The organism is Pseudotabrizicola alkalilacus, assembly GCF_003443995.1.
Lineage (GTDB): Bacteria > Pseudomonadota > Alphaproteobacteria > Rhodobacterales > Rhodobacteraceae > Pseudotabrizicola > Pseudotabrizicola alkalilacus.
Map to the genome: position 1 here is coordinate 618726 of NZ_QWEY01000001.1, position 189880 is coordinate 808605.

Sequence of the window (189880 nt, forward strand, 5' to 3'; positions counted from 1 at the left end):
CGGCAGGTGACGGGCAAGCGCTTTGGCGTGCTGGGCATGGGCCGGGTGGGGCAGGTCACGGCAGAGCGCGCGCGTGGCTTTGGCATGGAGGTGCATTACCACAACCGCCGTCGCTTGCCCGATCATCTGGAAAAGGGCGCGGTCTTTCATGACACGCTGGAGGGGCTGCTGGCGGTGTCGGATGTGCTGAGCCTGCATTGCCCCTCGACCCCGCAGAATGCCGGGATCATCAACGCGCGTACCCTGGCGCTGCTGCCGGAGCGGGCGGTGCTGGTGAACACGGCGCGGGGCGGGCTGGTGGATGAGGCGGCGCTGGTTGGGGCGCTGACCACGGGCCGGTTGTTTGCGGCGGGCCTCGATGTGTTTCAGACCGAGCCGGGGGGCAACACGGCGCTGGCAGCGTTGCCGAACGTGTTCCTGCTGCCGCATATCGGCTCGGCAACCGAAGAGACCCGCGATGCGATGGGATTTCGGGCACTGGACAATCTGGACGCGTTTTTTGCCGGACGGGAGCCAGGTGACAGGGTGGCCTAAAAGGGGGGGCTATACCGATGATTGGGTAGACGTGGTAAAACAAACTTACCAGTGCTTGCTTTTCGCGCCCCCTGCATTAGACTTTCCGCAGATAACAGGTCGCGAGGAGCGGCCATAATCGTCTGGGAGGACACCATATGACTGATACCCGCGACACCGGGCTTTCCCGTCGTTCGTTCCTGCGCAAGGGTGCGCTGGGCGGATCTGCTGCCGCCGCAGCCTCGGTGCTGGCCGCTCCGGCCGTTCTGGCGCAGGCACCGATTGTGATGAAAATGCAGACCTCGTGGCCTGCATCTGACATCTGGATGGATTTCGCCCGCGAATATGTAACCCGCGTTGAAGAAATGTCGGGTGGCCGGCTGAAGATCGACCTGCTGCCCGCAGGCGCGATTGTCGGCGCGTTTCAGGTTATGGATGCCGTGCATGACGGCGTGATCGACGCGACCCACACCGTGCCGGTGTACTGGTACGGCAAGCACAAGGCGGCATCGTTCTTTGGCACGGGTCCGGTGTTCGGCGGCTCGGCTTCGACCATGCTGGGCTGGTTCTATCAGGGCGGCGGCGCGGAGTTTTACCGTGAGCTGACGCAGGATGTGCTGGGTCTGAACGTGGTCGGCTATATGGGCATGCCGATGCCCGCGCAGCCGTTTGGCTGGTTCAAGGGTGAAGTGAACACCGTCGCCGACATTCAGGGCTTCAAGTATCGCACCGTGGGTCTGGCGGCAGACCTTTTGCAAGCGATGGGCATGTCGGTGGCACAGCTGCCGGGTGGCGAGATCGTGCCCGCGATGGAGCGTGGCGTGATCGACGCGTTCGAGTTCAACAACCCGTCATCCGACCGCCGCTTCGGCGCACAGGATGTGGCCAAGAACTATTATCTGTCGTCCTATCATCAGGCGTCGGAAGCGTTTGAATTCACCTTCAACAAGGATTTCCTGGAAGATCTGGACCCGGATCTGCAGGCGATCCTGAAATATGGTGTCGAGGCTTCGGCCACATCGAACCTTGCGCTGGCCATGCGTGAATATTCCAAGGATCTGGCAGAGCTGCAGGCCGACAATGGCGTGATCGTTCACCGCACCTCGAAAGAGATCCTTGAGGCGCAGCTGGGGGCCTGGGATACGCTGATTGCCGATCTGGAAGGCGATGCCTTCAACAAGAAGGTGATGGACAGCCAGCGCGAGTGGGTGGAAAAGGTCGCCTATTACGAGCTGATGAACGCGCCGGATCTGGGGCTGGCTTACGAGCATTACTTCCCCGGCAAGCTGAAACTGTAATCTGATCCGGGGGCGCGTGAACCGCGCCCCCGTTTCTTCTGCGCCGTGATCCTTGCTGCGGGCTGATCTGCCTGCATGACCGCTTGAACGGAGTTTCCCACATGCTCGGGTATATTCGATTTGCTGATCGGCTTTCGGCCTGGTTCGGCAAGACCTTTGGCTGGCTGGTCATCCTGATGACCTTTGGCATGGCTTATGAGGTGATGGTGCGTTACGCGTTCAACCGGCCGACGCCCTGGGCGCTGGACCTGAGTTTCATCATGTATGGCACGGTGTTCATGATGGGCGGGGCCTATACGCTGTCGCGTGGCGGGCATGTGCGCGGGGATTTCCTGTACCGGACATGGCGACCGCAGACGCAGGCGCTGGTCGATCTGGTGCTCTATGTCCTGTTCTTCTTTCCCGGCATTCTGGCGCTGGTGTTTACCGGCTGGAAATACTCTTCCCGGTCGTGGGGGTATGCCGAAGTGTCGGTCAACAGCCCGGCAGGGATTCCGATCTATCAGTTCAAATCGGTGATCGTGGCGGCAGGTATCCTGCTGCTGATCCAAGGGCTGGCGCAGGTGTTCCGCTGCATCATCTGCATGCGGAGCGGCATCTGGCTGGAGGCTGAGGAAGATGTCGAAGAGACCGAGAAACTGCTGATCAAACAGGCCGCCGAGGCCGCTGCCGACGCTGCCGCCAAAGCCCAAAGGTAATCGGCCCAACCGCCGCCCCATTCCCGGAGTTCGCACACGTGACCGACCCGCAAATCGCCCTCATGATGCTGGGCATCTTCATTGCCTTTGTCTTTCTGGGTTTTCCGATTGCCTTTACGCTGATGGCGCTGGGCATTGCCTTTGGCTATTACGCCTATTTTGACCCCAGCCGGATGTGGCGGGCGTTCAACCGTCTGGGAGAGGACGCAAGCTGGTGGGACAGCACGAGTCTGTGGATCGAGGGGTTCTATAACAACCGGATCTTCGATCTGTTCGTGAACCAGACTTATACGGTGATCTCGAATGAGGTGCTGACCGCGATCCCGCTGTTCCTGTTCATGGGCTATATCGTCGAACGCGCCAATATCGTTGACAAGCTGTTCGGCACATTGGCGATTGCCACCCGCAACATTCCCGGCTCGATGGGCGTGGCGGCACTGCTGACGTGCGCGCTGTTTGCGACGGCGACGGGGATTGTGGGTGCGGTGGTCACGCTGATGGGGCTGCTGGCGCTGCCGCAGATGCTGAAAGCGCGCTATGACCATTCCTTTGCCACCGGCATCATCTGCGCGGGCGGCACGCTGGGCATTCTGATTCCGCCGTCGATCATGCTGATCGTCTATGCGGCGTCATCGGGCGTGTCGATTGTGCGGCTCTATGCGGCGGCGTTGCTGCCGGGCTTTACGCTGGTGGGATTGTATCTGGTCTATATCGTCGGCCGGTCGATCCTGAATCCGAAACTTGCGCCAAAACCGACCAAAGAAGAAATGCCTGAGGTGCCGATGGCCCGGCTGGCATGGATGTTGCTGACCAGTTTCTTTCCGCTGGCATTCCTGATCTTTGCGGTGCTGGGCTCGATCCTGTTCGGGCTGGCGACACCGACCGAGGCCGCGTCGATTGGCGCGCTGGGCGGCATGGTGCTTGCGGTGGGTTATCGCGCCATGACCTTTGACCGGTTGCGCGAGAGTGTTTATCTGACCGTGCGCACCACGGCGATGGTGTGCTGGCTGTTCGTCGGGTCTTACACCTTCTCGGCGGTGTTCAGCTATCTGGGCGGCGAGCATGTGATTGCCGATTTCGTCATGGGTCTGGATCTGACGCCGATCCAGTTCCTGATTCTGGCGCAGGTGATCATTTTCCTGCTGGGCTGGCCGCTGGAATGGTCCGAGATCATCATCATCTTTGTGCCGATCTTCCTGCCGTTGCTGCCCTTGTTCGGGATTGATCCGCTGTTCTTTGGCGTGCTGGTGGCGCTGAACCTGCAGACCTCGTTCCTGACTCCGCCGATGGCGATGAGTGCGTATTATCTGAAGGGCATCGCGCCGCCGCAGATCAAGCTGACCGAGATTTTCGCGGGCGTGCTGCCCTATTGCGGGATGGTGATCATCTGCATGGCGCTGCTCTATGCCTTCCCGCAGATCGTGTTCAGCCTGCCGGAGGCATTCTATGGGCCGGGCCGATAAAGTGGTGGATCTGACCGGCTTTGGCGCGTTGGTGTTGCGCGACCGTCTGGCATCTGGCGCGTTGCGCGCGGTCGAGGTGGTCGAGGCTTACCTTGCCCGCATTGCTGTGGTGGAGCCGCAGGTGCAGGCCTGGGCCTGGCTGGATGGCGACTATGCCCTTGAACAAGCGCGCGCCCTGGATGCGCGACGGCAGGCAGGGCGGCCCATCGGGCCGCTGCACGGGGTGCCGGTGGCGTTGAAGGACATCATCGACACCAAGGGCATTCCCACAGCGAACGGGCTGGCGGTGGATGCGGGCCGGGTGCCGGGCGAGGATGCATGGATCGTGGCGCGGCTGCGCGCGGCGGGGGCGATCATTCTGGGCAAGACGGTGACGACCGAGGGCGCCTATATGCACCCCGGCAAGACCCGCAACCCGCACAACGCCGCGCATACGCCGGGCGGGTCATCGCAGGGGTCGGCGGCGGCGGTGGCGGCGGGCATGGTGCCGCTGGCCATCGGCACGCAGACCGGTGGATCGGTGATCCGGCCTGCGGCCTATTGCGGGGTGGTGGGGGTGAAGCCCAGCTTTGGGCTGATCCCGCGCACGGGGATTTTGCCGCAATCGCCGTTTCTGGATACAGTGGGGGTGTTTGCCCGCTCGGTCGAGGATGCGGCTTTGCTGGTCGAGGTGTTGACCGGCCATGACCCGGCGGACAGCGCGACCGAAGCCGTGCCGGTGCCGCGTTTGCTGGATGTGACCCTGGCAAAGGTGCCGGTCACGCCGATGTTTGCCTTTGTCCGCCCGCCCGGATGGCAGGAGGCCGATCCGCAGATGCGGGCGGCGGTGGAAGAAGTGGCGGCGCTCTTGGGCGAGCAGTGCTTTGAGGCCGATCTGCCGGGGCTGGCCGAGGTGGCGGCGATCCGGCAGCGGATCAACTTTGCCGAGATGGCCAAGTGCTATTACGGGATCGAGCGGCGCGGGCGCGATCAGATGTCTGAGGTTTTGCGTGCCGCGATGGATGAGGGCAAGGCGGTGCTGGCGCGCGATTATCTGGCGGCGCTGGACTGGCGCGCGCTGTTGAACGCGACGCTGCACCCGGTGTTTGAGCGCTGTGACGCCATCCTGTGCCCGGCTGCCCCCGGCCCCGCGCCCGAGGGGCTGGCCTTTACCGGATCGGCGATCTTTAATGGGTTGTGGACTTTGGCCGGCGTGCCTGCGGTGACGGTGCCGTTGTTCTGGTCGGACAGCGGCTTGCCGATGGGGTTGCAGCTGGTGGGACGGCGTGGCGATGACGCGCGGCTGCTGCGCACCGCGCGTTGGCTGATGGCGCATGTGGAAATGCAGGCAAAAGGGGGCGCAAGCCAATGAACAATGTGATGGCGCTTTTTGCGTTTGCGGTGTTGCTGGGGTTTCTGGGGATCCTGCTGTGGCATGTCCCGCGCTGGGATCTGATCGGGGTGGTCAGCGTGACGGTGGCGCTGGCCGGATGGGATCTGATCACCAACCTGCGCAAGAGCGGTTAGCCCCGCGCGTCCGGCGGTGACGCTGGACGCGCGTAATGTCAGCTCTGCGGGCGCTCGGCCCAGCCGGCAAAGATGCGCTCCAGCACCAGCACGGCGTAATACAGCAGGATGCCGAGGGCGGCGAGGGCGATCAGAACCGCAAACATCAGCGGGTAGTCGCCATTGGTTTCGCCCGATTTGAACAGCGCGCCAAGGCCGCGGCCATGGGGGGCCACGATCTCCACCAGATTGGTGCCGATAAAGGCCAGCGTGACCGAGACCTTCAGCGCGCCGAAGAATTCGGGCAGGGTTTTGGGCAGGGCGATCTTGCGAAAGATCGTGAGGCGCGATGCGCCAAGGCTGCGCAGGATGTCGCGGTATTCGGGTTCCAGAGTGGACAGGCCGATGCCGACCGACACCGCAATCGGGAAAAAGCTGATCAGAAACGCCATCAGCACGGTGTTGAAATCATGCTGGCCGATGAAGATCAGAGAGATCACCGGCACCAGCGTCGCCTTTGGGATCGCATTGAAGCCGACCAGCAGCGGGTAAAGCCCGTCACGGGCGATGCGCGAAAAGCCCATGATCATGCCGACGAGGGTGCCGAACAGCACTGCAAGGCCAAGACCGACAACGGTGCGCCACAGGGTTTGCCAGCCCATTTCCAGAAACAGCCAGCGGAATTTCCAGAACGCGGGCGGCAGGTCGGAAGGCGACGCCATCTTGTAATTGGGCCAGTCGTTGACCCAGACCAGCGCCTCCCATGCCCAGAGAAACAGGAGGACGGCCAGAATTGGCACGACGATTTTCTGCAGGGTTTCCATCAGTGCATCTCCCCGTCGCGGCCCTGGGCAATGCGGATCTGGTCGCGCAAGGTGTGCAGCATGTCCTGCGCCTTTGGCTGATAGAGGATGTCGAGCGTGCGGTCGGCGGGCAGGTCTACGTTCAACACCATCTGGGTGCGGGCGGGGCGGCCCGACAGCACAAACACCTGATCGCCCAGAAAGACGCTTTCGCGCAGGTCATGGGTGATCAGCACGCAGGTAAAGGGTTCAGCCGCGCGCAGATCACGCATGGTCTGCCACAGGTCTTCGCGGGTGAAATTGTCCAGCGCACCAAAGGGTTCGTCCATGATCAGCACATCGGGTTTATGCACGATGGCGCGGCACAGGCTGGCCCGTTGGCGCATGCCGCCCGACAATTCGCTGGGGCGTTTGGAGTCGAAGCCTTTCAGCCCGACCATTTCCAGCAGGTGCAAAGCACGCGCCTCACGCTCGGCCTGCGGCATACGGGGGGCGACGATTTCCAGCGGCAAGATCACGTTTTCAAGGATCGTGCGCCATTCCAGCAGGACCGGGTTCTGAAACGCCATACCCACGGTCTTGCGGGGGCTGGTGACGCGCTCGCCATGTAGCCAGACCTCACCCTGATCCGGTTTCATCAGCCCGGCAACAAGACGGGTGAGCGTGGATTTACCGCAGCCCGAAGGGCCGACAACGGCGGCAAATTCGCCTTCTGGCACGGCGATGTTCAGATTGTCCAGCACCGGCAGAGGACCGGATTTGGTACGATAGGCGTGGGTGACGCCTTTGATCTCGATGAGGTTTGCCATGAGGTGCGCCGCCCGTTTCCGGGCGGCGTGGGCCTTATTGCATCATCAGGCTGCCATCGGCGGGCAGCCATGTCGGGTCAAAGTACAGCGCGGCATCGGGGGCGTTGGTGAAGGTGTAGACCGATTTGGTCTGCTCGATCGCCTTTTCCATCCGGGCGGCGTCGATGTTGCCAAGGCCGTTGGTCATGACCCAGTCGGTCATCACGTTGTCCTTGATCGACAGCGCCAGACGCTCGCCCTCCAGCTCCGCATCGGCGGCGGGGTTGCGGGTGATCAGGCTGGCGATGGCGGCATCGGGGTCGGCGACGGTGTCTTTCCAGCCCTTGGCAATGGCGCGCAGAAAGCCGGTCACCGCTTCTGGGTTGGCGGCGGCGAAGTCGGTGTTGACGATCACCGCATTGCCATAAAGCGCCACGCCGTGATCGGCCATCAGGATGACCGAGATGTCATCGGCTGGCACGCCGAGACGTTTGACGTTGAGGCTGGAGGTGAAGCTGAAGCCGGTGACGGCGGCCACCTTGCCTTCGGCCAGCATCGGTTCGCGCACAGGAAAGCCGACGGGTTCCACCGTGACAGTCGCCATGTCGATGCCGTTTTCAGCCGCAAAGATCGGGAACTGCGCCCAGGCCCCATCCGGCGGCGGTGCGCCAAGGATCTTGCCGGAGATGTCGCCCGGCGCGGTGATGCCCAGCGATTTGCGGCCAACCATGGCAAAGGGCGGCTTGTCATAGATCATCATCACCGCCGTCACCGGCGCGCCGGGGTTCTGGTCGAGGAATTTCATCAGGCTGTTGATATCGGCAAAGCCGACCGGATAAGCGCCGGTGGCCACCTTCGGGATCGCATCCAGCGAGCCTGCGCCTTCGGTGATCTCGACCGTCAGCCCCTCGGCGGCGAAATGGCCCTTGTCGAGGGCCACGAAATAGGGGGCGGCGGGGCCTTCGAATTTCCAGTCCAGCGCAAAGGGCATGGCGGTTTCGGCTTGGGCCACCTGTGCCACCAGAAGCGCGGTGACAAGGCCGGACAGGGCGATACGGATCATGGGGCAGACTCCGGTTGGGGTTTTCCCAATTGGTCAAGATTGCGCGACAGAGTCATAGGCCGGGGGCGTTGCGTGATGGATTTTTGTGCGCTTATGGCTGCAGATTGTGCAGTTCTTCCGGGAAATGCTGAAAATGGTGTCGTTCTGGGGAGGGTCTCGCCTCAGACTGAACGGCAACCGCCGGGGGCCACGGGCGGTGCCTCCGGCGGGAGTATTTGGCAAGCAGCAATCCGGCAGGGGGTTGCGGGATCTGGCAGGGGTGCAGAGATCAGGCGAAGAGGGTGGGGACCAGCGCGCCGCGGGACTGGATGACCTGTGCCGCCAGTGCCATTGCGGCCTGTGCGGCGCGGTCCTCCGTTTCCCCCATGGCCAGATGGGCGAGAAAGCCGCCGGCAAAGCTGTCACCTGCGGCGGTGGTATCGACGATTTGCGCCACCGGGGTTGCGTCATGCTGGCGGGTGCCGTGAGCGGCGGACCACAGGGTGACCGGGCCGCCGCCATCCTTGACCACAATGCGGCTGGCCCCCGCCTGTTGATAACGGGCGATGGTGTCGGCGGCGGTCTGGTCACCCCAGAGGCCGGTTTCCTCGTCAAACGACGGCAGGACGATATCGGCCACCGATGCGCCCAGCATCACGCCGTCGCGCATCGCATCGGCCCCGTCCCAGAGGCGCGGACGCAGGTTGGTGTCAAAGGCGATCAGGCTGCCCTTGGCACGGGCGCGGGCCAGACCTGCGCAAAAGCTGCGGCGGTGGTCGGGCGACAGGATAGCAAGGGTGATGGCGGAAAAATGGATGAGGCTGCGGCCATTCAGGGTCGCCTCCAGCCAGTCGGGGTCATCGGCCAGCATCCGGGCCGCCGACTGGCCGCGCCAGTAGGAAAAGCTGCGCTCGCCGTCGCGCAGGCTGATCATGTAAAGGCCCACGGTCCGGTCGGACAGGCGGCGCAGGGCGGTTGTGTCGATGCCTTCACCGGCGATGAATGCAGCCATTTCATCAGAGACGGCATCGGTGCCGATGGCCGAGCCATAGGCGACGGTCCAGTCTGCGGGCAGCAGCCGGCGGGCATACCATGCGGTGTTGAAGGTATCCCCGGCGAAACCGCGCGCATAATCGCCGGAGGCGGTGGGCGACAGCTCGACCATGCATTCGCCAATGCTCAACAGGGATTTCGACATGGGGGCTGCTCCTATCCTACGCGGTGGCTGACGTTAGCCGAGCGGCATGGGGGCTGCAACCGGGGGGCTTTGCTATGTCTGCGGTCGCGGATCTGCGCAAAGGCCGGATCATTTGCGCACCGCGCCGTGCGGGAGCGCATGATGGGGTGCGGGGGCGCAACCCGGTTTGCCCGGCATTGTTTTCCGGCGCTTTGCTGCAGGATATGGCTTAAGCTCGGACTTGATGGCAAAGAGTGGCGGTTTTGGAGGGCTGGCTGATGAGTGATGACGCGGCGCGATACATTGCCAAAGGGGTGGCGCATGTCGAGCTGCCCGCCGTGGCCAGCCCGGTCGCGGTCAGTTTTGTGCTGCTGCCGAAATTCACCATGCTGGCCTTTGCCTCGGCCATTGAGCCGTTGCGGATCGCCAATCAGTTGACCGGGCAGGCGTTGTTCCACTGGCAGGTGCTGTCGGCGGACGGGCAGGCGGTGGCCTGTTCTAACGGGGTTCCGGTGATGGTGGACGGGGCATATGGCGCGGTGCAGCCCGAGGGGGTGGTGCTGGTCTGTTCGGGCGTGGAGCCGGAGCTGCAGACCACCGCCGCGCTGGCCGACTGGCTGCGCGGCTTGTGGCGGCGCGGGCGTATCGTGGGCGGGCTGTGTACCGGGGCCTATGCACTGGCGCGGGCGGGTATCCTGAAGGGGCGGCGGTTTACCCTGCATTGGGAGAACCTGACCGGCTTTGCCGAGACTTTTCCCGATCTGACCGCCGCGCGGCAGGTGTTCTGCATTGATGACCGGATCGTGACCTGCGCAGGGGGCGTTGCTGCCGCAGATCTGATGCTGGAAATCATCCACGAGCGGTTCGGCATCACCCTGAGTCAGGAGGTTATGAACATGTGCCTGCTTGCGCAGCGGCGCAGGCAGGGCGATGAGCAGATGACCTCGCTGGCCGCCCGGCTGGGCACGCGGCATGAAAAGCTGATCGAGGCGGTGGCGTTTCTGGAGGCGCGGATCGAGGAGCCGTTTGATCTGGATGCCTGTGCCGCGCAGCTGGACCTGTCACGGCGGCAGATCGAGCGGCTGTTCAGCCGCTACATGGGGGTGACCCCGGTGCGGTATATGAACGACCTGCGGTTGCAACATGGCCGCGCGCTGCTGGCGGAAACCGATATGAGTGTGACAGAGGTGGCGATTGCCTGCGGATATGCCAGCAGCTCGCATTTTTCCAAGTCTTTCCGGGTGAAATACGGGGTTTCGCCCTATCGCTTCTCGCATTTTGGCAAGTAGCGGCAAAAGCCGGTCGTTTGATCCGTGCCCGGATTGTCGGAATTTACCCCCCAATTCCGCAGACTTCCCTTGGATTGTTGCTGTTTTACAATAGCCAAAGGGTTAACGCCTTGTTACGGTTGGGGCAATAAAAACACGAGCAGACTAAAAAAGGGACAGGCATGGGAACGGGCTCTCGGGGCACGTTCGTCATTTCCTGGTCACAGACAGAGATAGACGGCCTGAGTGCGGCCCCGTTGGATGGTCTTGCCGTCGGCGCTTCATGGCGCTGGTCCGGTCAACCCGTCCGCGTGGATGGTCAGGGCGGCATGCTTCTGCTGGAGGGGGCCGAGGGAATTGCGGACATTCGCAGGCGTGCGGCCAAAATGGTGCGCCGCCTGATCGGTGTAGCTGTCACGGGCGAGGCAGTTGCCGCGTCCGGTGTGGAGGACGAGGAAGAAGAAGCTCCTGATCAGGGGTTTATCGTGACGGACGGCCATCAGAGCTGGTCTGTCACCATTCTGCCGGTGCCGGATACCGGCGCGCGGCTGTTGATGTTTGTCGGTGATCTGCCGCCGCCGGGGCAGGATCTGTGGGTGGTGCGCACTGCGATTGACCGCACCCATTCGGGCGCGGGGGCCAAGGTGGCGGGAGGGGTGATCTGCTTTACGCCAGACACCCGCATTGCCACGCCGACCGGAACGCGGCTGATCCAGGATCTGCGACCGGGCGACCGCATTCTGACCAAGGACAATGGCGCGCAGGATATCCTGTGGACCGGCAGCCGCCGGATGAGTGGGGCACGGCTGTATGCGATGCCGCATCTGCGTCCGATCCGGTTCCGGGCCGGGGCGCTGGGGATCGAGCGGCCAGACGTGGATCTGGTGGTGTCGCCGCAGCACCGGATGGTGCTGAACGGGCCGGCCGCGCGGGCGTTGTTCAACACCGAAGAGGTGCTGGTCAAGGCCGAGGATCTGCTGAACGATGTGACGATCTGTGTCGATCACGCGCTGCGCGAGGTGACCTATATCCATATCCTGCTGGACCGCCACAATATCGTCTGGGCCAACGGCATGGAGACCGAGAGCTTTCACCCGTCGAACACCGCGATGGACACCATCGAGCCGAAACAGCGTGAGGCGCTGATGGCGATTCTGCCCGAGATCACGGTGAACCCGGCGAGCTATGGTGATTATGCCCGGCGCAATCTGTCGTCCTCTGAGGTGGCGATCCTGCGGCATGATGTGGCGGCCTAAGCTTTAGAGCCGGTGTTGCCGGGAGGGGTGATTGCCGCTTTCGCTTTGCACCTCCCCCGGCGTTATTTTCGGACCGGGGCGGAAGCGGCTGTTGACACCCTGATTTGCGGGCGTATAAGCGCGCTCTGTCCCGGCGGGTAACCTCCGGGGCTTTTCATTGGTGTTGGTGGACCCCGCAAGGGGATGCCTGTCGGGCCGGAAGGCACAAGGACAACGCCCTTCATCTGAGCGAAGGAGATCAGCCGTGACCAAACGCACGTCTGCCAAGTACAAAATTGACCGCCGCATGGGCGAGAACATCTGGGGCCGCGCCAAGTCGCCGGTCAACAAGCGGGAATATGGCCCGGGCCAGCACGGTCAGCGCCGCAAGAACAAACTGTCCGACTTCGGTACTCAGCTGCGCGCCAAGCAAAAGCTGAAGGGTTACTATGGTGACCTGACCGAAAAGCAGTTCCGCAAGATCTTTGGTGAGGCCGAGCGTGTGCGCGGCGACACCGGCGAGATGCTGATCGGTCTGCTGGAGCGTCGTCTGGATGCGGTTGTGTACCGCGCCAAGCTGGTGCCGACCGTGTTCGCCGCCCGTCAGTTCGTGAACCACGGCCATGTGCAGGTGAACGGTCAGCGCGTGAACATCGCGTCTTACCGTGTGAAAGAGGGCGACGTGATCTCGGTCCGCGAAAAGTCGCGTCAGCTGGCGATCATTCTGGAAGCCGTGCAGTCGTCAGAGCGTGACGTGCCGGATTATCTGGAAGTCGATCACAACAAACTGGTCGTGACCTTTGTGCGCACCCCTGGTCTGGGCGATGTGCCGTATCCGGTCGTGATGGAACCGAACCTGGTCGTCGAATATTACGCGAAGAACTGATCTTTCGCGCAAGCTGTCGGAAGGGCCGCCCCGTGGGGCGGCCTTTTGCATTTGCGGGCTTTGTGTGCAGGGAATCCGGCTGTCGATTGCCCCCCTGCGCGTTATAATCGCACTGGTCTAACCGCCCCGTGCCCGCTAGAACCGCCGGGTGAGTTGGAGGCCCCTATGCACGACACCATTCGCCCGCAACCTGGCATTCTGGACATTGCGCTTTACGAAGGCGGCAAGGCGCATCTGGCCGGCGTGTCAAATGCGCTGAAACTGTCGTCGAACGAGAATCCGTTCGGCCCCGGTGACCGGGCGAAAGAGGTATTTGGCAAGACGGTTCACACGCTGCACCGCTATCCGGGCACCGATCACGCGGCCTTGCGTCAGGCCATCGGCGATGTGCATTGGCTGGACCCGGAGCGGATCATCTGTGGCGTTGGTTCGGACGAGATTATTACCTTTCTGTGCCAGGCCTATGCCGGGCCAAAGGATGAGGTGGTGTTCACCGAACACGGCTTTCTGATGTACCGGATTTCGGCACTTGCCGTCGGGGCGACTCCGGTCGAGGTGGCCGAGCGTGAGCGGATGACCGATGTGGACGCCATTTTGCGCGCCTGCACCAAGCGCACCAAGCTGGTGTTCATTGCCAATCCCAACAACCCGACCGGCACAATGATTTCGCCCGCCGAGATGGAGCGGCTGGCGGCGGGGCTGCCCCCGCAGGCCATTCTGGTGATCGACGGGGCCTATGCCGAATATGTCGAGGGCTACGACGGCGGCTCGGGTCTGGCGACCGGGCGCGACAATGTGTTCATGACGCGGACGTTTTCCAAGATCTATGGTCTGGGTGGCCTGCGGATTGGCTGGGGCTATGGCCCCAAGCATATCATTGATGTCCTGAACCGTATCCGCGGGCCGTTCAACCTGTCGACCACTCAGTTGGAGGTGGCTGAAGCGGCGGTGCGCGATCAGGAGTGGGTCAACAAATGCCGGTCCGAGAATGCGCGGATGCGCCACTGGCTGGCCGAAGCTCTGGCCGAGGTGGGTGTGCCCTCTGACACCAGCATGGCGAATTTCGTACTGGCGCGTTTTGCCAGCGTCGAGGAGGCCGAGGCTTGTGATGGTTTTCTGCAGTCGCAAGGCCTGATCGTGCGGCGGGTGGCGGCGTATAAGCTGCCGCATTGTCTGCGCATCACGGTGGGCGACGAAGCGGGATGCCGCCGGATTGCCCATGCAGTGGGGCAGTTCAAGGGTCTGAAATGACCGGCCCGCGTGAGACAGTGATTTTTCAGCGTGTGGCGCTGATCGGCCTGGGGCTGATCGCCTCATCGATGGCGCATGCGATGCGGCAATATGGGCTGGCGGGCGAGATTGTGGGCCATGCCAAATCGGCCGAAAGCCGGGATATTGCCCTGCAGATCGGTCTGTGTGACGCGGTCTATGCCACGGCAGCCGAGGCGGTGCAGGGTGCGGACCTGGTCGTGCTGTGCGTGCCGGTCGGCGTGATGGGCGCGATTGCCGCCGAGATCGGGCCGCATCTGGCGCCGGGGGCGACCGTCACCGATGTCGGCTCGGTCAAGGGCGCGGTGGTTGAGGCGGTGGCGCCGCATATGCCTTCTGGCGTGCATTTCATTCCCGGCCACCCGATTGCGGGGACCGAACATTCGGGGCCGAGGTCGGGTTTTGCGACGTTGTTCAAGAACCGCTGGTGGCTGCTGACCCCGCTGGAGGGGGCGGACCGGGCAGCGGTGGCGCGGCTGCGGGACTTGTGCGAGCGCATGGGCGCGAATGTGGATGAGATGGACGTGGCCCATCATGATCTGGTGTTGGCCGTGACCAGCCACACGCCGCACCTGATTGCCTATACAATGGTCGGCGTGGCCGAGCATATGCGGCGGGTGTCGAATTCGGAAGTGATCAAGTATTCAGCGGGCGGGTTTCGCGACCTGACCCGCATCGCGGCCAGCGATCCGGTGATGTGGCGCGATGTGTTTCTGACCAACAAGGATGCGGTGCTGGATATCCTTGGCCGCTTTACGGAAGAGCTGTTCACCCTGCAACGCGCGATCCGCATGGGCGACGGTGAGCACCTTCACGCCTACTTCACCCGCACCCGCGCAATCAGGCGTGGCATTATCGAGGCGGGACAGGATACATCTGCTCCAGACTTCGGGCGTGTCCCGCAGGGCGGAGGAGAGGGCAAGGGCTGATGTTCAGGGCGGGGGTAACGGGGGCTGTTCTGCTGGTTGCGGCAAGTGCTGCGTTCGCCGATGCGCCTTCCAAATCGCCCCGGCCCATGCCCCGCCCCGGAATGGTTGCCGTTGCCGAGGCGCAGACGGTGGGGATCAGCATGCAGGTCGCTGCGCTGCCGGTCATGACGCTTTCGGTGCGTCCCAAGCGGCGGCCTCAGAATCTTGTTGCTGAAGCGCCTGCGATGATCGCCGCGCCGGAGGTGGTTGTCGCGACCGCCTCTGCGGTTGCCCCGCCCGAGAAAAAGGGATTGTTCGGCCTGTTGCGCCCGTCAAAGCGGCCTGAAAGTCTGGTTGAAAAACAACTGGTCGCGGCCACGATTGCGCCGGTAAAGCCCGGCAAGCAGGGCGTGGTGTCGCAAAAGGGGGCGGTCTGCGGCGATCCGTCGATCCGGGGTGAGGCACTGGCGCCGATCACCTCGCGCATTCAGGGGTGCGGGGTGCCGGACCCGGTGCGGATCACCAGCGTTGCCGGAGTGCGGCTAAGTCAGGCGGCCACGGTGGATTGTGATACCGCCCGCGCGCTGAAAGCCTGGGTCGAGCGCGGGGTGGAACCAGCCTATGGCAAGGGCAAGGTTGTGCAGTTGCAGGTGGCCGGGCATTATGTCTGCCGGACCCGCAATCACCGCGCCGGGGCCAAGGTCAGCGAACATGGCAAGGGCCGGGCCATCGACATCTCTGGCTTTACCTTTTCGAACGGAAAGACCGTTCCAGTTCTACGAAATTTCGACAGGACCATGCGAAAAGCCCACAAAGCGGCCTGCGGTATCTTTAACACCACGCTGGGGCCAGGGTCGGACGGAATGCACGAGGACCATCTGCATTTCGACACCGCCAAGCGCAGCAGCACCTACTGCCGTTAGGCCCCGGTTCAGTTCAGCCGGGGCGCGGGGCCGAGGGGCAGCGGGCCAAGCGACATCTGCCCACCGGCAAAGATCAGCGGCATTTCCAGCACCTCCGGATCACCCGAGCTGCCCGCAACGGCCTGCATCATGTTCAGCACGGTCGGTGCGATTTCGGGTTTGATCAGGCCCATGCTGGTGGCCAGCGTCACCAGATTGCGCCAGCCGGTTACCCGGATCTCGATCCGGCCTTCGGGGGTGCCGTCCACCGCCAGCAGATCCCCCTTGGCAAAGATGGACAGCCCGCCCCAGGTCAGCACCGCCTCGCGCAGCGATAGTGCGGTGAGGGTGGGACGGGTCGTGGCCGCGAAACGATCAAGCGGGGCCGAAAAGCTGGCATTGGCATCAACCCGCGTCAGCGCGATCTGCGGCGGCAGGTCGGGCAGGCGGGTGGCAAGGGCCGGGTCGGGTGACAGGTTCAGCAGCTCCAGCGCGATGTCATAGGCATTGGTCCGGCTGGGGTCGGTGCGGGTGGCAAAGCGCAGCGTCTCGGCCTCCAGCACCCAGCCCAGACTGGATTCGGCGCGGATCGCATCCCCGACAAACGTGGTCCGGTCCAGCGTCAGTGCGGTGCTGGGGCTGACCACGACGCTGGCCTGAAGCTTGCCCGATTGCAGCGCGATGTCTTCGGCCGGGGTGCGGATGACCTGCTCTGGCGCGAAGGCGGCGATCACGTGCCAAGGGCGGTAGCTCAGGGAAAACACTTGCAGGAACGGCGCTTCCCAGCGGATTTCGCTGCGCTGATCGGTCAGGCGCGGCTCTGATACGGTCAGATCAAAGCGGTTGGGAAAGCCGGCAAAGCTGTAGCCGGATTGGGCTATGTCCAGCCCGCGCGCCGGGGCCTCTTGCAAGAACGCCTCGAACCCGCGTTCGACGGCGGTTTTGCCGACAAACCAGTAGCCCGACCACAGCGCCACCAAAAGGATGGCAATCGACAGCAATGCGCGCATCATCGGCCCTTTTCTTTCATCCGCCCCTGTTGTTTAGAGGCAGCAAGCAAGGAGGGCCAGTCACTTGACCGAGACGATGTGGGTCTTTGGCTATGGATCGCTGATTTGGAACCCGGAATTTCCGGTGGCCGAGGCGCGGGTCGCGCGGCTGCAGGGCTGGCGGCGGTCGTTCTGCATGCGCTCGATCCATCATCGCGGCTCCGAAGCCGCGCCCGGTCTGGTGCTGGCGCTGGACGCGGCTGAAGGGCATCATTGCAATGGCGTGACTTTCCGGGTCGAACCGGGGGCCGAGGCTGATACGTTGGCGCTGTTGCGCGAACGCGAGCTGATCTCGTCGGCCTATCTGGAGGCGCGGGTGCGGGCCGATTGGCCGGGCGGCGGCGGGTGCGATGCGCTGGTCTATGTGATCGACCCGGAGCATTGGCAATACTGCGGTGGCGTCGATCTGGAAGAGCAGGCGCAGATCATTGCGCGCGCTGTTGGCGGGCGTGGGTTGAACCGCGATTATCTGTGGTCGACAGCGGCGCATCTGGCAGAACTGGGCATTTCCGACCCGGAACTGGAGTGGTTGGCTTCACGGGTTCGCGCACTTACCCTGTGAAGACACAGAGAATTTCTTTGGCAGCAAGGGTATCATGGCGTATCGTCGGGCAAAGCAGAACAAACGGGCAGGCAGCGTCTGATGAAGCAGACCAAGGCCGAGGCGAAGGCCGGAGCACGCCGCACTGGGCGAGAGCGCAGGGCCGCGAAATTTACGCAGCCGATCCAGCAGATCGTGACCATGCTGGTGATCACCGGGCTGGTGGCCGCGGGGGCATGGCTGATTCATGGTCAGGTGGCCGAGGTGTTCCGGTCCAACCTGTGGCTGAACGGATTTATCGCCTTTATCTTTGTGCTGGGGGTGTTCACCTGTTTCTGGCAGGTGCTGATCCTGATCCAGTCGGTCAGCTGGATCGAGGATTTTGTCAGCCACGGGCCGGGGGCGGAAACCCAGCGGGTGCCGCGCCTGCTGGCACCGCTGGCGTCGCTGCTGCGCACGCGTGGGCAGCAGATGCAGATCTCCTCTTACAGCTCACGCTCGATCCTGGAATCGGTCGCCACCCGGATTGATGAGGCGCGGGATATTACGCGCTATCTGACCAACCTTTTGATTTTCCTTGGCCTTCTGGGCACGTTTTACGGGCTTGCCACCTCGGTTCCGGCGATTGTCGAAACGATCCGCTCGCTGTCACCGCAAGAGGGCGAAAGCGGCGCTGCGGTTTTCGAAAAGCTGATGAGCGGGCTGGAAGCGCAGCTGGGTGGGATGGGAACGGCGTTTTCCTCATCACTGCTGGGGTTGGCAGGATCGCTGGTGGTGGGCCTGCTGGAGCTGTTTGCCGGCCATGGCCAGAACCGGTTTTATCGCGAGCTGGAAGAGTGGCTGTCGTCGATCACCCGGCTGGGCTTTTCCAGCGGCGAGGCGGAAGGCGAGACTGATGGCGGCGCGGTGGCCATGGTGCTGGACCAGATGGTCAGCCAGATGGAGGCCCTGCAAGGGCTGTATGTGCAATCGGATGCCAGCCGGGGAGCCGTAGATGCGCGGATCGGCGAGCTGGCGGCGGCGGTCGGCGCGCTTGCCAACCGGCTGGAGGCGGAATCCGGGCAGGCAGCGGCGCTGGACCGTATTGCCGAAGGGCAGGAGCGGCTGATCGCGGCGCTGGTCGGGGCCGAGGGCGGCGCGCATTCGGATGCCGAAAGCCGGATGCGCCTGCGCTCGATTGATGTGCAGCTGCTGCGGATTCTGGAAGAAATTTCGGCAGGGCGGCAGGAAAGTGTCGCCGATCTGCGCGGCGAGATTTCGGCGCTGACGGCGGCGGTGCGGCAGTTGTCGCGCACCGGGGTGGGGCGCTGAGCCATGGGGCTGTCGCGGCGGCGGGACGCGTCGATCATCTGGCCGGGCTTTGTGGATGCGGTCACGACGCTGGTGATGGTGCTGATGTTCGTGCTGACCATCTTTACCGTGCTGCAATCGGTGTTGCAGGAAACCATCACCACGCAGGACGGAGAGCTGAACTCGCTGACCGATCAGGTGGCGGCACTGGCTGATGCGCTGGGGCTGGAGCGGAACCGGGTCGGGCAGTTGCAGGCCGAGGTCGGCACGCTGCGCTCTGACCTCGCCGCCAGCAAGGCCGAGGGCGAGCGGCAGGCGGCGCTGGTGGCGGGGCTGGCCGGGCGGCTGGCGACGGCCGAGACCGAATTGCAGGCGGCAGAAGCGCGGGTGGCCAGCTTTGAGGCGCAGGTGGCGACGCTTTTGGCCGAGCGCGATGCCGCACGCGGCGAGGTGGCGGATCTGTCGGTCAGCAATGCCGAGCTGGAGGCGGCGCGGGCGGCCCTGTTGACCGAACGCGATGCGTTGCAGCTGGCGGTGGCCCGGGCGCGGCAAGAGATTGATCAGACCGCCGAAGAGGCGCGGCTGGCGGCGGCGCGACGCGAGGCGGTTGAGGCGCTGATTGCCGATCTTCAGGCGAAATCGACCGCTGATGCCGCAGCGCTGACGGCGGCGCAGACGGAGCTGTCAGAGGCAGAAGCCGCACGGCTGGTCGATGCGGCGGCGCTGGAGGCGTTGCGGGCGCGGATGGCCGGGTCGGATGAAGCGATGGCGGCGATGACGCTGGCGCTGGAAGAACAGCGCAAGCGGGCCGAGGAAACCCTGCTGTTGCTCGCTGCGGCCCAGACCGAGGCGGCACAGGCGGCGGCGGATGTGGACCAGTCGGCGGCACTGCTGGCGGCGGCAGAGCGGGCGCTGACCGATGAACAGGCCAAGGCCATCGAGGCGGCGCAGCGGGTCGCCCTGCTGAACGAGCAGATTGTTGCCCTGCGCGGCCAGCTGGGCAGTCTGCAGGCGGTGCTGAACGAGGCGCGCGACAAGGATGCGACTGCGCAGGTGCAGCTGGAAGCACTGGGGTCGCAGCTGAACACCGCTTTGGCGCAGGTTGCGGCAGAGCAAAAGCGCCGCGCCGCGCTGGAAGAGGCCGAGCGGCTGCGGCTGGAGGCGGAAAACGCCGATCTGGAGAAGTTCCGCAGCGAATTTTTTGGCCAGCTCAGCCGCTTGCTGGAAGGGCGGGAGGGGGTGCGCGTGGTGGGCGACCGCTTTGTGTTCTCCAGCGAAGTGCTGTTTCAGCCCGGTGCCGCCGATCTGGCCCCCGAGGGTCGGGCGCAGATTGCCGGTGTGGTCGAAATTCTGAACGAGGTGCGGGCCGAGATTCCTGACACGATTGACTGGATCATCCGGGTCGATGGCCACACCGATAACGTGCCGCTGTCGGGCGCAGGGGCGTTTGCCGACAACTGGGAGCTGAGTCAGGCGCGGGCGCTGTCGGTGGTGCGGTTCATGCAGAACTCGCTGGGCTTTCCACCTGACCGGCTGGCAGCAACCGGCTTTGGCGAATACCGGCCCGTGGTCTCGGGCAACACCGAAGCGGCCCGCCAGCAGAACCGGCGCATCGAGCTGAAGCTGACCGAGCGGTAGCGGTTTGGGTGGCAGCTATCGCCACCCGGGCAATTCTCACCCAAGCGTGCAATCAAGCGGCATCTGCAAACAAAAGGCCCCTGCTTGCGCAGGGGCCCATGCCGGGATCAGGAAAAGCCGGATCATTCCGCCGTGAGAAGCGGCGGTTTGGAGCCGGTGAGGCGCGGCTTTTGCGGCTCGTCGATTTCGAGCACGATGGCGTCGTCCTTGACCGTGACGCGGACCACCCCGCCTTTGACCAGCTTGCCGAACAACAGCTCTTCGGCCAGCGGCTTCTTGATGTGTTCCTGGATCACGCGGCCCAGCGGGCGCGCGCCCATCTTGTCATCATAGCCCTTGTCACCCAGCCAGATCGTCGCCTCTGGCGTGAGTTCGATGTGAACACCACGATCCATCAGCTGTGCTTCGAGCTGCATCACGAATTTCTCGACCACACGGAAGATCACTTCTTTGCCCAGCGAGGCGAAGGAGATCACCGCATCCAGGCGGTTGCGGAATTCGGGCGTAAAGGTGCGCTCGATCGCAGCGGTGTCTTCGCCGGTGCGCTTGTCGCGGCCAAAGCCGATCGCTGCCTTGGCCATGTCAGAGGCCCCGGCGTTAGAGGTCATGATCAGGATCACGTTGCGGAAATCGACAGACCGGCCGTTATGGTCGGTCAGTTTGCCGTGGTCCATCACCTGCAACAGGATGTTGTAGACATCCGGATGGGCCTTTTCCATCTCATCGAGCAGCAGCACGCAATGCGGGTGCTGGTCGATGCCATCGGTCAGCATGCCGCCCTGATCAAAGCCGACATAGCCCGGAGGCGCGCCGATCAGACGGGAAACGGCATGTTTCTCCATATACTCCGACATGTCAAAGCGCAGGAGTTCGACGCCAAGGCTGGAGGCCAGTTGCTTGGCCACCTCGGTCTTGCCCACACCCGTCGGCCCGGCAAACAGATAGTTGCCGATGGGCTTTTCGGGTTCGCGCAGGCCCGCACGGGCCAGTTTGATGGCCGAGCAGAGCGCCTCAACGGCTTTGTCCTGACCGAAGACCACGCGCTTGAGCGTTTTCTCCAGATCGCGGAGGGTTTCGGCATCGTCCTTGGAGACATTTTTCGGCGGGATGCGGGCGATTTTTGCGACCACAGCCTCAATCTCTTTGGTGCCGATCACCTTTCGCCGTTTGGAGTCGGACAACAGGTGCTGTGCTGCCCCCGCTTCATCAATGACATCAATCGCCGAGTCCGGCAATTTGCGGTCGTTGATGTAACGGCTGGCCAGTTCCACCGCCGATTTGATTGCGTCGGCGGTGTAGCGCAGGTCGTGGTGCGACTCGAAATGCGGTTTCAGACCCATCAGGATCTTGATCGCATCGGGAACAGAAGGCTCGTTCACGTCAATCTTCTGGAACCGGCGCGACAGGGCACGGTCCTTTTCAAAATGCTGACGGAATTCCTTGTAGGTGGTTGAACCCATGCAGCGCAGCTTGCCGCCCTGCAACGCGGGTTTCAGCAGGTTCGAGGCATCCATCGCGCCGCCGGACGTGGCCCCGGCACCGATCACGGTGTGGATCTCGTCGATGAACAGGATCGCGTCGGGATGATCCTCCATCTCTTTGACCACGGCTTTCAGCCGTTCCTCGAAATCGCCGCGATAGCGGGTGCCGGCCAGCAATGCGCCCATGTCGAGCGAAAAGATGGTGGCACCGGCCAGAACGTCGGGAACCTGCTTGTTGATGATCTTCCACGCCAGACCTTCGGCGATGGCGGTTTTGCCGACGCCGGGGTCGCCCACCAGCAGCGGGTTGTTCTTGCGGCGGCGGCAGAGCACCTGAATGCACCGCTCCACCTCGGCCTCGCGGCCGATCAACGGGTCGACATCGCCCTTTTTGGCTTTGACGTTCAGGTCAACGCAGTATTTCGACAGCGCCGATTCCTTGGCGTCGCCGGCTTCGGCCTTTGGCGTCTCATGGTGTTCTTCGGCACCCTGTACCGGGCGGCTTTCGCCGAAGGACGGGTCTTTGGCGACACCATGCGCGATGAAGTTGACCGCGTCATAGCGGGTCATGTCCTGTTCCTGCAGGAAATAGGCCGCGTTGCTTTCGCGTTCGGCGAAGATGGCGACCAGAACATTGGCCCCCGTCACCTCATTGCGGCCCGACGATTGCACATGGATCGCCGCGCGCTGGATCACGCGCTGGAAGGCGGCCGTTGGCACCGCTTCGGACCCTTCGACATCGGTGACCAGAGTGGACAGGTCATCGTCGATGAATTCCATCAGCGTTTTGCGCAGGTCATCAAGGTTGACCGAGCAGGCCTGCATGACGCGGGCGGCATCGGGTTCTTCGATCAACGCCAGCAGCAGATGCTCCAGCGTTGCGAGTTCATGGCGACGGGCGTTGGCCAAGGCCAAGGCGCCGTGGATGGCTTGCTCGAGAGTGGTTGAAAACGAAGGCACTTGCTGCGTGCTCCTGTTCCTCGGGGCAGGTTCGGGTGTTCTTCACCTTTACCAACCGTTGCCTCATACCTTTAAAGTTCGGTTTTATTTGCCGTACTTCAAGAAGAATATTCACGCTTTGGGCTTTGGTGACATTTGTCACATCAATTGTGATCAGCCCTTGGGCGTTAACACGTCAGAACCTGTCCTTGCGCCTGCGGATTTCGGCGAAGGTTTCTGCGTCAGATGCGTTGGCCATTCCGACGGCAGCCTTGAGTTCGGGCAAGGCCGCGCGCAGGAACGGGTTTGTGGCCAGTTCTTCGGACAGGGTCGAAGGGACTGTGGGGCGAACATCCTCGCGCGCCAGAGCAACCTGCGATGCACGAGAGATAAGCGCTGGATTGCCGGGTTCAAGGGACAGGGCAAAGCGGATGTTCGATGCGGTATACTCATGGCCCGAACAGATCAGCGTCTCGGGGGGCAGGGCGGCGAGTTTTGACAGGCTGGCCCACATCGTATCGGGCGTGCCTTCGAACAGGCGGCCGCATCCGGCGGCCATCAGGCTATCGGCGGTGAAGGCAAGGCCGGAGCCGGGGAAGTGAAAGGCGATATGGCCCATGGTGTGGCCGGAGACATCTATGACCGTGCCGGTCTCGGCGCCGATGGTCACGCTGTCGCCTTCGGTCAGTGCGTGATCCAGCGGGGGCAGGCGGTGCGCGTCGGCCGCGGCACCCCAGACCTTGGCCCCGGTGGCATCGCGCAGGGCAGGGACGCCTGCGATATGGTCATCGTGGTGATGGGTGATCAGAATGTCGGTCAGCCGCCAGCCACGGGTTTGCAGCGCGGCCAATATCGGTGCAGCATCGGGCACATCGACCACGGCGGTCGCACCGGAGGCGGAATCGTGGATCAGAAAGGCATAGTTGTCTTTCAGGCAGGGGATCGTCACAAGGTCCAGAGGCATGGTCGTCCTTACGGTTGACTGTGGCGCATATGGCCAGCATGGCCCGGAAGAAGGATGGTCCGCAATGCATCTTGATGTACTCGATCTGCGTAACTTTTATTATCGCACCCAGTTGGGGCGCGTGGCGCAGCGGGCGATCCGGGATCAGGTGGTGCAGTTCTGGCCGCCTGCGGTGGGGCAGACGGTGGCGGGGTTTGGCTTTGCGGTGCCGCTGTTGCGGCCCTATCTGCCCAAATCGCGCCGGGTGATCGGGCTGATGCCGGGGCCGCAAGGCGTGATGCCCTGGCCTGCCGGAATGCTGAACGTGTCGGTGCTGTGCGAAGAGACCGCCTGGCCGCTGCCGACCGGGCTGGTGGACCGGCTGGTGCTGATGCACGGGCTGGAGACGTCAGAGCAGCCGACTGCCGTGCTGGAAGAGGCGCACCGGGTGCTGGGGCCGGGGGGGCGGGCGCTGTTCATCGTGCCCAACCGCTCGGGCCTGTGGGCGCGGCGCGATGGCACGCCGTTTGGCTTTGGCCGCCCTTATAGCGTCAGTCAGCTGGAGGCGCAGCTGAAACGGCATGGCTTTACCCCGGACCGGGCGGCCGCGGCGCTGTTTGCGCCGCCCTCGACCGGGCGGTTCTGGCTGCGCACTGCGGATTTCTGGGAGCGGATCGGAAAGCGCGCGCCGTGGCTGGTGGGCGGGGTGCTGATGGTCGAGGCGACAAAACAGGTCTATGCCCCGACGCGCGGCGGGCTGGCCGCGGCCGTGCGCCGCCCGCTACGGGTGCTGGAAGGCGTGGGCCAGCCGGTTCCGGCCCCCGCCAGATCCCACCGGGCGGAATAAGGCAGGCACACAGCCCGCAAGGGAGATTCGCGGTGGGCTGATGGCGTGCTGGAAGTGCGGGCCGCGACCCGCTGCCAAAGCCTGTTGGACCGTCGTTTTTGGCTCTGCGACCCGATCTGAAAGGTGCCATAGAGTCGCACCTGTGCAGGTGCAGCGCAAACATGCGCGAAACCTGCATGGAACCATCACAATGTGGCGACCAACACGGTTGCGGGGTGGCAAAGGCTCTGCTAGAGACGCCGAAAATCAAGACGCATACCCTTGTATGCGCCATTGGCGGCCTCTGACCTGCCGGCGTGTAGGGACGGGCCTAAGACAACGGAAGGGATGACGTGTCCGAACCAGCTTCGATCTCCTCCGGCATCGCCGCGCGCTACGCCACCGCTCTGTTCGAGCTGGCAAGGGAAGCAGGGGCCATTCCGGCACTTGAATCCGACGCAGACGCGCTGACTGCCGCATTGTCCACCAGCGTTGATTTCGGGACGTTGATTTCGTCGCCCGTGATCAGCCGCGATGATCAGGCCCGGTCGATGGCTGCGATTGCAGCCAAGATGGGCCTGTCGGATCTGACCGCGAACACATTGCAACTGATGGCGGCCAAGCGCCGCCTTTTTGTGTTGCCGTATGTGTTGACCGGTCTGGCCGCCCGCATCGCGGAGGAAAAGGGCGAGGTGACTGCCGAAGTGACTTCGGCCACCGCCCTGACGCCGGAACAGGCCAATACCCTTGCCGCCACGCTCAAAGCGCGTGTGGGCAAGGACGTGAAATTGAAAACCACCGTTGATGAAAGTCTCATCGGCGGTCTTGTCGTCAAGCTCGGCTCCACCATGATCGACACCTCGGTCAAGGCAAAGCTCGCAGCTCTCCAGAATGCAATGAAAGAGGTTGGGTGATGGGAATTCAGGCTGCTGAGATCTCTGCGATCCTGAAAGAGCAGATCAAGAACTTTGGCAAGGATGCTGAAGTGGCCGAAGTGGGCCGTGTTCTTTCGGTAGGTGACGGGATTGCCCGTGTGCATGGTCTGGACAATGTTCAGGCTGGTGAAATGGTGGAATTCCCCGGCGGTATCCGCGGGATGGCCCTGAACCTTGAAGTCGACAACGTCGGCGTCGTGATCTTTGGCTCTGACCAGGACATCAAGGAAGGCGATATCGTCAAGCGCACCAAGTCCATCGTGGACGTGCCTGCCGGCAACGCCCTGCTGGGCCGTGTTGTGGACGGTCTGGGCAACCCGATCGACGGCAAAGGTCCGATCGCTGCGACCGAACGCCGGATCGCCGATGTAAAGGCCCCCGGCATCATTCCACGCCAGTCGGTGCACGAGCCGATGGCAACCGGCCTGAAGGCCGTTGACGCCATGATCCCGGTTGGCCGCGGCCAGCGCGAGCTGATCATCGGTGACCGTCAGACCGGCAAGACCGCCGTGGCGCTCGACACCATTCTGAACCAGAAGTCCTATAACGAGGCTGCTGGCGACGACGAGAGCAAGAAACTGTACTGCATCTATGTCGCCATCGGCCAGAAACGGTCGACCGTGGCGCAGCTGGTGAAAAAGCTGGAAGAAACCGGCGCGATTGCCTACACCATCGTGGTGGCCGCAACCGCATCCGACCCGGCGCCGATGCAGTTCCTGGCGCCCTATTCGGCGACCGCTATGGCAGAGTTTTTCCGCGACAACGGCCGTCATGCGCTGATCATCTATGATGACCTGTCCAAGCAAGCCGTTGCTTACCGTCAGATGTCGCTCTTGCTGCGTCGTCCGCCGGGCCGTGAAGCCTATCCGGGCGACGTGTTCTACCTGCACTCCCGCCTGCTGGAGCGTTCGTCGAAGCTGAACGCCGATTTCGGCTCGGGCTCCTTGACCGCGCTGCCGATCATCGAAACCCAGGGCGGCGACGTGTCGGCCTTTATTCCGACGAACGTGATCTCGATCACCGACGGCCAGATCTTCCTTGAGACCGAATTGTTCTATCAGGGCATCCGCCCGGCTGTGAACACCGGTCTGTCGGTGTCGCGCGTTGGGTCGTCTGCACAGACGAACTCGATGAAAACCGTGGCTGGTCCGGTGAAACTGTCGCTCGCGCAGTATCGTGAGATGGCGGCCTTTGCGCAGTTCGGCTCTGACCTTGACGCATCGACCCAGCAGCTGCTGGCCCGTGGTGCGCGCCTGACCGAGCTGATGAAGCAGAACCAGTACTCGCCACTGACCAACGCGGAAATCGTCTGCGTGATCTATGCGGGCACCGCCGGGTTCCTCGACAAGGTTGCTGTGAAGGATGTGGGCCGGTTCGAAGCGGGTCTGCTGTCGTTCCTGCGTAACCAGCGCAAGGATATCCTGGACTGGATCACCACCGCTGACCCGAAAATCAAAGGCGCAGATGAGCAAAAGCTGAAAGACGCTATCGCTGAATTCGCCAAAACCTTCGCTTAAGCGTCTGAAAGGACAGGGATATGCCCAGCCTTAAGGACTTAAAAAACAAGATCGCGAGCGTCAAGAACACGCGCAAGATCACCAAGGCGATGCAGATGGTCTCTGCGGCGAAACTGCGCCGCGCCCAAGAGGCTGCCGAAGCTGCCCGGCCCTATGCCGAGCGGATGAATGCAGTCATGGCAGGACTTTCCGCATCGGTCGGTACATCGGCAAGCGCGCCCCGGCTGTTGGCCGGGACGGACAAGGATCAGGTGCATCTGCTGGTCGTCATGACGGCAGAGCGTGGCCTGTGCGGCGGCTTCAACTCGACCATCGCGCGGCTTGCCCGCGTGAAGGCAAACGAGTTGCTGGCGCAAGGCAAGACGGTCAAGATCCTGACGGTCGGCAAAAAGGGCCGTGAGCAACTGCGCCGCGATCTGGAAGCCAACATGGTCGGCCATGTTGACCTGACGGACGTGAAACGCGTGGGCTATGCCAATGCGCAAGGTATAGCACGCGAAGTGCTGACCCGTTTCGAGGCGGGTGAGTTCGACGTCGCCACGATCTTTTACAACCGGTTCCAGTCGGTCATCAGCCAGGTGCCGACGGCGCAGCAGATCATTCCGGCCAAGTTTGAAGGCGCCACCACCAGCGCGCTGTATGACTATGAGCCAAGCGAAGAGGCCATTCTGGCCGATCTGCTGCCCCGTGGTGTCGCAACGCAGATCTTTACCGCTCTGCTGGAAAACGGTGCCTCCGAACAAGGGGCACGGATGAGCGCGATGGACAACGCAACGCGCAACGCAGGCGATATGATCAAGAAGTACACGACGATCTATAACCGCTCGCGTCAGGCTGCGATCACCAAAGAGCTTATCGAAATCATTTCGGGCGCTGAAGCGCTCTGAGGAACTGGAGAAACGACATGGCAAAAGCACCGAAAGCAGCTGCCGCGGCGGGCAAGGTGACGCAAGTTATCGGCGCCGTCGTGGACGTGCAGTTCGAAGGCGAACTTCCCGCAATTCTGAACGCGCTGATCACCGACAACAACGGCAAGCCGCTGGTTCTCGAAGTGGCACAGCACCTTGGCGAAAGCACCGTCCGCGCGGTTGCTATGGACGCGACCGAAGGTCTGGTCCGTGGCGCGCCGGTGTCTGACACCGGCAAGCCGATTCAGGTTCCGGTCGGCACGGCAACACTGGGCCGCATCATGAACGTGATCGGCGAACCGGTTGACGAGCGTGGCCCGGTCAATGCGGCTGAAACCCGGTCGATCCACCAGCCCGCCCCCTCCTTTGCCGAGCAGGCAACCGAGAGCCAGATTCTGGTGACCGGGATCAAGGTGATCGACCTGCTGGCCCCCTATACCAAGGGTGGCAAGATCGGCCTGTTCGGCGGTGCCGGCGTGGGCAAGACTGTTCTGATCATGGAACTGATCAACAACATCGCTAAGGTGCACTCGGGCGTGTCCGTGTTCGCCGGTGTGGGTGAGCGGACCCGTGAAGGGAACGACCTGTATCACGAGATGATCGAATCCGGCGTTATCGACCTGGAAGACCTGACCAAGTCGAAAATCGCACTGGTCTACGGCCAGATGAACGAGCCCCCGGGTGCGCGGATGCGGATTGCCCTGTCGGGTCTGACCATGGCAGAACAGTTCCGCGACGAGACCGGCGCTGACGTTCTGTTCTTTGTCGACAACATCTTCCGCTTTACCCAGGCGGGTTCGGAAGTGTCGGCTTTGCTGGGTCGTATTCCATCTGCCGTGGGTTACCAGCCGACGCTGGCGACCGACATGGGCGCGATGCAGGAACGCATCACCTCGACCAAGAACGGCTCGATCACCTCGGTGCAGGCCGTGTACGTTCCGGCCGATGACTTGACCGACCCTGCACCAGCCACCTCGTTCGCCCACCTGGACGCAACGACGGTTCTGGACCGCTCGATCTCGGAAAAAGGCATCTACCCGGCTGTGGACCCGCTGGGCTCGACCTCGCGTCTGCTGGACCCGCTGATCATCGGGGACGAGCACTACAAAGTGGCAACCGATGTGCAGAAAGTGCTTCAGCGCTACAAGTCGCTGCAGGACATCATCGCCATCCTCGGCATGGACGAGTTGTCGGAAGACGACAAACTGGCCGTGGCCCGTGCGCGTAAGCTGGAGCGTTTCCTGTCGCAGCCGTTCGACGTGGCAAAAGTGTTCACCGGCTCTGACGGTGTGCAGGTTCCGCTGGAAAAAACCATCGCCTCGTTCAAGGCCGTGGTTGCTGGCGAATATGACCACCTGCCGGAAGCCGCCTTCTATATGGTTGGCGACATCGAAGACGTGAAAGCCAAAGCCGCCAAACTCGCCGCCGCTGCGGCATAAGGAGGGGATCATGGCAGTTCAGTTCGACCTCGTCAGCCCGGAACGGCGCCTTGCGTCGGCTCAGGCGACCGAGGTCCAGATTCCGGGCGCCGAGGGCGACCTGACGGCGATGGAGGGGCATGCCCCCACCATCACCACCCTGCGCCCCGGCATCCTGAAAGCGGTCGCCGCTGACGGGACCAAGACCTTTATCGTGACTGGCGGTTTCGCCGAAATCACCGCGACCAGCGTTTCGGTTCTGGCCGAACGCGCGGTTCCGGTCGAGGAGGCAACGCCTGCCCTGATGGACAGTCTGGTGGCGGAACTCCGCGATGCGGCAGCCGGTACGGATGACAAGGACGCGGCCGACAAGATCATGGCCGACATGATGGCAGCGCGCCGCGCGATCGGGCAGTAATGCTCTGAAACAGTTGAAGTCTGAACAGGCCCCGGCATATGCTGGGGCCTGTTCATTTTCAGGTACAGATTTTTTGGATGACAGGGCACCAGAGCCAGAGTGCCAAAGAAGGGTCACCGCATGAAGCGTTTTCCTCCCGGCAGTATCGGAATCGTTCAGGGGTCGCGGGTTCTGTTTTCCGATTTTGCCGATGGGGGGGTGATGTGGACAGGCGACGGTGATCGCGAAAGCCGCCATATCGTGCGGTTCAAAGAGCCGTTCCGCATGGCACCCGCTGTGCATGTCGGCATCTCAATGTGGGACACGGATCACCGGACCAACGCCCGCGCCGATCTGACTGCAGAAAATATCTCCGAAACCGGCTTTCATCTGGTGTTCAGAACCTGGGGCGACACCCGTGTCGCACGGATACGCGCGGACTGGATGGCGATTGGCCAAGTGCCGGATGAGGACGATTGGGAGATCGACTAAGGGTGGCGCCTAAAAACGGTAGGCCAGCCGAAGGCCACCCCAATGGCAACCTTTGACCGTGATCGGCGCTGAAACATCTTTCATCATCGCGAAGGTGCCACCGCCCATGTCGCGCCGGTAGATCTGCATCAGGAAAGGCGCGGTGGACCTTCCGGCCCCCAAACCGACCCGGTCATCAAAGATACGACGATTGCGGCAATTCGCGGCATTCCAGACTGGATCATTGCCCTGACGAGCCGAGAACTGCCGGTTGTGGGTCGGCAGATAGCCGTCCTGGGTCACTGCTGCGCAAAAAACGATCCGGGGGTCAAGCGTAAGCATCTGTTCTTGTACCGGCGGAAACAGTCGGTCTGTCAAGCTGGTGAAGGGGGCCAGAACCTGGGCGGGGTTGCTGCCGGGGATCGGGCGATAGTCAGAGGAAAACAGCATCTGCTGACTGATCTCGCCGCGGTCAAGGGCCTGTTCCAGCACGTCGCTCAGCCGGGTTGCGGAGTGCATGACGGCATCGATCAGCGGTCGATCTTCCGAAGCGCCACCAAGCGCGAACATGTGCTGCACCATGCGTTCGCTGAGCGTGATCAATCCAGACACGCGATTGCGCGCGTCATTGATCATCTCGGTCTGCTCGATGATCCCTTCGTAAAGTGCCACGAATGTCGGACCGAACCCGTGCATGACACTGCGCATATGTTGCGCATCGGTGCCCATCGCGGCCAGCTCGGACTCGCCTGCACTGGCTTGTTTTCCCAGATCTTTCAGGGCCGATCCGGCAGACGCAAGGTCGCGCAACCCGGTTTCGGCCTGACCGACAGTGACCTCTGTCTCGGCACGCAATGCGGCAATTTCCCCGGCCAACGATCCCACCGTTTCGGAAATCACTCTTGCGGTAGTGGTCGTCTGCGCTGACAGTGCATTGACCGCATCGGCCACCACGGCAAAGCCACGACCGCGGTCGCCCGCGCGGGCAGCCTCGATCTTTGCGTTCATCGCCAGCATGTTGATTTCACGTGCAATGTCGAGAATGCGCGTGTTGGATGCCTGCGTGGCCCGCATCGCATCATCAATGCGGGCAAGGGGCGCACCCACGCCACTGACCCACCCCAACACCTGCTGGCTGGCCCCGATCGCCTGATGCAGCTGTGCGGTTGACGTCGCCAACACTTCGATCAGGCTGCCCATGACGGTCGACAGGCGTTCGGTCGTCCCGACCATGGAGGCAGATGCCTTGGACACGCTGCGGGCGCTGTCGCGCACTTCTGTCAAACGTGTGACCTGTTCTGCGGCGGCCTCATCGACGCCGTCAAAAAAGCCCGCCACGTCCACAATGTCATGGCCCAGCTGCACCGAGGCTGCCACCATTTCATCAATGATCCGGTCGTCCGGACGCGGTGCAGGAGGAGCAAGGGGCGGGGGGGAGACATGGTCTCCGCCACGAAAAGCATTTTTCATCGTGATCTCGCGGTCAGGGCAGAGGACTGCACTCTGACCGAGACCGGTTTCAGGCAGGTTAACCGCGCTGATACATACCTTCGTAGATCGGGACCAAGGTTTCGGTCTCGAACAGGCTCGACACGCTGGTGCCGTTCCAGATGTTCAGGATGGCCTGTGCAAACATCGGGGCAGTCGGCACCACGCGGATGTTGGAGGCGGCTGTTGCGGCCGCGCTTTGCTCGATGGAATCGGTGATGACCAGCGATTTCATCACCGAATTCTTGATCCGCTCCACAGCCGGGCCGGACAGAACGCCATGGGTGATGTAGCTGTGCACCTCGGTCGCGCCGCTTTCCATCAGCACTTCGGCCGCTTTGCACAGGGTGCCGGCGGTGTCGCAGATGTCATCGACGATGATGCATTTCTTGCCACGAACATCCCCGATCACCGTCATTTCGGCAATTTCACCGGCCTTTTCGCGCCGCTTGTCGACGATGGCAAGCGGCGCATTGATGCGTTTGGCCAATTCGCGGGCCCGCCCCACGCCGCCCACATCGGGCGAAATGATCATCAGATCTTCCATCTGGCCCTTGAAGTGATGTTCGATATCCAGCGCAAAGACCGGGCTGGCGTACAGGTTATCCACCGGAATGTCGAAGAACCCCTGAATCTGAGCGGCATGCAGATCCAGCGTCAGCACGCGGTCCACCCCGGCGCTTTCGATCAGGTTGGCCACCAGCTTGGCCGAAATCGGGGTCCGGGCCTTGGCGCGGCGATCTTGCCTTGCATAGCCGAAATAGGGGATCACGGCGGTAATGCGCGAGGCCGAAGACCGGCGCAGTGCATCGACCATGATCAGCAATTCCATCAGGTTGTCATTGGCCGGGTTCGAGGTCGGCTGGATGACATACATATCCTCGCCCCGGACATTCTCGAACACCTCGACAAAGATCTCCTGATCGTTGAACCGTTCGATCCGGGCGTCGACCAGCCCCACCGACATGCCGCGATGCACCGACATGCGGCGGGCGATGGCTTTGGCAAGCGGCATGTTCGCATTGCCGGAAATCAGCTTGGGTTCGGTGATGGCGGGCATGATGGGTCTCCGGGGCCACGGAATCGGGATGTTGACACCGCTTATCACCCGGTTAGGGTCTTGCAAACCGATGCAGGGGAATAGGCTGGCAAATGACACAAATCGATTACTTTTTCGCAACCATGTCACCCTATTGCTATCTGGCAGGCACCCGGCTGGAAGAGATCGCCGCGCGGCATGGCGCGACGATCAGCTATAAACCGATCAATCCGATGGCGCTGATGCCGCGTACGGGCGGGCAGGTGCTGGCCGAGCGGCACGAAAGCCGCCGCGCTTACCGCCTGCAGGAGTTGCGGCGCCTGCCGTTGAAGCTGGGGATGCCGCTGAACCTGCGGCCTGCCTATTTCCCGGCAAACGCGGCCCCCTCGTCCTATGCAATCATCGCCGCTGCTGGCACCGGGGCCGATGTGGGACCGCTGGTGCATGCCTTTTGCCGGGCCGTCTGGGCAGAAGAGCGTGACATTTCGGATGACGCCGTGGTCAAGGATATCCTGACCGCCAACGGGTTTGACCCAATGCTGGCCGACAGTGGCATGCTGGCCGGGGCCGAAACCTATGCCGCCAATCTGGAAGAGGCGGTGGCGCGCGGTGTGTTTGGCGTGCCGTTCTATCTGGTCGGCGAAGAGGCGTTCTGGGGGCAGGACCGGTTGCATGATCTGGACCTGTACCTGTCCGGAAAGCTCTGACGGTTCAGCCGCGAAACGCAGCGAGCAGCGCATCGACATCGGCCTCGGTCGTGGACCACGAGGTGACAAGGCGGCACAGCGTTTCGTCAGTGCGGTAATAGACCGCCCCGGCCGCCTGTGCGCGGGCGTGGGTGGTGGCGGGCAGGTGGGCAAAGATCAGGTTGGCAGGGATAGGGTGCAGGATCTCGGCCCCCGGTACCTGTGCAAGACCGGTGGCGAGCCGTGTGGCCATGCTGTTGGCATGGCGGGCGAGGTGGAGCCACAGGTCAGCCTCAAACCACGTCTCGAACTGGGCCGCGACAAAGCGCAGCTTTGAATTCAGATGGCCCGCGCGCTTGCGGCGCAACTCGCCTTCCCATGCCTTGGCGGGGTCGAACAGCACCACCGCCTCGGCCCCCATCAGCCCGTTCTTGGTGCCGCCAAGGCTCAGCACATCAACGCCCGCCCGCCATGACAGTTCTGCCGGGGTGGTGCCGGTGGCGGCCAGCGCATTGGCGAAACGTGCGCCATCCAGATGCACGGGCAGGCCATGCGCGCGCGCAACAGCCGTCAGCGCCGAGAGTTCGGCCGGGGTGTATACAGTGCCGGCTTCGGTCACATTTGTCAGGCTGAGCGCGCCGCGCTGCGCCACATGGACCGAGCCGCCGGTCTGCGCGATGGCCTGCGCCAAGCCGTTCGGTGTGATCTTGCCCTCCGGCCCGTCGATCAGCGTCAGCTTTGCGCCGCCCGAAAAGAACTCCGGCGCGCCGCATTCGTCTTCGGCGATATGGGCGTGGCGGTGGCAGAATGTAGTGCCCCAGGGCGGGGTCAGCAGGGCCAGCGCCAGCGCATTCGCCGCCGTGCCGGTGGTCAGCAGCAAGACCTCGGCCTTGGGGGCCTCAAACACCGCGCGGATCCGGTCGCGCAGGGCCTGCGTGCCCGCGTCATTGCCATAGGACAGCGCATAACCCGCATTGGCACGTTCCATCGCGGTGAAGACAGCCGGGTGGACCGGCGCGCCGTTATCCGAGGCAAAGAACATCAGGGGGTTTCCTCGATGGTGTAATCTTCCCAGTCGTCTTCCGACACTTCATATTCCGGGATCGTCCAGCCCCGGACCGAAGCCCCGGCGGTGTGCGTGCTTTCGGGATCGCCGGTGAGCAGCGGGTGCCACTCGGGCAGGTTTTTGCCTTCATGCAGAAGCCGATAGGCGCAGGTGCGCGGCATCCAATAGGCGATCTTTGGCAAGGTCTTGGGCGAGAGCTGTACGCAGTCGGGCACGAACTGTTTGCGGATCGGGTATTGCATGCAGCGGCAGGTTTCCCCGTCCAGCAGGCGGCAGGCGACTCGGGTGTATTCCACCTCGCCGGTGTCTTCGTATTCGATCTTGTTCAGGCAGCATTTGCCGCAGCCGTCACATAGCGCCTCCCATTCCTGAGGCGTCATTTTCGTCAGCGGGATGGTTTCCCAGAACTTCGGACGCATAAGGGGGCCTTGGGGCAAAGGGTTACAGGGCAGCCAGGATGCTGCGGGCGCGGTCGCAATCGGCTGCCATCTGGGTGATCAGAGCGGGCAGGCCGTCAAACTTCAGCTCGGGGCGCAGGTAGTCTACAAAGGCGATCGACAGATGCGCGCCGTAGAGATCCCCTTTGAAGTCAAAGAGAAAAGTTTCAAGGTTGGGCTGGTTTACCCCAAACATCGGACGCACGCCAAGGCTGGCGGCGCCGTTGTAGCTGCCCTTGTGCGGGCCGGTCAGCACATCGGCCTTGACCGCGTAAACGCCCAGCTTTGGCAGGTGCAGCCCAGCCACCGACATATTGGCGGTGGGATAGCCCAGCTCGCGCCCCCGCTTTTCGCCATGAACAACCTCGCCCTCGATCCGGTGCCAATGGCCCAGCATTGCCGCCGCATCACGCGGGCGGCCCTCGGTCAGGGCGGCGCGGATGGCGGAGGAGGAGATCGGCAGATCGGCGCTGGTGATCAGCTCGGCAATTGTGGTCTCAAAGCCATGGGTCTTGCCAAGCCGTTGCAGGTCGCTGGCCTTGCCCGCGCGGCCCCGGCCAAAGCAAAAATCCGATCCCACAACAACGTGGCGGATGCCCAGTCCATCGGCCAGCACATCACTCACGAAATCTTCGGGCGACAGAGCGGCGAGGGTTTTGTCAAATGGCAGCTCGTACAGGTGCTGCACCCCCAGCTTTGCCAGACGGTTTAGCCGCGCCTCGGCATTCATCAGGCGGAACGGTGGGGCATCGGGGGCAAAGACTTCGCGCGGGTGCGGCTCGAAGGTGATGATGCCAAGCGGGGCAGGGCCCCGGGCCAGATCAATGACCGCCTGATGGCCAAGATGCACGCCATCGAAATTCCCCATGGCACAGGATGCGCCACGGGCGGATGGGGCGAGCCCCTGCCAGGATCGGTGGATCTGCATTCTACCCCGGTCTGGGGCAGATGCCCCGTCAGTCGAACTTGCGGCTTGGCGCCAGTACCAGCGCCTCGCCCTTTAGCACCACCGTTTTACCCACAGAGCAATGGGTTTCAAGGGTCACCCGACGTTTTGCATGGTCGATTGCCGTCACTGTGACCACGGCATCCACCCTGTCACCGGGCCGGACCGGGGCCATGAAGCGCAAGGACTGGCCCAGATAGACGGTGCCGTGACCGGGCAGTTGTTCGCCGATGACGGCCGAAATCAGCCCTGCGGTCAGCATCCCATGTGCGATCCGCCCTTCGAATATGGTGTCGCGGGCGTAGGCGTCATCCAAATGTACGGGGTTGCGGTCGGTTGAGACCTCGGCAAACAGCTCGATGTCGCGGTCGGTGATCAGCTTGGACAGGCCGCGCGTCATGCCGATCTCAAGGTCTTCGATGCAGATGGTGCCGCGGGGCATATTGTCCAACATCTTGCGATTCCCGTGCTTGTGCTGGTGCGACCTTAACAAATGCCGCAGTGCAGCGCAATTCCGTTGCGCAAGTTATTTCCCAATGCGCGACCAAAGGCGCAATTTTGTTACCTTGCGAATTGCGGCCTAGCGCAGATAGCCGATGGCATAGGTGGCCGAAAGCTGGTGGCCAGCCAGCCAGTTCAGCAGTAAGTCATTGTCCGGGTTGTCAATATCCGGACCGAACTCTTGCGCGGCCAGGCCGCCGGTGACAAACAGTGTGTCCAGCCCCTCACCTACGCCGCCCTGTACATCGGTATTGATACCATCGCCGACACACAGGATGCGCGCCTCGTCCAACCCAAGCCGTTTGCGGGCGAGGTCGTAGATCGGCGGGTGGGGTTTGCCGTAATACAGCGCCTCACCCCCCATCTGCTCATACAACTGCGCCAGAGCGCCGGCGCAATACAGCCGCTTTTCGCCCATATCGACGATGATATCGGGGTTGGCGCAAAGCATTTTCAGACCTTTTGCCTTTGCCATCAATAGTTTACCCCGGTAATCGTCAGGCGTCTCGGTCAGGTCGTCGGCAAGGCCGGTACAGATAATGCCGGTGGCCTGATCGAGGGGGACACGGGTGATGGTGGAGTTGGCTGCCATTTCGGCCAGATCATCTTCGAAATCGGTAAAGAAGGATTCATCCTTGGGCGCGCCGATGTGGTGCACCTGCGAGCCTGCGGCCCCTGACAGCATGGCGGCCTGGGTCGCGTCGCCCGATGAGGCGATGTCATCCCAAGTGTCGCGCGGCAGGCCCATGCTGTCCAACTGTCTGATAATGCTGGATTTCGGGCGCGGTGCGTTTGTCACCAGAATGACCTTGCCGCCGCCAGCGCGGAAGGCTTGCAGGGCGGCGACGGCGGCAGGGAACGGCGTTACGCCATTGTGCAGGCAGCCCCAGAGGTCGCAGAACAGGGCGTCATAGCGGTCTGACAGATCGGCGAGGGAACGGATGATCTGGGTCATGCGACGGGGGCCTTTCTGGCAGACTCGCAGGTCTGATCTGCGTCTGGTTTAGGTATGGCAAAGGTATGGCAAGCGTCGGGCTGTTGCAGCGCGGCGCTTGCCGACCGTTTTCAGAGTTTCAGGGCCGGGATGATCTGCTTTTTGCGGCTCATCACGCCGGGCAGCACCACGGTGTCGCCGGTCACAGTACAGCCGAACGAAGCTTCGGCCATTTGCTTGACCAGATCGTTTGGCACAAGCAGCGTCGCCTCTTCGTTCAGGATATCGACCACGAACAACAGCACCTGATCGGCACCATCCTCTTTCGCCACGGCGTCCATCGAGGCCATCAGGCTGGCCTTGCGGTCGAGCACGATTTTCGGCGCGGTGGTTTCCAGCACCGAGACCCGCAGTTCCTTGCCCGCGACGTTATATTCTTTCGAATCCATCCGCAGCAATTCGGCATCGGAGAAGGCCGAGACATCCGATTTCGCCTCAAACATGGCTGTCGCCAACTCGCTGATCGAAACACCCAGATCGGCGGCCAGTTTTTCGGCCACGGCGCGGTCATGTGCGGTGGTGGTGGGCGAGCGGAATTCCAGCGTGTCTGACAGGATGCACGACAGCATCGCGCCCTTGATCTCACGCGGGGCCTGCGCCAGTGCGTCGCCCATCAGGTCGTGCATGATGGTTGCGGTGCAAGCGAGGGGGCGGATCGTGATGTCGATCGGGCCTTTGGTCTTCAGCCCGCCGACCAGCATGTGATGGTCGATGATGCCCTGAATCTTCGCCTCGTTGATCGAGGGTGGCAGCTCGGCCGGGTTGTTGGTGTCGACGATCACAACCTTGTCGTCAGCGGTCACGTCCGAGATGATTTCCGGCTTGGTCAGGTTCCAGTGCGTCAGCACGTACGCCGCTTCGGTATTGGGTTCGCCCAGCAGAACCGGTTTGGCCGGGGTGTTCTGCACAGTGGACAGATACCACGCCCAGATGATGGGCGAGCCGGTGGAATCGGTGTCGGGGGATTTGTGGCCGAATACGAGCGTGGTCATGAGGGCACCTATGCGCATGTGATTTGTCGCGGCTTATAGTGGGCTGGGCCGGGGTTGTCACGTGGGGGACGGTGCGCGTGGGTGGTTTGGCGCGTCGTGGCGGGCATTTGGGGTAGGGCGGGGTTCACCCCGCCGTGTGCGCCACGAAAGGCGGGGTGAACCCCGCCCTACGCCTATTCGAGCGGGGTCAGCGTCCAGCCCTGTTGTTGCAGCAGATAGGGAATGCCATAATCGCTGGGCAGATGCAGCGCGCCAAAGGCGGCGAGGACCGGGCCTTTGGCGGCAGCGGCCTCGATCACCGGAACCCAGTTCCGGTTGCGGGTGATCAGCAAGGCCTGTTCCATCTTTGCCAGATCAGAGTCCACCTGTTCGGGTGTGTAGCCAGGCATCTGCAACGACAGATCGCGCATCAGTTCCCAGATCAGCCGCGATTCGCCCGCGAAATAGCTGTCGGCGAGGGTGGCCATGTAATCTTCGGCCTGCCCCTCGATGGCGAGGGATGCGCGCAGCATTGAAATCTGATCATCGCGCGAAAAGCTGTCGAACAGCGAGAAGACGGTGTCATAAGGCTCCAACCCCTGTACCGGCACGCCCCGCGCGCGGGCCTCTTCCATGATCCGGTGATCCAGCCCGGCTTTGGGCTGCGCCTGTACCTCGGTCATCATGCAGGGCGGTACGGCCAGCAAAACGGTGAGATACCACGGCTGGAACTTGGCGGCCATGAAGCCGGGAATGCCCCGGCGCGTCATGGCGGCAGACAGGGTTTCCCAATCTTCCGGCGCCATCAGTGTGGGCAGGGTGGTGTCGGTCATCACGAATAACGTGGGGTCTTTGGCAACAGCCGCCAGCAGCGCGGCCTCCTCTTCGGGGCCAGCCTCCACCAGCAGGGTGGTGGCGGTGTCGAGGTGCGGCAGGACCGTGTCGAGCACCTGATCATGGCGCGGGTCAGCCAGATGATAGGTGCCGACCAGCGTGATCTGCTGGCCGTCTTTGGTCGCGCGCCACAGATTGCCCTGATGAAACGGATGTGTGGCGGCCGTCTGCGCCAGCCGGGTGCGATCTGCCGGGGCCATCTGCGAAAGCAGGTTAACACCCTGACACGCGGCTTGGGCTGGCGCGGATACCACCAGCGGAATGGCCAGAAGACACAGCAAGCTCAGAAAGTTACGCATAAATCACCCCTTTGATTGCGCGCAGAGGGTGGCAGGCGTGGCCGGGGAATCCAAGTAAAAATGCCGGGAACCGGCGGGGTTCCCCCGGTTGACAGACGCGGGGCTTGTGACTAGATAAACCTCGTTAGCACTCGCCGACAGTGAGTGCTAAAAGATTCAACCTGGAACCTAAGGGAGTGTTACCAGATGGCTTTCAAACCGCTGCATGACCGTGTGCTCGTTCGCCGCATCCAAGGCGAAGACAAGACCAAGGGCGGCCTGATCATCCCCGACACCGCCAAAGAAAAACCCGCTGAAGGCGAAATCGTCTCGGTTGGTGAAGGCGCGCGCAAGGACTCGGGCGAGCTGATTGCTCCGTCCGTCAAGGCCGGCGACCGCATCCTGTTCGGCAAATGGTCGGGCACTGAAGTGACGCTGGAAGGCGAAGAACTGCTGATCATGAAAGAAAGCGACATCCTCGGCATCATCGCCTGAGGGTTTTCGGGCGCAGCTTGTGCCCGGCGCTTTTGATTTCAACATCTTAGACGAGGAGTCTGCACTATGGGTGCTAAAGACGTACGTTTTGATACCGATGCCCGCGACCGCATGCTGCGCGGTGTGAACATTCTGGCTGACGCTGTGAAAGTCACGCTGGGCCCCAAAGGCCGCAACGTGGTGATCGACAAGTCCTTCGGCTCGCCCCGCATCACCAAAGACGGTGTGACGGTCGCCAAGGAAATCGAACTGTCCGACAAGTTCGAAAACATGGGCGCTCAGATGGTGAAGGAAGTCGCTTCCCGCACCAATGACGAAGCTGGCGACGGCACCACCACCGCCACCGTTCTGGCCCAAGCCATCATCAAAGACGGCCTCAAGGCTGTTGCTGCTGGCATGAACCCGATGGATCTGAAGCGCGGTATCGACCTGGCAGTTGTCAAGGTTGTGGCTGCGATCAAGGCTGCTTCGCGTCCCGTCAAGGACAGCGCTGAAGTGGCTCAGGTCGGCACCATCTCGGCCAACGGCGAAGCGGAAATCGGTCGCCAGATCGCTGACGCGATGCAGAAAGTCGGCAACGAGGGTGTGATCACCGTCGAAGAGAACAAAGGCCTGGAAACGGAAACCACCGTTGTCGAAGGCATGCAGTTCGACCGTGGCTACCTGTCGCCTTATTTTGTCACCAACGCTGACAAGATGATTGCTGATCTGGAAGACGCCTACATCCTGCTGCACGAGAAAAAACTCTCGTCGCTGCAGCCGATGGTGCCTTTGCTGGAAGCCGTGATCCAGTCGCAGCGCCCGCTGATCATCATCGCCGAAGATGTTGAAGGCGAGGCTCTGGCCACGCTGGTCGTCAACAAACTGCGCGGCGGCCTGAAAATCGCTGCTGTCAAAGCCCCGGGCTTTGGCGATCGTCGCAAGGCGATGCTGCAGGACATCGCCATTCTGACCGGTGGTCAGGTGATTTCTGACGATCTGGGCATGAAGCTGGAGAATGTCGGCATCGACATGCTGGGCCGTGCCAAGAAAGTCACGATCAACAAAGACAACACCACCATCGTTGATGGTGCTGGCGACAAAGCCGAGATCGAAGCCCGCGTGGCCCAGATCCGTGCCCAGATCGAAGAAACCACGTCGGATTACGACCGTGAGAAACTGCAAGAGCGCGTGGCCAAACTGGCTGGCGGTGTTGCCGTGATCAAGGTTGGCGGCATGACCGAAGTCGAAGTCAAAGAGCGTAAAGACCGCGTTGATGACGCCCTGAACGCAACCCGCGCTGCCGTGCAAGAAGGCATCGTTGTTGGCGGTGGTGTGGCTCTGGTTCAGGCTGGCAAGGTTCTCGAAGGCCTGACCGGCGCGAACTCTGACCAGAACGCCGGTATCGCCATCGTGCGCCGCGCACTGGAAGCTCCGCTGCGCCAGATCGCTGAAAACGCTGGCGTCGATGGCGCTGTCGTGGCTGGCAAAGTGCGCGAGTCGAACGACGTGACCTTTGGCTTCAACGCTCAGACCGAAGAATATGGCGACATGTTCGCGTTCGGTGTGATCGACCCGGCCAAAGTGACCCGTACCGCGCTGGAAGATGCTGCTTCGGTCGCATCCTTGCTGATCACCACCGAAGCCATGATCGCTGACAAACCGGCCAAGGAATCGGCTGGCGGCGCTGGCGGCATGGGCGGAATGGGCGGCATGGACGGCATGATGTAAGCCTTTGGCTTCATGATCTGCCGTTTCCGTCAGGAAACAGAAGGGGCGGTCCGAAAGGGCCGCCCCTTTTTCGTGTCCGGCCTTGATTTGGCCGGATTGGCGGGGGATGACAGGCGGGAATTGCCGGAGGTTTCATGCCGCATTTGCTGATGCTTGCGCCTGCGCCCGTGATCCGTCTGCCCGACGGGCGGCTGCGGCTGGATGTGAAATATGTCGAAGGCATGCGCGAGCATTGCGCGTTGTGGGATGGTCCGGTGTCGGCGGTCGTCTGGGAGGGCGCGGAGGCGGTGCCGTTCGGAGCCGATTATGCGCCGGGTGAGTTGGGCTTTGCGTTGACGGTGCTGCCTGCGGGTGCGCCGGTACCTGCCACGCAGGCCGATCTGATCGCAGCGCCTGCCGATATGGCGCAGGCGCTGGCGCTGGCCTGGGGGCCGGTGCCGGTGGTGTTTGTGGTGGAGTATACCATTGGCACCCGGCTGCGCATCGTGGCGCTGGACCGGGGTCGGGGGATGGCGCGCAAGGGCTGGTCTGCGCTGTGGAATCTGGCGGTGGAACGGCGGCGGCGGGCGGCGTTCCGCCGGGCGGCGGGGGTGCAGTGCAATGGCTATCCGGCGCATGATGCCTATGCCGGGCTGAACGCCCGCACCCTGCTGTATCTGGACGGGCGGATGCGCGGCACGATGATGGCCTCGGCGCAGGATATGGCGGCCAAGGCCGCACATAAGGGGCCGCTCAGGATCGTGCATTCCGGTCGGCTGGAGGCGATGAAGGGCGCGCAGGATCTGGTGCCGGTCGCCCGCGCGCTGGTCGCGGCGGGGGTGGATTTCACGCTGGATGTGTTTGGTACCGGCGCGCTGGGGGCGGAGGTGCGGGCCGGGGCCGACGAATTGGGCGGGCGGGTGCGGCTGCATGCGCCGGTGGATTTCGAGACCGCTCTGGTGCCGTGGATGCGCCGCCATGCCGATCTGTTCCTGAGCTGTCACCGGCAGGCGGACCCGTCCTGCACCTATCTGGAAAGCCTGGGCTGCGGCGTGCCGGTGCTGGGCTACGCCAATGACATGTGGGGCCGTATGGCGGCAGAGACTGGCGGCGGCTGGGCGGTGCCACTGGGCGACCGGCGGGCGCTGTCAGACCGGATCACCATGCTGGCGGACAACCGCACAGAGCTGACCCATGCTGCCACAGCCGGGCTTGCCTTTGCGCAAGCCCATGGATTCGAGGCGGAATTTGCCGCGCGCATGGCGCATTTCGCGGCCTGTCTGCGCCCGCAACGCGCGGTGGTCTGAGCCTGCATTAACCCTTTGTTGATAGCCCTGTTCCTCGCATGGCCGGGGAGGATTCCGCTGGCCGATGGGACCAAGCGAGGGTTTAGAACATGAACAAGGCGATTACCGACGGGCTGGTGCTGATGCCGCCTCCATTCGCAGCGGGGCTGCATCTGTGGTCGCGTGAAGACGGGCGGCCGGGGCAGGGGTCTTATGCGGGCCAGCCCAATGCGGCTTTTGTTCCGGCGGATCAGGATTTTGGCGGCGCGCTGGAGTTGCAGAAAACGCAAGCCACGCAAAAACTGCGTTGTTTCCAGCAGATTCCGATGCAGCCCGGATTGTATCTTCTGGTCCGCTTCCGGGTGAAGTGCATCTCGGGCGCTTTCCCTTCGGTGCGGATCGCGGGCTGGGCCGGGCGGTCGGACGGCAGCAATGTGCCGGGCGTCGTGCAGTCGGCACCCTCGCAGACGCTGACGCAATACGGTCAGGTGGTCGAGTTCGCAACGATCATCGGGACCGGCTGGCGCGGCGGGGTCACGATGGCCTGGGGGCCAAGCGCGGTCTATGGCCACATCGGACTGGACCTGACCGGGCCGAATGGCGGCGTGGTGCGCATCAGTGATATCGAGATCTCGGATGTGACCGGGATCTATCTGCGCGATATCTTTGATGCGGTTGATGTGCGCGACTTCGGGGCGCGGGGCGATGGCACGACCGATGACACGGCGGCCTTTGCCGCTGCCGACAGTGCCGCGCAGGGCCGCACCCTTACGGTGCCCGCCGGAACCTACCGCATCGCCGGCAACCTGACGATCAACAACCCGATCCGGTTTCAGGGCACGCTGATCCAGCCCGACAATGTGCGGCTGGCCCTGACGCGCAATTATGATCTGGACACCTATACCAGCGCGTTCGGCAGCGAGCTTTTGGGCTTTCGCAAGGCCTTGCAGGCGCTGTTCTACTTTACCGACCACGTGGCGCTGGATCTGTCAGACCGCCGCGTCGATCTGGTCGCACCGCTGGATGTCGCGGCCATCGCTGGCCTGACCACCTTTGCGCAGCGTCGGTTTCTGACCAATGGCCAGCTGAATGCAGTGGCGGGGCCGGGCTGGGATACGGTGACGGTGAGCTCGGGCACCACCTATAACCCGGCCAACCCGACCCGGCTGACGGGCGTGGCCAATGTTGCCAACATCCCCATCGGTGCGCGGGTCAGCGGCAATGGTGTCGGGCGCGAGGTCTATGTCGTCGACAAGAACGTGGGCACCGGAACCGTCACCCTGAGCCAGGCCCTGTGGGGCGGGGCGGGCACCCGGACGCTGACCTTTACCCGCTATAAACACCTGCTGGATTTCTCGGGCTTTGACGATCTGTCCCGGTTCGAGATCGACCGGCTGGACCTGAACTGCAACGGCCTGTGTTCGGGCGTCATGCTGCCCCGTGTCGGCCTGACGCTGCGGATTGGTGACTGCGTGTTCAACCGGCCAAAAGATCGCGGTATCACCTCGACCGGCTCGGGCTGTCAGGGTCTGATCGTCGAGGGCTGCCAGTTCTGGTCGAATGAACAGGCCATGCTGGCGCAGGACCGCACCACGATTGCGCTGAACGTCAATGCCAATGACACCAAGATCCGCGCCAACCGCGTTGTGCGCTTTGCGCATTTCATGGTGGCCAATGGCGGCGGCCATCTGATCAGCGGCAACCACTTCTTTCAGGGTGACACTGCGGCGGCGGGCATCCGCCGCGCTGGTCTGATCGTGACTCAGACCAATCCGCGGCTGACCTTTACCGGCAACTATGTGGACAACTGCTTTATCGAATGGTCCAACGAGCACGACGCCAACCCCGATTTTGTGTCTGGGTTCAGCTTTGGCAACATGTCGATTGTGGCCAACCATTTCTTTGCCAGTGACGTGGCGCCATGGTTCCGCTGGATCGTGATCGCGCCCAAAGGTTCGGGGCAGTTTGTGCATGGCCTCAGCGTTTCGGACAACACCTTCCGCACGATCAACGGCTTTATCGACCGGGCCGAGGCGGTGGACAGCACCCATGGTACACTGGATTTCAGCCGCTTCCGCAATGTGAACTTCGGGGCGAACTCCTTCAACGGGGTCAGCCAGCTGGTGATGAACCCGCTACCGATTGTCCATACGCAGAATACGGCTGCCGATACCTGGGTGGTCGATGGCGGCGCGTTCATGCCGTTTGGCGGACGGGTGCGCAACACGCAAAGCGTGGTGGCTGACGGTGCCATCACCAACACGGCAAACGTGGCGCAATTTGTGATGCCCTTTGTCCTGAACGAACAGGGGCCAGGGCGCAATCTGGTGCATCTTCGCTGGCCAACAGCGGTCAAGGGCAAGATTTTGGCGACCATCCGCTGCGACAACCCGACCTGACAGGCCGGGCAATGACAGGAAAGGGGCGGTCCGTCGGGCCGCCCCTTTGTCATGCGTGCCTGCCGGTCTTTGGTTCAATCCAATTGACACACGGCGACGTGAAGCGCTTGTCTGGGGCAGACGCGTGACCGGGCCGGACAAAGACGGAAAAGATGACCGACAAAACCTCAGAGCAGCCCACCAGAAACCCCGCTGAAGCCCCCCGTGACTTTTTACCCAAACTGGTGACCGTGTTGCGTGAGGGCTATTCGGCGCAGGATTTCCGCGCCGATGTTCTGGCCGGGCTGACTGTGGCTATTGTTGCCTTGCCGCTGTCGATGGCGATCGCGATTGCCAGCGGCGTCGGGCCGGAGCGCGGGCTATATACCACCATCATCGGCGGCTTTCTGGTCTCGGCCCTTGGTGGCAGCCGGTTTCAGATCGGCGGGCCAGCGGGGGCGTTTATTGTGCTGGTCTCGGCCTGTGTCATGCAGATCGGGCTGGAGGGGCTGATCCTGGCCACTTTTATGTCGGGTCTGTTTCTGGTGGTGGCGGGCGCGCTGCGTCTGGGCACCTATATCAAGTTCATCCCCTATCCGGTGACGGTCGGCTTTACCGCCGGAATTGCGGTGATCATCTTTGCCAGCCAGATGAAGGATCTGTTCGGCCTGACCTTGACCACACAGGAACCGGCGGAAATAGTACACAAAGTCAGCGCCCTGTGGGGCGCGCGCGGCACGGTGACCCCGGCGGCGCTTGCGGTGGCGCTTGCCACGATTGCGCTGATCCTGGGGCTAAAGCGCCTGCGTCCGGGCTGGCCGAACCTGCTGATCGCGATTGTCACGGCGGCGGCGGTGGTTGCCGTGACGGGCCTGCCGGTCGAGACCATCGGCTCGCGCTTTGGCGACCTGCCGCGCCTGCCGCCCTCGCCCGCGCTGCCGGGGCTGAGCATGGAGGCGGTGTTGGCCGCGCTGCCCTATGCGGTCAGCTTCACCCTGCTGGGCGCGATTGAATCGCTGCTGTCAGCGGTGGTGGCCGACGGGATGAGCGGCGGGCGGCATCGCAGCAATGCCGAACTGGTGGCGCAGGGCGTGGCCAATGTCGGATCGGCGCTGTTCGGCGGATTTTGCGTCACCGGCACCATCGCCCGCACCGCAACCAATGTGCGGGCCGGCAGCCGGGGGCCGGTGTCGGGTATGCTCCACGCACTGTTCGTGCTGGGTTTCATGCTGCTGGCGGGGCCGCTGGCGGCCTATATCCCGCTGGCGGCTCTGGCCGGATTGCTGGCGGTGGTCGCCTGGAACATGGCCGAAAAGGAAGAGTTCTGGGGCCTGCTGAAATCGTCCAGGGGCGATGCGATGGTGGTGCTCGTGACCTTTCTGCTGGTGGTGTTCCGCGACCTGACCGAAGGCATCGTGGTGGGCTTTGCTCTGGGTGGTCTGGTGTTCATCCGGCGGATGTCCGAGGCGGCAGACGTGGAAACGGCGCAGGTCGGCACATGGTCCCCGGACGAGGGGGGCGACCGTGACCGGGTGGTGTACCGCCTGCGCGGCCCGTATTTCTTTGGCGCGGCGGCCCGGCTGGGTGTGGTGCTGGACCGGATCGCCGATTACCCGCGCGCCTTTGTCATTGATTTTACGGATGTGCCCTTTGTCGATTCCTCTGGGGCGCGTGCCTTTGAGCTGCTGGCGCACAAGGTGGCGCGCAAGGGCGGGCAGCTGTACCTGATCGGCACCCGCCCCGACGTGCGCCGCGATTTGCAGGCGCAGGGTGCACGCGAACCCCTGGTGCGCTTTCTGCCCGATCTGGACAGCGTCGACGCAGCCGAGGCAGCGCGTTAGCGTAACCATGATTCGGCCAATGAGCCTGCCGCCCTCCCCCCTGCGGCAGCGGGTCAAAGGTGCTGCGCTGATGCATGTTTGACGCTAGGTCATGGTTCACGCATCTTCACCACTCTGTGAACGCGCAGCACTTTGAAAAACCTTGCCTAATTTTTGCCAATTTTCGGAAGTTTTCATTTTTGACACGTGTGTAGAAAACTTATTTACAGAAATATCCATTTAACAAAAGGGGTTACAATAAAATTGACTGCACGTTACACTTGTTATGGGTAGAGGGTGATCCTGTTGGCATCTGCATATGCCGCAAGATCGCAGATGGCGGGCAAAATTCAGCCCGCGCAGGAGGAGATATCAAATGACAGATCAGGGTTCAGCATCGGGCGTCTACACCGCATCGGCTGATTTCATTGCCAACGCGCATCTGGATGCCGAAGGCTACGCGCGGATGTATGAGGCGTCTGTCACCGATCCGGATGCCTTCTGGGCCGATCAGGCGCAGCGGCTGGACTGGATCAAGCCCTTTACCAAGGTCAAGAACACCAGCTTTGACTATGGTAATGTGTCGATCAAATGGTTCGAGGACGGCACGCTGAACGTCAGCGCCAACTGCATCGACCGCCACATGCTGACCCGCGCCAACCAGACCGCGATCATCTGGGAACCGGACAACCCGGCCACGCCGTCGCTGCACATCACCTATGCCCAGCTTCTGGAAAACACCTCGCGCATGGCGAATGTGCTCAAGGCGCAGGGCGTGGGCAAGGGCGACCGCGTGGTGCTGTATCTGCCGATGATCCCCGAAGCGGCCTATGCCATGCTGGCTTGCGCGCGGATCGGTGCCATCCATTCGGTCGTGTTCGCCGGCTTCTCTCCCGACGCGCTTGCCAACCGGATCAACGACTCTGAAGCCAAGGTCGTGATCACCGCCGATTTCGCCCCGCGTGGCGGCAAGAAAACCGCGCTGAAATCCAACACCGACAAGGCACTGTTCGATTGCTCTGACAAGGTGAAATGTCTTGTGGTCAAGCACACCGGCGACCAGACCACCTGGATCGACGGGCGTGACATCGACGTAAAGGCCGAAATGGCCGCGGCAAAACCCTATTGCGCCTATGTCGAGGTCGGGGCCGAAGACCCGCTGTTCATCCTGTATACCTCCGGCTCGACCGGGCGGCCCAAAGGGGTGGTGCACACCTCGGGCGGGTATCTTGCCTATGCGGCGATGACGCACCAATACACCTTTGATTATCACGATGGCGATGTGTTCTGGTGCACCGCCGATGTGGGCTGGGTGACTGGCCACAGCTATATCATCTACGGCCCGCTGGCGAACGGTGCGACCACCATCATGTTCGAGGGCGTGCCGACATTCCCCGATGCAGGCCGGTTCTGGGAGGTGTGCGCCAAGCACAAGGTCAGCCAGTTCTACACCGCCCCTACCGCCATCCGCAGCCTGATGGGCATGGGCACGGAATGGGTCGAAAAGCACGACCTGTCCTCGCTCAAACTGCTGGGCACCGTGGGCGAGCCGATCAACCCCGAGGCGTGGAACTGGTACAACACCCATGTCGGCAAAGGGAAATGCCCGATCGTCGACACCTTCTGGCAGACCGAAACCGGCGGCCACCTGATCACACCGCTGCCGGGTGCGATCCCGCAAAAGCCGGGGGCGGCGACCAAGCCGTTCTTTGGCATCAAGCCCGTCGTGCTCGACCCGGCCAATGCCGAGGTGCAGACCGAGACCGCCGCCGTGGGGGTGCTGTGCATCGCGGACAGCTGGCCGGGCATGATGCGCACGCTCTGGGGCGATCACGAGCGGTTTGAAGAGGCATATTTTGCCCAGTATCGCGGTTATTACTTCACCGGCGACGGCTGCCGCCGCGACGAGGATGGCGATTACTGGATCACCGGCCGCGTGGATGATGTGATCAACGTCTCCGGTCACCGCATGGGCACGGCCGAGGTGGAATCGGCGCTGGTGGCACATGAGGCCGTGGCCGAGGCAGCGGTGGTCGGTTACCCGCACGACATCAAGGGGCAGGGCATCTATGCCTATGTCACGCTGATGAACGGCATCGACCCGACCGACGCCCTGCGCAAAGAGCTGGAGGGCTGGGTTCGTACCGAAATCGGCCCGATTGCCAAGCCGGATCTGATCCAATGGGCGCCCGGCCTGCCGAAAACCCGCTCGGGCAAGATCATGCGCCGCATTCTGCGCAAGATCGCCGAGAATGATTTCGCGGTCCTTGGCGATACCTCGACGCTTGCCGATCCGTCCGTGGTGGATGATCTGATCGAAAACCGGATGAACCGGGGCTGAGTGGGGAGATGCGCGATATGACCTCTCCTACCGTTGTGATCCTGCTCGGGCCTCCGGGCGCGGGCAAGGGCACGCAGGCCCGGATGCTGGAAGAAGATTTCGGTCTGGTCCAGCTGTCTACCGGCGATCTGCTGCGCGCCGCCGTTGCCTCGGGCAGCGCGGCGGGCCAGCAGGCCCGCGCGGTGATGGAGGCGGGCGGGCTGGTCAGCGATGACATCGTGCTGGCCATCCTGCGCGACCGCATGGCCCAGCCCGATGTGGCCCGTGGCATCATTCTTGACGGCTTTCCGCGCACGGACGCGCAGGCGGCGGCACTGGACGGGCTGCTGGCGGGTGCGGGCCAGCGCGTCAACGCCGCCATCAGTCTGGAAGTGGATGACGAGGCAATGGTGGACCGCGTGGCGGGCCGCTATACCTGCGGCGGCTGCGGCGAAGGTTATCACGACACATTCAAACAACCCGCCGTTGCGGGTGTTTGCGACAAATGCGGCGGCACGGGCTTCAAGCGCCGGGCCGACGACAACGCCGGAACCGTGCGGGAAAGGTTGCGCGCCTACCACGCACAGACGGCACCGCTGATCAGTTATTACGACGGCAAAGGCGTTCTGAAACGGATCGACGCGATGGGTGACATCGCCGCGATCCGTCAGACGCTGGGTGGCATCGTGGCAGCTGTATCCGCGCACTAAGGGGGGCTTGCATCCCCCCTGGGGGTGCGGGTGTGGAGACAAAACACAGGGAGTAACACTATGGCGGACAGAACTTCGTCCAGCGCCTATTGGGCAGCCAATGTGCGGGTGATCTTGATATCACTCGTCATCTGGTTCTTCTGCTCGTTCGGCCTTGGCATCATCCTGCGTCCGGCGCTGTCGGGCATCATGGTCGGGGGCGCTGACCTTGGCTTCTGGTTTGCGCAGAACGGGTCGATCTACGTCTTTCTCGTGCTGATCTTCGCCTACGCATGGCGGATGAACAAGCTCGACAAAGAATTCGGCGTCGAAGAATAAGGGGCAGGGACAGATGGATCAATTCACCCTCAACCTGATCGTGGTTGGCTTTACCTTTGCCATCTACATCGGGATCGCGATCTGGGCCCGCGCGGGCACCACCGCAGAATTCTACGCTGCCGGACAAGGGGTTCACCCGGTTCTGAACGGCATGGCGACGGGCGCAGACTGGATGTCGGCGGCCTCGTTCATTTCGATGGCTGGCATCATCGCCATGGCCGGTGCGGGCGGCTATCAGCAATCCGCCTTTCTGATGGGCTGGACCGGCGGCTACGTGCTGCTGGCGCTGTTGCTCGCGCCTTACCTGCGCAAATTCGGCAAGTTTACCGTGCCGGAATTCATCGGTGACCGTTTCTATTCCGGCGGCGCGCGTCTGGTGGGCGTGATCTGTCTGATCGTCATTTCGGTGACCTATGTGATCGGCCAGATGCGTGGTGTGGGCGTGACCTTTGCCCGCTTCCTCGAAGTCTCCACCGACATGGGCCTCTATATCGGCGCGGCGATCGTGTTCGCCTATGCCGTTTTCGGCGGCATGAAGGGCATCACCTATACGCAGGTTGCCCAGTATGTCGTGCTGATCATCGCCTATACCATTCCGGCGATCTTCATCTCGCTCAACCTCACCGGCTCGTTCCTGCCGCAGCTGGGCCTGATCGGCTCATACGCGCCATCGGGCGGGGATGTTGCCCTGCTGGCGAAGCTGGATGCCGTGGTGACGGAACTGGGCTTTACCCAGTACACCGCTGACACGACGAACATGTTCAACATGATCCTGTTCACCATGTCGCTGATGATCGGCACCGCTGGTCTGCCGCACGTCATCATCCGCTTCTTCACCGTGCCAAAGGTTGCCGATGCGCGCTCTTCGGCTGGTTGGGCGCTGGTGTTCATCGCGCTGCTCTACACCGTGGCTCCTGCTGTCGGTGCCATGGCGCGTCTGAACCTGACCACCACCTTCTGGCCAAATGCCGTTCAGGGCGATGCTCTGGCCGGTGATGCGATCAGTCTGGAGGCGATCAACACCGATCCGTCGCTGGCATGGATCAACACCTGGAAAAACACCGGTCTGCTTGGCTTTGAAGACAAGAACGGTGATGGCCTGATCCAGTACTACAACGATGCCAATCCCGCAGTTGCCGCCATCGCGGCAGAGCGCGGCTGGGTCGGCAACGAACTCACCAAGGTCGACAACGACATGATGGTGCTGGCAAACCCTGAAATCGCGGCTCTGCCGGGTTGGGTGATTGCTCTGGTGGCTGCCGGTGGTCTGGCGGCGGCACTTTCGACGGCGGCAGGTCTGCTGCTGGCGATCTCTTCGGCAGTGTCTCACGACCTGATCAAAGGGTCGATCAATCCGAACATCTCGGAAAAGGGTGAGCTTCTGGCCGCCCGGATCTCGATGGGTGGGGCGATCGTGGTGGCGACCTATCTGGGTCTGAACCCGCCCGGATTTGCAGCGCAAGTGGTGGCTCTGGCCTTTGGTCTGGCCGCAGCGACGATCTTCCCGGTTCTGATGATGGGCATCTTCTCCAAGCGCATCAACAAAGAGGGCGCGATTGCCGGCATGCTTGCAGGTCTCGTGTTCACCGCAGTCTACATCTTCCTCTACCTGGGCTGGTTCTTTGTTCCGGGCACGAACATGTATGAAAACATCCCGGCCAACCACTTCTTTGGCATCTCGCCGCTGTCGATCGGAACTGTCGGTGCGGTCGTCAACTTCGGCGTCGCCTATGTGGTGTCGATGGCCACCAAGGCTCCGCCGCAGCATGTGGTTGACCTGATCGAGTCGATCCGCGTGCCAAAAGGCGCGGGCGCCGCGACCGGCCACTAAGCACAACACGCGCGCCCCCGGATGTTCCGGGGGCGCGCACTTTAGAAGGGGCGATCGCCATGGACCATCCGCTGGAGACGATCATCGGCTTTCTGGAAACGGTCCACCCTTACGATACCCTGCCGCAGGACGAGTTGGCGCGTGTCGCCACTTCCTTCAGCCGCAGAGAATACGCCGCCGGCGAAGAGGTCTATCACGCCGGCACCCCGCTCAAGGGGCTGTACCTGATCAAGCGCGGCTCGGTCGAGGTGCGCGAACCGTCCGGTCAGGTCATCTCGCTGCTTGGCCCCCGCAACAGCTTTGGCGAACGGGGTCTGGCGCGTGACGGGCTTGCTGTGACCGCCGCCCGTGTGACAGAAGACTCCGTGCTGCTGCTGCTGCCGGTCGCCGAGTTCCGCCGCCTCCTCACCAGCTCTCCGGCGTTCGAGCGGTTCTTCAGCCGCGGGCGCGGGCACGAGTCGCGCGGCGGCGATCTGACCACGCAAAAGGTGGGTGACCTGATGGCACGCAAACCTGTGGTGGTCGGGCCGCAGGATACGGTCCGCATGGCCGCGCAAAAGATGCGCGACGCAAAGGTGTCGTCGCTGGGCGTGGTACAGGACGGGCGCTTTCTGGGCATCCTGACCACCCGCGACATGACAAACCGGGTGCTGGCTGACGGGCTCGACCTGTCCACCCCGGTGGCCGAGGTGATGACGGCGGACCCTGTTTCCTTGCGCCCCGACTCGCTGGGGTCTGACATCCTGCACATCATGCTGGAACGCCGCATCGGCCATCTGCCGGTGGTCGAAGGCGGCACGCTGGTCGGCATGATCACCCAGACCGACCTGACCCGGTTTCAGGCGGTCAGCTCTGCCCAACTGGTGCGCGATGTGGCGACGGCAGAAACTGTGGCCGATATGGCTGCCGTCACCGCCCGCATTCCGCGCCTCTTGGTGCAGCTGGTCGGGGGCAACAGCGCGCATGAGGTGGTCACCCGCCTGATCACCGATATTGCCGATACCGTGACCCGCCGCCTGCTGGCCATGGCCGAGGCGCAGCTTGGCCCCGCGCCGGTGCCGTATCTCTGGCTCGCCTGTGGATCGCAGGGCCGGCAGGAACAGACCGGCGTGTCGGATCAGGACAACTGCCTGATGATCGACGATGCCGCGACCGATGACGACATGGCGTATTTTCACGCCCTTGCGAAGATCGTCTCCGACGGGCTGGATGCCTGCGGCTATGCCTATTGCCCCGGCGACATGATGGCGACCAACCCGCAATGGTGTCAGCCGATGCGGGTCTGGCACAGTTATTTCCGCAAATGGGTGCAGACCCCGGACCCGATGGCGCAGATGCTGGCATCGGTGATGTTTGATCTGCGCGCGATTGGCGGTCAGGCCAGCCTGCTGCATGATCTGCAACAGGAAACGCTGGAAATGGCGGCGCGCAATTCGATCTTTGTCGCCCATATGATCAGCAACAGCCTGAAACACACGCCGCCGCTTGGCCTGCTGCGCGGCTTTGCCACCATCCGCTCGGGTGAGCACAAGAACCACATCGACATGAAGCTGAACGGCGTGGTGCCGGTGGTGGATCTGGGCCGCATCTATGCGCTGATCGGCCAGCTGGAGCCGGTCAACACCCGCGCCCGGCTGGACGCTGCCGAGGCGGCCGGCGTGATCAGCGTCTCTGGCGCGCGCGACCTGATCGAGGCTTATGACCTGATCGCACAGACCCGGCTGGAAAATCAGGCGCGGCTGGTGCGGTCAGGGCGCAAGCCCGATAATTTCCTCGCCCCCTCGGACATGTCCGACTTTGAGCGAAGCCACCTGCGCGACGCCTTTGTCGTGGTGCGCACCATGCAATCAGCCGTGGGACAAACCCGCGGCGCCCGGAGTTGATGAATGGCCTTTGAATTTTTTGCCGCAATCGTCGCTGCTGTCGCCCTTGGCGGCATGGCACATCTGTTGCGCAGGCTGAGCGGATACCGGCTGCCGAAGTGGGCAGTGACGGTGGCGGCGGCGGCGGGGCTGATCGGCACCACGATCTGGCTGGAATACGACTGGTTCAACCGGGTCAGCGCCGAATTGCCCGAAGGGGTGCAGGTGGTCTGGCTGTCCGAAGAGGTGATGACCCTGCGGCCCTGGACTCTGATCGCGCCGATCACCACCCGCTTTGTTGCGATGGACACCCGCGCCATCGTCCAGCACCCGAACAATGCCGATCTGCGCATGGCCAAGCTGTTCAACTTTGGCCGCTGGCGTCCGGTGACCGACGCGCTGATGGTGTTCGACTGCGCGCAGCGCCAGCAGGTTCTGGTGACCGAGGGGGTTCAGATTTCCGAAGACGGCACCCTGCAGGGGGCCGACTGGGTGACCGCGCCCGAAGGCGACGGATTTCAAGCGGCTGCCTGTACGGCAGCCTGAAGGGGGAGACAGAGATGACGGCCGAAGGGGGGAGACGGCACCGCGTCCTCGTGGTCGAGGATGAGGATAACATCGCCATCGCGCTCGACTATCTGATGACGCGCGAAGGCTATGACCATGACCGCATCGCCAACGGGGCCGATGCACTGGCGCGCATCCGCGACACCCATCCCGATCTGGTGCTGCTCGATGTGATGCTGCCCGAAGTGTCGGGGTACGAGATCTGTCAGGGCGTGCGGCTGGACCCCACGCTGTCGGATGTCAAAATTCTGATGATGACCGCGCGCGGATCTGCGATCGAACGGCGCAAGGGGCTGGCGCTGGGGGCGGATGGCTTCATCTCGAAACCGTTTGAGCTCAAAGAGCTGCGCGCCGAGGTGCGCCGCCTTCTGGTTACGGAAGCCTGAGGGTGCTGCGCGCGCTGTCCCTGCGCCTGCGGATTTTCCTGCTGTTTGCCGGGCTGGCGGCAGGCGCGCTTGCGGCCCTGATCACCGGTCTGTGGCTGGGCTACCGCCGGCTCGGCTCGCCCGAGACGCTGGAGGCGTTTGTGCAGGGCGGCGTGGTGGCCGGGTTTGTCAGTCTGGGTGTGGTGGCCTGGGTCTGGTATCTGTTTGATATCAATGTGGCGCGCCCCATCGACTCGCTGGCCGGTGCGCTGCGGGCACGGGCGCATTCCGATGTGACCGGCGGCATCGACGCGCGCATCGCCGAATACCTGGGCGATCTGGCCCCGGCGGCCACCGCTGCGGCGGCCTCGCTGTCCGAAACCCGCAACGCGCTGGCCGAGGCGGTGGCGCGCGAAACCACCCGGCTGACGGTCGAAAAGCAGCGGCTGGAAACGCTGCTTTCCGACGTTGATGCCGGCGTGATCCTGTGTTCGGGCGATCATACGCTGGCGTTCTACAACGGGCAGGCGGTCGATCTGATGGGCGCGGGCATGGCCGCGCCGGGGCTTGACCGCCGGTTGTTCGACTACCTGCGCGAAGGACCGATCCTGCTGGCCCACGCGCGTCTGATCGCCACCGGCGACAACGACGCCGCCTCGGACCTGCTCTGTGCCACCCTGACCGGCAGCCGCGTGCTGTCCGCGCGGATGCGCCTGATGGTCGCCGATAATGGCACTGTGCCGGGCTACGTCCTTACCCTGCGCGATGTCACCGCCGACCATGCCACCCACGCCCGGCGCGAGGCGCTGCTGGCCGAGGTGTTTGACCGCGTGCGCCGCCCGGCCGCCAACCTTACCACCCTGCTGGCCGCCATCCCCGAGGGGGGGGCCGCCCCCGGCAAGCTCGACCGCGCCTTGCGCGAAGAGGTGGCAACGCTGACCTCCGCCGTCACCGACCTCAGCCGTCGCCACGACGAGGGCCGCAGCGACGGCTGGTCGCTGGCGATGACCCGTGCGTCAGACTTGCTCGACGGGTTGCGCGCCCGGATGGAAGGCGACGGCCTGACTGCCGAGACCCAGACCGACGCGCTTTTGCTGCGCTGCAACGGGTTCGAGGTGATCGCCCTGCTGTCCGGCCTGACCGAGGCCATAGCGCGCGAAGGGATCGCCCGCGCTTTCCGGCTGCAGATCGAGGAAGACGGCACCGGCGCGCTGATCCGGCTGGTCTGGCACGGCGCGGCCCTGCCGATGGCGCAGCTTGAAACCTGGCTCGACGCCCCGCTGGAACCGGGCATCACCACGATGCCACGCCGGTCCGTGCTGGCCACCCATGCCACCGAGATCTGGCCCGAAGCGGCAGGGCAGGGCGAAAACAGCCTGTGCATGCCGATCCCGCAGGCCCGCCGCGTGGTGCGCCGCCCCGAACCCGTCGCGCGCCCGGTGGTCTATGACTTTGACCTGTTGTCCAAGGCCCGCAACGCAAAGGTGCAGGATGCCCGGCTGCATGACCTGACCTATGTGGTGTTCGACACCGAAACCACCGGGCTTTTGCCGGGGCAGGGCGACGAGATTGTACAGATCGCCGCCGTCCGCATCGTCAACGGACGCCGGGTCGAGGGCGAGGTGTTCAACACCCTCGTCAACCCGCGCCGCCCGATCCCGCTGTCCTCGACCGAGGTGCATGGCATCACCGAAGCCATGGTGCAGGATGCCCCCTTTGTCGAAGAGGTCGCCGCCCGCTTTCACAAATTTGCCGAAGGTGCGGTGCTGGTCGCCCATAACGCCCCGTTTGATATGGAGTTTCTGCGCCGGTTGGAGCCGACGCTGGGCCTGCGCTTTGACAACCCGGTGTTTGATACCGTGCTGCTATCGGCGGTGGTCTTTGGCCAGCACGAGGTTCACAGCCTTGACGCGCTGTCGCACCGCTTGGGCATCACCATCCCCGAAGAGGCGCGCCACACCGCCATCGGCGATACCATCGCGACGGCGGATGCGTTCCTCAAACTGGTGCCGATGTTGCAGGGCAGGGGGTTTGACACCTTTGGCGCGGTCCTGTCCGAAGTGCGCCGCCACGGTCGCCTGCTCAAGGATCTGAACGAAAGCATGGCCGACCAGACCTGAGCCGCAGCCCGCCCCTCAGCCCGGGGCCACCACCGGGTGCAGCGGTGCCCCGCCGTCGCGGAATGTGGTGACATTGGCGATGGTGACTGCCGCAATCGCCTCCAGTGCCTCGCGGGTGAAAAACCCCTGATGGCCGGTGATCAGCACATTTGGAAAGGTCAGCAGCCGCGCAAACACATCATCCGGAATATAACGGGCCGACAGATCCTCGAAAAACAGATCGGCCTCTTCCTCATACACGTCCAGCCCCAGCGCGCCGATCTGCCCCGATTTCAGCCCCCGGATGACTGCCGGGCTGTCCACCACCGCCCCGCGCGAGGTGTTGATCAGCATCATCCCCGGTTTCATCGCCGCAATCGCGGCATCGTTGATCAAGTGATGCGTGGCCGGTGTCAGCGGACATTGCAGGGTCAGAATATCCGACTGCGCCAGAATCTCGGCCATCGTCACATAGCGCACGCCCAAAGCCGCACAGTCGGCATCGGGCCGCGGGTCAAAAGCCAGCACCTCGCAGCCAAAGCCGCGCAGGATCCGCGCCAGCACCCGGCCGATCAGCCCGGTGCCGACGATCCCCGCGACCTTGCCGTTCATGTCGAACCCCATCAGCCCGTCGAGCGCGAAATTCCCCTCGCGCACCCGGTTAAAGGCGCGGTGGGTCTTGCGGTTCAGCGTCAGGATCAGCGCCGCCGTATGTTCGGCCACCGCATGTGGCGAATAGGCGGGCACCCGTGCCACCGCGATCCCCGCTGCCTGCGCCGCTGCCAGATCGACATGGTTGAACCCGGCCGAGCGCAGGGCGATCAGCCGCACACCAACCGCCGCCAGCTCTGCGATCACAGGCGCAGACAGGTCGTCATTGACAAAGGCACAGACCACCCTGGCCCCATCAGCCAGCCGCGCGCTGCCCGCGTTCAGCCGCCCGTCATGAAACCGCAGCTCCAACCCCTTGCCCTCTGCCGCGACCGTCAGAAAATGCTGGTCATGGGGCTTGGCGCTGAACACATCAATCCGCATGGCACATCTCCTGTTTGAATGGATCCTGTCACCCGCAGGCTAAGCTTCTGTGACACTGACAACAACCCATCCCGATTCCGCCCGCCGCATATCATCCGGGCAAAGAATACTCCCGCCGGAGCCGCAGAAGTCAGCCAGCACTTTGCTGGCAGATCTGGCGGATTTTCGCCCCGACCGTGGCGGCCGCTTGCGACAAATCCCGGTGCGCCCCGCCGAACCCCCCTTCCCAGACCTCCCCGACCGGGCCAGACTGCCCCATCCCGCTGAGGAGCCGGGGTGAGGAGGGGCGGGGATAACCTGCCCGGATCAGAGGAGGATCACATGACCATTTCCCTAACGCGCGGGTTCCGCGCGCTTGTCGCCTGCACGGCGCTGACTGTCGTGCCAATGGCCGCACAGGCCGAGCAATTCATCAACATCCTGACCGGCGGCACGTCGGGGGTTTATTACCCGATCGGCGTCGGCCTGTCGAAAATCTATGCCGATGGCATCGAAGGCGCGCGGACCCAGGTGCAGGCCACCAAGGCCAGTGTTGAAAACCTCAATCTGCTGCAACAGGGCAAGGGCGAATTCGCCATCGCTCTGGGCGACTCGGTCAAACTGGCCTGGGAAGGCAATGCCGACGCCGGGTTCAACGCGCCGCTGACCAAGTTGCGTGGCATCGCAGCCGCCTATCCGAACTACATCCAGATCGCGGCAAGCGCGGGCAGCGGCATCACCACCGTCGCCGATCTCAAGGGCAAGTCGATCTCGGTCGGTGCGGCGAAATCGGGCACCGAACTCAACGCCCGCGCCATCCTTGGCGCGCTGGACATGAGCTATGACGACCTGAGCAAGACCGAATACCTGCCCTTTGCGGAATCGGTCGAGCTGATGAAGAACCGCCAGCTGGATGCCACGTTGCAATCGGCGGGGCTTGGCGTATCCTCGCTCAAGGATCTGGCGACCTCGGTGCCCACCACCATCGTCTCGGTCCCGGCCGAGGTGGCTGAGACACTGGGCGCGCCCTACCTTGCCGCAACCATTCCGGCAGGCACCTATGAGGGCCAGACCGAAGATATCCCGACCCTTGCCGTCGGCAACTTCTTCCTGACCCATGAAGGTGTGGACGACGAAACCGCCTATCTGATGACCAAACTGCTGTTCGAAAACCTGCCTGCCCTGACCGCAGCGCATCAGGCGGCGTCTGCGATCTCGCTCGACACCGCGCTCGACGGCATGCCGGTGCCGCTGCATCCGGGGGCCGAGCGGTATTACCGCGAAGCCGGGCTGATCCAGTAACCGGCAGACCCCAGTAACCCGCAAAAGACGGGAAAGGGCGGGCCGCCAAAGGCCCGCCCGCAGCGGCCAGGGAGGGCTATGATGACCAAAGACAAAGCTGACGCCGTGCTGGAGGCGCACAATCCGCATGACCCGCTGGCCCAAGGCTTCCCGCCGGGATGGGAGGGGCGGGCGCTGTTCTGGATCGCCATCGCCTTTTCGGTGTTCCAGATCCTGACCGCCGCGCATCTGGTCGATTTCGCCAGCCAGATCACCCGTGCCATCCATGTGGGCTTCCTGTTGCTGCTGGGTTTTCCGCTGCTGGCGTTGATGCGCGGGGCGGGGCCTGCCATCCGGCTTGCGGCATGGGGTCTGGCCGGGCTGTCGGTCGCGGTCGCGTATTATCAATGGCTGGAATATGTGCCGCTGTTGATGCGCGCGGGCGATCCGCTGCCGATGGATATCGTGGTCGGCGTCATAGCACTCGCCACCGTGTTCGGCGCGGCCTGGGCGATGATGGGGGCGGCGCTGCCGATCATTGCGGGCAGCTTCCTCGCCTATTGCCTCTGGGGCGAGTACCTGCCCGCACCGCTGAACCATCGCGGCTATGATTTCGCGCAGGTGGTCGAGCATATGGCCTACGGCACCGAAGGCATCTACGGTATTCCCACCTATGTCTCGTCCACCTTCATTTTCCTGTTCATCCTGTTCGGCGCCTTTCTGGAAAAGGCGGGGATGATCAAGCTGTTCACCGATGTCTCGCTTGGCCTTGTCGGGCACAAGATGGGCGGGGCGGCAAAGGTTTCCGTGCTGTCCTCCGGCCTGATGGGCACCATTTCCGGTTCCGGCGTCGCCAATGTCGTCACCACCGGCCAGTTCACCATTCCGCTGATGAAACGCTTTGGCTACCGCCCGGCCTTTGCCGGCGGGGTCGAGGCAACGGCCAGCATGGGCGGGCAGATCATGCCGCCGGTGATGGGGGCCGTCGCCTTCATTATGGCCGAGACCCTTGGCGTGGCCTATATCGAGGTGGTCCGCGCCGCCATCATCCCAGCCATCCTGTATTTCGCCGCCGCCTTCTGGATGGTGCATCTGGAGGCTGGCCGGATGAACCTGCGCGGGCTGTCAAAGGCGGAACTGCCCTCACCCATGGCTGCGCTGAAACAGGGCTGGCACCTGATTTTGCCGCTGGCGGTGCTGGTCTGGCTGTTGTTCTCGGGCTACACACCGCTGTTTGCGGGCACCGTCGGCCTTGGCCTGACGCTGATGCTGATCCTGGGGGCCAGCGTGGCGCTTGGCCTGCCTGCCGGGGTGATCCGCATCATCTTCTGGATCGGGCTCGGCTTTGCCGCCGGGGCGTTCCTGCAATGGGGCATCTGGGTGGTGGCGGGCGTGGTCGCCGGGCTGATCGCGCTCAACGCCCTGTCCAAAGGCGGGCGTGAGACGCTGATCATCTGCCGCGACGCCTTGGCCGATGGCGCGAAAACCGCGCTGCCGGTCGGCATCGCCTGCGCGCTGGTCGGCATTATCATCGGCACCATGACCCTGACCGGGGCGGCCAACACCTTTGGCCAGTTCATCGTGGGTGTGGGCGAATCCAGCCTGTTCCTCAGCCTCGTGCTGACCATGATCACCTGTATCGTGCTGGGCATGGGCATCCCCACCATCCCGAATTACATCATCACGTCGTCGATCGCGGGACCGGCGCTGCTGGAACTCGGCGTGCCGCTGATCGTCAGCCACATGTTCGTGTTCTACTTCGGCATTCTCGCCGACCTGACCCCGCCGGTCGCACTGGCCTGCTTTGCCGCCGCCCCGATTGCCAAGGAACGTGGCCTGACCATCTCGATCCAGGCGGTCAAGATTGCGGCGGCAGGCTTCGTGATCCCGTTCATGGCGGTCTATACCCCCGCCCTGATGCTGCAGGACGGCGGGCCGCTGGCCGCCAGCATCGGCTTTATCCCGGCGGTGATCTATGTGGTCAGCAAAACCGTGCTGGCCATCGGCCTTTGGGGCATCGCGGTGATCGGCTGGCTCGGCACCTCGCTGACCCTGTGGCAGCGCGCCCTTGCCATGGTGGCTGCGGGGGGCCTTGTGGTGGCCTTGCCTGCCACCGACGCCATCGGCTTTGCACTGGTGCTGGCCTTTGTCGCCCAGCACCTGCTGCTGCGTCGCAGGGCTGCCGCGTGACCTGTCTGATGGCCGGGGCGCTGGTGCTGGCGCTGTCCGGTCCCGGCTTTACCCTGCACTGGACCCATTCGGTCGAGAAAACCGAATGGGTCGAGGAGTGGCAGGTTCGCCCGCACAGCCTGCGCCTGACCCAAGCCCGCATCAAAGGCTCCGGCGCGGGGATGGAGCCGGGGCCGGATGCGGTGCGGGAAGGCGGCTGGTGGGTCTGGTCGCCGCAAACCGAAGTGCCCGCGCTGCACCTCGCCGCCTCGGGCAGCACCGGCGCGGGCTGGCAGCTGTGCGACGGGGCCACCTGCCACACGCTTGGGGCCAAGGCGGGCGGGGCGATCACACTCGCCCCCTGCCCGTCATGAGAACCGCCGATCTGGTCATCGTGGGCGGCGGCATCGTCGGCCTTGCCACCGCTCTGGCGCTGCAACAGCGCCAGCCAGCGGCGCGCATTCTGCTGCTGGAAAAGGAGCCGTCGGTCGCCCTGCACCAGACCGGCCGCAACTCCGGCGTGATCCATGCCGGGGTCTATTACCCGCCCGGCAGCCTCAAGGCGCAGTTCTGCCGTCAGGGCGCACAGGCCACCCGCGCCTTTTGCGATGCGCACGGGCTGGCTTATGAGGACTGCGGCAAGCTGATCGTCGCTACGGACGAAAGCGAACTGCCAAGGATGGAGGCGCTGTTTCAGCGCGCCAGCGCCAATGGCATCCCAATCGAGCGCGTGACTCAAGCGCAGGCCCGCGACTGGGAGCCGAACATCGCCGCCATCGGTGCGCTCTGGTCGCCCACGACCGGCATTGTCGATTACGCCGCCGTCGCCCGCAAGATGGCCGACCTGTTCACGGCCCGTGGCGGCACGCTGGAAACCGGCACCGACGTCGTTTCAGGTCAGGAAACGGCCCAGGGCATCACCCTGACCACCCCCACCGGCCCCATTCAGGCGGCCAAGGCGGTGTTCTGCGCCGGTCTTCATGCCGACCGGATGGCCGCGACCATGGGCCTTGAGCCAGATTTCCGTATTATCCCGTTCCGTGGCGAGTATTTCCGCATCCTCAACCAGCCCGCCGATCTGGTCCGCCGTCTGATCTATCCGGTGCCCGACCCGGAAAGACCTTTCCTTGGGGTCCACCTTACGCGCAAAATGGGCGGGGGGTTCACTGTGGGGCCGAATGCCGTGCTGGCACTGAAACGCGAAGGCTATGCCCGATCCGACCTGTCGCCGCGCGATCTGGCGGCGGCCTTTGCATGGCCGGGGTTCTGGCGGATGCTGGCGCGCAATGCCCGGCCCGCAATGGGAGAGTTTGCCGCCTCAATCAGCACCGGGCTTTATCTGAAAAAGGTGCAGCGCTATGCCCCGCACCTGACCCGCGCCGATCTGGCCCCCTACCGCGCCGGGGTGCGGGCGCAGGCGGTCGCGCGTGATGGCAGGCTGATCGACGATTTCCTGTTCCTTGATGGCCGCCACAGCCTGCACGTCTGCAATGCCCCATCGCCCGCCGCCACCGCCGCCCTTCCCATCGCCAGCCACATCGCCGACCGGCTGCTGGGGGGCACATGACGGGCCGCAGCACCCTGATGCCGCTGTTGGCGGCACTGGTCGCGGCCGCGCTTGCAGGGCTGATCGCGGAACGCTGGGCCACCACCAACCTGCACGAAACCCTCGACCGCTCGCTCCTGCTGACTGCCCGCGCGGTTGAGGCCGAGATCGACCGCTTCCGCGCGCTGCCCGATGTCGCGGGCGAGGATGCCCGCATCCGCGCCGCGCTGACCGACCCGAGCGCACTCGATGCCGCCAACCGCTATCTGGAAACCGTCTCTGCCCATGCCGGGGCCTCTGATCTGTTCCTGATCAACGCGAGCGGGCAGGCGATTGCCGCGTCGAACTGGAACCGTCCCGGCAGTTTTGTCGGCGAACACTACAGCTTTCGCCCCTATTTCACGCTGGCGATGGAGTCCGGGCGCGGTCAGTTCTATGCCATCGGTGTCACCACCGGGGTGCCGGGCTATTTCCTGTCCACCCGTGTCACCTCGGGCAACCAGACCGGGGTGCTGGTGGTGAAACTGGACCTGTGGCCGTTGCAAGCGACGTGGCGCAGCGCGGGCGCGCAGGTGGCGCTGGCCGATGCCGATGGCGTCATTTTTCTGTCGGGCCGCGAAGACTGGCTCTACCGCCCGCTTGCCCCGCTTGCACCCGACGCACTGGACCGGCTGGCCGCCACCCGCACCTATGATGGGGTCGATCTGGCCCAAAGCCCGCCGCTTTTGCCCCGCGCGCCCTTGGGGGCCGATGCCACCGGCGACGGCTGGATCGCCCGGCTGACCGCGGTCGAGGGCACCGGCTGGCGGCTGATCGCGGCGCGCCCCAGTGCCGATGTGACCGGGCTGGCCCTTGGCTGGGCGCTGATTGCAGCACTTCTGGCCCTCGCCGCCGCCGCCGGTCTGAAAACATGGGAACAGCGCCGCCAGCTCATCGCCCTGCGCCTGTCGCAATCCGAACGGCTGGAAGCGATGGTCGCTACCCGCACCGCCGACCTTGCGCGCGAGGTGGATGCCCGCCGTCAGGCCGAATCCGATCTGCGCGCCGCGCAGGAGCATCTGATCCATGCCGAGAAAATGGCCGCCCTTGGCCGCATGTCCACCGCCATCGTGCATGAAATCAGCCAGCCCCTCGCCGCGATGGAGGCAACACTTGCCGCCGCAGAAATCGGTCTGCCCGCCAGCGATACCGGCACCGCGCCCCGCCTTGCCACCGCACGCGGGTTGATCCGCCGGATGCAGCGCACCACCAAACACCTGAAAAGCTTTGGCCGCAAAGAGGCGGGGGAGCGCAAGCTGATCGACCTTGCGCCGGTCATCACCTCGGCGCTGGAACTCGTCACCCCCCGCGCCCGCGCGGTGGGGGTGATCCCGGCGTTCACCCAGAGCGGCGGCCCCGTCACCGTTCTGGCCGGGGCGGTGCGGATGGAGCAGGTGGCAGTCAACCTGATCCTCAACGCGCTCGACGCGGTTGAGGGACACCCCGCCGCCACCATCACCGTTACCCTCGGCACCGCAAACGGCACCGCGCAGCTGACCGTCACCGACACCGGCCCCGGCATCGCCGCCGATCTGCTGCCGCGCGTGACCGAGCCGTTCTTTTCCACCAAGACCACCGAAGGCCTTGGCCTTGGCCTCGCGATCTCCAAGGCGATCCTGTCCGAATTCGGCGGTGATCTGGTCATCACCTCCACCCCCGGTCAGGGCACGACCGTCACCGTCTCCCTGCCGCTCGCCGAACCCGTGCGCGAGGCTGCCGAATGACCGCGCGGCTGTTTGTTGTGGAAGATGACGACGATCACCGCGCCGCCTTGTGCGATCTGATGCAGGCGGCGGGCCACCGCGCGCAGGGGTTTGCCACTGCTGCTGATGCGCTTGCCGCGCTGACCGACCCGCCTGATCTGATCCTCACCGATCTGCGGATGCCGGGGATGGATGGCCTTGCCCTGCTGCGCTCCATCCGCGCGCTGCCGCTCGATCTGCCGGTTATTTTGCTCACCGGCCATGGCGACATTGGCCATGCGGTGCAGGCGATCCGCGCCGGGGCCGATGATTTTCTGGAAAAGCCCTATGATGCCGCCCATCTGATCGCCGTCGTCGCCCGTGCGCTCGCCGCCAGCGCCACAAGGGCCGAGGTCGGGCGGCTGCAACAGATTCTCGCGGAACGGGCCGAGGTGACCCTTCTGGGCCAGAGCCGCGCCATCTGCGCCCTGCGCGACCGCATCGCCGCCCTTGCGCCGCTGGATATCGACGTGCTGATCACCGGCGAAACCGGCACCGGCAAGGAACTGGCGGCCCGTGCTTTGCACGCCGCCAGCCCGCGCGCAGATGGCCCCTTTGTCGCGCTCAACTGCGCCGCCCTGCCGGATGCCATGGCCGACATCCTGCTGTTCGGCCACGCCGCCGGGGCGTTTCCGGGGGCCACCACCGCCCGCGCGGGCAAGCTCGAATCCGCCAATGGCGGCACCCTGATGCTGGATGAGGTCGAGGCGATGTCTCCCCCGGTTCAGGCCAAGCTGTTGCGCGCGCTGCAGGACCGCACCGTGGAACGGCTTGGCGAAAACGGCCTGCGCCCGCTTGATCTGCGGGTGATCGCCACCAGCAAGACCGATCTGCGCGGGCGTGATGACTTTCGCGCCGACCTGTACTACCGCCTTGCCGGGGCCGATCTGCGCACCCCGCCCCTGCGCGAGACGGGCGAGGATATCGCACTGATCTTTGCCCATTACGCCCAGCTTGCCGCCCGCCGTTATGGCCGCGCCGACCCCAGCGTGAGTTTTGCACTGGACCAACAGCTCAAACGCCGCGCCTGGCCCGGCAATGTGCGCGAGCTGAAGGCTGCAGCCGAGGCTTATGCCTTGGGCCTGTTCACCGCCACACCCGACGATTCGACCCTGCCCGAAGGCACGCTTGCCGAACGGGTTGCCGCGTTCGAGGCCCGCGAAATCGCCGCCGCGCTGGACCGCCACCGCGACAACACCCTGCGGGTTGCCGAAAAACTGGGCCTGCCGCGCCGCACCCTGAACGACAAGATGCGGCGCTACGGGTTGACCTGAGCATGGCGCGCACATTTCTTGACCAAGGCACAGCCAAAGCGTGACCTTTTCATTCTGCGCCCTATCATCGGTGAAACGGGAGCCCGCAATGCAACTTGTCACCCTCTACCTCTCCACCGCGCTGGTGTTTCTGATCGTCGATGCGGTCATGCTCAGCCTTGTGATGAAACCGCTGTTCACCCGCCACATCGGCGCGCTGATGGCCGAGCCGATCCGCTATGCCCCCGCCGGGCTGTTTTATGCGGCCTATGTGGCGGGGCTGTTGTATCTGGTCAGCCTGCCCGCCCTGCGCGATGGCGCACCGCTGATCCTGCCCGCGGCGATCATCGGGGCGATGGCCTATGGCACCTATGAATTTACCAGCTATGCCATCCTGCGCGACTGGCACTGGTCGATGGTGATCACCGACACGCTCTGGGGCACCGTGTTGACCGCGTTTTCCGCCTGGGCCGGGGTGGCAATCACCCGCGCGCTTCTGGGCTAAACCGGGGCAGGGGCTGTCATCCGGCCCCGCCCCGCGCTACACCTTCGGGGCATCCCTGTACACATGAGGCCCCGAATGATCCTGTATGGCATTTCCACCTGCGACACCTGCAAAAAGGCCATCAAGGCGCTGGAGGCCGCAGGCCACCCCGTCACCTTTCGCGATGTGCGCAAAGACCCGCTGACCGAGGCCGAGATTGACACCATCATTACCGAATTTGGTGACCGGATCATCAACAAGACCTCGACCACCTATCGGGCCTTCAGCGATTTTCTCAAAGCCTCTGACGCCGATGCCCAGATCCGCAGTCAGCCCACCGTGATGAAACGCCCGGTGATACATGCAGATGGCACATGGTATCTGGGCTGGGATCAGGCCACGATTGATGCCCTGACCGGTGCATAACACCCCCTGAAATGCCAGACGGCCCGCAAAGCGGGCCGTCCAGTCAAAGCTTTGCGCTTAAAGCAGGCGCAGATCGCTGGCCGATTCCCGGCCATCGCGGCCCGATTGCAGCTCATAGGCGATCTTCTGATTGTCGTTCAGACCTTGCAGCCCGGCCCGCTCCACAGCGGAGATATGGACAAAGATATCCTTGCCGCCATCATCGGGGGCAATAAAGCCGAAGCCTTTGGTCGCATTGAACCATTTTACTGTGCCGGTGGGCATACCGTCTCTCCTCTCAACTCACCTCGCAGCGGAATTGCCGCAAGCCGTGCCGCCAGATTCCACGGCCTTCGGTCTGCGAGGCGGTCAGAAAGTCTGTCAATCACTTGCCCCAAGGATGCCTCAGATTCCTCTAAAATCAAGAGGAAACCGGCCCCGTCCGGCAATCGACCGCCCATGACCCCCAAATTCGGGGTCATGAGCTGATTTTTGCGCAGGTTCCCGCCGCCTCAGGCCTTGCGCAGATCGGGCGGCGTCGCCTCGGCGGTCAGATCGGCCACCAAATCGTCCAGCGCCATGGTGCGGGTCTGGGTCTCGCCCAGGCGGCGGACCGACACCGTGCGCTCCTCGACCTCTTTCATCCCGATCGCCAGAATGACCGGCACCTTGCCCACCGAATGCTCGCGCACCTTGTAGTTGATCTTTTCGTTGCGCATGTCGGCTTCCGCCCGGATGCCCGCCAGCGTCAGCGCGGTCACCACCTCTTCGACAAACGGATCGGCATCCGAGACAATCGACGCCACCACCACCTGACGCGGCGCCAGCCAGAACGGCAGCTTGCCGGCAAAGTTCTCGATCAGAATACCGATGAACCGCTCAAAACTGCCCAACACCGCACGGTGCAGCATGAATGGCCGGTGTTTCGCCCCGTCCTCGCCGATATAGGCCGCATCCAGCCGTTCGGGCAGGTTCGGGTCCAACTGCAAGGTGCCGCACTGCCAATCGCGGCCAATCGCGTCGGTCAGCACGAATTCCAGCTTGGGCGCGTAAAACGCACCTTCGCCGGGGAACAGCTCGAACTCATAGCCAGCGGCGCGGCAGGCATTGGCAAGCGCCTCTTCCATCTTGTCCCAGATCTCATCCGAGCCGACCCGCTTTTCCGGCCGCGTTGACAGCTTCACCCGCCATTTGTCAAAGCCCAGATCCGAATAGACCCGCGCCAGCAACTCGATGAATTTCTTGGATTCTTCCTCGACCTGCGCCAGCGTGCAGAAGATATGCGCATCATCCTGGGTAAAGCCGCGCACCCGCATGATGCCATGCAAAGCGCCACTGGGTTCATAGCGCGCGCAAGACCCGAACTCCGCCATCCGGATCGGCAGATCGCGATAGCTTTTCAAGCCCACGTTGAAAATCTGCACATGGCAGGGGCAGTTCATCGGCTTGAGCGCGTTAACCGTCTTTTCGCGGGCGTGGTCCTCGTCGACCTCCACGATGAACATGTTTTCCTGATAGTTTTCCCAGTGCCCGCTGGCTTCCCACAGCTTGCGGTTCACCACTTGCGGCGTGTTGACCTCGACATAGCCATCCGCCCGCTGCCGCCGCCGCATGTAATCCTGCAAGGCGACATAGATGCTCCAGCCGTTCGGGTGCCAGAAGATCTGGCCCGGCGCTTCCTCCTGCATATGGAACAGACCCATCTCACGGCCCAGCTTGCGGTGGTCGCGTTTCGCGGCCTCCTCCAGCATGGTCATGTGGGCCTTCAGGTCGTCGCGGTTGCGGAAGGCGACACCGTAGATGCGCTGCAACATGGGTCGCGTGCTGTCGCCCAGCCAATACGCCCCGGCCACATGGGTCAGCTTGAACCCGTCGGCGGGTACTTGCCCGGTGTGCTGCAGATGCGGCCCCCGACACAGATCCTGCCAGGCCCCGTGCCAGTACATGCGGATGTCCTCACCCGCCGGAATCCGGTCTAGAAGTTCGATTTTGAAAGGTTCGCCGCGCTCTTCATAGTATTTCCGCGCACGTTCCCGATCCCAAAGTTCGGTTTTGACAGGGTCGCGCGCGTTGATGATCTGCTTCATCTTCGCTTCGATCTGGCCCAGATCGTCGGGTGTGAATGGCTCGGCACGGTCGAAATCGTAAAACCAGCCATAATCGCGGACCGGGCCGATGGTGACCTTTACATCCGGCCAGATCTCCTGCACCGCGCGCGCCATGATGTGCGCGCAATCGTGCCGGATCAGCTCCAGTGCCGCCGCATCATCCTTCAGCGTGTTGATCGCCAGCTTTGCATCCGCCGTGATCGGCCAAGCCAGATCCCAGTGCTGGCCATCGACCTGCGCCGAAATCGCCGCCTTGGCGAGAGAGGGCGCAATCGACGCCGCCACCTCGGCAGGCGTCACACCCGCTTCATAGCTGCGCACATTGCCGTCGGGGAAAGTGAGTGAGATTTGTGCCATATCGGCCTCCTCGTCGTTTTGGCGCCTACGAAACGCCCGGTTGCGGGTTATATCGGGCGCGTTTTTGCGCCCGGCGCTTGGCAAAGTCAACACGCCCCGCGTAGAAGGGCAGGGACGGAGGATGCCATGACACAGCCGCAATTTCTGACCACCCAACAGCATCGCCGGATTGCTTACCATCAAACGGCGGGGCAGGGGCCGGGCGTGGTGTTCCTCGGCGGTTTCAAATCCGACATGACCGGCACCAAGGCCTTGTTTTTGCAGGATTGGGCCGAACAGCAGGGCCGCGCCTTCCTGCGGTTCGACTATTCCGGCCATGGTCAGTCGTCGGGCGATTTCCTTGACGGCGCGATTGGCGATTGGTTCGAGGATGCCCTCGCCGCGATCACCCAGCTGACCACCGGGCCGCAGATCCTCGTCGGGTCTTCGATGGGCGGCTGGATCTCGCTTCTGGTCGCCAAGGCCATCCCGCAGCGGGTGGCGGGTCTGGTCGGCATCGCCGCCGCGCCGGATTTTACCGAAGACAGCATGTGGACGGGGTTCACCGAAGCGCAGCGCCAGATGCTGAGCACGGCGGGCTGGGTGGAGCTGCCGTCAGACTACGCCGATCAGCCCTATATCATCACCCGCCGGTTGATCGAGGAGGGGCGCACCCGGCTGGTGCTGCGCGACACTCTGGATTTGCCGTTTCCGGTCAGGCTGTTGCAAGGCACAGCTGATACGGATGTGCTGCCCTCGGTGGCGCTGCGCCTGCTGGATCACGCCTCCAGCCCCGATCTGCGGCTGACCTTGGTCAAGGGCGCCGATCATCGCTTTTCCACGCCGGAGTGTCTGGCCATGATCCCGCAGGCCATTGATGAGCTGCCGAACAGGGGGCAGGCATGAATATCCTCAAGTGTCAGTTTCCAACTTTTCTTGACCACCGAATGCCACTTCTGCCGAGAATGCTGCACCTTTCGAACATTTGCGCCGTCATGCCCCAGTTTGGTCAAAGGCCCCTGCAATGAGCGATCCCATCCTGTTCATCCCCGGTCTGATGCAGGATGCCCGCGCCTTTCTGCCGCAGATCGTGGCACTGGGCACCCGCCATGCCGTGCAGATTTATCTGCCGGTGCAGGACAATGTGGAGAAGATGAGCGAAGCGGCGCTGCGCCACGCCCCGCCGCGCTTTGCGCTGGTCGGGCATGGTCTGGGCGGCGATGTCGCGCTCGACATTCTGCGCCGCGCGCCGGAGCGGGTGACGCGGATTGTGCTGCTGGCCACTGATCCGCTGGCTGAAGCCCCACAAATGGCCGCTCTGCGCGAGGCGCGGATGGTGGCGGCGCAGTCCGGGCGGCTGAAAGCCGCGATTGCCGAAGATGTGCCCGCCAGCGCGCTGGCCGATACCCCCGACCGCGACGCGGTGCTGGCTCTGATGCAGGATATGGCGCTGGGGCTGGGCGAGGGCGTGTATCTGCGCCAGTGCCGCGCGCTGCAACGCCGCCCCGATCAGCAACGGACCCTGCGCCGTGCCACGGTGCCCGCCCTGTTGCTGGCCGGGCTGGCCGATACTTTGCTGCCGCTACGCCGTCAGGAGTTTGCCCGCGACCTGATGCCGTCTTCGGTGCTGGAATTGATCGAAGACGCCGGCCATCTGCCCATGCTGGAGGCCCCCGATGCCGTTACCACGGCAATCGAGGGCTTTCTGGCCGGTCCGATGATCTTACGCTGAGGCCAGGTTGATCACGTTTTCCGAATTGTCCGCCGCTGGCTTTGCAACCTTGCGCGCCTTTGGCCCATCCGAATTGGCGTCGATGAATGCCAGCACCAGCGGCCGGATGTTCAGCCGCCAGGACTTGCCCGCAAAGATCCCGTAATGCCCCGCCCCCGGCTCCAGATGCGCGGCTTTCTTGCTGTCGGGCAGGTTTGTCAGCAGATCCAGCGCCGCAAGGCACTGACCGGGCGCGGAAATATCATCATTCGCGCCTTCGACGATCTTGACCGCCACATCGGTGATCGCGCCAAAATCCACCTGCCGCCCGGCGACCACGAATTCATTCTTCGCAATCTCGCGGTTCTTGAAGATCCGCTCCACCGTTGACAGGTAAAACTCTGCCGTCATGTCCATAACGGCCAGGTATTCGTCGTAAAAGCGGTTGTGCGCATCGTGATCCGACGCTTCACCGCGCGCGACCCGCATGATCTGTTCGCTGAACGCCTTGGAGTGCCGCTCGCCGTTCATCGAGATAAAGCTCTGCAACTGTAGCAGCCCCGGATAAACCAGCCGCCCCGCACCCTTGAACTTGAACCCGACCCGCTGGATCGCCAGCTGCTCCAACTGGCCCATCGTCACCCGGCGGCCGAAATCGGTCACCTCGGTCGCGGCGGCATCGGGGTCCACCGGCCCGCCGATCAGCGTCAGGCTGCGCGGCTGCGCGCTCGGGTCTTCTGCCGCCAGATAGGCGGTTGCGGCCAGGGTCAGCGGCACCGGCTGACAGACCGCGATCACATGCAGGTCTGACCCCAGCTCGCGCATGAAATCGGCCAGATACAGCGTGTAATCCTCGATATCGAACTTGCCGGCGCTGACCGGAATGTCGCGCGCATTGTGCCAGTCGGTGATGTAAACATCACAATCCGGCAACAGCGACAGCACGGTTGACCGCAGCAACGTTGCATAATGCCCCGACATCGGCGCGACCAGCAGCACCCGGCGCTTCATCGGCGCGCGACGGCGCACGAAAAACTGCATCAGGCTGCCAAAGGGCCGCTCCACCACCGGTTTCACGTCAACCAGATGGTCGGTGCCATCGGCCCCGACGATAGACCGGATGCCCCAGTCGGGCTTGACAACCATGCGGTCAAACGTCCGCTCTGTCACCTCACCCCAGGCGGCCATCATGGGCAGCATCGGGTTCATCGACATCGCAAACACCGGATACGAGGCCATCGCCCGCGCGGTTGCGCCCAGCCAGGCATTGGTGTTCCGCGCCGTTTCCATCATGTCATAGGTGGTCATGTACTTCATCGCCGTCTCCAATTCCGGGTGAGGGCCCCGGCCAATTCGTCGCTTCCCCCCCCAGTCAGGCGACGTTATGCTGCACTTGGGCAGGTTAGGGGGGAAATATTAACATGACAACCGACGACAATGACGCGGGACTAAAGTTGGAGAGGATGCAGGCCAATTTGGCACGCGTCGAGGAGCTGTCGCAGCGCCTGATCAGTGCCCTTGCGCATCGCAAACAGGCAGATAACGCCCTCTCTGGCCCCTCGAATGAGGTGTATATGAAGGCAGCCGCCGCTTATGTGGCCGAAATGATGCAAAACCCCTCGAAAATTCTGGAACAGCAGATCAGCTACTGGGGCAAGAGCCTCAAGCACTATGTCGACGCCCAGCAGGCCCTGTTGTCGGGCGAACTCAAGGCCCCGCCGGACCCGACCCCGAAAGACCGCCGATTCTCCAACCCGCTGTGGGAAACCCATCCGGCATTCAATTTCATCAAGCAGCAATACATGCTGAACGCCGAGGCGATGACCAATGCCATCGGCGATCTGGACAAGCTGGAGCCGACCGACCGCCGCCGCGTCGAATACTTCACCAAGCAGATCATCGACATGTTCTCGCCCACCAACTTTCTGGGCACCAACCCCGATGCGCTGGAAAAGGCCGTGGCCACCGATGGCGAAAGCCTTGTGCTGGGTCTGGAAAATCTGGTCCGCGACATCGAGGCGAACAATGGCGATGTGCTGGTCACGCTGGCCGATCCGGGGGCGTTCCACGTCGGGCAGAACATCGCGACCACGCCCGGCGCGGTGGTCTACCGCAACCGCATGCTGGAGCTGATCCAGTATACACCGACCACCGAAAAGGTGCATGCCACGCCCTTGCTGATCTTTCCGCCGTGGATCAACAAATTCTACATCATGGATATGAAGCCCGCCAATTCGCTGATCAAATGGATCGTGGATCAGGGCTTTACGTTGTTTGTCGTGTCCTGGGTCAACCCCGATGCCTCTTACGCCGATGTCGGCATGGATGACTACATCCGCGACGGCTTTTTGCGGGCCATGGCCGAGGCGCGGCGCATCACCGGCGAGAAACAGATCAATGCCGTCGGCTATTGCATCGCGGGCACCACGCTGGGGCTGACGCTTGCCCATCTTGACCGGGCCGGTGATACCTCGGTCAAATCGGCCAGCTTCTTCACCACCCTCGCGGATTTCTCTGATCCGGGCGAGGTGGGCGTTTTCCTTGAGGATGATTTCGTCGATGGCATCGAGCGGCAATCGGCGCGCGATGGTATCCTGTCGAAATTCTTCATGGGCCGCACCTTCAGCTTTCTGCGGTCCAACGACCTGATCTATCAGCCCGCCATCAAAAGCTACATGCTGGGCGAGGCCCCGCCCGCGTTTGATCTGTTGTTCTGGAACGGCGACGGCACCAACCTGCCCGCCACCATGGCGGTCGAGTACCTGCGCGGGTTGTGTCAGGATGATGGCTTTGCCAAGGGCACCTTCCCGGTCTTCGGCGAGCCGGTCAGCCTGTCCGGCGTCAAGGTACCGCTCTGCGCCATCGCCTGCGAGACCGATCACATCGCGCATTGGCGCGGCAGCTTCAACAGCATCAAACAGATGGGGTCAAAGGACAAAACCTTTATCCTGTCGGAATCCGGCCATATCGCCGGGATCATCAATCCGCCGTCGAAAAACAAATATGGCCACTACACCTCTGACGCGCCGGTTGCTGGCGTGCCCGAGGACTGGAAGGCGGGGGCAACCTTCAACACAGGCAGCTGGTGGCCACGGTGGGGCGAGTGGCTCAAGGCCCGGTCGGGCAAGATGATTCCCGCCCGTATCCCTGGTGAGTCGACCAATCCGGTGCTCTGCGATGCACCGGGGACTTACGTAACGGCAACCGTCGTCGCGGGAAGTGATTAGCGGCCAAGGGCTTAGCCCGGCACAACCAGAAATAATGCTGCATTGCAGAAAAATGGTTGAAATGCTGCAGCGCAGCATCTATATTGCAGTCATGGAAAACAGGTCGGACCCTCCGGCCAAGCAGGAGAAGACCAATGACCAAGACCCCAGATTTCGCCAAAGTGATGCAGGACATGATGGCTTCCTTCCCGGTTGACTCGTCCGCGATGCAGAACGCGTTCAAAACCCAGGCTGCTCTGGCCGAGAAAATGTCGAAAGTGGCTCTCGAAGCTGCTGAAAAGTCGACCGAAATCACCGCCAAATGGACCAAAGACACCATCGCCAAAATGGCTGACGTGTCCAAAGCCAAAACCGAGCCGACCGATTACACCAAATCGGTGACCGACTTCGCATCGGCTGCGGCTGAAATGGCTGCTGAAAATCTGGCCGCTTTCGCAGAAGTTGCGAAAAAAGTGCAGATGGAAACCGTCGAACTGATGCTGGCTGCTGGCAAGGACATGTCGGAAGACGCGACCGCCGCTGTGAAAAAAGCCACCAACGAAGTGTCGGTTGCCGCCAAGAAAGCCACCTCGGCAGCCACCGCTGCCAAGTGATCCTACGGATCGACGCTGCTTTTCGCTGACCTCCTCCCCGGACGGAAAGCAGCATCAGGCGGGCCCCCCCAGGGCCCGCCTTTTCTATTGATGCGCACTCTGCGCTTGCGGCCTCAACACTGCCCGCAGCATTTTCTGTCCCCAAATATCCCGGGGGGAGTCGCGCAGCGACGGGGGGCTGGCCCCCCTGCACCGGCTCCGCCAAAGCCGAATGTGTTAAATTTTCCTTAAATTCGTCCAGTCAACCTATTGAAATAAAACACTTCCCTTCCGTGTAACACAGGGGGAACGGCCGCCGCACCGTCAGGCTTTCCTTTTGCGCCCGGCCTGCGTAAGCTTCTCTGCACATGCGAAGAGACCTCAGGGAGGGTGGCCATGGCCGATACCGACAAGCCGCTGCTGATCAAACGATACGCCAGCCGCCGCCTGTATAATACCGAAACGTCCGACTATGTGACCCTGGAGGACATCGCCGGCTTCATCCGCGCGGGCCGTGAGGTGCAGATCGTCGACCTCAAATCCGGCGACGACCTGACCCGCCAGTATTTGCTGCAGATCGTGGCCGAGCATGAGTCCAAGGGCGAGAATGTGCTGCCGATCGCCGTGCTGACCGACCTTGTCCGCAGCTACACCACCAACGTTCATTCCGTCGTGCCCCAGTTCCTCGCCGCCAGCTTCGAGATGCTGCGCGAAGGTCAGTCCAAGATGATGGGCAATCTGGGCGTGCTGCCCAACCCGATGGCCGCGATGCCGGGCTTCGATCTGATGCGCAAGCAGCAGGAGGCGTTCATGAAAACCATGATGACCGGCGTTCCCGGCTGGAAAGGCTCCGGCCCCGAACCCGACAAGGAAGAGGCGACCAGCGCCGAAGATCTGGCGCAGATCAAGAAGCAGCTGGCCGAGCTGCAAAAGAAACTTTCCAAGCTGTAACGGACCATGGCCGAAGCACAGACCCGCGTGACCCTGTGGGGGATCGAGGTCTTTCTGGCCGTCGCGGAAGAGGGCACGATCTCTGCCGCCGCCCGCCGTCTGGGGGTCTCACCGCCTGCGGTCAGCCAGCAGCTTGCCGCGATCGAGGCGACGCTGGGCGCGGTCCTGTTCGACCGCGCCGCCCGACCCTTTGCGTTGACCCCCGCAGGCAGCCTGTTCCGCCGCCACGCGCAGGTGATCCTGAACACAGAAGCCGAAGCCCGCGCCGATCTGGCCCGCGCCGACCTTGCCCGGCTCAGCACGCTGCGGCTGGGGATGATCGAAGACCTTGACGCCGAGGTGACACCAGCCCTGTTGTCGGGCCTCGCGCAGGACATGGCCGATTGCCGGTTCCTGCTGGAAACCGGGCCAAGCCACCGGCTGCTGGACAAGCTGGAGGCGCGCGCGCTGGATCTGGCCGTCGCAGCAGAGCTGGGTGCGGATGGCACCGATGGCGGCTGGCGTGAGGTGCATCCGATCCTGACCGAACCCTTTGTCGCGGTGCGACCGAAAGCGGCGGGGGATGTGCCGCTGATCCTCTACTCCGCCCGCCACCTGATGGGGCGGCAGATCGCGGGGCATCTGGCCCGCGCCAACCAGCGCCCGCAGGTGCGGTTCGAGCTGGACAGCTATCACGCCATTCTGGCGCTGGTCGCCCAAGGCGCGGGCTGGACGATCCTGACCCCGCTGGCGCTGCATCACGCGGCGCGGTTTCTGAATGCGGTGGAGGTGCAGCCCTTGCCCGGCGCAGCCCTAAGCCGCAGCATTTCGCTGTCTGCGCGGGCCGGGGTGATGGGCGATGTGCCGGGGCGGGTGGCACAGGATCTGCGCCGCCTGATCGGCAGCCGGATTGTGACGCCCACTGTCAAAACCTGGCCCTGGCTGGGGCCAGATCTGCGCCTGTCCTGACGGCGGCGGGGGTCTGTTACGCCGGACGCGCGGCCCGGGCGGCCTGTGTCAGCGCGTCGGCGATGTAATCCAGTTCCGGCAACGTCAGGCGGGCGGGCAGGCGGACATCGCAGGCCCGCATCAGCATGGCGCGGGTTTGCGGCAGATCGGGCGCCTCGCCCAGAAACTGCCAGTTCCAGAATGCCCGCGCATTCCCCTCGGACAGGCCGAAGATCTGCACCGACACGCCGCGCGCCTTGGCCTCGGTCTGAAACCGATATGCCTGCGCATCGGTCCAGTCCCCGGCCAGCGTGAACTGGATCGAATCCGGTGCGCGCAACTCGGGCGGCAGGGCAGGGGGTACGGTCAGCAGACCACAGCCATTCAGCGCCGCCGCCACATAGTCATGATTGCGTCGTCCGTCCGCCACCCGCCGTGCGATCAGCGGCAGTTGCGGGCGGATCACCGCCGCCGACAGGTTCTGCATCCGCAGGTTATACAGCGGCAGCTTGTTCTGCCATTCGCAGTAGCTGTTCTGAAACCCGGGGTGCTTTTTCCAGTTCTCCTCATAGGCGCCCGACATGATCACCGCCCGCGCCGCGATTTCCGGGTCATCGGTGACCATGATCCCGCCTTCGCCCGCGTTCACCATCTTGTAGGATTGAAAGCTGAAGCAGCCCACCTTGCCGATGGTGCCGATATTACGCCCGCCCCAGAGCGTGCCCAGAGAGTGCGCCGCATCCTCGATCACCGGAATGCCTGCGGCATCGCACAGGCGCATGATGGCATCCATGTCGGACGTGTGGCCGCGCATATGGCTGATCAGCACCGCGCCAGCCCCCGGCAGCTTGGCCTCGAAGTCCGCCAGATCAATGCGGTAACTGTCGCCCACCTCGACCAGAACCGGCACACAATCGGCGTGGACCACGGCAGAGGGCACGGCGGCAAAGGTAAAGGCGGGGATCAGAACCTGCGCTCCGCGCGGCAGATCCAGCGCCTTGAGCGACAGGAACAGCGCGGCGGAACAGGACGACACCGCAAGCGCATAGCGCGCGCCCAAGAGGTCGGCAAATTCCTGCTCCAACAGGCTGACGGGGGAATCCTTGGCGGCGGTGTAGCGGAACAGGTCGCCCGAGCTGAGCAGCCGCTCGATCTCGGCGCGCGCGGCGTCGGGGATCGGTTCGGCGTCATAGACATTGGGGGGCAGGGTCTGGCCGTCATGTGCCATGGGGAATCCTTAAACTCAGTTTAAGGTGTGCTTAATCTGTGAGTGCCGCCAAAGCCAGTGACAAATCCATGACTGAGCAGGGCCTTGCCTAAACGCCCAGCCGGTCGCGCAGCGAATACCAGGTCATCGCGGCGACCAGCAGCGGCCAGCGCAGGGTCGCACCGCCGGGAAAGCGCGGTTGCGGCAGACGTTCCATCAGGTCAAAGCCAGAAGCCTGACCCTGCACCGCCTGCGCCATCATCTTGCCCGCCAGCGTGGCCATCGCCACCCCGTGCCCGGAATAGCCCGAGGCTGACAGCACATTCGGCGCGGGCCTTGCAAAGCAGGGCATGCGGTTCATGGTGATGGCCAAGGTGCCGCCCCAAGCATACTCCACCCGCACATCGCGCAGCTGCGGATAGACCTCAAGCATCGGCTTCATGACGGTGCGCGCGACATCGGGAAAGCGGTAGCCATAGCTTTCGCCGCCCCCGAACAGCAGGCGGTTGTCTTCGGACAGCCGCCAGTAATTGACCACAAACTTGGTGTCGGCAACCGCAATGGGTTGCGATAACACCCCGGCGGCGCGATCCCCCAAAGGCTCGGTCGCCAAAATGAAATTGTTGATCGGCATCACGCGGGCGGCGATCTTGCGGTCCAGCCCGCCCAGATAGCCATTGCCCGCAAGGATCACGTGATTGCAGGTGACCTGCCCGCTGGCGGTGCGCACCACGGGCTTGTCGCCGTGGGTGATGTGATGCACTTCCGCGCGCTCAAACAGACGCGCGCCCGCATCGGCCGCCGCCTTGGCAAGGCCGAGCGCGAAGTTGAGCGGATGCAGATGGCCCGCGCCCCGGTCCAGCTCGCCGCCGTGATAGGCGTCTGATCCGATGATGGCGCGCATCTCTGCGCGGTCCAGCGGCTGGATCTGATCATAGCCATAGTCGCGCGCCAGTTTTTCGGCGTAGGCGTGGGCATGCCGCACCTCGGATGCCGAGCGGCAGGCGTGGGCGATGCCGGGGTGAAAGCGCACCGGCATGGCGTGGCGGTCGATCAAGCCGCGCACCAGTGCTTTGGCGTCTTCGCCCATGTCCCACAAGCGGCGCGCATCCTCGCGGCCTACCGCCGTCTCCAGCCAGTCCTGATCCTGCCGCTGGCCAGAGCCGACCTGCCCGCCGTTGCGGCCCGACGCGCCAAAGCCCATGCGATGCGCTTCCAAGAGCACGACATCCAGCCCGGCTTCGGCCAGATGCAGCGCCGCCGACAGGCCGGTATAGCCGCCGCCGATGATGCAGACATCGGCCCGGATCTGGCCTTTGAGCGTGGGGAAGGGGCCCAGCGGCGTGGCTGTTGCCGCGTAATACGACGGGGGATACTCACCCATCCGGTCATTGGCGTGCAAAAGGTTCATACGTTCAGCAACAGATGCTCACGCTCCCATGGGCTGATCACCTGCAGGAACTCTTTGTATTCATTGCGCTTGACCGAGTCATAGACCTTGCAGAACCCGTCACCCAGCACCGCTTTCAGCGCCGCGTCCTCATCCAGCAGGTCCAGCGCGTCGCCCATATTGACCGGGATCTCGTCGCTGTCGATATAGGCCGAGCCGATGAATTCCGGCCGGGGATTGCGCTTTTCCATCAGACCCAGATAGCCGCAGGCGAGGGTCGCCGCGATGCCGAGGTAAGGGTTGCAATCCATCCCCGGCAGCCGGTTTTCCACCCGACGCCCGCCGGGGGTAGAGATCGGCACCCGCAGGCCGGTCGTGCGGTTGTCGCGGCCCCATTCCAGATTGATCGGGGCGGCGAAGTCGGGGACGTAGCGGCGGTAGCTGTTCACATAAGGGGCCAGCAGCGCGATGCCCGCGCCCAAATGGTTCTGTAAACCGCCGATGAAGTGCAAAAATGCCTCGGTCTCCATGCCTTTGGGGCCGGAGAAGATGTTCTTGCCGGTCTTGCTGTCCACGACCGAGGTGTGGATGTGCATCGCCGACCCCGGCTCACCCGCGATGGGTTTGGCCATGAAGGTGGCAAAGCAATCGTGGCGCAGCGCGGCCTCACGGATCAGGCGTTTGAAGAAGAACACATCATCGGCCAGACGCACCGGATCGCCATGCGCGAGGTTCAGCTCGATCTGCCCGGCACCGCCTTCTTGCAGGATGCCGTCAATCTCCAGCCCCTGCGCTTCGGCGAAGTCATAGATGTCGTCGATCACCTTGCCGTATTCATCGACCGCCGACATCGAATAGGCCTGCTTGCCCGCCGCGCGGCGGCCGGAGCGGCCCATGGGGGGCATCACCGGCATGTTGGGGTCGATGTTGCGGGCGGTCAGGAAGAATTCCATCTCGGGCGCGACCACGGCCTTCCAGCCTTGCTCGGCATACAGATCGACAATCCGGCGCAGCACGTTGCGCGGCGCATAGGGCACCAGCACGCCGTTCTGATCCTTGGCATCATGGATCACCTGCAAGGTCACATCCGCCGTCCAGGGGGCTGCGGTGGCGGTGGTGAAATCCGGTTCCAGGATCATGTCGGGTTCGGTAAAGGCGTCAAACGGGTTGTCGGCCCATTCGCCGGTGATCGTCTGCAGAAAGATCGAGTTCGGCAGGAAATAGCTTTTCTGCGTGGCGAATTTGGCAGCAGGCATCGCCTTGCCCCGCGCCACCCCGGCAATATCGCCGATGATGCATTCCACCTCGTCCACGCGGCGGTCGCCGATAAAGTCACGCGCGGCTTCGGGCAGTTTTTCGGTCCATTTGGACATGGGTTGGTCCGTGTGTTTGTCCCCGGAGGTCAGGCCCGGGGCGTTTTGAAAAAGGCCGCGATGCGCGCGGCGATGGACGTATCGTCCAAAGGTGTATCGAGTTTTGTCGCCGCCGTCTGCAACAACGGGTCAGGGACGACGCCGATGGCGCGGGTTTTCATCAGACCATCGACAAAATCCGCCCGGAATTCGGGATGCGCCTGAATGGTCAGCGCCCGGTCGTCATACAGCAGCGCCGCGTTTTCGCAAAACCCGCTGCTGGCCAGAACGGTCGCGCCCGCTGGCCGCTTTACCACCTGATCCTGATGCCAGGCGTTCAGGGTGACGGTCTCGCCGCCAAAGTCATAGGCCGTGGGGCCGACAGACCAGCCCCCGGCGTATTTCTCCACCCGGCCCCCCATCGCCTGCGCGATGATCTGGTGGCCAAAGCAGATGCCCACCACCGGCACCCGTGCGGCAAAAGCCTTGCGGATGAAGTCTTCGAGCGGGGGAATCCAGGGATGATCCTCATAGGCGCCATGCTTTGATCCGGTGATCAGCCAGCCGTCACAGTCATGCACCCCAGCCGGAAACACGCCGTTCACCACCGGAAAGGTGCGGAAGGTGAAGCCGTGGCCATCCAGCAGGCGGGCGAACATATCGGGGTAATCGCCCATGGTGGGCGCCAGAGCTTCGGGCGCGAGCCCGGTTTGCAGAATGCCGATCAGCATGACACGTCCGGTAATGAAGGTGATACAGCAATGCGCCGCGCCCCCGATAGGGTCAAGGGGGCGCGGCAGAGGGGGGCGTCAGACTGTATCGAGATACAGCTCGACACGTTCCTCGGGCGTCAGTTCCGCGATGTAATGCATCTCCTGACGCTTGGTCAGCACGAAGTTGCGGATCAGCTCCTTTGGCAGAAAGCGCGACAGCATGTCGCTGTGCTCGAACGCTTCGATGGCGGCGTCCCATGTGGCGGGAATCTGCGGCAGATCCATCGCATAGGCATTGCCGGTGACGGGGGATGGCGGTTCCATCTCATCCTCCATCCCGATCAGGGCTGCGCCAAGGATGGTCGCCAGCATCAGGTACGGGTTCACATCGCCGCCCGCGACACGGTGCTCGATCCGCCGCGCGGCCGGACTGCCCGCGGGGATGCGGACAGCTGCAGTGCGGTTTTCATAGCCCCAGCAGATCGCGGTGGGCGCGTGTTTGTCGGGCACCAGACGTTCATAGCTGTTCTCGTGCGGGGCAAAGACCAGCGTGGAATCGGACATCGCCGCCAGACAGCCCGCGACCGCATGTTTCAGCGCCGCCGTGCCCTTTGGCCCGCCAGAGTCAAAGATGTTGTCCCCCGCCTCATCCAGCACCGAGAAATGGGTGTGCAGACCGGAGCCGGAGTATTCCTTGTACGGTTTGGCCATGAAGCTGGCGGCAAAGCCATGCCTGCGGGCCAGACCCTTGACCAGCATCTTGAACAGCCAGGCATCGTCGGCGGCGCGCAGGGCGTCGTCGCAATGCATCAGGTTCACCTCGAACTGACCCAACCCGGTTTCCGAGGTTGAGGTGTCGGCGGGAATGTCCATCGCCTCGCAGGCGTCGTACAGGTCGGTAAAGAACGTGTCAAAGGCGTCAAGCGCGCGGATCGACAGGGTTTCCGCCGCCTTGCGCCGCTTGCCCGACCGGGGCGAGGACGGCACCTGCAGGGTTTTGCCTGAATCGTCGATCAGAAAAAACTCCAGCTCCATCGCCACCACGGGGGTCAGGCCGCGCTTTTTGTATTGCTTGACCACGGCATTCAGCGCGTGGCGCGGGTCGCCCTCATAGGGGGTGCCATTTTCGCGGAACATCCAGATCGGCAGCAGCGCTGTCGGCGCCTCCAGCCAGGGCATCGGCATGAAGCCGCGTTCGGTGGGTTTCAGCACGCCATCCTGATCGCCTTGTTCAAAGACCATCGGGCTGTCGTCGATATCTTCGCCCCAGATGTCGAGCGACAGGACCGAGAACGGAAAGCGGGTGCCGTCCTTGACTGCCTTGTCGGCATAGCGGGCGGGAATGCGCTTGCCACGGGCCTGACCGTTGAGGTCGGCAGCAGCCACTCGGATCGTGCGCACTTGCGGGTGTTTACGCAGGTAGTCCTTCATCATGATCGTTGGTCGGGGCGGCGCTACTGGCGCGGCCCTTGTTCCATCCTTTTGTGATCTTTCCTCCCGTGCCGGGCACGGGTCCGGGCGGGTGCCCGAATAATTTGATCAAATATACGCTACTATCTGATCACCTGAGGACGCAAGCGAATTTTACCGCTCATGTTAGATGGCAAATGCCGGTTCAGCCGGGTGTTGATCGCACTCATCAGCCAGATCAGCAGCAGGGTCAGCGCGATGAAGTAGCCGGCGACGATCGGGTAGGGCACAAAGGGGTTGAAAGTCTTGTCGGCAAAGTAGCTGGCGTAATACAGGGCATCGCCGCGCTGCTGAAACGCCGGAAAGCCCGAGAAAAAGACCAGCGTGGTCGAGTGGAACAGAAAGATCGCCTCATTCGTATAGGCGGGCCAGGCCAGCCGCAGCATCGTGGGCCATTGAATCCGGCGGAACTTGGCAAAGCCGGTCAGGCCATAAGCCTCTGCCGCCTCCAGATCGCCTTTGGGGATCGACCGCAGCGCGCCGTGAAAGATCTCGGCCGAATAGGCGGCGGTGTTGAGGAACAGAACGAACAGCGCCCCGGCCCATGCTTTGGTGGTCCAACTGGTGTGGACGGTGATGCCGAACACGTCAATTCCGGCGCGCGGCAGCATCTGCAGCGCCTCGTATGCCAGAAAGAACTGGATGAACAACGGCGAGCCGCGGAACAGAAAGATGAACCATTCAGCGGGCTTGCGCACCAGCGGGTTGTGTGACGCCTTGGCAAAGGCGATGGCGTTTGCCAGCACAAAGCCAAAGATCAGCGCGACCACCCCGAAATACACGTTCCAGATCAGCCCCGAGCCGATCAGCGTGAACTGCTGGCACAAAGTGAAATCGGTGCGCGGCAACAACCGCTCGCCATAGCCGATCGAGCGGAAGGCATAGGCGCCAATGGTTTCCCAACAGGTCATAGGCCCGCCTTTCGCATAGCTTCGCCCGCCGCAGTCGCTTGTCCTTTGGACAGGCGGGCAGAGATGCGGTTCAGCACGATTTCAGAGACGCGGGTAAAGGCCAGATAGAACACCAGCAGGAACAGGAAGTAATACAGCCGCCAGTCCGGGTGCGGATAGTCAAAGGCCTGAGTCTTGGCCCCGCCCATCTCCCGCGCCCAGTAAACGATATCCTGCACACCCAGCAGGAACAGCAACGGCGTCGCCTTGATCAGAATCAGCCACAGGTTCGACAGGCCGGGCAGGGCATAGACCCACATCTGCGGCACCAGAACCCGGCGGAACACCTGCGCGGGCGACAGCCCGTAAGCCTCGGCGGTTTCGAGCTGTGCGCGCGGCACCGCCTGCATCGCGCCATAGAGCACGTTGGCGGCAAAGGCCCCGAACACCAGCGCGAATGTCAGCACCGCGAGCATGAAGCCGTAAAACTGATGCACCGTCTGCGGCGCACTGCCCAGCGGCACCTTGGCCTGCGGGCAGACCCGGAATTCCAGCCCGTTGCGGACCGGCTCGGTCCAGTCGGGACAGCGGAGCAGATGCATGATGTATTCAATGCCCTGATCCAGCGCGATCACGAAGAACAGGAAAAACACGATATCGGGCACACCGCGCACCATGCCGGTATAGCCCTTGCCGATCAGGCGTAGCGCGAAATACTGGCTGCGCGCGGCCATCGCGCCGAAAAAGCCGAACAGCATCGCAATCGGGGCCGTGACCGCCAGCAACAGCAGCACGGTGCCGAACGCCCAATACATGTTCATGTGCTTGCCCGAGGTCAGGTAGCACGACAGCCATGTCAGGCCTTCCAGCGATTTGGGATCAGCGCAGATTTCAAACATAAGGATGTGCCCCCGCACGGGGTGCGCGCGGGGGCGATGTCATCAGAATACGTCCGCGTCTTCGCCGAACCATTTCAGGATCATGGTGTTCAGCGTGCCGTCTGCTTTCATCGAGGCGATGGCAGCATCAAACTTGCCACGCAACTCGGTGTCCGACTGGCGCAGACCCATGCCCACCCCACCGCCAAGAACCACGTCTTCGCCGACAAACACCAGCGCGTCGCCCGATTCGGCCACGATGGGTGCCAGATAATCCTTGTCGGCAAACACCGCATCCGCCTCGCCGTTGCGGACAGCGGCCACGGTTTCATCAGGTGTCGCAAATTCCAGCAGGGTCGCGCCCGCCGAAGCGATATAGCCCGACTGGATGGTGTTGACCTGCGCTGCGATCACGCCGCCCTCAAGATCGGCATCCGGCGTCAGCGCGACATAGGCCGACGGGGCCGGGGGGGTGTAGTTCTGGGTGAACGAGATCACCTTGGAGCGTTCTTCGTTGATGTTCATGCCGGCAATGATGGTGTCATAGTTGCCGGACTGAAGGTTCGGGATGATCGAATCCCAGTCGGTCGTGACCCATTCGCAGGTCAGCTCGGCGCGCTTGCACAGCTCGTCGCCCAGCTCACGTTCGAACCCGTCAACCTCACCGCTGTCATTGATGAAGTTGAAGGGCGGGTAAGCGCCCTCGGTGCCCATGCGGATGGTCTGTTGCGCCATGGCGCCCCCCGCCGTCAGCGCCACAAGCGCGGTTGCGATCAGCAGCTTCTTCATACGTGTCTCCCTATTGGTAAGCTGTTGTTATCGTTAAGTGTAATCTCAGGATGTGGCCGAAAGAAAGCCGCGAAGCCGTGCGGTTTGCGGCGCTTTGAACATCGCCGCTGGCGGCCCCTGTTCCTCGATCAGACCCTGATGCAGAAAGATGACGTGGTCCGAGCAGTCGGCGGCCAGTTTCATGTCATGCGTGACCAGAATCATCGTCCGGCCCTCTTCGGCCAGGGCCTTGATCACGCGCACCACCTCTTGCTCCAGTTCCGGGTCGAGCGCAGAGGTCGGCTCATCGAACAGCAGAGCGCGCGGCTCCATGCACAGCGCCCGCGCGATGGCTGCGCGTTGCTGCTGGCCACCCGACAGCATGGCGGGCCAGGCATCGGCCTTGTCAGCGATGCCGACCTTGGCCAGATATTCCCGCGCCTTGGCCTCGACCTCGACCGGATCGCGTCTCAGGACCGTAACCGGGGCTTCCATCACATTCTGCAGAATCGTCATATGGGACCACAGGTTGAACTGCTGGAACACCATCGACAGGTTGGTGCGGATGCGGGTGACCTGTGCGCGGTCTGCGGGGTGGCGGTTCAGCCCCTCGCCCTTCCAGCGCACGGCTTCGCCTTCAAACAGGATTTCGCCTTGCTGGCTGTCTTCGAGCAGATTGCAGCAGCGCAAAAGCGTGGATTTGCCCGATCCTGATGACCCGATCAGGCTGATCACATGTCCGCGTGGTGCGGTCAGATCCACCCCTTTCAAAACCTCCAGTGAGCCATAGGCTTTGTGCAGGCCATGAATCGCGATCACCGGAGGCGGCATGGCACCTTGCGTGGTGGTTTTGGTGGCGGTCTGGCTGGCGGCGGTCACTGTGCCTCGCTCGGTTGCATTGATTGATCAAATAGGGCGCAAGATTCGCGCCATTGCAACGGCCTTTGTGACAAACGCTACGGCAGATGCTGCAGCTTTGGTCACATTGTGCCACCAAATTGGGCAGGCGCAGGGGGGATGGGCTGTGCGAGATAGGCACTGGCGGGAATCCGCGCCAGCCCGCGCAAGCACAGCGTGTGGCGCTGCGCCTCGCTCAGAGCGCGGATCGCGTGACTGACAACCTCAAACAGCGCGTCGGCCTGCGCGGGCTGCGCGGTGATCAGCGGCAGGCCCGGCGTGGGCGCGGTTTGGGCAAAGACGCGCAGGCCGGTAGCAAAATCCTCGTGGCGCGACAGCAATTCCCATGTCACTGCGTCGATGGCGGCAAAGTCGGCCTCGCCCTTGGCAACCGCCAGCGCACTCGCCCGGTGGCCGCCGGTCTGAACGGTCGGGCGGAGTGTCAGGCCAAGATCGTGGAAATGCTGAGACACTGCCGCCCAGCCCGATTGCGACAGCGGCTCATTGATCGCCAGCCGCGCCGTGCTGAACTCTGCTTCGGTCGCGCGCGGGTCATCGCTTCGTGCAATCAGGACCGAGCGATAAAATCCCGGCGCGCAGCCCGCGACGCCATAATCCGGCGTGCCGATCAGGGTCACGCTGCGATGCAGGCGCGCCCGGAACGGCAGGCCGCAGGTCTGCGACAGCAGCAGGTCGGGCGAGTCCCAGGCGGACCAATAGGCCGCATCCCCGCGCGTCAGCGCGTCCGGCGCAATCAGCCCGCGCGCCCGCAGCCCGTCGCGGATCAGCGCCCACAGCGCATCATTGACCACCATCGTCTCATGCCGGTCATACATGCCAAGTGAGGCGATCATCCCCGCGACGCCCGTTGCCGGGCCAAGGCTGAGTCTACATCGGTGATTCCCAGCAGATTGGCCACCAGCCGCAGCAGCCGGTCTTCTTCGGCATCGCGCGCGCCATCTGACAGGGCGACCGACCACAGCGCCTGCAACAGACCGGCGCGGTCCTCCTGCGCGGTGGCGGCCTTCAGCGCGCGGGTAAAGCGTACGGTGTCGGGGGCCTCGGCCTCCAGCACCTCGGCTTCGGTGCGCAGACTGGCGGCGGCAAAGGGTGACAGACCGTGCAAGGTGGCCAGCACCCGGTCGATCTGCGCGACCTCGGCATCGGCATAGTCGCCGTCAGACCGGGCCACACGCACCATGAGCGCCGCAAAGGCAAGGCGCGCATCCGGCTCTGGCAGCCGCGCGGGGGAGGGGGCCAGCAGGCCGGAGAGGAGACGTTCAAACATGTGCAAGACATAGGCCGCAGGCCGGTCAGGGGCAAGATAGCCCGGACAGGGCCGTGAAAACCCGCCCGGTCAGCTGGCGCAATACTCTTGCGATTTGGTCCAGCCCGCGATGTCAGACCGCTTCGACGCCGACCGGAACGGACCCCAGTCGCGCCCGATGCCCAGATTGCCGCCTCCGGCAACCACCCCGTCACGCCCGACCTGTTTCGACATGATCCGGATGGCACAGGCCAGATTCGCCTCGCCATTTTTCAGCGCGGCGGCACTGGTTGCCTTGCAGCCATAGGCCCGCGCCGTGGCTGGCGAGATCTGCATCAACCCGATATAGCGCCCGCCACCGCCCGAGGCTTTGGGGTTCCACGTGCTTTCATGCTTGGCCGTTGCCGACAACAGCCCGGCCCAGAATGCCCGACGCTCCGTCACCGTGGCCTGACCATATCCGGGGCACCAGCCCTGAATATCGGCCGGAACCTTGGCCGCCAGAACTGCATCATTGGCTGCGATCATGTTCATCGACGTCTGCGTCCAGGTGGCCGCCTCGGGCCGGTGATCCCACCGCATTGCGGGCTGTTCGCCTGAGTCCTTTCCGGTAGCTCCGGCCACACAGCCAGCCAGAACGAATGCCGAAACGGCCACAAGCGAAAAGGGAAAACGCATCGAAAAGTCCATTGGCAGCGCCGCACCTCTGTGCACGGCCCTGTGGCGTTAGGCTGTCTGGCCTGAGTCGGGCAACCCCATGACCCGGCAATCGGCGTCAATCCGCCAGTTCCACCCCCTTGCCCCAAAGCCCGCCGCCGCCTAAAGACAGGGGGAAATGCCCCGAAGTCAGGGCAAAGAAGGAGTGCGCCATGCTGGACCTGACCTATACCGCGCCGACCCCCAAGGTGATTGCCGGGGCAAAGCACGACTGGGAACTTGTCATCGGAATGGAGATCCACGCGCAGGTGTCGTCAAACGCCAAGCTGTTTTCCGGCGCCTCTACCACATTCGGGGCCGAGCCGAATTCCAACGTGGCCTTTGTTGATGCCGCGATGCCGGGCATGTTGCCGGTGATCAACGATTTCTGTGTTGAGCAAGCGGTGCGCACCGGCCTCGGGCTGAAGGCGCAGATCAACCTGTTCTCGGCCTTTGACCGCAAGAACTACTTCTATCCCGACCTGCCGCAGGGCTATCAGATCAGCCAGCTGTATCACCCCATCGTGGGTGAGGGCGAGGTGCTGGTCGAGTTGTCCCCCGGCGTTGCCCGTCTGGTGCGGATCGAACGCATCCACCTTGAACAGGACGCGGGCAAGTCGATCCATGACATGGACCCGGCGATGTCTTTCGTCGACCTGAACCGGACCGGCGTGGCGCTGATGGAAATCGTCAGCCGCCCCGACATTCGCGGGCCGGAAGAGGCGGCGGCCTATGTCGCCAAGCTGCGCCAGATCCTGCGTTACCTGGGCACCTGTGACGGCAACATGCAGAACGGCAACCTGCGCGCCGATGTGAACGTCTCGGTCTGCCGCCCCGGCCAGTATGAAAAATATCAGGCCACGCAGGATTTCAGCCACCTCGGCACCCGCTGCGAGATCAAGAACATGAACTCGATGCGGTTCATCCAGCTGGCCATCGACTATGAGGCGCGGCGTCAGATCGCGATTCTGGAGGATGGCGGCAAGGTTGATCAGGAAACCCGGCTCTACGATCCCGACAAGAACGAAACCCGGTCGATGCGGTCCAAGGAAGAGGCGTTTGATTACCGCTACTTCCCCGATCCCGACCTATTGCCGCTGGAGATTGAGCAGGCCTGGGTCGATGACATTGCAGCCTCGATGCCAGAGCTGCCCGACGCCAAGAAAGCCCGGTTCATGGGTGATTTCGGCCTGACCGATTACGACGCCAATGTGCTGACCGCCGATCTGGAATCCGCCGGGTTCTTTGAGGCTGTCGCTCAGGGCCGCGATGGCAAAAGTGCCGCGAACTGGGTGATCAACGAGCTGTTTGGCCGCCTGAACAAAGAGGGCAAGGTGATCGCCGACAGCCCGGTGTCTGCCGTGCAACTGGGCGGGATGCTCGATCTGCTGGCCTCGGGCGAGATCACCGGCAAGATGGCCAAGGATCTGTTCGAAATCCTCTGGACCGAGGGCGGCGACCCGGCAGAGCAGGCCGCGAAACATGGCATGAAAGCCGTGACCGACACCGGCGAGATTGAACGCGCGCTGGACGATCTGATCGCGGCAAACCCCGGTCAGGTCGAGAAGGCCAAGGTCAATGCCAAGCTGGCGGGCTGGTTCACCGGTCAGGTGCTGAAAGCCACCGGCGGCAAGGCCAATCCCGCCGTCGTGAATGCGATGGTGGCGCAGAAACTGGGGCTGTGAGCCTGTTGGGCCGCCTTCGCGCGGCCCTTGGCCGCGATGATGCCTCGCTTCTGGCGCGGGCGCGCGGTGATGTGCGGATGGGGCTGGGGTTGAACCCGCCCGCCTGCCTTGCGCCGCTGAACCGCGCCATTGCCGCATTGGAGCGGCTGCCGAACACGCCCGAGGTGGCGCTGCTGCTGGGCCGCGCGCTGCGGGCCAAGGCGCAGGCGCTGACCGGCAAACCGGCCCGTATCCTGCGGGCGCGATCGGTGGCCAAACTGCGCGCGATGATCGAACAGCCGCGGATTTCAGTCCCTGAACGTGCCGCCCTTTGGGCCGCGCTGGCGCAGGCCTGGCTGCCGCTGCCCGAAGATGCCACAGACCCCGACCGGAGCTACCGCCAGTTGCTCCGGGCAGAGGAAGCACAGACCGAAGCGCTGGTGATCCCCTCTGCCGCCACCCATCTGGCGATGGCCGAAATCCTGCTGGCCTTGTGCCGCTCGCCGCTCTGCCCTGATGCCCACAGGCGCGCCCTCAGCCTGCGCCAGTACCTGCTTGCCGCCCGCGCGCTTGCCCCAGATGCCGATGAACGCCACACAGCCGATATATTGGAATCGGATGTGCTACAGCTGTTTCCCGGCCTCGCGGCGGGGGATGCCCCCTAGGGATAGGGGCGCGGCGATATGCGCCCACCACATCGGCCAGATGTTGCCAGACTGCCCGGGCATGCCGAAAAAGTGCACTGAAAGCTTGGTCTTGGCCCGGGAAACCCGCTATTCTGCACATTGAAAAGTTCGCGGGAGCCATCATGCAACGCTACGAATACAAGGTCATTCCAGCCCCGAAACGGGGGGAAAAACTCCGCGGAGTGAAAACGACCGAAGACCGCTTTGCCCAGACCCTGACCCAGTTGATGAACAGCCTTGGGGCTGACGGGTGGGACTATGTGCGCGCCGACACCTTGCCTTGCGATGAACGCGCAGGGCTGACTGGCACAAAAACCACGTATCAGAACATGCTGGTGTTCCGCCGCACGCTGGTTGAGAGGCAGGTCACGGAAACGCCCCCGTCGTTCAGCACATTGCGCGCCACGCCAGAGCCTGAGCTGCCGACGCTGAAGCTCGGTGCCGCGCATGTGGCGGCGGGGCCAGCTCCTGCGCTTGGGCCGGCAAAATCCGATATCGCCGCCGAATGATCAGCCTGCCGCAGCGATGGCCTGCGGCAGCACCTCTTCCAGCACATCCAGCGCCGCGTCATCCCCAAGGCTGATGCGGATACAGCGGTCCAGCGGGGCCACCCCCGGCATGCGGATGAACACGCCCCGCGCCACCGTCTCGCGCAGAACGGCGCGGGCATGGTCGCCGTCGCGCCCGCAGTCCACCGTCACGAAGTTGGTGGCCGAGGGCAGGGCGCGCAGCCCGTTTGCTTCTGCGATCCGGCTTACCCGGTCCCGCGCTGCCCTCACCCGGCGCTGTACGTCGGCCAGCCAGCCCTGATCCGCCAGCGCCGCCAGCGCGCCAATCTGCGCCACCCGGTTCATGCCGAAATGATCGCGCACCTTGTCAAAGGCCTGCGCCAGTTCCGGGCGGGCAATGGCATAGCCCACCCGCGCGCCCGCCATGCCATAGCCCTTGGAAAACGTGCGCAGCCGGATCACTTGTGGATGATCGGGGTGGATCGTGGGGATGGTCCCCTCAGGCGCCAGATCGGCATAGGCTTCGTCCAGCACCAGCAGACTGTGGTCGGGCAGGTGCGCCACCATGTCCTCGATCACCGCGCCTGTGTGATGGCTGCCCATCGGGTTGTCGGGGTTGGCCAGGTAGATCAGCCGCGCCCCGGTCTGCCGTGCGGTGTCGAGCAGGGCCTGCGGGTCTTCGTGCGCGCCACGATAGGGCACACGGAGAAGCTGCCCGCCAAAGCCGGTCACATGAAAATTGAAGGTCGGGTAGGCCCCGAGTGAGGTCACCACCGGCACGCCCTGCTCCAGCGTCAGGCGGCACAACAGGCCCAGCAACCCGTCGATCCCGCCGCCCACCACGATGTGCTGCGGGGTCACCCCGTGATGCCGGGCGAGGGCCTGTTTCAGCTCATGGCTCTCGGGGTCGGCGTACATCCAGACCCCTTCCACCGCCTCCTTCATTGCGGCGATGGCGGCAGGCGAGGGGCCGAACAGGCTCTCATTGGCCCCCAGCCTTGCCCGGAAGGTCTGGCCCATCTGACGTTCCAGCGCCTCGGGGCCGGTGAAGGGCACGACAGAGGGAAGGGTGGCGGCGTGGGGGGTGAGAAAGCGGGTCATGATCCCGGCAGAGTGGCGGGAAATGCGGCGCGGGGCAAGGGGGCCTTCCCACTGTGTTACAAAAGGAGGATATATTTATATCAATGGGTTAAGCTGTGACATCAACGGGTTTTTAACATTTCTGCAGCGGCACCACTTTGTGCCGCCAAAGAAAAGGGGGGCTTTCCGCCCCCCTTCGTCGCTGCCGCTCCTCATCCCCCCGAGGATATTTGCAGACAAGAAATGAGCGCATCTTTGGTCATTTTCTATCCTTAAATATCCCCGCCGGAGGCTCCCCCTGCGGGAAAAGGCGTTCCGGTCAGCCGATTTCAGCCAGACGGGCCATGGCTGCGCGGAGTTTGGCGGCCTCATCCTCGCGCGCGGCCAGATTGGCGCGGGCCTCTTCCACCACCTCTTCCGGCGCGGAGGCGGCAAAGGCGGGGTTGTTCAGCCGTCCGTTCAGCCCGCCGATTTCCTTGGCCAGTTTGTCGAGCGTCTTTTGCAGCCGCGCCTTTTCTTCGGCGATGTCGATGACACCGGCGAGCGGGATGGCAAAGGTCGCGCCCTCGGCTGCCACGGTGATCGCGCCTTTGGGCGCGGTGGTGGCATGGCTGAGGGAGTCGATGCGGGCGAGGCGCTGGATCAGCGGCGCGTTATTGGCCCACGCGGCCTGTGCCGTACCGGTCATCGCGGTGGCCACCAGATCGAGTTTCAGCCCCGCCGGCACATGCACCTGCGCGCGGGCGGAGCGGATGTCGTCGATCAGGGTTGTCACCCATGTCATCTCGGCCATCGACGGCGCGTCGATCAGGCTGGCGGGCAGCTCTGGCCAGTCGGTGTGGACCATGAGCTTTGCCCGCGTGCCGGTGGTGGCCCACAGCTCTTCGGTGATGAAGGGCATCATCGGGTGCAAGAGGATCATGCAGTGATCCAGCACCCAAGCCATGGTTTGCCGCGTCTCGCCCGCCTGTTCGCCATCAAACAGGGGTTTTGCGAATTCGACATACCAGTCGCAGACCTTGCCCCAGACGAATTTGTAGAGTGTGTCGGCGGCTTGGTCGAAGCGGTAGTTTTCCAGTGCCTCGGAGACTTCGGCCGCGGCCTTGGCGGTCTCGCCGATGATCCATTTGTTCACCGTGGCGCTGGCCTGTGGCGGTTGGGTCTGGGTGCGATGCCCCTCCCACACGCCGTTCATTTCGGCGAAGCGGCAGGCGTTCCACAGTTTGGTGCCGAAGTTGCGGTAGCCTGCGATGCGGCTGGTGTCGAGTTTCAGCACCCCGCCAAGGCTGGCCATGGCGGCATTGGCAAAGCGCAGCGCATCGGCGCCGTATTCGTCGATGATCTCCAACGGATCAATGACATTGCCGAGCGATTTCGACATCTTCTTGCCCTTGGCGTCGCGCACAAGGCCGTGCAGGTAGACGGTGTGGAACGGGATCTGATCGACCACCGCCAACTGCATCATCATCATCCGGGCGACCCAGAAAAACAGGATGTCTTGCCCGGTCACGAGGACCGAGGTCGGGAAGTATTTCGCCAGTTCCGGAGTGGGTTCCGGCCAGCCCAGCGTGCCGATGGGCCAGAGGCCGGAGGAGAACCAGGTGTCGAGCACGTCGGGGTCGCGCCAGACCGGATAGACCAGATGGGTCGGGTCTTGCGACAGGGTGTAATCGGCAAGGGCTGCGGCAAAGGTCTCCACCGCCGTTTGCCGGTCGGCCACTTCGACCACACGCGCGGTGTTGAGCGGGTGGGGCAGGGCGGCCAGATCATCAAGGAAGCGTTCGGTGACTGCGTCGATGCTGGCCGCGCAGTGAAAGCGCGACTCGCGCTCGATATAGCCGCCATCCCCGAGGATGGTGAGAATTTCGACCTGATCCAATGCATTGTCGCCTTCGTCATCGACAAAATCGGCGGCGTCGATCGACAGACCATACCAAACCGGGATCTGATGCCCCCACCAGAGCTGGCGGCTGATGCACCAGGGCTCGATGTTCTCCAGCCAGTGGTAATAGGTTTTCTCGCCCGACTCCGGGATGATCTTGGTTGCGCCTGTGCGCACCGCATCGAGCGCGGGTTCGACGATTTTCGCCGTGTCCACAAACCATTGGTCGGTCAGCATCGGCTCGATCACCACTTTGGAGCGGTCGCCGAAGGGCTGCATGATCTTTTTCGCCTCGACCACCGGCTCGCGGGTCAGGTGTTCGGACCCGGTTTCGGGGTCGATCTGTTTGACCAGCGTCGTCACGGACAGACCGATGGCGTTGATGTCGGCCACCACCGCCTTGCGGGCCGCGAACCGGTCCAACCCACGGTATTTCTCGGGGACGAGGTTGAGGCTGTCGACTTCGGACTCATTGGTGGGGGAGCCTGCGGCGATCTCGCGGGCGCGGGCGACCGCTTCCGCATAGGGGGCACCATCGGCGCGCATGGCCCCTCGGGTGTCCATCAGGCGGTAGCAGGGCAGGTTGGCGCGTTTGGCCACGCCGTAGTCGTTGAAATCATGCGCGCCGGTGATCTTCACAGCACCCGAGCCAAAGGTCGGGTCGGGGTATTCGTCGGTGATGATCGGGATCAGACGGTCGCAGAGCGGCAGGTGGACCATCTTGCCGACGATGGGCGCGTAGCGCGTGTCCGACGGGTGCACCGCCACCGCGCCGTCGCCCAGCATGGTCTCGGGCCTTGTGGTGGCGATGGAGATGTAGTCGCGCGTTTCGCGCAAGGTCACCGCGCCGGTTTCGTCTTTCTCGACGTATTCATAGGTTTCGCCGCCGGCGAGCCGGTATTTGAAGTGCCACATGTGGCCCGCGACTTCGGTGTTCTCGACCTCCAGATCGGAGATCGCGGTCTCGAAATGCGGGTCCCAGTTCACCAGACGCTTGCCGCGATAGATCAGGCCCTTGTTGTAGAGGTCGGCGAAGACCTTGATCACGGCGTCATGGAAATTGCCCTGCTCGCCCTCGGGCGCGCCGGGGGCGCCGGACATGGTGAAGGCCTCACGGTCCCAGTCGCAGGAGGCGCCAAGGCGTTGCAGCTGGCCGATGATGGTGCCGCGTGAGGATTGTTTTTGCTGCCAGACGCGGGACAGGAACGCCTCACGCCCCATGTCGCGGCGGGTGGGTTCGCCGTTTTTCGCCATCTCGCGCTCGGTCACCATTTGCGTCGCGATCCCGGCATGGTCGGTGCCGGGCTGCCAGAGCGTGTCATCGCCGCGCATCCGGTGCCAGCGGGTCAGAATGTCCTGCAAGGTGTTGTTGAAGGCGTGGCCCATGTGCAGCGAGCCGGTGACATTGGGCGGCGGGATCATGACGGAAAACGCCGGGTGGCCGGGCTTGGCATTGGCCCCGGCGCGGAAGGCTTTTTCGGTCAGCCACTGTTGCGAGATCCGGGCCTCGGCTTCGGCGGCGTTGAAGGTCTTTTCCATCGGCATGGGCGTGTTCCTCTGCGGTTGCAGGGGACTTAGCGAATGTGGGGGCAAAGGCCAAGGGGGATGGCATTTGCCCCCTGAAGTCAGCTCGGGCCGACGAGGCCAAAGGTGGCACCCTGCGGGTCGGCGGCGTAGCAGACAAAGGCCCCGCCGGGCACCTCCATCGGGCCATGCAGGGTGGTGCCGCCTTGTGCCGCGATGCGGGTCATGGCGGCGGCGATGCTGTCGGTGCCAAAGACCGGCAGCCAGTGCGGCGGGATGCCGGGCTGGGCCAGTGGCATCAGGCCGCCGATATCGCCGGTGGGGAGGGAGACCAGCTGATAGATGCCCATCGCGCCCATATCCATTGCCTGACCGGCGGTCCAGCCGAGCAGGGTGGTGTAAAAGCCGAGTGCGGCTGCGGGGTCGGAGGTTTGCAACTCGTGCCAGTTGACGTGGCCGGGATTCTTTTGGTCAAAGGCCGCGCCGGGCTGGCCGTCTTGGGGTTGCATCAGGCCGAACACAGCCCCTTGCGGGTCGCTGACGATGGCAAAGCGGCCGGTGTCGGGGATGTCTTCGGGCGCGCGGTGGACCGTGCCACCAAGGGCGGTCACGCGGGCGGCACTGGCGTCGCAATCATCGACGGCGAAATAGACCATCCAGAATTCGGGCATCGGCGTATCCGGCCCCATCAGTCCGGCCACCATATCCTCGCCATGGGTCGCGATGGTGTAGTCAAAACGCGGCATGCCGGAGTCCTTGAACTGCCAGCCCATCACCGGGCCGTAAAACGCCGATGAGGCGGGGATATTGGCGGCGGTGAGTTCGTACCAGTAGGGCAGGCCCAGAACGCTCATGCGGCTTCCCCCTTGACCAGAACGGGCACAAAGCCGCCGTAGATCATGCGCTTGCCGTCAAACGGCATCTCGGCCATGTCATCGGGCGACATGGCAGACTCCATCGCCTTGTAGGCGGCGTTGCGGGTTTCCTTGTCGGGCCATGTCATCCAGGCCACCACCACGGTCTCGCCCTCGGCCAGATCAACCGAGCGCAGGAAATCAGTGTGCTTGCCGGGGGGCACGTCATCGCCCCAGCCCACCACAAAAGACAGCGCCCCCAGCTTCTGGAATTCGGGCCACCACTTTGCCTCATGCGCGATGTAATCATCGCGGCGATCGTTTGAGACCGGAATGACGAAGGTATCAAAATAATTCATGTCCGTTCCTCCTGGCACTTGCCGGGGCAGGCTGTCAAAGCTAGTTACAAAAAGCAACTGAAAGTTATGTAACGTGACCAAATCCCGCCGAAGCTATCAGGAAGGCTGTCTTGAGGCCCATGCGCTGGACCTGATCGGCGACCGCTGGGCGCTGCTGGTGGTGCGTGAGCTGATGCTGGGGCCGCGCAGATTCGGCGCAATCCGCGACGGGTTGCCGGGGATCAGCGCCAATATCCTGACCCGCAAGCTGGAGGATCTGGAAGCGACGGGCATCGTTGTGCGGGAGCAATTGCCTGATCCGGTGCGGGTGCAGCTGTACCGGCTGACCGGGGCCGGGCTGGGCCTGTGGCCAGTGATCCGCGCGCTGTGCCGCTGGGGGGCGGGGATGCCGGGGCATGACCCGCGCCTGTTCATCAGCCCGACCTCGTTGATGCTGTCGATGCGGGCCATGTGCGCGCGGGAGCGCGCGGGGAGGCATGTGGCGGCGATGGTGCTGGGGGGCGAGCCGTTTGTGATCACCACCGCGCCGGGGCAGTTCCGGGTGGAGCGCGGCACGACCGGGGCGGCGCTGCGGTTTGAGGGCGGCACCAATGCGATGGCCATGGCGATCTATGGCCCGATGCCGCTGGCCCAGACCGCACAGGGGGTGATCCGGTTTGACGGCGATCTGGCTGACGGGCAGGCCTTTGTCGATCTGTTCTCGCTGCGGCCTGCCGGTCCGGCCTAGACGGCGCGGTCGATCTTTGTGCTCAGGTGGATCAGGCTTTCCGATGAATGCACCCCGGTCATCGCGCCGATCTGGTCCAGTACCTGATCAAGCACCTGGGTGTTCGGGCAGGCGATCTGCAGCAACAGGTCCACCCGTCCAGAGGTGGTAAACACCCGCTCCACCTCGGAAATCGACTTGAGCCGGGTCAGCAGGGCGGCTTGGGTGCGCGGCTCTATCGTCAGCAGAACCGTCGCGCGCAGGCGGTTGGGATCGGCCCCCTGACCCAGTTTCAGGGTGTAGCCGGCGATGGTGCCGTTGTCTTCCAGCCGCTCCAGCCGGGCCTGTATGGTCGAGCGTGCGACCTTTAGCCGACGTGCCAGCATGGCCAGCGACAGCCGCGCATCGGCACGCAGCAGGGCGATGATATTACGATCCAGATCATCCATGCGATTTGACCGATGTTTTCATCATAATAACGTCTTCAGACTCCGATTATATAGTTTTGTTCGGTGCGTTTGTGCCTCATATGCCCCATCCTACGTTGCAGGAAAAGGGCGGCTCATACGCACCTGGCCTGGTTTTAGATAACCACGCTGGTGCCCGGCCCCGTTCGTTGCAACGGTCAAGGGCTATGCGTCTTGTTGGCAGGAAGGAAAAACTGCGATGGGACTCTCGAAAACGATCTGGACAAATCCAACCGAATTTCTGCGGGTCGAGCAACCCGTTGATCCGGTGCTGTTCTTTGCACCGACAGCGGTGCAGGCAGCGGCCCGCCGGTTCATCGACGGCTTTCCCGGCATGGTGACCTATGCGGTCAAGTCGAACCCGAGCGACGAGATGGTGGAAAATCTGTCGGCGGCCGGGGTGCGTGGCTATGACTGCGCATCGGGGTTCGAGATTGACCTGATCCGCCGACTGGCCCCGGATGCCGCTATCCACTACAACAACCCGGTGCGCGCCCGGCACGAGATTGCCTATGCTGTGACGCGGGGGGTGAAATCCTATAGCGTTGATTCGCGGTCGGAACTCGACAAGCTGATCGAGATGGTCCCGGCTGAGGGCACCGAGATTTCGGTGCGTTTCAAGCTGCCGGTGGCGGGGGCGGCCTATAACTTTGGCGCCAAGTTCGGTGCGACGGCCGAGGTTGCGGTGGACCTGCTGAAAGTGGTGGCCGAGGCCGGGTTCATCCCGTCGATCACCTTTCACCCAGGCACGCAATGCACCGACCCAAAGGCGTGGGAGTCCTATATCCTTGAGGCGGCAGAGATCGCGCGCAAGGCCGGTGTAACGATTGCGCGGCTGAACGTCGGGGGCGGGTTCCCGAACCACCGGCTGCACGGCGTGGCGCCGCAGCTGGAGGAAACCTTTGCGCTGATCGACCGCGTGGCAACCGAAGCGTTTGGCGCTGACCGCCCACTGCTGGTCTGCGAGCCGGGCCGGGCGCTGTGCGGCGACGCGTATACGCTGGCGGCACGGGTCAAGGCGGTGCGCGACGACAGCCATGTGTTCCTGAACGATGGGGTGTACGGCACGCTGACCGAACTGCCGCTGATCGGCGTGATCGACCGGATGGAAGTGTTGTCGGCAACCGGCGAAAAGCGCGTGGGCGAAGAGGTGCCGCGCATCATCTTTGGCCCGACCTGCGATTCGGTGGACCGTCTGCCGGGGGATATTCCGCTGCCGGGCGATATTGCCGAGGGCGATTTCGTGATCGTGCATGGCATGGGGGCCTATTCCACCGTGACCAACTCGCGGTTCAACGGCTTTGGCGATCTGGGGATTGCCACGGTGCTGTCGCTCAAGGTCTGATTTCGACGAACTGCGTTGCAACATACGCCCCCGGCTGGACAAACCCAGCAGGGGGCGTAACTCTTTGTGCGGCAAGCAAAGGGGTGGGGCATGAGCAAATTCGGCAAAGCGCAGGGCGTCGGGCGGCATGAGGACATCCGGTTTCTGACCGGGCGCGGGCGCTATGTCGATGACATCGCGCCGGGGGGCGCTCTGCACGCGCTGTTCCTGCGCTCGGACCATGCGCATGGCGAGATCATCGCGCTGGAACTGGACGCGGCACGCGCGGTGCCGGGCGTGCATCTGGTGCTGGATGCCGCGGGGCTGGAGGCGCTGGGCGTCACGCTGGGGATGAAAGGCGCGCGGTTGCGCAATGCCGATGGCAGCATGGGGGCGGGGCCAGAGCGGCCGGTGCTGGCGCGCGACCGGGTGCGGTTCGTGGGCGAGGCGGTGGTGATGATCGTCGCGGACAGCATCGCTGCGGCGCAGGATGCGGCGGAACTGGTCGGGCTGGAGGTGGACGGCCTGCCGGTGGCGCTGGCCGTGGCTCCGGGCGGGCCAGAGGTGCATGCCGAAGCGCCCGAGAACCGCGCCTATGACTGGGAGATTGGGGACTATGCGGCGGTTGATGTCGCCTTTGCCGGGGCCGCGCACCGGGTGTCGCTGGAGGTGATCCACAACCGTATCATCGTCAACGCGATGGAGCCGCGCGGCTGCTTTGCCGAGTGGCAGGACGGGCGGCTGCATTTCAGCTTTAACGGGCAAGGGGTTTGGAACCAGCGCAACGAGCTGGCGCGGATGCTGGCCCTCCCGCGTGAAGCGGTGCGGGTGACCAACCCCGATGTCGGTGGCGGCTTTGGCATGAAGGCGATGACCTATCCCGAATATGTCTGCGTGGCGGCGGCCGCCCGGGCGCTGGGCCAGCCGGTGCGCTGGATCGCAACGCGGGGGGAATCGATGCTGACCGATAACGCCGGGCGCGATCTGGTGGCGGTGGCCGAGCTCGCGTTTGATGCGGATCTGAAGGTCACGGGGTACCGTGTTAATCTTGTGTCCAACCTTGGCGCCTATAACTCGCAATTCGGGCAACCCATTCAGTCGGAGCTGTTTTCCAAGGTGCTGACCGGCGTTTATGACATATCGGCGGCCCATCTACGGGCGGTGGGGGTTTATACCAACACCACACCGGTCGATGCCTATCGCGGGGCGGGGCGGCCCGAGGCGATTTTGACGATTGAGCGGGTGATGGATGACGCCGCGCGGCAGCTGGGGGTGGACCCGTTTGATCTGCGGATGCGTAACTTCATCAAGACCTTCCCCTATCGCAGCGCGACCGGAGAGATGATCGACGTGGGCGACTTCCCCCGCGTGCTGGACCGCGCGAAGCTGGAGGCCGATGTGGCGGGCTTCGCGGCGCGGCAGGCCGAAAGTGCGGCGCGCGGCATGCTGCGCGGTATCGGGCTTGCCACCTATATCGAAAGCATTCTGGGCGACCCCGATGAAACCGCGCGGCTGGTGCTGGATACGGATGGCGGCGCCACGCTCTATGTCGGCACCCAATCGAACGGGCAGGGGCATGAGACGGTTTATGCCCGGATGGTGGCGGAATGGACCGGGCTGCCGGAACAGATGGTGCGGATTGTGCAGGGCGATTCGGATGCGATCCCCAAGGGCGGCGGCACTGGTGGGTCACGCTCGGTTACCGTGCAGGGCACCGCGATGCGGGCGACGGTGCAGACCATGGTGACCGGATTCAGCGCCTTTCTGGCCGAGGAGTGGGAGGTCGAGGGGGTCGGCTTTGACGGCGGCACTTTTGGCGCTGCGGACAGCAACACCCGGCTGACTCTGGCCGAGGCCGCCGATCTGGCGCGGATGCGCGGGCGCGCCGATCTGCTGGATGTCAGCCAGACCACCACGCTGGACGGGCGCAGCTACCCCAACGGCGCGCATGTGGCCGAGGTGGAGGTGGACCCCGAAACCGGGGCGCTGGTGATGGACCGCTATACGGTGGTCGATGATTTCGGCACGCTGATGGCCCCGGAACTTGCCATCGGGCAGGTGCATGGTGGCGTGGCGCAGGGTTATGGTCAGGCGGTGTGCGAGGCGGCGCAGTATGATGAACAGGGCCAACTGCTGTCGGCCACATTCATGGATTACGCGATGCCGCGCGCCTCTGATCTGCCGATGTTCGGCTTTACCAGCGAGCCGGTGCCGTCGATCATGAACCCGCTGGGCATGAAAGGCTGTGGCGAGGCGGGAACCGTGGGCGCGCTGGGCGCAATTTCCAACGCGGTGCGCGATGCGCTGGCCCCGCGGGGCGTCGCGCGGGTGGATATGCCGTTTACGCCGCAACGCATCTGGCATTGGCTGAAGGAGGCCGAAGACGTCGCTTCTTGACCACATAAGGCATTGGTTCCGTCCCCATCCGGTGGTGGAAACCGAAGGTCATGCCCCGCCCCCCGGACCGGGGCGGGGTGTTGTCGATCATGTGGTGATCCTTGACGGCACCATGTCGTCGCTGCTGCCGGGACTGGAGACCAACGCCGGGCTGGCCTTTGCGGTGCTGAGCGAACAGACGCCAGGCCAGCGGCGGCGGCTGTATTACGAGCCGGGACTGCAATGGGAGGGGTGGCGCAACCTTGGTACGGTGGCGCAGGGGCGCGGGATCAACCGCCAGATCCGCCGCGCCTATGGCTGGCTGGCCAGCCAGTACCGGCCGGGTGACCGGATTTACCTGCTGGGCTATTCGCGCGGGGCCTTTGCCGTGCGCTCGCTCGCCGGGGTGATCGACCGGGTGGGACTGTTGCGCCACGATCAGGCGACCGAACGGAATGTGCGGCTGGCCTACCGGCATTACATGACCGGGCCCGACAGCCGGGCGGCGCAGGTGTTTGCGCTGCAGACCTGCCACATCGAGGCCCCGATCGAGATGGTCGGGGTCTGGGATACGGTCAAGGCGCTGGGGCTGCGCCTGCCGCTGTTGTGGATGCTGACCGACGGGCGGCATGCGTTCCACAACCACCACCTTGGCGCGTCGATCCGGCATGGCTTTCACGCGCTGGCGCTGCATGAGACGCGGGCAGTATTCGACCCGGTGCTGTGGGACTGCCCCGATGGCTGGGAGGGCAATATCGAACAGGTCTGGTTTGCCGGGGCCCATGCCGATGTCGGCGGGCAGGTGGGCTTGCTTGAGGCGGCGCGGCCCCTGGCCAATATTCCGCTGGTCTGGATGCTGGACCGGGCCGAGGCCTGTGGTCTGGCGCTGCCGGTCGGGTGGCGCGAGCGGTTTCCCTGCGACCCGCAGGCTCCGATGGTGGGGACCTGGCGGTCCTGGGGCAAGTTGTTCCTGCTGCGCCGCCGCCGGGTGGTAGGGCGCGACCGCAGCGAAAAACTGCATCCTTCTGTGGGTGACCGCAAGCCGGACGGGTCGCGGTTTGGCGACATGATGCAGCGCGCGCGGGTCTGGCGGTAGGGCGTGTCCGGTTTGACCTGAGGCGCGCCCCCCCCACCCCAGCCCTCCCCCACGAGGGGGGAGGGAGGCGCATCACGGCATGTGCGGGTCTGTGTCTGGCGCGGGCGTTGGGCCCGCCGCAGGGTCTGCCTCCCCATGACGGGGGACAGGGGCTATCGGGTCGTGAAACTGCGCCTTAGCGCTGGCCCACGTCCACGTATTTGCGGTGGGTTTCGCCGATATACAGCTGACGCGGGCGGCCGATTTTCTGGCCCTTGTCGCCGATCATCTCTTTCCACTGCGAGATCCAGCCGACGGTGCGCGAGATGGCAAAGATCGGGGTGAACATCGAGGTCGGGAAGCCCATCGCCTCGAGGATGATGCCCGAGTAGAAATCGACGTTGGGATAGAGCTTTTTCGAGATGAAATACTCATCCGACAGCGCGATCCGCTCCAGCTCTTTGGCGACCTGCAGCAGCGGGTTGTTTTCAACCCCGAGCAGCGCCAGCACCTCATCCGCCGATTCCTTCATCACCGTGGCGCGGGGGTCGAAGTTTTTATAGACCCGGTGGCCAAAGCCCATCAGGCGGAAGCCGGAATCCTTGTCCTTGGCCTTGGCCACGAATTCGGGAATACGGTCAACGGTGCCGATTTCCTTCAGCATTTCAAGGCAGGCCTGATTGGCCCCGCCATGCGCCGGGCCCCAGAGACAGGCGATGCCCGCCGCAATGCAGGCAAACGGGTTTGCGCCCGAAGACCCCGCCAGTCGCACGGTCGAGGTGGAGGCGTTCTGCTCATGGTCGGCATGCAGCATCATGATCCGGTCCATTGCTTTGGACAGGACCGGATCGACGACGTAATCCTCGGCCGGGATCGCAAAGCACATGTGCAGGAAGTTGCCAGCGTAATCGAGGGTGTTTTTCGGGTACACGAACGGCTGGCCGACCGAGTATTTGAACGCCATCGCCGCGATGGTCGGCAGTTTGGCGATCATGCGGATCGCCGCAACCTCACGCTGCCACGGATCGTTGATGTCGGTACTGTCGTGGTAGAACGCGGCCATCGCGCCGACCACGCCGACCATGGTGGCCATCGGGTGCGCGTCACGGCGGAAACCGCGGAAGAAGTAGTGCATCTGTTCATGCACCATGGTGTGACGGGTCACGCGGGTTTCAAAATCGGCCATCTGGGCGGCGGTGGGCAACTCGCCATAGAGCAGCAGATAGCAGACTTCGAGGTAATGCGACTGCTCGGCCAGTTCTTCGATCGAATAGCCCCGGTGCAGCAGCTCGCCCTTGTCACCGTCGATATAGGTGATCGCGCTTTCGCAGGCGGCGGTGGAGGTGAAGCCGGGGTCAAAGGTGAACACATCAGCCTCGGCATAGAGCTTGCGGATGTCGAGGACATCAGGGCCAAGGGTGGGGGAATGGATCGGCAGGTCGTAGGACTTGCCGTCCACGGTCAGGGTCGCGTTTCGTTTTGTCTCGGCCATCTCTCACATCCCTCGTTTTTGCCCCGCCGGACCGTCCCGGCTGGTGGTGCATTCTGGTGCGGTTGCAAGGATCAGCCGGGTCAGGCCGCAGCGTCCTGCAATCGCGCAATCGTCTCTGCCTGACCGATGACCAGCATCATGTCATAAACACTTGGGGTCGCGCTGCGCCCGGCAAGGGCAGCACGCAACGGTGCAGCCAGTTTTCCGAAACCGATGCCATGGGCCGTGGCAACCTCAGTCAGAATGGACTCAAGCTCTTGTTTCGTCCAGCTAGCATTTTGCAGGCGCAGCGTCAATTCACCCAGTATACCACGGGATACCGGATCCAGGGCCTTGCCCGCCGCCTCGTCAACATCCACCGGGCGGGAGGTCAGAGCGAAGTGAGCCTTATCAAGCAGTTCGGGGAAGGTCTTCGCGCGATCCTTGACGCAATACATTGCGCGCACCAGCAAATCACGCTGTTCAGACGTCAGCGCGGGGCGGTCTGCGGCTGCCAGATAGCCCTCAATCTCATGCAGCAGCGCAGCATCTTCGCCTTGCGCCAGATGCCAGCCACAGGTTGATTCCAGCTTTTTGAAATCCAGCCGCGCCGGGCTGCGGCCGATTCCCTCCAGCCCGAACATGGCCTTGGCCTGATCGGTGGTGAAGAGTTCCGCATCGCCCTGCGCCCAGCCCAGACGGGTCAGGTAATTGCGCATACCGGCCGCCGGATAACCAAGGGCCTGATAATCGCCGACCGCCGTGGCGCCGTGGCGTTTCGACAGCTTTTTGCCATCCGGCCCGTGGATCAGCGGAATATGTGCCCAGACCGGCACCTGCCAATCCATCGCGTCATAAACCATCTGCTGCCGGGCGGCGTTGTTCAGGTGGTCATCGCCCCGGATGACATGGGTGACCCCCATGTCATGATCATCGACCACGACAGCCAGCATATAGGTCGGATTACCGTCGGAGCGCAAAACTATCATGTCATCCAGTTGATCGTTGCGAACCGTAACGATTCCCTGAACGGTGTCTGATATTTTTGTCTCGCCGGTGCGCGGGGCCTTCATGCGGATGGCATAGGGCGCATCGGGAAAGCTGGCCGGGTCGGCATCGCGCCACGGGCTCTGGAACACGGCATAGCTCGCGCCCTCGGCCTCTTTGGCGGCGCGGAAGGCGGCGATTTCCTCTTGCGTGGAAAAGCACTTGTAGGCGGTGCCGCGCTCCAGCATCTGATGCGCCACCTGCGCATGGCGGTCGCGGCGGTCGAACTGGCTGACCGCCTCGCCGTCCCAGTCCAGCCCCAGCCAGGTCAGGCCCTGCAGAATGGCCGCTGTCGCCTCGGGGGTGGAGCGTTCGCGGTCAGTATCCTCGATCCGGAGCAGGAACTTGCCGCCGCGCCCGCGCGCGAACAGCCAGTTGAACAGCGCGGTGCGCGCGCCGCCGATATGGAGCGATCCGGTGGGCGACGGGGCAAAGCGGGTGACGACGGGAGAGGCGGACTCAGGTGTGGAGGACATGGGGGCGTTAACCTTTCGGAAACCATCTGGGCAGTAGGCTTGGCCCGGTTCTAGGCGGTGAAGGGGCGGGAAACAAGGTGGCGGTCCTGACTGGCTGGCTGACCCGGCCCTTTGTGGCATTGGCAGAGGCGCGGGGCACGCTGTTTCCCTGGGTGCCGCTGCTGATCGGCACGGGGATTGGCCTCTGGTTTTCCCCATCGTGGGAGCCGGGGATAGCGGTCTATGCGGGGGCTGCCGCCGTGGTGCTGCTGTGCGTGGTCCTGCGGCTGTGGGGGCCGGAGGCGGGGCATCCCGTTGCGGTGGCGGTGGCTTGCGTCGCTTTGGGGGTGCTGGCCTGCGGTCTGCGCGTCCAGATCGTGCAGGCCCCGATGCTGGATTTCCGCTATTACGGCCCGGTGACGGGGCGTGTGATCAACATCGACCGCAGCCAGACCGACGCGATCCGCATCACGCTGGACCGGGTGCAACTGGACCGGGTGCGCCAGGCCCGCCTGCCAGAGCGGGTGCGGATCTCGCTGCGTGGCAAAGTCGCGGATCATAAGCCGTTTCCCGGTGAGGTGGTGATGGTCACCGCGACCTTGCAGGCCCCCGATGGCCCGGTGGAGCCGGGCAGCTTTGACTTTCGCCGCATGGCCTTTTTCGACCGGTTGGGGGCGGTCGGCTATACCACGGCGCCGGTGGTGCTGTGGCAGCCCGCGCCGGAGGGATGGTCGGTTGCCCGATTGCGCCGCGATCTGGCGCTGGCACTGATGCGCGCGGTGCCGGGGGATGCGGGCGGGTTTATCGCGGGGATCATGACCGGCGACCGTTCGGGCCTGAGCCGCGATGCGGTGCAGGCGCTGCGCGATACCAATATGGCGCATCTGCTGGCAATTTCGGGGATGCATATGGCGTTTCTGACCGGCTTTGTCTTTGCCGGGCTGCGACTGGCCATCGCCGCCGTGCCGCCTGTCGCGCTGCGGGTGAATGGCAAGAAGCTGGCAGCCGTGGTGTCGCTGGCGGTTGCTGCGTTTTATCTGGCGCTGTCGGGGGCCAATGTCGCGACCGAGCGCGCCTTTATCATGGTGTCGGTGATGCTGGGTGCGGTGCTCTTGGACCGCAAGGCGCTGACCCTGCGCTCTGTCGCGATGGCTGGGGTGATCCTGCTGCTGTGGCAACCGGAAACGCTGCTGGAGCCGGGGTTTCAGATGTCATTCGCCGCCACGGTGGCGCTGATTGCCGGGTTTCGTGCGGTCAATCGCCGGGTGGTGGCGGGGCATCTGCCACGCTGGGCAATGCCGGTGTTTACCCTGGTCCTGTCAAGCGCGATTGGCGGCTTTGCCACTGCGCCCTATGCGGCGGCGCACTTCAACCGCTATGCCGATTACGGGCTGATCGCCAACCTGCTGACGGTGCCGGTGATGGGGTCGGTGGTGATGCCAGCGGGCGCGGTGGCGGGGGTGCTGGCACCATTCGGGCTGGCCGGCCCGCCGCTTTGGGTGATGGAGCAGGGCAGCCGATGGATCATCTGGGTGGCGCATTGGGTGGCGGGGTGGAACGGGTCGGTGACGGCGGTTGTCGCACCGGGCCCGTGGGTGTTGCCGCTGGTCACCTTTGCCGGGGCGTTTCTGGTGTTGCTGCGCGGGGCCTGGCGCGGGCTGGCGGCTGCGCCTGCGCTGGTGGCGCTGGTGCTGTGGGTCGGGGTGGAGCGGCCGTTGGTGCTGATCTCTGCCGATGGCGGGCTGGTGGGGGTGATGGGCGCTGAGGGGCGGGCGCTGTCGGCGCCCAGTGGGGCGGGCTTTGCGGCGCAGAACTGGCTGGAGAATGACGGCGATCTGGCCACGCAGGAGATGGCGGCGGCGCGGACGGAGATGGCGGGGGAGGTGAGCCTGCGCCGCTTTGCGGCGGCGGGCGTGACCGGCGTGGCGCTAAAGGGCAAGGCGGCGGCGGCGCGGGTGGCAGAGGCCTGTGCGATGGCGGATCTGGTGGTGGTGTCCGTGCCGGTGGAGGTGGTGCCAGAGGGCTGCATCCTGCTGGACCCGGAGCGGCTGCGCGGTTCTGGCACGCTGGCGCTGTATCCGGTGGCGGGGGGGCTGCGGGTGGAGCCGACCTTTGGTGGGCAGCGGGTGTGGTCGTCGCCGCGTAGGCCCGAGGGGTTGGTTGCGGTGATCCGCCCGAAAGCGACGCGGGTGGCCGCTGGTCCCTGACGGTGCAACAGGGCGCGCGCGTCGTCGGATGCGCAACCGGGTTGGCCCGGTTGCGGCACACCAAATCAATAGCTGCGGATCAGCCCGACCAAACGGCCCTGCACCTTGACCTGATGATCGGGCAGCATGCGGGTTTCATAGGCGGGGTTTGCGGCCTCCAGCGCGATCATGCCGCCCTTGCGACGAAAGCGTTTCAGTGTCGCCTCGGCATCATCGACCAGGGCCACGACGATATCGCCATTCTCGGCTGTATTCTGTTCGCGGATCACCACGATGTCGCCATCGTTGATCCCGGCCTCGATCATCGAGTCGCCCTTGACCTCCAGCGCGTAGTGGTTGCCCCGGCCTGCCAGCATCGAACCTGGTACGGCGACATGGTGCGACACTTCGGAAATCGCCTCGATCGGGACACCGGCAGCGATACGGCCCATGACCGGCAGTTCCATCGCATGTACGGTTTCCACCGCCATCGCGGCGCGCGGGGCGGCAGCGGCGGGTTTGTCACCCGCGATCACACGGGGGGTAAAGCCGGGTTTGTCCATCGCGTCGGGCAGTTTGATGATTTCCAGCGCGCGGGCGCGGTGGGCCAGACGGCGGATGAAGCCCCGTTCCTCCAGCGCGGTGATCAGCCGGTGGATGCCGGATTTCGACCGCAGATCCAGCGCATCCTTCATCTCGTCAAACGAGGGGGGAACGCCGTCAATATCCATCCGGGTCTTGATGAAATCCAGAAGTTCCAGCTGTTTACGCGTGAGCATGCGGCACCTTGATCTGCATCCGTTGATGCAATGTTCTGCCCGTGTTCCCGGTTTGTGTCAAGACAATTCAAAAATTCAACCGACGGTTATCAGCGCCGGTATCAGAGTGGCAGATAGCCGACCCGTTCTCCCGCCCGGCGCGGGCCGTCGCCTGCAGGGCGGATCAACAGGGCATCCGCCGCCGACAGAACGGAGAGCAGCGAGCTGTCCTGCCGGTCAGCGGGGGTGATCAGCGGCAGCGCCTCCCCTTGGGTCAGCGTGGCGCGCATGTAATGGGCGCGCGGGCCGGTCGGGCCGACATCCTGCGCCAAGAATGCTGGACGGGGCTCGGGGGCGACAGAGTCGGCTGGCAGGCCCAGAGCCGCGCGGATCATCGGCAGCAGGAACAGATGGGCGCAGACGACCGAGGACACCGGGTTGCCGGGCAGGCCCAGCAAGGCGGCATTGCCCATGCGACCCGCCATCAGCGGCTTGCCGGGGCGCATCGCGATTTTCCAGAACGCGCGTTGCAGGCCCAGGCTTTCCGCTACCTGCGCCACAAGGTCGTGATCACCGACCGAAGCGCCGCCGGTGGTGACGATGATATCGGCCCCCTCGGCCAGACCCAGCACAAAGGTCAGCGCCTCCACCGTGTCGCGGGCAATGGGCAACAGCCGCACTTCGGCCCCGGCTTCTTCGGCCAGGGCTTTGATGGTAAAGGAATTTGACGCGATGATCTGGTCGGGGCCGGGGGTTTCCCCCGGCATCACCAGCTCATCGCCGGTGGCGATGATGGCAACGACGGGGCGGCGGGTGACGGGCACCAGCGGCACATTCATCGACGCCAGCAGCGCCAGATCATTGGGGCGCAACAGGCGCGGCGACAACGTGTCCCCGGCGCGGAAATCCTGCCCGGCGGGGCGGATATGGCTGCCGGTATCTGCGCCGGGCTGCACCGTGATCACATCGCCGTCGCGGGTCACATCCTCTTGAATGATCACCCGTGTCGCCCCTGCGGGCAGGGGTGCGCCGGTAAAGATGCGCGCAGCCTGCAACGGGCCAAGGCTGCCGTGCCACGCATGGCCCGCACCCGCCTCGCCCACCACGGTAAAGCGGTCCCCGGCGGCGGGGTCGCCCTGCACCGCATAGCCATCCATCGCCGAGGCGGCAAAGGGCGGCTGGTCACGGGTGGCAGTGGCGGGGTGGGGCATGTAGCGCCCGCAGGCCTGCGCTAACGGCACAGGTTCCACCGGCAAAGGCGCGACAAGCGCCAGGCACTGCGCCAGAGCCTCTTCGACCGAGATCATGGCTGTTCCCCGGGGGCGACGTAGCGGCCCGACTTGCCGCCCTCTTTCAGAACCAGCCGTATCCCCTCGATCCGCATGGATTTCTCAACGGCTTTGACCATGTCATAGATCGTCAGGCAGGCCACGGAAACGGCGGTCAGCGCCTCCATTTCCACCCCGGTCTGGCCGCCGGTTTTCACCGTCGCCTCGACCACCACGCCGGGCAGGGCGGGGTCTGGTGTCAGGGTCAGCGCAACCTTTGTGATCGGCAGCGGGTGGCACAGCGGGATCAGATCGGCGGTCTTTTTGGCCGCCATGATTCCCGCCAGCCGGGCCACGCCCAGCACATCGCCCTTTTTCGCCTGACCTGACGTGATCAGCGCCAGCGTCTGCGCCGTCATCACCACCGATCCGCGCGCGACAGCCACACGGTCGGTCACCGGCTTGGCCGAGACATCGACCATATGCGCCGCGCCGTCGGCGTCGAAATGCGAAAGGCCGGCGGGATCGGTCATACGCCGCCCTGCGCGGTCAACGGGCGCGCCAGCAGGGCGCGGGTGGCACCGGCCACATCGTCCTGCCGCATCAGCGATTCGCCGATCAGGAAGCAGCGCGCACCGTATTGCGCCAGATCCGCCAGATCGGCGGGGGTATGCAACCCGGATTCCGACACGATCAGCCGATCCTCGGCCACGCGCCGCGCCAGATCGCGGGTGGTGTCGAGGGTGACGTCAAACGTGTGCAGGCTGCGGTTGTTGATACCGATCAGCTTTGACTTCAGCAGGGCCGACCGCTCCAGCTCGGCGCGGTCATGCACCTCGATCAGCACATCCATGCCCCATTCGATCGCTGCCGCCTCCAGCTCTGCCGCCTGTTCATCGGACAGGGTGGCCATGATCAGCAGGATGCAATCGGCGTGCAGGGCGCGGGATTCGGCGACCTGATAGGGTTCGTAGAGAAAATCCTTGCGCAGGCAGGGCAGCGATGTGGCCTCTGAGGCCTGGGTCAGAAACGCATCTGCGCCCTGAAACGAGGGGGTGTCGGTCAGCACCGACAAACAGGTGGCCCCGCCCTCTTCATAGGCTTTGGCAAGGGTTGGCGGGTCAAAATCGGCGCGGATCAGGCCCTTGGACGGGCTGGCCTTCTTGATCTCGGCAATCAGGCCATAGCCGCTGCCCGCCGCGGCTGACAATGCCTTTGCAAATCCACGCGGGGGAGGGGCGGCGCGGGCGGCCTCTTCCACCGTGGCCAGCGGGCGGGCGGCTTTGCGGGTCGCGATCTCTTCCAGTTTGTAGGTTTTGATGCGGTCGAGGATCGTGCTCATAACAGACTTCCTTGCCCTGTTGGGCGGTCAGGCGTTGGTCAGGCGGGCGAGGGCGGTGATCTTGCCTTTGGCCGCACCGGAATCAATCGAATGGCGGGCCATTTCGACCCCTTCGGTCAGGGTTTTGGCCTTGTCGGCGACCACAAGGGCGGCGGCGGCGTTCAGCAGCACCGCATCGCGGTAGGCCCCCGGCGCACCCTCCAGCAGCGCGCGCAGAGCGGCCGCGTTTTCGGCCGGGGTTCCGCCCATGATCTTCTCGAACGGGTGATAGGGCAGGCCCGCGTCTTCGGGGTGCAGGGTGAATTCGCGGATATGGCCATGCTCCAGCGCGGCCACCTGCGTTGGTGCCGCGATGGAAATCTCGTCGGTGCCGTCACCGCCATGCACCAGCCACGCCTTTATGCTGCCAAGTGCCAGCAGGGTTTCGGCCATCGGGCGGATCAGGCTGGCGGAAAACGCGCCGGTCAGCTGGCGTTTGACCCCGGCAGGGTTGGTCAGCGGCCCCAGGATGTTGAAAATGGTGCGCGTGCCCAGTTCCTGCCGGACCGGCATCACATGACGGATGGCGGGGTGGTGCATCGGGGCCATCATGAAGCCGATACCGGCCTCGGCCAGACAGGTCTCTACCTGCGCGGGGCCGACCATCACGTTCAGGCCCATTTCGGTCAGCGCATCCGCAGCACCGGATTTCGACGACAGGTTGCGGTTGCCGTGTTTGGCCACCACCACGCCCGCGCCGGCCACCACAAAGGCGGTGGCGGTGGAGATGTTCAGCGTGCCCTTGCCATCGCCGCCGGTGCCGACAATGTCCATCGCGCCTTCGGGCGCGCGCACCTTGTGGCATTTGGCGCGCATCACCGATGCGGCAGCGGCGTATTCATCGACCGTTTCGCCGCGCGTGCGCAGCGCCATCAGAAACCCGCCCATCTGCGCCGGGGTGCCCTGACCCTCGAACAACGCGGCAAAGGCGGTTTCAGCCTCGGCGCGCGTCAGGGCACGTTCGGCGGCAAGGCCGATCAGCGGGCGCAGCACATCGCTCATGCGGTCACCTTTACACCGGCCTCATCCAGAAAATTGCGCAAGAGCTGGTGGCCGTGTTCCGAGGCGATGGATTCAGGGTGGAACTGCACGCCCTCAATCAGCTGGGTCTTGTGGCGCAGGCCCATGATGGTGCCATCCTCCAGCCAGGCCGTGACCTCCAGGCACTCGGGCAGGCTTTCGCGCTCCACGATCAGCGAGTGATACCGGGTGGCGAGGAAGGGCGAGGGCAGGCCCGCAAACACGCCTTTGCCTTCGTGGTGCATCGCGCCCATCTTGCCATGCACGATCTCGTGGCAGCGGATGACGCGACCGCCAAAGGCTTCGCCGATGGTCTGATGGCCAAGGCAGACGCCCAGCAGGGGGATTTTCGCCTCATAGGCCGCCGTGGTCAGAGGCAGGCAGATGCCTGCCGCTGCCGGATCACAGGGACCGGGCGACAGGATGATCGCCTCTGGCGCCAGTGCCAGCACATCCTGCACGGTCAGCGCATCATTGCGTTTGACAACGACATCCGCACCCAGCTCGCCAAAATAATGGACGAGGTTGTAGGTAAAGCTGTCGTAGTTGTCGATCAGAAGCAGCATCTTGCTTGGGCCTGTCGGATAGGGGATGAAGCGCGGGGTGGGTCGGGCTATAGATGGTCAGACCGGGGCAGGGGCGTCAAGACCGCTTGATCACCTGTTCAGGATGGGCACAATGTCCGGCAACGAAAAAAGGGGCAAGACAGTGCGCGGGTTTGTTAGGGGATTGGTGTGGGGAACTGTGGCTGCGGCTGGCGGTCTGGTCGTGGTGTCACAGATCGCGGGGCCGGTGTCGCGTGAGGGGCTGGCGCAGGCCGATGGGCAGGCGATCGAGGGCGCAGCGCCGGAAAGCGTGACGGCAGAGGCCGTCGTGCCCGCGCCTGTTGAGTCCGAACCTGTTGAGCCTGAACCAGAAGTTGTTGCTCCCGAACCCGCCGCCGAGGGCCCGACTGCGACACAAGAGGCCCCTGCGGCCATTGCGCAGGCTGAAGATGCGCCGGAAACTCCCGCAGCCGATGCGCCTGACGCACCTGCGCCGATTGCCGTAACGGACGCCCCCGACGCGCCCGGAACGGCTGGGGCGTCACAAGAAATGCCGGTCATGCCTGCTCCGTCAGATGCCGCGCCGCTGCAGCCATTGGCCGAAGCACCCGCTGCGCCACAGCCGGACAGTGCCGCCGCGATGGCTCCGGCCCCGGCAGAACCGCCAGCCGCGCCGCCCAGCGACGCCCCTGCTGAACGGATGGCTTCTGCCGGGCAGGTCAACCCACTGCCTGCGGCGCCCGCTACCGGCGATGCCCCGATGGCTGCGGCCCAACCCGATGTGCCCGGCCTGCCCGGGTCCGAGGGCGCGCCTGCGCCCGCCGATCTGCCGCCGCCCCCGCCGCTGACATCCGAGGAAGAGGCACTGTTGCGGCCGCTGCCCGACGCGCCCGCCGCTGCCGCCCCGGCCGCGCCGGAGCCTGCCGATCCGACGCCGGAGCCGATGCCGCTGCCCGAGCCGGACGCTGTGCCGGAGGCGGTGGCCGAGGGGGAGGGGGCCTTGTCCCCGGCCCCCGGACTGGTCGATCAGGCCCCGGGCGTGGTGACCGGGCGTCTGCCCCGGATCGGGTCTGACCCTGCCCCCGCCACCGAGGTGCTGCCGGAACCGGAGGCAGAGCAAGACCTGCCGCCGCGCCAGCGCTATGCGCGACCTTTTGATGCCGCGACACAAAAGCCGCTGTTTGCGATCCTGCTGCAGGACAACGGGCAGGAAGGCGTGAACCGCGCTGAGTTGGCCGCGCTGGACCTGCCGTTGTCGATCGTGATTGATCCCTTGTCCGAAGGCGCTGCCGAACGTGCGGCGATCTGGCGCGCGGGCGGGCAAGAGGTTCTGATGGCGGGCACCGGCATTCCTGTCGGCGCGGGCCCCGGCGATCTGGAGCAAAGCTTTCAGGTGCTGGCCTCGCGCCTGCCGGAAGCGGTGGCGGTGATCGACCCCGATGGCAATGCCTTCCAGAACAACCGCCCGCTGGCCACGCAGGTGGTGCCGATTCTGACCGGGCAGGGCCGTGGGCTGGTGACCTTTGATCAGGGGCTGAACGCTGCTGATCAGGTGGCCCGGCGCGAAGGGCTGGCGGCGGCGATGATCTTTCGCAGCATTGACGGCGGTGGCGAAGACAGCCCGGTGATCCGCCGCTATCTCGACCGCGCGGCGTTCAAGGCGGCGCAAGAGGGGCGGGTGATCGTGATCGGTGCGTTGCGGCCTGAAACCGTGGCCGCGGTGCTGGAATGGGCGGTTGAGGGGCGGGCGTCAACCGTGACGCTGGCCCCGGTCTCAGCGATGTTGCAGGCAAATTAAGCGCCGGTTTTGGGTGGCGACATCGGCCGCAACAGGCCAAGCGTCGCGCGCAGGATCAGCACGATGGCGGCTCCGGCCAGCCCTCCGGGCGGGAAGCCCATCATTGCGCCGATGGTGCCGCCGATCACCAGCCCGGTGACGGCGGCGGGCAGCCAGCCGAACCAGCCCAGCCGGATCAGCAGCGATGCCACCGGCAGGGTCAGGATCATGCCGGCAAGGCTGAGGAGCGGCGACAGCATCAGGGCGGTGCCGACCGTCCACAGCACGATGCCAAAACCTGGCGGCACGGTGGTCTGCACCAATCGGAACACGCCCAGACACAGGATACCAAGCGCCGAGGGCAGCAGCACGGCGGCAGCCGCCGCCGTGAGCAGATCGCGCCACGGCGTCGTCATCTGCTCGGGCGAGTGGATCAGGCTCACGCCGCCGAACCACCCACGGTCAGCCCGCCGATCAGCAATGTGGGCTGGCCGACACCGACCGGCACCCATTGCCCGGCCTTGCCGCAATTGCCGATGCCGGGGTCAAGCGACAGATCGTTGCCGATGGCGCGGATCTGTTTCAACGCCGTGGCACCGTCGCCGATCAGCGTGGCGCCTTTGACCGGGGCACCGACGACGCCGTTCTGCACCCGGTAGGCTTCGGTGCAGGAGAACACGAATTTGCCATTGGTGATATCGACCTGCCCGCCGCCGAAGCCGACGGCATAGATGCCATCCTTCAGCCCGGCCAGAATGTCGCGCGGGTCATCCTGCCCGGCCAGCATATAGGTGTTGGTCATGCGCGGCATCGGGATATGGGCGTGGCTTTCGCGCCGCCCGTTGCCGGTGGGGGCGACTCCCATCAGGCGCGCGTTTTGCCGGTCCTGCATGTAACCGACCAGAATCCCGTCTTCGATCAGCACGTTGCGTGCCGAAGCTGTGCCTTCGTCGTCGATGGAGATCGAGCCGCGCCGGTCGGGAATGGTGCCGTCATCCAGCACCGTCACGCCGCGCGCGGCGATCTGCTGGCCCATCAGCCCGGCAAAGGCCGAGGTTTGCTTGCGGTTAAAGTCGCCCTCCAGCCCATGGCCGATCGCCTCGTGCAGCAAAATGCCGGGCCAGCCGGGGCCGAGGACCACATCCATCACGCCCGCAGGGGCGGGCACCGCCTCCAGATTGACCAGCGCGATCCGCAGCGCCTCGCGCACAACCGGTTGCCAGTGGTCGGTCTGCATCAGCGATTTCAGGCCAAAACGCCCGCCGCCGCCCATGCCGCCCTGCTCGCGCCGGCCGTTCTGTTCGACGATCACCGAGATGTTGAGCCGCGCCATCGGGCGGATGTCGCGGACCCGCAGACCTTCGGGGCGCAGGATCTCGATCTCCTGATACGACGCGGCAATCGTGGCCGAAACCTGGATCACGCGCGGGTCGAGTGCGCGGGCAAAGGCATCAATCTCGCGCAGCATGTCGATCTTGACCGCAAATGTCGCATCGGCCATCGGGTCGGCATCGCCGTAGAGTTTGACATTGGTGCCCTGCGGCGGAGCAGCCATCACGCCGCCGCCATCGCCGACCGCCAGCCGGGCGGTTTCCGACGCGCGCAATAAAGCGCTTTCGCTGATCTCGGTCGCATGGGCGTAGCCCGCCACCTCGCCCTTGACCGCGCGCAGGCCGAATCCTTCGGAGGCGTCATAGGACGCGGTCTTGATCCGGCCGTCATCCAGCACGATGGCCTCGGACCGGCGACGCTCCAGAAAAAGCTCGCCATCCTCGGCGCCTTGCGTGGCGGCACGCAGGATCGCCAGTGCCGCCGCCTCGTCCAGATGGGTGTCAAACGGGCGGAAGGGCTGATCGGTCATGAAAGCTGTCCTTGATCTGAGTCAAATGGCGCTGCTATGTCGCAACGGTTTCTCTTGTGGCAGAGGCCCTAATATGGTTTCAAGACAGCCGGAAACAACGGGATTCTGCCGCGTGCCGTAACATGCGATACGGGTGGTATTCTGACAAGCGGCACCCAAGCCGTAAAGATAACGGGAACAGAACATGCGTCTTTGGAACCAAATCGGCGGGGTCGCCGCCAGTGTTGCGGGCTTGATGTCGGGCAGTGCTGCTGTTGCGCAAGCCCTTGAAATCGTGGGGCATCCCGTTGACCGGGGCACCGGGTTCCAGCCCGCCGCGACCGAGCTTGCCCGCGATCTGCAAGGGCTGGACTGGATGATTCTGGTGATTATCACCGTGATCACCGTCTTTGTGACCGGTCTGCTGGCCTGGGTGATCATCCGCTATAACCAAAAGCGGAACCCCAAACCTGCGACATTTACCCACAACTCGCCGCTGGAAGTGGGCTGGACCGTGATTCCGATCGTGATCCTGGTCTTCATCGGAGCATTTTCGCTGCCGGTGCTGTTCAAGCAACAGGAAATTCCGGTTGGCGACATCACCATCAAGGTGACCGGCTTCCAGTGGTACTGGGGCTATGAATATGTCGATGACGGCATCAACGAGCCGAATGCCGAGGGGGCAACCCCGGTGGCGTTTGACAGCTTCATGATCGGCGCACCGGCGACCGGCGGCGACAACCGGCTGACGCCGGAAGTGTCGGCACAGCTGGCAGCGGCGGGTTACACCGACCGCGAATTCCTGCTGGCAACCGATACCGCCGTTGTGGTGCCGGTCGGCAAAACGGTGGTGATGCAGATCACGGCCGCGGATGTGATCCACTCCTGGACCATCCCGGCCTTTGGCGTGAAACAGGATGCGGTGCCCGGTCGTCTGGCGCAGCTGTGGTTCAACGCCGAGCGTGAGGGCATCTATTTCGGTCAGTGCTCGGAGCTGTGCGGCATCGCCCACGCTTATATGCCGATCACGGTCAAGGTCGTGTCGGAAGAGGTTTACGCCCAATGGCTCGCCGCGGCGCAGGCCGGTGATGTGGTGCTTTCGTCCGCCGATCTCGAAGCCTATTCGGCCATCAAGCTGGCCGCCAACAACTGATCCCTGCCACACGCGCAGCGTTGTGGGGGAAGCGATGTGAATGGCCCCGTGAACCGGGGCCATTTCCCTAAGCCAAGGAAGCCTAAATGAGCGACGTTCAGACCTATCAGCAATCAGGCGAGGCACAGTTTGGCGACTATGTCGCACTGCTCAAACCGCGCGTGATGTCGCTGGTGGTGTTTACCGCGCTGGTCGGCCTGCTGGTCGCCCCGGTCGGTGTGCACCCGGTCGTAGGCTTTGCCGCGATCCTGTTCATCGCTTTGGGGGCAGGGGCCTCGGGCGCGCTGAACATGTGGTGGGACGCCGATATTGATGCGGTGATGAACCGCACCAAGACCCGCCCGGTGCCTGCAGGCAAGGTCCAGGCCGGTGAGGCGCTGGGTCTGGGGATGGCGCTGTCGGGCATTGCGGTGGTGATGCTGGCGCTGTCGGCCAACCTGTTCGCGGCCGGGCTGCTGGCCTTTACGATCTTTTTCTATGCTGTGGTCTATTCGATGTGGCTCAAGCGCCTGACCCCGCAGAACATCGTGATCGGTGGCGCGGCCGGGGCGTTTCCGCCGATGATCGGCTGGGCTGTGGCCACGGGCGGTGTGTCGGTGGAATCGGCGTTGATGTTTGGCCTCATCTTCATGTGGACCCCGCCGCATTTCTGGGCGCTCGCGCTGTTCATGAAGGAAGACTATCACAAGGCCGGTGTGCCGATGCTGACGGTGACGCATGGCCGGGCGGAAACCCGGCGGCAGATCCTGATCTACACCGTGCTGCTGGCCCCGGTGTCGATCTGGGCGGCGCTGACCACGATCGGCGGGCCGTTCACGCTGGCGGTGGCGGTGGTGCTGAACGCGATCTTCCTCAAGGGCGCCTATGACATCTGGAAACGCCCCGAGGCGCAGGCCGAGGGTGACAAATACGCGGTCGAGAAGACATTCTTCAAATTTTCGCTGGCCTATCTGTTCCTGCATTTCGCGGCCTTTCTGGTCGAGGCCCTGCTGAAAACCTATGGTCTGGGGGGCTGGGCATGAGCTTTCGTCCCGATCACGAACTGCACCAGCGGCGGTTTTCCCGCAATCTTGGGCTGGGCCTGACGCTGGTGGCCTTTGTCGTGCTGGTGTTCGCGCTGACCGTGGTAAAGGTCACTCGCGGCGACCCGATGCAGGCGTTTGACCATACCGTGCGGCCAGAGCTGCAGCCTGCGGCAACAGGGGGAACCCAACCATGAACCCGACAGCAAAAACCGGCCTCAAACTGGTGGGCGTGGCGGTGATGATGGCGTCACTCTCCTTTGCCGCCGTACCGTTTTACGACTGGTTCTGCCGGGTGACCGGCTTTGGCGGCACCACTTCGGTGGCCGAAGCAGCACCCGATACCATTCTGGACCAGACCATCCAGATCCGCTTTGACGGCTCGACCTCGGGCGGGATGGCGTGGAACTTCAAACCGGTGCAGCGCACCATGACCGTGCGGATCGGGGAAAACGCGCTGGCCTTCTACGAGGCGCATAACCCGACCGACCGGGTGATCGCCGGCACCGCCAGCTATAACGTGACGCCGGATGCAGCGGGCGGCTATTTTGCCAAGATCGCCTGCTTCTGCTTTACCGAACAGGTGCTGCAACCGGGTGAGACCGTGCAGATGCCGGTCAGCTTTTTCGTTGACCCCGAGATCGTCAAGGATCGCGAAGGCAAGTTCGTGAAAGAGATCACGCTGTCCTATACCTTTTACGAAACATCCTTGTCCGAAGAGCAGGCGGCCCTTGCCGCTCCGCCTGCGGGCATTGTAAACTGATAAAAAAGAACCGAGGGAACCGACCATGGCCCACGCCAAGAACCACGACTACCATATTCTGCCGCCGTCTGTCTGGCCGTTTCTGGCTGCGCTTTCGGCTTTTGTCATGCTGTTTGGCTCTGTGCTGTGGATGCACGGGTCGGGCCCCTGGCTGGGCCTGATCGGCTTTGTCGGCGTCCTCTATGTGATGTTTGCCTGGTGGGCTGACGTGATCAAGGAAAGCCAGGAAGGCGATCACACCCCGGTTGTGGTGATCGGTCTGCGCTATGGCTTTATCATGTTCATCATGTCCGAAGTCATGTTCTTTGCCGCATGGTTCTGGTCGTTCTTCAAGCATGCCATGTATCCGATGGGGCCGCTGTCGCCGATTCAGGATGGTCAATGGCCGCCTGCGGGGATCGAAACCTTTGATCCCTGGCACCTGCCGCTGATCAACACGCTGATCCTGCTGTGCTCGGGCGCTGCTGCCACCTGGGCGCACCACGCGTTGGCACATGAGAACAACCGCAAGGATCTGGTCAACGGTCTGATCCTGTCGATCGTGCTGGGCGTGTTCTTTACCATCCTGCAGGTCTACGAATACACCCATGCCGCCTTTGGCTTTGCCGGCAACATCTATGGCGCCAACTTCTTTATGGCGACCGGGTTCCACGGCTTTCACGTCGTGATCGGCACGATCTTTCTGACCGTCTGCCTGATCCGCGCGCTGAAAGGCCACTTCACCCCCGAAAAGCATGTCGGGTTTGAGGCGGCGGCCTGGTACTGGCACTTTGTTGATGTGGTCTGGCTGTTCCTGTTCGCCGCGATCTACGTCTGGGGTCAGTAAGCGCCTTTTGGGGCCATCCGCCCCCTTGACGGCACCATCAGGCGCGGGCCAAAGGGTCCGCGCCTTTCGTTTGGAGACTGCCCCCGATGAATGCCACCACCCGCCGCATGATCATTCCCCTGCTGTTCGGCCTGTTCGGGGCGGGGGTGCTGGCGGGGCTTGGCCTGTGGCAGCTGGACCGGCTGGCGTGGAAAGAGGCGGCATTGGCCGATATCGCGGCGCGCATCGTGGCCGATCCCGTTGCCTTGCCCCTGACCCCCGATCCGCAGGCCGACCGCTATCTGCCGGTCACAGCGACGGGCCGCTTTACCGGTGAATCGCTGGAGGTGCTGGTCAGCCGCAAAGAGATCGGCGCAGGCGTGCGGGTGATCGAGGCGTTCGAGACTGACGGGCGACGGGTGCTGGTGGACCGGGGCTTTGTCGCCGATGGCGCCCGCGTCTCGCCCCGCGGGCCGGATGCGCCATCGGTGACCGGCAACCTGCACTGGCCCGATGAGGTCGACAGCTTTACCCCGCCACCTGACCCGAAAACCGGGCTGTGGTTTGCCCGCGACGTGCCCGCGATGGCGGCGCAACTGGCGACCGAGCCGCTGCTGGTCGTCGCCCGCGACCCCACAGCACCGGGGATCGAGCCGATGCCGGTCGATACCTCGGGCATTCCGAACAATCATCTGGGCTATGCGGTGCAATGGTTTGGCCTTGCGGCGGTGTGGTTGGGGATGACAGCGTATCTTCTGTGGCGTATCAGGCGCAGGACGGTCTGAAAGCGAGAGTCCGATGAAATACATATCTACCCGTGGTGCCGCCCCTATCCTTGGCTTTGGTGAGGCGATGATGACTGGCCTTGCCCGTGACGGCGGGCTGTACGTGCCTGAAACCATCCCGACCATGTCTTATGACGAGATCGCCGCTCTGGCGGGGCTCAGCTATGAAGAGATCGCGTTCCGGGTGATGCGGCCCTATCTGGGCGATACCTTTGGCGATGATGAATTCCGCGGCTTGCTGACGGCGGCCTACAAACCCTTTGGCCACCTCGCCCGCGCGCCGCTGGTGCAGCTGGGGCCGAACCATTTCCTGCTGGAGCTGTTCCACGGCCCGACCTTGGCGTTCAAGGATTTCGCCATGCAGCTCATCGGCCAGATGATGCAGGCGGCGCTGGCCAAGACCGGCGAACGGATCACGATTGTCGGCGCGACCAGCGGCGACACCGGATCGGCCGCAATGGAGGCGTTCCGGGGGCTGGCGAATGTCGATCTGTTCATCCTCTATCCGCATGGCCGGGTGTCGGATGTGCAGCGCCGCCAGATGACCACGGCGACCGAAGCCAACGTGCATGCCTTTGCGATGGACGGCGATTTCGATGACTGTCAGGCGCGCGTAAAGGATATGTTCAACGATTTCGCCTTCCGCGATGGCGTGCGGCTGGCCGGGGTAAACAGCATCAACTGGGCGCGGGTTCTGGCGCAGGTTGTGTATTACTTCTCTTCCGCCGTGTCCTTGGGCGCGCCGCATCGTGCGGTCAGCTTCACCGTGCCCACCGGCAATTTCGGTGACATTTTCGCGGGCTATATCGCGCGCAAGATGGGGCTGCCGATTGAAAAGCTGGTGATCGCCACCAACCACAACGACATTCTGCACCGGGCCATCACCTCGGGCGATTACCAGACCCATGGCGTGACCCCGTCGATGAGCCCGTCGATGGATATTCAGGTCAGCTCCAACTTTGAACGCGCCTTGTTTGATGCCTATGGCCGCGATGGCAAAGCGGTGGCGCAGCTGATGGATGAGCTGAAATCCGGCGGCTTCCACATTTCCCAAGGCGCGCTGGAAAGCTTGCGGGCGACATTCGCCTCGGGCCGCTGTTCCGAGGAAGAGACGACCGCCACGATCAACCGCGAATATGTGCGCACCGGCGAAGTGCTTTGTCCGCATTCTGCCGTTGGCGTAAAGGTTGCGAATGACTATCTGGGCAGCACGCCCATGATCACATTGGCCACCGCACATCCGGCGAAATTCCCCGATGCGGTGCTTGATGCCATCGGCCAGCGTCCCGAATTGCCCGCCCGCTTGGCCGATCTGTTCGACCGCCGCGAACGGCTGACCCGTGTGCCCAATGATCTTGGCCGCCTTCAATCCCTGATCCGCGAAAGGATCGCATCTTGAGCCTGCAAATCTCGACCTTGCCCAACGGTCTGCGGATCGTCACCGAACATATGCCGGGGCTGCAATCGGCCTCGGTCGGGGTCTGGGTCATGGCGGGGGGGCGGCATGAACGCCCAGAGCAAAACGGCATCGCGCATTTTCTGGAGCATATGGCGTTCAAGGGCACCGCAAAGCGCAGTGCCCTGCAGATCGCCGAGGAAATTGAGGATGTCGGCGGCTATATCAACGCCTATACGTCCAAGGAAATGACGGCCTATTACGCCCGGTGCCTCGTGGCGGATGTGCCGCTGGCGCTCGATGTGATTTCCGACATCGTGCTGAACCCGGTGTTCGATCCGAAAGAGATCGAGACCGAGCGTCATGTGATCTTGCAGGAAATCGGTCAGGCGCTCGACACGCCCGATGACATCATCTTCGACTGGTTGCAGGAAGTGAGCTACCCCGATCAGCCGTTTGGCCGCACGATTCTGGGGCCATCTGAGCGGGTCAGCAGCTTTTCTGCTGATGATCTGCGGGGCTTTGTTGGTCAGCACTACGCACCCGATCAGATGATCCTGTCGGCCTCGGGCGGGGTGGATCACGAACAGATCGTGCATCAGGCGCGGGAGATCTTCGGTGATCTGAGGCCGCGCGGCATCAGCGTGGTGGAACCCGCCGCCTTTATCGGTGGCGAGCGGCGCGAGGTGAAAAAGCTCGAACAGGTGCATTTCGCCCTGTCGCTTGAGGCGCCGGGCTATCGTCACCCCGACGTCTACACAGCGCAGGTCTATGCGATGACGATGGGCGGCGGCATGTCGTCCCGCCTGTTCCAGAAGATCCGTGAAGAACGCGGGTTGTGCTATTCGATCTTTGCGCAGTCGGGGGCTTATGAGGATACCGGGTCGATCACGATCTATGCCGGCACCTCGAAAGAGGAAATCGCGGCGCTGACTCAGCTGACGGTGGACGAGATGAAGCGCGCCGCTGAGGACATGACCGAAGCCGAGGTGGCGCGCGCCCGCGCGCAGCTGAAAGCCGGCCTGCTGATGGGGCTGGAAAGCCCGTCGAACCGGGCCGAGCGCAACGCGCGGCTGCTGGCGGTCTGGGGCCGGGTGCCGACGGCCGCAGAGGCGGTGGCCAAGATCGACGGCGTCAGCATGGCCGATGTGCGCCGCTTTGCCGGAGATATTGCCGGGGCCAAGACGGCATTGGCAATGTATGGCCCGGTGGCAAAAGCCCCCGGTCTGGGGGCGATCCGCGACAGGCTCGCCGCCTGATGCTGCCGTTCCGCCGCCGTCCCAAGCTGGAGACAGAGCGCATGACCCTGCGCCTGCCGGTGCATGGCGACTGGCGGGCCTGGGCCGAGCTGCGTGAGGACAGTGCCAGCTTTCTGACGCAATGGGAACCGGTCTGGTCCGCCGATCATCTGTCGCGGCGGTCGTTCACCAACCGGGTGTATTGGGCGCAACGGGCCGAAGCACAGGGCACGGCGGTGCCGTTCCTGCTGATCCGTCGGCAGGATCAGCAACTGCTGGGCGCGATCACGCTGGACAATATCCGACGCGGCCCCGCGCAATGCGGCACCATCGGCTATTGGGTGGGCGAGCAGTTCAGCCGCCGGGGGTACATGCGTGAGGCGATCCTGTCTGTGGTGCACCATGCCTTTACCACGCTGGACCTGAGCCGGGTCGAGGCGGCTTGTCTGCCGGAAAACGCCGCGAGTCGCGGGGTGCTGGAAAAGACCGGTTTCAAATACGAGGGCGTCGCGCAAAGCTATCTGCAGATCAACGGGCGCTGGCGCAATCATGTGCTTTACTCCGCGCTGCGCGCCGACCGGCGCGGGCGCACCGATGTCGGCTAGGCTCTGACGCAAGCGTGATCATCCGGGGCGGCTGACGCCGGGGCAAGCCGTGCTACCTTTGGGCCTCAACCCGGAGGTGCCCGATGCGGTTCACGATCCTGCCCACCTTGTTGCTGTCCATGCTCGCCGCGCCTGTGTTGGCGCAAGAGCGCATTCCGAATGCGCCAGAGCGCATTCCTTCGCATTGCTTTGCGGTGGCTCAGGGCATCGCGCGGGTGATGCCTGCCCGCTTTGGTGCCGATGTGGTGCAGGATCAGGTCCGCATCCATTACATCGACCATGCCAGTTTTGCCATCGCCACCGGCGGCAAGACAGCGGTGACCGATTTCACCGGCTATACCGGAATGGCAGACTGGGTGCCCGATGTGGTGACGATGAACAACGCCCATTCCACCCATTGGACCGCCACCCCCGACCCGCGCATCCCGCATGTGCTGCAGGGCTGGGCCACCGAGGCAGGACCGGCGCAACACGAGCTGGATCTGGGCGCGATGCTGGTGCGCAATGTGCCGACCCATGTGCGCTCGCGTTGGGGCGATGGTGCGCGCGAAAATGGCAACTCGATCTTTGTGTTCGAGGCGGGGGGTCTGTGCATCGGCCATCTGGGCCACCTGCACCACGCGCCAGATGAGGCGCAATATGCCAGCATCGGGCGGCTGGATGTGGTGATGGTCCCGGTGGACGGCGGCTATACCATGGCGGTGTCAGAGATGGCAGAAGTGGTCAGGCGGCTGCGCTCGTCGATCGTGATTCCGATGCACTGGTTTTCGGGGGCGTCGCTGCGGATGTTTCTGGACAACATGAGCGCCGAGTTCGAGGTGGTGGAAACCGGCATGCCCTCGCTCGACGTGTCGCTGCGCAATCTGCCGGGGCGGCCGACGATCATGGTGCTGATGCCCGAAGGGATCAACTGAGGCGCTGCTCTTCGGGTTGCGCCGGATGACTGCACAAACGCCGCAACAGCGGTTTTCTTGCGCGATGCCTTGGCGTAAAGCGGGGGCAAAGGAGCCGCCCATGCTGAATGCCTGCACCCCCGATTTCCTGTCGATCCTTGATGCCGCCCATCCCGGCCTGTTGCGCGCGACAGCCCCGCGCGATGTGGAAGAGCCGCGCGGGCGCTGGCAGGGGCAGGCGGCGGCGGTGGCGTGCCCCCGGTCAACTGCCGAAGTCGCAGGGATCGTGACAGCCTGTGGTCAGGCCGGAGTCGGGATCGTGCCGCTGGGTGGCGGTACCGGGCTGGTCGGCGGGCAGGTGATGCCCGAAGGGCCGGTGCCGCTGATCCTGTCACTGGAGCGGATGACCGCCCTGCGCGGTGCCTATCCGTCGGAGAACGTGATGGTGGTCGAGGCCGGGATGATTCTGGCCGATGTGCAGGCCGAAGCCGACCGGCTGGACCGGCTGTTTCCGCTGTCGCTGGCCTCGCAAGGCTCGGCCCGGATCGGCGGCAATCTGGCGACCAATGCCGGCGGGGTGAATGTGCTGCGCTATGGCAACACCCGCGATCTGTGTCTGGGGCTGGAGGCGGTGCTGCCCGATGGCAGCATTTTCAACGGCTTGAAGCGGCTGCGCAAGGACAACACCGGCTATGATCTGCGCCATCTGCTGATCGGGGCCGAGGGCACGCTGGGCATCATCACCGCCGCCAGCCTGCGGCTGTTTCCCAAACCCGCCGCCACGGTTGTGGCGCTGCTGGCGGTGCCGTCGCCGCAGGCCGCGCTGGAGCTGTTGGCCCTGGCAGAGGGGCAGCTGGCCGGTTTGATCTCGGCATTCGAGCTGATTCACCGGATGGGCTATGACTTTCTGGCCGAAACCATGCCCGAGGTGACGGTGCCGCTGTCGCCCATTCCAGACTGGTCGGTGCTGATCGAATTGGGCCTGCCGCAGGGTGTGGCCCCCGAAGAGGCGATGGCAGGGCTTTATGCGCAGGCGGATGAGGCCGGGCTGGTGCTGGACGGGGTGATCGCCACGTCAGAAGCGCAGGCGGCAAGCCTGTGGCGCATTCGCGAAAGCATCCCAGAAGGCAACCGCCGCATTGGGGCGGTATCGAGCCATGACATCAGCCTGCCGCTGTCGGAAATCCCGGCCTTTATCCCGCGGGCGGGCGCGGCTCTGGCGCAGCTGGGGGAGTGGCGGATCAACTGTTTCGGCCATCTGGGCGATGGCAACCTGCATTACAACGTGTTTCCGGTGCGGGGCCGAAACCGCAAGGAACATGACCCCCAGCGGGAAGGGGTCAAGACCTGCGTGCATGACATCGTGCACGAGCTGGGCGGATCGGTCAGCGCCGAACATGGCATCGGGCGGCTGAAGGTCGGGGATCTGGAGCGCTATGGCGATCCGGCCAAGCTGGCGGCGATGCGGGCGATCAAGGCGGCGCTGGACCCGAAGGGGATCATGAACCCCGGTGCTGTGCTGCGCGGCTGATGTGGAGGGGGGCGCTGCCCCCCGCGCGTGCCGCGCCCCCCCGGAGTATTTCGAAAGCAGCAATGCTCAGGAGGCGGGTTTTTCCAGCTCGCGCAGGAGTTTTGCGCGGATGGCCTGCGGATAGGCGGCAAGGCCGCGCGAGGATATGACAAAGCCGCCTTTGGTGATGACCCAGTTCTGATAAAACCGGGTGATGGCGGTGGATTGGCCTACGTCTTCAATCGCGATGGCGTTGATGGCGACACCGGCGGCAGCGGCGCGGCTGCGGGCGGCGCGCACGGTGTTGCCGCTGTTTTCCGGCCCGTCGCCCGAGATGTCGATGATGCGGCGGCTGCAGTCGGGGGCGGTGGCGAACAGAGCAAGGGCCGCGTCAATCGCCTGACCGACAGCCGTGTCGGACCCGGCAAAGGCGCGCGGGGCGCTGCGGATATGCGCGGTGGCGCGGGTGATGTCGGCGGGGCTGTGCATCTGGGTCCAGGGCAGCACCACGGCCTGTTGCCCGGTACCGGACCAGTGCAGCAGGCTGAGCGCCACCTGGCCCTCAAGCAGCGCCTCGGCCACTGCCGGATCTTGCAGCGCGTCGGCGGTGCCGCCGGACTGGATGCGGTATTCGCCTGCGTCGATCGAGCCCGAGACATCAATTGCCAGCACCAGTGCCACCTCACACGCACGGGCGGCGGAACCGGGCAGCAGCAGGGTGAGGCCAAGGGCAAGTGCGCGCATCGGCAAAGCGTGGCGCGCGGCAGCGCTGCGGGCAAGTCACAAAGGGGGGAAGGTGCAGGTTTCTGTTGCCAGGTACCTGCGAACCCCGCCTTACGCGGCTAAGCGCAAGGACTTAAGTTTCGATGTTCGAACTGCTTACGCAGCCAGAGCCATCGGAGCACGGTTGTCGTTTGCAACTGTACTTTTGGACCGATAACGGTGGTACCTCACCGAGTAAAAGCTGGCCTCTTTGAACGTTCGTCGATCCTATTTCGACCCCGAACCCCCGAAACGAACGGGTGGAATGGTGGAGTCGCCGGGTACCGCCCCCGGGTCCGAGCCGTCTATTACAGGTGCGTTTATCACCATAGTCCGGGTTGCCCCGAACAGGCTCAATATAGGCGGGCAGGCCGCCGCTCACAAGACCGTATCGGCGCGGTATTCCGGGGGGATGTGTGACAGGAAAATCCGCTCGTCGGTCTGCTCGGCAATGCTCAGACCTTCGCGCAGGTAAAACGCTAGCGCGCGCTGATTGGGGCGCAGCACGCTGAGGCGTAACGGCAGACCCCGTCCGGCGGCTTCGGCCTGGACGATGGCCAACAGGTGCCTGCCATGGCCATGGCCCTGAAACTGCGGCTCCAGATACAGCTTGCGCAGGCGCAGGTGGTCGGGGGCCACCTCGACCGTCAGCAGGCCGGCCCGTGCGCCCGCAAGCTCCACGATCCGGGTATTGGCCAGATCAAAGGCCGAAGGGTGGGGCGCAGGGCTGAACCGGCCCCAGAGGGCCTGCGCATGATCGCGCATCACCCGCGACTCAAGGTCGGTGAGATAGGCAGCTTCGGCGGGAAGGGCGGGGCGCAGGGTCAACATGCCACCACGCTGCGCGACAGGTGTTACAAGCGTATGACAGCAGGACAGGCGGGGCCTGAGGCCGCGCCCGGCCGGAGGGTCCGGCCGGGCGCGCGCGGATCAGGACGGGATCAGAAACCCGATTTGATCAGCTCGAATTCCGAGATCATACGCTCACGGAATTCGGCAGTGGTCGGGGTCTGCATGAACAGGGTGCCATCGACCGGATCAAGATAGGCCGCTTTCAGCGTCTCTTCGCTCAGGGTCGCCATCGCGGCCTTGTTCGAGGTGGCATAGCCCAGCGTGTCAACGATCGCGGCGGCGCCTTCAGGCGACAGCAGCGAGTTCACGAAATCATACACCTTGTCGTCACTGCCGGGGCCGTCTTTCAGATTGACCAGACCGCAGAAGAAGGTGGCAGCACCCTCGGTCGGGGCGCGGTTGAAATCGACCGGAAAATTCTCGGCCCGCAGCAAGGACACGCCGTCATTCCAAGACCAGCTGACCAGAACCTCGCCCGATGCCATCAGCTGGGTCATCTCGGCCGGGTCGGACCAATAGGCGCGGACATTGGGATGGACCGCGCGCAGCCAGTCGGCAGCGGCGGTGAACTGCTCATCCGTCACATTGTCCCAGCTGGTGACGCCGGTGGCGAGAAAGGCCAGCGACCAGACATCATCATTGCTGTCGGGCAGCGAGATGCGGCCCGCGTATTTTGCATCGGTAAAGACCTGAAGCGTTGCGACATCTTCGACCGGAACCTGGTCGGTGTTATAGGCAACCGCCGCATAGGCGGTGTCCATCGGCAGGAACCACAGGCCTTCGTCGTCCTTGAGCACGGTGTTGTCATACATGCGCGGGTCGATGTCGGCGAAGGCGGTGATCTTCGACGTATCCCACGGCTCGATCAGGCCTGCGTCGCGGTAGCGCGGCACCGACGACGCGCAGGGGTGGGCGACATCGGCGCGGAACCCCGAGCTGACCTTCTGAAACGCTTCGTCATCATCGCCAAAGAACGAATAGGTTGGTTTCTGGCCATGCTTTTCGACGTAATGGACCAGTGCGGCGTCAATTTCCCAGCCTGCCCAGTCAAAGACCAGCAATTCCGGGTCTGCGGCCTGTGCCGCAGATGACAGGGCAAGCACGGAAACGGCGCAGGCAAACAGGTGTTTCGTATGGGTCATCGTGGTTCCTCTGTGTTGGACTTGGGCCGTGGTCTCCCCCGGTCGCCACTGGCCTTGCGGGAAAGGTAGTAAAGGAATCAGGCGCTCACAAGCATAGATCGGGCTGTCAGGGCAATCTGGGGCCACGGGTCGCGGTGACAAGACGGGCGTAGCAGGGGTTGACCTTGGCAAAGGGCTGTTGCCTCATCCGGGGCAGACTGGCGGCGCGGTGGTGCAGTCATGGGCAAGCTGAAAACGGGGGGATGTGATGCGCGCAGTGCTGATGGAAAAGGGCGAAGACGGGCAGGCGGTGGCACGGCTGGCCGAGCTGACGGAGGATGCGTTGCCGGAAGGCGATGTCACGGTGCGGGTGGAGTTTTCGACGCTGAACTACAAGGACGGGCTGTGCCTGTCGGCCACTGGCGGCGGGCTGGTGCGGAGCTGGCCGCATGTGCCGGGCATCGACTTTGCCGGGGTGGTGGAGGCATCGGACGATGCGCGCTATGCCCCCGGCGACCGGGTGGTGCTGACCGGCTGGCGGGTGGGAGAGGCGCATTGGGGCGGTTATGCTACGAAAGCGCGGGTGCAGGCCGACTGGCTGGTGCCGTTGCCCGACGGCCTCAGCGCGCGTCAGGCCATGGCGGTGGGCACGGCGGGCTTTACCGCAATGCTGGCGGTGATGGCGCTGGAGGAACACGGGCTGACCCCGGCGGGCGGTGAGGTGCTGGTGACCGGGGCTGCGGGCGGTGTAGGCTCGGTCGCGGTCGCGATTCTGGCGCGGCTGGGCTACCCCGTGGCGGCGGTGACGGGGCGGCCCGAGACCGAAGCCTATCTGCGCGACCTTGGCGCGGCCCGGCTGGTGCCACGCGCCGATCTGGCCGAGGCGGTCAAGCGCCCGATGGAATCAGAGACTTGGGCGGGTTGCGTCGATGCGGTGGGCGGGCAGATGCTGGCCCGGGTGTTGGGGCAGATGAAATCCGGGGCCAGCGTCGCCGCTGTCGGCAATGCCGGCGGGCTGGCGGTGCCGGCCAATATCATTCCCTTCCTGCTGCGCGGCATCAACCTGTTGGGCATCAACTCGGTCACCGTGCCCTATGCCCGCCGCGTGGTGGCCTGGGACCGGATCACCACTGATCTGCCGATGGACAAGCTGGAGGCAATGTTCCGCCCCGCCACGCTGGCCGAGGTGCCCGCCTTGGGCGCTGCGATTCTGCGCGGTGAGGTGCAGGGTCGGGTGGTGGTGGACGTTCAGCGCTAGGGCGTCGGGCGGGGCATCAGCGGGGCCGTCGCAGGGGGGCCAGCCCCCCGTCGCTTCGCTCCTCCCCCCGGGATATTTAGAGACAGAAAATGACATAAGGGCAGGGGCTTTGGGATGGCGACGGCTTGTCTTTCCGTCTGGGCCCCGTCAACCATGGCGGCAGCACAGCGGAGAGGTAGCATGGCGCTTGATCTGGAATTCGTACGGTCGCAGTTTCCGGCCTTTGACAGCCCGGTGCTGTCGACCCATGCGTTTTTCGAGAATGCGGGTGGCAGCTATCCCTGCCGTCAGGTCATTGACCGGCTGACGCGGTTCTACACCCACCGCAAGGTGCAGCCCTATGCGCCCTATCCGGCTTCGGAACTGGCGGGATCCGAGATGGACGAGGCGCGCAGCCGGTTGGCGGCGATGATGAATGTGGCGCGGCAGGAGGTGTCGTTTGGGCCGTCGACCAGCGCCAACACCTATGTTCTGGCACAGGCGGTGCGGGGCTGGTTGAAGGGGCAGAACGCGGCGATCGTGGTGACCAATCAGGATCATGAGGCCAATTCCGGCGTCTGGCGGCGGCTGGCGGAGGAAGGGATCGAGGTGCGCGAATGGCAGATCGACCCGCAGACCGGCAGTCTTGATCCGGAGGATCTGGCGACTTTGCTGGCCGATGGCCGGGTGCGGCTGGTGGCGTTTCCGCATTGCTCCAACGTGGTGGCCGAGATCAACGATGTGGTGGCGATTTCTGCCATGGCGCGGGCGGCGGGGGCGCGTACGGTGGTGGATGGCGTGAGCTATGCGCCGCATGGCTTTCCGGATGTGGCGGCGCTGGGGTGTGATGCCTATCTGTTTTCGGCCTACAAGACCTATGGCCCGCATCAGGGCATCATGGTGCTGCGCGACGCCTTCGGGATGGAACTGCCGGGGCAGGCGCATTTTTTCAACCAGTCGGTGCTCTACAAACGCCACACCCCGGCCGGCCCGGATCATGCGCAGGTCGCGGCCTGTGCCGGGATGGCGGATTATGTCGATGCTCTGGCAGTGCAGCATGGCATCAGCGGTGATGCGGCGGCGCGGGGGCGGGCGGTGCATGATCTGATGCGGGCGGCAGAGGTGGCGGTGATCGCGCCGCTGCTGGATTATCTGGCCGGGCGCAATGACCTGCGCCTGATCGGTCCGCGCCGGTCTGAGGACCGCGCGCCGACCGTGGCGGTGGCGCTGGACCGTGCCGCCCTACCGGTGGCCGAGGCGCTGGGGCGCGATGGCATCGCTTGCGGCGGCGGCGATTTCTATGCCGTTCGGCCCTTGGCGGCGATGGGGGTGGATGCGGAGAAGGGTGTGCTGCGGATGAGTGCGACGCATTACACCAGCCCGGACGAAATTGCCCGGCTGATCGCGGCACTGGACCGGGCGCTGTAAGTCTTTGCCGGGCTGAGCCATTGCCGGACGCGGTTTGGCCGCTAAATGTTAACAAAGACTTTACGGTCGGGTGATCCGAAACGGATGTCCCGCCGTATCTTTGTGACGGAACCAGAAAGCGCGCCCGACTTATGACCGATGCCCCCCTGATCCTTTGGCTGCGCCGGGATTTGCGTTTGCTTGATGCGCCGATGCTGGCCGAGGCGGCAAAATCGGGCCGCCCGCTGATCCCGCTGTTCATTCTGGACCCCGAGACCGAGGCGCTGGGCGCTGCGCCGAAATGGCGGCTCGGGCTGGGGATTGCGGAGTTTGCCAAAGCATTGGAGGCGCTGGGCGCGCGTCTGATTCTGCGGCGCGGTCCGGCGCTTGAGGTCTTGCCGAAGGTGCTGGCGGAGACCGGGGCAGATGCGGTTTGGTGGCAGAGGCTCTATGATCCGGTGGCGGTCGCGCGCGATACCGAAGTCAAATCCGTGCTGAAGGCGCAAGGCGTGGCCGCGCGCAGCTTTGCCGGGCATCTTTTGTTCGAACCGTGGGAGGTCGAGACCGGCACTGGCGGGTTTTACCGCGTCTTCACGCCGTTCTGGAAATCGGTGCGGGACCGCCCGGTGCCCGATCCGCAGCCCGCGCCAAAGACGCTGGCCGCCCCGGCATCATGGCCGCGCAGCGATGATCTGACCGATTGGCAGATGGGCGCTGCGATGCGGCGGGGGGCAGATGTGGTGGCCCGGCATGTGCAGGTCGGTGAGGCGGCAGCGCTGGACCGGATGGACCACTTCATCGCCACCGGCATCGACGCCTATGCCCATGACCGCGATCTGCCCGATGTCGACGGCACCTCGGGCCTGTCGGAAAACCTGACCTATGGCGAGATCAGCCCGCGCGTGATCTGGGCCGCGGGCTGGCGGGCGATGCAATCGGGCGCAAAGGGGGCCGAGACGTTTCTCAAGGAACTGGTCTGGCGCGAGTTTGCCTATCACCTGATGCATCACACCCCCCATATCACCCATGCCAACTGGAAACCGGAGTGGGATGATTTTGCCTGGCGTGACGACAATGCAGATGCCGAACACTGGCGGCGCGGGCTGACCGGCGAGCCGTTTGTCGATGCCGCCATGCGCGAGATGTATGTGACCGGGCGGATGCACAACCGCGCCCGGATGATCGTGGCCAGCTACCTGACCAAGCATCTGATGACACATTGGAAAGTCGGCCTCGACTGGTTCGCCGACTGTCTGGTGGACTGGGACCCGGCGTCGAATGCGATGGGCTGGCAATGGGCCTCCGGCTCCGGCCCCGATTCAGCGCCGTTCTTCCGCATCTTCAACCCGGCGACGCAGGTGGAGAAATTCGACCCAAAGGCCGGATACCGCCACCGTTTCATCGCCGAACTCAGCCGCAGCCCCGGACCGGAGGCGCTGTCCTATTTCGACGCGGTGCCCGAATCCTGGGCGCTTGACCCGTCCCGGCCCTACCCGAAACCACTGGTCGATCTGGCCGAAGGGCGCAAACGCGCGCTTGCGGCCTATGCCGCGCGAAACTCTTGAGACCGCCAGACGTATCTGAAACTGTAAACCAAAGACGACATTCCCCGGGGAGGGAAGATGGAAGTTCTGACAACGACCAAGGGCCAGACCGGCTTGCCGCGCTATTTCTCCACCGCCTTTGCGATCGCCAGCCGGTTGGGCGAGGGGCGGCTGGATTTCGTGATGCCCGATGGGCGGCGGTTCCGGCTGGAGGGCGCAAAGCCCGGCCCGGTGGCGGAAATCGTGATCCATAACAACGATCTGTTTGCCCGCATGATCCGCGAGGGTGATCTGGGCTTTTGCGATAGCTACCTCGATGGCTGGTGGTCGAGCCCGGACCTGCAGGCCTTTCTCGATCTGGTGCAGATGCCCAGCAACAACCCGGTGCAGGATGGCTTTCCCGGCATGACGCTGGTGCGCAGCTTCGAGCGGTTCCGGTTCTGGCTGCAGTCGAACTCGAAGCGGCAGGCGAAAAAGAACATCCACGCCCATTACGATCTGGGCAATGACTTTTACCGGCTGTGGCTGGATGACAGCATGACCTATTCCAGCGCGCTGTTTCACACCGGGCAGGAAAGTCTGGAAAAGGCGCAGGAGCAGAAATACGCCTCGATGGTGGATCAGATCGGGGCAGAGCCGGGTGAGCATGTGCTGGAAATCGGCTGCGGCTGGGGCGGCTTTGCCGAATATGCGGCCTCCAAACGCGGGTTGCGGGTGACGGCGCTGACCATTTCTCAGGCACAATATGACTTCGCGGTGGACCGCATGGCGCGTGCGGGCCTGTCGGACCGGGTGGAAATCAAGCTGCTGGATTACCGCGACGAGCGCGGGCTCTATGACGGTATCGCCAGTATCGAGATGTTCGAGGCGGTGGGCGAACGCTATTGGCCGACCTATTTCAACACCCTGCGCGCCCGGCTGAAACCGGGTCGTCATGCGACGCTGCAGATCATCACCGTGCCCGATCATCGTTGGCCCGTTTACAAGCGGGGCGTTGATTTCATTCAGAAATACATCTTCCCCGGCGGCATGCTGCCCGCGCCCTTCCGCCTGCAGGAAGAGGTGGAGCGGGCAGGTCTGCGGCTGAAAACCTCGATCGAGTTCGGCGAAAGCTACAGCCAGACCCTGCGCCGCTGGCACGAGGTGTTCAACGAACGCTGGGACGAGGTGGCGCGTCAGGGCTTTGACGACCGCTTTCGTCGGATGTGGAACTTTTACCTTGCCTCTTGCGCCGGAGCCTTCCGCGGCGGAAACTGTGATGTGACGCAGATCACGGTGACGCGCCCCGCCTGAACCGGCGGGCGAGAAGGGAGCAGGATGCCAACCGCCGCCAAGCTTTTTGCCGCGATTATCTTTGCCCTTGTTGCCGCCCTTGCCGCCCACCTGTACGCCCTTGGCCTGCCACCGGGTCGCCCGACCGGGGTGCTGCGCGAGGTCAGTGCGGGGGTTGGCGTGATCTGCGGCTGGTGGATCATGGGCCCGGCGGCGATGCGGGCGCGGGGCCGGGTCGAGGCGATGGGCGGCGGCATCCGCACCGCGCTGACCATCGTGGTTGCCGTGCTGCTGATCTTTGCCAGCGCCGATATGCTGGACCGGGCCTTCAAGGGCCGTTACAAAACCCCGCTTGACGCGGTTCTGGGAATCTTTGAACAAGCGCTGGCGCTGATCCCGCCTCTGGCGCAGCCCGATGTGCTTGGGGTGCTGCTGCTGGGCGGGCTGATGGGCGGTGCCGTGGCGCATTGGGCGGGCCAGCGGTGGAATTGAACTGCCCGGAAAGTCCTTGCTGATGCCTGACGTGTTTCTTTGTGGCCCGCTGTGCCATCGCCCGCTTCTGGATGTCATTCTTGGCGACAGCGTGGTGCTGTCTCCGGCCTTTGTCGCCGACCGTGAGGGCTGGCTGGTGGACAGGCCCGGCCATGTCGCGCTTGGGTCGCGCCGGGGGGGCAAGGTCGAGGGTGTGGTGCCCGACGCGCTGTCGCCGCAGGCCACAGCCCGGCTGGCGTTTTATGCCAGGGTTATCGGGCTGGCTGCGCGCAAGGTCAGGGTGACCACGGCCCGCGGTACCGGGCAGGGGATCACCTATGCGCTGAAAGCCGCCCCCGGTGAGGGCGGGTTTTGGGATGCCGCGCTCTGGCTGACAGATCACGCGGCGCTGGCGGTGGAAACCGCTGTCGAGGTGATGGCGGGCTATGGCCAGACCCCGCCCGCCCGCCTGCACGCCCGGCTTGGCCCGATCATGGTGCGCGCCGCCAGCCGGTTGCGGGCGCAGGCCGGGCAGAGCCCGGCGGTGCTGCGCCGTGCGCCGGGCGAGATCGCGCTGCAGACCACACGCCAGCCCTATGCCTATTTCTTCTCGGTCGAGGAATACGACCTGTCGTTCCGCCGTTTTGACGGCACGATGAGCCCGGTGATCACCCGCGCAGTGTTTATTTCTGCCGATGCCGTCACCGTGCTGCCCTATGACCCGGTGCGCGACCGGGTGCTCTTGGTCGAGCAGGTCCGCGCCGGTCCCTTTGGCCGGGGCGACGGCAACCCCTGGCAGCTGGAGGCGATTGCCGGACGGATCGACCCCGGCGAGACACCCGAAGACTGCGCCCGCCGCGAAGCGGTGGAAGAGGCGGCGCTGACGCTGGGTGACCTGCTGCCGGTGGCAAACTACTACCCGTCGCCGGGAGCCAAGACCGAGTTTCTGTATTCTTACGTCGCTCTCACCGACCTGCCCGACGGCGCGGCGGGGGTATTTGGCGTCGAGGATGAGGCCGAAGACATCCGTGGCCATCTGCTGAGCTTTGATCAGGCGATGGCGCTGGTGGACACGGGCGAGATCCAGAACGCGCCCTTGCTGCTGACGCTGTTCTGGTTGCAGCGCGAGCGGGGGCGGTTGCGGGCCTGAACCGGGATCGCCGGGGGCGTCGGGGGACGCCTCCGGCGGGAGTATTTTGAAAGCAGCAATACGTCAGAGGTTCAGTTTGACCCAGGCCGCGTTGCGGGCCGATGAGCGCACGCAGGCATCGACAAAGGCCACGCCCTCCAGCCCTTCTTTCAGGCCGGGGAAGGTAACCGCCGGGTCAAGCGTGGTGCCGTCGCGCCGGGCGATGATGGCGCGGGCGGCCTCGGTGTAGATATTGGCGAAGCCTTCCAGATAGCCCTCCGGGTGGCCCGAGGGGATGCGGCTGACGCGGCCCGCCTCGGGGCCTGCGCCGGGGCCGTTGCGGGTCAGCCGGTACTTCGGCTGGCCCAGCGGGCCGACCCAGAGGGTATTCGGGGTCTCCTGTTCCCATTCGATCCCCGCCTTGGTGCCATAGATCCGCAGCCGCAGCCCGTTTTCCTGCCCTGCCGCGACCTGAGAGCACCACAGCATGCCCCGCGCGCCGCTGGAATAGCGCAGTAGCACATGGGCGTTGTCATCCACCCGACGCCCCGGCACAAAGGCCTGCAGATCAGCGGCCAGCTCTTCCACCGCCAACCCGCTCACGAAATTGGCCAGATTGAACGCATGGGTGCCGATGTCGCCGGTGCTGCCGCCCGCGCCGGAGCGCGCCGGGTCGGTGCGCCAGCCCGCCTGCTTTTGCCCCGAGTCCTCGATCGGTTCGGCCAGCCAGTCCTGCGCATATTCCACCTGCACCAGCCGGATCTCGCCTAGTTCCCCCGCCGCCACCATGGCGGCAGCCTGCCGGATCATCGGATAGCCGGTGTAGTTATGCGTCAGCGCAAACACCACGCCCGAGGCCTCTGCCGCCTTGGCCAGCTTCTTGGCCTCGGGCAGGGTGTGGGTCAGCGGTTTGTCGCAGATCACATGGATGCCGCGTTTGAGGAATTGCAGCGCTACCGGCGCGTGCATGTGGTTTGGCGTCACGATGGCGACGGCCTCGATCCCGTCTTTGCGACGCGCTTCCTTTGCCGCCATTTCGGCAAAGCTGGCATAGGCGCGCGCCACGCCCAGATCGGCGGCCGAGGCGAGCGACTTTTCGGCGTCGGAGGAAAAGCACCCCGCCACCAGCTCATACTGATCATCAATCCGCGCCGCGATCCGGTGGACCGCGCCGATGAACGCATCGCGCCCGCCGCCCACCATGCCGAGCCGGATGCGCGGTGCCCGCGCCACATGTGCCGCTGTGATGGCCATGCTCATCTCCTCTCATTTTCTGTCTGAAAATATCCCGGGGTCCGGGGCAGAGCCCCGGTCCGCGCTCTCAGTCAAGCCCCAGCATCCGCCGGTTCGCAGCCCGATCCGTCCCGGCCCCGGCGAAATCGTCGAACGCCTTCTCCGTCACCCGGATCATATGCGCCTTGACGAACTCCGCCCCTTCGCGCGCGCCGTCTTCGGGGTGTTTCAGGCAGCATTCCCATTCCACCACCGCCCAGCCGTCAAAGCCGTATTGCGTGAGCTTGGAGAAGATGCCGCCGAAATCGACCTGACCATCGCCCAGGCTGCGGAACCGCCCGGCGCGGTTGATCCAGGACTGGAAGCCGCCGTAGACGCCTTGCCGACCCGTCGGGTTCAGCTCGGCATCCTTGACGTGGAACATGCGGATGCGGTCGTGGTAGATGTCGATATGGTCCAGATAATCAAGGTGTTGCAGCACATAATGGCTGGGATCATAAAGCATGTTGGCGCGGGGGTGATTGTTCACCCGTTCCAGAAACATCTCATAGCTTATGCCGTCGTGCAGGTCTTCGCCGGGGTGGATTTCATAGCAGATGTCCACGCCACAGTCCTCGGCATGGTCGAGGATCGGCCGCCAGCGGCGGGCCAATTCGTCAAACGCCTCTTCGACCAGACCGGCGGGGCGCTGTGGCCACGGGTAGATATAGGGCCAGGCCAATGCGCCGGAAAAGCTGGCATGTGCGGTCAGGCCAAGGTTTTTCGATGCGGTCAGCGCCTTGCGGACCTGATCCACCGCCCATTCCTGCCGCGCCTTGGGATTGCCGCGCACCTGTTCAGCCGCAAATCCGTCGAACGCACTGTCATAGGCCGGATGCACGGCGACCAGCTGGCCCTGCAGATGGGTCGACAGCTCGGTGACGGTGATGCCGTTCGCCTCGGCCACGCCCTTGATCTCGTCGCAGTAATCCTTTGAGGCGGCGGCTCTTTCCAGATCGAACAGCCGCCCGTCCCAGCTGGGCACCTGCACACCGATATAGCCGCAATCCGCGGCCCATTGGGTGATGCTGTCCCATGAGTTGAACGGGGCGTCATCGCCCGCAAACTGCGCCAGAAACAGCGCCGGTCCTTTGATCGCTTTCATTGTCGTCCTCCCTTGTCATCGTTGCAGCGTTCTACCCGGCTGGGCCGCTCCAATCCCTGTTGGGCCGGGCTGTCCCGGCGTTCGACGGCGGCGACAACGGCGCGCGCCAGAAAGCCGCCAGCCTCGCGTACATCTTCATGCACGACCAGAATCTCGCGACGGAAGCGGTGCAGGAACCGCAGCGCCTCTTTCGCCACCAGATCAAAGTCACGGCCCAACACCAGCCCCAGATGTTCCGCCGCATTCACCGATGCCATCGCGGCGGTGGTCGATCCGCAGACCAGACCATCGGGGCGCGTGGTGCTCTGGGCCAGATGCGTCTGCACCGCCGCCTCGATCACCGCGCTGCCGGAATCGGAATTTGCCGTGGTCAGCACCTCGAACGACAAGCCGTGCTGGCCTGCCGCCTGCACAAAGCCGGTGGTCATGTGACGGGCGTAGTTCTGGGTGCGCGGAGGAGGCACCAGCAGCAGGTGTTTGCGCCCTGCCTCGGCCAGCGCCTGAACAGCGATGGCGGCAAAGGTCTCGTTGTCGAAATCGTAATAGCTGTGGTCAATCTCCATGGTGGTACGGCCATGGGTGGCAAAGGGAAAGTGCCGCTCGGACATATAGCGCACGCGCGGATCATCCGGCTTGGTCTGGTTCAGGATGATCGCATCGGCACTTTCGGTTTCCACCAGATAGCGGATCGGGTCCATCGGGTCCTGATCGGCGAAGTAGGGCGTGACGATCAGGTGATAGGCGGTGCCGCGCAGCGCGTTGGCGATGGAATAGATCAACTGTGACGTGTGGGTCATGCCGTCGGATTCAGTCGACAGCACCAGCGCAATCACATTGGTCTTTCCGGTGCGCAGGCGCACACCAGCCCGGTTCGGGCGGTAGCCCAGCCGCGCCGCCGCCTCACGCACGCGGCGCTTGGTCGCCTCGCCGATATCGGGGGCATCTTTCAGCGCGCGGCTGACGGTGGCCACCGCCAGCCCGGTTTCGGCGGCAATGGTCTTCAGTGTCGGACGACCGTGGTCCGAATCAGGCAAGGCAACGGGCAGGGGGGCATCGACGCCGGAGGTCATGGTCTTTCCCCTCTGCCGCGAATCGCTCGCAGGCAATCTGCCACTGAGTCAGCGGCATGAGCACATGCCGCACCTGCAAAGCACCGCCGGGCACCGCGCGGCGAATTCGCCTTGCAGAGCGGAGGATTAAGCAGGGTGCGGCAGTGCGGCATGGGCCTCTCGTATCGGGTTGAAACCGGCGGGTCGAGGCCGGATTTCCACCCTATTCAAGCCTATGCGGGAAGTGGTGCACAAGCGAAAAGAAGGCTTGATCGAAAGAACTATAACGTTATAGAAATTACTATAACGATTTAGAAACCGGGAGGACTGCATGAAAACCTTTAAACTGGCGACGGCGCTTGTGGCGTCGGTGGCGCTGCCTGCGGCAGCTTTTGCGACCGATCTGGAGGTCACGCACTGGTGGACCAGCGGCGGGGAGGCCGCTGCGGTTGCCGAGCTGGCCAACGCGTTCAACGCGGCGGGCGACAATTGGGTGGACGGCGCCATCGCCGGCGGGGGCAGCACCGCGCGCCCGATCATGATCAGCCGGATCACCGGGGGCGATCCGATGGGCGCCACCCAGTTCAACCACGGCCAGCAGGCGCTGGAACTGGTCGAGGCGGGTCTGATGCTTGACCTGACCGACGTGGCCGAAGCCGAAGGCTGGAAAGACAAGGTGTTCCCGCCGTCGCTGCTGGACGCCTGCACCGTGGATGGCCGGATCTATTGTGCGCCAGTGAACATTCACTCCCCCGAATGGCTGTGGCTGTCGAACCAGGCTTACGCCGATGCGGGCCTGCCCGTCCCGGCCAACTGGACCGAATTTGTCGCGAGCGGCCCACAACTGGAGGCTGCAGGCAAGATCCCGCTGGCTCTGGGCAATCAGGCCTGGCAGTCCAACCTTGCCTTCAACGCGATCACGGTCGCGGTGGCCGGGCTGGATGTCTGGAAACAGGTCAACGTTGACAAGAACATGGACGTTGCCGCCGGTCCCGAAATGGCAGCCGTCTTTACCGCCGTCGGTGACGCCCGCAAACTCGCCGCCAATTCCACGGTGCAAGACTGGAATCAGGCCACCAATCTGGTGCTCAACGGTCAGGCCGGCGGTCAGATCATGGGGGACTGGGCGCAGGGCGAATTTCAGGTCGCGGGCAAGGTGGCAGGCACCGACTATACCTGCCTGCCGGGTCTGGGTCTGAATGCCTATCTGTCCACCGGGGGCGATGCCTTCTACTTCCCGAAAAACCGCAGCGCCGATGTGGAGGCCGCGCAGAAACGTCTGGCCGCGCTGCTGGTCAGTCCCGAAGTGCAGGTCGCCTTCAACCTCAAGAAAGGCTCGTTGCCGATCCGGGGCGATATCGACCTTGAGGCCGCCAATGACTGCATGAAAAAGGGCCTTGAAGTGTTGGCCAGCGGCAATCTTGTGCCATCGGGTGACATGTCATGGTCGCCCGATGTGGTGAAGCAGAACGAAGACCTGATGGTCGAGTTCTTCAAATCCGGCATGGCCCCCGAAACGGCGCATCAACAGTGGGTGTCCAACCTCGAATCCGGTCTCTGATCCGGCAGGCTGACGGCGGGCCGCCCGGCAGCGGGCGGCCCGATCTGATAATGACAAGGGGGAGGGCAGGCCGATGGCCGAAGCACGGCGGGTGAACCGCATGTGGCGGAATATGAACGCGAAAATCGCGGCGGTTCCGATGATACTGACGACATTGGTGGTTTTCGTGGGCGGCACGGCATGGACGGTGCTGTACTCCTTTACCGACTCCAAACTCCTCCCGCGTGAGCGTTTCGTCGGCTTTGACCAGTATGAACGGCTGTGGTCGAACTCGCGCTGGCTGACTTCGATCGAAAATCTGATGATTTACGGAGTGTTGTCGCTGGTCTTTACGATCGTCATCGGCTTTCTGCTGGCGGTCGCGATGGACCAGAAGATCCGGTTTGAAGACACCTTCCGCACCATCATGCTCTACCCGTTTGCGCTGTCCTTCATCGTGACCGGGCTGGTCTGGCAGTGGATTCTGAACCCGGAGTTCGGCATCCAGTCCATCGTGCGCGGGTTGGGGTGGGAAAGCTTTACCTTCAACCCGCTAAACAACCCCGATCTGGTGCTTTACGGCCTGCTGATCGCGGGGCTGTGGCAGGGCACCGGCTTTGTCATGTGTCTGATGCTGGCGGGGCTGCGCGGCATTGACGAAGACATCTGGAAAGCCGCCCGCGTCGACGGCATTCCGACATGGAAAACCTATATCCAGATCATCCTGCCGATGATGCGTCCTGTGTTCATCACCACGCTGGTCATCGTCGCGGCTGGCATCATCAAGCTTTATGATCTGGTCGTCGCCCAGACCTCCGGCGGTCCCGGCAACGCGTCTCAGGTGCCTGCCATGTATGTCTATGACTACATGTTTCAGGCGCAGAACCTCGGTCAGGGCTTTGCCGCCTCGACCATGATGCTGCTGACCGTGCTGATCGTGCTGATTCCATGGGCTTACCTTGAATTCGGAGGCAAGAAACATGGTTGACGCAACCATTCCCGCCAACACCCGCACCGATGCCGAACCGCGTGGCGCAAAACCCAAGCGCGCGCTTTCTGGCCGCAACATCATGATCTACGGCACGCTGCTGGTGTTCAGCCTGTATTATCTGCTGCCCCTGTGGGTGATGGTGATGACCAGCCTGAAAGGCATGCCGGAAATCCGTATGGGCAATATCTTTGCCCCCCCGGTCGAGATCACCTTTGAGCCCTGGGTCAAGGCATGGTCGCAGGCCTGCACCGGCCTCAACTGCGATGGCCTGTCGCGCGGGTTCTGGAACTCGGTCCAGATCCTGATCCCCTCGGTGATCCTGTCCATCGTGGTGGCAAGCGTCAACGGCTACGCCCTGACCTTCTGGAAGTTCAAAGGCTCTGACATCTTCTTTACCATCCTGATTTTCGGGGCCTTCATCCCCTATCAGGTCATGCTCTACCCCATCGTGATCCTGCTGCGCGAAATGGGTCTCTATGGCTCGCTCTGGGGTCTGGTGCTGGTGCATACCATCTTTGGCATGCCGATCCTGACGCTGCTGTTCCGCAACTATTTCTCGACCATCCCCGAGGAGTTGTTCAAGGCCGCCCGCGTCGATGGCGCCGGGTTCTGGTCGATCTATGCGAAAATCCTGATGCCGATGAGCCTGCCGATCTTTGTCGTGGCGATCATCCTGCAAGTCACCGGAATCTGGAACGATTTCCTGTTCGGCGTGGTCTACACCAAGCCCGACCTTTACCCGATGACGGTACAGCTCAACAACATCGTCAACTCGGTGCAGGGGGTCAAGGAATACAACGTCAACATGGCCGCCACCCTGCTGACCGGGCTGGTGCCGCTGTTCATCTACTTTGTCTCCGGCAAACTCTTCGTTCGCGGCATCGCCGCCGGTGCTGTGAAAGGCTGACCCCATATGACCAACTCGATTGAAGTCAAAGACCTGACGCTGAATTTCGGGGCGATTTCGGTTCTGAAGAACATGAACCTTGATGTGGCCGAGGGTGAATTCGTGGTGCTGCTGGGGCCGTCGGGCTGTGGCAAATCCACGCTTCTGAACTGCCTTGCCGGATTGCTGGAGATCACCGACGGGCAGATTTTCATCAAGGGCAAGAACGTGACATGGGCCGAGCCGAATGAGCGTGGCATCGGCATGGTGTTCCAGTCCTACGCGCTCTACCCGCAGATGACGGTGCGCGGAAACCTGTCCTTTGGCCTGAAAAACGCCAAAGTTCCCCGCGCCGAGATCGAGGCAAAGGTCGCCCGCGCCGCCGAGATTCTCCAGATCGGCCCGCTCCTGGACCGCAAGCCCGCCGCTTTGTCGGGGGGCCAGCGCCAGCGGGTGGCGATTGGCCGCGCGCTGGTGCGCGATGTCGATGTCTTCCTGTTTGACGAGCCGTTGTCGAACCTTGATGCCAAGCTGCGTAGCGAGTTGCGGGTCGAGATCAAGCGCCTGCATGCCCAGCTGAAAAACACCATGGTTTATGTGACCCATGACCAGATCGAGGCGCTGACGCTGGCCGACCGCATCGCCGTCATGCGCGGTGGCATCATCCAGCAACTCGCCGCCCCGCAGGAAATCTACAACCGCCCGGCCAATCTGTTCGTGGCAGGGTTCATCGGCAGCCCGTCGATGAATTTCCTGCACGGGTCCACGGTTGATGGCGGGCAGGCGTTCCGTCTGGGCGATCTGACCCTGTCACTGGCGGCGTATGAGGGCGGAATGATCGGCACGCGCGACAAGGTGATCCTGGGCCTGCGCCCCGAGCATCTGCTGGTGCAGGAAACGGCAGAGCCGGGGGTCACGATCCCGGCCACGGTCGAACTGGATGAGCCGATGGGCGCTGACTCCCTCGTCTGGCTGCAGGCGGCGGGCACGCAGATGTCGGTCCGGGTGCCGGTCGAACGGCGGATGGCGCCGGGCACGCCGGTGCATCTGAAAGTCGATATGGCCAAAGCCAGCCTGTTTGATGCGACCAGCGAAATAAGGATCTGACCCCGCCTCTGACAGCCGCTCTTGTGCCCGGCTGATCCGCTTTCCCCCATCCACGTCAGGCCCGCCGTTCTCACGCGGCACCCCTGCATGCGGCAACTGATGACACCCGAAAGGATACACGAATGTTCTCGTATCAACTCTACTCCTCGCGCAACTTCCCACCGATGTCAGCCACGTTTGAGATGCTGGCAAAGGCCGGCTATACCGCAGTCGAGGGCTACGGCGCGCTCTACGCCGATGATGCGGCGGTCGAGGCGACAAAAGCCGGCCTTGCCGCCACTGGCCTGACCATGCCGACCGGGCATTTCAGCCTTCAGATGCTGGAAAACGAGGTGCCAAAGGTGCTGGAAATCGCCAGATCCCTGAAAATGCAGCGGATTTACTGCCCTTACCTGTTGCCCGAGGACCGGCCCAGCGATGGCAAGGGCTGGCACGACTTTGGCGCGCGGCTGGAAAAGGCGGGCCACACCTTCCGCGCCGAAGGCTTTGGTTTTGGCTGGCACAACCATGATTTCGAATTCCGTCCCACCGCCGATGGCGCGATCCCGCAGGAAGAAATCTTTGACGGCGGCCCGCATCTGGAATGGGAAATGGATGTCGCCTGGGTCATCCGGGGCGGGGCCGATCCGCTGGCGTGGATCGAGCGTTACAAAGACCGCATCACCTCGGCCCATGTCAAAGACATCGCACCTCAGGGCGAAAATGCTGATGAGGACGGCTGGGCCGATGTCGGCCATGGCACGGTCGACTGGCCCGGCATCATGGCCGCGCTGCGCGCCATCGGGGTCAAGCATTTCATCATGGAACATGACAACCCGTCGGATCACAGCCGCTTTGCCACCCGGTCCATTGCTGCGGCCAAGGGGTTCTGATCCATGACAACCCTGGGTCTTGGCATTATCGGATGCGGCAATATCTCGGCGGCCTATCTGCGGCTGGCCCCTTTGTTCAAGGGGCTGGAGGTGCGGGCGGTGGCCGATATGAACATGGACACGGCCCGCGCCCGCGCGGCCGAGTTCAACGTGGTGGCGCAGTCGGTCGATGATCTGCTGGCCAATCCTGCCGTTGATGTGGTGATCAACCTGACCATCCCCGACGCGCATTATGCAGTCACCAAACGGATTTTACAGGCGGGCAAACACGCCTATTCCGAAAAGCCGCTGGTGCTGACCTTGGCAGAGGGCGAGGATCTGCGCGCGCTCGCCGCCGCCCGCGGGCTGGCAGTGGGCTGCGCCCCCGATACCTTCCTTGGTGGTGCCCATCAGCAGGCCCGCGCCTTGCTGGACGAGGGGAAAATCGGCACGATTACATCCGGTTGTGCGGCAGTGTTGAACTACGGCATGGAACATTGGCACCCCAACCCGGATTTCTTTTTCCTGCCGGGCGCGGGGCCGATGCTGGACCTTGGCCCCTATTACATCGCCAACCTGATCAACCTGCTTGGCCCGGTCAAACGGGTCGCCGCGCTGACCAGCTCGGCGCAAGACGTGCGCACCATCTCGAACGGGCCGCGTCTTGGTGAAACCGTGCCGGTGAAGACGCCGACAAACATCCACGCGCTCTTGCACTTTCACAACGGTGCGACCATCAATCTGTCGACCAGCTGGGATGTTTTCCACCACAAACGCAACCATTTCGAACTTTACGGCACCGAAGGCACCTTATACGTCCCCGACCCGAATTTCTTTGGCGGCACGGTCGAGATCGGCCACAAGGACGGTAGTTTAGAGACGGTCACCCCCTGGGATCACCCGTTTGGCGTCGCCAATCAGGCGCACCCGAAGCACGGCGCGCTGGCCAATTACCGCACCGCCGGTCTGGCGGATATGGTTCAGGCGCTGCTGACGGGGCGCGATGCCCGCTGCTCGCTCGAACGCACCCTGCACGGGGTCGAGGTGATGACGGCCTGTCTGACCTCTGGCGAAAGCGGGGAGTTTGTCACCCTGACCACCACCTGCTCCCGCCCGGAAGCTCTGGGCATTGCGGAGGCGCGGGCCTTGTTGGTGTAATGCCTTGCAACCGGGGGGCTTCGCGCCCCCCGGACCCCCCGCGGAGTATTTGCGCCAAGATGAATGGGGGGGCAGAGGTTAACAATTCGTTAAATCTTCACAGTCAACTCATTGAAATCATTCATATTAGACTCTTGTAACACAGTGGAACGCATGGCCCAGAACCCTATCCTGCGCGGCTTTAACCCCGACCCCAGCTTTTGCCGGGTCGGGCAGGATTACTACATCGCCACCTCGACCTTTGAGTGGTATCCGGGGGTGCAGATCCACCACAGCCGCGACCTTGTGAACTGGAGCCTCGTGGCCCGCCCGCTGAACAGGGCCTCCCTGCTCGATATGCGCGGCAACCCCGACAGCGGCGGCGTCTGGGCCCCGTGCCTGAGCCATGAGGGTGGTCGGTTCTGGCTGGTCTATACCGATGTCAAACGGCTGGATGGCGCGTTCAAGGACGCCCACAACTATATCACCACCTGCGAGACTATCGACGGCGACTGGTCCGACCCGTGGTACGTGAATTCCTCCGGCTTTGACCCGTCGCTGTTTCATGACGCGGACGGGCGGAAATGGTTCGTCAGCATGCGCTGGAACCACCGCTGGCAAGGGTCCGGCGCGAACCCCGCCAACGACCGGTTCGACGGGATCGAGCTGCAGGAATGGTCGGCGGAGCGGGGGTTGTTTGGCCCAAAGCACGACATCTACGCGGGCACCGATCTGGGCCTGACGGAAGCGCCGCATCTGTTCCACCGCGACGGCTGGTACTACCTGACCACCGCCGAGGGCGGCACCGGCTATGATCATGCGGTGACGATGGCGCGGTCGCGTCAGATCGAGGGGCCGTATGAGACGCATCCGGAAAGGCATGTGATCACCGCCAGGTTCGCCCCGGAAAACCCGATCCAGCGGATGGGGCACGGGCAGTATGTCGAGGGGCATGACGGGCGGCACTGGCACAGCTTCCTGTGCGGCCGCCCGGTGCCGGGGCCGCGTGGGCCGTTCTGTGCGACAGGCCGCGAGACCGGGCTGGCCGAGGTCGAATGGCGCGACGGCTGGCTGTGGCTGAAGGGCGGCGGGCAGGTCGCACCTATCGCGCTGCCGTTTGAGGTGCCGCAGGCCCCCCGCGCCGCCATCAGCCGCGATTTCACCGGGCCGGAGCTTCCGCCCGAGTTTCAATGGCTGCGCACGCCGTACCCGGAGCGGCTGTTCACGCTGACCGGCACCTGTCTGCGGCTGACCGGACGGGAGAGTTTGGGGTCGTGGTGTGAACAATCTCTGATCGCGCGGCGGCAGGAGGAAAGCGCCTATAGCGCGGCCGCAGTCTTCCGCGCCGATCCGCCGACCTGGCAGCAGGCGGTCGGGCTGACCACTTATTACAATCGTCACAAGTTCCACGCAGCACTGATCACCCGCGAGGCGGGGGCGCGCGTGGTCAGTCTGGTGTCCTGTCTGGGCGATTGGCAGGGCGAGCAGCTGACGTTTCACGGGCTGCATTCCTGCCCGGAAGGCGACGTGACGCTTGGGGTACGGGTGAACGGCGCGTCTCAGCGCTTTACCCTGAACGGCGAGGAGATGGGGCCGGAGCTGGATGCCTCGATCATCTCGGACGAGGGCGGCAAGGGCGAACATGCCAGCTTTACCGGCGCTTTTGTCGGGGTGGTGGCGCATGATCTGACCGGGCAGGGCTGGCAGGCCGATGTTCTGCGCTTTGATTATGACGACCGGATTTGATCACATCTTGATTGCTGCGCCGAACCCGTCATAAGAGGACAAAACGCGACGGGAGCCCTGATGGACGCGGACAGCCGGAAGATACCGACCCACGAGATCACCTATGCGCGCTTGCGCGACATGATCCTGTTCGGGCATCTGGAGCCGGGGGCTGCGGTGACCATTCAAGGGCTGATCGCCGATCTGGGCGCGGGCATGACCCCGGTGCGTGAGGCGATCCGTCGTCTGACCGCCGAGGGCGCGCTGGAGCCGCAGGGCAACCGCCGGGTTGCGGTGCCCGGCATGACCGGGGCGGTGCTGGAGCAGGTGGCCTTTGCCCGGCTGACCATCGAGCCGAAGCTGGCCGAAATGGCGGCGGCGCATCTGACGCCCGCGCTGATCGGCCAGTTGCAGGCGCTGGACAATACGGTGGACCGGGCGATCCGGGCCGGTGATATTCCGGGCTATCTGCAATCGAACCACGCGTTCCACTTTTGCCTGTACGAGGCCTCGGGCGCGCCGGTTCTGGTCGATATGGCGCGGTCGATGTGGTTGCGCTTTGGCCCGTCCCTGCGGGTTGTCTGCGCGCGCTTTGGCTCTGATGCCTTGCCCGACCGGCATTCCGAGGCGCTGGCGGCGATGCGCGCGGGCGATGCCAATGGTTTGCGTGACGCGATCGAGCGCGACATTGCCCAAGGGGTGGAGCAGGTGAAACTTGCGCTGGCGCAGGGCGGGATCTGATCGGAAGCCCGAATGGCCATCGGCCTTCTGTCGGGTCGCGTCGCGCAGTGAGTATTTCGGCCAAGATGAACCCCACAGGGATGGCCGGAATAATTTGATCAAATTTCTTGAACCGCGCCGCGTTTGATCCTATCCTGTGGTCAAGCCGGGGCCGTATGCCCTGCCGTAACTGAAAGGGCATGGCCATGAACATGATCACCAATCACCTGCCGACCGCCGAGCTTCAGGCTCTGGATGCGGCGCACCACATGCATCCGTTTACCGATGCCAATGGCCTGGCGACCAAGGGCGCGCGGATCATCACGCGCGGCAAAGGCGTCTGGCTGACCGATTCCGAGGGCAACCAGATCATCGACGGCATGGCGGGGCTGTGGTGTGTGAACATCGGCTATGGCCGCAAGGAACTGGCCGAGGTGGCAGCGCGGCAGATGGAAGAGCTGGCCTATTACAACACGTTCTTCCAGACCACCCATGTCCCGGCCATCGCTCTGGCCGCCAAGATCGCCGAACTGGCACCGGGCGATCTGAACCATGTGTTCTTTGCCGGATCGGGGTCCGAGGCGAATGACACCAACATCCGCCTTGTGCGCCGCTATTGGGATGTGAAGGGTCAGCCGGAGCGTCGGATCATCATCGGCCGCAAGAATGGCTATCATGGCTCGACCATGGGCGGCGGGTCGTTGGGCGGTATGGCCCCGATCCACGCGCATGGCGGCATGATCGACGGGATCGTGCACATCGACCAGCCCTACTGGTGGGGCGATGGCGGCGATATGGATGAGGACGCGTTCGGGCTGGAACGTGCCCAGCAGCTGGAAGCCAAGATCCTGGAACTGGGGGCCGACAAGGTTGCCGCCTTTATCGGCGAGCCGGTGCAGGGTGCAGGCGGCGTGATCATTCCGCCCGCGACCTATTGGCCCGAGATCCAGCGGATCTGCGACAAATACGGCATCCTTCTGATCGCGGATGAGGTCATCACCGGCTTTGGCCGCACCGGCAACTGGTTCGGCAGCGAAACATTCGGCATCAAGCCGCATATCATGACCATCGCCAAGGGCCTGTCCTCGGGCTATCAGCCGATCGGCGGCTCCATCGTCTGTGACGAGGTGGCGGCGACCATTGCCGAGGGCGGCGAGTTCTTCCACGGCTACACCTATAGCGGCCATCCGGTCGCGGCGGCGGTGGCGCTGGAGAACCTGCGCATCCTGCAGGAAGAGCATGTGGTCGATCACGTGCGCGACGTGGCGCACCCGTACCTCAAGCAACGCTGGGATGCGCTGGCCGATCACCCGCTGGTGGGCGAGGCAAAGCTGGTCGGGCTGATGGGCTCGATCGCGCTGACGCCGGACAAGGCCAAACGCGCCAAATTCCCCGGCGAGCAGGGCACCGTGGGCTTCCGCTGCCGCGAGCGCTGCTTTGCCAACAACCTGATCATGCGCCATGTCGGTGACCGGATGATCATCGCGCCGCCGCTGGTGATCACGCCGGATGAGATCGACATTCTGATGGATCGCGCGAAAACCAGTCTGGATGAATGCTATGCCGGCCTGAAGGCCGACGGGCTGGTGACGGCCTGACCATCACGGGCGGCACGCTTGCGTTGCTGCTTTCAAAATACTCCCGCCGGAGGCGTCCCCGGCCTGCACAGCGCGCAACCTTGACCGGCTGCGCGCTGTTCTCTTTCGCGTGTGTCCATGCGCGGCGCTGCTTGAGGTTGGCGCACGACTTGCCTACACATAAGGCAAAGGACAAGAGGGCCGATCATGCGCATTCATTCCGATCTTGCCGATACCATCGGCAACACCCCGCTGCTCAAGCTGAAGCGCGCGTCCGAGATGACGGGCTGCACCATCCTCGGCAAATGCGAGTTTCTGAACCCGGGTCAGTCGGTCAAGGACCGGGCCGCGCTCTATATCATCCGCGATGCGGTGGCGCGCGGGGCGTTGAAGCCGGGCGGCACGATTGTCGAGGGCACGGCGGGCAACACCGGCATTGGTCTGGCGCTGGTCGGCGCGTCGATGGGGTTCAAGACGGTGATCGTCATTCCTGAAACCCAAAGTCAGGAAAAAAAGGACATGCTGCGGCTGGCGGGGGCCGAACTGGTGCAGGTGCCGGCGGCACCATACAAGAACCCCAACAACTATGTGCGCTATTCCGGGCGTCTGGCCGAGGCTCTGGCCCGGACCGAACCCAATGGTGCGATCTGGGCCAACCAGTTTGACAATGTGGCCAACCGTCTGGCCCATATCGAAACCACCGGGCCCGAGATCTGGGACCAGACCGACGGCAAGGTGGACGGGTTCATCTGTGCGGTCGGCTCGGGCGGCACGCTGGCGGGCGTCGGCATGGCCTTGCAGCCCAAGGGCGTCAAGATCGGGCTGGCCGACCCGGAGGGCGCGGCGCTGCATGCGTTCTACACGACCGGAAAGCTGGAAAGCCCCGGATCTTCGATCACCGAAGGCATCGGGCAGGGGCGGATCACCGCCAATCTGGAAGGGTTCACCCCCGATTTCAGCTATCGTATCCCGGACGCCGAGGCGTTGCCGCTGGTGTTCGAGATGCTGGAGGATGAGGGGATCTGTCTGGGCGGATCGTCTGGAATCAACATCGCAGGCGCGATCCGCATGGCGCGCGAGATGGGGCCGGGGCATACCATCGTGACCATCCTGTGCGATTACGGCAACCGCTATCAGTCCAAGCTCTACAACCCGGCCTTCCTGAAGGAAAAGGGCTTGCCGGTTCCGGCCTGGCTCGACTCGGCACCGAAAGCTTTGCCCAGCGTGTTCGAAGACGCATGACTCCTTGTTGCGTTCGGGCCTTTGTACGGGCGGTTTTCGTTGCGCTCTTGCTTGGGGTGTTGCCTGCTCTGGCCTTGGCCCAACAGGGGGGGCAGCCTCCGGGTGGTGCGAACGGGCAAACTGCCCCGGTCGCGTCTGAGCTGGACTATGCCGCCTGGGAGGCTGTGGCCGAGCAAGCCGAGACCGCTTTGGGCGATGCAAATTCCACCGCTGACGGGCTGGATGAGCTGCGTGCGCAACTGGTGGGCTGGCGTGAGGCGCTGTTGCTGGCGCAAAACACCAATTCCTCGCGCATCGCCACGCTGCGCCAGCAGATTGCGGCGCTTGGGCCTGCGCCTGCCGAGGGTCAGACCGAGGCCGAAGAGATTGCCGCGCGGCGTGCCGCGCTGACCGATCAGCTGGCGCGGTTGCAGGCTCCGGGTATTGCGGCGGAAGAAGCGTACCGGCGGGCAGACGGGTTGATTGCCGAGATCGACCGCACCCTGCGCGAGCGGCAGGCCGACGCGCTGTTGCAGCTTTATCCTTCACCGATCAATCCGGGCAACTGGCCCGGTGCTGTGCGGGCGCTCAGCGATGTTGTGGGGGGCATGTGGGCCGAGACGCGGCAGCGCTGGTCAACGCCCGCCGCGCATGAAACGCTGGTGAATAACGTCCCGGCCATTTTGCTTCTTCTGGCGTTCGCGCTTGGCCTGATCTGGCGCGGCAGGCCGCTGGTCGAGCGGCTGGTGGCAAAGATCAACAAGCGCTGGTCGGCGCGGGGCGTCCGTGTCGCGACGCTGGTGCTGTCGCTGGGGCAGATCGTGGTGCCGACAATCGGCGTGATTGCCCTGTCGCATGCGCTGAGTCTGTCGGGTATGTTCGGGATTGTCGGCACTGTGTTGCTGGACACGCTGCCGGTGGCGGGTCTGTTGCTGTTCAACTCGATCTGGCTTGGCGTGCAGCTGTTTCCGCGTGATCACGACTTTCTGCCCTTTCGGCTGAGCGTTGAAAGACGGGCCGAGGGCCGGTTCCTGACAGCGATGTACGGGGCCGTGCTTGCGGTTGACGCGCTGCGGCTGGCGGTCATGGACAATCAGGCACTGCCAGAGGCGGCGCGCGCTGTGCTGGCGTTTCCCACGATCATGCTTGCCGCCTTTCTGCTGGTGCGGGTCGGACGGCTGATGCAGCGGACCGTTGCCGTTGACAGTACCGCAGATGACGAAGTTGGGTTTCGCAATCGCATCGTGTCGCTGCTGGGACGGGGGGCCATTCTGATTGGCCTCCTGGCACCGGTTCTGGCGGCTATCGGCTATATACCTGCAGCAGGGGCCATGGTGTTTCCGGCGGCCACCTCGCTGGGCCTGATGGGCCTGCTGTATATCCTGCAGATTGTCGTGACCGACATCTATGCCGTGATCATCCGCAACGAGGACGGTGCGCGCAACGCACTGGTGCCGGTTCTGGTCGGGTTCGCGCTGGTGCTGGCAGCCCTGCCGGTGTTTGCGCTGATCTGGGGCGCACGGATTGCTGATATCACTGAACTCTGGACGCGGATGCGTGAAGGCTTTTCGGTGGGTGAAACCCGGATTTCGCCAGCCAACTTTCTGTTCTTTGCGGTGTTGTTCGGTGTGGGCATCACGATCACCCGGCTGTTTCAGGGCGCGTTGCGCGGCACGGTCCTGCCGCGCACCAGTCTGGATCAGGGGGCGCGCAATGCGCTGGTGTCGGGCGTGGGTTATGTCGGGATTTTTCTGGCTGGGTTGATCGCGATCAACTCTGCCGGGATCGACCTGTCCGGGCTGGCCATCGTGGCAGGGGCGCTGTCGGTCGGTATCGGTTTTGGCTTGCAGAACATCGTGTCTAACTTTGTCTCGGGCATCATACTGCTGATCGAGCGTCCGGTGAGTGAGGGCGACTGGATCGAGGTTGGCGGCATTCAGGGCAAGGTCAAGGCGATTTCGGTACGCTCGACCCGGATTGAAACCTTTGACCGGACCGATGTGATCGTGCCGAACACCGATCTGGTGGCCGGGCGGGTGACGAACTGGACCCGGTTCAATTTGACGGGACGGCTGATTGTGCCGGTGGGGGTCGCCTATGGGTCAGATACCCGCAAGGTTACGCGGATCTTGCAGGAAATCGCCGAAGCGCAGCCGCTGGCCATTCTGAACCCGCCGCCGATGGTGGTGTTCATGGCGTTTGGCGCGGACTCGATGGATTTCGAGATCCGGGTGATCCTGCGTGATGTGAATTTCTCGCTGTCCGTGCGCAGCGAGATCAACCACCAGATCGCCCAGCGGTTTGCTGAAGAGGGCATCGAGATTCCGTTTGCGCAATCGGATGTCACCGTGCGCAACGCCGCCGAAATTGCCGAGTTGTTGCGTATGCTGCCCGGTGCCGTGGCTGGGACGCCAATTCCCCCGGCTGTTGCCGATAAAGGGGCTGCGCGCGAGGCAAAGCCCGCAGGACCATTGCCGCGCGATCACTTTCCCGGCGCGGGCATCAGTGAGCCGGACACGGATTCTGGCAAGGGAGGGGATTAGACGGTGACCGAGCTTTTGTTCCGTGAAGACGCATACCTTCAGCAGATCAACTCTGTGGTGACCGGCCACACGCCCGAGGGCGGCATTCTGATCGACCGCTCGGTGTTTTACCCGACCGGCGGCGGGCAGCCCGGTGATAACGGCTGGGTTGAATGGTCCGGAGGCCGGTTGACCATAGCAACCGCCGTCAAGGTCGAGGGCGGGCAGGTGGCGCTGGTGCCAGCCGAGCCGCTGGCGATGCCGCCGGTCGGCACCACCTTGACCCAACGGCTGGACTGGGGGCGCAGGCACCGTCACATGCGGATGCACACCGCGCTGCACCTGCTGTCGGTCGTGATCCCGCTGCCGGTGACCGGGGGACAGATCGGGTCTGACCGGGGGCGTCTGGATTTTGACATGCCCGAACCTCCCGCTGATATGGACCTGCTGGACCGGGCGCTGAATGCCCTGATCGGTCGCGATCTGCCGGTCAGCGATGACTGGATCACGGATGAGGCGCTGATGGCCAATCCGGGGCTGGTCAAGACCATGTCGGTGATGCCGCCCATGGGGCAGGGCAGGGTGCGGCTGGTGCGGATCGGACAGGGTGCGGATCAGGTGGATCTGCAACCTTGTGGTGGAACCCATGTGGCCCGCACCGGCGAGGTCGGGCGGGTCGCGATTGCCAAGATCGAAAAGAAGGGGCGCCAGAACCGTCGCGTCACCCTGACGCTCAGCGGCTGACAGCCTGTGCCACAGCCGGTCTGTCTTACAGCCGGTCCGGCACCCGCTCCAGCGCGGTGCGGACATAGGGGAGCAGCGTGTCCAGCGCTTGTGTCCCGCAGCCTCGCGCCGCTTCCAGCCGGACACTGCATGTGTCCGCCAGCCGTTGCATCACAATCGCTGTCAGGCGGTTTGCTTCGGACAGGCGGCGGCGGGTGATGAAAGAGATACCGCTGAAATAATCGGGCAGCGCATCCAGACCGTATTCAAAGTAAGTCACATTCATTTGGTCATTGTAGGGCGTACGCGACATCAGCGCAAAACCGTCAAACTGCTGGATCAATTGACCGTCATAGCAGCTTGACCGGGCGTACCGCTTTGTGCCGGGGCGGATAGCAACATCGTGGATGTCATAGCCCTTCCACAGCTTTTCCCCGGCCTTGCTGTAGATCAGCGCCATGCCGCAATAGGCCAGCTCGGGTTGCCGGAATGATCTGCGCCAGTAGCGATAGATGCCATCGGGCAACAGGTAGTGATCAAAAGGACGTTGCGTGTCGATCACCAGACGCCCGGCCGGGGCCGTTTCGGCTGGCTTGGGTGCCGGAGAATCGGAAAGCCGGTGGAGCAGGATATTCGCATCCACGCCAAAGTGACTGCAAATCCGGAACAGCACATCTGGCCGGGGAAAGGCCGTTCCGGTCAGGTAGCGGTTGAACTGGGTTCGGTTCACCCCGATCTTGCGGCACAATTCGCTGACCGAGGGTGTATCGCTGCACAACTGGCGCAGGTTGTCGCCCAGGATCATCCGCAGATCTGCGGGATTCGGTGAGGAAGATCTTGTCATCGTCTTGTTCGTGCCCGCACCTATTCCTGCGCGTTTTCAACTGCGCTCTCTATCATTTGGTGCTGATAAGCGTCAAGGTCTGGTGGCGCTGACGCTGATTGGCGTCAGGTCTGACACAGAACACCGATTGTTTGCCTCTGGCGTTGCGCCCTAAATTTTGTCATGGGGCGCGCGCTGGGGGCGTCGCCCGGCAGAAGGAGGCGGCCCGATGACAATGCACGGAGTGGTGATCTGGTATTCACGTCAGGAGTTTCGCGCCATCATCTGGTGCGAAGACTCAAAAGAACTGGGTATTGCCAGCGGGCCAACGGCATGGCGCAATCCGATGGTCAGTGTGGCAATCGGTGATGTGGTCGCCTTTCGCGCGGAAATGCGCGGGAGTGACCGCCGGTGCCGGGATATTCAGGTTGTCGAGGGCCAGGCCGCCCCGACACTCCCCGCCGCGATGCGGGCCAAAGCACAAACTCCCGCTGTTTCCCGAATTCCCCTCTTGCATCTTTGTTCAAGTCGCGATTAAGAGGCCGCCACGGACAGTTGGCCGAGTGGTCGAAGGCGCACGCCTGGAAAGTGTGTAGGCGGGGAACCGTCTCGAGGGTTCGAATCCCTCACTGTCCGCCATTTACCTCTACTAAGTTGTTGTAAATAAACGATAATATCAGGGATCGCCTTTAGCCGTACACACATTGTACACAGTGTGCTTTTCGAGTGCCTTATTCATGCGACGTGGTTCGCAACCCTAGCGGCGCGTTCTGCAACTTCTGGACGGCGACCTTCATAAGAGGCCTTAACCGCTCAAGATTCTCCTGCAAGGCATTGATTTGATCGTCGACCTCTCTATCACTCATACACTGGGAACATATCGGTTCTCTGGTGATGATGATGCCAACGCCGCCACTGCCATTTTCGATGTCAAAGGGAGCCGAATATGCCTTGGGCATGGGAATCTCCTGATCTGGTGAGATGCCGAATATAGCGTTTAGGTGCGAGTGAGTCAGCCAAAGAAACCAAGCCGGGCGTGGCGCTTCGCGCTCTGGCGAGGAAAGGCCCATATGCGCCAGAGGCGCTGGCAGGCCCCTCAGAGGCCCTTTGGGTTATCGGGCTAGGTCTGTGTGGCGGACAAGGCGAGTAAAGCCCTCTGGCGGCGCTCCTATGGCCTCCTTGGCGGGGCGGGGCAGTGCCCCGATGGTCCGGCGGGATCACGGCTGCGCCGTATGCGGGTTAACGCGGCTGCGGCGCTGTAGGCAAAGAGACAGGATAGTGGGAATGCAGAAAGGCTGTTCAACGGTTCTGTTTTGGCACGTGCCGCGAAGGCGGCACAGTTTTCAAATAGTTTTCCTTCTTGTTCTCCTTCTTATTCTCCTTGCTTCTTCTCTGTTGTTATCAGGCCCTATCAAACTCGATGGCACCCCCGTCGAGTTTGATACCACCCGCATCGAGTTTGATACCACCCCCGTCGAGTTTGATACCACCCTCATCGAGTTTGATACCACCCTCCATCGAGTTTGATACCACCCCCCCCTTCCGCATAAAGGCATGGTACATCGGTCACTCGTTCGCATCCGCCAAGTCAGAAGCCCTTTCCAGCAGCGAGTTGAACCCGTCCGCGAACGTCTTCATCCTGCCGGGGGTATTCTCCTGCCCAAAGGCACGCACCAGCGCGCGCAGATCATCGTGGAAGGTGTTCACCAAGAGGACATGGGCGTTTGCCCAATGGTCGAGCAGGCTTTCATATTCCGCCGCCTTCGCCCCCTCGCACTGTGCCTTGATGCACTTTTTATCCCATGGCAAAGTGACTTGCCTGCACAGCCGAAACAGGTCCGCCGATGGTCGGTAATGAGGCACGTTGTTCAGAGCGTAGTCATAGACTTGATGGATCAATCCACGCCGCTCAAGTTCTCTTATAGCGCGCTGCACAGATTGCTCAGACACACACGTGAGGCGTGACACTTCCGCATGTGTTGCCCAAACCCAGCGATGCCCTCTAAAGTCTGCGGACATTCCTGATGCACGTTTGCGGTGCTGTGCTACGCGAAAGCGAAACATCAGGTAGCGTAGGACTTCCCGGCCCGCGTAGTCAGTTTGTCTTTTGCCAGCGCTGTGCAGAAGCCATGAAATGATCTGGTCCCTGAATTGATCATCAGCCCAGCAAAAGGCAAAAGGGCTACCATAGGTATTCTGATCATCATCTTTGGGCCAGTCCGATTCAGTTGCTTTTAAAATGCCAGCATAGAAGGCGGTAAGCGGGTTGATCTTTCTGTTTGTTGGCGCTACGTTTGTCATATTGTTTTCCACGTATGATTGCCCCGCCCGGTTTTGCCCACCGGGCGGGTTCCTTTTTATCGCGCCCGGTGCGTCATTGATTGCGGCGCATTCTTTTGCGGACTGGCGGGGGAGCAAATTCGGCAGGGCTCTCCGCTTCAACCTTTGCGCCAAGTGCCTCTAAAGCCTCCACGTTCAAAAGGTAGTAGGCAGGAAACTTCCCCTTGCGCTCACGGACTCTTTTGATCAGTCCGAGACGGACCATATTTCGAATTGCCGTGCCGATAGGTGGCAATGTGAGGCCGGTCACATTTGCGACGGATGAAGCGGTCGCTGTAAAGGGTTTGCCGCAGCTGCCATATGCCATGCCAATAAGACAGATCATCACGGCCTTTTCGGAAGGGGTCAGATAGCGACAAGCACCATGTAGCGCCGAAAATGCGCGTGGTGGCGGCTCCGCAAAAATATCAATGTACATCGTGCTAAACTCCATGTTTCGACAGGAGTTGAAGCTACGTGGTAAACGGCGTTTGGTAAACGCGGGTCACAATAGGTGTTGGAATATACTACAAACGCTTGGAACGCCTGCGAACTCGCACAGGTATATCACCAAGCGCACCGGGTTCGTTCAACAGCCCGGCCTCTTGCAAGCTGGCGTTTAATATCAGCGCGGGCGGTATATCGTAGCCCTTGGCCACCTTGAACAGGTGTGAAACAGTCGGGTTTCTAATGCGGTTCTTTTCTGTCGGCTCTTCCAAAGAAAGCAGCACGACGCGGCTTGGTCCACCGCGACGATTGACGTCTGACTTTGTATAGCCAGTGATTTTCCGCGAATTTTTCAACAAGCGCGATAGCGGCCAGTCCTGTAGGCGTGTTTCCTGCCGGTCATCCAGAAGTTTTGAGACCTCTTCACCGATGCCATAGGCTTGCGCCAGCCCAGTAAGAATCTGGCGCATTGCGCACTGGTGCTTTATGCCCAGAGGAATATACCTGTCTTTCTTGGCCATCAGGGTGCCGCATTGCGGATAATCGGCAGATGATCAGCCATGCCGGTTTCCCAGCGTCTGACGATGATCTTATGCGAAACCCCCAGCGCGTCCGCGCCGGTGCCCTCCACCACCGAAAGCCATTGCCCATCATCGGCCAAGATCAAGTCAGGCAGCGCCTTGAAAGGGACAAGCAGTGTCACCACGCCTTCCCTATAGTCGGGACCGTCCACCTCTCGGAAATGTAACGTCCCCTTGACTGTATCCACCCAGTCAAAGGTGCCAGCTAGGGGGCGGTTGTGCGGCCCGCCGGTTGCCAGCCTGAACAGTTGGAACGAACGGAAAAGCGGACTATGCCGTGATGCGCGACGAAATGCCTCATTGACATGGTTATTCATAGGCTCCCCCGTCAGCTTTCCCCCAACCTACAAGCTGCATCGCTTGGTCAAGAGGCACGCCTGCACCTACCAGCGTGCCGACAGCCCGCGCCCGGCCAGCCACGTCTGCCGAAAGCATGGAACGGGTGCTAAGGGACATGACGCCGATCTTGGACAACTCAGGAAGCAGTGTGCGGGCGAGGGGTTCAACCGTCTGCAAACAGAACAGCCGGTAAGCTTCGCGCATCGCGCCCGCGTTCCCGCTGGGGGTCAGCAGCGCAGGCGGGATGCCCGCCGCCGCAAGCAAGCGGTTGTGCAACTGGTCCACAGTCGGGTTCAGGTCCGCTTGTTCAAGGTCTGGCGTAAGTTCCACCCGGCGAAACTCTGACGCACGGTTAGAGCCGGTGGAGGTGGCGAAGTCTGCTTTGCTCCTTATGGTGGCCAGCATGCCCCCGCCCTTGAGGCCCCGGATAGCCGCGTTTTGCTGTTCTTCCGGCACAGCGTCCGGGAACGGCAGAACCCCCCTCCCAACCCAGTCCACAGCGCCCGCCACGGCCCGCTCAATATCCGCCATGAGGCGGGGACTGCCGCCCATCATCTGAAAGGGGGGCCGCCCCTGCCACGGCGCATTTGCCGGGCTGTTGATGGTCAGCATGAGCACCTCACCCGCCAAGGCTCGGATGGTCTCCGTCTGGTGCGGGTGCGCGATGTGGAGGTGGAAGCGCCCGCCCGCAAACTGATCCCAGTAGGCCACCCGGTGCAGCGACAGGTCAGACCCTTCTACCCGGATGTGGAAGCAACTTTGGCCACGCAGGCAGAGGTCCAGACCGATTGCCGCAAGGTGCGCGGCAGTGAGCGGGTTCGGGTCCGGATTTGCATCGAGCATTGCAAAGGCACGAGACCAAGTGCCCGCAATCGTCGCCACCGTAGCCGACAAAGGCACAGCACCGTCAGACAGGACACCAGCCCGCCGCCCGGCCAAGTGCTCTGCCGTGACAGAGGGGAAGGCGGCGCGCTGTTCCCGTTCGGTTTCGCGCCGGGGAAATGGCCAGAGTTTCACCAGCGCACCTCACCGGCCAGAAGGATGCCCGCGCCAGATGCCCGGAACAGACCGTCAAGGGCTTCACGGGTCAGGGAACTATCCCCCGCATTGATCTGGCGGAACTCGCGCCGTGCGGGGCTATGCACCAACTGGTAGAGCGCCAAGGCTCTCACGGCTTCCAGCACGTTCCCAGCGGGCGCTGTAGGGGTCACGGTGCCCTCTTGGGTGAACTTATAGCGCCCTTCAGCAAGTCCCGTCACACCACCGTCTTCAGGCAGGTAGAAGACATTGGTTGCGGCGAACCATGCAAGGCCGGTCCAGAACTCCATAGTGAGCGCTTCAGGGAAAGGCGCGCGCGGCCAGCAGGCTTCCCCGCCGCCTTCCGGCACGTTGGCAATCGCCACAGCCCCCGTCACCGGAAAGTAGTTCCGCCCGGTGAAGGTCTCGGCCAACGGCCAGCAAGCGGCAATCATCGCCGTAGCCCGTTCATTGGTCACACCGGCTTCCAGCGCGATTTCCACCGGCGAAAGCGTTGTGGGCACCGCGCCGCGCGTTTGGTTAAAGGTCGTGATCATGGTAAAAGCAACCTCTCTTGGCGCAGCGGCTGCGCATGTTGCAGGGCGCGCAGTTCAGCTTGCGACTCCGCGTAGGCCGGGCGTGTGACAAGCGACAGTTCGTACAAGACCAAGGCCATGATTGACCGGATCATCACCGATGGATTGCCCGGTTCAGGGTCCAGACGTTCGGCACCCGGCACCGCCTGTTTGCTGGGAACCCGGAAGCCCGGACTGATGCCTGTGACCAAGCCCGCCCCCAGCATTTTGAGGGCGTCCCGAACGTGAGTGACGTCTTCCAAGGCCGGGTCGATATTGGCAGTGAAGGTCAGGGCGTCGTCACTGTCAGCCAAGATCAGCGAACCGTTCCGGCGCGATGCCAGAGGCTTGTCAAAGTCGTGACCAAACAGCAGGTTCACCTCAAGGTCTTCATCGTCCAGGGTGAAGTCAAACGCCCCCTGCATGATGCGTTCCTTGCGCACCGAACCCCGGTCAGAAAGCACAGCCAGCCCGCCATAGGGGAACCGCCCGGCAATCACCGGGCGGCGTCCTTCCCGGCGCAGTTCCAAGCCCGCTACGGGCCATGTTACGCGCGTTTCCATGTATCAGGCCCGATCCTGCACAGCCGTCAGCTTGAAGAAGTGCGTGGCTGTGCGCTGGAACAGCAGGTCAAGGAAAGCAAAGGTCGTGATCGCCACCTTGCCGGACTTACTTTCCGAATAGGGGTCGATTATAATTTCCACGCCGCCCCAAGTCGGCATCAGGGCATGACCGTCGCCCGCCGAAAAGAACACGGTGGAAGTGCCCTTGCCGGTGCCATCCCGCACGCCGCGCGCCGATACCTGCGAACTCCACAGGGGGGCCAAGCCGAACGCTTTCAGCCGGTCCAGTTCTGACACCGCCGTGCCTGCAATCAGGCTATCAGCCAGCGTCTGCGCCACGATAGGCGCACCAGCAATGCGGATGCCTGATGCGTCTGACAGCTTCGCGGTCTCTTGCAGTTCCACCGCCCGTTGCAGGAAGGCAGAGAATGATGCCTTGCCCGTCAATGCCGCCGTGCGGCCCCCGGTCAGCACCGCGCCAAGCCCCGCAGGTTCTTCGCCGGTGCCAGTGCCACGGAACACGGCCAAGTCGATACCCTGCCGCATGATTTCAGACAGGTCGCGCCGCAGGATGGATTCCAGCGCCGGGTTCTGGCGGGTCGCCTGTCGGGTCATCACATAGCGCGCCGTGGCGGTGTGGATCGTTGGCGAGGTGGCAACGGTCGTGATCGCGGCGCTGTCTGCACCGTCACCTTCTGCCACCCATGACAGACCCCCGCCGCCGGTGATTTCAGGGAATGAAGGCGTGCCCTGCACCTGCAAAGCCCGCACGCCGAACCGCTGCGCGGCGCTGGTCTCAAAGAACCGCTCAAGGGCGTTCATCACCGGGCGCGATGCCAGTTCGCCAGAGGTGCCGGGGGCAGTATCGGTGACACTGTCGGCGCGGGTTTCCAGCCCGAACGCTTCCCAAGGGATGACAACGCCACCACGTTGCGGGGTCTGGCCGCGCGTTTCCAGTTCGGCCACCACTTCCGCTTCGCGGCCCGACAGAGGTTTGCCTTCGGTCATGGCACCCACCAGCCCGGACAGCGAGAACGAACGGCATTCGCGGGCAAAGTCCGACCCGGCCTGATCCGGGGCCTTGATCTTGTCGCGTTCGGCCCCCTCCACCAGCAACGCGGCGCGAAGTTCCACCTCTGCGCCTTCGTAGGCATCGGCCAGCGAACGCAATTCGGTGCGGCCTTCGTCTGACAGGGTTTCGGTCTTCTGAATTGCCGCCATACGTTCGCGGCGCTAGCTTTGGGCAAGGGTAACTTCTTGAGATTTTAGCATTTTTCATTCCTCTTGGGGGCTACAGTGAGAATTCCAGTCGCTGCCAAGAAGGCGTCGCGTCCGGGGACGGTCGTGCGGGTGTGACTTTTCGGGGGCTTTTTCTCGCGTCCGGCGGCGCGTTCGCGGTTCGATTTCGCGCTGTGGCATGAGATGCACAGATATTGCAGGTTCGTGGGGTCAAAGACGCCGATGCCCAGCATGTCGATTTCCGAACGAGGAATGATGTGATCGCATTGCCCGGTCAGGCCCAGAAACTCGAAACACGTCTCACAGCGGAAAGACGCGCGGTGCGCGATGAAAGGCCGGATCGCGCGCCACTGGGGGCTGTTGATAGGGCGGGGGTCGGTTCTCATAGGATATCTACCTCGTACGTGGGCTTCACTTCATCCCGCGCGCGCAGCAGGGCGCTACAGGCCAACACAAGCGATTGCGCCACGTCGATACGGGCGTGCGGGTGGCTCTTGGAAAGCTGGCAGGCCCCGGTGCTGGACACCTTCACGTCCGCCTCTGCCATGCTGCCTTCCAGCAAGAGGCTGCGCTTCATCTGGATCGCCCCGGCGATGAACAGGCGGCGCGTAGACCGAATGTCTGCATCACCATCTTTGGGGCCTGTTCCCCTGTAGATCACTGGCCACGCCAGCCGCGCCCGCGCCATGGCGGTTTCAAACTCAGCTTGCCTGTAGCGGTCACAGGACACAGACCGCACAGGGTGCGGGCCGATCATCGCAATCAGCGCGGGCAGGAACTCTGCAAGGTCGGACACAGAGCCGCTTGTTTCGATCAACTCGCCCGCAAGGGCACAGCGGTGCCACAGATCACCCACCAGATCGCGCTTGCCGCGTTCCAAAAGGTTCAGGTCAGCGCCGGGAAAGGCACCCAGCACCTTCACCACCCCCGACTGTTCAAAGCTGATGGTCGCGGCGGTCATGCTGGCGGACCCGCCAAGGTCGATACCGATGTGAACAGGTTCGCCGGGGATGGTCTGCGGATCGTCCCGGTAGGACTTGCGCAGAGTGTCATAGTCCAAGAGCAGTTCGCGGCCCGGCTGCAAGGCTTGGTTGTTCTGCCAAGCACCGAACTCTGTCAGCGAACCTGACTGTTGCGCTTTCTCATAGGCATCTTCCATGAAGCGCAGTGGCTTGATGGTGCCTAGGCCGGGGTTCGATTTGTGCCAAGTCGCCGGGTCTGACAGGTCATCACCCTTGTCAGCGGCATAGAGCGTCACGTGCGTGCGCTTGTCGGGCCGGTCGATCATCTCATTGTAGGTCGGGCTGTCGCCACGGGTGCCGGTCAGGATCAACTGCCCATTGCGCGCTGACAGCGCGTCAAAGAACCCCGTCACAAGGTCGGACTGGTTTTGCGACAGCAGGCCCATTTCGTCAATCACGGCAAGGTCAAGGTCAGCGCCATGGCCCTGCGCCCGCGTCCCGGTGGACAGGGTGAGCGTGGCATCCCCGATGAACAGAATCCCCGGCTTGGGGTCATGCCGCCGCCGCAGTTCCTTTTCGCGTCCCGCCGTTTCAAGAATGGCTTTCATCGCAGTGGCGATGTAGGTGGCGTGCTTTTCCGATGGTGCCGCGACTGCCCCCATGAACCCCGGCAGGTAGATCGGGCTATCCTCGCACATACGCCCCAAGAGAAGGGCACCCAAGAGGGTGGACTTCCCCAGTTTACGGGGGGTGCTGTAAATGCAAGTCCGCCAGAGGGGTCCATCCGCCTCTTGCGCCAGATACTGCCGCAGGAAGGCCAGTTGGAACGGATGCAGGGCAAACGGTTCACCGGCCCCCATGCCAGAGGGGATTTTGAAGGTGCTGCGCAGCCAATAAGCAAAGCGCGCCTCCAAAGGGGGGCGGGTCCGATGCCGCACCGGGTGCGCTATGTCGTGTCCGCCGCCGTCCATGCCACCACCTGTAGGGGGCGAGCGAGAGACTCCTTTGCCCACACCAGCCCCGATCTATCCTCTCCCATAGCTGCCCGGCAGGGTTCCCTTAGGGGCTATGGGGATGGTGAGGAAACTACGCTGGGGAGAGGGCTTCACACAGTGGGTGGCGGGTTATGCGTCGATGTAGAACAGACAGAGGATCATGCAGCTATCCCCGCGCGACCTCTGCGCAGTGTCGGTGTTGATGGCTCTTCCCGCGCGGCCTCTGCCGCTGTCAGCACAGCCTCTATATCCTCGGGCTTCCACCGCGTCATGCCACAGACATTCAGCGGCGCAGGCAACGCGCCGGACTTCACCTTGCGCCAGATGGTCGTGCGGCTGCAATTCAGCGCAGTGCCCACCTCTTTAATCGTGATCAGTTTCCGTTCCATGCCCTGCCCATCCTGTTTCAGGTGGATTCTTATAGCCGCAAAGCGTGGCGTTGTCAAAACTGTGAAGGTGTCAACCTATTGGTATACAACGATATTCAGGACAGCGAACCGGGTTGCGCTGGATTAGCTATCCTTCACAGAGGCTTGGCCGCATGCGTAGTTGGCATAGGTCTGCATGACCCCTCTCCGCCGTTCCAGATAGTCCCCGCGCGCGTACGCCTGCGCCACGTCAGACCCTACCTTGTGGGCCAGAACCGTTTCCGCCACTTCGTAATCCGTCCCCGCATCCTGCATCCACATGCGCAGCGTCGTGCGGAACCCATGCAGGGTCAGGTCAGGTTGCTTGAGGGTTTCTTTGACCAGCTTCCTAAGTGCCGCCTCACTGACCGGCCCCGTGCCCGTGGTGAACAGGAATGTGTCGGACAGGCCCTTCGCCTTCTTTGCCACGGCCAAGGCTTGCGCAGACAAGGGCACCCTGTGCGGCACCTTCATCTTCATGCGGTCAGCAGGGATGGTCCATACCCCGGCCTCTTGGTCTACCTCTGACCACAGCGCGCCGCGTCCTTCGCTGGACCGCACGCCCGTCAGGATCAGCCATTGCAGCGCCAGCGCCGATACCGTGTCGCGCCCGGCCAAGTCCTTCATAAAGGCAGGCAGGGCTTGGTAGGGCAGCGCCTCATGGTGCCCCACCTTCTTGATCGCCCCCGGCTTGGCCAGAAGGAACTCTAGGTTGCCTTTCCAGCGGGCGGGGTTCTCGCCCTTGCGATGGTGCTTGACCGTTGCCCATGCAAGCACCTGTTCAATCCGTCCCCGCACCCGCGATGCAGTTTCGGTCTTGATCGCCCAAATGGGTTTCAGCACCCGCGCCACGTCATCCGCCGTGATCGTATCGACTGGCTTGGTGCCAAGCCCCGCGCCGCCTTTCGGCGTACAGGCGTAATCCTTGAGAGTGTTCTGCCACTGTTGCACGTGCTTGGGGTTGGAGAACTCTTTCAGCTTCTCTTTCAGGTACAGGTCTACCGCTTCCGCGAATGTAGGCACGCCCTTGGGGTCAGCTATCACCTTGCGCGTCCGGGGGTCTATCCCGTTGCGGGCGTTCACGCGCAGGGCTTCATTGGCCTCCCGCGCCTCGCGCAAGGATATTTCATGGGCCGAACCAATGCCGACTTCAACGCGGCTACCGTTGAACATCATCTTGGCTATCCAGTACTTCTGCACCAGACCACCGCGCACCCGGTGCGGCGCACCGACACGTAGATAAAGCCCATGTCCGTCCGTCATGATCTTGAAAGCCTTGTCGCCATCCACCTTGGCATTCGTTACCTCTGGTACAGTCAAAAGGCCCATGGCTCACTTCCTCGTCCACTATCCATACACAAATACACATGGATCAGACCGGAACTTGATGCAAGCATGTGAAACAGGATGATCTGACAACATATTGGTATACATTGAAAGATTTCCGTTTTTCTGCTACACAGTGAAACATGCTGGAACAGGTGTGAGGCGGTCTCACTGTCCGCCAGTTTCCAGTCGCGAACCTTGAGCGACGCTCCATGAGCGCCGAATTTCTCCCAAGTTTCAAAGGGGTTTGCTGAAGCCAACCGAACCTCAGAGACTGGCGCAGCGCCGATTTTCGGTCTCTGAACGGCTTTCGTCTCTATCCGACCGAACCTCGCCAGATTAGGTTCGGTCAAAGAAAACACAACATTTCCAGTCGGTTGCTGATTCATGTCGAGCGAACTTTTTACCGCAGTTCTCGCGCCTGGCATTCCATCAGAGACACTCGAAGTGGGCGTTGTGTGGCGCGGCGATGCGCGGACCAGCGTATGCACACGTCGCTCAATGATGTGTGGGTCTGGTAGTGCCGATCGACCCAAGCATCTGGCGCCGCGCCCGCGTGCAGTCGAGAACGACCCGGTTGATCTCGATCTCCGTAATCCGGGTCAGCTCCCGCAGATGCTTCATCGTCGTGACGATGTCAGATAGATCTGCAGGCTTGCTGGCATCGCTGGCGACCTCATGGACCCCCGCGATCATGGCGCGCACTTCGCCGAGCGTGTCGAGCGCCGCCGATGCCTTCGCCGGTAGGTCGGCCTCTTCCTCACCCGCAAACAGCCCCTCAAAGAAGCCGTCAATCTCCTGCCGCCGTATCAGCGCCAGTTGCGCGAGCCCGTCGCGCGTGGGCGTAACCGTTGGCCGCACCAGCCGGAAGGGATCGCTGCGCTTCTGATGGCGCGTGAGGGAGTTCCAGAGGCCGTTGACGAGAACGCCGATCAACTCATTGACGGCGTCGAGGCTCTCAAATTCGGGCAGCTCCCCGCCCCACAGGTTCTTCACGACAGAGATGGGTGAAGCCGACATCGCCGGTGTAGCGATGTTGCCCAGAAATCGAGTCCGGATTTCGTGAAATGGAACTGGGCAAGCGTAGGTTACGAGCAGAGCCCGGATCTTCTTCTCGTCCGCTACGACGGGCGGTTTTCTCGCTTGTGGCACGCGGCAATCCTTCCAGGCACGAACCCTTTTTGCTCCCTTATTTACTGATTGGGCGGCAAAACGCCACTCGGCGTCAACGGGGATGGCTCCCGGATTATTCAAACACGCGCTTCGCCTGCTCGAACCACGGCAACTCGGCCACGGCCATCAGATCGTTGAGCGAAAGCGCCGGCGGCTTACGGGTGATGACAAGTGTCTCAAGGACGTTCGGGGAAAGATACGCCAACCGGATCATCCGTCCCACGAACCGGTCGGAGACCTTCTCGGCTGCGGCGATATCCTGGATGGTAGAGGCGGCACCGGTTTCCAGCTGCCGACGCCAACTCCAGGCGCGGGCGATGGCGCGCAGCACATGGGGATCCTGCGCCCAGCCGTTTCGCGCGTCCACATCGTCGGGCGGAAGGATCTTCGGCCGCCCATTGCGTTTGCGGATCGTCAGGGGAATGACGACGCGGATGATTGTTCGCGGTTGCTGCATATGCTGGTCCACCCAAGAGAGGCCTCCGAGAAGATCAGTCCGCCAAGCCAAATTCAAGATCGGTGCAGAATCGGGACGTCGATTACTGAACGATAACGGTGGCTTATGAAGGCAGACCAGAATACACAATCATGTGGTGCTCAATCCTTTCGATACTGTTCTCCGGCAGCACTCAGCGCGGCGCGCTCGAACGCTTCCACGTCTTCAATCCTGTAGATCACACGACCGCCGATTTTCAGGAACCGAGGCCCGTCCCCGATCCAGCGCCACCGTTCCAGCGTCCTCGGGCTGATTTTCCAGCGTGCTGCCAGCTCTGTCTGATTCAAACAAGTTTCACGCATTTTCGACTCCTTTCGCGCGCGCACACATGTGCGCAGGGGAACGAAGGCGTCAGCGAAAATGATATGCAAGTCAGATAGTTACAAGTAATCTTGTGGGTTCTGCCTGTTCGGCCGGGCTCAGAGAAGGTTCGATCGTGGTCGCGTCCCCTCCGCCATTTTCTTACCCATTCTAGAAGTTGAAAAGCGATCCCTATCAAGCGGTTAGCCCCCGCCGTGCGGGACGGAGCTTTGTTTTTTGCCCGGTTTTTGCTCGGAATTTGCACGGGATGGCTATGGAAAGTGTGTGCGGGCCTTCCGTTTTGGCGTCTGCACGCTAGAGTGTCGGTAAATGCTTATGACGAGGACATGCGACGTGCAGCAACATAATTTAAGCTCTCAGGATCGTCAGCGCGCAATCGGCCTCGCAAAGAAAGCTGCGGAATACTTCAACGGCGGGGACTGGCAGACCCTCGGTGCCTAACCGGACGGTTCGTCACGAGTGGCTGGACCAATACATCATCGAAAGCATCGAGGAGGCACAGGATCAGGCCACGCAATGGCTATGGACTTACAACAACGACCGCCCCAACATGGGTATCGGCGGGATAACACCCGCCATGAAACTGAAAATGGCTGCGTGAATTCTACGGATGCACCCCGTTAAAAAGGGGGAGATTACACTATCGACCCATTCCTGGATATATTTCGGCCGATCTTTACGCAGCGTTTTGGCCAAATATTTATGGGCTACTTTCGACTTAACCTCGGCATAAACTGACGCCGTATGGTGTGTGATGTCGAGAACCGCATACGCCCGCGCCTGAACGAGCATGGCGTCCAGCGTCGTCAGACTTCCTTTCGCATGCTTCGCGCTGTGCATGCAGGCTGTTGAACTCCTGCTCCAGCCCTTCCTCGGAAGATTTCCGGGTGCCATCCGGCGCGAACAGGGGCCGGTTGTGCTGTTCCGCGATCCTGCCGCTTTGCTGGATGCGCTGCATCAGAAAGCGGGCAGCCCGGATCAGAAGAATCTGATGGCAGCCTGTCGATGGCGGTCATCACCGCCTGGCTCGGCCTGCCATCGCAGGCGATCCCGGCCGGGGGTGCGGCGGGCTCCGCCGCCTATCTGGTTGGGGTCTTCGGCCCCGCCTTCATCGAGGTCGTCCTCGCCCGGCTGCGCAGCGGCAAGGGGGGCACCCCCGATGCATGAACTTCGCCGCCTTGCGCGCGCTATCCGCTGCGACGCCGCCGACCCGGCACAGGCCTTCAGTCACCGCCTGCGCATCGGCCTGCTCGTCGCCGCCCTGATCCTGATCGTTTCCTCCATCTTCGGGTGATCCCATGGACATGACCGACCGGGGCTTGTTGGCCCTCGTCCGGCACGAAGGACGCGTGCCCGGACCCTATCTCGATGTCAAAAACATCTGGACCTTCGGCATTGGCCATACCGCTGCCGCCGGTCCGCCCGATCCGGCACGGATGTCGCGTGGCATGACCGCCGATCTCGATGCCGGGGTCCGCGAGGCGTTCCGGCTCTTCCGCGCCAACATCGTCGCTTACGAGGCCGAGGTGCTCCGCGCAGTCAATGTGCCGGTGGAGCCGCACGAGTTCGATGCGCTGGTCAGTTTCCACTACAACACCGGCGGCATCGCCAACGCCTCGCTGATACGTCTGAGCAAACGGCGCGAGCAGTGGCGGCGTCAGTGCGTGATACAGTGAAGTTGACGATCCAAATGGAGCTGGCAGAGGCCATGCGCTACGGCGGATTCGGTAATCCGAGAGGTGGACGCTGATGAGCGGCAAGGATCACCCTACCGGGCGCTACTACTACCTCGTAGCGCCCGAGGCATCCAGATTGATGGCGTTGTTCAAAGCGGGCATTCGGGTCACCATCCTTGGTGATGGTCTGACCTGCCGCGTGGACGGGTCGCCACCCCGCGACACCGAAGGCTCCGACATCTGACCCCGGATTCGGCTTCAAGCGGATACAGAGAGACAGAGAGGGGCTGGATGGGCCCCTTTTGCATGTCCGCTGACGCGGTCCCCGTCCGCGGTCTATCAGCCCGCCGGTTTGGTATATTTGCAGGTGCATTAGTGGGTACAATAAGGCGATTCTCTGGATCGCTAAATCTCCCTTTTTGCTAACAATTTCAAGCGCTTAGGGGATTGGCGGAGAGGGTGGGATTCGAACCCACGGTGGGCGCAAACCCACAACGGTTTTCGAGACCGCCCCGATCGACCACTCCGGCACCTCTCCGCATTTGGTGTGGTCTTCGTGGCGCGGTTCCTATCTGCCCTTGCGGGCGCTTGCAAGCCCCCAATCGTGCAATTTGTTTCGGCGGTTGTGTGCCACTCACGCCGGCGTGCACTGGCTTGGCTTGGCAAGCGGGTGCGAAACCACTAGCTGTCTGGGCACACATCCCTTTGCATGACAGGTCTGACATGTCCCTGCCTTTCGCCCTTTCCTCTTTCGGACTGTCTGCCGCCCTTGGGCTGGGGCTGGCCTTTGCGCCGGGTGCGACCGCGCCGGTCTGGGCAGAAGTGCAAGCGGAACCGGCACAGACAGAGCCGGCCCAGGCGGAGCAGGAGGCGCCGGTGGCAGATGCCGCGCGGATTGCGGCGCTGGCCGACACGATGAAGATGGACGACATCATCGGTGTGATGCGCGAAGAGGGGCTGGAGTATGGCCGGACCCTGTCGGAAGAGATGTTTCCCGAAAAGGGCGGCCCGCAATGGGAGGCAGGCGTCGCGCTGATCTATGACGCCGCGACCATGCGCAGCCGGTTCGATGCGGCTCTGGCCGAGGGTTTGGCCGGGGCCGGGCCCGAGCTGGAAGCGATCGAGGGGTTTTTCGGATCGCCGCAGGGCCAGAGCATTCTCCAGCTGGAGATCGAGGCCCGGCGCGCGCTTCTGGACAGCGATCTTGAGGATGCGGCAAAACTGGCCTGGGAAGAGCTGAGTGCCGAAGGGGGTGCACGGGTGGACCAGCTGACCCGCTTTGCCGAGGTGAATGACCTGATCGAATCCAATGTCATGGGGGCAATGAATGCCAATCTGGCGTTCTATCGCGGGCTGTCGGAAAGCGGTGCCTTTCCGCAAGAGATGACCGAAGACCAGATGCTGAGCGATGTCTGGGGGCAGGAACCGGATGTCCGGGCGGAAACCACCGACTGGCTGTTTCCGTTCCTGTCGCTCGCCTATCAGCCGCTGTCCGACGAAGACCTCGACGCCTATATCGCGTTTTCCGAGACTCCGGCGGGGCAAAAGATGAATGCGGCCCTGTTTGCGGCCTATGATGTGGTGTTCACCCGGATCTCCTATGATCTGGGCCGCGCCGCCGCCAGCCAGATGCAGGGCGAAGATATATGACAGTGGTCAAGGCGGGACTTGCAGTCGCGGCCTGCCTGATCCTGCCCGCTGCGGCGGTTGGGCAAAGCCTTGGCGGCACGGCGGACTGGGTGGCCCGCAAGTGCAGTCTGTATACCGAAGCCTGGGTGGCGCTGACGGCAGGGCAGGGGGGCGCGGGCATCGGCCCCGCATTTTTTGCCCGGCATGAGGCGTTTCTGGTCTCGGGCTGCACCGCTCGCGCCGAGGTCTGCCCGGTCAGCCCGGAGGAGTTTGCGCTGGCAGACAAGCTGTCGCTGATGGCGGTGGCGGAGGGGATGGCGGGGTCGTTTCTGCCGTTTGCCTGCCGCTGATCCCCGCTGCCTCTCGGGCTCAGGCAGCGCTTGACTTCGCACCGGATTCCTCGGATAAGCCCGCATCCCGGCAAAGATGCGAATCTTGGCCGGGTTCTATATTTGCAATGACGCTCCGCACGGGGCGCGCTGTCCGAAGGCGGGGCTCGCCCCACGAAACTCCCGTCCGAGGGGGCCGCAGGACGCGGGTGATGAAAAGGAAAGACCATGTTCGCGGTCCTCAAGACCGGTGGCAAGCAATACAAAGTGCAGGCGGGTGACGTTCTGCGCATTGAAAAGCTGGCCGCCAATGCTGGTGACAAGATCCAGTTCAACGACATCCTGATGGTCGGCGGCGAGTCCGTGACCGTTGGCGTGCCCTTTGTGGCCGGTGCTGCGGTTCAGGCCGAAGTGATCGCCCAGATCAAAGGCGAAAAGACCATTCACTTTGTGAAGCGTCGTCGTAAGCACTCGTCGCAGCGCACCAAAGGCCACCGTCAGCACCTGACGCTGGTTCGTGTGACCGACGTTCTGGCTTCCGGCGCAGAGTCGTCGGGCGTTGCAGCCGCCACCGGCACCGCCGATGCGCGCCGTACCGCCCATAACGCTGCGGCCGCGCCAGCTGCCGAAGCCCCCGCCAAGCCCAAGCGCGCCGCAAAAGCCGCTGAAGCTGTTGCTGAATAAGGAGTAATATCCATGGCACACAAGAAAGCAGGCGGCTCATCCCGCAACGGTCGCGACTCTGCCGGCCGTCGTCTGGGCGTGAAACTCTTTGGCGGTCAGCACGCCATTCCGGGCAACATCATCGTCCGTCAGCGCGGCACCACCTGGTTTCCGGGTGAGGGCGTTGGCATGGGCGTGGATCACACCCTGTTTGCGACCGTCGAGGGGAAAGTGTCCTTCAAGAAGGGCATGAAGGGCCGCACCTTTATTTCGGTTCTCCCGCTTGCGGAGGCAGCCGAGTAAGCCGAACCTTTACATTTGACATGTAAACGGGGGATCGGCCGAAAGGCCGGTCCCTTTTGCATTTTCCGGTGTATTTCCGGCATTTGCGGGCAGATGTTCACTCTTTTGCCATCAACACTTGGCAGGGTGATTGCGGCAACCCACGTTCCGGTCAGGCGCGGGTTGTCACGTGGAGGACCATTCTTGCGGGGTCAGTTCGACCCTTCATGCGCTTCAAAGGAGGGAAGCCATGACACTAGACGTTATCGCCGCTGCGGCGGCGCAGGCTGTGATTGATGCGGGCCGGTTCATTCTGCGCCCAGTGCGCAAATCGGATGCCGGGCTGTTTGCCCTGTATGCCGGCGACCGCCGCGTGGCCGAGGCGACCCATTCCATCCCCCATCCGCTGCCCCCGGGCGCGGCAGAGGGGTTTGTGACCCGTGCCATCAAACGCCCCCAGGATGAGGATATCTGGGTCATGGATGGCAGCCAGTCGTCGCTGCCCGAAGTGTTGGGCGTGATCAGCCTGAAACGTATGGATGTGGCAAAATACAACCGCGACCAGTCCGAGGTTGGCTATTGGGTCGCCCCGGCGTTCTGGAATCTTGGCATTGCCTCTGCCGCCGTTCAGGCGCTGGTCGACGCCAACCCGCAAGCCAACCGCACCATGTTTGCCGAGGTGTTTCAGGACAATCCCGGATCTGCACGCGTGCTGACCAACGCGGGCTTTCAGTATCTGGGCGATGCGGAAACCTTCAGCGTGGCGCGCAATGCCCGGGTGCCGACCTGGACCTATATCCGCAAGCTGGGATGAGGGGATGGGCCAGGCGGCAGGCATCTGGCTTCAGACGGCGCGGCTGCGGCTGCGCCCTCTGACACCCGCCGATGAGGCGGGCGTGATCGCAGGGTTGAACGACCCCGAGATTGCCAGCTGGCTTGCCACCACGCCCTTTCCCTATCCCGCCGCGCATTTCCGGTCCTATGTCGCCGCTGCCCCTGAGGGGGAAACGTTTGCCATTCATGATGCGCAAGGCTTTGCCGGGCTGATCGGGGGCGGGGCCGAACTCGGGTTCTGGGTCGCCCGCCACGCCCAAGGGCGCGGCTATGCCGGTGAGGCGGCGGTGGGGCTGTTGCACGCGGTGTTCGAGTTCTACCCCGGGCCGGTCAGCTCTGGCTACTTTGTCGGCAATGTGCCGTCGGCGCGGGTTCTGCAAAAGCTGGGGTTTTCGGAAACCGGGCGCAAGCCCCGGTTCTGCCGCGCGCTCGGGCTTGAAATGGATCATGTTGATCTGGTGCTGGCGCGCGAAAGCTTCTTTGCCCGGCATCCGCCACCAGCCCGACCGTCGGCCTGAGCCGGATTTCCCCTCGCTTTGCGCCCTGATACCGCGCGCGCTTGAGGTGTTGGCCCCAATCCTGTATCGCACTCTCAACTGCGCCTGACGCATTCCACCGTTTTTTCCGAAAGCCTGATCTCATGAAATTCCTCGACCTCGCCAAAGTCTATATCCGCTCGGGCGGCGGTGGGGGCGGCTGCGTGTCGTTCCGGCGTGAGAAGTTCATCGAATTCGGCGGCCCGGATGGTGGCGATGGCGGCAACGGCGGCTCGGTCTGGGTGGAGGCGGTGGACGGCCTGAACACGCTGATCGACTTTCGCTATCAGCAGCATTTCTTTGCCAAATCCGGCCAGCCCGGCATGGGCGCACAGCGCACCGGCAAGACCGGCGAAGATATCGTGCTGCGCGTGCCTGTTGGCACCGAGATTCTGGACGAGGATGAGGAAACCATCATCGCCGACCTGACCGAGGTGGGGCAAAAGGTGATCCTCGCCCAAGGCGGCAACGGCGGCTGGGGCAACCTGCGGTTCAAATCCTCGACCAACCGTTCGCCCGCTCGCGCCAATCCGGGGCAGGAAGGGGTGGAGCGCACGATCTGGCTGCGGCTGAAACTGATCGCCGATGCCGGGCTGGTGGGGCTGCCGAATGCGGGCAAATCCACCTTCCTCGCCGCCGTGTCGAACGCCCGGCCCAAGATTGCCGATTACCCGTTTACCACGCTGATCCCCAATCTTGGGGTGGTGGGCGTGGATGGCGCGGAATTCGTGATGGCCGATATTCCCGGTCTGATCGAGGGCGCATCTGAGGGGCGGGGCCTTGGCATCCAGTTTCTGGCCCATGTCGAACGCTGCAAGGTGCTGCTGCATCTGGTCGATGGCACATCGAGCACCATCACCAAGGATTACAAGACCATCGTGACCGAGCTGGAAGCCTATTCCGAAGTGCTGGGTGACAAGGCCCGCATCGTGGCGCTGAACAAATGCGATGCGATGGACCCAAAGCAGATTTCCGACCGCAAGCGGGCGCTTGAAAAGGCCAGCGGCGGGCCGGTGCATGTGATTTCTGGCGTGGCGGGCAAGGGCCTGCAGGACGTGCTGCGCGACATCTACCGCACGATTCAGGGTGAGGCTCCGGAAGAGGAGGCTGGCCCGTGGCAGCCCTGAGCACGCTTCACGCCCCCGATATCCGCAACGCAAAACGGCTGGTCGTCAAGATCGGCTCCGCCCTCTTGGTGGACCGCGCGACCGGGTTGAAACAGGGCTGGCTGTCTGCGCTTGCCATGGATGTGGCCGAAGCCAAGGTGCGCGGCACCGATGTGGTGCTGGTGTCGTCCGGTTCCATCGCGCTTGGCCGCAAGGTGCTGGGTCTGGGCGACGGTGTGCTGACGCTGGAGCAGTCTCAGGCGGCGGCAGCCGTCGGGCAGATCCGGTTGGCACGCGCCTATGAAGAGGTGCTGGCGCCGCATGGCATCACCACCGGGCAGGTGTTGGTCACGCTGGAGGATACCACCGACCGCCGCCGCTATCTGAACAGCCGCGCCACGATGGAAACCCTGCTGGGCTTGGGCGTGGTGCCGATCGTGAATGAGAATGATACGGTGGCGACCGATGAGATCCGGTTTGGCGACAACGACCGTCTGGCCGCGCAGATCGCGGTGACGGTGGGCGCGGATCAGCTGATCCTGCTGTCGGATGTCGATGGCTTCTATTCCGCCAATCCGAAGGAAGACCCGACCGCAGAGCGGTTTGATCTGGTGGAGCATATCACCCCCGAGATCGAGGCGATGGCTGGTGATCCGATTTCGGGGATGTCCAAGGGCGGGATGAAGACCAAACTGCTCGCCGCCAAGACCGCGATTGCCGGCGGGTGTGCCATGGCGATCATGGAGGGGTCGGTTCTGCGTCCCCTGTCAGCCTTGGCCAACGGCGCGCAGCGCACGTGGTTCGTGGCGCAGGCCGATCCGCAACTGGCGCGCAAACGCTGGATCAACGCGATGAAACCGCGCGGCGAGCTGGTGCTGGATGCGGGCGCCGTTGCTGCGCTGCGCGCCGGAAAATCGCTGCTGCCCGCGGGCGTCACGCGGGTGACCGGGACATTTGGCCGGGGTGAGCCGGTGTCGATCCTGTCGCCCGAAGGCGTGGTGCTGGGCAAGGGGCTGGTGCGCTATACGGCCGTTGAGGCCAAGGCGATTGCCGGGCACCGCTCGGGCGATATTGCGGGAATATTGGGTTATCAGGGCCGGGCGGCGCTGGTGCACAGGGATGATATGGTGGTCTGAAAACCCGCTGCCGGGGGCTTTGCCCCCTCGCGGAGTACTTCAACCAAGAGGAAAGGGCGGGCGATGGACGGGCAGATGAATGATCTGATGAAACAGATCGGGCGTGCGGCGCGGGACGCGGCTGCGGAGCTTTCCTGTGCCTCGCCGGAACGCAAACATGCTGCGCTGATCGGTGCCGCCGAGGCGATCTGGGCCAGTCGTCAGGCGATCCTGGATGAGAACACGCTCGATCTGGACTATGGCACGCAAAAGAGCCTCAGCCCGGCGATGCTGGACCGGCTGCGGCTGGATGAGCGGCGGATCCGGGGCATGGTTGACGGGTTGCGGGCCATTGCCGAGCAGCGCGATCCGGTTGGCCGGGTGCTGGCGGAATGGGATATGCCGTCGGGGCTGCATATTCAGCGGGTGGCGACGCCGCTGGGCGTGGTCGGCGTGATTTACGAGTCGCGCCCGAATGTGACTGCCGACGCGGGCGCGCTGTGTCTGAAGGCCGGAAATGCGGTGATCCTGCGCGGCGGGTCCGAAAGCTTTCATTCGTCAACCGCGATCCATGCCTGCATGGTGGAGGGGTTGCGCGGCGCGGGCCTGCCCGAGGCGGCAATCCAGCTGATCCCGACCCGCGACCGCGCCATGGTTTCGGCCATGCTGCAGGCGGTGGAGCATATCGACGTGATCGTGCCGCGCGGCGGAAAGGGGCTGGTCGGGCTGGTGCAACGGGAAGCGCGGGTGCCGGTGTTTTCGCATCTGGAGGGGATCTGCCACGTCTATGCCGACCGCGACGCCGATCCGGAAAAGGCGCGCGCCGTGGTGCTGAACGCGAAAACCCGGCGGACCGGCGTTTGTGGCGCGGCCGAATGCCTGCTGATCGACTGGCAGTTCTATACCAAACACGGCGCGGTGCTGATCGAGGATCTGCTGGCAGCAGGGGTCGAGGTGCGCACCGAAGGCGAGCTTTTGAAAGTGCCGGGCACGGTGCGGGCGCAACCCGATGATTTCGGGCGCGAGTTTCTGGACATGATCATCGCGGCAAAGCTGGTCGATGGCGTGGAGGAGGCAATTGCGCATATCCGGCGCTATGGATCGAGCCACACCGAAAGCATCCTGACCGAGAATGATGCGACGGCCGAGCGGTTCATGACCCGGCTCGACAGCGCGATCCTGATGCGCAACGCCAGTACCCAGTTTGCCGATGGCGGCGAGTTCGGAATGGGTGGCGAGATTGGCATTGCCACCGGCAAGATGCACGCGCGTGGCCCGGTCGGGGCCGAGCAGCTGTGCAGCTTCAAATACCTCGTCCGGGGTGATGGCACCTGCCGCGCTGGTTAAGCGCTCAGTATGACAGGCGCACCGCCGTATCGCCGACCTCTACCGTCAGGCGGCGGTGCTGCCGGGAGATTTCGTCGCGCAGCAAGGCAAAATGCACCTGACCGGGGCCGATTTCGACGGTGGAGGCAGGATTTGACAGCAACTCCCACAGATCAGCGTCAATCCGCAGGCGCCCTGCTTCGCCGCGCAAGGTCCAGCGGGACTCGCCCCGCTCAATTGACAACGTGCCGCCATGGGGCATCGCACTTTCCAGACAGAGGATCGCGAGAAAGGCCAGCTTTACCTCGCGCCGCGACAGATCGGCGGGCGACTGCCAGTCCATCAGCAGCCGGCCGCCACGGGTCAGATCGCTGAGGATGCTGGCCACCTCGGCCCGGCCGATCCGCTGTTCGCTGGCCCCCGCCGCGCCGAAGGCCACGCGAAAGAACCGGATGCGGGCATTGGCATTGGCGACACTATCGACGATCAGCGCCAGTTCCGGGCTGCTGCCCATGCCGTCCATCATCAAAAGCTCTACCCCATTGCCGATGGCACCGATCGGGCTGATAAGATCGTGGCAGATGCGTGACCCCAGCAGGGCCGTCAGATCAGGCTTGTCAGACATGGGCGGAAATCCTGAATGGAAAAGGGGCGAAAGATGAATGCGCTTTTGGAACCGGGAATGATGGTGCGGCACCCTGACCGGCCCGACTGGGGCCTGGGGCAGGTGCAGTCTAACATCGGCGGGCGCATTACCGTCAATTTTGAACACGCTGGCAAGGTGGTGATTGATGGCCGCCAAATCGAACTGTTGCCGATTTTTGGCATTTGAGGGCCCGTAACGGTCTGCCGCAGCATATTGACAGGTTTCTTTCATCATATGTTGCCTTGGCCGGTCCGGTTGCCGTTGTCACAGTTAACGTCATTGCGGTTGCCTTGTCCCTCCCCTGCTTTTATCCCCATGATAGTTAACCGCTGGTTAAGGCGACAGGAGACAGCTCTGTGACGGGAATACAGTCAGATGACCGCTATGAGGCGCGCCTTGCCACCGGCGAGGCAGACATCGCGGCGGCACTTCGGTTGCGATACCGGGTGTTTGTCAAGGAACTGGGGGCCGATGGGCCTGGCGTGGACCATGTAGCGCAGACCGAGCAGGATGAGTTTGACAGCGCCTTTGATCATCTGGTTCTGGTGGACCGCACGCTTGATCCGGGGCAGGGCGATCATGTGGTCGGTGTGTACCGCTTGCTTCCCTGTGACCGGATGCGTCGGATCGGCCGGTTCTATTCGGAAACCGAATTCGACCTGACTTTGCTGAAAGCGTCGGGTCGCAAGTTGCTGGAACTCGGGCGATCCTGCATCCACGCAGATCATCGCGGCGGCACCGGCATGTTTCACCTCTGGAATGCTCTGGCGCGCTATGTGATTGAACGTGATATCGAAATTCTGTTCGGCGCGGCCAGCTTTCCCGGCACCGATCTGGCGGCCCTGTCCCTGCCGCTGTCGATGCTGCATCACGGGCATCTGGCGCCGCCTGCGCTGCGGGTCCGGGCGCTTGGCGATGGCCTGAGCCAGCTGCACCTGTTGCCCGCCGCCGAGGTCAACCGCCGCGCCGCTCTGGCCGCGACCCCGGCGCTGATCAAGGCCTATCTGCGGCTGGGGGGCTTTGTCGGGGAGGGCGTGTTTGTGGATCATGCGTTCAACACCACCGATGTCTGTCTGGTAATGGACACCCATCAGATGAGCCAGAAGCACAAGGATTTCTACATCCGCAAAGGCGAAGCCGGATGACCTGGTACGGCGATCCGCCACCCAAAGCGCCGCAGACCCTGCCGGGCTGGGTCCGCTTTGCCATGAGGGCGGCGGTTCTGGGCGGCATCACCTATGGTGGGCTGGTGCTTTTGCTGCTGCTGCGCTGCGTGGAGCGCCCGCTGTTCGGGCTGAACCGGCCCTGGACCCCGCGCATCACGCAAGCTGTCTGCCGGGCAGCGATGCGGATCATGGGGATCGGCCTGACGGTGCGGGGCACGCCGATGCAACAGCGCGGGGCGATGGTGGCGAACCATGCCTCTTGGCTGGATATTTTCGCGCTGAACGCCTGTGCGCCGCTCTATTTCGTGGCCAAATCCGAAGTGTCGGGCTGGGCGGGCATCGGCTGGCTGGCGCGCGCGACCGGCACGCTGTTCATCACGCGCAAGGGCACCGAGGCCAGACGCCAGCAGCAGCAGCTTGAAGACCGCCTGCGCGCCGGTCACCGGCTGTTGTTCTTTCCCGAGGGCACCTCGACCGACAGCCTGCGGGTTTTGCCTTTTAAATCAACGCTTTTCGCTGCGTTCTTCAGCCATGGGCTGGAAACCGTGCTGCACATTCAGCCGGTTACTGTGGTTTACCGCGCCCCAGCAGGGACCGATCCGCGGTTTTACGGCTGGTGGGGCGGCATGACCTTTGCCGGGCATCTGGTTGCGGTGCTGTCTGCCCCACGGCAAGGCAGCGTCGAGGTGGTGTTTCACCCGCCGGTGCCGGTGGATGCCTTCACCAACCGCAAAGACCTTGCGCAATATTGCGAGCGCATTATCGCAACCAGCCATTCCGGTCCGGAACGGCCCGCTGCGCTCTAAGGCTGGCCTCAGCCCAGCGGGGCCAGCAGGGTTTTCAAGGCGGCCAGCGGATCATCCGAACCCCAGATCTCTGGCCCGATGCCAAAGAAATCGGTGACTGGGCCAAAGCGTTCAACCAGCTCGACCGTCAGCGCGCCTTCGGCGATCACCGGCACTTCGATCATTTCCGACCACCATTCGAACAGGTCGAAATCGGCCTGCGTGCCCTGACCCAGGGCTGAGTCGCCAATCGCGCCAAAGGCCACATAATCCGCGCCGCCTTCGCCCGCGCTGATGCCCTCATGCCGGGTGGTGCCGCAATAGGCGCCGACAATCGCCTCTGCGCCCAGATCCTTGCGGGCCTTGCGCACGTTTCGCGCGCCATCGGTCAGGTGAACCCCGTCAAGGCCCAGCCGTTCGACCAGCAGCAGATGGTTTTCGATCACCACCGCCACGTCGCGGGCATGGGCCACCTCGCGCAGCACGTCGCCGGCGCGCAGCAGGTTGTCTTCTTCCTTGCTGGCCAGCGCGATGCGCAGGCAGGCCACGTCCACTGCGTCGAGCACAGAGGCCAGACGGGTGGGGAAGACATCAAGATCAAAGCTGGGCGGGGTGATCAGGGTGATTTGCGGGCGGTCTTCGGCGGCCATGGCGGGTCCTCGCAGCGGGTTTTGGCTGGCTTACCAGCCTTTTTGCGGCTTGACCATGTCTTGCCCGCGAGGGGGAGCTGGCGTAACAGGCCTGTAAAACCTGGGGTGCCACGCATGATCGAACCTGCCTTTATCCTCGTCCGCCCGCAGATGGGCGAGAATATCGGTGCTGCGGCCCGCGCGATGCTGAACTTCGGCCTGACCCGGATGCGTCTGGTGGCCCCGCGCGACGGCTGGCCCAACTCCAAAGCGGTGGCAATGGCCTCGGGCGCGGGGCGGGTGCTGGATCAGGCGGGGCTGTTTCCGGATGTCGCCGCTGCCATCGGCGATTGCGACTATGTCTTTGCCACCACCGCGCGGGGGCGTGAGCTGGTCAAGCCGATCGTCACGCCGGAACGGGCGATGGAGATGGCGCGGGCTATGGCGGCTGAGGGCAAGAAGGTGGGCGTTCTGTTCGGGCCGGAGCGGGCGGGGCTGGAGAATGACGATGTGGCGCTGGCCAATGCCATCGTCACGGTGCCGGTGAACCCCGATTTTCCCAGCCTGAACCTGGGCCAATGCGCGCTCTTGATGGGCTATGAATGGCAGCGGCAGACGGCGGTGGTGGCGCCGGAGGTGATGGAATTGGCCCGCACCGAGTTTGCCAGCCGGGTGGACGTGGAGAAACTGGGCGACCACTTTGAGGAGCGGCTGGAGGCGGCGGGGTTCTTCTTTCCCGAGACCAAGGCCGCCAACATGCGGCTGAACCTGCGCAACATGTGGGCCCGGCTGAACCTGACGCGGGCTGAGGTGCAGACCTTTCACGGGATGCTGCGCCAGATCGCCTACCGGCTGCGCCAGCAGGGGGAGTGAGGGCTGCCCGCTGTGTTACAGCTGTGGGTTCTGTTTGATTTCAAAGACTTGACCCTGCGAGATTCACGAAGTCTTAACACTTTCCCGTTGCTTTGACTGAACAAGGAGATCCCGATGGCTGGCACCGACTTCAGCAACTGGCAAAAGGAAAAGGCAATTCAGGCGCTGGTGGATGAGGCGCAGGCGGTGGCCGACCGGCTGGCGGGCGGCAAGCCGCATGCCGTGGAACAGCACGCCGCCGCCGCGCAGTTCTGGGCGCAGGTGCATCTGGCCGACGGGCAGGATCTGACCAAGTTGGCCAGCTGGAAAGCGGCGGAGGTTCAACGCTTTGTCCGCGCCAGCCAGACGAAAATCGCCGCCCTGCGCAAGGCGCGCGACTATGTGAGCAGCGACGGGCTGGCCGCCTGGCTGCACACCGCGCGGGCGGTGCAGGAACCGCGCATCACGCCAGCGGTGCGCGAGATCTGGGCGCATCTGTCGGCGGCCGGGCAGAACGTGGAGGCGATGCTGGCGGATCTGCTGGAGGACGCGGGGATGGCGGGGGGGCAGGGGCGGTTGGTGCCGGCGGGGTTTGGCGAACCCTCCTGACGCTGCGCCTGCGGCCACCCCCGGGGGCCAGCCCCCGGACCCCCGGAGTATTTGGGAAAGCTGCAAATGCGAAGGGCAAGGGTATTGCAGGGCTTTGCGGCGGGGTGGCGGGTGATTTGGCTGGCCTGAGCTGCTTTCCGGACATAGTGAACTTTCACTGCGGCTGAGCCAACGGCTACTGTATATTGCCGCGTTTAATGAGTTTGTTCTGCGGACGATTCCAGCCTTAGTGTGGGTCGAAGACAGCGGAAAGGGACGTTCTATGAGTGGTTTGATTATTGAAATTCAGAAAGCTTGTCTGGATGAAACTGTTCCAGTTGAATCACTGCTGCGGCGTGTAAAGTTGGCGGCCACCAAGCTGAAACTTGGCGACTTGGAGAGTTGGGTTGACAGCGAGCTTAATGGCTACAGCGGCGCGCTTCCGCCTCACCGGATACTTCGTGGCCAGCCAGCAGGATGGAATCCCTTCCATGGCTGGGTGCCAGTGCAAACACATGACGCTCAGATTGCTGACGTCTTGAGCACGGCAATGGTAGGCCAGGGTATCGGCGGGCTCCGAGATCTCATTTCAGACGGTGATAGCGGTATCTATCATTTTCCGCTCCCTGATGAGCTTGTCATCGCAGTGAACAAGTTGATGCGGGTTTCAACGGCAAGAATGGTTGTTCAGGTTCCAAGGGGTGGAATAGTTGGTATTCTAGAGTTTGTTCGCAATATGGTTCTTGATTGGGCCATTGAAATGGAACGCAACGGTGTCTTGGGCGAGGGATTTTCCTTCGACGACCGTGAGGTAGAAAGTGCACAGTCCGTCATGACTACGTTCAATATTGGAAGAATTGATAACTTCGCTGGTAATATGGGGACGGGTAACATTTCCGGTGACATCTCTTTAACGACACGTGATGTAACCGAAATCAAAGAGACCTTGCGCAAGCTGCGAGAGGCTGTTCCCGGCCTTGTGGAAGCCGGAGCTAGTGACACGCTACCTGATACTATTGATGCCGTGATAATAGAGGCGGAAAAACAAACCCCAGATGTAGGGAAACTCAGAAATCTAACTCAAGATGTTCGATCCGCTCTTGCTGGAGCCGCAGGTAATCTTGCAGCAGAAGGAGCGTTGGCACTTGTAGGAGGAGTTCTACGAATTCTTGGGGGCGGTTAGGTGCCGCGTCCACAAATGGACATATGTGATAATTCTGAATGCTCCGACTAGATCAATGGACAACCTGCGCCAAAGACGCCTAGCGAAGAATCTAGTAACTTTGGCCCCTTTGCGCGGGCATAGCCCTTCTCCATCTCGCAAAATACAGTGCCGAGTGAAGAGAAGGGGTAGGGTGGGTCGTTCTGCTCGCTTGCGAGCAGGTTGACCCACCGGCTGTGATGCCATGGCCGCCCCCATCCCCATCGCCGCACCCCCCTTGAAGCTGCTCGGGGCGCGGCCTAGTCTCCGGGCCAGGAAGATATGAGGCGGGTATGGCGGGCAAGCGCAGCATTTTCGAAGAGGTGGGCAGCGCGGGCGCGGCCCCGAAGGCGCAGGGCGGCTTGATTGACGCGGGGCCAAAGGGCGCGCGCGGCGCGATCCGGGGCTGGCTGATCGTGCTGTTCCTGATGGTGATGGCGATGATCGTGGTCGGCGGCCTCACGCGGCTGACCGACTCGGGGCTGTCGATCACCGAATGGCGGCCTGTGACCGGGGCCTTGCCGCCGCTGAACGAGGCCGACTGGCTGGCGGAGTTCGACAAGTATCGCGCCAGCCCGCAGTATCAGCTGATGAATGCGGGCATGGAGCTGTCGGCGTTTCAGGTGATCTACTGGTGGGAATGGGGACATCGGCAGCTGGGCCGGGCCGTGGGTCTGGTCTGGGCGGTGGGCTTTCTGTTCTTCTGGGCCACCTCGCGGATTCCGCCGGGCTGGACCGGGCGGCTGCTGTTGCTGGGCGCTTTGGGCGGGCTGCAGGGCGCGATTGGCTGGTGGATGGTCGCCTCGGGCCTGACCGGGGCGATGACCTCGGTGGCGTCGTACCGGCTGGCCACGCATCTGGGGCTGGCCTTTGTGATCCTTGGCTTCATCGGCTGGTATGTGTTCCTGCTGGGCCGGTCAGAGGCCGCGCTGTTGCAGGCGCGGCGCGCGCGGGAGGGCAAGCTGTTCTCATTGTCGACCGGGCTGATGCATTTTGCCTTTCTGCAGATCCTGCTCGGGGCTTTGGTCGCGGGGATTGATGCGGGGCGGGCGTTTCCGACCTGGCCGGACATGAACGGCGCGTTCTTTCCGGCGGATGCGTTTTATGTGCCGGACGGACAGGGCGGGGCCTTGCCCCTCTGGCATGCGTTCTTTGAGAACCCCGGTCTGGTGCAGTTCATGCACCGGATGGCGGGGTATCTGCTGTTTGCCTTTGGCGTGGTGGTCTGGCTGCGCGGGCGCACATCGGCGCATGGGGCGACGCGCTTTGCCTTTCACATGGTGATGCTGATGATGCTGGCGCAGGTCGGGCTTGGCATCATGGCGGTGCTGACATCGGCGCAGCTGCATGTGGCGATCACCCATCAGCTGGGCGCGGTTCTTTTGTGGGTGCTGATCATTCGCGCCCGTTATCTGTCACAATACCCGCTGGCCGGGTCGATCCGGAGGGGCACGGCATGAGTGCGAACAATATGGCGTACGCCGATCTGATGGCGTTTCAGCGCGAGACCGAGGCTTTGGGGCAGGTGGCCGGGCGTCTGGGCTGGGATCAGGAGACGATGATGCCGCGCGGCGCTGCCGAGCAGCGGTCGGAGGAGATGTCGGCGCTGGAAGGGGTGCTGCATGCGCGGCGCACCGATCCGCGGATCGCGGAGTGGCTGGCGCAGGCGGAGGCGGCGGATGCGGTGGCGGCAGCCAATCTGCGCCACATCCGGCGGTCGTATGAGCGGCAGGTCAAGGTGCCGGGGCCGCTGGCGCAGGCCTTGGCGCGGGTGACCAGCCGGGCGCAGGGGATCTGGGCCGAGGCGCGGTCGCGCGATGATGTCGCAGCGTTTCTGCCGATCCTGGCCGAGGTGATCAAGCTGCGGCGCGAAGAGGCGGCGTGCCTGGCGCAGGGCGGTGATCTGTATGACGCGTTGATCGACGATTACGAGCCGGGGGCGACGGCGGAGTCTTTGGGCGCGATGTTTGATGCGATGCGGCCCCGTCTGGTCGCCTTGCGGTCGGCGGTGCTGGGGGCGGCGTATCAGCCGGCAAAGCTGGAAGGGCAGTTCGGGCAGGACGCGCAGATGCGCATGGCGCGCGATCTGGCCACTGCCTTTGGCTATGACTGGGAGCGCGGGCGGCTGGATCTGGCGGTGCATCCGTTCAGTTCCGGCTCTGGCGATGACGCGCGGATCACCACGCGGGTGGTGGAAAGCGATCCGTTCAACTGCTTTTACTCGACCATCCATGAGGTGGGGCATGCCTGCTATGAGCTGGGGATTGACCCCGATTACCGGCTGACCCCGCTGGGGGCCGGGGTGAGCATGGGCGTGCATGAGAGCCAGAGCCGGATCTATGAAAACCAGCTCGGGCGCGGGCGCGCGTTTACCAGCTGGATGTTTGGTCAGATGCAGACCCGGTTTGACGGCTTTGGCCTGACCGATGCCGATGCGTTTTACGGCGCGGTCAACCGGGTGCAGTCGGGCTTTATCCGGACAGAGGCCGATGAGGTGCATTACAACCTGCATGTGATGATGCGCTTTGATCTGGAACGCGCGCTGATCCGGGGCGATCTGGCGGTGGGCGATCTGGAGGCGGCGTGGAATGACCGTTTTGCCGCCGATTTCGGCGTGGCGGTGCCGCGCGCCTCGCAGGGGATGCTGCAGGATGTGCATTGGTCCTGCGGGTTGTTCGGCTATTTCCCGACCTATACGCTGGGCAATGTCTATGCTGGCTGCCTGAATGTCGCGCTGCGGCAGGCGGTGCCGGATATTGATGACCATCTGGCGCGCGGCGATGCGCGTGCGGCGACCGCCTGGCTGCGCGAGACCGTGCAGCGTCATGGCGGATTGTATGAACCACGCGAGGTGGTGCGGCTGGCCTGCGGGTTCGAGCCCACAGAAGCGCCGTTGCTTGACTATCTGGAGGCGAAGTTCAAGGCCCTGTACCGGCTGTAACCGGGCCGGGGCTGTGGAACGCCGCGTGCCGCAGGTGCGACACAGGCGGTTGCAGACCCTGTTGCCGCCGCTTTCATCTTGACAAAAATACTCCCGCCGGAGGCGTCTGCCGTTGCCGCAGAGGTCTTTGCCAAAGCTCAGCGCGATTGCCTGCGGCGGGGTGCCCCCCACCCCATCCCTCCCCCACAAAGGGGGGAGGGAGCCGCCTTGCGCCCTGCGGCCGGGCAAAGCGGAGAGGGCGCGGGGAGCAAGCGATGTGCGAGGCGCGCCCCTCCCCTTGTGGGAGGGGATGGGGGAGGGGGCGGCGTTTGGCCAGCAGGCCGGTGTGCCCGGATGGTCCCCACAGATGGGGCGGGGCTTGAGCGACAACAGACGGGGGAGGGGTGACATGACCGTGGTGATGGATGCGACCGCGCTGCAGGCATTTCTGCAGCGGGATTTCGGGCAGGTGGCAGATGACTTCGCGGTGGAGCGGGCGGATGCGACGGGTGTGACGCTGCGGCTGCGGGTGGCGGCGCGGCATCTGCGGCCCGGGGGCACGGTGTCGGGGCCGGCGATGTTCGGCCTTGCCGATGTGGCGATGTATCTGGCGATCCTGAGAAGGATCGGGCCGGTCGCGCTGGCGGTGACCACGAATTGCGCGATGGATTTCATGCGCAAGCCGCAGGCCGGGGTTGACCTGCTGGCGCAGGCGCGGCTGCTGAAGCTGGGGCGCAGGCTGGCGGTGGGCGATGTGCTGCTGTTTTCCGAAGGCGGGACCGAGCCGGTGGCGCGGGCCGGGCTGACCTATGCGATTCCGTCATCCTGACCCGGTGCGGCAGGCTACAAAGCAAAACGGCCCCCGCAGGCGGAGGCCGTTTTCATAGCTGAGAGCGCGGTCAGGCCTTGTGTCTGGCAAAGCGCCCTTCGACCTGAGCCCCGCTTTCGATGATCAGGGTGCGGTAGGTGACATCTGCCGCCACCTTTGCGGCGGCGCGCAGGGTGAAGCTGTCGGCGCTGATCTGGCCATCGACCTTGCCGCGCACTTCGACGGTTTCGGCGGTGATGGTGCCGTTCATCCGGCCCTCTGCCCCGACCGACAGACTGCGGGCGGTGACATTGCCGTCAATGTCGCCCAGCATCTCGATATCGCCGACCGACGAAATCTCGCCGGTGATTTTCAGGTCGCTGGCAAAGACCGATCTGGTGTTGGAGGGGCGTGCCGGGGGGGCGCCACCCGGTGGGGCTGTCTGGTCTGAGGTCTTGTTGAACATGATCCGTCCGTTGCTGGCTTTGCCTGATAAGGGCGTATGGCGGCGGATCGGTCAAGGGGCGGGCGGCTCTGGGTCGGCAAACGGGCGCGCATTGGCCGGTATGATGTCGCCTGCGGACCTGACAGAGGGGGGCAGGGGTGGTTTGATCGCGGAAAAGATCAGACAGAAGGGCTGCCGTATCATGACACATGACCCGTTTTTCGTTCCGGTTTCCGGTTTCGAGCTGCCACGATTCGCCGGGGTGGCCAGTTTTATGCGGCTGCCGGTGGTGACGCCGGAGCATCCGCGCTTTGCAGATGTTCAGATCGGTCTGATCGGCGCGCCCTGGGATGGCGGCACCACGAACCGCCCCGGCCCGCGCCACGGGCCGCGCGCGCTGCGGGATGCGTCAACCATGATCCGGGCCGAGAATGGTGCCACGGGCGTGCGCCCGTTCGAGGCGGTGCGCTGTGCCGATCTGGGCGATGTCGGGCCGAACCCGGCCGATCTGATGGACTCTCTGGCGCGGATGGAGGCCTATTATACGCAGGTGCGCGCGGCCGGGATCGTGCCCTTGACCGCCGGGGGCGATCATCTGTGCAGCCTGCCGATCCTGCGGGCACTGGCGAAAGACCGGCCCGACAGCCCGAAGGGTCTGGGGATGATCCATTTCGACAGCCATACCGATCTGTTCCACAGCTATTTCAACGGCAGCCTGTATACCCATGGCACCCCGTTCCGCCGCGCGGTGGAAGAGGGGCTGCTGGACCCGCAGCGGGTGACGATGATCGGCATCCGGGGCACGGCCTATGACCGGGAAGACCGGGAGTTTGCCGACAGCGTGGGCATCCGGGTGATCGCGATCGAGGAGTTTCATGCGCGCGGCGTGGCCGATGTGATGGCCGAGGCACGGGAGCGCGCGGGGCAGGGCGAGACCTATGTCTCTTATGACATCGACTTCATCGACCCGGCCTATGCCCCCGGCACCGGCACACCCGAGATCGGCGGCCCCAACAGCTTTCAGGCGCTGCAGGTGGTGCGCGAGCTGGCGGGCGTGCGGATCGTGGGGGCCGATGTGGTCGAGGTGTCGCCGCCGTTCGATCTTAACGGGGCGACGGCCTATCTGGGGGCTTCGGTGATGTTCGAGCTCTTGTGTGTGATGGCGGGGGCGGTTCAGGCGGCGCAGTGAGGCGCGCCGGGGAACTCCGGGGCGCGAGGCGCGCCAGATTCGGCAAAGATTCGGTGCTGAGGGGCGGGACTCGGGGGGCAGATTCGGGGGCAGGGGGCAAAAATGCGGTTCCACCCCGGTCTGCGGCGCGGGCGGGATGCAGAAAGTTTGGTCGTTTGGGTCAAGGAAACATAGGGTACTGGAGAAAAACGACGGTTGTGTGAAGATTTCCTCTTGCAGGTTTTTTGTTGTGGGCCTAAACACCGCCTTACCGAAGCGGAGGGGATGCGGAAACGCGGTTCTGAAGCGACGGAGCGACGATGGAAGTTCGACGTGACATCTGAAGGTACGGTTGCAGGAAGCACCAAGAGATTGGTGGTCCTGAAATTTTTGTCTTCACGCTCTTTGAAAATTGAATGTGATGAAGGGATATGTGGGCGGTTTGGGCGCATCGGCGTCTGACACGTAGCATATCTGCCCGGCAGGGGAGAGACCGAGAGGTTTCCGACCGATGACCCGGGGAAAGC

The 189880-nt window shown here is 63.5% G+C and carries 185 protein-coding genes, 2 tRNA genes, 1 other RNA gene and 1 pseudogene (1 of these 189 running past the window's edge); 114 read left to right on the forward strand and 75 right to left on the reverse strand.

Annotated elements, in window-relative coordinates; translation table 11 throughout:
- The 6 genes from D1012_RS03035 to D1012_RS22780 all read left to right on the forward strand — a co-directional run.
- Positions 1–534 carry the 3' portion of a 2-hydroxyacid dehydrogenase gene (locus D1012_RS03035; protein WP_118149824.1) on the forward strand. It extends 429 nt beyond the left edge of the window, so 534 of the gene's 963 nt are visible here — the last part of the coding sequence; its start codon lies beyond the left edge, outside the window; its stop codon occupies positions 532–534.
- 137 nt (positions 535–671) lie between these two features.
- Positions 672–1811, forward strand: a complete 1140-nt coding sequence (locus D1012_RS03040; RefSeq protein ID WP_118149825.1) for a TRAP transporter substrate-binding protein — start codon at positions 672–674, stop codon at positions 1809–1811.
- Between the two features lie 101 nt (positions 1812–1912).
- Positions 1913–2509 (forward strand): TRAP transporter small permease subunit, encoded by a 597-nt coding sequence (locus D1012_RS03045; RefSeq protein WP_118149826.1) that lies wholly within the window; start codon positions 1913–1915, stop codon positions 2507–2509.
- Between the two features lie 38 nt (positions 2510–2547).
- Entirely contained in the window at positions 2548–3972 is a 1425-nt protein-coding gene (locus tag D1012_RS03050; RefSeq protein WP_118149827.1) for a TRAP transporter large permease, read from the forward strand.
- Positions 3956–5323, forward strand: coding sequence for an amidase (locus D1012_RS03055; RefSeq protein ID WP_118149828.1), 1368 nt, complete (start codon positions 3956–3958; stop codon positions 5321–5323). The genes D1012_RS03050 and D1012_RS03055 overlap by 17 nt, the downstream gene beginning before the upstream one ends.
- Positions 5320–5478, forward strand: coding sequence for a DUF4175 domain-containing protein (locus tag D1012_RS22780; protein WP_147335617.1), 159 nt, complete (start codon positions 5320–5322; stop codon positions 5476–5478). Before D1012_RS03055 ends, D1012_RS22780 begins: the two co-directional genes overlap by 4 nt.
- Positions 5479–5516: 38 nt before the next feature.
- Here D1012_RS22780 and D1012_RS03060 read toward each other — a convergent pair whose 3' ends face one another.
- The 4 genes from D1012_RS03060 to D1012_RS03075 all read right to left on the reverse strand — a co-directional run bounded on the left by D1012_RS03060 (position 5517) and on the right by D1012_RS03075 (position 9288).
- A complete protein-coding gene (locus D1012_RS03060) occupies positions 5517–6281 on the reverse strand; it encodes an ABC transporter permease (protein WP_118149829.1) in 765 nt (254 codons plus the stop codon).
- Complete coding sequence (locus D1012_RS03065) at positions 6281–7069, reverse strand: ABC transporter ATP-binding protein (protein ID WP_118149830.1); 789 nt, start codon at positions 7067–7069, stop codon at positions 6281–6283. Before D1012_RS03065 ends, D1012_RS03060 begins: the two co-directional genes overlap by 1 nt.
- Positions 7070–7103: 34 nt before the next feature.
- Positions 7104–8111, reverse strand: a complete 1008-nt coding sequence (locus D1012_RS03070; RefSeq protein WP_118149831.1) for an ABC transporter substrate-binding protein — start codon at positions 8109–8111, stop codon at positions 7104–7106.
- Positions 8112–8379: 268 nt separating this feature from the next.
- Positions 8380–9288, reverse strand: coding sequence for a sugar kinase (locus D1012_RS03075; protein ID WP_118149832.1), 909 nt, complete (start codon positions 9286–9288; stop codon positions 8380–8382).
- A gap of 257 nt (positions 9289–9545) precedes the next feature.
- Between D1012_RS03075 and D1012_RS03080 the strand changes: the two genes are divergently transcribed.
- The 6 genes from D1012_RS03080 to D1012_RS03105 all read left to right on the forward strand — a co-directional run bounded on the left by D1012_RS03080 (position 9546) and on the right by D1012_RS03105 (position 15756).
- The gene (locus D1012_RS03080) at positions 9546–10556 is read left to right on the forward strand and encodes a GlxA family transcriptional regulator (RefSeq protein WP_118150051.1); all 1011 of its coding nucleotides are present in this window, start codon (positions 9546–9548) and stop codon (positions 10554–10556) included.
- Between the two features lie 161 nt (positions 10557–10717).
- Positions 10718–11791, forward strand: coding sequence for a Hint domain-containing protein (locus D1012_RS03085; RefSeq protein ID WP_118149833.1), 1074 nt, complete (start codon positions 10718–10720; stop codon positions 11789–11791).
- Between the two features lie 244 nt (positions 11792–12035).
- Positions 12036–12656 carry a 30S ribosomal protein S4 gene (gene rpsD, locus D1012_RS03090; protein WP_118149834.1) on the forward strand — a complete coding sequence of 207 codons (621 nt, stop codon included), beginning with the start codon at positions 12036–12038 and terminating at the stop codon, positions 12654–12656.
- Between the two features lie 165 nt (positions 12657–12821).
- Positions 12822–13907, forward strand: a complete 1086-nt coding sequence (gene hisC, locus D1012_RS03095) for a histidinol-phosphate transaminase (RefSeq protein WP_118149835.1) — start codon at positions 12822–12824, stop codon at positions 13905–13907.
- Positions 13904–14854, forward strand: a complete 951-nt coding sequence (locus D1012_RS03100; protein WP_118149836.1) for a prephenate/arogenate dehydrogenase family protein — start codon at positions 13904–13906, stop codon at positions 14852–14854. The genes hisC and D1012_RS03100 overlap by 4 nt, the downstream gene beginning before the upstream one ends.
- On the forward strand, positions 14854–15756 hold the full coding sequence (locus D1012_RS03105) for an extensin-like domain-containing protein (protein WP_118149837.1): 903 nt from the start codon (positions 14854–14856) through the stop codon (positions 15754–15756). The genes D1012_RS03100 and D1012_RS03105 overlap by 1 nt, the downstream gene beginning before the upstream one ends.
- An 8-nt stretch (positions 15757–15764) precedes the next feature.
- Here D1012_RS03105 and D1012_RS03110 read toward each other — a convergent pair whose 3' ends face one another.
- Positions 15765–16748 carry a DUF2125 domain-containing protein gene (locus D1012_RS03110; protein ID WP_118149838.1) on the reverse strand — a complete coding sequence of 328 codons (984 nt, stop codon included), beginning with the start codon at positions 16746–16748 and terminating at the stop codon, positions 15765–15767.
- A 73-nt stretch (positions 16749–16821) separates the two neighbouring features.
- Here D1012_RS03110 and D1012_RS03115 point away from each other — a divergent pair, with 73 nt between their 5' ends.
- The 3 genes from D1012_RS03115 to D1012_RS03125 all read left to right on the forward strand — a co-directional run bounded on the left by D1012_RS03115 (position 16822) and on the right by D1012_RS03125 (position 20253).
- The gene (locus D1012_RS03115) at positions 16822–17346 is read left to right on the forward strand and encodes a gamma-glutamylcyclotransferase (RefSeq protein ID WP_435530898.1); all 525 of its coding nucleotides are present in this window, start codon (positions 16822–16824) and stop codon (positions 17344–17346) included.
- 180 nt (positions 17347–17526) lie between these two features.
- Complete coding sequence (locus D1012_RS03120) at positions 17527–18636, forward strand: biopolymer transporter ExbB (RefSeq protein WP_233517009.1); 1110 nt, start codon at positions 17527–17529, stop codon at positions 18634–18636.
- Between the two features lie 3 nt (positions 18637–18639).
- The gene (locus tag D1012_RS03125) at positions 18640–20253 is read left to right on the forward strand and encodes a peptidoglycan -binding protein (protein ID WP_118149840.1); all 1614 of its coding nucleotides are present in this window, start codon (positions 18640–18642) and stop codon (positions 20251–20253) included.
- 122 nt (positions 20254–20375) lie between these two features.
- Here the strand turns inward: D1012_RS03125 and clpA are convergent, their stop codons facing one another.
- Both clpA and gloB read right to left on the reverse strand, forming a co-directional pair.
- Positions 20376–22694, reverse strand: coding sequence for an ATP-dependent Clp protease ATP-binding subunit ClpA (gene clpA, locus D1012_RS03130; RefSeq protein ID WP_118149841.1), 2319 nt, complete (start codon positions 22692–22694; stop codon positions 20376–20378).
- Between the two features lie 175 nt (positions 22695–22869).
- Positions 22870–23637 (reverse strand): hydroxyacylglutathione hydrolase, encoded by a 768-nt coding sequence (gene gloB / locus D1012_RS03135; protein ID WP_118149842.1) that lies wholly within the window; start codon positions 23635–23637, stop codon positions 22870–22872.
- Between the two features lie 64 nt (positions 23638–23701).
- On the opposite strand from gloB, the gene D1012_RS03140 reads away from it, so the two are divergent.
- The 7 genes from D1012_RS03140 to D1012_RS03170 all read left to right on the forward strand — a co-directional run bounded on the left by D1012_RS03140 (position 23702) and on the right by D1012_RS03170 (position 30109).
- Positions 23702–24463: a class I SAM-dependent methyltransferase gene (locus tag D1012_RS03140; RefSeq protein ID WP_118150053.1), complete on the forward strand. Its 762-nt coding sequence runs from the start codon at positions 23702–23704 to the stop codon at positions 24461–24463.
- 332 nt (positions 24464–24795) lie between these two features.
- Positions 24796–25356 carry a F0F1 ATP synthase subunit delta gene (locus tag D1012_RS03145; RefSeq protein WP_118149843.1) on the forward strand — a complete coding sequence of 187 codons (561 nt, stop codon included), beginning with the start codon at positions 24796–24798 and terminating at the stop codon, positions 25354–25356.
- A complete protein-coding gene (atpA, locus tag D1012_RS03150; RefSeq protein WP_118149844.1) occupies positions 25356–26894 on the forward strand; it encodes a F0F1 ATP synthase subunit alpha in 1539 nt (512 codons plus the stop codon). Before D1012_RS03145 ends, atpA begins: the two co-directional genes overlap by 1 nt.
- A 20-nt stretch (positions 26895–26914) precedes the next feature.
- Complete coding sequence (locus tag D1012_RS03155; protein WP_118149845.1) at positions 26915–27781, forward strand: F0F1 ATP synthase subunit gamma; 867 nt, start codon at positions 26915–26917, stop codon at positions 27779–27781.
- 17 nt (positions 27782–27798) lie between these two features.
- Complete coding sequence (gene atpD, locus D1012_RS03160; RefSeq protein ID WP_118149846.1) at positions 27799–29241, forward strand: F0F1 ATP synthase subunit beta; 1443 nt, start codon at positions 27799–27801, stop codon at positions 29239–29241.
- A 10-nt stretch (positions 29242–29251) separates the two neighbouring features.
- Positions 29252–29638 (forward strand): F0F1 ATP synthase subunit epsilon, encoded by a 387-nt coding sequence (locus tag D1012_RS03165; RefSeq protein WP_118149847.1) that lies wholly within the window; start codon positions 29252–29254, stop codon positions 29636–29638.
- A 120-nt stretch (positions 29639–29758) separates the two neighbouring features.
- Positions 29759–30109 carry an H-type lectin domain-containing protein gene (locus D1012_RS03170; protein WP_118150054.1) on the forward strand — a complete coding sequence of 117 codons (351 nt, stop codon included), beginning with the start codon at positions 29759–29761 and terminating at the stop codon, positions 30107–30109.
- A 9-nt stretch (positions 30110–30118) separates the two neighbouring features.
- Here D1012_RS03170 and D1012_RS03175 read toward each other — a convergent pair whose 3' ends face one another.
- Complete coding sequence (locus D1012_RS03175) at positions 30119–31468, reverse strand: methyl-accepting chemotaxis protein (protein WP_158569175.1); 1350 nt, start codon at positions 31466–31468, stop codon at positions 30119–30121.
- Between the two features lie 148 nt (positions 31469–31616).
- A complete protein-coding gene (locus D1012_RS03180; protein ID WP_118149849.1) occupies positions 31617–32636 on the reverse strand; it encodes a ribose-phosphate pyrophosphokinase in 1020 nt (339 codons plus the stop codon).
- A 92-nt stretch (positions 32637–32728) separates the two neighbouring features.
- On the opposite strand from D1012_RS03180, the gene D1012_RS03185 reads away from it, so the two are divergent.
- Positions 32729–33322 (forward strand): 2-hydroxychromene-2-carboxylate isomerase, encoded by a 594-nt coding sequence (locus D1012_RS03185; protein WP_118149850.1) that lies wholly within the window; start codon positions 32729–32731, stop codon positions 33320–33322.
- Positions 33323–33326: 4 nt separating this feature from the next.
- Here D1012_RS03185 and D1012_RS03190 read toward each other — a convergent pair whose 3' ends face one another.
- From D1012_RS03190 to D1012_RS03220, 7 genes are all read right to left on the reverse strand, one after another.
- Positions 33327–34343 carry a threonine aldolase family protein gene (locus D1012_RS03190; RefSeq protein WP_118149851.1) on the reverse strand — a complete coding sequence of 339 codons (1017 nt, stop codon included), beginning with the start codon at positions 34341–34343 and terminating at the stop codon, positions 33327–33329.
- Positions 34343–34786: a YcgN family cysteine cluster protein gene (locus tag D1012_RS03195; RefSeq protein ID WP_435530894.1), complete on the reverse strand. Its 444-nt coding sequence runs from the start codon at positions 34784–34786 to the stop codon at positions 34343–34345. The genes D1012_RS03190 and D1012_RS03195 overlap by 1 nt, the downstream gene beginning before the upstream one ends.
- A gap of 22 nt (positions 34787–34808) precedes the next feature.
- Positions 34809–35732 carry a bifunctional riboflavin kinase/FAD synthetase gene (locus D1012_RS03200; RefSeq protein ID WP_118149853.1) on the reverse strand — a complete coding sequence of 308 codons (924 nt, stop codon included), beginning with the start codon at positions 35730–35732 and terminating at the stop codon, positions 34809–34811.
- Between the two features lie 28 nt (positions 35733–35760).
- A complete protein-coding gene (locus D1012_RS03205; protein ID WP_118149854.1) occupies positions 35761–36204 on the reverse strand; it encodes a MaoC family dehydratase in 444 nt (147 codons plus the stop codon).
- A 126-nt stretch (positions 36205–36330) separates the two neighbouring features.
- Positions 36331–37206, reverse strand: coding sequence for a TIGR01459 family HAD-type hydrolase (locus D1012_RS03210; RefSeq protein ID WP_118149855.1), 876 nt, complete (start codon positions 37204–37206; stop codon positions 36331–36333).
- 110 nt (positions 37207–37316) lie between these two features.
- Positions 37317–38237, reverse strand: a complete 921-nt coding sequence (locus D1012_RS03215) for a manganese-dependent inorganic pyrophosphatase (RefSeq protein WP_118149856.1) — start codon at positions 38235–38237, stop codon at positions 37317–37319.
- Between the two features lie 173 nt (positions 38238–38410).
- A complete protein-coding gene (locus D1012_RS03220; RefSeq protein WP_118149857.1) occupies positions 38411–39409 on the reverse strand; it encodes a TraB/GumN family protein in 999 nt (332 codons plus the stop codon).
- A 186-nt stretch (positions 39410–39595) separates the two neighbouring features.
- Between D1012_RS03220 and D1012_RS03225 the strand changes: the two genes are divergently transcribed.
- The 13 genes from D1012_RS03225 (at position 39596) to D1012_RS03285 (ending at position 57149) form a co-directional block, all read left to right on the forward strand.
- The gene (locus D1012_RS03225; protein WP_118149858.1) at positions 39596–39883 is read left to right on the forward strand and encodes a co-chaperone GroES; all 288 of its coding nucleotides are present in this window, start codon (positions 39596–39598) and stop codon (positions 39881–39883) included.
- A gap of 66 nt (positions 39884–39949) precedes the next feature.
- Complete coding sequence (gene groL, locus D1012_RS03230) at positions 39950–41593, forward strand: chaperonin GroEL (RefSeq protein WP_118149859.1); 1644 nt, start codon at positions 39950–39952, stop codon at positions 41591–41593.
- Between the two features lie 134 nt (positions 41594–41727).
- Positions 41728–42879, forward strand: a complete 1152-nt coding sequence (locus tag D1012_RS03235; RefSeq protein WP_118149860.1) for a glycosyltransferase — start codon at positions 41728–41730, stop codon at positions 42877–42879.
- Positions 42880–42968: 89 nt separating this feature from the next.
- Positions 42969–45257: a glycosyl hydrolase family 28-related protein gene (locus D1012_RS03240; protein ID WP_118149861.1), complete on the forward strand. Its 2289-nt coding sequence runs from the start codon at positions 42969–42971 to the stop codon at positions 45255–45257.
- 152 nt (positions 45258–45409) lie between these two features.
- Positions 45410–47077, forward strand: coding sequence for a SulP family inorganic anion transporter (locus D1012_RS03245; RefSeq protein WP_199489430.1), 1668 nt, complete (start codon positions 45410–45412; stop codon positions 47075–47077).
- Between the two features lie 355 nt (positions 47078–47432).
- A complete protein-coding gene (gene acs / locus D1012_RS03250) occupies positions 47433–49397 on the forward strand; it encodes an acetate--CoA ligase (protein WP_118149862.1) in 1965 nt (654 codons plus the stop codon).
- A 17-nt stretch (positions 49398–49414) separates the two neighbouring features.
- Positions 49415–50086: an adenylate kinase gene (locus D1012_RS03255; protein ID WP_233516993.1), complete on the forward strand. Its 672-nt coding sequence runs from the start codon at positions 49415–49417 to the stop codon at positions 50084–50086.
- 60 nt (positions 50087–50146) lie between these two features.
- Complete coding sequence (locus D1012_RS03260; protein WP_118149864.1) at positions 50147–50404, forward strand: DUF4212 domain-containing protein; 258 nt, start codon at positions 50147–50149, stop codon at positions 50402–50404.
- 13 nt (positions 50405–50417) lie between these two features.
- The gene (locus D1012_RS03265; protein ID WP_118149865.1) at positions 50418–52235 is read left to right on the forward strand and encodes a sodium:solute symporter family protein; all 1818 of its coding nucleotides are present in this window, start codon (positions 50418–50420) and stop codon (positions 52233–52235) included.
- Positions 52236–52294: 59 nt separating this feature from the next.
- On the forward strand, positions 52295–54118 hold the full coding sequence (locus D1012_RS03270) for a DUF294 nucleotidyltransferase-like domain-containing protein (RefSeq protein ID WP_118149866.1): 1824 nt from the start codon (positions 52295–52297) through the stop codon (positions 54116–54118).
- A gap of 3 nt (positions 54119–54121) precedes the next feature.
- On the forward strand, positions 54122–54643 hold the full coding sequence (locus D1012_RS03275) for a hypothetical protein (RefSeq protein WP_118149867.1): 522 nt from the start codon (positions 54122–54124) through the stop codon (positions 54641–54643).
- A gap of 14 nt (positions 54644–54657) precedes the next feature.
- Positions 54658–55050 carry a response regulator transcription factor gene (locus tag D1012_RS03280; RefSeq protein WP_118149868.1) on the forward strand — a complete coding sequence of 131 codons (393 nt, stop codon included), beginning with the start codon at positions 54658–54660 and terminating at the stop codon, positions 55048–55050.
- 2 nt (positions 55051–55052) lie between these two features.
- Positions 55053–57149 carry a 3'-5' exonuclease gene (locus D1012_RS03285; RefSeq protein ID WP_118149869.1) on the forward strand — a complete coding sequence of 699 codons (2097 nt, stop codon included), beginning with the start codon at positions 55053–55055 and terminating at the stop codon, positions 57147–57149.
- A 15-nt stretch (positions 57150–57164) separates the two neighbouring features.
- Here D1012_RS03285 and D1012_RS03290 read toward each other — a convergent pair whose 3' ends face one another.
- Entirely contained in the window at positions 57165–58163 is a 999-nt protein-coding gene (locus D1012_RS03290; protein ID WP_118149870.1) for a 2-hydroxyacid dehydrogenase, read from the reverse strand.
- Between the two features lie 321 nt (positions 58164–58484).
- Between D1012_RS03290 and D1012_RS03295 the strand changes: the two genes are divergently transcribed.
- From D1012_RS03295 to D1012_RS03330, 8 genes are all read left to right on the forward strand, one after another.
- Entirely contained in the window at positions 58485–59444 is a 960-nt protein-coding gene (locus D1012_RS03295; RefSeq protein ID WP_118149871.1) for a TAXI family TRAP transporter solute-binding subunit, read from the forward strand.
- Positions 59445–59525: 81 nt separating this feature from the next.
- Entirely contained in the window at positions 59526–61613 is a 2088-nt protein-coding gene (locus D1012_RS03300) for a TRAP transporter permease (RefSeq protein ID WP_118150055.1), read from the forward strand.
- Positions 61610–61966, forward strand: a complete 357-nt coding sequence (locus D1012_RS03305; RefSeq protein WP_435530895.1) for a DUF1850 domain-containing protein — start codon at positions 61610–61612, stop codon at positions 61964–61966. Before D1012_RS03300 ends, D1012_RS03305 begins: the two co-directional genes overlap by 4 nt.
- Positions 61963–63159 (forward strand): L-2-hydroxyglutarate oxidase, encoded by a 1197-nt coding sequence (lhgO, locus tag D1012_RS03310; protein WP_118149873.1) that lies wholly within the window; start codon positions 61963–61965, stop codon positions 63157–63159. The genes D1012_RS03305 and lhgO overlap by 4 nt, the downstream gene beginning before the upstream one ends.
- Positions 63156–64901, forward strand: coding sequence for a sensor histidine kinase (locus D1012_RS03315; protein ID WP_118149874.1), 1746 nt, complete (start codon positions 63156–63158; stop codon positions 64899–64901). The genes lhgO and D1012_RS03315 overlap by 4 nt, the downstream gene beginning before the upstream one ends.
- The gene (locus D1012_RS03320) at positions 64898–66193 is read left to right on the forward strand and encodes a sigma-54-dependent transcriptional regulator (protein WP_118149875.1); all 1296 of its coding nucleotides are present in this window, start codon (positions 64898–64900) and stop codon (positions 66191–66193) included. The genes D1012_RS03315 and D1012_RS03320 overlap by 4 nt, the downstream gene beginning before the upstream one ends.
- 88 nt (positions 66194–66281) lie before the next feature.
- Entirely contained in the window at positions 66282–66677 is a 396-nt protein-coding gene (locus tag D1012_RS03325; RefSeq protein ID WP_118149876.1) for a DUF2177 family protein, read from the forward strand.
- Between the two features lie 75 nt (positions 66678–66752).
- On the forward strand, positions 66753–67082 hold the full coding sequence (locus D1012_RS03330; protein WP_118149877.1) for an arsenate reductase family protein: 330 nt from the start codon (positions 66753–66755) through the stop codon (positions 67080–67082).
- Positions 67083–67139: 57 nt separating this feature from the next.
- On the opposite strand, the gene D1012_RS03335 is transcribed toward D1012_RS03330, so the two are convergent.
- Together D1012_RS03335 and thrS are read right to left on the reverse strand one after the other, a co-directional pair.
- The gene (locus tag D1012_RS03335; protein WP_103332975.1) at positions 67140–67346 is read right to left on the reverse strand and encodes a cold-shock protein; all 207 of its coding nucleotides are present in this window, start codon (positions 67344–67346) and stop codon (positions 67140–67142) included.
- Between the two features lie 227 nt (positions 67347–67573).
- Positions 67574–69526 (reverse strand): threonine--tRNA ligase, encoded by a 1953-nt coding sequence (gene thrS / locus D1012_RS03340; RefSeq protein WP_118149878.1) that lies wholly within the window; start codon positions 69524–69526, stop codon positions 67574–67576.
- Positions 69527–69652: 126 nt separating this feature from the next.
- On the opposite strand from thrS, the gene D1012_RS03345 reads away from it, so the two are divergent.
- Together D1012_RS03345 and D1012_RS03350 are read left to right on the forward strand one after the other, a co-directional pair.
- Positions 69653–70411 carry an alpha/beta hydrolase gene (locus D1012_RS03345; protein WP_118149879.1) on the forward strand — a complete coding sequence of 253 codons (759 nt, stop codon included), beginning with the start codon at positions 69653–69655 and terminating at the stop codon, positions 70409–70411.
- Positions 70412–70529: 118 nt separating this feature from the next.
- Positions 70530–71237 (forward strand): alpha/beta fold hydrolase, encoded by a 708-nt coding sequence (locus D1012_RS03350; protein ID WP_118149880.1) that lies wholly within the window; start codon positions 70530–70532, stop codon positions 71235–71237.
- Here D1012_RS03350 and phaZ read toward each other — a convergent pair.
- Entirely contained in the window at positions 71229–72533 is a 1305-nt protein-coding gene (gene phaZ, locus D1012_RS03355; protein ID WP_118149881.1) for a polyhydroxyalkanoate depolymerase, read from the reverse strand. The two genes, D1012_RS03350 and phaZ, sit on opposite strands and share 9 nt — an antisense overlap.
- A 104-nt stretch (positions 72534–72637) precedes the next feature.
- Between phaZ and phaC the strand changes: the two genes are divergently transcribed.
- The 4 genes from phaC to D1012_RS03375 all read left to right on the forward strand — a co-directional run bounded on the left by phaC (position 72638) and on the right by D1012_RS03375 (position 76914).
- The gene (gene phaC, locus D1012_RS03360) at positions 72638–74443 is read left to right on the forward strand and encodes a class I poly(R)-hydroxyalkanoic acid synthase (protein ID WP_118149882.1); all 1806 of its coding nucleotides are present in this window, start codon (positions 72638–72640) and stop codon (positions 74441–74443) included.
- Positions 74444–74577: 134 nt separating this feature from the next.
- On the forward strand, positions 74578–75036 hold the full coding sequence (locus tag D1012_RS03365; protein WP_118149883.1) for a Phasin: 459 nt from the start codon (positions 74578–74580) through the stop codon (positions 75034–75036).
- 375 nt (positions 75037–75411) lie between these two features.
- Positions 75412–75966, forward strand: coding sequence for a polyhydroxyalkanoate synthesis repressor PhaR (gene phaR, locus D1012_RS03370; RefSeq protein ID WP_118149884.1), 555 nt, complete (start codon positions 75412–75414; stop codon positions 75964–75966).
- Between the two features lie 6 nt (positions 75967–75972).
- Positions 75973–76914 carry a LysR family transcriptional regulator gene (locus D1012_RS03375; protein ID WP_118149885.1) on the forward strand — a complete coding sequence of 314 codons (942 nt, stop codon included), beginning with the start codon at positions 75973–75975 and terminating at the stop codon, positions 76912–76914.
- 16 nt (positions 76915–76930) lie between these two features.
- Here D1012_RS03375 and D1012_RS03380 read toward each other — a convergent pair whose 3' ends face one another.
- The 12 genes from D1012_RS03380 to D1012_RS03435 form a co-directional block, all read right to left on the reverse strand.
- Positions 76931–78121, reverse strand: a complete 1191-nt coding sequence (locus tag D1012_RS03380) for a DegT/DnrJ/EryC1/StrS family aminotransferase (protein WP_118149886.1) — start codon at positions 78119–78121, stop codon at positions 76931–76933.
- Positions 78122–78209: 88 nt separating this feature from the next.
- On the reverse strand, positions 78210–79511 hold the full coding sequence (locus D1012_RS03385) for an NAD(P)/FAD-dependent oxidoreductase (protein ID WP_118149887.1): 1302 nt from the start codon (positions 79509–79511) through the stop codon (positions 78210–78212).
- Positions 79508–80863 (reverse strand): glutamine synthetase family protein, encoded by a 1356-nt coding sequence (locus tag D1012_RS03390; RefSeq protein ID WP_118149888.1) that lies wholly within the window; start codon positions 80861–80863, stop codon positions 79508–79510. The genes D1012_RS03385 and D1012_RS03390 overlap by 4 nt, the downstream gene beginning before the upstream one ends.
- Positions 80864–80892: 29 nt before the next feature.
- Positions 80893–81573 (reverse strand): type 1 glutamine amidotransferase, encoded by a 681-nt coding sequence (locus D1012_RS03395; RefSeq protein WP_118149889.1) that lies wholly within the window; start codon positions 81571–81573, stop codon positions 80893–80895.
- Between the two features lie 78 nt (positions 81574–81651).
- On the reverse strand, positions 81652–82986 hold the full coding sequence (locus D1012_RS03400) for a glutamine synthetase family protein (RefSeq protein ID WP_118150056.1): 1335 nt from the start codon (positions 82984–82986) through the stop codon (positions 81652–81654).
- Positions 82987–83108: 122 nt separating this feature from the next.
- Complete coding sequence (locus tag D1012_RS03405) at positions 83109–83936, reverse strand: ABC transporter permease (RefSeq protein ID WP_118149890.1); 828 nt, start codon at positions 83934–83936, stop codon at positions 83109–83111.
- Entirely contained in the window at positions 83933–84814 is an 882-nt protein-coding gene (locus tag D1012_RS03410) for an ABC transporter permease (RefSeq protein ID WP_118149891.1), read from the reverse strand. Before D1012_RS03410 ends, D1012_RS03405 begins: the two co-directional genes overlap by 4 nt.
- Positions 84815–84856: 42 nt before the next feature.
- On the reverse strand, positions 84857–85582 hold the full coding sequence (locus tag D1012_RS03415) for a transporter substrate-binding domain-containing protein (protein ID WP_118149892.1): 726 nt from the start codon (positions 85580–85582) through the stop codon (positions 84857–84859).
- A gap of 45 nt (positions 85583–85627) precedes the next feature.
- On the reverse strand, positions 85628–86392 hold the full coding sequence (locus tag D1012_RS03420) for an ABC transporter ATP-binding protein (protein ID WP_118150057.1): 765 nt from the start codon (positions 86390–86392) through the stop codon (positions 85628–85630).
- A 149-nt stretch (positions 86393–86541) separates the two neighbouring features.
- Complete coding sequence (locus D1012_RS03425) at positions 86542–87312, reverse strand: phosphate/phosphite/phosphonate ABC transporter substrate-binding protein (RefSeq protein WP_118149893.1); 771 nt, start codon at positions 87310–87312, stop codon at positions 86542–86544.
- Positions 87309–87746, reverse strand: a complete 438-nt coding sequence (locus D1012_RS03430) for a tellurite resistance TerB family protein (RefSeq protein WP_118149894.1) — start codon at positions 87744–87746, stop codon at positions 87309–87311. Before D1012_RS03430 ends, D1012_RS03425 begins: the two co-directional genes overlap by 4 nt.
- A 69-nt stretch (positions 87747–87815) precedes the next feature.
- Entirely contained in the window at positions 87816–88403 is a 588-nt protein-coding gene (locus tag D1012_RS03435; RefSeq protein ID WP_118150058.1) for a transglycosylase SLT domain-containing protein, read from the reverse strand.
- Positions 88404–88594: 191 nt separating this feature from the next.
- Here D1012_RS03435 and gatB point away from each other — a divergent pair, with 191 nt between their 5' ends.
- The 3 genes from gatB to D1012_RS03450 all read left to right on the forward strand — a co-directional run bounded on the left by gatB (position 88595) and on the right by D1012_RS03450 (position 91280).
- Positions 88595–90106: an Asp-tRNA(Asn)/Glu-tRNA(Gln) amidotransferase subunit GatB gene (gene gatB, locus D1012_RS03440; protein ID WP_118149895.1), complete on the forward strand. Its 1512-nt coding sequence runs from the start codon at positions 88595–88597 to the stop codon at positions 90104–90106.
- On the forward strand, positions 90103–90750 hold the full coding sequence (locus tag D1012_RS03445) for a hypothetical protein (RefSeq protein WP_118149896.1): 648 nt from the start codon (positions 90103–90105) through the stop codon (positions 90748–90750). Before gatB ends, D1012_RS03445 begins: the two co-directional genes overlap by 4 nt.
- Before the next feature lie 143 nt (positions 90751–90893).
- Complete coding sequence (locus tag D1012_RS03450) at positions 90894–91280, forward strand: DUF4177 domain-containing protein (protein ID WP_118149897.1); 387 nt, start codon at positions 90894–90896, stop codon at positions 91278–91280.
- On the opposite strand, the gene D1012_RS03455 is transcribed toward D1012_RS03450, so the two are convergent.
- The 4 genes from D1012_RS03455 to D1012_RS03470 form a co-directional block, all read right to left on the reverse strand.
- Positions 91281–92381 carry a pyridoxal phosphate-dependent aminotransferase gene (locus D1012_RS03455; RefSeq protein ID WP_118149898.1) on the reverse strand — a complete coding sequence of 367 codons (1101 nt, stop codon included), beginning with the start codon at positions 92379–92381 and terminating at the stop codon, positions 91281–91283. It abuts the gene before it with no gap.
- A 298-nt stretch (positions 92382–92679) separates the two neighbouring features.
- A complete protein-coding gene (locus tag D1012_RS03460; RefSeq protein ID WP_118149899.1) occupies positions 92680–95787 on the reverse strand; it encodes a valine--tRNA ligase in 3108 nt (1035 codons plus the stop codon).
- A gap of 80 nt (positions 95788–95867) precedes the next feature.
- Positions 95868–96620: a VOC family protein gene (locus D1012_RS03465; protein ID WP_118149900.1), complete on the reverse strand. Its 753-nt coding sequence runs from the start codon at positions 96618–96620 to the stop codon at positions 95868–95870.
- Positions 96617–96979, reverse strand: a complete 363-nt coding sequence (locus D1012_RS03470; RefSeq protein WP_118149901.1) for a DUF1428 domain-containing protein — start codon at positions 96977–96979, stop codon at positions 96617–96619. The genes D1012_RS03465 and D1012_RS03470 overlap by 4 nt, the downstream gene beginning before the upstream one ends.
- Positions 96980–97052: 73 nt before the next feature.
- On the opposite strand from D1012_RS03470, the gene D1012_RS03475 reads away from it, so the two are divergent.
- Entirely contained in the window at positions 97053–97706 is a 654-nt protein-coding gene (locus D1012_RS03475; protein ID WP_199489431.1) for a winged helix-turn-helix transcriptional regulator, read from the forward strand.
- Here D1012_RS03475 and D1012_RS03480 read toward each other — a convergent pair.
- Positions 97703–98134 (reverse strand): Lrp/AsnC family transcriptional regulator, encoded by a 432-nt coding sequence (locus tag D1012_RS03480; RefSeq protein ID WP_118149902.1) that lies wholly within the window; start codon positions 98132–98134, stop codon positions 97703–97705. The genes D1012_RS03475 and D1012_RS03480 overlap by 4 nt on opposite strands.
- Positions 98135–98351: 217 nt before the next feature.
- On the opposite strand from D1012_RS03480, the gene D1012_RS03485 reads away from it, so the two are divergent.
- From D1012_RS03485 to D1012_RS03495, 3 genes are all read left to right on the forward strand, one after another.
- Positions 98352–99497: a type III PLP-dependent enzyme gene (locus D1012_RS03485; RefSeq protein ID WP_118149903.1), complete on the forward strand. Its 1146-nt coding sequence runs from the start codon at positions 98352–98354 to the stop codon at positions 99495–99497.
- 90 nt (positions 99498–99587) lie between these two features.
- The gene (locus D1012_RS03490; protein ID WP_118149904.1) at positions 99588–101873 is read left to right on the forward strand and encodes a xanthine dehydrogenase family protein molybdopterin-binding subunit; all 2286 of its coding nucleotides are present in this window, start codon (positions 99588–99590) and stop codon (positions 101871–101873) included.
- Positions 101874–101907: 34 nt separating this feature from the next.
- The gene (locus D1012_RS03495) at positions 101908–102948 is read left to right on the forward strand and encodes a T6SS phospholipase effector Tle1-like catalytic domain-containing protein (protein WP_354002024.1); all 1041 of its coding nucleotides are present in this window, start codon (positions 101908–101910) and stop codon (positions 102946–102948) included.
- A gap of 175 nt (positions 102949–103123) precedes the next feature.
- On the opposite strand, the gene D1012_RS03500 is transcribed toward D1012_RS03495, so the two are convergent.
- Entirely contained in the window at positions 103124–104419 is a 1296-nt protein-coding gene (locus D1012_RS03500; protein WP_118149905.1) for a citrate synthase, read from the reverse strand.
- An 80-nt stretch (positions 104420–104499) separates the two neighbouring features.
- Positions 104500–105921 (reverse strand): glutamate--tRNA ligase, encoded by a 1422-nt coding sequence (gene gltX, locus D1012_RS03505; protein WP_118149906.1) that lies wholly within the window; start codon positions 105919–105921, stop codon positions 104500–104502.
- A 77-nt stretch (positions 105922–105998) separates the two neighbouring features.
- Here gltX and D1012_RS03510 point away from each other — a divergent pair, with 77 nt between their 5' ends.
- Entirely contained in the window at positions 105999–108107 is a 2109-nt protein-coding gene (locus D1012_RS03510) for a ComEC/Rec2 family competence protein (RefSeq protein WP_233516995.1), read from the forward strand.
- Positions 108108–108172: 65 nt separating this feature from the next.
- Here D1012_RS03510 and lexA read toward each other — a convergent pair whose 3' ends face one another.
- The 6 genes from lexA to D1012_RS03540 all read right to left on the reverse strand — a co-directional run bounded on the left by lexA (position 108173) and on the right by D1012_RS03540 (position 113079).
- Positions 108173–108865, reverse strand: coding sequence for a transcriptional repressor LexA (lexA, locus tag D1012_RS03515; protein ID WP_118149907.1), 693 nt, complete (start codon positions 108863–108865; stop codon positions 108173–108175).
- Positions 108866–108966: 101 nt separating this feature from the next.
- A complete protein-coding gene (locus tag D1012_RS03520; protein ID WP_118149908.1) occupies positions 108967–110151 on the reverse strand; it encodes a molybdopterin molybdotransferase MoeA in 1185 nt (394 codons plus the stop codon).
- Positions 110148–110645, reverse strand: a complete 498-nt coding sequence (moaC, locus tag D1012_RS03525) for a cyclic pyranopterin monophosphate synthase MoaC (RefSeq protein ID WP_118149909.1) — start codon at positions 110643–110645, stop codon at positions 110148–110150. The genes D1012_RS03520 and moaC overlap by 4 nt, the downstream gene beginning before the upstream one ends.
- A complete protein-coding gene (gene trpC, locus D1012_RS03530) occupies positions 110642–111454 on the reverse strand; it encodes an indole-3-glycerol phosphate synthase TrpC (RefSeq protein WP_118149910.1) in 813 nt (270 codons plus the stop codon). The genes moaC and trpC overlap by 4 nt, the downstream gene beginning before the upstream one ends.
- A 27-nt stretch (positions 111455–111481) precedes the next feature.
- The gene (gene trpD / locus D1012_RS03535) at positions 111482–112495 is read right to left on the reverse strand and encodes an anthranilate phosphoribosyltransferase (RefSeq protein ID WP_118149911.1); all 1014 of its coding nucleotides are present in this window, start codon (positions 112493–112495) and stop codon (positions 111482–111484) included.
- Positions 112492–113079 (reverse strand): anthranilate synthase component II, encoded by a 588-nt coding sequence (locus tag D1012_RS03540; protein WP_118149912.1) that lies wholly within the window; start codon positions 113077–113079, stop codon positions 112492–112494. The genes trpD and D1012_RS03540 overlap by 4 nt, the downstream gene beginning before the upstream one ends.
- 166 nt (positions 113080–113245) lie before the next feature.
- On the opposite strand from D1012_RS03540, the gene D1012_RS23145 reads away from it, so the two are divergent.
- On the forward strand, positions 113246–114856 hold the full coding sequence (locus D1012_RS23145; protein WP_267897816.1) for a divergent polysaccharide deacetylase family protein: 1611 nt from the start codon (positions 113246–113248) through the stop codon (positions 114854–114856).
- Here the strand turns inward: D1012_RS23145 and D1012_RS03550 are convergent.
- Together D1012_RS03550 and tldD are read right to left on the reverse strand one after the other, a co-directional pair.
- The gene (locus D1012_RS03550; RefSeq protein ID WP_118149913.1) at positions 114853–115278 is read right to left on the reverse strand and encodes a hypothetical protein; all 426 of its coding nucleotides are present in this window, start codon (positions 115276–115278) and stop codon (positions 114853–114855) included. The two genes, D1012_RS23145 and D1012_RS03550, sit on opposite strands and share 4 nt — an antisense overlap.
- Positions 115275–116696 (reverse strand): metalloprotease TldD, encoded by a 1422-nt coding sequence (gene tldD, locus D1012_RS03555; protein WP_118149914.1) that lies wholly within the window; start codon positions 116694–116696, stop codon positions 115275–115277. The genes D1012_RS03550 and tldD overlap by 4 nt, the downstream gene beginning before the upstream one ends.
- A 184-nt stretch (positions 116697–116880) precedes the next feature.
- Here tldD and coxB point away from each other — a divergent pair, with 184 nt between their 5' ends.
- The 11 genes from coxB to D1012_RS03610 all read left to right on the forward strand — a co-directional run bounded on the left by coxB (position 116881) and on the right by D1012_RS03610 (position 126866).
- Entirely contained in the window at positions 116881–117828 is a 948-nt protein-coding gene (gene coxB, locus D1012_RS03560) for a cytochrome c oxidase subunit II (RefSeq protein WP_118149915.1), read from the forward strand.
- An 86-nt stretch (positions 117829–117914) separates the two neighbouring features.
- Positions 117915–118850, forward strand: coding sequence for a heme o synthase (cyoE, locus tag D1012_RS03565; RefSeq protein ID WP_118149916.1), 936 nt, complete (start codon positions 117915–117917; stop codon positions 118848–118850).
- Positions 118847–119047, forward strand: a complete 201-nt coding sequence (locus D1012_RS03570; protein WP_118149917.1) for a cytochrome c oxidase system small membrane protein — start codon at positions 118847–118849, stop codon at positions 119045–119047. Before cyoE ends, D1012_RS03570 begins: the two co-directional genes overlap by 4 nt.
- Positions 119044–119613, forward strand: coding sequence for a cytochrome c oxidase assembly protein (locus D1012_RS03575; RefSeq protein ID WP_118149918.1), 570 nt, complete (start codon positions 119044–119046; stop codon positions 119611–119613). Before D1012_RS03570 ends, D1012_RS03575 begins: the two co-directional genes overlap by 4 nt.
- 25 nt (positions 119614–119638) lie before the next feature.
- Entirely contained in the window at positions 119639–120439 is an 801-nt protein-coding gene (locus D1012_RS03580; protein WP_118149919.1) for a cytochrome c oxidase subunit 3, read from the forward strand.
- Positions 120440–120525: 86 nt separating this feature from the next.
- Entirely contained in the window at positions 120526–121203 is a 678-nt protein-coding gene (locus tag D1012_RS03585; RefSeq protein ID WP_118149920.1) for an SURF1 family protein, read from the forward strand.
- A 13-nt stretch (positions 121204–121216) separates the two neighbouring features.
- A complete protein-coding gene (gene thrC, locus D1012_RS03590; RefSeq protein WP_118149921.1) occupies positions 121217–122602 on the forward strand; it encodes a threonine synthase in 1386 nt (461 codons plus the stop codon).
- Positions 122599–123858 carry a M16 family metallopeptidase gene (locus tag D1012_RS03595; RefSeq protein WP_118149922.1) on the forward strand — a complete coding sequence of 420 codons (1260 nt, stop codon included), beginning with the start codon at positions 122599–122601 and terminating at the stop codon, positions 123856–123858. Before thrC ends, D1012_RS03595 begins: the two co-directional genes overlap by 4 nt.
- Positions 123858–124442, forward strand: a complete 585-nt coding sequence (locus D1012_RS03600; protein ID WP_118149923.1) for a GNAT family N-acetyltransferase — start codon at positions 123858–123860, stop codon at positions 124440–124442. The genes D1012_RS03595 and D1012_RS03600 overlap by 1 nt, the downstream gene beginning before the upstream one ends.
- An 83-nt stretch (positions 124443–124525) precedes the next feature.
- A complete protein-coding gene (locus tag D1012_RS03605; protein WP_118149924.1) occupies positions 124526–125356 on the forward strand; it encodes an MBL fold metallo-hydrolase in 831 nt (276 codons plus the stop codon).
- 100 nt (positions 125357–125456) lie between these two features.
- Positions 125457–126866 (forward strand): FAD-binding oxidoreductase, encoded by a 1410-nt coding sequence (locus tag D1012_RS03610; RefSeq protein WP_118149925.1) that lies wholly within the window; start codon positions 125457–125459, stop codon positions 126864–126866.
- Positions 126867–126932: 66 nt separating this feature from the next.
- Here D1012_RS03610 and D1012_RS03615 read toward each other — a convergent pair whose 3' ends face one another.
- The 4 genes from D1012_RS03615 to D1012_RS03630 all read right to left on the reverse strand — a co-directional run bounded on the left by D1012_RS03615 (position 126933) and on the right by D1012_RS03630 (position 129601).
- Positions 126933–127589: a DUF1194 domain-containing protein gene (locus D1012_RS03615; RefSeq protein ID WP_118149926.1), complete on the reverse strand. Its 657-nt coding sequence runs from the start codon at positions 127587–127589 to the stop codon at positions 126933–126935.
- Between the two features lie 51 nt (positions 127590–127640).
- Positions 127641–127995: a transfer-messenger RNA gene (gene ssrA, locus D1012_RS03620) on the reverse strand.
- On the reverse strand, positions 127986–128438 hold the full coding sequence (locus D1012_RS03625; RefSeq protein WP_158569177.1) for a GNAT family N-acetyltransferase: 453 nt from the start codon (positions 128436–128438) through the stop codon (positions 127986–127988). The genes ssrA and D1012_RS03625 overlap by 10 nt, the downstream gene beginning before the upstream one ends.
- A 110-nt stretch (positions 128439–128548) precedes the next feature.
- Positions 128549–129601, reverse strand: coding sequence for an extracellular solute-binding protein (locus D1012_RS03630; RefSeq protein WP_118149927.1), 1053 nt, complete (start codon positions 129599–129601; stop codon positions 128549–128551).
- A 262-nt stretch (positions 129602–129863) separates the two neighbouring features.
- Between D1012_RS03630 and D1012_RS03635 the strand changes: the two genes are divergently transcribed.
- The 6 genes from D1012_RS03635 (at position 129864) to D1012_RS03660 (ending at position 136661) form a co-directional block, all read left to right on the forward strand.
- A complete protein-coding gene (locus D1012_RS03635) occupies positions 129864–130838 on the forward strand; it encodes an MDR family oxidoreductase (protein WP_435530899.1) in 975 nt (324 codons plus the stop codon).
- A 180-nt stretch (positions 130839–131018) separates the two neighbouring features.
- Positions 131019–132245 (forward strand): aminotransferase class V-fold PLP-dependent enzyme, encoded by a 1227-nt coding sequence (locus D1012_RS03640; protein WP_118149929.1) that lies wholly within the window; start codon positions 131019–131021, stop codon positions 132243–132245.
- Between the two features lie 131 nt (positions 132246–132376).
- On the forward strand, positions 132377–133789 hold the full coding sequence (locus D1012_RS03645) for a cryptochrome/photolyase family protein (RefSeq protein ID WP_118149930.1): 1413 nt from the start codon (positions 132377–132379) through the stop codon (positions 133787–133789).
- A 57-nt stretch (positions 133790–133846) separates the two neighbouring features.
- Positions 133847–135061: an SAM-dependent methyltransferase gene (locus tag D1012_RS03650; RefSeq protein WP_118149931.1), complete on the forward strand. Its 1215-nt coding sequence runs from the start codon at positions 133847–133849 to the stop codon at positions 135059–135061.
- 24 nt (positions 135062–135085) lie between these two features.
- Positions 135086–135532: a TrgA family protein gene (locus D1012_RS03655; RefSeq protein ID WP_118149932.1), complete on the forward strand. Its 447-nt coding sequence runs from the start codon at positions 135086–135088 to the stop codon at positions 135530–135532.
- Between the two features lie 22 nt (positions 135533–135554).
- Entirely contained in the window at positions 135555–136661 is a 1107-nt protein-coding gene (locus tag D1012_RS03660) for an NUDIX domain-containing protein (RefSeq protein WP_118149933.1), read from the forward strand.
- Positions 136662–136724: 63 nt separating this feature from the next.
- Here the strand turns inward: D1012_RS03660 and D1012_RS03665 are convergent, their stop codons facing one another.
- From D1012_RS03665 to D1012_RS03675, 3 genes are all read right to left on the reverse strand, one after another.
- Positions 136725–137894 carry a Gfo/Idh/MocA family protein gene (locus D1012_RS03665; protein ID WP_233516996.1) on the reverse strand — a complete coding sequence of 390 codons (1170 nt, stop codon included), beginning with the start codon at positions 137892–137894 and terminating at the stop codon, positions 136725–136727.
- Between the two features lie 67 nt (positions 137895–137961).
- The gene (locus tag D1012_RS03670) at positions 137962–139017 is read right to left on the reverse strand and encodes a sugar phosphate isomerase/epimerase family protein (RefSeq protein WP_118149934.1); all 1056 of its coding nucleotides are present in this window, start codon (positions 139015–139017) and stop codon (positions 137962–137964) included.
- On the reverse strand, positions 139014–140087 hold the full coding sequence (locus D1012_RS03675; protein ID WP_118149935.1) for a LacI family transcriptional regulator: 1074 nt from the start codon (positions 140085–140087) through the stop codon (positions 139014–139016). Before D1012_RS03675 ends, D1012_RS03670 begins: the two co-directional genes overlap by 4 nt.
- 310 nt (positions 140088–140397) lie before the next feature.
- On the opposite strand from D1012_RS03675, the gene D1012_RS03680 reads away from it, so the two are divergent.
- The 12 genes from D1012_RS03680 to D1012_RS03735 all read left to right on the forward strand — a co-directional run bounded on the left by D1012_RS03680 (position 140398) and on the right by D1012_RS03735 (position 155087).
- A complete protein-coding gene (locus D1012_RS03680; protein WP_118149936.1) occupies positions 140398–141627 on the forward strand; it encodes an ABC transporter substrate-binding protein in 1230 nt (409 codons plus the stop codon).
- 73 nt (positions 141628–141700) lie between these two features.
- Positions 141701–142594, forward strand: coding sequence for a carbohydrate ABC transporter permease (locus D1012_RS03685; protein WP_118149937.1), 894 nt, complete (start codon positions 141701–141703; stop codon positions 142592–142594).
- The gene (locus D1012_RS03690; RefSeq protein ID WP_118149938.1) at positions 142587–143504 is read left to right on the forward strand and encodes a carbohydrate ABC transporter permease; all 918 of its coding nucleotides are present in this window, start codon (positions 142587–142589) and stop codon (positions 143502–143504) included. The genes D1012_RS03685 and D1012_RS03690 overlap by 8 nt, the downstream gene beginning before the upstream one ends.
- A 6-nt stretch (positions 143505–143510) precedes the next feature.
- The gene (locus tag D1012_RS03695; RefSeq protein WP_118149939.1) at positions 143511–144590 is read left to right on the forward strand and encodes an ABC transporter ATP-binding protein; all 1080 of its coding nucleotides are present in this window, start codon (positions 143511–143513) and stop codon (positions 144588–144590) included.
- A 122-nt stretch (positions 144591–144712) separates the two neighbouring features.
- Complete coding sequence (locus D1012_RS03700; protein WP_118149940.1) at positions 144713–145462, forward strand: sugar phosphate isomerase/epimerase family protein; 750 nt, start codon at positions 144713–144715, stop codon at positions 145460–145462.
- A gap of 3 nt (positions 145463–145465) precedes the next feature.
- Positions 145466–146599 (forward strand): Gfo/Idh/MocA family protein, encoded by a 1134-nt coding sequence (locus D1012_RS03705; protein ID WP_118149941.1) that lies wholly within the window; start codon positions 145466–145468, stop codon positions 146597–146599.
- A 153-nt stretch (positions 146600–146752) separates the two neighbouring features.
- Entirely contained in the window at positions 146753–148324 is a 1572-nt protein-coding gene (locus D1012_RS03710) for a glycoside hydrolase family 43 protein (RefSeq protein WP_118149942.1), read from the forward strand.
- Between the two features lie 60 nt (positions 148325–148384).
- Positions 148385–149044, forward strand: coding sequence for a GntR family transcriptional regulator (locus D1012_RS03715; protein WP_118149943.1), 660 nt, complete (start codon positions 148385–148387; stop codon positions 149042–149044).
- Positions 149045–149229: 185 nt separating this feature from the next.
- The gene (locus D1012_RS03720; protein ID WP_118150064.1) at positions 149230–150621 is read left to right on the forward strand and encodes an aspartate aminotransferase family protein; all 1392 of its coding nucleotides are present in this window, start codon (positions 149230–149232) and stop codon (positions 150619–150621) included.
- A gap of 186 nt (positions 150622–150807) precedes the next feature.
- Positions 150808–151842 (forward strand): cysteine synthase A, encoded by a 1035-nt coding sequence (locus tag D1012_RS03725; protein WP_118149944.1) that lies wholly within the window; start codon positions 150808–150810, stop codon positions 151840–151842.
- Between the two features lie 74 nt (positions 151843–151916).
- The gene (locus D1012_RS03730) at positions 151917–154364 is read left to right on the forward strand and encodes a DUF3772 domain-containing protein (protein ID WP_233516997.1); all 2448 of its coding nucleotides are present in this window, start codon (positions 151917–151919) and stop codon (positions 154362–154364) included.
- A 3-nt stretch (positions 154365–154367) separates the two neighbouring features.
- On the forward strand, positions 154368–155087 hold the full coding sequence (locus D1012_RS03735; protein WP_118149946.1) for an alanyl-tRNA editing protein: 720 nt from the start codon (positions 154368–154370) through the stop codon (positions 155085–155087).
- 25 nt (positions 155088–155112) lie between these two features.
- Here D1012_RS03735 and D1012_RS03740 read toward each other — a convergent pair whose 3' ends face one another.
- The gene (locus tag D1012_RS03740) at positions 155113–155910 is read right to left on the reverse strand and encodes a helix-turn-helix domain-containing protein (protein ID WP_147335619.1); all 798 of its coding nucleotides are present in this window, start codon (positions 155908–155910) and stop codon (positions 155113–155115) included.
- Positions 155911–156118: 208 nt separating this feature from the next.
- Between D1012_RS03740 and D1012_RS22335 the strand changes: the two genes are divergently transcribed.
- Positions 156119–156427: a hypothetical protein gene (locus D1012_RS22335; protein WP_147335620.1), complete on the forward strand. Its 309-nt coding sequence runs from the start codon at positions 156119–156121 to the stop codon at positions 156425–156427.
- Positions 156428–156438: 11 nt separating this feature from the next.
- Positions 156439–156528: transfer RNA gene (locus D1012_RS03745), tRNA-Ser, on the forward strand.
- Between the two features lie 92 nt (positions 156529–156620).
- Here D1012_RS03745 and D1012_RS03750 read toward each other — a convergent pair.
- The 16 genes from D1012_RS03750 to D1012_RS03820 form a co-directional block, all read right to left on the reverse strand.
- Entirely contained in the window at positions 156621–156848 is a 228-nt protein-coding gene (locus D1012_RS03750) for a hypothetical protein (protein WP_118149948.1), read from the reverse strand.
- Between the two features lie 607 nt (positions 156849–157455).
- Positions 157456–158190, reverse strand: coding sequence for a helix-turn-helix domain-containing protein (locus tag D1012_RS22580; protein ID WP_158569179.1), 735 nt, complete (start codon positions 158188–158190; stop codon positions 157456–157458).
- A gap of 73 nt (positions 158191–158263) precedes the next feature.
- Positions 158264–158647: a hypothetical protein gene (locus D1012_RS22340; RefSeq protein ID WP_147335621.1), complete on the reverse strand. Its 384-nt coding sequence runs from the start codon at positions 158645–158647 to the stop codon at positions 158264–158266.
- Between the two features lie 88 nt (positions 158648–158735).
- Positions 158736–159176, reverse strand: a complete 441-nt coding sequence (locus D1012_RS03760) for a hypothetical protein (protein ID WP_118149950.1) — start codon at positions 159174–159176, stop codon at positions 158736–158738.
- Positions 159176–159553, reverse strand: coding sequence for a hypothetical protein (locus D1012_RS22345; RefSeq protein WP_147335622.1), 378 nt, complete (start codon positions 159551–159553; stop codon positions 159176–159178). The genes D1012_RS03760 and D1012_RS22345 overlap by 1 nt, the downstream gene beginning before the upstream one ends.
- Complete coding sequence (locus D1012_RS03770) at positions 159546–160592, reverse strand: phage portal family protein (protein ID WP_147335623.1); 1047 nt, start codon at positions 160590–160592, stop codon at positions 159546–159548. The genes D1012_RS22345 and D1012_RS03770 overlap by 8 nt, the downstream gene beginning before the upstream one ends.
- Complete coding sequence (locus D1012_RS03775) at positions 160589–161149, reverse strand: hypothetical protein (RefSeq protein ID WP_118149953.1); 561 nt, start codon at positions 161147–161149, stop codon at positions 160589–160591. The genes D1012_RS03770 and D1012_RS03775 overlap by 4 nt, the downstream gene beginning before the upstream one ends.
- Entirely contained in the window at positions 161146–161730 is a 585-nt protein-coding gene (locus D1012_RS03780) for an HK97 family phage prohead protease (RefSeq protein ID WP_118149954.1), read from the reverse strand. The genes D1012_RS03775 and D1012_RS03780 overlap by 4 nt, the downstream gene beginning before the upstream one ends.
- Before the next feature lie 3 nt (positions 161731–161733).
- The gene (locus D1012_RS03785) at positions 161734–162951 is read right to left on the reverse strand and encodes a phage major capsid protein (RefSeq protein ID WP_118149955.1); all 1218 of its coding nucleotides are present in this window, start codon (positions 162949–162951) and stop codon (positions 161734–161736) included.
- A gap of 44 nt (positions 162952–162995) precedes the next feature.
- Positions 162996–163355 carry an HNH endonuclease gene (locus D1012_RS23200; protein ID WP_118149956.1) on the reverse strand — a complete coding sequence of 120 codons (360 nt, stop codon included), beginning with the start codon at positions 163353–163355 and terminating at the stop codon, positions 162996–162998.
- Positions 163352–164902 (reverse strand): terminase TerL endonuclease subunit, encoded by a 1551-nt coding sequence (locus D1012_RS03795; RefSeq protein WP_118149957.1) that lies wholly within the window; start codon positions 164900–164902, stop codon positions 163352–163354. Before D1012_RS03795 ends, D1012_RS23200 begins: the two co-directional genes overlap by 4 nt.
- A gap of 182 nt (positions 164903–165084) precedes the next feature.
- A complete protein-coding gene (locus tag D1012_RS03800; protein ID WP_118149958.1) occupies positions 165085–165315 on the reverse strand; it encodes a helix-turn-helix transcriptional regulator in 231 nt (76 codons plus the stop codon).
- 123 nt (positions 165316–165438) lie between these two features.
- Positions 165439–166662 (reverse strand): tyrosine-type recombinase/integrase, encoded by a 1224-nt coding sequence (locus D1012_RS03805; protein WP_118149959.1) that lies wholly within the window; start codon positions 166660–166662, stop codon positions 165439–165441.
- Positions 166663–167157: 495 nt separating this feature from the next.
- Entirely contained in the window at positions 167158–167811 is a 654-nt protein-coding gene (locus tag D1012_RS03810; protein ID WP_118149960.1) for a hypothetical protein, read from the reverse strand.
- 94 nt (positions 167812–167905) lie between these two features.
- A complete protein-coding gene (locus tag D1012_RS03815; protein WP_118149961.1) occupies positions 167906–168289 on the reverse strand; it encodes a hypothetical protein in 384 nt (127 codons plus the stop codon).
- A 140-nt stretch (positions 168290–168429) separates the two neighbouring features.
- Positions 168430–168630 carry a helix-turn-helix transcriptional regulator gene (locus D1012_RS03820; RefSeq protein ID WP_118150065.1) on the reverse strand — a complete coding sequence of 67 codons (201 nt, stop codon included), beginning with the start codon at positions 168628–168630 and terminating at the stop codon, positions 168430–168432.
- 458 nt (positions 168631–169088) lie between these two features.
- Between D1012_RS03820 and D1012_RS03825 the strand changes: the two are divergent.
- The 5 genes and pseudogenes from D1012_RS03825 to D1012_RS22590 all read left to right on the forward strand — a co-directional run.
- A pseudogene (locus D1012_RS03825) lies at positions 169089–169250 on the forward strand (integrase core domain-containing protein); the annotation flags it as partial.
- Positions 169251–169654: 404 nt separating this feature from the next.
- Positions 169655–169816 (forward strand): hypothetical protein, encoded by a 162-nt coding sequence (locus D1012_RS22585; protein WP_158569183.1) that lies wholly within the window; start codon positions 169655–169657, stop codon positions 169814–169816.
- Entirely contained in the window at positions 169809–169943 is a 135-nt protein-coding gene (locus D1012_RS23150; RefSeq protein ID WP_267897817.1) for a hypothetical protein, read from the forward strand. Before D1012_RS22585 ends, D1012_RS23150 begins: the two co-directional genes overlap by 8 nt.
- Before the next feature lie 4 nt (positions 169944–169947).
- Positions 169948–170325, forward strand: coding sequence for a lysozyme (locus D1012_RS03835; RefSeq protein WP_233516998.1), 378 nt, complete (start codon positions 169948–169950; stop codon positions 170323–170325).
- 73 nt (positions 170326–170398) lie between these two features.
- Positions 170399–170569 carry a hypothetical protein gene (locus tag D1012_RS22590; RefSeq protein WP_158569185.1) on the forward strand — a complete coding sequence of 57 codons (171 nt, stop codon included), beginning with the start codon at positions 170399–170401 and terminating at the stop codon, positions 170567–170569.
- A 204-nt stretch (positions 170570–170773) separates the two neighbouring features.
- Here the strand turns inward: D1012_RS22590 and D1012_RS03840 are convergent.
- Positions 170774–170863 (reverse strand) — tRNA-Ser (locus D1012_RS03840).
- Between the two features lie 185 nt (positions 170864–171048).
- Here D1012_RS03840 and D1012_RS03845 point away from each other — a divergent pair.
- From D1012_RS03845 to D1012_RS03885, 9 genes are all read left to right on the forward strand, one after another.
- Positions 171049–171975 carry a DUF2059 domain-containing protein gene (locus D1012_RS03845; protein WP_118149963.1) on the forward strand — a complete coding sequence of 309 codons (927 nt, stop codon included), beginning with the start codon at positions 171049–171051 and terminating at the stop codon, positions 171973–171975.
- A complete protein-coding gene (locus D1012_RS03850; RefSeq protein ID WP_118149964.1) occupies positions 171972–172304 on the forward strand; it encodes a hypothetical protein in 333 nt (110 codons plus the stop codon). Before D1012_RS03845 ends, D1012_RS03850 begins: the two co-directional genes overlap by 4 nt.
- 207 nt (positions 172305–172511) lie before the next feature.
- A complete protein-coding gene (gene rplU / locus D1012_RS03855; protein WP_118149965.1) occupies positions 172512–172967 on the forward strand; it encodes a 50S ribosomal protein L21 in 456 nt (151 codons plus the stop codon).
- 12 nt (positions 172968–172979) lie between these two features.
- Entirely contained in the window at positions 172980–173249 is a 270-nt protein-coding gene (gene rpmA, locus D1012_RS03860; RefSeq protein ID WP_118149966.1) for a 50S ribosomal protein L27, read from the forward strand.
- A gap of 229 nt (positions 173250–173478) precedes the next feature.
- Positions 173479–174042, forward strand: a complete 564-nt coding sequence (locus tag D1012_RS03865; protein WP_118149967.1) for a GNAT family N-acetyltransferase — start codon at positions 173479–173481, stop codon at positions 174040–174042.
- 4 nt (positions 174043–174046) lie between these two features.
- Positions 174047–174580, forward strand: a complete 534-nt coding sequence (locus tag D1012_RS03870; RefSeq protein ID WP_158569187.1) for a GNAT family N-acetyltransferase — start codon at positions 174047–174049, stop codon at positions 174578–174580.
- Between the two features lie 122 nt (positions 174581–174702).
- Positions 174703–175725, forward strand: a complete 1023-nt coding sequence (obgE, locus tag D1012_RS03875; RefSeq protein ID WP_118149969.1) for a GTPase ObgE — start codon at positions 174703–174705, stop codon at positions 175723–175725.
- On the forward strand, positions 175713–176840 hold the full coding sequence (gene proB, locus D1012_RS03880; protein ID WP_118149970.1) for a glutamate 5-kinase: 1128 nt from the start codon (positions 175713–175715) through the stop codon (positions 176838–176840). Before obgE ends, proB begins: the two co-directional genes overlap by 13 nt.
- Positions 176841–176903: 63 nt before the next feature.
- Positions 176904–178166 (forward strand): glutamate-5-semialdehyde dehydrogenase, encoded by a 1263-nt coding sequence (locus D1012_RS03885; RefSeq protein ID WP_118149971.1) that lies wholly within the window; start codon positions 176904–176906, stop codon positions 178164–178166.
- Between the two features lie 4 nt (positions 178167–178170).
- On the opposite strand, the gene D1012_RS03890 is transcribed toward D1012_RS03885, so the two are convergent.
- Positions 178171–178770: a histidine phosphotransferase family protein gene (locus D1012_RS03890; RefSeq protein WP_118149972.1), complete on the reverse strand. Its 600-nt coding sequence runs from the start codon at positions 178768–178770 to the stop codon at positions 178171–178173.
- Between the two features lie 33 nt (positions 178771–178803).
- Here D1012_RS03890 and D1012_RS03895 point away from each other — a divergent pair, with 33 nt between their 5' ends.
- The 3 genes from D1012_RS03895 to olsA all read left to right on the forward strand — a co-directional run bounded on the left by D1012_RS03895 (position 178804) and on the right by olsA (position 180763).
- Positions 178804–178977, forward strand: coding sequence for a DUF3553 domain-containing protein (locus D1012_RS03895; RefSeq protein ID WP_118150066.1), 174 nt, complete (start codon positions 178804–178806; stop codon positions 178975–178977).
- Positions 178978–179156: 179 nt separating this feature from the next.
- Positions 179157–179936 (forward strand): L-ornithine N(alpha)-acyltransferase, encoded by a 780-nt coding sequence (olsB, locus tag D1012_RS03900; RefSeq protein WP_118150067.1) that lies wholly within the window; start codon positions 179157–179159, stop codon positions 179934–179936.
- A complete protein-coding gene (gene olsA, locus D1012_RS03905; protein ID WP_118149973.1) occupies positions 179933–180763 on the forward strand; it encodes a lyso-ornithine lipid O-acyltransferase in 831 nt (276 codons plus the stop codon). Before olsB ends, olsA begins: the two co-directional genes overlap by 4 nt.
- An 8-nt stretch (positions 180764–180771) precedes the next feature.
- Here olsA and D1012_RS03910 read toward each other — a convergent pair whose 3' ends face one another.
- Positions 180772–181392, reverse strand: coding sequence for a thiamine phosphate synthase (locus tag D1012_RS03910; RefSeq protein ID WP_118149974.1), 621 nt, complete (start codon positions 181390–181392; stop codon positions 180772–180774).
- Positions 181393–181506: 114 nt separating this feature from the next.
- Here D1012_RS03910 and D1012_RS03915 point away from each other — a divergent pair, with 114 nt between their 5' ends.
- From D1012_RS03915 to D1012_RS03935, 6 genes are all read left to right on the forward strand, one after another.
- Complete coding sequence (locus tag D1012_RS03915; protein ID WP_118149975.1) at positions 181507–182244, forward strand: RNA methyltransferase; 738 nt, start codon at positions 181507–181509, stop codon at positions 182242–182244.
- Between the two features lie 114 nt (positions 182245–182358).
- Entirely contained in the window at positions 182359–182832 is a 474-nt protein-coding gene (locus D1012_RS03920) for a hypothetical protein (RefSeq protein WP_118149976.1), read from the forward strand.
- 262 nt (positions 182833–183094) lie between these two features.
- Positions 183095–183994, forward strand: coding sequence for an AbiTii domain-containing protein (locus tag D1012_RS22350; RefSeq protein ID WP_147335624.1), 900 nt, complete (start codon positions 183095–183097; stop codon positions 183992–183994).
- Positions 183995–184305: 311 nt separating this feature from the next.
- Positions 184306–185472, forward strand: a complete 1167-nt coding sequence (gene ctaA / locus D1012_RS03925; protein WP_118149977.1) for a heme A synthase — start codon at positions 184306–184308, stop codon at positions 185470–185472.
- Entirely contained in the window at positions 185469–186953 is a 1485-nt protein-coding gene (locus D1012_RS03930) for a carboxypeptidase M32 (RefSeq protein ID WP_118149978.1), read from the forward strand. Before ctaA ends, D1012_RS03930 begins: the two co-directional genes overlap by 4 nt.
- Before the next feature lie 388 nt (positions 186954–187341).
- Positions 187342–187761, forward strand: a complete 420-nt coding sequence (locus tag D1012_RS03935; RefSeq protein ID WP_118149979.1) for a PaaI family thioesterase — start codon at positions 187342–187344, stop codon at positions 187759–187761.
- Between the two features lie 70 nt (positions 187762–187831).
- On the opposite strand, the gene D1012_RS03940 is transcribed toward D1012_RS03935, so the two are convergent.
- Positions 187832–188206, reverse strand: a complete 375-nt coding sequence (locus tag D1012_RS03940) for a bactofilin family protein (RefSeq protein WP_118149980.1) — start codon at positions 188204–188206, stop codon at positions 187832–187834.
- Positions 188207–188387: 181 nt separating this feature from the next.
- Between D1012_RS03940 and D1012_RS03945 the strand changes: the two genes are divergently transcribed.
- Positions 188388–189374 carry an agmatinase gene (locus D1012_RS03945; RefSeq protein ID WP_118150068.1) on the forward strand — a complete coding sequence of 329 codons (987 nt, stop codon included), beginning with the start codon at positions 188388–188390 and terminating at the stop codon, positions 189372–189374.
- Positions 189375–189880: the final 506 nt, after the last annotated feature.

Bases quoted from the DNA above. Each gene is read 5' to 3' on its own strand.
- D1012_RS03220 (WP_118149857.1), bottom strand. From the start codon at position 39,409: ATGCGTAACTTTCTGAGCTTGCTGTGTCTTCTGGCCATTCCGCTGGTG.
- coxB (WP_118149915.1), top strand. From the start codon at position 116,881: ATGCGTCTTTGGAACCAAATCGGCGGGGTCGCCGCCAGTGTTGCGGGC.
- D1012_RS03290 (WP_118149870.1), bottom strand. From the start codon at position 58,163: ATGCGGATTGATGTGTTCAGCGCCAAGCCCCATGACCAGCATTTTCTG.
- D1012_RS03315 (WP_118149874.1), top strand. From the start codon at position 63,156: ATGACGGGCCGCAGCACCCTGATGCCGCTGTTGGCGGCACTGGTCGCG.
- D1012_RS03850 (WP_118149964.1), top strand. From the start codon at position 171,972: ATGACAGTGGTCAAGGCGGGACTTGCAGTCGCGGCCTGCCTGATCCTG.
- D1012_RS03920 (WP_118149976.1), top strand. From the start codon at position 182,359: ATGGCTGGCACCGACTTCAGCAACTGGCAAAAGGAAAAGGCAATTCAG.
- D1012_RS03110 (WP_118149838.1), bottom strand. From the start codon at position 16,748: ATGATGCGCGCATTGCTGTCGATTGCCATCCTTTTGGTGGCGCTGTGG.
- D1012_RS03200 (WP_118149853.1), bottom strand. From the start codon at position 35,732: ATGCAGATCCACCGATCCTGGCAGGGGCTCGCCCCATCCGCCCGTGGC.
- D1012_RS22340 (WP_147335621.1), bottom strand. From the start codon at position 158,647: ATGTACATTGATATTTTTGCGGAGCCGCCACCACGCGCATTTTCGGCG.
- D1012_RS03270 (WP_118149866.1), top strand. From the start codon at position 52,295: ATGGACCATCCGCTGGAGACGATCATCGGCTTTCTGGAAACGGTCCAC.
- D1012_RS03060 (WP_118149829.1), bottom strand. From the start codon at position 6,281: ATGGAAACCCTGCAGAAAATCGTCGTGCCAATTCTGGCCGTCCTCCTG.
- D1012_RS03240 (WP_118149861.1), top strand. From the start codon at position 42,969: ATGAACAAGGCGATTACCGACGGGCTGGTGCTGATGCCGCCTCCATTC.
- D1012_RS03805 (WP_118149959.1), bottom strand. From the start codon at position 166,662: ATGGGCCTTTTGACTGTACCAGAGGTAACGAATGCCAAGGTGGATGGC.
- thrC (WP_118149921.1), top strand. From the start codon at position 121,217: ATGAAATACATATCTACCCGTGGTGCCGCCCCTATCCTTGGCTTTGGT.
- rplU (WP_118149965.1), top strand. From the start codon at position 172,512: ATGTTCGCGGTCCTCAAGACCGGTGGCAAGCAATACAAAGTGCAGGCG.
- D1012_RS03125 (WP_118149840.1), top strand. From the start codon at position 18,640: ATGGGGCTGTCGCGGCGGCGGGACGCGTCGATCATCTGGCCGGGCTTT.
- D1012_RS03520 (WP_118149908.1), bottom strand. From the start codon at position 110,151: ATGATCTCGGTCGAAGAGGCTCTGGCGCAGTGCCTGGCGCTTGTCGCG.
- D1012_RS03055 (WP_118149828.1), top strand. From the start codon at position 3,956: ATGGGCCGGGCCGATAAAGTGGTGGATCTGACCGGCTTTGGCGCGTTG.
- D1012_RS03460 (WP_118149899.1), bottom strand. From the start codon at position 95,787: ATGCCGATGGAAAAGACCTTCAACGCCGCCGAAGCCGAGGCCCGGATC.
- D1012_RS03070 (WP_118149831.1), bottom strand. From the start codon at position 8,111: ATGATCCGTATCGCCCTGTCCGGCCTTGTCACCGCGCTTCTGGTGGCA.
- D1012_RS03115 (WP_435530898.1), top strand. From the start codon at position 16,822: ATGTGGGTCTTTGGCTATGGATCGCTGATTTGGAACCCGGAATTTCCG.
- obgE (WP_118149969.1), top strand. From the start codon at position 174,703: ATGAAATTCCTCGACCTCGCCAAAGTCTATATCCGCTCGGGCGGCGGT.
- D1012_RS03710 (WP_118149942.1), top strand. From the start codon at position 146,753: ATGGCCCAGAACCCTATCCTGCGCGGCTTTAACCCCGACCCCAGCTTT.
- trpC (WP_118149910.1), bottom strand. From the start codon at position 111,454: ATGAGCACGATCCTCGACCGCATCAAAACCTACAAACTGGAAGAGATC.
- D1012_RS03700 (WP_118149940.1), top strand. From the start codon at position 144,713: ATGTTCTCGTATCAACTCTACTCCTCGCGCAACTTCCCACCGATGTCA.
- D1012_RS03675 (WP_118149935.1), bottom strand. From the start codon at position 140,087: ATGACCTCCGGCGTCGATGCCCCCCTGCCCGTTGCCTTGCCTGATTCG.
- D1012_RS03935 (WP_118149979.1), top strand. From the start codon at position 187,342: ATGACCGTGGTGATGGATGCGACCGCGCTGCAGGCATTTCTGCAGCGG.
- D1012_RS03425 (WP_118149893.1), bottom strand. From the start codon at position 87,312: ATGATCGCCTCACTTGGCATGTATGACCGGCATGAGACGATGGTGGTC.
- D1012_RS23200 (WP_118149956.1), bottom strand. From the start codon at position 163,355: ATGAGAACCGACCCCCGCCCTATCAACAGCCCCCAGTGGCGCGCGATC.
- D1012_RS03180 (WP_118149849.1), bottom strand. From the start codon at position 32,636: ATGCCCGCCATCACCGAACCCAAGCTGATTTCCGGCAATGCGAACATG.
- acs (WP_118149862.1), top strand. From the start codon at position 47,433: ATGACAGATCAGGGTTCAGCATCGGGCGTCTACACCGCATCGGCTGAT.
- D1012_RS03275 (WP_118149867.1), top strand. From the start codon at position 54,122: ATGGCCTTTGAATTTTTTGCCGCAATCGTCGCTGCTGTCGCCCTTGGC.
- D1012_RS03885 (WP_118149971.1), top strand. From the start codon at position 176,904: ATGGACGGGCAGATGAATGATCTGATGAAACAGATCGGGCGTGCGGCG.
- D1012_RS03685 (WP_118149937.1), top strand. From the start codon at position 141,701: ATGGCCGAAGCACGGCGGGTGAACCGCATGTGGCGGAATATGAACGCG.
- D1012_RS03800 (WP_118149958.1), bottom strand. From the start codon at position 165,315: ATGGAACGGAAACTGATCACGATTAAAGAGGTGGGCACTGCGCTGAAT.
- olsA (WP_118149973.1), top strand. From the start codon at position 179,933: ATGACCTGGTACGGCGATCCGCCACCCAAAGCGCCGCAGACCCTGCCG.
- D1012_RS03540 (WP_118149912.1), bottom strand. From the start codon at position 113,079: ATGCTGCTTCTGATCGACAACTACGACAGCTTTACCTACAACCTCGTC.
- D1012_RS03215 (WP_118149856.1), bottom strand. From the start codon at position 38,237: ATGACCACGCTCGTATTCGGCCACAAATCCCCCGACACCGATTCCACC.
- D1012_RS03760 (WP_118149950.1), bottom strand. From the start codon at position 159,176: ATGGCCAAGAAAGACAGGTATATTCCTCTGGGCATAAAGCACCAGTGC.
- D1012_RS03490 (WP_118149904.1), top strand. From the start codon at position 99,588: ATGAGCAAATTCGGCAAAGCGCAGGGCGTCGGGCGGCATGAGGACATC.
- D1012_RS03410 (WP_118149891.1), bottom strand. From the start codon at position 84,814: ATGTTTGAAATCTGCGCTGATCCCAAATCGCTGGAAGGCCTGACATGG.
- D1012_RS03605 (WP_118149924.1), top strand. From the start codon at position 124,526: ATGCGGTTCACGATCCTGCCCACCTTGTTGCTGTCCATGCTCGCCGCG.
- D1012_RS03430 (WP_118149894.1), bottom strand. From the start codon at position 87,746: ATGTTTGAACGTCTCCTCTCCGGCCTGCTGGCCCCCTCCCCCGCGCGG.
- D1012_RS03940 (WP_118149980.1), bottom strand. From the start codon at position 188,206: ATGTTCAACAAGACCTCAGACCAGACAGCCCCACCGGGTGGCGCCCCC.
- groL (WP_118149859.1), top strand. From the start codon at position 39,950: ATGGGTGCTAAAGACGTACGTTTTGATACCGATGCCCGCGACCGCATG.
- D1012_RS03575 (WP_118149918.1), top strand. From the start codon at position 119,044: ATGAACCCGACAGCAAAAACCGGCCTCAAACTGGTGGGCGTGGCGGTG.
- D1012_RS03335 (WP_103332975.1), bottom strand. From the start codon at position 67,346: ATGCCCACCGGCACAGTAAAATGGTTCAATGCGACCAAAGGCTTCGGC.
- D1012_RS03260 (WP_118149864.1), top strand. From the start codon at position 50,147: ATGGCGGACAGAACTTCGTCCAGCGCCTATTGGGCAGCCAATGTGCGG.
- D1012_RS03415 (WP_118149892.1), bottom strand. From the start codon at position 85,582: ATGAAGAAGCTGCTGATCGCAACCGCGCTTGTGGCGCTGACGGCGGGG.
- D1012_RS03750 (WP_118149948.1), bottom strand. From the start codon at position 156,848: ATGCCCAAGGCATATTCGGCTCCCTTTGACATCGAAAATGGCAGTGGC.
- D1012_RS03670 (WP_118149934.1), bottom strand. From the start codon at position 139,017: ATGAAAGCGATCAAAGGACCGGCGCTGTTTCTGGCGCAGTTTGCGGGC.
- D1012_RS03740 (WP_147335619.1), bottom strand. From the start codon at position 155,910: ATGACAAGATCTTCCTCACCGAATCCCGCAGATCTGCGGATGATCCTG.
- D1012_RS03650 (WP_118149931.1), top strand. From the start codon at position 133,847: ATGGAAGTTCTGACAACGACCAAGGGCCAGACCGGCTTGCCGCGCTAT.
- D1012_RS03715 (WP_118149943.1), top strand. From the start codon at position 148,385: ATGGACGCGGACAGCCGGAAGATACCGACCCACGAGATCACCTATGCG.
- D1012_RS03775 (WP_118149953.1), bottom strand. From the start codon at position 161,149: ATGATCACGACCTTTAACCAAACGCGCGGCGCGGTGCCCACAACGCTT.
- D1012_RS22350 (WP_147335624.1), top strand. From the start codon at position 183,095: ATGAGTGGTTTGATTATTGAAATTCAGAAAGCTTGTCTGGATGAAACT.
- D1012_RS03170 (WP_118150054.1), top strand. From the start codon at position 29,759: ATGAAGCGTTTTCCTCCCGGCAGTATCGGAATCGTTCAGGGGTCGCGG.
- D1012_RS03405 (WP_118149890.1), bottom strand. From the start codon at position 83,936: ATGACCTGTTGGGAAACCATTGGCGCCTATGCCTTCCGCTCGATCGGC.
- D1012_RS03195 (WP_435530894.1), bottom strand. From the start codon at position 34,786: ATGCGTCCGAAGTTCTGGGAAACCATCCCGCTGACGAAAATGACGCCT.
- atpD (WP_118149846.1), top strand. From the start codon at position 27,799: ATGGCAAAAGCACCGAAAGCAGCTGCCGCGGCGGGCAAGGTGACGCAA.
- D1012_RS03600 (WP_118149923.1), top strand. From the start codon at position 123,858: ATGCTGCCGTTCCGCCGCCGTCCCAAGCTGGAGACAGAGCGCATGACC.
- D1012_RS03795 (WP_118149957.1), bottom strand. From the start codon at position 164,902: ATGGACGGCGGCGGACACGACATAGCGCACCCGGTGCGGCATCGGACC.
- D1012_RS03085 (WP_118149833.1), top strand. From the start codon at position 10,718: ATGGGAACGGGCTCTCGGGGCACGTTCGTCATTTCCTGGTCACAGACA.
- D1012_RS03780 (WP_118149954.1), bottom strand. From the start codon at position 161,730: ATGGAAACGCGCGTAACATGGCCCGTAGCGGGCTTGGAACTGCGCCGG.
- D1012_RS03455 (WP_118149898.1), bottom strand. From the start codon at position 92,381: ATGACCCGCTTTCTCACCCCCCACGCCGCCACCCTTCCCTCTGTCGTG.
- phaC (WP_118149882.1), top strand. From the start codon at position 72,638: ATGACAACCGACGACAATGACGCGGGACTAAAGTTGGAGAGGATGCAG.
- D1012_RS03910 (WP_118149974.1), bottom strand. From the start codon at position 181,392: ATGGCCGCCGAAGACCGCCCGCAAATCACCCTGATCACCCCGCCCAGC.
- D1012_RS03390 (WP_118149888.1), bottom strand. From the start codon at position 80,863: ATGTCCAAATGGACCGAAAAACTGCCCGAAGCCGCGCGTGACTTTATC.
- lhgO (WP_118149873.1), top strand. From the start codon at position 61,963: ATGAGAACCGCCGATCTGGTCATCGTGGGCGGCGGCATCGTCGGCCTT.
- D1012_RS22580 (WP_158569179.1), bottom strand. From the start codon at position 158,190: ATGACAAACGTAGCGCCAACAAACAGAAAGATCAACCCGCTTACCGCC.
- D1012_RS03080 (WP_118150051.1), top strand. From the start codon at position 9,546: ATGAGTGATGACGCGGCGCGATACATTGCCAAAGGGGTGGCGCATGTC.
- D1012_RS03165 (WP_118149847.1), top strand. From the start codon at position 29,252: ATGGCAGTTCAGTTCGACCTCGTCAGCCCGGAACGGCGCCTTGCGTCG.
- D1012_RS03435 (WP_118150058.1), bottom strand. From the start codon at position 88,403: ATGCGTTTTCCCTTTTCGCTTGTGGCCGTTTCGGCATTCGTTCTGGCT.
- D1012_RS22590 (WP_158569185.1), top strand. From the start codon at position 170,399: ATGAGCGGCAAGGATCACCCTACCGGGCGCTACTACTACCTCGTAGCG.
- D1012_RS03570 (WP_118149917.1), top strand. From the start codon at position 118,847: ATGAGCTTTCGTCCCGATCACGAACTGCACCAGCGGCGGTTTTCCCGC.
- D1012_RS03330 (WP_118149877.1), top strand. From the start codon at position 66,753: ATGATCCTGTATGGCATTTCCACCTGCGACACCTGCAAAAAGGCCATC.
- D1012_RS03720 (WP_118150064.1), top strand. From the start codon at position 149,230: ATGAACATGATCACCAATCACCTGCCGACCGCCGAGCTTCAGGCTCTG.
- D1012_RS03835 (WP_233516998.1), top strand. From the start codon at position 169,948: ATGGACATGACCGACCGGGGCTTGTTGGCCCTCGTCCGGCACGAAGGA.
- D1012_RS03155 (WP_118149845.1), top strand. From the start codon at position 26,915: ATGCCCAGCCTTAAGGACTTAAAAAACAAGATCGCGAGCGTCAAGAAC.
- D1012_RS03375 (WP_118149885.1), top strand. From the start codon at position 75,973: ATGGCCGAAGCACAGACCCGCGTGACCCTGTGGGGGATCGAGGTCTTT.
- D1012_RS03325 (WP_118149876.1), top strand. From the start codon at position 66,282: ATGCAACTTGTCACCCTCTACCTCTCCACCGCGCTGGTGTTTCTGATC.
- D1012_RS03660 (WP_118149933.1), top strand. From the start codon at position 135,555: ATGCCTGACGTGTTTCTTTGTGGCCCGCTGTGCCATCGCCCGCTTCTG.
- D1012_RS03185 (WP_118149850.1), top strand. From the start codon at position 32,729: ATGACACAAATCGATTACTTTTTCGCAACCATGTCACCCTATTGCTAT.
- D1012_RS03585 (WP_118149920.1), top strand. From the start codon at position 120,526: ATGAATGCCACCACCCGCCGCATGATCATTCCCCTGCTGTTCGGCCTG.
- D1012_RS03635 (WP_435530899.1), top strand. From the start codon at position 129,864: ATGGAAAAGGGCGAAGACGGGCAGGCGGTGGCACGGCTGGCCGAGCTG.
- D1012_RS03785 (WP_118149955.1), bottom strand. From the start codon at position 162,951: ATGGCGGCAATTCAGAAGACCGAAACCCTGTCAGACGAAGGCCGCACC.
- tldD (WP_118149914.1), bottom strand. From the start codon at position 116,696: ATGACCGATCAGCCCTTCCGCCCGTTTGACACCCATCTGGACGAGGCG.
- D1012_RS03665 (WP_233516996.1), bottom strand. From the start codon at position 137,894: ATGGCCATCACAGCGGCACATGTGGCGCGGGCACCGCGCATCCGGCTC.
- gltX (WP_118149906.1), bottom strand. From the start codon at position 105,921: ATGTCCTCCACACCTGAGTCCGCCTCTCCCGTCGTCACCCGCTTTGCC.
- trpD (WP_118149911.1), bottom strand. From the start codon at position 112,495: ATGAGCGATGTGCTGCGCCCGCTGATCGGCCTTGCCGCCGAACGTGCC.
- D1012_RS03075 (WP_118149832.1), bottom strand. From the start codon at position 9,288: ATGTCGAAATCCCTGTTGAGCATTGGCGAATGCATGGTCGAGCTGTCG.
- D1012_RS03420 (WP_118150057.1), bottom strand. From the start codon at position 86,392: ATGCCGCCTCCGGTGATCGCGATTCATGGCCTGCACAAAGCCTATGGC.
- D1012_RS03625 (WP_158569177.1), bottom strand. From the start codon at position 128,438: ATGTTGACCCTGCGCCCCGCCCTTCCCGCCGAAGCTGCCTATCTCACC.
- D1012_RS03640 (WP_118149929.1), top strand. From the start codon at position 131,019: ATGGCGCTTGATCTGGAATTCGTACGGTCGCAGTTTCCGGCCTTTGAC.
- D1012_RS03345 (WP_118149879.1), top strand. From the start codon at position 69,653: ATGACACAGCCGCAATTTCTGACCACCCAACAGCATCGCCGGATTGCT.
- D1012_RS22780 (WP_147335617.1), top strand. From the start codon at position 5,320: ATGAACAATGTGATGGCGCTTTTTGCGTTTGCGGTGTTGCTGGGGTTT.
- D1012_RS03235 (WP_118149860.1), top strand. From the start codon at position 41,728: ATGCCGCATTTGCTGATGCTTGCGCCTGCGCCCGTGATCCGTCTGCCC.
- D1012_RS03365 (WP_118149883.1), top strand. From the start codon at position 74,578: ATGACCAAGACCCCAGATTTCGCCAAAGTGATGCAGGACATGATGGCT.
- D1012_RS03350 (WP_118149880.1), top strand. From the start codon at position 70,530: ATGAGCGATCCCATCCTGTTCATCCCCGGTCTGATGCAGGATGCCCGC.
- D1012_RS03845 (WP_118149963.1), top strand. From the start codon at position 171,049: ATGTCCCTGCCTTTCGCCCTTTCCTCTTTCGGACTGTCTGCCGCCCTT.
- D1012_RS03645 (WP_118149930.1), top strand. From the start codon at position 132,377: ATGACCGATGCCCCCCTGATCCTTTGGCTGCGCCGGGATTTGCGTTTG.
- D1012_RS03655 (WP_118149932.1), top strand. From the start codon at position 135,086: ATGCCAACCGCCGCCAAGCTTTTTGCCGCGATTATCTTTGCCCTTGTT.
- D1012_RS03210 (WP_118149855.1), bottom strand. From the start codon at position 37,206: ATGACCCAGATCATCCGTTCCCTCGCCGATCTGTCAGACCGCTATGAC.
- moaC (WP_118149909.1), bottom strand. From the start codon at position 110,645: ATGACCGATCCCGCCGGCCTTTCGCATTTCGACGCCGACGGCGCGGCG.
- D1012_RS03385 (WP_118149887.1), bottom strand. From the start codon at position 79,511: ATGAACCTTTTGCACGCCAATGACCGGATGGGTGAGTATCCCCCGTCG.
- D1012_RS03190 (WP_118149851.1), bottom strand. From the start codon at position 34,343: ATGTTCTTTGCCTCGGATAACGGCGCGCCGGTCCACCCGGCTGTCTTC.
- D1012_RS03865 (WP_118149967.1), top strand. From the start codon at position 173,479: ATGACACTAGACGTTATCGCCGCTGCGGCGGCGCAGGCTGTGATTGAT.
- D1012_RS22345 (WP_147335622.1), bottom strand. From the start codon at position 159,553: ATGAATAACCATGTCAATGAGGCATTTCGTCGCGCATCACGGCATAGT.
- D1012_RS03695 (WP_118149939.1), top strand. From the start codon at position 143,511: ATGACCAACTCGATTGAAGTCAAAGACCTGACGCTGAATTTCGGGGCG.
- D1012_RS03500 (WP_118149905.1), bottom strand. From the start codon at position 104,419: ATGGCCGAGACAAAACGAAACGCGACCCTGACCGTGGACGGCAAGTCC.
- D1012_RS03915 (WP_118149975.1), top strand. From the start codon at position 181,507: ATGATCGAACCTGCCTTTATCCTCGTCCGCCCGCAGATGGGCGAGAAT.
- D1012_RS22335 (WP_147335620.1), top strand. From the start codon at position 156,119: ATGACAATGCACGGAGTGGTGATCTGGTATTCACGTCAGGAGTTTCGC.
- ctaA (WP_118149977.1), top strand. From the start codon at position 184,306: ATGGCGGGCAAGCGCAGCATTTTCGAAGAGGTGGGCAGCGCGGGCGCG.
- D1012_RS03690 (WP_118149938.1), top strand. From the start codon at position 142,587: ATGGTTGACGCAACCATTCCCGCCAACACCCGCACCGATGCCGAACCG.
- D1012_RS03890 (WP_118149972.1), bottom strand. From the start codon at position 178,770: ATGTCTGACAAGCCTGATCTGACGGCCCTGCTGGGGTCACGCATCTGC.
- D1012_RS03120 (WP_233517009.1), top strand. From the start codon at position 17,527: ATGCTGGTGATCACCGGGCTGGTGGCCGCGGGGGCATGGCTGATTCAT.
- D1012_RS03630 (WP_118149927.1), bottom strand. From the start codon at position 129,601: ATGACCCATACGAAACACCTGTTTGCCTGCGCCGTTTCCGTGCTTGCC.
- D1012_RS03870 (WP_158569187.1), top strand. From the start codon at position 174,047: ATGGGCCAGGCGGCAGGCATCTGGCTTCAGACGGCGCGGCTGCGGCTG.
- D1012_RS03175 (WP_158569175.1), bottom strand. From the start codon at position 31,468: ATGGTGGCAGCCTCGGTGCAGCTGGGCCATGACATTGTGGACGTGGCG.
- D1012_RS03580 (WP_118149919.1), top strand. From the start codon at position 119,639: ATGGCCCACGCCAAGAACCACGACTACCATATTCTGCCGCCGTCTGTC.
- atpA (WP_118149844.1), top strand. From the start codon at position 25,356: ATGGGAATTCAGGCTGCTGAGATCTCTGCGATCCTGAAAGAGCAGATC.
- D1012_RS03140 (WP_118150053.1), top strand. From the start codon at position 23,702: ATGCATCTTGATGTACTCGATCTGCGTAACTTTTATTATCGCACCCAG.
- D1012_RS03295 (WP_118149871.1), top strand. From the start codon at position 58,485: ATGACCATTTCCCTAACGCGCGGGTTCCGCGCGCTTGTCGCCTGCACG.
- D1012_RS03380 (WP_118149886.1), bottom strand. From the start codon at position 78,121: ATGGCACATGACGGCCAGACCCTGCCCCCCAATGTCTATGACGCCGAA.
- lexA (WP_118149907.1), bottom strand. From the start codon at position 108,865: ATGCTCACGCGTAAACAGCTGGAACTTCTGGATTTCATCAAGACCCGG.
- D1012_RS03300 (WP_118150055.1), top strand. From the start codon at position 59,526: ATGACCAAAGACAAAGCTGACGCCGTGCTGGAGGCGCACAATCCGCAT.
- D1012_RS03725 (WP_118149944.1), top strand. From the start codon at position 150,808: ATGCGCATTCATTCCGATCTTGCCGATACCATCGGCAACACCCCGCTG.
- D1012_RS03465 (WP_118149900.1), bottom strand. From the start codon at position 96,620: ATGAGCGTTCTGGGCCTGCCCTACTGGTACGAACTCACCGCCGCCAAT.
- D1012_RS03040 (WP_118149825.1), top strand. From the start codon at position 672: ATGACTGATACCCGCGACACCGGGCTTTCCCGTCGTTCGTTCCTGCGC.
- D1012_RS03895 (WP_118150066.1), top strand. From the start codon at position 178,804: ATGAATGCGCTTTTGGAACCGGGAATGATGGTGCGGCACCCTGACCGG.
- D1012_RS03245 (WP_199489430.1), top strand. From the start codon at position 45,410: ATGACCGACAAAACCTCAGAGCAGCCCACCAGAAACCCCGCTGAAGCC.
- D1012_RS03105 (WP_118149837.1), top strand. From the start codon at position 14,854: ATGTTCAGGGCGGGGGTAACGGGGGCTGTTCTGCTGGTTGCGGCAAGT.
- D1012_RS23150 (WP_267897817.1), top strand. From the start codon at position 169,809: ATGCATGAACTTCGCCGCCTTGCGCGCGCTATCCGCTGCGACGCCGCC.
- phaZ (WP_118149881.1), bottom strand. From the start codon at position 72,533: ATGAAGTACATGACCACCTATGACATGATGGAAACGGCGCGGAACACC.
- D1012_RS03450 (WP_118149897.1), top strand. From the start codon at position 90,894: ATGCAACGCTACGAATACAAGGTCATTCCAGCCCCGAAACGGGGGGAA.
- D1012_RS03470 (WP_118149901.1), bottom strand. From the start codon at position 96,979: ATGAATTATTTTGATACCTTCGTCATTCCGGTCTCAAACGATCGCCGC.
- D1012_RS03480 (WP_118149902.1), bottom strand. From the start codon at position 98,134: ATGGATGATCTGGATCGTAATATCATCGCCCTGCTGCGTGCCGATGCG.
- cyoE (WP_118149916.1), top strand. From the start codon at position 117,915: ATGAGCGACGTTCAGACCTATCAGCAATCAGGCGAGGCACAGTTTGGC.
- gatB (WP_118149895.1), top strand. From the start codon at position 88,595: ATGCTGGACCTGACCTATACCGCGCCGACCCCCAAGGTGATTGCCGGG.
- D1012_RS03265 (WP_118149865.1), top strand. From the start codon at position 50,418: ATGGATCAATTCACCCTCAACCTGATCGTGGTTGGCTTTACCTTTGCC.
- D1012_RS03610 (WP_118149925.1), top strand. From the start codon at position 125,457: ATGCTGAATGCCTGCACCCCCGATTTCCTGTCGATCCTTGATGCCGCC.
- D1012_RS03225 (WP_118149858.1), top strand. From the start codon at position 39,596: ATGGCTTTCAAACCGCTGCATGACCGTGTGCTCGTTCGCCGCATCCAA.
- D1012_RS03705 (WP_118149941.1), top strand. From the start codon at position 145,466: ATGACAACCCTGGGTCTTGGCATTATCGGATGCGGCAATATCTCGGCG.
- D1012_RS03395 (WP_118149889.1), bottom strand. From the start codon at position 81,573: ATGCTGATCGGCATTCTGCAAACCGGGCTCGCGCCCGAAGCTCTGGCG.
- D1012_RS22585 (WP_158569183.1), top strand. From the start codon at position 169,655: ATGGCGGTCATCACCGCCTGGCTCGGCCTGCCATCGCAGGCGATCCCG.
- D1012_RS03205 (WP_118149854.1), bottom strand. From the start codon at position 36,204: ATGTTGGACAATATGCCCCGCGGCACCATCTGCATCGAAGACCTTGAG.
- D1012_RS03045 (WP_118149826.1), top strand. From the start codon at position 1,913: ATGCTCGGGTATATTCGATTTGCTGATCGGCTTTCGGCCTGGTTCGGC.
- hisC (WP_118149835.1), top strand. From the start codon at position 12,822: ATGCACGACACCATTCGCCCGCAACCTGGCATTCTGGACATTGCGCTT.
- rpmA (WP_118149966.1), top strand. From the start codon at position 172,980: ATGGCACACAAGAAAGCAGGCGGCTCATCCCGCAACGGTCGCGACTCT.
- D1012_RS03615 (WP_118149926.1), bottom strand. From the start codon at position 127,589: ATGCGCGCACTTGCCCTTGGCCTCACCCTGCTGCTGCCCGGTTCCGCC.
- D1012_RS03400 (WP_118150056.1), bottom strand. From the start codon at position 82,986: ATGAAGGACTACCTGCGTAAACACCCGCAAGTGCGCACGATCCGAGTG.
- gloB (WP_118149842.1), bottom strand. From the start codon at position 23,637: ATGCCTCTGGACCTTGTGACGATCCCCTGCCTGAAAGACAACTATGCC.
- D1012_RS03945 (WP_118150068.1), top strand. From the start codon at position 188,388: ATGACACATGACCCGTTTTTCGTTCCGGTTTCCGGTTTCGAGCTGCCA.
- D1012_RS03255 (WP_233516993.1), top strand. From the start codon at position 49,415: ATGACCTCTCCTACCGTTGTGATCCTGCTCGGGCCTCCGGGCGCGGGC.
- D1012_RS03100 (WP_118149836.1), top strand. From the start codon at position 13,904: ATGACCGGCCCGCGTGAGACAGTGATTTTTCAGCGTGTGGCGCTGATC.
- D1012_RS03680 (WP_118149936.1), top strand. From the start codon at position 140,398: ATGAAAACCTTTAAACTGGCGACGGCGCTTGTGGCGTCGGTGGCGCTG.
- D1012_RS03320 (WP_118149875.1), top strand. From the start codon at position 64,898: ATGACCGCGCGGCTGTTTGTTGTGGAAGATGACGACGATCACCGCGCC.
- D1012_RS03930 (WP_118149978.1), top strand. From the start codon at position 185,469: ATGAGTGCGAACAATATGGCGTACGCCGATCTGATGGCGTTTCAGCGC.
- D1012_RS03820 (WP_118150065.1), bottom strand. From the start codon at position 168,630: ATGCGTGAAACTTGTTTGAATCAGACAGAGCTGGCAGCACGCTGGAAA.
- D1012_RS03815 (WP_118149961.1), bottom strand. From the start codon at position 168,289: ATGCAGCAACCGCGAACAATCATCCGCGTCGTCATTCCCCTGACGATC.
- phaR (WP_118149884.1), top strand. From the start codon at position 75,412: ATGGCCGATACCGACAAGCCGCTGCTGATCAAACGATACGCCAGCCGC.
- D1012_RS03485 (WP_118149903.1), top strand. From the start codon at position 98,352: ATGGGACTCTCGAAAACGATCTGGACAAATCCAACCGAATTTCTGCGG.
- D1012_RS03280 (WP_118149868.1), top strand. From the start codon at position 54,658: ATGACGGCCGAAGGGGGGAGACGGCACCGCGTCCTCGTGGTCGAGGAT.
- thrS (WP_118149878.1), bottom strand. From the start codon at position 69,526: ATGGCACAAATCTCACTCACTTTCCCCGACGGCAATGTGCGCAGCTAT.
- D1012_RS03065 (WP_118149830.1), bottom strand. From the start codon at position 7,069: ATGGCAAACCTCATCGAGATCAAAGGCGTCACCCACGCCTATCGTACC.